Raw genomic sequence first — 226,136 nt, 5'->3', positions numbered from 1 at the left:
ACGTCTGCGCGACCAGGTCGTCCCAGGCCGGCAGCGCCCCGCCGAGGTCACGTTGCGGCAGCTCGAGGACCAGCGCCGCGACGGGCTCGGACACCGCGGACAGGTCGTCGATGTTGATCAGCCGCTCGAAGTCGCCCGCCGGCCGCCCGACCAGCTGGTGCAGCCGGGCGTAGGCCTGACCCTCGTGCCGGTCGAGGTGGCAGTACGGATGCCAGACGACCGTGCGTGACGTCCGCCGGTCGGCGTGCACCCGCAGCGCCGCGCCCTGGGCCATCGTGCCGCTGGGCAGGAACACGGCGGCCGGTTTCCCGAGCACCGCGGCGACATGCTGCTCCAGCTCGGCGACCGCTCCGCCTTCGCCGTAGATGTCCGCCGCGGCGCCCGGGTCGATCGAGGCCAGCAGCTCGGGCGGCCGGATCAGGCCGTTGCCGAGGAACGAGTCGGTACAGGCGGCGCGGCGAGCGACGATGTCATCCACCGCGACAGTCTGTCAGCGCCGGACGGGCATGAGTATCGAGAAAGATCCGTTTCCGCGGAGAGCCAGCGGCTTGATCGGGCCGTCCAGCTCCAGCACCAGCTGACCCGCACCACCCGCGTCGAGGGCCTCGAGCAGGAACTCCCGGTTGACGGCGACGTGCGCCTCCTCGTCGGCGGCCCACTCGTGCTCCTGCGCCACCTTCACCGCACCGGCCGGATCCACGGCCAGGACGGTCACGTCGTACGCCTTGCCCTCGTGCTCGCGGGACACGACCGGCGCCGCGCCGACCGCCGCGCGCAGGGCCGGGACGTCGACGGTGACCCGCCGGGCGTCACCGAGGTCGATCAGGCGGCGGTGATCGGGGAAGGCGACGTCGAGTGGCGTCCCGTCCAGCCGGCGCCCGCCGATCTCCACCCCGATCCCGGCGTCGCCGAGCGCCACGGTCACCTCCTCGCCGCCGGTCAGCAGGGGCCGCACCTCGTCGACCAGGGGCAAGGGTGCGACCACCCGGGCCGGTGGCCCCGAGATGTCAGCGGTGGCCTCGGCGACGGCCAGCCGGTACCGGTCGGTCGTCACCAGCGTCAGCGAGCCGGTCCCGGTCTCGAACAGCACCCCGCCGAGCATCGGCAGCTCCGGATCGGCCGAGGCGGCAAAACGGACGGCGTCGAGCGCGGCGGCGAGGGCGGCGGCGGGCAGAGTGATCCTGGTCAAGATGGTCTCCTCGAGATCCAGCAGGGCATGGACGCGGGAGAGCTCACGACGGGCATCGGCGAGGCCGTCCTCCAGCCGGTGCAGGTGCTCGTCGAGCAGCTTGCGCACCGCCGGAGGGTTGGTCAGCTCGGTCACCGCACGGGTGATGTCCGCGACCGGCATCCCGACCCGGCGCAGACCCGCCACCAGGCGCGCCGCCCGGATCTGGTCGTCGCTGTACCGCCGGTAGCCGGTGGCCGGGTCGACCTCGGCCGGGACCAGCACCCCGGCGCCGTCGTAGAACCGCAGCGCGCTGATGCTCAGCCCGCTGGCCCGGGCGATCTCCCCGATGCCGTACATCCTGCTCTCCACACCTCGGAACCCTGGTGCCTCGACCTGCTCGAGGGTCAAGCGTCTGTGTCATCGTGCTGGCATGGCGCGTGACGTGGTGATGGTGAACGGTCTGCCGGGCTCGGGCAAGAGCAGCCTCGCGCCCCGCCTGGCCGCGGCCCTCGGTGCCGCCTGCCTGGAAAAGGACCGGATCAAGGAAGCGCTGGCCGAGGCGGTCGTGACCGAGGTGCCGGACCTGGGCGCCGTCGCCATGGAAACCGTGTGGTCCCTGGCCGCCGCTGTCAGCGGCATGGCCGTCGTGGACTCGTGGTGGTTCCGTCCCCGCGACCTCGACCACGCCCGCACCGGCATCACCCGCACGGGTGCCACCGCCACGGTCGAGGTCTGGTGCGACGTGCCCCCCGAACTCGCCCGGGCCCGCTTCATCGCCCGCAAACGCCCCGGCGTGCACGCCGACACCGAACGCCTCGCCACTCAGTGGGCCGGCTGGGCCACCCAGGCCGAACCCCTCGCCCTCGGCCCGGTCCTCCGCATCGACACCTCCCGCCCGGTCGACATCCCGGCCCTGAGCACCGCGGTCAAAGCCGCCCTCTGGAGCTAGACGTGGACGAGCTGAGCCTGCTGCGCCGGGCCCGCGACCGGATCGACCGGGAGTACGCCCAGCCCCTCGACGTCGCCGACCTCGCCCGGACGGCGCACCTGTCGGCGGGCCACTTCACGCGCCGCTTCCGGGCGGTCTTCGGCGAGACGCCGTACGGATATCTGCTGACCCGCCGGATCGAGCGGGCCAAGACGCTCCTGCGCCGTGGCGACCTGAGCGTCACCGAGGTCTGTGTGCAGGTCGGCGCCACCTCGCTCGGCTCGTTCAGCGCGAGCTTCTCCGCCCTGGTCGGCGAGTCACCGTCGGCCTACCGCGCCCGCGACCACCGTGCCGCGGCGGTCATCCCCGGCTGTGTCACCCGGCGGCTCGGACAACCTGTTCGGTTTCGAGAAGCGGGGCGCGGCCGGTCCTTCTAGCGTGTCGGCATGACTCTTCAGCTGTCGCACTGCTTCCTGGTCGTGCACGACTACGAGGAGGCGCTCGCCTTCTACCGGGATGTCGTCGGGCTCGAGGTCCGCAACGACGTGAGCTTCGAGGACAACCGCTGGCTCACGCTCGGTGCGCCGGGGCAGCCGGGAGTCGAGATCGGACTGGAGATCCCCGGTTACTACCCGCACACGCGGCCCGAGGACAAGCAGGCGACCGCCGACCTGCTCGCCAAGGGACTGCTGCCGGGTGTCATCTTCCGGACGAGCAGCTGCGACGAGACCTTCGAGAAGGTGCGGGCTGCCGGTGCCGACGTGCTCCAGGAGCCGATCGACCAGCCGTACGGTGTCCGCGACTGCGCGTTCCGCGACCCGTCCGGCAACATGGTCCGTTTTTCCCAGCTGAGCAAGTGAAACGGGCGGATCAGCGTGGTCTCCCACGCCGATCCGCCCGTGTCGGGTGCCGGGTCAGTCGGTGACGCTTCCGGTCACCGGGTCCAGCTGCGGGCCGTCCTCGACGCCGAGCACCAGTTCGAGCTGGACGACCTCGTCCGTCTCGTCCAGCGTGTCGGTGATGGTCGGCACGGTCAGGTCGCCGGTGAGCTCACCCGGCTCGACCGCCCCGAACGCCGACAGCCACGTCTCGGACAGCGGCCGGGACGGCTCCGGGTCCTCGTACGCGTTGTCCACGAACCAGTCCGGGTCGACGTCGGTGCTGGAGAGCTCGACACCACTCGTCGGGGGCACCGGGTACCCGTACAGGTAGATGCCGGTCTCGGCGGCGGTGGAGAGCGTCAGGCGCCAGGACAGGGTGCCGCCCTCGGCAACCCGGTCAGCGACCGGCTCGACGCTGATCTCGGGCATCGGGTCGTCGTTCTCGACCATCAGGCCGCCCTGGTAGTCGCCGATGACCGTGCCGCGGACGGCCTTGGCCTCGACGATCTGGCCCTCGTCCTGACCGAAGAGCGTGTCACCCTTCACGACGACCGGCACCGGGATCGAGCGCTGGCCCGGCTTGACCGTGACCACCCAGGACTTCGGCTCGTAGGTCGCCGCGTCGACGGTGAAGAGCCGGACCTTGCCCGTGCCGCGACCGGTCACCTTCACCGGCACCTGGTACGTGCGAGTGCCCGTGTTGCCCTCGACGATGGTCAGCTCGCCGATGTCGATGCGCGGCAGGGACGTGGCCTGAGGCGCCGGGGTGCCGGCACGCCAGCCCCACGCGTCGATCAGCCACGCGCCGCCCGCGCCCCGCGGTGTGATCTCCAGCTTGGTGATCTTGCCGCGGACCTTCTTCAGCGGCACCCGCACCTCCTGACCCCAGTACGAGGTCGTGTACTCGGTGCCGGGCAGCCCGTTCAGGCTGACGTCACCCAGAGCCGTACGCCGGCCCTTGGTGTCCACGACAGTGATCCCGAAGCGGTTGCCGCTCGTGTTCGGCGGCACCACCAGGCGTAGCGCCAGGTCCTTGGCGCCGGACACGTCCATCGCCCGCGCCGGCTTCATCGACACGGTCTTGCCGGCGGTGGCCCCGAGGTCGACGGCGTACCGGCCCGCCTCGGGGCTGATGCCGTTGAACGCGACGAAGTGCGGCGACGGGCTCCAATAGTTCTCCGTGACCAGACAGGCCTGTGCGGGCTCCGGGGCGACCTGCTCGCAGAGCCGTCCCCCGGTGACCTTCACCGACTCGTCCGGGACCAGCGCGGCGGTGCGGTTGGCGCCGAGCGCGTGGGTGAGGACGCGGGCCGGGTCGGCGGACTTCGCCCGGACACCCGATCCGTCGAGCAGCGGGCGCACCCGGTCGTCGTTGCCGACGAAGAGGTGGGCGGCAGCGGCGATGTAGGTCGCCCCGGCCGTCTGCTCCTGCACCGCGGTCAGCCGGGTCGGTGCGCCGGGGCTGCAGACCGGGTCGTCCTCGCCGTAGAAGTCGTCCCACGCCGGTGCCACAGCCTGACCCGGCGTCCACTCGGTGTTGAAGTAGTTGTGGTTCGCGCCGATGACGTACAGCGAGCTGTGCAGGGCCTTGCCCTTGCTGACTCCGCGGGTACCGTCGATGAAGACCTGGCCCTGCAGGTCGGCGACGTCACCGTCGCAGCCCGGGAGGATCGTCGCCGAGGGCACGTCCGGCACCGGGTTGTGGCCGAAGATCGTCGGACCGATGAGCAGCAGGCCGCGGATGTTCCAGCGGACCTTGCCCTGGTAACCGTCCTGCGCGGCCGGCGGCGGGGTGAGGCTGTCCATCGCGGCGCGGCTGACACCCTCGCCACCGCGGGAGTGACCCATCAGGAAAACCTTGGACAGATCCGCGCGCGGCGCGTTCTTCACGATCGCCGGTGCGCTCGATCGGCCGGCGCCGGCCCAGTCGGCCCACCGGGCCAGGTGCTGGCGTACGAGCGACGAGCGGGCCTGAGCACCACCGTCCTCGGCCTCCCAGTCCTGCCCGTTGATGCCGTTCGCCGAGATGGAGACGGTGACGTAACCCTGCGAGGCGAGCAGCTCCTGCGCCTGCAGGTAACCGCGGTGGCTCGGGATCGGCAGTGTGCCCTCGGGGCACGGCCAGGCCTGCGGTGCCTCCGGGTCGTCGCCGTTGTAACAGACGGAGTGCCGGCCGTGCAGGAACAGCGCGATCGGCCGCTTGCCCGGCGCACCCTTCGGCGCCACGACGACGCCCTGCATCTCGACCAGTTCCGGGAACTCCGGCAGCTTCACACCGGGCAGCGTGTATTCACCGGTGACGGTCTGGTAGCGACCCTTGACACCGGGATCGACCTTGCTGGGCGGCAACGGCTCGGTCGCGGCCGGTGCCGCGGCGCGCTTCTGCGCCCGCGGCTCGGGAGCGGCCGCGTCGATCCGGCGCCCGCCCGCGCGCACCTGGAGGTCGCGGAGGTCGCTCGCCTCCTCCAGCGGCAGCTGGAAGGTGCGGTGGTCCGCCTTGGGCTTGGCCCGGCCGAGCAGCCGGTCACCCGCATAGAACTCGACAGCGGCGTCACCCATCGGCACCCGCTGCTCGGAACGCCAGGTCAGGTTGCCTTTCTCCACCGACCAGCCGTCGTCCGGAGCCGGAGCCGGTGGCGCCGCGAACGCCTGTCCCGCCCCGCTGATCATCAATCCCGCGGCCAAAGCCGCGGACACCAGAACTCTGCGCATGCCCTCAGGTCTACTGAATACATGCAAATTGCTCGATGGATGCCTAAGTAAGCAGACCGACGGCGACCGCCACCATGACGATCGCGATCAGGCCGTCCAGCACCCGCCACGCCGCCGGCCGCGACAGGACCGGCGCGAGCCTGTGCGCGCCCAGCCCGAGCGCCGAGAACCAGGCGCCGCTCGCCACCGCGGCACCGGCCCCGAAGAGCCACCGGTGCGGGTGCTGCTGCGCGACCGAACCCAGCAGCAGCACGGTGTCGAGGTAGACGTGCGGGTTGAGCCAGGTCAGCGCCAGACAGGTCAGCAGGGTCGCGCGCAGGGTGGCCGGCGTGTGGTCGGCCGGCTTCAGCGCACCCGGTCGCCACGCTCGTTTCGCGGCCAGTGCGGCGTAGGTCAGCAGGAACGCGGCACCGACCCAGCGGATGATCGTGACAGCCGTGGGCTGGGCGGTCACCACCGCACCGAGACCGGCGATCCCGGCCAGGATCAGCATCAGATCGGAGACGGCGCAGATCACGACCACCGGGATCACGTGCTCCCGGCGAACGCCCTGGCGCAGCACAAAGGCGTTCTGCGCGCCGATGGCGACGATGAGCACGACGGAGGCGGCAAAACCGGCGAGGGCGGAAGTGAGCACGTACCTGACGCTAGGGGTGACCGGTCCGATGCTCCAGCTAAAGATTCTTCAGTTCCATTAGCATCGCTTAAGTGGACCAGGTGCAGCTCGTAACGTTCCAGGCCGTGATCGAGGAGGGCAGCTTCGACGCGGCCGCCCGGGCGCTGCACGTCACGCCGTCCGCGGTGAGCCAGCGCATCAAGGCCCTGGAACAGGACGTCGGCCAGGTCCTGGTCCGGCGGGTGAAACCGTGCGAGCCCACCGAGGCCGGGCAGTCCCTGGTACGCCTGGCCGGCCAGATCGCCCTCCTCGAACGCGAAGCCCTCGACGCCGCCCGCGGGGCACCGGCCGGCGGCGGACGCACCCGCCTCGCAGTCGTCGTGAACGCCGACTCCCTGCACACCTGGTTCCTGCGCGCCCTCGCCGCGGTCCCGTCCGACCTGGCCCTGAGCTTCGACCTGCACCAGGACGACCAGGACCACACCGCCGACCTGCTGCGAGCCGGCACAGCGATGGCCGCCGTGACCGCACAGGACGTGGCCGTGCAGGGATGCCGTGTCGAAAAACTGGGGGCGATGCGCTACCTGACGGTGGCCGCACCGGGCACCTTCGAGGACTACGCGACGTCGCCGATGATCGTCCTCAACCGCAAGGACCGCCTCCAGCACCGCTTCCTGGCCGCACAGACCCGCCGCCGCCTCGACCCGCCGATCCACTACGTCCCGGCCGCGGCAGCCTTCGTCGACGCGATCCGGCTCGGCCTCGGCTGGGGACTCGTCCCCGAACAGATCGCCCGCGACGACATCACGGCGGGCCGGTTCGTCGACCTCGCACCGGGCCGGCACCTGGACGTGCCACTCCACTGGCAGTACTGGCGCCTGCAATCAGCAGCAATGACGGCCCTGACCGAAGCGGTCAAGGCCGTCGCGGCGGAAACGTTGCGTTAGTCGTTGGCGTGCAGCGCGGCGTTCAGCTCGATGCCGGTGCCCTTGCGCGGCCGGGCCTCGAGCGCGCCCGTGACGGAGTTACGCCAGAAGAGCAGGCCGTTGACCCCCGACAGGTCGCGGGCCTTGACCACCCGGCCGTCCGGCAGCGTCAGCTTCGAACCCGCGGTGATGTAACACCCGGCCTCGACCACACAGTCGTCACCGAGCGAGATGCCGATGCCGGCGTTCGCACCCAGCAGACTCCGCTCGCCGATCGACACCTTGTCCTTGCCACCACCGGACAGCGTCCCCATGATCGACGACCCCGCGCCGACGTCGGAACTGTCACCGACCACCACACCCTGCACGATGCGGCCCTCGACCATCGACGTGCCCAGCGTCCCCGCGTTGAAATTGCAGAAACCCTCGTGCATGACGGTGGTCCCGCTCGCCAGATGCGCTCCGAGCCGCACCCGGTCGGCGTCAGCAATCCGTACGCCCGAAGGCGTCACGTAATCGGTCATCCGCGGGAACTTGTCAACGCCGTACACCGCGAGGTGCCGTCCGGCGGCCCGCTCGATGAACCGCAGCTCGTCGACCCGCTCCGGCGGGCACGGCCCGGCCGACGTCCAGGCAACATTGGCCAGCATGCCGAAGATGCCGTCAAGGTTCTGCTCGTTCGGCCGCACCAGCCGGTGCGACAGCAGATGCAACCTCAGGTACGCGTCCGAGGCGTCCTCGATCGGCCCGGCGAGCGACCCGATCTCCACCCGCACCTCAACCGTCGACAACCCGGTCAACGCCTTCGGACCGGTCAGACCGGCGGGCAACGTGGGCGGCTCCGCGGGGGCAGCGCCGAGGCCGAGGAAACCAGCCGGGAACCAGGTGTCGAGCACCTGCCCCTCGGCGGTGACGGTGGCGAGGCCGATGCCCCAGGCGGGCGAGGTCGAGATCGCGGTACTCACCCCGCGAACCCTACTAGCTCGGGGCAGCGGCGGTGGCGCCGGTTCAGTAGGGTCCGCCCGGTGAGAAGGGTGTTGCTCCGATCGCTCGCCGTAGTGATCATCCTGGCCGCCGTCGTCGCAGGCATCGGCGCGCTGCGGGTCCACCTGACCTTCGGCACGAAGATCGACGAGAGTGACCTGACGGTGAATCTCGACGAGGGCGACCGCTTCTCCCTCGCCGTGCCGGACCGCGGTGCCTCGGTGGGTGACTCCTGGTCGGCCGCCGCCACCCCGGACGGCGTGCTCGAAGCTGTCGACAACCGCAAAGTCATGAGCAACTTGGCCGACAGGCTCTTCGGACCCGAGATGGGCGGCGGCGGAGGCACCCGTTACTTCGTGTTCGAGGCTCGAAAGCAGGGCACCGCAAGGGTCGTCGTGAACAACTGCTTCCGAGGCTGCGACAACGAGAACACCCGTCGTTTTGCGCGAAGCGTCACCTGGACGATCACGGTCGACTGAGCCGGGCCTCCAGGATCGCGGCGACAGCATCCAGCCATCCGGCGAACACGTGAGCGTCACCGTCCACGGCCAGCCAGCTCCGGACCAACTCGGTCTGCTCCGTCGTCGGTAGTGGCTCGGCCAGCTGTGCCGCAAAACGAAGGCCACCCCGGCGGACGATCTCGGCGAGGTAGGTCATCGACCTGGGCTGCGTGCCGATCAGTGCAGCCTGCAGCGCCGCCGGGACCGCCGCGCCGATCAGCAGCTGACGGGCAGGATCGGCGGTGGACATCGCGGTGGCGATGACCTCCGGGACATCGACGGTCAGGAGCTCCTCGTCGGTCCGCAGTCCCGCTCGGCTCATCGGACGGCCTCCTTCGGCAGCCGCACTGCCGTCGGCTCGCGAGGGATGTCGGGGTCGATGCCGTCGACCTTGCCGCTGGTGAACTCCTGCTCGGTGATCCAGTAGGTGTAACCCCATGGGTTGTAGATCTGCAGCTGGTTCCCGGAATGGCCGATGACGAGCATCTGGTGACCTTCCCGGCCCTCATCGATGGAGAACGGGACGGGGTGTCCCACGTCGACCGCTCGCTCGATCGCGGGAATGATCTCCGATCGCGACGCTGCGTCGGAGGTCTCGACGTTCTCGTAGCGAACTCCGGTGTGCGGTGCGATCTGCTCGTTGGCGACCGTCGTCGACTGCGGGTCGCTCATCCCTCTGCCGTTGAAGAGCTCCTGTCGCCAGTTCCGGCCGTCGTCGTAGACGCGGACCTGCTCGTCGCGGAGCCGATCTTCGAACGAGAGAGGGTTGTCGAACTCCGGGTCGTCCGGATGCCCGCCGGTCGTGAGCTGCAGGGCGTAGAGCGGGTCGACCTCGGCCCGGGCGGTGACGGTGGACGAGGCGACGCAGGTGGGCAACCTGCCTTGCTCCCACAGGACCGGTCCGATCCGGTTGAAGTCTTTGCCCGGCAGGGGTTTTTCGCCGTCCATCGACAGAGGGCTGAGGTGTTCGTCCAGCCAGGCCGGGTCGTTGCCGTGGCCGGCGATCAGCTGGTCGAAGCGGGCCACGTCCTCCACCCCGTACCCCGCCGCCAGGGTTTTCAGGAGGTAGGCGCGGTGTTCCGGGGACTGGGCCGTTGCCAGCAGGCCGGTCAGGCGTTCCCGGTCGGTGTCGCTCAGGGCCGCCAGGGCCGCCGCCGCGCGGTCGTCCATCGCCGCCGTCAGGACCGGGGATCCCGGAACCATCGTGGGAGTCCAGCCCGCGCCCGCGATCACGACCTCGTCGACCGCCGACAGCGGCGAATCGCTCAGCCGGCTCGTACGCGCCTGCGCCTCGATCTCATGCATGGCCGTCGCGAAGTCCTCGGCCGCGTTGCGCATCTCGATGTGCCGGGCCACGCGGGCGTCGACCGCGCGGATGGCCTTGGCGTGCTGGTCTCGCATCACCTGGCCCTCGTACTCGAGGTTGGGGACGACGCCCCAGGTCATCGAGCCGACCGTGGCGGCGATCTCCGTGAGGTGGACCGCGGATTCGCGGTCGGAGCGTTCGCGCCGGACGGGTTCGGCATGCTGCCGGACGAGGCGGCAGATCTCCCGGAACGCCGTCCTCGCGCGGTCCATGTCGTTGCTGAGTGCTTTCAGGGCCTCGTTCGCGCTGACGTGGGTGTCGCCGGCCCAGACCCGGCTGATGCCCTCGTTCACCAGCGGTTCCGTCGCCTGGAGGGCCTTGGACACAGTGGTGGCGACGGCCTCGCAGTATTCGGCGATCGCGCGTAGCTCACCGGCGTCGCCGCCGAAGGTCGGTACTGCCGCCGCGGTGGTGCATGCTGCAGCGAGGTCGTTGGCACCCCAGACACCGTGGGCGTCGTGGATGTCGTCCTGCACGTCCTGGAGGCGGTCCAGCTCGTCGCTCATTTGCTGCCCGCCAGTCGTCCGGCGCTGCGGGCGTCGGAGGTGTCGTAGTCGGCGGCGGCCGCTTCGAGCGCGTCGGCCAGCTGGCGGGTGGCCTCGGCCAGCACCTCCAGCTCCTTCTCCCACGCGGCGACCGCGGCCCTGTACGGACCGGGTGTCGTGTAGCTGTCGAACGCGCCCGCGACCCGGAAGTCGCGTTCGGGTCCTCCGGCCTGGATGCCTGCTCGTCGAAGCTGTTCGGCGACCTCGTCACGGAGCTTGACCGCGGCCGTCCGGAGCGCTGCTGTGTCGACCTGCATGGTGCGCCTCCCCACCTTTAAGGACCGGAGGATCCTAGTGCGAAACCACTGCCCGTGTCCGTCCCGTCTCGCTCCGCGTGCGGCCGTACGGCTTCATCTCCGGGCGGTAATGTGCCGCTCATGGCCAACCCGCTGACCCCTGACGTGCTCGTCGACCCCGTGGAGCTCACCCGCGCCCTGGTCGACATCGAGTCCGTCTCCCGCGACGAGACGGTCATCGCCGGCCACGTCGAGGACGTACTGCGGCAGGCGCCGCACCTGAGCACCGAGCGTCGCGGCAACACCGTGATGGCCCGGACCAGCCTCGGCCGCGAGCAGCGTGTGGTGCTCGCGGGACATCTCGACACCGTCCCCCTGAACGACAACTTCCCGTCGACCGTGGTCGACGACCTGATCTACGGCTGCGGCGCCTCGGACATGAAGTCGGGTGTCGCCCTGGCCCTGCATCTGGCGGCGACCCTGCCCGAGCCCGGCTACGACATCACCTACCTCTTCTACGAGGCGGAGGAGATCGAGTCGCAGTACAACGGGCTGCAGTTGATCTCCGAGTCGGATCCGGAGTGGTTGCAGGCCGACTTCGCGGTCCTGCTCGAGCCCACGTACGGCGTGGTCGAGGCCGGCTGCCAGGGCACGATGCGGGTGCTCGTCCGCACCACCGGCCGCCGCGCGCACACCGCCCGGGCCTGGCGCGGAGTGAACGCGATCCACGCGGCCGGCGAGGTTCTGCGCCGCCTCGACGACTACCGTGCGCGCACAGTCACCATCGATGGATGCACCTATCGTGAGGGCCTCAGCGCGGTCCGGATCACCGGCGGCGTCGCGGGCAACGTGGTCCCGGACGAGTGCGCCGTCGAGGTCAACTTCCGCTTCGCTCCCGACCGTACGGAGAAGCAGGGCTTGGAGCACCTGCACGAGGTCTTCGCGGGGTTCGATCTGGAAGTCACCGACTCGGCGCCGGGCGCGCTGCCGGGGCTGACCGCGGCGCCGGCCCGCGACTTCCTCATCGCGGTCGGCGCTGAGCCGGCCGCCAAACTGGGCTGGACGGACGTGTCGCGATTTGCGGCGCTGGGGATCCCGGCGCTGAACTACGGGCCCGGTGATCCGCTGCTGGCGCACGCCCAGGACGAGCACGTGGAGATCGGGAAGATCCGGGACGGGGCCGCCACCCTGCACAGATGGCTGACCGCGTACGAGTGACTCAGGTCTTGTCGGTGACCCCGCGGGGTATCTCCACGGTGGCTTCCGGGTCGTAGGCCGGGTCGGCGGCGGAAGCCGGCGGCAGGGCCAGCGCCATGCGCCGTTCCTCGACCACCAGGCGGATCCGCCGCTGCATGCGGCGCTGCATCTTCATGCGCTCGTAACGGGTCATCACGGTGGCTCCTCTGCCCAGATGCCCGGCCGAAGACCGGGCGCCGTGCCTGCGCCGTGCGGGTTTGGTAACTGTACAGACGCTCCAGAGCTACCGTCCGTTGCTTCAATCTGGCAAAAAGGCCGCGACGTCGCAATCCTCTTGCCAAAACCCAACCGGTTATTCACCGGTTACGGACCGTCCGCACTACCGTGGGTGCCATGACGGACAGCACCAACGGTCGTAGGCGCGTACCCCCGGAGCGTCATCGCGGCGCCGTCACGCTCCGGCGTGAATCGATCCCCTCCAGTACCGCCGACGAGAAGTTGCTCGATTCGCATCACCGCGGCGAGTGGAAGACCAAGGACGCCTGGCGGGCCCTGCGCATTTTGTCGGAGTTCGTCGAGGGCTTCGACACACTCGCCGATCTGCCGCCGGCCGTGAGCGTTTTCGGCTCGGCCCGCAGCACCCCGGACAGCCCCGAGTGCGAGCTCGCCGCCCAGCTGGGCGCGGCCCTGGCCGAGGCCGGGTACGCCGTGATCACCGGCGGCGGCCCGGGCGTGATGGAGGCCGCGAACCGCGGGGCGACCGAGGCCGGCGGCATGTCGGTCGGTCTGGGCATCGAGCTGCCGTTCGAGCAGGGTCTCAACGACTGGGTCGACGTCGGCATCGACTTCCGCTACTTCTTCGTCCGCAAGACCATGTTCGTCAAGTACGCACAGGCGTTCGTGGTGCTCCCCGGCGGTTTCGGCACCCTCGACGAGCTCTTCGAGGCGATCACCCTGGTCCAGACCCGCAAGGTGACGCGCTTCCCGGTGATCCTGATGGGCACGGAGTACTGGGGCGGGCTGCTCGACTGGATCAAGGGCAGGCTGCTCGCCGACGGCAAGGTCGGCCCGGGCGACATGGAGCTGATGATGGTGACGGACGACGTCGAGGAAGCGGTGCAGATCATCGTGGACGCCGACGCCGCTCTGGCCGAAAACGGGAACCGGTGACGTGGCGGCGATCTGCGTCTTCTGCGCTTCCTCCAGCACCCTCGACCAGCAGTGGCTCGACCTCGCGACCCAGCTCGGAAAGGCACTGGGCCCCCGTGGCCACACCCTGGTGTCCGGCGGTGGCCGTGTCGGCATGATGGGCGCGGTGGCCGACGGCGCCCGGGCCGGTGGCGCCCACACGCTGGGGGTCATTCCGCAGTCGCTGGTCGACCTCGAGGTCGCCGACACCGCCGCTGACGAGCTGATCGTCACCACCGACATGGGCCTCCGGAAAAACCTCATGATCGAACGCTCGGACGCGTTCATCACGCTGCCCGGCGGCCTGGGCACCCTGGACGAGCTCTTCGAGGTCTGGACGACGGCGACCCTGGATCTGCACCGCAAGCCGATCATCGTGCTCGACCCGAACGGCTTCTACGACGGCCTCCTGGCCTGGCTCGACCGGCTCGCCGAGACCGAGTTCGTCCGCCGCCCGGCCCTGGCCAAGATCACTACGGTGACCTCGATCGAGGCGGCCCTCGACCTGATCGAAAGATCCTGACTGCCAGGCAAAATCCCGGAGCCGGCTTCGACTGCACGGTATGAGCGAGAACAAGCTGCCGAAGATCGTGTCCCGGGACGAGTGGACGGCCGCCCGCCGGGAGCTGCTGACCAGCGAGAAGGAAGCGGTCCGGGCGAAGGACGCCCTGAACACCCGCCGCCGTGAGCTGCCGATGGTCGAGCTGGACAAGGACTACCGCTTCGAGGGCCCGGACGGCGAAGTGAGTCTGCTCGACCTCTTCGACGGTCAGCGGCAGCTCGTGGTCCAGCACTTCATGTTCCCGCCGGAGTGGGAGGACGGCTGCGCCAGCTGTACGGCCGCAGTCGACGAACTGTCCGACGGCCTGCTCGGGCACCTGCGCGCCCGCAGCACCGTCTACGCGGTGGTCGCCCGCGCCGGCCTCGCCACGCTGGAGAAGTACCGCGCCAAGCGAGGCTGGACCATCCCGCTGTACTCGTCGTCCGGCTCGGACTTCAACTACGACTTCAACGTCACCATCGACGCGTCGAAGGCCCCGGTCCAGTTCAACTTCCGCGGTCCGGACGAGCTGCGTGCCGCCGGATTCGACTGGATGCTCGAGACCGAGGACCAGCCCATGGAACAGCCCGGCCTCAGCTGCTTCCTCCGCGACGGCGACCGCATCTTCCACACCTACTCGACCTTCGCCCGGGGGACGGAGCAGGTCGGCGGCTCCTACGGCATCCTCGACATGACCGCCCTCGGCCGGCAGGAATCCTGGGAGCTCCCCGAAGGTCGCGCGGACACCTCTCGCGGAGCCGTCCCGGACTTTGCCTGACCTCGACGACCAAGGCCCTGCCGAACCGGTGCGTTATGCGCTGCCGGCTCGGCAGGGGGCTGGTGAGCTGCGCCCCGGCCCTTGCAGCTAGATGGGTTTAGCGAGACCCTGCACCCGCCGCTCGCCGACGTCAAGAGTCACGTTTTGCGAAAGGCGCGGACGGGCGCAGAAGTACTCGACTCCGCGTGGAAGACTCCTCCCATGCCCCCGCAACGGGCGACCCTGCTTCAGGTCGCACAACGGGCCGGTGTGTCCCGCAGCACGGCGTCGTTTGTCCTCGCCGGTCGCCACGTGGACATGCGCATCTCGGAGGATGCCCGGCAACGGGTGCTCCGCGCGGCCCAGGAGCTGGACTACCGGCCCAACCTCATGGCCCGCAGCCTCCGGACCAAGGTCACCAAGACCATCGCGCTCGTCTCCGACACGCTCGCCTCCGACCCGTACGCGGGAAGGGCCATCCACGGTGGTCTGGCCGCAGCGGTCGCCCACGGGCACCTGCTCTTCATCGGCGAGACCGAGGGTGACGCCGTCGTCGAGGAAAAACTGATCTCCGACTTCCTCGACCGGCAGGTCGACGCCTTTGTGTACGCGAGCATGTTCACCCGGTACGTCCGCGTCCCCAAGCTGCTCAAAGGTCATCCCGTGGTGCTGCTGAACTGCCTCACCCGGGCGGCGAGACCGGCGTACCACTCGGTCATCCCGGACGAGCTCGCCGCCGGCTGGAGTGCGGCCAAAGTGGTCATCGACGGCGGCCATCGCGATGGCATCCACCTCGTCGGGAACCCGGCCCAGCACGTCTTCGCCGGCCGTGAACGGCTCGCCGGCATCCGTGAGGCCTTCACCGCCGCGGGCATCAAACTCGCCGGGACGATCGAGTGCGACTGGTGGCCGGACTCCGCCTACGAAGCGGTCACCCGAGCGCTCGCCGGCGGACCGCCGCCCAAGGCGCTGATCTGCTTCAACGACCGGGTTGCCCTCGGCGTCTACCAGGCGTTACGCGAGGCCGGCCTGAGCATCCCCGGCGACGTCTCGGTGGTGTCCTTCGACGACTCCGACCTCGCCGCCTGGTTGCGACCCCAGCTGACCAGCATCTCCCTGCCGCACTACCAGCTCGGCTGGCAGGCGGTCGAGTTGCTGCTCGGCGAGGCCGGCCGCTCCGAGCCCGCGATCCGCCGCATACCGATGCCGGTCCGCAGCCGCGGCTCGACAGGCAAGCCCTGATCGGATTCCGTCGTACCCGCGTGGTTGCATTGGTGCCGTGACCTCGACTCCCGCGGCGGTGCCCCGCCCGGCGTACCGGCTTGTCCGCCGCGCCGCCACCCCGGTGGCGCCGCTGCGCGACGACCCGCTGCAGCGTCATGTCGTCGAGCACACCGACGGCCCGCTGCTCGTGGTCGGCGGCCCCGGCACGGGCAAGACAACCGTCCTGGTCGAGGCGGTCGCCGCACGCATCGCCGAGGGCATCGACCCGGAACGCATCCTCGTGCTCACCTTCGGCCGCCGCGGCGCGGGTGCACTGCGCGACCGCATCGAGGCCCGGATCTCCGGCCCCACGTTCCACGAGCCCCTGGTGCGCACCTTCCACGCGTACGCGTTCGGCCTGCTCAGGCGGGCTGCCGCCGAGCGTGGGGAGCCCTCCCCGCGCCTGCTGACCGGCCCCGAGCAGGACCTCATCATCCGCGAGCTGCTGGAGGTCGTCGGCGACCCCGACGCCGAGGACACGGTCCGCTGGCCTGAGTCCCTGCGTCCCGCCCTCCCGACCAGGGCCTTCGCCCAGCAGCTCCGCGACCTGATGCAACGAGCGGCGGAACGCGGCATCGGCCCCGTCGAGCTGGCCCGCCTGGGCGAACGCCTCGGCCGCGACGACTGGCCGGCCGCCGCCCGCTTCCTCCGCGAATACGTCGCCGTCCTCGCCCTGCGCGACGCCACCACCCGCGGCTCGACCGCCTACGACCCGGCCGAGCTGGTCCGCGCCGCCTCGGGCCTCCTCACGGACGACCCGGCTCTGCTCGAAGCCGAACGCCGCCGCCTGGCCTACGTCTACGTCGACGAACTCGCCGACACCGACCCCGCCCAGATCGAGCTGCTGTCCCTGGTGGCCGGCGGCGGCACACCCCTGGTGGCCTTCGGCGACCCGGACTCCTCGGTCTACGGCTTCCGTGGCGCCGACCCGCAGGCCGTGAGCGCCTTTCCCCAACGCTTCCGCACGGCATCAGGTGCCCTGGCCGAGGTCATCACGTTGCACACGAGCTACCGGGCCGAGCCTGCTCTTCTGACCGCAACCGGCCGCCTGTCCCGCCGGATGCGCGGCGCCACCCGCCACCGCCACCTCCACCCACCCGCCACCCCACCGGCCCCGGGCAGCCGGCCCACATCCCCGGGCGCCCCCGCAGGCCAGGCAACCTCCGGGCGTGAGGCTGCGTCCGCGGCCGGTCCCCCGAGCCGGGTGGTCTCCGGCAACAAACCTGCCTCCGCGGACCAGCTTGCGTCCTCCGGCGATCCCGAAGCCTCGGACCTCTCAGGCAAAGAGACTGCGGCCTCCGGCGGTTCCGCTGTCTCGGACTTCTCAGGCGAAGAGACTGCGGCCTCCGGCGGTTCCGCTGTCTCGGACTTCTCAGGCGAAGAGACTGCGGCCTCCGGCGGTTCCGCTGTCTCGGACGTTTCCGGCGATCAGGCTGGGCCCCTCGGCAGCCCCGGGGTTCCGGGCGTTTCCGTTGGAGGGACTGTGGCCTCCGGCGGTCTCGCGGCCTCGGGGGCCTCCGGTGATGAGACGGGTGTACTTGCAGGTCAAGCGGGCCCCGGCAGCGCGACCGATTCTTCGGACGCGTCTGGGCGCCGGGCGGTCGCCGGTCCCGGTGATGCCGCAGGTCAGTCGGCCGCAGAGGGTTCGGTGGCTGACGCTGGTGGGGCCGCGTCTTCGGGAGGGCGGCCTGCCGGTGGGCGGTCCGGCGCGGAGGAAGGTGTGGTGGCCGGGGCCGTTGTGCGGACGTTCCGGTCGCCGACCAGCGAGACCGCGTTTGTTGCTCATGCGCTGCGGGAAGCCCACCTGCTGCACGGTGTGCCGTGGTCGCGGATGGCGGTGGTGCTGCGGTCGACGACCTTGCAGCTGCCGTCGATGCAGCGCGCGCTGGCCGCTTCGGGCGTTCCGACTGTCACCCATGCGGAGGATCTGCCGCTGCATCTGCAGCCGGCTGTTGCTCCTTTCCTCTTACTACTGCGCTGTGCGCTCGAGCCGGACGTGCTCGACGAGGAAGCGTCCGTCGCGTTGCTGCACTCCCCGCTCGGTGGCGCCGATCCGCTGGCCGAGCGGCGGCTCCGGCAAGGGCTGAGGGCACTGGCCCTGGCCGCGGGTGACCGGCGGCCGTCCGGAGAGCTGCTGGTCGACGCGTTGCGGGATCCGGCCGGGCTCGATGTTGTCGAACGTCGCTGGGCCGTGCCGGCACAGACCGTCGCCCGGCTGATCGCCACCGCGCGGGAGGTCGCCGCCCGACCCGGGGCGACGGCCGAGCAGGTGCTCTGGTCCGTCTGGCGGGCCAGCGGCCTCGCCGACCGCTGGTACGCCCTGAGCACCCGCGGCGCCCCCGTCGAACCCGGCGGTGAAGGCGGCCGGGCCCGGCAGTGGCGTGCGGAGGCAGCCGACCGCGACCTGGACGCGATGGTGGTGCTCTTCGACGCGGCGGCCCGGTTCGTGGACCGGCTGCCCGGCGCGCGCACCGAGGTTTTCCTCGACCACGTGCTCGGCCAGGACCTTCCCGCCGACTCCATCGCGCCGAGCGCCGACCGCGGTGAGGCCGTGCGTCTCCTCACCGCGCACGCCGCCAAAGGCCTCGAATGGGATGTTGTCGTGCTGGCCGGCGTCCAGGAAGGCATCTGGCCCGACCTCCGCCTGCGCGGCAGCCTGCTCGGCTCGGAACGCCTGGTCGACTTCCTGGCCGGCCGCGCCGCCTCCGGCGCGGCAGCGGTCGTCGGCCAGACCTCGGCGCTGCTCGACGAGGAACGCCGCCTCTTCTACGTGGCCGCGACCCGCGCCCGGCAACGCCTGATCGTGACGGCGGTGGCCTCGGCCAGCGTGGGCGGTTCCGACGGTGAGGAACAGCCGAGCCGCTTCCTGACCGAGCTGGGCCTGCCCGACTCGCGCCCTGGCCCGGAAGCCCCGCCCGGCCCCGGCCCCACCGACCCCGACGACCCGGGCCCCGTCGAACCCGACCCGGACCCCTGGGACCAACCCCCACCCACCCCTGGGGCTGGGGCTGAGTCGAATGCTGACGCCGTTCCCGACGCCGCGTCCGACGCCGCGGTCGGGGCAGCTCCTGACGCGGCTTCCGGCGCTATGGCCAGCACAAAGCCCGGCGCCGAGCTCACCGACACATCTGGTGCTGAGCTTGCCGCCGTGACCGGCACGAACCCCAGCACTGTGGCCGGCGCAGAGCTCGCTGCCGTGCCCGGTGCAGAGCCCAGCGGCGCGCCCGGTGCGGAGCTCGCCGCCATGGCCGGCGCTGAGGCCGAAGCCGACAGCGCCGAATTGGCTGGTAGCCAGCTCTTTTTCGATGTGGAGGCCGCGGATTGGGCTGAGGTCGGCGCGGCCGAGGGCCAGGGGCATCGGCACGAGAGCTCGGGCGGTGTCACGGTGCCGCGGCAGGAGAACGGGCGGGTGGATGCCGCGCCGGTTGACGTTGCGGAGGATGAGCAGGAGTTGGTGGTCGGGCGGCCGCCGCGGGCGCTCACCCTGTCGGCGCTGGTTGCCGAGTTGCGTACCGCGGTGGTTGCTCCTGATGCGACGCCGGCCCGGCGGCATGCCGCTGCGGCTGAGCTAGCCAGGTTGGCGGCGGCGGGCGTTCCGGGGGCGCACCCCGACGAGTGGTGGGGTTTGCGGCAGTTGTCCGACGACCGGCCGCTGGTCGAGGAGGGTGAGCCCGTCAAGGTCACCCCGTCCTCGATGGAGAGCGCCCTGCGGTGCAGCCTGCGCTGGCTGCTGGAACGTCACGGTGGTGCCGCGCCGGCCGGGCCCGCGCAGGGTGTCGGCAACCTGGTGCACGCGGCCGCGATGCTCGCCGAGGATGCGAACGCCGATCGGGAGCGGCTGGTCGAGTACGTCTCGGCGCGGTTCGATGCGATCGAGCTGGCCGCGCGGTGGCTGGCCGGCCCCGAGCAGGAGCGGGCGCAGGGGATGGTCGACAAGCTGCTGCGGTGGCTGGCGAAAAATCCGCGGCGGCTGCTGGCGATCGAGCACGAGTTCACCGTGCGGCTCGACGATCCGGCGCGGCCGATCCAGCTGACCGGGCGGGTCGACCGGCTCGAGGTCGACGAGCAGGGCAGGCTGGTGGTCATCGACCTGAAGACCGGTAAGACCACGACCGTCTCCGCGAGTGATGTCGAGGAGCATGCGCAGCTCGCCGGTTATCAGGCGGCGGTGGATGCCGGGGCGTTCCAGGAGTTCGGTGAGGAGAGCGGCGGGGCTGCGCTGGTGCAGCTCGGCCCGACCAAGGAGGCGCGGGAGCAGATGCAGCTTCCGCTGGCCGAGGCGACCGACCCGAACTGGGCGTACGCCATGGTGCGCCGCACCGCCGACACCATGGCCGCGGCGACCTTCTCCGCGGTGGCGAATTCGAAGTGCCGGGTCTGTCCGGTGCGGACCAGCTGCCCGATCTCCGGGCAGGGGCGGCAGGTCGTCGAGCCGTGACGCAGCCCAGTCTTTTTGCCGACCGGCCTGCCCGGCCGCGGCGCCGGGCCGATTCCGGGCCCCGGTACACCCCGCTCGAGCTGGCCAAACTGCTCCGGCAGCATGCGCCGACGCCGGAGCAGGCGGCGATCATTGCCGCGCCGGTCGAGCCGGTGCTGGTCGTGGCCGGTGCCGGGTCCGGCAAGACCGAGACCATGGCGTCGCGGGTGGTCTGGCTGGTTGCCAACGGGTACGCCCACCCCGACGAGATCCTCGGCCTCACGTTCACCCGGAAGGCCGCGGGGGAGCTGGCCCATCGCGTACGCACGAGGCTCGGCCAGCTGGTGCGCCGGCTCGGCCAGCAGGATGCGCTGGCGGGGGAGCCGACGGTCGCCACCTACCACTCGTACGCCGCACGGGTGGTCACCGAGCATGGTCTGCGGGCCGGGTACGAACCGTCGGCACGTCTGCTGACCGAGGCAGCGCGGTGGCAGATCGTCGACTCGCTCGTGCGGTCGTACACGGGAGAAATGACCGGGTTGAACCGGGCGCCGGGGACGGTGACCGACGATGTGCTCGCGCTCTCGGGTGAGCTGGCCGAGCATCTGGTGACGCCGGACGACCTGTCGGCGTGGACCGGGCGGTTTTTCGCGGACGTGCAGGCGCTACCCGGGCGGGTCTACAAGGACGTGTCCGACATGCTGCTGCGGCAGCGGCACCGGCTCACCCTGCTGCCCCTCGTCCGGCTCTACGACCAGCGGAAACTCGACATCGAGGCGATGGACTTCGGTGATCAGATGGCCCGTGCGGCCCGGGTCGCGCGGGATCACCCGGAGGTCGGGGCGATCGAGCGCGGGCGCTTCAAGATCGTGCTGCTGGACGAGTACCAGGACACCAGCCACGCGCAGGTCGTGCTGCTCAACGCGTTGTTCGGTGGCGGTCATCCAGTCACTGCGGTCGGCGACCCGTGCCAGTCGATCTACGGCTGGCGGGGCGCGTCGGCGGGCACGTTGGACCGGTTCCCGGCCGAGTTCACCGGGCCCGGCGGGCGTGAGGCGTGGGTGCTCAACCTGACGCGGAGCTGGCGCAACCGGCCCGAGGTGCTCCAGGTCGCCAACACGCTGTCCCGGCCGCTGCGGGCGGCGGGCGCCCGGGTCGCCGAGCTGATCCCGGCGCAGCGGGTGGCCGATCGTGTCGGCGGGCGCACGGTCGCGTGTGCACTGCTCCCCACGTACGCGGACGAGGCCGCCTGGATCGCCGACTCCATGCTCGCCGCCTGGCGGACCGCAGCGGGCCTGCCCGAGGCGCTGCCGGGCGACATCCCGGTGGAGAAGCGTCCGACCAGTGCGGTCCTGGTCCGGGTCCGCAGCCAGATCCCGGCGATCGAGGAGGCGTTGCGGGCCCGCGGCCTGCCGGTCGAGGTGGTCGGCCTGGGTGGTCTGCTCGACACCCCGGAGGTACGCGACGTCGTCTGCACGTTGCGTGTCCTGGCCGACCCGACCGACGGTGCGGCGCTGTTGCGGCTGCTCACGGGCTCACGCTGGCGCATCGGCCCGCGTGATCTGGTCGCTCTGCACCGGCGGGCGCGGTCGATCGCCGCGGCGCGGGTCGCGGGGACGACGGGTGACGAGCCCGAGGACATCGTCGCGGACCGGCTCGACGACGCCACCCTGGTCGAGGCCATGGCCGATCTGGGGGCGGCGCAGCTGTACTCGCAGGAGGGTTATGCGCGGCTGCGGGCGTACAGCCGGGAGCTGGCCGAGCTGAGGCACCGGCTGGACCAGCCGCTGCCCGACCTGGTCGCGGACATCGAGCGGACCATCGGCCTGGACGTGGAGGTCGCCGTCCGCGGCTGGGGCGCCGGTGACGCCGGTCTGGCCCGCGGTCACCTGGACGCGCTCGGTGACGTCGCTGCTCGCTACGCGGGCGACACCGACGGCGGCACGCTGGCCGGTTTCCTCGCCTTCCTGGCAGCGGCCGAGGAGGAAGAACGCGGACTGGCTCCGGGCCAGGTCGACGTGGTCGAGGGCGCGGTGCAGGTGCTGACCGCCCACGCCGCCAAGGGCCTGGAGTGGGACGTCGTTTCCGTCGCCGGCCTGACCAAGGGTGTCTGGCCGGGGATGACCCGCGGCTCGGACCACTTCCTGATGGGGATCGGGGTGCTGCCGTTCCCGCTGCGGGGTGACTCCGACGGGCTGCCCGAGCTGGACCTGTCGGAGGCCACCGACCAGAAGGACGTGGCCGGAGCGCTGACCGCCTTCAGCAAGGCGTGGCGTGAGCACGACGAGCGGGAGGAGCGCCGCCTCGCCTACGTGGCGGTGACCCGTCCGCGGCGGCTGCTGCTCTGTTCGGGGTACTGGTGGGGTGACGGGGTGAAGAAGGCCCGCGGCCCGTCGGTCTTCCTGGAGGAGATCCGGGCGACGTGCGAGGCCGGCGCCGGTGACGTCGAGGTGTGGACGGCCGAGCCGGCCGCGGACGCGACCAACCCGAGTGCGGAGCTGGTGGCGACCGCCGAGTGGCCGTCGGACCCGCTCGGGGCGCGACGCCCGGCGATGGCTGTCGCGGCGGACCTGATCCGGCGCATGATGTCCAGCCCGGACCCGGAGGCGGCCGAGGAGTTCGTGGCCCTGGCAGCCACCGACGCCGAGGTGGCGGGCCGGGCCGGTCTGGCCGCTGACCTGGTCGGACTGGCCACCGAGGGTGATCCACCGCAGCCACACACAGCGGAAAACTCCTCTGGCGAGCAAATGGAGGGTGCCGACGACCCGGACATCGCGCGCTGGCGTCGGGAGGCGACGATCCTGCTCGCCGAACGCGACGAGCGGTCCCGGCACGACGGCCCGCTCGAGGTCGCGCTGCCGCCGCACATCTCGGTGTCCCAGCTGGTCGTCCTGCGGCGCGATCCCCAGGGCCTGGCACGTTCGCTGCGGCGTCCCCTGCCCCAGCGCCCCGCACCGTACGCCCGCCGCGGCACCGCCTTCCATGCCTGGCTGGAGCAACGTTTCGGCTCCGTCCGGCTCCTGGACGTCGACGAGCTCCCTGGCGCGGCGGACGAGGACGCGGCCGCCGACGAGGAGCTGACGGCCCTGCAGGCGGCATTCCTGGCCGGCGAATGGGCCGACCGGACGCCGATCGAGGTCGAGGTGCCGTTCGCGACCACGGTTGCCGGTGTGGTGGTGCGGGGGCGCATGGATGCCGTCTTCGCCGACCCCGGCGGCCGTTTTGACGTCATCGACTGGAAGACGGGCCGGAGGCCTGCCGATGCGGACGCCGAGGCGGCGGCGGTGCAGCTGGCGGCGTACAGGATCGCCTGGGCCGCCCTGGCCGGGGTCCCGGTGTCGCGGGTCCGGGCAGGCTTCCACTACGTCCGTGAGGGCGCGACCGTGCGCCCGGCGGACCTGCCGGACGCCGCCGGCCTGTCCGCCATGATCGAAGATGTGCCGGAGCCCGGCAGCTGATCAGGACGTGGCCGCCGCCAGCAGGTGCAGCAGCGCCGCCGCGTACGCGTCCTCCGGCGTCGCGGCCGTGAACGTGCGGTCCTCACCCAGCAGGGTGACGTCGACGTCCCAGCCCGTGCCGGCCCGCCGCAGGGCCTGAAGGGTGCCGCCGAGCAGCTCCCGCAGCTGGTCCTCGCGGGGCAGCCAGAGGGCCTCGTCGAGCTCGACATCGTCCAGCGCCCACTCGGTCGTGCCGTTGAAACCGATCACCTGGCCTTCCGGCACGTTGTAGACCTCGATGGTCATGTTGCTCAGCACAAAAACGTCTTCGTCGAGGTCACGGTCGGGGATCGAGAAGCGGTCACCGGGGACCGGTTTCCAGACCAGACCCGCATCTCTGAGCTGCTGCGCCACTTGCCCGCCTATCACTGGCTGGCCCCTCTCGTCGTGCTAGGCTCCATCGCGTTGTCAGTTTGGTTCCCAAGTACCTAGGAGCGCCTGTGGGGATTCTGCCCCAGGCGCTCTTTGTCGTAACCCGGGTTTCTCCGGTACGGGCGATCAGTACGGCGACACGAGTCCCGCGAAGTGCGGGTCTTACTACCTCGTTCCTGGCCATAATGGACGGGAACGATCGACCGTCGAGGAGACGAGCATGGTTACCGGCGTAGTGAAGTGGTTTAACGCGGACAAGGGCTTCGGGTTCATCACCCCGGACGACGGCGGTGCCGACGTCTTCGCCCACTTCTCCGCCATCCAGACTTCCGGCTACCGCAGCCTGGACGAGAACCAGCGTGTTGAGTTCGAGGTGACCCAGGGCCAGAAGGGCCCGCAGGCCGCGAACATCCGCCCGCTCTGATCTCAGCCAAGCGCTGACCACCGGCGCCGGTTCCCCTCGGGGGACCGGCGCCGGTGGCTTTTCAGGCCCCGGCCGGCGCGGCGTCACCGACCGCTTCGGGGCGCGGCGCCGTGCCGCCGAGGTGCGCCGGCAGCCACCAGGTCTCGTCCGGCCCGTTCGGCTTCTCCGGGTACGCCGCCTGTGCCGCGTTGAGCAGCTCACTCAGCCGTTTGCGCAGCACCACCGTGACCGCGTCCGCGGTGGCGTCCGGGGCCATCTCGATCGGTGCGCCGATGGAGATGATGACCGGGACGTGCCGCTTGGTCAGATCTTTCGGGTGGCCCTTGGTCCACAGCCGGTGCGGCCCCCAGACCGCCATGGGGATCAGCGGCACCGACGCCGCCTGGGCCAGCCGGGCCGCGCCCGACTTCAGTGCCTTGACGGTGAACGACTCGCTGATCGTCGCCTCGGGGAAGACGCCGACCACCTCGCCCGCCTTCAGCGCCGTCTCGGCCTCGTGGAACGCCGCGATGCCGGCCTTGCGGTCGACCGGGATGTGGTGCATGCCGCGCATCAGCGGTCCACTGATCTTGTGGGTGAAGACCGACTTCTTCGCCATGAAGCGGACGAGCCGCTTGGCCGGCTGGGCGCCGAGCCCGCAGAAGATGAAATCGAGATAACTGACGTGGTTGCTCGCCAGCACAGCCCCGCCCCGAGCCGGGATGTGCTCGGCCCCTGTGATCTGGATCTTCATGTCAAGCACGCGGAACAGCGTCTTGGCCACTCCGACGACGGGGGGATAAACGATTTCCATCCGGTTACGATACCGGCGCTGGATGAACCTTGCCTGGGAGCATGCAACCGATCCGGGGTCTGCGGCGTCTTACAGATGACTGCGCCAGAAATCGGCATCCCTGGGAGGCTTCCGCATGCAGACCGTGTCCGCTCGGCGCGAGCTGGGAATCGTGGTCGCGCTGGCCGTTCTCGGTCTCGGTCTGGTGCTGATCGTCGCTTTCGCCCCCTGGTACGCCCCTGCCGGTCCCCGCGACGCCGGAGCCACAGTGGTGCACACCTATGAGCCCCGGGCCGGTGCCGCGCTCGGGCGGTGACCCATGACGCGCCCCGGTGGTGTTCACTGGGGTGATGTCCGAGAGCACCCCGACCCCAGCCGTCTGGTCGCGGCCGGGTGGCGCGTGGGGTTCGGGCACCGTGACGGCTCCGGGCGTACCCCCGGTGGTCCCGCCGCCACCCGCCGCTCCGCCGGAGCCGGCCGGGGGAGACGGACCACAGCGGCGCCGGCGTCAGATGTTGATCTTCAGTGGGATCGCCGGTGCGATCCTCGCGATCGGCCTGACCATCATCCTGATCGTGGCGCTGACCTCGGACGGTGACCCGTTCGGCAGCAAGGCGTCCGCGCCGACCGATCTGCGGCCGCCGCTGGCCCAGATGTGCCCGGCGCCGACCGTGCCGCCGAGTGCGGACCCGGTCGTCCCGCCGAGTGCGGGGCCGCCGGCCAACGGCGAGCAGACGACCGACAAGGACGCGGGCATCTCCTACAAGAAGTTCCCGGCGCCGTGGGTCGCGTGGAACACCACGTGGCGGGCCGGGACGCTCGAGGTGCCCTACCGCGTCGGCCAGCACTTCGTGACCGAGGAGTACAGCGGCGGTTCCTACCACGCGTCGATCCTGTCGGCGGCCGTCCCGGCGGCGGACAACGACGCCGTGACCCTCGACCTCGAGTGTGTGGGCCGGCAGGTCGCCGCCGACGTCCGCGCGGAGTATTACCCCCAGCCCAACACGATGGAGCCGCTGCGTGACGAGCTGACCCGCCTCGGCGGGCGTCCGGCCTGGGTGAGCGAGTTCCGGCTGCACTTCCAGGCGCCGGGGCTGACCGCCACCGAGGAGCGTTCGGCGGTGGCGGTCATCGACGTCGGCAAGCCGACGGCCGCGGTGCTCTACGTGTCGATCCCCGGCACGCACAAGCAGTTCGACTACGTCATCAACGACGTGCTCAAATCGGTGCGGCCGCTCTAGTTGCCGGTGAGGCCCCAGCGCTTGCGGAGGGCGTTGTCGGCGGCGTTGAAGAGCACGTCGATCAGGATGCCGATCACCAGCACCACGATGATGAACGAGATGACCAGGCTCGACTCACTGAGGTCGCGGGCCTGCTGCATGCGGACGCCGATGGAGAGCGCGCCCGGCACGATCACCAGCAGCTCACCGGCCATCAGGCTGCGCCAGGAGAACGCCCAGCCCTGCTTGAGGCCGGAGATGAACGACGGCAGCGACGCCGGCAGGATCAGGTAGCGGTACTTCGCGAAGCCCTTCATGCCCAGCACCTGACCGACCCGCAGCCAGGTACGCGGCACGTAGTCGATGCCGCTGATCAGGCCGTTCGCCACCGACGGTGCCGCGCCGATGATGACCACGAACATGATCGCGCTCTCGCTGATCTGGAAGAGCAGGATCGCCAGCGGGAACCACATGATTGACGGCATCGTCTGCAGGCCGGTGATCAGCGAGCCGATCGCCGCCCGGAGCGGGGCGAAGCGCGAGACCGCGGCGCCGACGACCGTGCCGATCAGGACGGCCAGCGCAAAGCCGGTGAGGGCGCGGATCATGGTCAGGCGTACGCCGTCCCAGAAGTCGCCGGTCGTGATCAGCGTGCCCAGGTCACCGAAGACGGTGGCCGGGCCGGGCAGTACGTACACCGGCTTCCACTGCGACCAGACGACGATCTGCCAGATGAGGACGACGATCCCGATGGCCAGAAGTTTGGGCCACGCGCTGCGCCAGATGCGGCCGCCGATGGCGGCCTTGGACTTCTTCGGGCCCAGCTCCAGCGCGTCGAGACCGGTGAGCCGGTCCCGGTCCGCGGCGGCAGTGTCGGTGATCTCGTCCTTGGCGCCGGGCGCCGGAAGAGCGCCGCTGACGCCTTCGAGGCCGGCGCGGGCCGACGGGTACTTAATTGGCATGGCGAGCGACCTCCGCGCGGAGCCGGTCGGTGATCTCGGCGGCCTGGCCGGAGACCTCGGGGGAGTCGATGCGCCGGGGGCGCTGATGGGTGATGGGGAAGTCCTCGATGACCCGGCCGGGCCGGCTGCTGAGCAGGATGACCCGGTCGCCGAGGCGGACGGCCTCGCGCACGTTGTGGGTGACGAAGAGGACCGTCAGCTGCTGCTCACGCCAGATCCGCTCGAGCTCGTCGTGCAGGATGTCGCGGGTCATGGCGTCGAGCGCGCCGAACGGCTCGTCCATGAGCAGGATGTCGGCGTTCTGGGCCAGCGACCGGGCGAGGGCCACCCGCTGACGCATGCCGCCGGAGAGCTCGTGCGGGCGCTTGTGGCCGAAGTCCTTCAGCCGCACCACTTCGAGCAGCTCCTGCGCACGTTCGCGGCGTTCGGTCTTGCCGACACCGCGCAGCCGCATCGGCAGCTCGACGTTGCCGGCGACCGACAGCCACGGGAAGAGCGCGGCCTCCTGGAACATCAGCGAGACGTGCCGGCCGCCGATGTCGAGGGTGCCGCCGCTGATCTCGTCGAGACCGGCGACCAGCGAGAGCAGCGTGCTCTTGCCGCAGCCGGAGGCGCCCAGCAGACACACAAATTCGCCCTTGGCCACGGTCAGCGAGACCTTGTCCAGGGCGAGGAGGGCGTTGCTGCCCGAGCCGTACTGTTTGGAGACGCCGTCGAGGCTGACGACCGCGTCCCGGTCGGTGCGGGTGTCCGCAGCTTCCAGAATGCTCATGGGTACTCCCAGGTGGAGCCGGCCGGGCCCGCGTGACGGGCCCGGCCGGACGACGGATCAGGAGGCGGCGGCGTCACTGACCTCGGGCTGACCGTCGGCCTTGAGCAGCTCGTTGAGCGGGCCGAGGTCGTAGATGCCCTTGAGGTCGACGGGCTTGAGCAGTCCGACGTCCTGGGCGTGCTGGGCGCTGGTGTACAGCGACGAGGCGACCGGGTCGTTGGTGAACTGCAGGTTCTTGAACGAGGCGGCGAGGATCTCGTCCTTGAGCGGCTTGCCGGACAGGGCGGCGAGCTGCTCGTTGGCGGCCTTCTGGGCGCCGGCGTTGTCGGTCTCGATGTACTTGACCGCCGCGATGTGACCCTGCAGCAGCTTCTTCACCGTCGCCGGGTACTTCTTGAGGAACTCCTGCTTGACGATCAGGTGGGTCGTGACGAACTGACCGTTCGGCCACAGGTCCTTCTCGTTGACCAGCAGCTTGCCCTTGGACTCGAGCAGCATCCGGCTCAGGTTGGGCTCCGGCACCCAGGCGCCGTCGATCGCACCCTGGGCGAACGCCTGCAGCGCGGTCGCGTTGTCCTGGGGCAGCACGGAGACGTCGCCGCCGCCCTGCTGGTCGGCGTTGAGGTTGTTCGCCTTCAGCCAGGCGCGCAGTGCGACGTCCTGGGTGTTGCCGAGCTGCGGCGTGGCGATCTTCTTGCCCTTGAGGTCGGCCGGAGTGTTGATGCCCTGCTTGACCACCAGGCCGGCGCCGCCGGAGGTGCTGCCCGCGATGATCTTCAGCGCGGTGCCCTTGGAGGTGGCCCAACCGTTGATGGCCGGGTTCGGGCCGATGTAGGTGGCGTCGATCGCACCCGAGAAGAGCGCCTCGATGGCGGCCGGACCGGCGTTGAAGGTCTTCGGCTCCAGCTTGGTGCTGCCCAGCGACTGCTGGAAGAGGCCGTTCTTCACCCCGATCAGGGCGGGCGCGTGGGTGATGTTCGGGAAGTAGCCGAGCCGGATCGTGCTCGCTTCACCGCTGGCGGAAGCCTCGTCGTCGCCTCCGCAGGCCGCCAGCGTGGTGGTGGTCAGAACTGCGGCGGCGGCGAGGGCAAGCGCACGGAGAGTGCGGGAGCTCATGCTCACTCCTAAATCGTGGGAATCTGGGAAACGGTGATCTCAGCGAGCGTGCGGTGGTCGACCACGTTCTCGATGGCCTGCTCCACATCGAGCCAGACGTCCTTGAGGCCGGTGGCGACACCGTGATAAGTCGTGGTGGTGGTCGGGAGGCCGCGGACGGTGGTCAGGGCCCCGCCGACGGCGCGGACGACGTCACCGATGGTGATGTCCTCGGCCGGGCGGGCCAGCGAGTAACCGCCGTCGACACCGCGGTGGCTGTGCAGCAGTCCCGCGCGGCGCAGGTCGAGCAGGATCCCCTGGAGAAAACTGAGCGGAATGTCCTGGGCCGCGGCCAGGGCGGCCGCCTTCACCAGGTGCGGGTGGTCGGCGGTGATCGCCAGCATGGCCCGGACGGCGTAGTCGGTGCGTGCCGAGACGTACACGGGGAATGTCCTCTCGGTCCGGTATTACCTAAACTCTGTTTTCCCTATCTGATGGATGGGAATAGTGGACGAGGTAGGCGACCCTCGTCAAGCCCCATCCGCATGATGAGAAGACCGTGACCGGGTATCGTCACCCGCCGTGGGGACCCAGGAGACGACCGCCATCAAGATCGGCCTGCACCAGGTCACCGACCTGCGCTGGCCCAAGCCGGTCGTGACCGGCGCCGGGAAGCGTGAGGTGACGTCCGTCCCACTGCCCCGCCTGCCGTGGTCCAGCACCGCGATCGAGGTGCCGATGGGCGAGACCGCGGCGCGCGCGGTCGAGCGCGTGACCGGCCTTCGCAAGATCTTCGGGTACGGCGTGGCCCCGGTCGTGATCCTGCTCTTTGTCGTCGCGGACGTGCTGCTGCTCTGGGGCCGCCTGGGCGACCTGCGCCCACCCGGCTGGATCTTCGCGGCGATGGGCGTGGCCGGTGTGATCCTGATTTTGACCGGCCTGATCCCGGACGCGGTGGCCCGCGCGACGGGCGCGCCCTACGTCTCCCGCGGGCACCTGCGCTTCTCGAAGGCGAACCAGGACGTGGTGAACCAGCTGATCAAGCTCAACCCGAAGGTGACGATCTCCTAGAGCGCCACCAGCGTGAAGTTCTGCTTCAACCAGGGCAGGATCGTCTCGTACGCCGCGACCGTGTGCGGCTTCAGGTTCTCGTGCGACAGGATGATCGACCCCGGCCGGGTGTCCCGCTTGACGATGTCGAACATGCGCTTCCTCATCGCCGCGCCCTTGCCGTACTCCGCGGTCAGGTAGCACTGGTCGTCGACGTTCCAGGACAGCGCGGTCATCCCCAGCTTCGCGGCGAACTGGGTCAGCCGCGGCGAGAAGTTCCCGTACGGCGCCCGGAAGTACTTGATCTTCGCCCCCGGGGCGGCCTTGTGCAGCTGCTCGTTGGTCGCCTCGAGGTCCCGGAACGCGTACGCGTCATCCCGCTCCCGAAGATCCTCCAAGTGCTGCCACGAGTGGTTGCACAGCGTGTGCCCCTCGGCGGCGATCCGCTTGACCAGCGCCTTGTTGTCCCGCACCCGGTGCCCGACCAGGCAGAACGTCGCCTTCACGTTGTACTTCTTCAGCAGGTCGAGCAGCTTCGGGGTGTTCACGGGATCGGGCCCGTCGTCGAAGGTCAGCCCGACGGACTTGGTGCCGGTGGTCCGCTGGATCCGGTAGTTCTGCGCGGGCGGCCGCGGCTTGGGCCCGGCCACACCGGCGGTCGGCTTGGCGGGCACGGAGACGCTCTGCGCGTAGGAGACACCGATGCCGGCGCCGGTCATCAGCACAAAACCCAGGGTTACAGCCAGGACAGCACGGGGGCGGCGCATGGTTCTCCTTGATCGCGAGGCCAGCGGAGAGTAGCGCCTCACCCGCCCCTCGCGCCGCCCCCGATCGTTCAGGAAAGGTCGGCTTCCTGTACCCAGGCGATGGCGGTCTCGATCAAGGCTTTGGCGGTTGTCGGGTCACCCTCGGAGAGGCGGAGGACGCGCGCCGGGACGTAGCCGGACGGGTCCATCTCGCGTAACCAGGCTGCGGCCAGCGTGGTCCGGTTGGCCGCCTCGAAGACGCTGATCACCTCGGCTGCGGCCGACAGGCGGCCGGCGACCCGGCGGTCGGGGCGGGCACGGCCGGCGAACCAGGACTCGAACTCCTCGACCGACCCGGCGCCGGCGACGTAGGCCGTGAGCTGGCGGCCCAGCGCCGTCACGCAGAGGTCCGCCTGGTCGTCGACGGGAGACAGGAACTCGGCTCGGTCGAGAATCGCGGCGGTCATGGAAGAAACGCTACCGGCGTTCCGCCACCGTCGCGAGGTGCGCGGGCCGGAAGCGCTAGGGGCGCAAAAAGAGATCGGTCACGCGGGCGGCGAGCTGGTCGAGGACCGGCCGGTCGTCCTGGATCGCCGCGACGAACGCCGCCCAGGAGTCGAGGGCGAAGTCGCCGGACTCCGGCACCGGGTCGTTGTTGAGATATCCGGGCAGGAGCATCGCGTTCTGGAAGAGCCAGGGGACGTAACTGCCTTCGGCGTCCCAGCCGGGGAGTTCGCTGGTGCTGTGCAGGTGGCGGCGGAGCTCCTCCTCCGACGACCAGCGCAGCATGTGGGCGTCGTGTTTCAGGCTCTTGATGTACGGGTTGTACAGATGCCCCGGCCCGAACCCGAACGTCTGCCGCCACTGTGCCCACAGGATCGCCTCGTCGCGGCCGCCCAGGGTCAGTACGTCGTTGGTGGCGCTCTCCAGCAGCATGCTGTTCAGGTACGGCCACAGCGTGAGCGGTGTCAGCAGCCTGTTCGCGTCCGTGCGCAGCACCGACTGCAGGATGGGCCAGGCGTTCTGCTCGAGCTCGTCCCACGACGTCAGGTTGGGGACGGCCTTCACCGCCGCCAGCAGGCTGTACAGGGACGGGTTGTGCTCGCCGTAGAACGTGCGGGCCACGGACCACGGGTCGGTCGGGCGCAGCAGCGCCTCGGGGGAGGTGTCCGCCGGCTGGCTCTGCACGTGTTCGAGGAAGTCCGTGAGGCTGACGAACTCGCGGACCGCGCCGTGGCCGGTGTGGTCGAACCAGCGTTCCAGGTCGGCGCGGAACTCGGCCGCCACGTCGATGTCGCGGGAGCCGACGTCGTCGATGCAGATGCGCACCTCGACACCCAGCCGGGCCAGGGCGCCGGCCACGAACGCCTGGACCATGTGGATCACCGAGGCCCGCGAGCGCAGCCGGACGGGCCAGAGCAGGCGGATCGGGGAGGTCGTGCCGCGCTGCTGGTTGATCCAGCCGAAGCGGCGTTCCAGCTGGAGGAGCAGGCCCGGCACGTCCCGCGGCGGCTGCGTGCCGGGCTGGGAGACGAGCTGCCGCTCCCAGCTGTGGTGACGGACCCGGTGCCGCAGGCCGGTCGCGCGGGGCGGCACGGGCACCTCGGCCCGTTCGGCCAGCGCCGGGAAGAGCCGCTCGGAGTCGACACCCGGAAAACACTCCACCGGTACGCCGATGATCTCGCGCAGGTGCTCGGCGGTGCTCAGCGCGGTGGCGGCGTCGGGGTCGTTGAGGGCCCAGAGAACGCGTACGGGCCGGGTGCGCGCGACGGCGGCGAGGGCGGCGGACACCGTGCCGGACCAGTCGCTGCTGGCCAGCACACAGATCGTGTCGCCGCGGATCAGGTCGGCCGTGGCCGCGATCAGCTGCTTGTTGTCGGTGATCCGGGCCGGGTCGTGCAGCAGCCGCGGACCGCGGACGTGCAGCGTCGGCCGCCAGAAGCCGTGCAGGTGGAAGACGCGCACGGCACCGTCCGCGGCGCCCGCGCTGCCGTAGGCGCCGCGGGAGTCCAGCGGCAGGCTGATCGCCCGGCCGCGGGCGGACCGGATCGCGATCTCCAGCAGCGGGTCGAAGTTGGTGGTCAGCACCCGGTGGTCGAACGCCTCCGGCACCTGGGCGAGCAGGTGGCCGAGCGCCTGGACCCCGCGGGGGAGCTGCCACGAGAAGCGGTCGTTCTCCACACCCTCGCCGACCCCGCGTTCCAGGCGCTGGCCCAGCCCGTGGGTCGCCAGCGGTGACTCCATCGGGTCCGGCGCCGCGTACGCCTTCAGCACCGCCTGCTGCGCGATCACGTCGAACGCCCCCGCCGACACCCAGTCGGTGAAAACGCGCCGGTAGGCCCGGTAGACGTCGATCGGCCGCGCACCGACCAGCTCGGATCGGGCCTGCTCCAGCGCCCGTTCCAGGGCACCGTCGTCGTTGCGGCCCGCCGCGAAGCTGTCCGCGATCTCCAGCACGCCGTGCACACGGGGAATGACACCCGCGGTCACACCGGAGCCGAGGAGCAGGGTGATCTGGTCGACGCCGCGCAGGCTCGCGGTGAGGCGGTCCAGCAGCAGCGTCTCGCCGGCACTGAGCCCGTCGGCGGGGTCGGTCATCGTGCCGCCTGCAACGACTGCCACAGCTCGCCGGGGCGTTCGGTGAAGACCTGCCGGGCCGTGTGGCGGCTGGCGATCAGGGCGCCGCGGTCGAGGAACTCCTCCAGCTCGCCGGCACGCCAGCCGAGATATCCGACGAACACCCGCATCGCGTCCACGGTGCCGGAGACGTCCTCGGGTGACGCGGACAGGGCCATCGTGCCGAGCCGGTCGCGTACCGGAGTGAAGCGCAACGGCTCGGGCGCGCCGGACCGCAGGAGGGTGACCACGATGTAGCCGTCGCGGGCCACCGGGCCGCCGTGGAAGAGCATCGCCGGGTTGCGCAGCAGCCGGCGCCAGGCCTCGGGGAACTCGTCCGGGATGTCGCCGTCGGGGCGGGTGATGCAGACGCCGAGGGCGCCGGTCTGGTTGTGCCGCAGGACCAGGATCGCGCGCTGACCGAGGTCCTCGTCGACGAACCACGGCGCCGCGTAGAGCACACTGCCCGCGAGGTTGTGCCGGGGCGCCGCCGGGTTGTGGACCAGGGCGATCTCGCCGCCGGCGTCGCGGGCGCGCAGCTCCGGGCGTTCGAACCCGCGGCGCAGCATGGCCCGCCGGACCGCACGCCAGAGCGTGTGGACGGTCAGGGTGGCCGGGATCGTCTCCGGCGGCGGGGGCCGCAGACCGTCGCGCAGCAGCCGGATCAGCTCGCCCGTGAACGCGGTGTAGGCCTCGCCGAGCGGCGCCATCGCCGGACGGTTCGCCGGTGCGGAGACGAGCAGGCAGGTGCCCTCGGCCTCGGCCTTGTCGGCGATGAAGTCGGTGCCGGTGCCGTCACCACCCAGCTCGGACCCGGCCCGGCCGGAGTAGCAGCAGTCCAGGATGACCACACGGCGTCGCGCCCGGGTGTCCGCGACCGCGCGCCGGATCCAGTCGTACGGGACGCCCCGCTCGTAGGGCACCTCCGGGTCGCAGCCGGGCAGGCCCAGGATCAGGTTGTCGTCGTCGGCGTCGACCAGCCCGTGCCCCGCGAAGTAGACCAGCAGCAACCCGTCGCTGCCGGTCGCGGAAGCGGCCTTCCGGATCGCCCGGCTGACCTCGGCCGGCGACTCGGGGTCGAGCAGGACGTGGCAGTTGCCCGGCGGCACGCCCCACAAATCTTCGTGTTGCAGGAGATCACGCAGATCGGTCACATTGCGCCGTGCGGCCGGCAGGGTGAAGAGGCGCCGGTACTCCGACACGCCGATCAGGACGACCTGGGAAGCGGCCGGGTCTGCAACCTCGCTCATCGTCGCTACTGCTGCCCACGCTGCTCGAGCTCGGTCAGCGCGGCAGCCAGCGCCGTACGGTCGGCGGCCTCGATCCGGGTGACCGCGCCGTCCGCCGCGGTGTGCGTGATCGTCACCGCGGGGGCGGGCCGGCGCGAATCCCGCCAGCTGGCCACGGCCAGCGCGAGCTGCCCGGCGGAGAGCCCGCTGCCGATGACCAGCGTCAGCACGTCGAGCAGGGTGCCCATCGCCTCGGGGTCGTCCGAGGGCAGCCGGGTCAGGGCGCCGTCGACACGTACGGCCTGCTCGCGGCGCAGCCAGCGGTGCAGCGACTCGACGTCCGCGGTCGATCCGCACTCGACGCGCAGCTTCACGGGCACAGGTCTGCACTCCCCGTCGGTGGTCGTGTGATCGGACGCGACAGGATATCGAAGCATTTACCTGACGTCACGGACTCATCACGCGAAAGCTAGCACCGGGGATCGAGGGCGTCGGACAGCGGAGACGTCAATGCCCGTCCCGGCGGGTTAGATTCATGGGTGTGGCGCGCAAAATGAAGATTCCCGCGACGAAGTATCCGGTCGAACGATTCACCCTCGACAACGGTCTGCGGGTGGTCCTCACACCCGACCGCAGCGCCCCTGTCGTCGGTGTGGCGGTCGTCTACGACGTCGGTATCCGCTCCGAACCCGAAGGCCGCACCGGCTTCGCCCACCTCTTCGAGCACCTGATGTTCCAGGGCTCGGAGAACCTGGAGAAGCTCGCTCACTTCCGGCACGTGCAGGGAGCCGGCGGCAGCTTCAACGGTTCGACCCATCTGGACTACACCGACTACTTCGAGGTGCTGCCGGCCGGCGCCCTCGAGCGGGCTCTCTTCCTCGAGGCCGACCGCATGCGCGGGCCGCGCCTCACCGAGGAGAACCTCCGCAACCAGGTGGACGTGGTCAAGGAGGAGATCCGGGTCAACGTCCTCAACCGTCCGTACGGCGGCTTCCCGTGGCTCCGGCTTCCCCCGGTGATGTTCGAGACGTTCGCCAACGCGCACGACGGGTACGGCTCGTTCGGTGACCTCGACCACGCGACGGTCGCGGACGCCGAGGAGTTCTTCGACAAGTACTACGCCAGCGGCAACGCCGTACTCGCCGTCGCCGGTGACTTCGACGTGGCCCAGGCGACCGTCCTCATCGAGCGGCACTTCGGCGACGTGCAGGCCCGGTCGAAGCCGGACCTGCCGGACTTCGCCGAGCCCGACCTGTCCGGCGAGCGGCGGGAGAGCTACGTCGACCGCCTGGCCCCGCTGCCCGCGGTGGCGAGCGGCTACCGGATCCCGGACCCGATCGGCCAGTTCGAGCAGTACCTCCCGTACGTCGTCCTGGCCGAGGTGCTCACCGACGGCGACGCCTCGCGGCTCGTCGAGCGGCTGGTCCAGCGGGACCGCACGGTGACCAGCGTCGGTGGCTACATCGGCTTCATGGGCGACGAGTACCAGGTCCGCAACCCGACGGCGATGCTGCTGCAGGCGCACCTGCCGCCCGGTGGCGACGCGGACAAGGTGCTGCGCACCATCGACGAGGAGCTGGACAGGCTCGCGACCGGTGGCCTGACCCCCGGCGAGCTGGCCCGCACCCAGGCCCGCATGGCCACCCACCTGCTGCGGGACACCGACGCCGTGCTGGGCCGGGCGCTGCCGATGGCGGTGCTCGAGGCGCAGCGCGGACGCCCGGAGCTGCTCAACGAGCTGCCCCGGCTCGTCGGCGAGGTCACCGAGGCGCAGATCGTCGCCGCGGCCGCCACCCTGCGGCCCGAGCGCCGTGCCACCATCGAGGTCGTCCCAGGAGCGAACCAGTGAGCGTGAGGCCCCTTCCGGACCTGATTCCGGACACCAAGCTCAAGCTGCCCAAGCAGGCCGAGCGGACGCTCAGCAGCGGGCTCACCGTCATCGCCATCCGCCGCCCGGCGGTGCCGCTGATCGAGATGCGGCTGCGGGTGCCGTTCGGCCGCGCGCCGCTGGCCCGCGCCACGCTGCTGTCACAGGCGCTCTTCACCGGCACCGCGACGATGTCCAGCATCGACATCGCCGCCGAGCTGCAGTCCGTCGGCGGCGGGCTCTCGGCCGGGCTCGACCCGGACCGGCTGCTGGTCACCGGCAACTCCCTCGCCGGTGGCCTCGACCGGATGCTCGAGATCCTGGCGGGGGTGCTCTCCGACCCCACGTACCCGGCCGAGGAGGTCGCCACCGAACGCGACCGGCTCGCCGACCACATCCAGGTCGCCCAGACACAGCCCGCCCACCTGGCCCGCACCGCGCTGCTCCAGCGGGTGTACGGCCGGCACCCGTACGCCGTGCAGACCCCCGAGGCCGAGCAGGTCAAGGGAGTGCGCCCGGCACAGCTGCGTGCGTTGCACGCCGATCGTGTACGCCCGCAGGGTGCGGTGCTGGTGCTCGTCGGCGATCTCAACCCCGAGAAGGCGATCGACTCGGCCGAGAAGGCGCTCAGCGGCTGGATCGGCCCGAGCCGTGACGGCAACGTGCCGCCGACCCCCGAGCTGGAGCCCGGCCCGCTGCTGCTCGTCGACCGCCCCGGCGCGGTGCAGTCGTCGCTGCGGATGGCGTTGCCGGCCGTGACGCGGACGGATCCGGACTACGCGGCGCTGCAGCTGGCGAACATGGTCTTCGGCGGCTACTTCTCCTCCCGCTGGGTGGAGAACATCCGTGAGGACAAGGGCTACACGTACGGCCCGCACTCGTCCATCGAGCACTTCGTCGCCGGCTCCTCGCTGGTGGTGGCGGCCGAGGTCGCCACCGAGGTCACCGGCCCGGCCATGCTCGAGACCCTGTACGAGCTGGGCCGCATCGCCAGCCTCCCGCCGGGCGAGGAGGAGCTGGAGCAGGCCCGCCGCTACGCCCTGGGCACCCTGCGCCTGGGCATGTCCACGCAGGCCGGACTGGCCGGGCTGGCCAGCATCTACGCGAGCTTCGGTCTGCGGCTCGACTACCTGCGCGAGCACTCGGCGGCGCTGGCTTCGGCGACCCGGGAGCAGGTCGCCGAGGCGGCGGCCCGCTATCTGGCGCCGTCGGCCGCGGTCACCGTCGTGCTCGGTGACGCCGACAAGGTCGAGGCGCCCCTGGCCGCCCTGACCGCCGTGGAAAGGTCCGAGTGAGTCAGAACGAGGAACAACCCGACGTCGGCGAGCAGCCCGGACTGGACGGGCCACCTCTGGCCCGGACGAGCCTGGACCGGGCTGCGCACCACCGGCGTGACGAGGACTGGCTGGCCCAGGCCTGGAAGACCGGCCTGGTGGTGGTCATCGACATCGCCCAGGGCGGCCGTGCGCTGATCACCGGGCGGACCGGCGACGTGCCGCGTCTGCTGCTGGTCAGCGCCGACGCGGCTCCCGAGGGTGAACGCCTGTTCCTCGGGATCGACCCGGCCGGGGTGCCGATCTTCGCGGTCGCCGCCCCGCTGCCGGAGGCCGCCGGCGCCGAGGCGATGACGCTGCGGGACATCGGCGACCGGCTGGACCCGCGCGACGCCGGCATCTTCACCACGGCCGCGGCGCTCGGCAACTGGCACGCCAGCCACCTCTTCTCACCGCGGAACGGCGAGCCCACCACGGTCACCGAGGCGGGCTGGTCGCGGACCGACCCGGACGGTCGGCAGATGTGGCCGCGGACCGACCCGGCGATGATCGTGCTGGTCCACGACGGCGTGGCCGGTCCCGAAGGGCGCTGCCTGCTGGGCCACAACGCCGCTTGGCCCGAGGTCGGTGGTGTGCGGCGGTTCTCCTGCCTCGCCGGCTACGTCGAGCCGGGGGAGTCGGCCGAGGCCGCCGTCGTGCGTGAGGTGCGCGAGGAGGTCGGCGTCCGGGTCCGCTCGCTGCAGTACGAAGGCAGCCAGTCCTGGCCGTACCCCGGCTCGCTGATGCTGGGCTACACCGCGGTCGCCAACCGCGAGCAGGCCATCACGGTGGATCCCGAGGAGATCGACGAGGCGCGGTGGTTCACGCGGGAGGACATCGGCCGCATGATCGCCGGTGACTACGTGGAGCCGGCCAGTGGCGTACGGATGAATCTGCCCATGCGGTCCTCGATCGCTTTTTATCTGGTCGAACGCTGGTTGGGCGGTTTGGACCGTTAAGGGATTCACGTTTCTCGAATCAAAGAATTATTCACACTGACTTAGCAACCATGGGAGGACACTCCAGCGTCTGGAAGGGCAGACACGGAGAAGAGGTAATTAGATGTCTCTGCTTGCTGAGCAGACCTGGACCCCGATGACGGCCGAGGAGCGCGCGCAGTTCGACCGCGACGGCTTCCTCGTCATCCCGGCGGTTCTGACCGAGGACGAGGTCGCGATCGCGCGCACCGCCATCCTGCGGTCGAAGGAGCAGGTTTCCCGCGAGGGCGGCCTCGGCGCCACCGGCGCGCTGCACCAGCTTTCCGCGGTGACCAACAACCCGGAGCTGGCCTTCCTCCTGGATCACCCGAAGGCGTTCAAGTACATCTGGTCGATCCTCGGCTGGAACGTCCACGTCTACCACTCGCACGTGGACGTCCACCCGCAGATCCACGAGAAGCAGAAGGACTGGTGGCACTGGCACCAGGACGGTGGCCGGCAGAACCGTGAGCTGGAGACCGACCCGCGCCCGCGCACGTCGGTCAAGCTCGCCTACTGGCTGTCGGACGTCAGCGAGACCGGCCGGGGCAACTTCACCGTGCTCCCGGGCAGCCACCTGACCAACTGGCTGCCGGGCCCGCCGTCGCGCGGCGTGCCGTGGCCGCAGCCCGAGGGTGCCCTGCAGATCACCGCCAACCCCGGTGACCTGGTGGTCTTCGACCGCCGCCTGTGGCACGCCCGCTCGGACAACTACTCGCCGATCACGCGCGTGGGTGCCTTCTTCGGCTACACCTACCGCTGGGTCGCCGGTCGCGACGAGGTCAAGGACCTGCCGAACACCCCCGAGTGGGCCGGCTACAACCCCGTCCAGCAGCAGCTGCTCGGCCACTGCGGCGACGGCAGCGGCGACCACGCCTGGGGTCACTTCCCCGAGACGACGCCGCTCTACGGCGAGCTCAAGCGCCAGGGTCTCCTCGACTCCAGCGTTCCCGCACTCATTCCGTGACGCGGGAGGGGCCGGCGCGCTGAACGGCCGGCCCCCGCTCCGATCGATCCGCTCCTCCCGATCCGGCACCGATCAGACCGGTGCCGGGTTCCGGCTGCCCGGGCCTCAGGGCCGCTCGGGCAGCGCCGTCCCGCGCTTCCTGCGCCGGGCAGCGCCGTGCCGTGGCTCCGCGCCCGGAAGTGCCGTGCCGCGGTTCCCGCGCCGGGCAGCACCATTCCGTGGCTCCCGCCGCCGGGCAGTGCCGTGCCGCGGCTCCCGCGCCGGGCAGGGCCTTCTTGCCGGGTGACGCGCAGCGCCGGTACCGTCCCGGACGTTATGGATCAGGGCGTGAGCGCAGCGGGCCTGCCCGACGCCGTCGACGGCGGGCAGCACCGGCGGCGTGCGCCGATCGTGACCGGACAGCGTGTCGGCCTGATCGCCCTGCTCGTGGCCGTTGCCGTCGCGACCGTAGCGGTCCCGCCGTTGATCACCCCGTCCGGCGACAAGCCCGCCGCAGCACCGCCGGTTCCGTTTTCGCAGCCACCGTCGCCGTCGTCTCCTTCGAAGACGCCGCCATCTCCTTCCCCGGCGCCGCGGAAAGCCCTGGCGGCCTGCGCTCCGGTGGCTGAGGGCAGCAGCGTCGAGGTCACCGCCCGGCCCTCCTGCGTCGTCTACGGCCCGGCGGTCGGCAACGGCTGGCGTGCCACCGGTGACGGCCTGAAGGTGATCCCCGGCGAGTTCCTGCCCGGCCGCAAGGAGCGGGGCCTGCGGGTAGAACGCACCCGGCCGGCGCTGGACAGCACCGCGATGGCCCTGGTCGCCGCCACACCGGTCGGCCTCAGGTCCGGCGACACGCTGAAGCTGCGGGTGTGGGGCGGCCGCGAGTTCGGCACGGTGCTGCGGGTCGGTGTCACACCCGGCTCCGGCACGGTCAAGCTCACCGCACCGGCCGAGCGGTGGACGTCCTACTCGATCAAGCTGGCCGACCTCACCAGCAGGGACCGGCTGTCGCGGATCGACCTGGTCGTCGCCGCCGACGAGGTCCCCAACGTCACCAACTTCTTCCTCGATGACATCACTCTCCGCTGACCGCCGGGCCGAGGGCCGCAGCGTCGACCGGACCGTCGCCGCCGCCGCGTTGTGCCGGGCCGTGCTGCTCGGCCGGGCCTTCGTGACGATCACCGCGGCCGGTGCGGGGCTGCTCATCGTCGCGCATCCCGAACGTGTCGCCCTGGTCATGGTGCTGGTGCTGCTCGCGACGGCGGCCGAGGTTGCGGTGCTGACGCGGTGGCCGGCGGTGGTCCGGCGTACCATGCCGGTCCTGGTGGTGGACACGCTGCTGCTGGCCGCGGTGCTGATGCTGAACGCCGGCAGCGCCGCCTTTTATCTCTTCACCGCGGGTGCCGCGGCGCTCGCCGGGGTCCTGGTCGGCATGCACGCCTGGCCGCTGTGGGCCGTGCACGCCTCGCTCGGGTTCTTCGCCGCAGCCCGGGTGCTGCGCGCCGATGGCGTGACACCCGAGGTGTCGGCGTTTGTGGTCGCGTTCCCGATGGCGACGGTCGTGACCGGTCTGGTTGCCGCCTCGGTCACCGCCGCGACCGTCCGGCACGTCGACCTGCTCGTCGAGGTCATCGCGTCCGCGCAGCGTGCGGCGGCCGCGTCGGAGCGCACCCGGCTGGCCCGCGAGTTGCACGACTCGGTCGCCAAGACCCTGCGCGGGGTGTCGTTCGCGGCGCTCGCCCTGCCGTCGTCGATGCGCAGCCGGCCCGCCCTGGCCGAGCAACTCGCCGACGTCGTGTCCAAGGGCGCGGACGTGGCCGCCCGTGAGGCCCGCGAGCTGATCGAGGGCCTGCGCCTCGACAACCCCGCGGAGCCGTTCGACCAGAGCATCGACCGCCTCTCCCGCGAGTGGTCGGTTTCTTCCGGTACGCCGGTACGCGTCACCGCCGAGCCGATGGAACCACCCGTGGCGGTGCGGTACGAGCTGACCCGGATCCTGCACGAGGCACTGCGCAACGTGCAGCGGCACGCGGGTGCGTCCCGGGTCGACATCTGGGTGGTCCGCGAGGACAACCTGGCCCGGCTGGTGATCCGCGACGACGGTCAGGGCTTCGACGTGCCCGACGAGCTGGGTGTCCTGCGCGTGGACGGGCACTTCGGCGTGCTGGGGATGGTCGAGCGGGCGCGTACGGTGTCGGGCCACCTGACTGTCCGCTCGGCGCCGGGCCAGGGGACGACGGTTGACGTGCTGGCGCCGCTGACCTTCGTACCGGCGCTGGGCCGATGATCGACCTGCTGGTGGTCGACGACAACCCGGTCGTCCGCGCCGCTGTGCACGGCTTCCTCGCCGGCCAGGACGAGATTCGCGTGGTGGGCGAGGCCGCCGACGGGCGGGAGGCGCTGCGGCTGGCTCACCGGCTGCGTCCGGCGGTGACGCTGCTCGATTACCGGATGCCGGTCGCCGACGGGCTCTCCGTGATCGCGACGCTGGCCGAACACACCCGCGTCCTGGTCCTGACCAGCGACACCGGCGCCGAGATCGTCGCCGGGATGCTGCGCGGAGGCGCCCGCGGTTACCTGGTCTGGGGGCAGTTCGAGCCGCCGGATCTGCTGCGGGCGATCCGTGAGGTGGCCGCGGGCAGCTCCTGGTTGTCCCCGGTGGCGGCGTCGGTCGCGGCCACGGCCTTCCGAGAGCAGGGCGCCCGGGAACGCGCCGCACGCGAGCAGGAGGCCCGGCAGGCTTCCGCCCGGCAGCGGCACGGCATCTCGGCCCGCGAGGAGGAGGTGCTGGACCTGCTCGGCCTCGGCCTGTCCAACGCCTCGATCGCGCACCGGCTCGGGCTCACCGAGAAGACCGTGAAGAACCACCTCAACCACATCTTCGCCAAGCTCGGTGTCAGCAACCGCACCGAGGCCGTCGTGCGCTGGCGCGGCTGACTGGGCCCTGGGCGTACCCCGGAATGGGTCTTTGGGCCCACCAGGGCCGGACCCGGCGTCGTTACCTTGCCCTCGTCAGTCCGGTGCAAGGAGGCAATTCATGGCACGGCGTTCCCGCATATTCGCTCTCGGTGCCCTGGTGGCGACGGCGGTGACCGTCGCCGCGCTGCCGGTGCTCCGCTCGTCGAGCGGCGGTGAGGCCGCTGCCGCGACCGCCCCGACGGGGTACATCAGGCTGGACAAGCCGGTGCAGCCGATCCCGGTCCCGGCGTCGAAGCTGCCGTTCGCGCCCTACCGGGAGATGCACGCCGACTGCGGTGTCACCAAGCAGGCCGCCGACGACCCGCTGGTCTTCCCGGGGATGCCCGGGGCCTCGCACCTGCACTCCTTCGTCGGCAACACCGCGCCGGAGGCGTTCTCCACGCCGAAGTCGCTGACCGAGAAGGGTGGCAGCTCCTGCCGGGACCCGAAGGACACGGCGTCCTACTGGTTCCCGACGCTGCTGCAGAACGGTGTGCCAGTGCCGAACACGACCGTGACGTTCTACTACAAGTCCGGGGTCACCGATTACCGCACCGTGCGGCCGTTCCCGGCCGGCTTCCGCGTGCTCGTGGGTGACATGAAAACACCGGACGCCGCGAGCTTCGGCGGCGAGTGGGACTGCGGCAACAAGGGCGGCACCACCAGGGAGATCCCGGCGTCCTGCCCCAAGGGCAACGTGCTGATCATCCGCTACAAGGCGCCGAGTTGCTGGGACGGCGTCAACCTCGACACGCCAGACCACAAATCGCACCTGACATATCCGGTCAAGGGCCGGTGCACCCCGAGCCACCCGGTGGCGGTGCCGATGCTGCAGTCGAAGGTCGCGTACAAGCTCGAGGACGGCAACACCAAGGGGCTGAAGTTCTCCTCCGGGCCCAGCTTCTCGTTCCACTACGACTTCATGAACGGCTGGGACCAGGACCGGCTCGAGGAGCTGGTCGAGCACTGCATCAACGGTGGCCGGCAGTGCAACGGCTACGGCGTGGACGAACACAAGCCGTAGCCGTCACACCGGTACGTATCAGGCGGCCAGCGCAGCCAGATGTTCCTTGACCTGCACGATCGACGGGTTCGTCAGGGCCGAGCCGTCGTCGAAGCGCAGCGTCGGGACCGTCTGGTTGCCGCCGTTGACGCTCATCACGAAGTCGGCCGAGGCCGGGTCCTGCTCGATGTCGACGACGTCGTACTGGATGCCTTCCCGGTCGAGCTGCGACTTGAGCCGGTGGCAGTAACCACACCAGGACGTCGAGTACATGGTCAACATCGGTCGGAATCCCTTCGGAGACATCACATGGCGGTACGCCATCACGTGAAACGTCGGACCGGGGTGCCATGATTCCCGGTTGTGACAGCCGAACGCGTGCTCGCCGGTCTCGACCCCGATCAGCGCCGGGCCGTGACCGCTCCGGCCGGACCAGTGTGCATCCTGGCCGGGGCAGGCACGGGTAAGACGCGGGCGATTACCCATCGCATCGCGTACCGAACCCTGAAGGGCGAGATCAGCCCCCGGCACATCCTCGCCGTCACCTTCACGGCGCGGGCCGCGGCCGAGATGCGGGCCCGGCTCACGGAGCTCGGGGCGGGCCGGGTGCAGGCACGCACGTTCCACGCGGCGGCGCTGCGGCAGGTCCGCTATTTTGCGCCGCGGTTGCTCGAGGGCCGGGCGATGCCGGAGCTCGTCGAGAGCAAGGCCCGCCTGGTCACGCTGGCCGCCAACCACGCAGGCGTCCGCGCCGACCGCACCGCCGCCCGCGACCTGGCCGGCGAGATCGAGTGGGCCAAGTCGTCACTGATCGAGCCGGGCGAGTACGTAGTGGCCGCGGCCAAGGCGCTGCGCGAGCCCCCGTACGACTCCGCGAAGGTCGCCGAGGTCTTCGGGGCGTACGAGTCCCTGAAACGCCGCCAGGGCGTGATCGACTTCGAGGACATGCTCCGCGCCGCCGTCTGGGGCATCGAGGAGCACCCGGACGTCGCCGAGCAGGTCCGCTCCCAATACCGGCACTTCGTCGTCGACGAATACCAGGACGTCAACCCGCTCCAGCAGCGACTGCTCGAGGCCTGGCTCGGCGGCCGTGACGACCTCACCGTGGTCGGCGACGCCAGCCAGACGATCTACTCGTTCACCGGGGCGACCTCGGCGTACCTGGTCGATTTCCCCCGTCAGCGCCGCGAGGCGGTGGTCGTCCGCCTGGTCCGCGACTACCGGTCGACACCCCAGGTCGTGGGTCTGGCCAACGCCGTGATCAAGCAGGCCCGGGGCACCGAGGCCAAACTGCGTCTCGAGCTGGTCGGCCAGCGCGAGCCCGGCGCCGAACCCGACCTCAAGATCTTCCCGGACGAGCCCGCCGAGGCCGTCGCCGTCGCCCGGCGCTCCCGCGATCTGATCGCCGCCGGCACCCAGGCCAGCGAGATCGCGGTGCTCTTCCGGACCAACGCGCAGTCCGAGGCGTACGAGAAAGCGCTCGCCGAGTTCGAGGTGCCCTACGTCGTGCGCGGCGCCGAACGCTTTTTCGAACGCACCGAGATCCGCCAGGCGATGGTCGCCCTGCGCTCGGCCGTCCGCTCGACACCGGGGGAGACCCCGCTGGTCCAGGCCGTCGTCGAGGCGCTGTCCGCGACCGGCTGGGCCCGCGACCAGCCGCCGGCGGGCGGGGCGCAGCGCGAGCAGTGGGAGGCGCTGGCGGCCCTCGTCGCCCTCGCCGAGGACTACGCCCGCACCCCCGACCTGCTGCCCCTCGGCCAGGCCGGCGCGATCCAGCACGACCTGTCCCTCTCGGGTTTCTGCGCGGAGCTGGCGCGGCGTGCCGAGCAGCAGCACGCCCCGACGGTCGAGGGCGTGACGCTGGCGTCCCTGCACTCGGCCAAAGGCCTCGAGTGGGACGCCGTGTTCCTCGTCGGGCTCGCCGAGGGGACGCTGCCGACGACGTACGCAAAAACCCCCGAGCAGCTCGAGGAAGAACGCCGCCTCCTCTACGTCGGGGTGACCCGCGCCCGGCAATGGCTCTGGCTGTCCTACGGCCAGTCGCGCTCACCCGGCGGCCGCGCCCGCCGGCCGTGCAGGTTCCTGCCACAGCTCGGCCAGACACGCAACGGTCTCGAAAAAGCAGGCGCCGGCGACGCGAGTCGGAAACCCGTCAATCGGCGAAACATGGTGGTCTCCTGCCGCATCTGCGGTGCCACCCTCCTCGCCGGCGCCGACCGCAAACTGGGCCGCTGCCCCACCTGCCCGTCCGACCTCGACGAGGAGCTCTACGAGCGTCTCCTGGCCTGGCGCGCGGCCACCGCGGCCGAGCAGAAAGTCCCTGCATATGTGGTGTTCACCGACGCCACCGTCGTGGCCATCGCGGAACGCCGCCCGACCACCCCGGCGGAACTGCTCGCCATCGCCGGAATCGGCCCCCGCAAGCTCGGCCAGTACGGCGCCGCGGTCTTCGCTCTGGTGGGTGGCGTCACCCTCGCTGACCTCGCGTCAGAAAACTTTGAAAACTAGTCCGTTAATTCGTTTGCCCTCCTTGGGCGGGCGGGCTTAGCCTCAGTGCACACCTTGACGAGCACGGGTTAAAACCATGTTCATCAGGGCCCAGGAAACATTCGAGCGCAAGCAATGGAGGAGGTGGCACCGGTGAAGCTCAACTACACGATCGAGCGACCGTCGACGCTGCTTGCTGCCGTTTGCGCTCCGTCCGTCTCGTGGCTGCCGGAATCCGCCCCCGTGGCGCTCCTGGCAGTTGAGCGGGCTCCCGTTGCGCAGGCGCACCAGGTCCAGATCCAGGCCGAGCTGGTCAGGACTCTGGTCGACGTCGATGGAAGCAACGGGACCACTGGGTTCGTGGGCAGCAATGACATCTCCGCCAAGAAGCGCATGACGGTGGGTGGCAGCGGTGCTCCGCCTCGAGGAAGGCCGGTCTAAACAGACCAGCTGGCTCACCTCGAGGCCGCGGAACCCGTAACCGGGATCCGCGGCCTAATTTTTTGCCGGCTCACCGGCCGGTGCACGACCTGTATCGCGATCCAGAAGATCGAGAAGAAGAGAGAGGTGACCGGGCTTTATGAGTCTGGCGCTGGCCCCACTCGACGTGAGCGTCGAGATCGAGGCAAACCTGCCCTGTCGGAAGTTCGACCCGGACCTTTGGTTCTCGGACTCCCCGGCCCAGCTGGAACTGGCCAAGTCGCTCTGCGGGGACTGCCCGCTGCGCGTCGAATGCCTCGCCGGCGCGGTCGAGCGGAACGAGCCCTGGGGCGTCTGGGGAGGCGAAATCTTCGAGCGTGGCGCTGTAGTGCCCCGCAAGCGTCCCCGCGGTCGTCCCCGCAAGGTCGACGTCGCCCGTGACGCCGAGCTCCAGGTCGAGGTCGACGAGCGGCTCGCCGCGAACGGCCTCGAGACCCGCAACTCGGTCCGCCTCGCGGCCTGAGACCACCACCCCTTTAACCAGAGACGGAAACCAAGTCGATGAACCCGAACGGAACCACGAAGGTGAAACTCATCCAAGAGGCACTCTCACGCGCACGAATGCGTCGGCCTCAGGCCGACCACCACCCTGAGGCACACCGACCCGCCCGCCAGATCGCGATGGAGGCCCGTCACCGGGCCGCCCGTGAACTCGGCGGACGCCTCTGACAACTGAATACCGATCGGGCCCGTCCGCGTTTCCCGCGGGCGGGCCCCTTTTTTGATTGCCCGGAGATCTGCTTGCTTCTGCTTCCGGGCTCTGAAGGTCAAATGCTTCTTTGCCACGGTGAGCGGTGGTTCTGATCGTCGCTCCCGCGGGGACCGTTCGCTTCGCTCCCTGCCAGGTGATTGCCGGGTTGCGCTCGCCGGGCTACGCCCGCCAACCCCCCCCCCACCGCACGCGGCTTCTTACGCTGCCCGACCTCACCGCACGCGGCTTCGCCGCACGCGGCTTCGCCGCACGCGGCGATTATCGCTGCCCAGCTTCACTGCACGCGGTCTTCACGATCTCGCGGGAAGCGCGGCACTGCACCGCCGGAATGGCCTGGATTGCACGTGGCTGGGCTGCACGTGGCTGGGCTGCACGTGGCTGGGCTGCACGTGGCCTGGACCGCTGAGCGGCTTCGCCGCACGCGGCGATTCTTGCTGCCCAGCTTCACTGCACGCGGTCTTCACGATCTCGCGGGAAGCGCGGCACTGCACCGCTCGGAGCGGCCTTCACCGCCCGGAGGGCGTGGACCGCCCGGAGGGTGGACCGGGCGGCTTGCCGCACGCGGCGTTTGTGCTACGCAGCCTTACCGCTGCAAAGCTATGACTGCATGCGGTCTCGCGTTCTGGCGTGATGCTCGGCAAGGCACCAGATGGACCCCTGCGCTGCCTCGACCGCACCTGGCCTGGACAGCTTCGCAGCCTCTATCGCACTCGGCCTTCGCCCGTTCTCGCGCGAAGCGCGGCACCGCGCGGCCCTTCACCGCTGCCCGCCGCCTGGACCGCTGCACAGCGCGCTGCTACCGGACGCGGAGTCTGAGACCAACGTTCCATCTCCATGATCTTGGTCGGGCCCGACGACGCGCGCCCTGATGGCAGTTGAACGTTTCGATGAGGCAGACCTGTTGCACCCGGCCTTCGCGTTCTGGCGCGAAGCGCGGCGCCGCGTGGCCTTTCACCGCCGCGTGGCCTTTCACCGCTGCGCGGCCTGGACCGCTGCGCGGCCTGGACCGCTGCGCGGCCTGGACCGCTGCACAGCGCGCTGCTGCCGGATGCGGAGTTCGAGACCGGCGTTCATCTCCGTGACCACGGCTTTGGCGACGACGCGCGCCCTGACCGCGGCCGGCCGTCTCGACGAGGCGCCCCTTGTTGCACTCGGCCTTCCCTTTTTCGCGCAAAGCGCGGCACCGAAAGGGCCTTCACCGCGACGCGGGCTTCAGCGTGGCGCGGGCTTCAGCGTGGCGCGGGCTTCAGCGTGGCGCGGGCTTCAGCGTGGCGCGGGCTTCAGCGTGGCGCGGGCTTCAGCGTGGCGCGGGCTTCAGCGTGGCGCGGGCTTCAGCGTGGCGCGGGCTTCAGCGTGGCGCGGGCTTCAGCGTGGCGCGGGCTTCGCCGTGGTGCGGCGTTCGACGTTGGCTTCAGGCGACGGGGGCGAAGCCAGGGAGCCATTTTTGGAGGATGGCGCGGTAAGGGGCTTGGGCCTCCAACTGGCACAGGACGCCGATCGAGCCGAGGGTCACCCTGTGGATCAGGAGGTACGACGGGGGGAGGTTGAGTTTGCGGCTGAGCTGGAACGCCGGGGATTTGGGGTTGGAGAGGCGGGTTGCTTCGCCTCGGATCCAGGCGCGGGTGAAGCGGAACTCGTCCACTGCGACCGGCTCGATCATCGGGCGGAGGAAGCTCAGCACCGCTTCGGCGTCGATCACGTCGTCGGGCTTGATGAAGCCTTCCTCGCGGAGTCCGTCGGCGACACCCTGGGCGTCGCCGTCCAGGGCGAGACGCACCAGGCGGCCGATGGGCTCGGGGTGGCCGCCGGGCAGGCGGGCCACGGCGCCGAAGTCGATCACGCCGAGGCGGCCGTCGGGGAGGATGCGGAAGTTGCCGGGGTGCGGGTCGGCGTGGAGCAGTCCGGCCCGGGCCGGCGCTGAGAAGTGCAGTGTTGCCATCAGGCGGCCGGCCTCGTCGCGTTCGGCCTCGGTGCCGTCGGTGATGATTTTGGCGAGCGGGGTGCCCTCGACCCATTCGGTCACGAGCACGCGGGGCGCGGACGCCAGGACCCGCGGCACGTAGATCTCCGCGTCGTCCGCGTATGCGGCGGCGAACGCCGTCTGGCTTTCCGCCTCCATCGCGTAGTCGAGCTCTTCGGTGATGCGCTCGCGTAGCTCGGTGAGCAGCGGTTTCATGTCCATGCCGGGCTGAATGATCTTGAACATGCCGGCCAGGCGGCCGAGCTGCTTCAGGTCGGCCAGCAGTGCCTCGCCGGCGCCCGGGTATTGGACCTTGACCGCGACGTCCATGGTCTTGGGCTTGGCGCCCTTGCGGCTCGGCGGGAGCTTCCACACCGCGCGGTGCACCTGGCCGATGCTCGCGGCGGCGGCCGGGCTGTCGTCGAACTCGGCGAACTTCTCCCGCCAGTCCGCGCCGAGCTGCTCGGCCAGCGCCTTGTGCACACTCGCCACCGGCATCGGCGGCGCGGCCTCCTGCAGCTTGGTCAGCGCCTGCCTGTACGGCCCGGCCATCTCCTCGGGCATGGCGGCCTCGAACACCGACAGCGCCTGCCCGAACTTCATCGCCCCGCCCTTGAGCTGCCCCAGGACGCTGAAGAGCTGCTCGGCGGTCCGCTGCTGGATGTCGGCCGAGATGACATCCGACGCCATGCCGGTCACCCGCTTACCAAAACCCAGCACCGTACGCCCGGCGAAGCCGAGAGGCAGAGCAGCAAGCTTGGCAGTGCGGGACGCCGCACGACGCGGTATGTCGGTCACCAGATCATTGTGACCGACGCAGCGCCGTTCAACCGCCCGGGACGAGGTTGTCCGTGCAGCGATGTGCCAAAAAGTCCGATCATCGTCCCATGGATCACCGTCCCGAACCCCACCCCCACTAACAGCCATGTCCGCTTTCTGCCACCCCGCCTGACTCCAGCGTCAGGGTCTGCGGGGCAGCGACGAGCGGCGGGTGCAGGGGCAGGCCGGGTGCGGGGACCAGGTGCGGCGGCGGAACGTGCCCGGTCTGCTGATCTCGACTTCCGCGCCGAGGGTCTCCGGGGTGTTGCCGTCCACGAAAGTCAGTGCCTCGGCTGTTATGTAGGCCACTGCCGCGAGCAGGGTCGCCGTGGCGCACGGCTCCGGTGGGACGACGGCTGCCGGTCCTGCCCTCCCGGGCCCGATGCCCGAACCGACCTCTCCCGCATCCGGCGAGGCTGACTCGAGAAGCAGTGAGCCGGCCTTGAACGGGCCTGACGGAGAAGACCAGGGGTCGTCGAGCGGCCAGGTTGGTTCGCGGTCGCGGCGGTGGAGGGTGATGCAGTTGAGGCAGGGGGAGGTGGATGGGGGAACCAGGGGGCCGACCAGGACCTTGCCCTCGCGGATCGAGGCCGTCAGCAGGGGGCGGCGGCGGTGGGCGTGGCTGATTGCGGACAGGGCCGTGGGGTGGTCTTCGCCGAGGTGGATCACCAGGGACGCTGCTCCCCGGCGTACCGGGCGGGTCTCGGTGGTGGGGGCCGCGCGGCGGAGGGCTGATGCAGTCGCTTGGGATCGGGGGTGGCCCAGGTCGGCGGGGGTGAGGGGGCTGCCGGGGAGCTCGTGGGCTTCGACCGGGCCGGTCAGGTCGGGGTGGAGGTGGCCGATGCCGGCTGTGGCCAGGGCGACCGCCACGGCGGGGGCGAGGCGGGTTCGGCCGGTGACGACCACGCGGGCCGAGGCTCGGCGGCGCAGGGTGCGGGCCGGGGATGTTGTGGTCGCGGAGTAGGCGAGGGCGGCGGCTTCGCCGGTGAGGCGTTCCGGCATGGCTGGTGGGAACAGGCTCTGGGCCGGGACGACCAGGCCGGCGGTGTGGAGGGTGTCGAGCAGCGTGCGAGCTTCGTCGGGGCGCATGCCGAAGGTGGCGGCTTCGGCGAGGGCGAGGCGTTCCGAGCGGGAGCCGTCCAGGAGATCGAGGAGGCCGGCGGCTCTGGGCTCGGGGAGGTCGAGCAGGACGGCACGGGGTGGGTCCAGGCCCAGTTGCAGCGTGTGGGGGGTGCGCCAGATGCGGGGGAGGCCCGGCAGAAGCGTGGGGCGGGGCAGCGGCGTACGGCTCATGGGGTGACACGGTGTCACGACTCGTGAGCGCTGCGGATCGGTTGTCCACAGGCACGCCCCGCTCGGAAGCAGGGTTATCCACAGGAATACCGAAGTTATCCACAGGGGTGTTGGAGAACCGGCTAATCACTCAACGTCAGTAGGTGGTTACTGGTTACGGACACGGCTGGGTGATTGTGGGGGAAAAGCCGGCGGGGGCGACCAGAAGTGGTCGCCCCCGCCGGTCGTGCTCGGACGCGGTCAGGCCTTCGCCTTGCCCAGGATCCGGTTGACCGTCGTGCCGCAGACCGGGCACTTGCCCTTGGCCATGTTCATGCCGGTCTTGGAGACCTCGACAGTGCCCTGGAAGTCTCGCTTCTCCTTGCACTTCACGCAGTAGCCGTTGTACGTGGTGTCGGCCACGGTTCCTCCTCGTCATGTTGTCGGCCGGATCGGCCCTATGCCTTGCTCGCGGCGACAGGCCGCGATCTGTGTTCGGCGCTGGACCGCTCCGCGACCACGTGAATGTGGCCACCCGTCAGGGGCGGTCACTACCCAGCTCCGGCCATTTCCATGTCAGCGCAGCGCCAACGGTGTCGTCGACGGCCTGAGTGTGCCGGTCCGAATGCCTCTTTTTGGGCAGATACGTGCTGACACGCCGACGAAGGCCTCCAGAACGCCAGAAAAGGGACGTTCGGGCCGCCTCGTTTACACGGCGGCGGGGGTTATTCCAGGAGCGCTGGTGCGGCCGTGGAAATTATTTTCGGATTTCTAGGGACGTAGCTCACATTTTGGGTGCGTGTCGTTTCCCGTACCCTTGCGGTGACCTGGCCCTGACGCATTAACGTCGCAATGTGAACCCTACTGTGGGCCGCGCGAGCCGGTAATGGCGAGGACGCGCAAGCCTGTCGTCGAAGTGCGGCGCAGCCAGCGCCGTCGCCGGACGGTGTCCGCGTACCGGGAGGGCGAACGTGTTGTCGTCCTCATTCCCGACCGGTTCTCGCGCGCCGAGGAAACCGAGTGGGTGGCGCGGATGCTCGCCCGCCTCGCGGCCCGGGAAGAACGCATCAGGCGTACGGACAGCGAACTGCTCGTCCGCGCCCGGCGCCTGATCTCGCGGTACTTACCCGACCACGCCGACGAGATCGTGCCGGCGAGTGTCCGCTGGGTCACCAACCAGAACGGCCGCTGGGGCTCCTGCACGCCTGATGACGGCACGATCCGCATCTCGCACCGCATCCAGGAGATGCCGGACTGGGTGATCGACTACGTGCTCCTGCACGAGCTGACACACCTGGTCGTGCCCAGCCACAACACGAAGTTCTGGCAGCTGGTCAACCGGTACCCCAAAGCCGAACGGGCCCGCGGTTACCTCGAAGGCATCTCGGCGGCCACGGGCCTGGTCCTGGCCGACGACTAGCGTTACGGCGTGACCCGACGAGTTGTGGTGGCGCTGCTGACGCCGGTGACGTGGAGCCCGCCCGGAGTTGACCTGGCCAAGTGGCGTGCCGCGCTGGCCGAGGACGTCGTCGACCTGCTGGCGATGCTGGCCGAGGCCGAGCCGGCCATCGCCGCAAGACCCGAGGACCGCGCGCTGGCCGAGGCCATCGCCTGGCCGGGCATGCGCCTGTACGACGTGCCGACGGCGACGGTGCTGCCTGTGCTCAAGGCGGCTGCGGGTGACGGTTTCGACCAGGCTGCGGTGATCGCGGCGGACGCTGCCGACGTCCCCGGCATGATCCTCGGCAAGCTGCTGCGGCCCCTGACCACCAAGCCCGTGGCGGTCGCGCCGGGTGGTGCCGAGGGACTGCTGGGGGTTGCGGCGCGTCTGCCGGTGCCGGACTGGTTCCCCGACGCCGACCTCGACACGGCCACGCCCATGGGGCTGCGCAAACCGGCGCCCAACCCCAGTGACGTCCAGTCGACGCCCGACTGGCGACGCATCCGCGGCCCCGGCGACCTCGCCACCCTCGACCCCGCTCTCGAAGGCTGGGAAAACACCCGGACCCTCCTCGGCGGCTGACCCGGCCCACGCGGCGCGGGTTTTGTGGGTCGAGGGCTTGGAGCACGGAGCCGGCAGGGTGCGGGTGGCTGCTCATGAGCCGCCAGGCGATTGGCCGCCCGCGCCCGGTCTCGGCGGGAGCGACGATCAGTGCCATGCAACCAGGCACGACAGGCCCTGGATCTTGCGGTTTTTGCTCTTGGAGACAGCAAACGCGCGGCCGATCTCCGGCCGCGCGTCTGACCGAGTTACTTGTCGTCTTCTTCCTTGCCCAGGTTTTCGAGTTCGGAGATGTCCCAGTCCGACTTCGCCTGGGCGAATTTCTGGGGGTCGGCGAAGTCCTCGTCCGTCGGGAGGAGGTCCGGGTGGTCCCAGAGGGCGTCGCGGCCGGCGACGCCGCGGTGCTCGGTGACCGCGGCCCAGAGAGCGCCGGCCTCCCGGAGGCGGCGGGGGCGCAGCTCGAGGCCGACCAGGGCCGCGAACGTCTGCTCGGCCGGGCCGCCCGCCGCGCGACGGCGCCGGAACGCCTCGCCGAGGGCTGACACGGACGGGAGGCGGTCGCCGGCGGCGCTGTCCACGACGTGGCCGACCCAGCCTTCGATGAGGGCGAGGGCGGTTTCGAGGCGGGCGAGGGACGCCTTCTGCTGCGGGGTGTCCTCGGGGGTGAAGATGCCCTCGAGGGCCATCTGCTGCATCGACTCGGGGTCGGAGGGGTCGACGCGGCTCATCGCCTCTTCGATCGCCTCGCGGTTGACCGTGATGCCGTTGGCGTAGGTCTCGACCGCGTTCAGGACGTGGGCGCGGAGCCACGGGACGTGCTGGAAGAGGCGCTGGTGGGCCGCCTCGCGCAGGGCCACGTAGAGCCTGACCTGGTCCTCGGGCAGCTCCAGGCCGTCGCCGTAGGCCTTGATGTTGGCCGGGACGAGGGCCGCGGTGCCGGCCGGGCCGAGCGGGAGGCCGATGTCGCCGGCGGAGAGGACCTCCGCGGCGAGCTGGCCGAGCGCCTGGCCGAGCTGGCCGCCGAAGAGGGCGCCGCCGAGGGTGGCGACCATCGACTGCATCGGGCCGAGCTGGGCGCGGGCCTCCTCGGGCACGAGGTCACCCATGGCGCCGACCATGCGGCCCGCGATGGGGTCGCACAGTTTCTTCCACACCTCGAGCGTGTTGTAGACCCACTCGTTGCGGTTCCAGGCTGTCGCGTCGCGGATGCCGGAAGGCAGGGCGGACGCCGGGTCGAGCCACAGGTCGGCGAGGCGCAGGGCCTCGGAGACGGCGTTGTGCTCGTACATGTTCACTGCGGGATCGCCGGTCTGGCTGAGCTGGCTGGCCGCCACCTGGCGGGCCAGATCCCAGTTGACCGGGCCACTTCCGGGCGCGGCGAACATCTGCTGCAGCTGGTTCATGAACTGCTGCATCTGCTGCGGGTCGGAGGGATCGGGCGGCTGGGCGCCCGGCAGGCTGAAGCCGAACGGGATATCAGGCACGTCCCCAACGGTACGCGCGTATTCGGCCTTCGTGCCCCATGCCGGTGTCAGCTCAGAGAGAACTCAGGGTCGGTTGGTACGGTCACGCGCATGAGACGTCGCGGTGTCACGGTCATCCTCGGCGCCCTGATCACCGCACTGCTGGCAGTCGGAGTCATGGCCTTCCCCCTGCCGTACGTGGTGCTGAAGCCCGGACCGACCGTCAACACGCTCGGCTCGGACAACGGCAAAGAGGTCATTCAGGTGACGAAGGCGGACACCTCGACCTCTCAGGGTCAGCTCCGGCTGACCACCGTAGGGGTTCAGCCGAGCGTGGAACTGGTCTGGGCGATCCGGGGCTGGTTCAGTGACGAGCAGGCTGTGGTGCCGCGGGAGCTGATCTACCCGCCGGACCGCAGCGAGCAGCAGGTCGAGGAGCAGAACGCCGAGGAGTTCAAGTCCTCGCAGTACAGCGCGGTCACCGTGGCGCTGCGCGAGCTGGGCTATCCGGTGCAGACCTTCGTGACCGAGGTGACCGCGGGCGGCGCGTCGGTCGGGCAGCTGCAGAAGGACGACGTCATCACCTCCGTCGACGGCGTCGAGGTGACCAGCCCGGGGCAGCTCACGCAGCTCATCCAGGCCAAACCGGCCGGGACGGCGCTGACGGTCGGTTACACGCGGGCCGGCAAGCCCGCCACCGCGAAGATCACGACCCGGTCCGACAGCAAGTCGGCGACGCCGCGCATCGGGGTGGGCATCGACAAGAAGCAGCCGCACCCGTTCACGGTCGAGATCGACCTGGACGAGATCGGCGGCCCGAGCGCCGGACTGATGTTCACCCTGGGGATCATCGACAAGCTCAAGCCCGAGGACCTCACCGGAGGCAAGATCATTGCCGGTACGGGCACCATCGACGACGAGGGCAACGTCGGCCCGATCGGTGGCATCCCGCAGAAGCTGGTCGGCGCGAAGGACGCGGGTGCGCAGCTCTTCCTGGTACCCGCCGACAATTGCGCCGAAGCCATGAAAAATGCCGTGTCGGGTCTGCCGATGGCGGAGGTGGCCACCGCGGACGACGCACTCACCGCGCTGAAGACCTTCACCAGTGGCGGTACCCCCAAGCCCTGCCCGGCCGCGTAACAACGCGTAACAATCGGCGCAGGTGCCCCAGACGGAACACCGCAACACCGTAATGTGAAATACCGGTCCGACTTTGTGGGGTTCACGTTGGTCATGCGTAACAGTCCTCTACCGAGGATGAGCCGGCGCGGTCGCGTGACCGTCGGCGTCCTGGTCGGGGTCTTCCTTCTTTTCACGCTGCTCGGCTGGGGCATCGACGCGTACACCGATTACCTGTGGTTCGACGAGGTCAACTTCACAGGTGTCTTCACCGGCGTACTGGTGACCCGGCTGCTGCTCTTCCTCGCCATCGGTCTTGCGATGGCCGTGGTGATCGCAGCGAACCTGTATCTCGCCTACCGTCTCCGGCCGCTGCTGCGGCCGCACTCGGCCGAACAGGCCACGCTCGAGCGCTACCGGATGATCATCCAGCCGCGGCTCGGCACCTGGATCACGGTCATCTCCGTGGTCATCGGCTTCTTCGCCGGTCTGTCCGCGCAGAGCCGCTGGAAGGACTGGATGCTCTTCCAGAACTCCCAGCCGTTCGGCGTCAAGGATCCGCAGTTCAACGTGGACGTCGGCTTCTACGTCTTCGACTACCCGCTCTGGCGTTATCTGCTCGGTGTCGGCTTCACCACCGTGGTGCTGTCCGTCCTCGGCGCGCTGGCCGTGCACTACATCTTCGGTGGTGTGCGCCTGCAGGGTGTCGGCGACCGGATGACCGCTGCCGCGCGGGCGCACCTGACCACGCTGGTGGCGTTCTTCGTGCTGCTCAAGGCGGTCGCGTACATCCTCGACCGGCGGGCGCTGCTGCTCGAGCAGCACGTCTCACCGGGCCTCTACGGCGCCGGTTACACCGACGTCAACGCGTTGCTGCCGGCCAAGGAGATCCTGGCCTACATCTCGATCGTGGTGGCGATCGCGATCATCGTGTTCTCCAACGCGGTGATGCGTAACCTCGTCTGGCCCGGCGTCTCCCTGGCGCTGCTGGCCATCTCCGCGGTCGCGATCGGCGGCATCTACCCGCTCGCCGTGCAGAACTTCCAGGTCCAGCCGAGCCTGGCGGACAAGGAAGCGCCGTACATCGCCCGGTCGATCGAGGCCACGAGAGCCGCGTTCGGGCTCTCCGACACCGAGATCAGACCGTACGCGGCCTCGACGACCGTGCCACCGGCCACGCTGGCCTCCGACACGAGCGCCCAGAACGTCCGGCTGATCGACCCGCAGCTGGTCTCCGAGGCGTACACCCAGCAGCAGCAGGTCCGTGGTTTCTACGACTTCGGCCCGAAGCTGGACGTCGACCGGTACACGCTGGCGGACAAGCAGGCGCAGGACTACGTGGTCGGCGTCCGTGAGATCAACGACAACGCCCTGACCACCCAGCAGCAGAACTGGCTGAACAGGCACACGGTCTTCACCCATGGGTACGGCATGGTGGCGGCTCCCGCCAACGAGGTCGTCTGTGGCGGTCTGCCGTACTTCGTCTCCGGCTTCCTCGGCGACGACCAGCAGCCCGGTTGCGCCTCGGCCTCCGAGGAGATCAAGGTCGACCAGCCCCGGGTCTACTTCGGCGAGCAGTCCACCGAGTACGCCATCGTCGGCCAGACCGATGCCAACAAGAAGACCGAGTTCGACCGCCCTCAGCCGAACAACAACAACGCCGAGGAGCGCTACACCTACGAGGGCACCGGCGGCGTGCCGATCGGCTCGTTCTTCCGCCGGCTGGTCTTCGCGATCAAGAACACCGAGAGCAACTTCCTGCTCTCCGACGCGGTCAACAACGACTCCCGCCTGATGTACGTGCGTGACCCCCGCTCCCGCGTGGAGAAGGTCGCGCCGTTCCTCACCATCGACGGCGACCCGTACCCGGCCGTCGTCGACGGGCGGATCAAGTGGATCCTCGACGGCTACACGACCGCGGCGACGTACCCGTACGCGCAGCGGATCAACCTGCAGGAAGAGACGACCGACGAGCTCACCAACCGGGGCACGGTCGCACTCGCCCGGGACAACATCAACTACATGCGCAACTCGGTGAAGGCGACCGTCGACGCGTACGACGGCACGGTCACCCTGTACGAGTTCGACGACCAGGATCCGGTCCTCAAGGCCTGGAACCAGGCGTTCGGCGGCAAGCTGATCACGCCCAAGGCGCAGACGCCGGCGGCGCTGGCAGCGCACTTCCGCTACCCGGCCGACATGTTCAAGGTCCAGCGCAACCTGCTGGCCCGCTTCCACGTCACCGCGGCCAACGAGTACTTCAGCGGCCAGGACTTCTGGCAGGTGCCGAACGTCCCCGACGACCCCGACAGCGGGGTCAAGCAGCCGCCGTTCTACCTGAACGTGAAGCTGCCGGGCCAGGACGACACGCGGTTCCAGCTGACCTCGGCGGTGACACCGAACAACCGCGACAACCTCGCGGCGCTGATCTCCGGGTCCTACGTGGACAACAAACCCCGGCTCGAGGTCCTGGAGCTTCCTGACCAGACCGCGATCCAGGGCCCCGTCCAGGTCCATCAGAGAATGACGAACAACGCCACCGTACGGTCGGAGCTGACCCTGCTGTCCAACAGCAACCAGTCCCAGGTGCTGTTCGGCAACCTCATCTCACTACCGGTCGGCGACGGCATGCTCTACGTCGAACCGGTCTACGTGAAGAGTGGCCAGCAGGACGCCGTACCCCTGCTCCAGAAGGTCCTGATGTCGTACGGCGACGGCGGTACGTACGTCGTGCTGGCGAACAACCTGAAGGACGGCCTGGACAAACTCGTCGCCCAGGGCAAGAGCAATCAGCCTGCGACGAACAATCCACCGGACACCGGCACCCAGCCACCGCCCACGGACAACGGCGGCCAGCAGCCGGCGCTGACAGGCCAGCTGGCCACGGCGGCGACAGCCCTCGACAAGGCCATCGCCGACGTCAAGTCCGCCCAGCAGTCGGGCGACTTCGCCAAGTACGGTACCGCCCTGCAGGCCCTGGACACGGCGATGACCAACTTCCAGAACGCCCAGAAGGCGGCGGGCGTGGCCACGCCGACCACGGGACCCTCGGTCCCACCGTCGACGAACCCGTCCGTGAACCCGTCAGCACCGGCACCCACGCCGAGCGGCTGACCTGCCCGTACTGATCACCGAGCGAGCGGCCCGCCGGGGTTACCGGCGGGCCGCGAGCATGTGTGGGGCAGGTTACGGGGGGTCGTTTTGCATGCGGGTCGGCCCGCACGCTAGGCTGTTCTTACCGACGCGGGGTGGAGCAGCTCGGTAGCTCGCTGGGCTCATAACCCAGAGGTCGCAGGTTCAAATCCTGTCCCCGCTACCACACAGGAAACGCGGTCTCTCTCCGGAGAGGCCGCGTTTCTGCTGTTCAGGCCTGGTTCGGGCGGTCCCAGCCGTCGCAGGCATCTTCCGGCTCCTGCTCCAGCAGGTCGAGCAGGTCAGGACCGGCGTGCCCGGTGTCGACGGATCGACCGACCAGGCCCAGCTGCGTGGCGCAGTCCCGCCCGAAACCCTTGACCATGCGGTCGGCGCGCGTCAGGTGCCCACAGCGGGGACACTTGCGCATCGCCGGGACGGCTCCCATGCCCTCAGTATGGCTGCCGCGGACCTGATCGTGGCGCGTGTTCGCGGTCGTCCGGTTCGTCCACCAGGGACAGCGGTCGCTGTGCGGAGCACCTAGGCTCCGGAACGTGAGATTCCTACGGAACGTTGCCGTGCTGGCCACCGCAGTGGTCGGCGTTTCTCTGACCGGGGCACCGGCTTTTGCCGCGGCCGACGAGGCTGATGTGGCCGTCGAGGTGGTCATCGAGCGCAACATCGTGACCGCGTCCGGCTGGTCGAGCATCCAGACCTTCGTGAGCAACGACGGCAGCGTGCCCGCGGCCGGTGTGACGCTGGCTGTGGCGCTTCCGGAGGGCCTGCGTGTCGGTGGGTTCGAGAGCACCAGCAACTGGGACTGCGACTTCGAACAGCCGGTCACCCGGTGCACGCGCGTCGGGGATCTTGCGCCGGGTGTCCGCGACCGGTCGCTGGTCCTCTCCGTGTCGGTGGAGGGCGTGAGCGCGGGGGCCGTCCTGGAGACCCGTGCGGACGTCACGACGTCGACGCCCGAGAGTGACAGCGCGGACAACGCCGACACCGGCACGATCCGGGTCGTCGCGCCCGGCACGGTTCGCGGCAACCTGTGGAACGACCTCAACGCGGACGGGATCCGTCAGGCGACCGAGCCGCCGGCCGAGTCCGTCGGCCTGTCGATCCGTTCGCTGGAGGACTACGACCAGTACGGCTTCTCCAACAACTACCAGGGCACGTACTCCGAGTCGGTGCCGGCCAAGCGCTACCAGATCTTCGCCTCCCTGTCCCGCTCCAGCTGGCGGTTCGCCACGCCGGACGTGGGCGACGACACCACCGACTCCGACCTGCACCAGGTCTCCCAGGACACCTACACCGCGTACGGCGAGAGTTCCGCTTTCACCGTCGACCCGGCCACACCGACCGTGATCGACCTGGGTGTTGTCGCCGCGTACCGGCCGACGAACATCCAGCCGAAGGCAGGCAAGCAGGGCACGACGCGCACGGTGACACTGACCGGTGAGGCGTTCTCGACCAACCTGACGCCGCAGCTGACCCGTACGGGTGCCGACCCGGTCGTGGGCACGGTCAAGAGCATCTCGACCGACCGCAAGACCATGAAGGTCGCCTTCCCGCTCACGGGCGTCGCCACCGGCAAGTGGACGCTGACCCTGGCCTCACTCTTCGGCGACCGCGCCGAGGTGGCCGACGCCTTCACGGTCAAGCCGCCCGCTCAGTTGCCGCGGTAGCGGGAGGCGAGTTGGGGGCTCTGGGCGGCGAAGGCGGCGAGTTCGGCGCCGAAGACCGTTTCGAGCAGGCTGTAGTCCTCGACGCTGGGGGCGCTGACGGTTTCGCCGAGGGTGATGCCGGTCAGGGCCGCGGTGACGACGTCGTCGGCTGACATGCGGGGTACGGCGGACAGGTCCATGCCCTGGACCTCGTGGAACTCGGTGGCCACGAGGCCGGGGCAGACCACGTGCACGGTGACGCCGGTGCCGGCCAGCTCGGCGTGCAGGGTCTGCGACATGGTGACCGTGTTGGCCAGCGTGCCGGCGTAGACGGCGCGGGGGAGCTGGGAGGCCGGGGCGGGGCCGGAGAAGGCGAGCATGCCGGCGACGTTGACGATCGTTCCCCCACCGCGGGCGATCATGCCGGGGAGGGCCGCGCGGGTCAGCATCGTCGGGGCGACCACCTTGACGTGGACGAGCTCCCGCGCCTTGGCGGTGGGCAGGTCCTGCATCGGCATGTAGTGGGCCACACCGGCGTTGTTGACCAACATCGTGACCGGCAGGGTGGCAGCGAGCTCGGCGACGGTGTCGATGCCCTCGTCGGTCGACAGGTCGGCCGTCACGAGCCGGACGTCGGTGCCGGGCAGGGAGGCCGCGAGGGCTTCGAGCCGGTCCTTGCGGCGGGCGACGACCACGAGGTCGTGGCCGTCCTTGGCCAGGCGCTCGGCGAAGGCCTTGCCGATTCCCGAGGATGCGCCGGTGATGAGAGCGAGCGAAGCCATGATTTTCTCCTCCGTCGGGGTGGTCACCTCGATCCTGGAGCCGGTGACCGGTCGGAGGCAGAGCCTTGTTCTTCCGGGGGTCCGGCAGGACCCCCGGAAGGCGGGAGACAGAAAGAAGGCCCGTCAGAGGAAATCTGACGGGCCTTCTCGCGTGGTAGCGGGGACAGGATTTGAACCTGCGACCTCTGGGTTATGAGCCCAGCGAGCTACCGAGCTGCTCCACCCCGCGTCGCTGGAACAAAGCTAGCACGGGCCGGGTGGTCAGCCCTTCTCGGGGCGTACGGAACGCCAGACGCGCTGGGCCCAGGGCAGGTCGGAGGGGTCGTCGAAGACGCAGGCGACGTGCAGGAGTTTGCCCTCCACGGCGACGAAGCCGTGGAGGTTGTGCACGATGCGGCCGTCGCCCAGGGCGGGACGCCAGAAGGCGTGGCGGTGGATCTCACCGTCGTCCTCGGTGGCTTCGCCGTCACGGTCGCGGGGTGCGTCCTCGGTCAGCTCGGCGATCATGCGCTGCGGGGTGTACCCGGGCGGCGCGCCCAGCGGGTCCAGGTGCACCGTCCGGCCCGGCCCCGAGAAGTAGATCCGGTCCTCGTGCCACTTGAGTTCCAGGCCCGCTGTGCGTTCCAGGGACCAGTCGTCGGTGATCCGCTGGTGTACCGGGGTGGGCAGGGCGTACGTGAGGCGGCTGAGGACGTCGTCGCGGTCCCACTCGTCGTGCAGGATGCGGTGCAGCAGGGTGCCCTCGTCCGCGACCAGGTACGGGATCGAGTCCGGGTCGCGGACCTCCGCTCGGCCCGGCGTCCCGAGGAGGCCGTCCCACGGCTTGATGCTGTTCGAGACCGTGCCCTCGAGCCGGAGACCGGCGTACTCGGGCTTCTCCCAGATCTTGTGGGCGTGCTTGAGCTCGTCCTTGCTGACCTGCAACCAGACCGAGTATTCGATGCTGCCGCCGCCGGAAAGCCGCACCGGCATCAGGCAGCGGACGAACGACCCGATGCCGTTCGCGTGCCGCAGGTGCTCGTTGCCCCAGGTCGCCTCGCGTTTGCGTTCGGACAGGGCCAGGAGGGGATCCGGCCAGGCCGAGCGGACCGCGAGGTCGACCGGGGACAACGCGCCACCGCAGCAGGGGCAGTCAGGCAAATGATCAGGCACCCGCGCACCCTACCCAGAGACTCAGCAGTAGGTCTTGCCCTTGTCGCTGGTCCACTTGCAGGAATCGATCGCCTTGCCGGCCCCGGTACGCAGGTACGCGGTGTCGCCGCCGTTGCTCCACACGTAGCCGGTGCTGTTCCAGTAGCGGTGCCGGGAGTCGGGGCGGCCGTTGGTGCCCTTGCCGGTGTGCAGGTAGACGTACTTGCCGGCGCTGATCCGCTGGTCGGTCCGCACGGTGTAGACGTGGCCGGCGGCGTCGCGGACCGTCCAGCCCTTGAGGTTGATCGTCGTCCTCGACTTGTTGAGCAGGCGGACGTACTCGGCGTTCAGGCTGGTGTTGCTGCCCGTGTCCTTGCCCGGTGAGTTGTAGACGATCTTCGAGAAGACGACGTCACCGGCCTTGGGAGCGGCGGGAGCGGTGGGGGGAGTAGCCGGCGGCTTCGTGCCGCCCCCGCCCGTGCCTCCGCCGCTGCCACTGCCGACGTTCAGGGAGATCGACGTGGTCTGACCGGTGAGCAGGTTGTTGTCCTTGTCGGCGTCGATCACCGCGCGGTAGATCCTGGTGCCGGAGCCCTGCCCGCTGAGGGTGGTCGTGTAGACGCCGTCGGGCGCGCTGCCGGTGTGACCGGTGTTGACGGTGGTCCAGGTGCCGCTGTCGCTGCGCTGGATGTGCACGGCGAGGCCGGGCTGGCCCGGGTCGGCCGCGACCTTCACGTCGACGCTGCCGTTGGACGCCGACATCGTCATCGTCGGGATGATCCCCATCGCGACCGAGATCCGCTTCGACTCGACGCCGTTGGCCCGCACGTAGAACCGGAAGCCGGAGTCGAGCAGGCGGTTCAGCGTGTAGTGGCCCGAGGTGCTCGCCTTCGTCGTGATGACACCGCCGTTGGCGTAGTCCGGGGACGCGTAGAAGTCGTTGTAGACGTACGCCGACTCGAACAGCTCGACCGTGGCGCCCGCGGGAGCCGTACCGGTGATGGTGATCGATCCGTAGCCGACGCGGCTCGCGGGTGCCGAGATGGTCGGCGCCGCGTCGGCCGCGGCCGCGGGGGCGGTCAGGCCGAGGGCGGCGACGCAGCCGATCGCCGCAAAGATCGCCGTCTTTCGTGCACGCATCAGCAAGGTCTCCTCGTACGTGTGGGGGTCCCACGCAGCGTAGTAAGAGTTACTGAAAGTAGTCATCCGGCCGGACGGGCCTGTATTTTGCCTGGTCGGCTGATCGCGACAGTTACTTCAAGTGATGGGTATACCGTTTTCGGGTGCTTGAACTGAGTGCTGACTGCGGCCGGTGTGCCGGACTGTGCTGCGTCGCGCCCGCTTTCGCGAAGTCGTCCGATTTTGCGATCAACAAGCCCGCCGGGCGCGCGTGCCCCAATCTCGCCGACGACTTCCGCTGCGGGATCCACGAGCGGCTGCCGGAACGTGGCTTCCCCGGCTGTGTCGTTTTCGACTGTTTCGGGGCCGGCCAGCAGATCACCCAGCAGACCTTCGGCGGCCGCGACTGGCGCAGCACCCCCGGCATCGCCGGCCAGATGTTCGCGCTCCTCCCGATCGTGCGCCAGCTCCACGAGCTCATCTGGTACGTGACCAGGGCGCTGGAGTTGCCGGCCGCGCGCCGGTTGCAGCCCAAGCTGCAGTCAGCGCTCGACGAGACCACGGCCCTCGTCGGTGGGACGCCGGACGAGCTGCTGGCGCTCGATCTGGATCTGCACCGGCGCAAGATCAATCCGCTGCTGCAGAAGGCCAGTGAGCTGGCCCGGGCCGGTGGCAAGCGGGCCGATCACCGTGGGGCCGACCTGATCGGCCGCCGGATGAAGGGTGCCGACCTGCGGGGTGCGAGCCTGCGCGGAGCCCTGCTGATCGGCACCGACCTGCGCGGGGCCGATCTGCGGACCGCCGACTTCACCGGTGCGGATCTGCGCGGCGCCGACCTGCGGGGAGCCGACCTGCGCGGCGCGCTGTTCCTCACCGAGTCACAGGTGAAGGCTGCTGTCACCGACGACACGACCCAGCTGTAGGGCGGCGGCCGGACGCGACGGCTCCTCGGAGGTCAGCACGAACACGACGCCGGCCACGAGGGTGGCCACGGCCACCACCGCCACCGCGGCGAGCAGCAGGACCGGCCGGCGGTCCGGGGCGGCAACCGGCGGCGCCGAGTCCTCGAGGTAGTAGTAGCGGTCGGTGTCCGTGTCACCGGCGGCCCACTCCTGCGCCGGGGTCCGGGCCGGCGGCGGTTTGCGCAGGTCACCACGCCGCCACAACCACCAGGTGGCGGCCGCGCTGGCCAGCAGCAGCACCGCACCGGCCGCGAGGATGCCCCATTTCCACCAGTCCCGGCCCTCCTCCGGCGCCGGTGCCAGCCGGAGTGCGGGCGAGGCGGAAGGTGCCGGTGCCACGGTCGGAAGTGCGCCGGTCTGGACACCCTCGCCCTTCGCGTCCGGCGGGAGTTGCAGGATCCAGCCGGGCAGGATCGCCTCCGGCCGGGTCAGCCGCAGACCGTCGGGCTGCAGGCGACCCTTGTTCAGCTGGAAGATCTCGGGGTTCCGGTCCCCGTTGCCGAGGAAACGCTGCGCGATCTCGAAGAGGAACTCCGGCTGGCCGCCGAAGCTGTCGCGGACCACGTAGAACTTGACGGGCGCGGCGGACGGCGCGGCGCTCGCGGCGGAGGCGGGAGCGGCCAGCGCGGCGAGGCAGGCGAGCAGCACGGCGGTGACGAAGCGGCGGAACATCGACCATCCTTGATGTGGTGCGTCTTTCCGCGAGCGTACGATCGCCGCGGCCCGCACGCCCGCTGTCTTCCCCTGTGAACCAGTAACACGGCCCGCACGCACTCACCCCTAAGATGAAACCGCCGATCAACCGAGACCGCGGTGGAGTGTGTTGTCATGCAGGTGTCCGGCTTGGTCTGGTCGCTGACTCTCGTCGGCATCCTGGGACTCGTTCTCTTCGACTTCTACTTCCACGTCCGGCGGGCGCACATCCCGTCGCTCAAGGAAGCCGGCATCTGGTCGAGCATCTACGTGGGCCTGGCGATCCTGTTCGGGCTGGGTGTTCTCATCTTCGGCGGCCAGGACATGGGTGCCGAATACTTCGCCGGCTGGGTGACCGAGAAGGCGCTGTCGGTCGACAACCTCTTCGTCTTCCTGGTGCTGCTCAACAGCTTCAAGGTGCCGCGCGCCGACCAGCAGAAGGTCCTGCTCTTCGGCATCGTGTTCTCGCTGATCGCCCGGACCGGCTTCATCTTCCTGGGCGCCGCACTGATCAACTCGTTCGCCTGGGTGTTCTACCTCTTCGGCCTGATCCTGCTGATCACGGCGGGCAACCTGCTCAAGGGTGACGACAGCGAGGACCGCTCGGCCGACAACGTGATCATTCGGATCGCCCGGCGGTTCCTGCGGACGTCGGACGACTACGACGGCGACAAGCTCTTCACGATGCAGGACGGCAAGCGGGTCCTGACACCGATGCTGCTGGTCATGATCGCCATCGGTGGCACGGACATCCTGTTCGCGCTGGACTCGATCCCGGCGATCTTCGGCCTCACCCAGAGCGTCTACCTGGTCTTCACCGCCACGGCGTTCTCCCTGCTCGGCCTGCGTCAGCTCTACTTCCTGCTCGACGGCCTGCTCGACCGGCTCATCTACCTCTCGTACGGCCTCGCGGCGATCCTCGCGTTCATCGGCGTGAAGCTGATCCTGCACGCGCTCCACGAGAACAACGTGCCGTTCATCAACGGCGGCGAGCACATCGACGTCGTGGAGATCGACACCCTGGTCTCGCTGGCGTTCATCATCGGGGTGCTGATCATCACCGTGGTCGCGTCGCTGCTCAGCCCCAAGGGCCGGGCCCAGACGTATGTCGCAGCGGCGCGGCGGCACGCCAACGAGTTCCTCGACATCGAGACCGACCCGAAGTACTGCGACGAGATCTACCACAAGCTGGTCGACGAGGAAGAGCACCTCAAGAAGCTGCCGGAGAAGTACCGCGCGCGGATCCGTCAGGAGTCCGAGCTGATGGATCTGCTGCGCCGGGCGCACCAGCTGCACGAGCAGCGGGTCAACGACGGGTCGTGTTTCACCGTCAAGGTCTGACGAGCCGTCAGACCTTGACCAGCTCGGGGGTCTCCGCCTCCCGCTGCCGGTCCAGGCTCTCACCCTCGATGTCGACCCGCGGGGTGATCCGGTCGAGCCAGCGGGGGAACGCCCAGGCCCGGCGGCCCAGCAGCGACAGGACCGCGGGCACCAGCGTCATGCGCACGACAAAGGCGTCGATCAGGACGCCGATCGCCAGCCCGAACCCGATCGTCTTGATCGTCGGGTCCTCGATCAGCACAAAGCCGCCGAAGACCGCAGCCATGATCAGCGCGGCGGCGGTCACCACACGGGCGCCATGGCCGACACCGGCCACGGTCGCCGCGGCTGCCGTGGCGTCGGTCGGTGGGCCGCCGTGCACGAAGTCCTCGCGGACCCGGGAGACGATGAAGACCTCGTAGTCCATCGCCAGCCCGAACAGCACACCCATCATGATGATCGGCAGAAAGCTGACCAGCGGCCCGGGCCGGTCCACTCCGAAGACGTCCGCGGCCCAGCCGAGCTGGAAGACCCCGACCGTGATCCCGAACGTCGCACCCATCGTCAGCAGGAAGCCGGCGGTGGCCTTCAACGGCACCAGCACCGAGCGGAACGCCAGCAGCAGAAGCAGGAACGACAGCCCGATCACCACGAACAGGTAGCGCGGCAGGGCCGAGGTCAGCTTCTGCGACACGTCCACCGCGACCGCCGTGGCACCGGTGACGGCGACGCTGGTGGTGCCACCGGCCAGCAGCTCCACCGAGTCGCGGAGGTCGTGCACGAGCTGCGCGGTCTCCTCACTGCTCGGCCCGCTGTTCGGAGTCACCATGATCACCCGGGTCGTCCCGGCGGCATTGGCCGGACCCGGCCCGACCGCGGCGACGTCGCCGAGCTTGCGGACACCCGCGGTCACCCGGCCCGCCAGCGACGACACCGTGTCGCCGCGCGGACCGCGGATGACCACGAGCAGCGGACCGTTGGCACCGGCGCCGAACGCGGCGGTGGTCAGGTCGTACGCGATCCGTTGATGTGACCCGGCCGGTGCGGTGCCGTTGTCGGGCAGGGCCAGGCGCATCTCCCGGGTGGGCACGCTCAGCGCGCCCAGACCGGCCACCACGACGATCAGCACCGGTACGCGCAACCGGATCACCCACCGCGCCCACCGGAAACCGAAGCCGGCGTCCTCGGTCTTCCGCGCGTGCGCACCACGGCTCCGCAGCCCGCGCGGCAGGATGCGCGTGCCCGTGAAACCCAGCATCGCGGGCAGTAACGTGAGCGCGACCAGGACCGCGGTCAGCACCGTGCCCGCCGCCGCGAGCCCCATCGCGGTCAGGAACGGAACACCGACGATGCTGAGGCCGGCCAGCGCGATCACCACCGTGGCACCGGCGAACAACACGGCGGACCCGGCGGTCGCGGTGGCCCGGGCGACCGACTCCTCGGCCGGCAACCCGGCGGCCAGCTGCGTGCGGTGCCGCGAACTGATGAACAACGCGTAGTCGATGCCGACCGCCAGACCCAGCATCAGCGCGAGGATCGGCGCGGTCGACGAGACGTCGACCACCGCGGTGACCAGCAGCAGACCACACATGCCCGCGATGACCCCGAACAGGGCCGTGAGCAGGGTCATCCCGGCCGCGACGAGCGAACCGAACGTGACCACCAGCACCAGGGCGGCAACAGCAACACCGATCACCTCGCTCGCCCCGATCTCGGGCGGCCCGCCGCTCACACCACCCGGCACCACCCGCGGGCGCTGCGGGGTGCCGTCCGCGGCCAGCCCGTCGAACGCCTCCCGGTCGGCGCTGGTCAGCTCGTCGTCACCCTTGGCGTACTGCACGCTGATCAGGCCGACCGTGCCCGTCCGATCAATGCGACCGCTCTGGTACGGGTCAAAAACGGCGACCACACCGGGGAGCTTCGTGGCCTGCGTGACAACGTCGGCAACCGCGGTCTTGGTGACCGCATCGGTCAACGCCTGACCCTTCGGCGCCTCCACCACCACGGTCAGCGAGGCGCCGCCCGCATCCGGCAGGTCCCGCTTGAGCGCATCGAGGGCCTCCTGCGATTCCGTACCCGGGATGGAGAACGTGTCCACGGTCTTGCCGCCGAGCGTGAGTGCGCCGACGACGAGCAGGACAAGCACCAGGACCCAGAGGCCGGCCACCAGCCGCCGGCGCCGGAACGAGAAACGCCCGAGGCGGTAGAGCAGCTGAGCCATGACGATCGCTGTCCGATCTGTGCTGACAGACGTATTTGTCCTGATCAGCGTAGCGATCGGTCCGCGCCCGGGCGGCCGAATGGCGGGCTCAGCGGGTGCGGTTACCCCGCGTGCCCGACCCGATCTCGTGCTCCGGCCGCCGCGGCCCGGCCTTGCCCCTCGCCGAGTTCGCCGCAAACCGCGCGGCCGCCCGCCGCACATTGTCGGCGCGCGCGGTGAGGTCGGCGGTGGGGACGTCGTCGCTGTCCGCCGAATCCGTCGCCGCCGAGCCGGCCGAGGAGGCCGTCGGGACCGGGCCGGCCGAGGTCGGGGAGTTCGCCGCCGGCAGTGGGATCAGGTTGACCGTGTCGGCTGACAGGGCCGAGGTCACCGGCGGAGCGGCTGGGATCAGGTAGGCAGGTGGGGCCGGGTCGGCCTGGGCGTCGGTGCTCTGGACCAGGCTGGCGACGCGGGCGGCCAGGTCGGCGGCGCGGGAGGCGAGGCCGGGCTGGGAGATCTGGGTGGCTTCCTCAGCGGCCGCGGCTTGCAGCGCCCGGGCGTGGTCGGCGGCGAGACCGGGGCGATAGCCGGGCAGGCGCAGGGTGGCGCTGCTGACGTCGGCGGGATGGAACTCGTCGTACTGCTGCGGGTCGACGTAGCCGGGCTCCGCATCGACGGCGTGCCCCGCGGCGACGCTGCGCTCGGTGCCGAAGCCACGCCCCGTCCCGTAACCCAGCCCTGTCCCGTAACCCAGCTCTGTCCCGTAGCCGCGCCCGGTGTCGTAGCCGCGCCCGGTGTCGAAGCCGTGCTCAGCCGCAAAGGCGTCCGACTCGGCAAAGGCATTCGCCGAGGGGAAGGCGTCAGACGAGGTGAAGGCATCCGAAGAGGGGAAGGCGTCCGACGAGGTGAAGGCGTCCGATGCCGCCAGATCGTCGTCCGTGAAGTCGTCCACGGTCGCAGACGTCAGGGCCGGGGTCGAGGCCGGCTCGAAGACCGGAGCTGTTTCGAGGACCGGAGGTGTTTCGAGGACCAGAGTCGCGTCGAGGGCCGGGGTCGCTGGGAGGACCGGAGCTGGTTCGAGGGCCGGGGTGGTGTCCGGCGCCGGGCGGGTCACGGGGAGGGCGCCGAGCACCGACACCGTCTGGCCCTCGCCGCCCTGGTAGTTGCTGAACTCCGGGCCGATCAGCAGCCGCGACAGCATCCGGGCCTGCGACGTCGACAGTCCGAGCTTGTCGGCGTTGTCCACGCGGAAGCCGGCGATCGCATGCCGGATGAGATTGGCCAGGCGGTCGGCGTCGGCGACCGTGGTGAGGTCGCCGCCCGCGAAGACCAGCGCCGGGAACGAGCCGTCCGCGGAGCCGCACACGAGCTGGATCTGGGCCGCCGAGGCCGCGCGGCCCTGGGACCGGGCGCCGGGCTGGACTCGCAGGTGCTGGGGCCAGAGCCAGCGCAGCTCGCCGGACGTGACCTCGACGTCGTCGGGCAAGCCCGAGGCCGTGTACGCGTACACGACGCGGTGGTTGGTGACGAGCACCTCGGTCGTCTCCGGGAGAGCCCAGCGCGGCAGCGAGGCGGCCTCGTCGAATGCGTACTCGGCGACGGCCGTGCGGCCACGCCAGAGCTCGCGTTCGCCGCCCTGCAGGGGGCCGAACGGTGAGGGTGTTGCTGAGGGAGACAGGAAATGCTGGTCCAGCATGACCACGATTAGATCGGGGTGGCGTCCGCGCGGACAAGTCATGGGGACATGAATTTGCCTCATCGTGGAACGACGGCACCGGCGGCCCAGGTGGGTTGAACCTTCGGCTGCATCGATCCGTACTCAGGTCTGGGGACGCGAGCTGAACAGTCCCTCCGGAGGGGCCGGAGAGGGAACAGCGTCGATGTCTGTTGCCGCCGGTTGCCCGGAGGTGAATCGATCGAGGTCAGTTTCGACGCGCCCCGGGAACCAGTCGCCGGCCGCGCGCCGGCTCAGCTCGGTCACGGGCAGGGGCGTACGCCCGGCGATCACGACCAGGTTGCCGAAGCGCCGGCCGCGCAGCACCGCGGCGTCGGCCACGAGGCACGCCTCCGGCAGGACGGCGCGGATCGTGGCGACCTGGCTGCGGGCGTACTTCAGGGGTGGGCCGTCGGCGACGTTGGCGATCAGGCGGCCGCCGGGGGCGAGGACCCGGGCGACCTCGCGGATGAACTCGACCGAGGCGAGGTGGGCGGGTGTGCGCGAACCCGCGAACACGTCGACGATGACCACGTCGTACCCGTCGTCGCGCATGCCGGTGACGGCCTCGCGCGCATCGCCGACCCGGACCCGCAGTTTGGCCTTGGGGTCCCAGGGGAGGGCTTTGCGCACGAGCTCGACCAGCGGTCCGTCGATCTCGACCACCCGCTGCGGTGAGCCGGGCCGGGTCGCGGCGACGTAGCGGGGAAGGGTCAGCGCGCCGCCGCCGAGGTGCAGGACCCGGAGTGGTGTGCCGGGCGGCGCGGTCAGGTCGATCGCCGCGGCCATGCGCCGGATGTACTCGAACTCGAGGTAGGTCGGGTCGGCCAGGTCGACGTGCGACTGCGGCGCGCCGTCGAGCAGCAGCGTCCAGCCGGAGGACCGGTCCGGGTCTCCGACGAGCTCGGCGACACCCGAGGCGACCGTCTCGACCCGCCGTTCACCCCGCTTGCGCTGCGCCACCGCAAAAGTATGTCGGTTGCCGTTCGGGAGCAGCGCGCCGGGAACCCAGCAAAGGTCGGACATCCGGCCGACGTCGAGGAGGTGACAGCGACCTCGGACTTCCTCCCCGCGGATCCGTTGCTGCATCTGCTGCGCCGCGCGACGTACGGACCGACACCGGCCTCGGCCGCCGAGATCGGCCGGCTGGGCGCGCCGGCCTGGCTGGAGCGGCAGCTCGAGCCTGCGTCGATCGCGGACCCGGTGGCCACCGAGCTGGTCGCGCGGCTCCCGCTGAGCGGTGCCACGATCGACGGCGTACGCGCAAACACCAAGCGGTACGGCTGGTCGGCCATGTACGAGCTGGGCTGCGCTGCGGTGGCCCGCGCGGTGTGGAGCGAGCGGCAGCTGCTGGAGATCATGGTCGACTTCTGGTCGAACCATCTGAACGTGACCAACCCGTCGGGTGACGTGTGGGACAGCCGGCCCGATTACGACCGCAGGGTGATCCGCCCGCACGCGCTGGGACGTTTTGCGGACCTGCTCAAGGCGAGTGCCCGGCACCCGGCGATGCTCACGTACCTGGACAACCGCTTCTCGACCCGTGCCGCCCCGAACGAGAACTACGGCCGTGAGCTGCTCGAACTGCACACCGTGGGGCTCGGTTACACGGAGTCCGACGTCAAGAACGCCGCCCGGCTGCTCACCGGCCTGACTGTCAGCTGGGACACCGGCAAGTACCGCTACGACGCCGGGAAGCACGCCACGGGTGCGGTCAAGGTGCTCGGCTTCCGCCACACCAATGCCACCGCCACCGGGGGCGAGCGCGCGGCGCTGGTCCTGCTCGACCACCTGGCACTGCACCCGGCGACGGCCAGACGCATCGCGACCAAACTCTGCGTGCGTTTTGTCGCGGACGAGCCGCCCGCGTCGCTGGTCACCAGGCTGACCAAGGTCTACCTCGACAACAGGTCCGCGATCGTGCCCGTGCTGCGGGCGCTGTTCACGTCACCGGAGTTCGCGGACTCGGCCGGGGCCAAGACGCGGACGCCGTACGAGGACATCGTCGCCACCGTGCGCACCCTCGGCTACGCGCCGGAGAAGACCGGGACCAAGGCGCTGATGGCGCTCTACTGGATCAGCGAGTCAGCGGGGCAGGCGCCGATGGCGTGGGCGCCGCCGAACGGCTACCCGGACGTGGCGACCGCCTGGGCGGCGCCGTCCGGGCAGGTCGTCCGCTGGAACGCCCATTTGAACATCGTGGCCGGCTGGTGGCCGAGCACGCTGGAACGCCCGGCCTCGCTGCTCAGCGCCTTCGCCGGGACGGTGCCCGCGACCTACGGCGCGCTGATCGACGCCGTTGCCGAGCGGCTGGTCGGCCGCACGATGGCGCCGGTGCACACCGCGGCGATCGCCGCCTTCTACGGCAAGACACCCGCGTCCGCGCTCAAGGGAAACGACGCCGCCGCGGGCTGGGCCTTCGTCTACCTGCCGGCCCTGCTGCTCAACTCTCCCTACTTCGCGCTGAGGTGACCGTGTCCGTTGTCAATTGCGGCTGTGCCCCGGTCAGCCGGCGCAAACTGCTCGCGGCCGGTGCCGCCGGGGCGTTCGCCGGGCTGGTCGGCGAGCAGCTCTCCACCCAGCTCGCCTTTGCCGCGGACAACTCGTACGCGGGAGACGTGCTCGTCCTGCTCTCGTTGCGGGGCGGCTTCGACGGACTCTCCGCGATCGTGCCGGCGGGGGACGCGGGCTACTACCGGGCGCGGCCGGGCATCGCGGTGCCGAAGTCGCAGCTGATCGGCGGGGACGCGTACTTCGGGCTGAACCCGGCGCTGGCGCCGATGCTGCCGTTCTGGCGGGCGGGGACGTTCGGCGCGGTCCAGGCCGTCGGGCAGTCCGCGCCGAACCGCTCGCACTTCTCGGCGATGGAGGAGCTCGAACGGGCCGCGCCCGGCACCACGGTCCGGACCGGCTGGCTGGACCGGATGATGGGCGGGCTCGGCGCGGACTCCCCGCTCGACGCCGTCTCGGTCGGCAGCGCGATGCCGGCCCGGGTGCTGGCCGGTCCCGCCCCCAACCTGGGGCTCGCCGCGATCGACGACTTCGTGCTATCCGGCGAGGACAGGACCCGGCCGATGGCCGCGACCATGGCCGCCCTGTACGCCGGAGCCCCGGAAGCACTGGCGGCGACCACGGCAATGACCACGGGTGCTCTCGCCACGACCCGCACGCTGAAGACCGCGGGGTACACGCCGGCGAACGGCGCGGTGTACCCGGACACGGATCTGGGGGCGGCGCTGCGCGATGTCGCCCGGCTGGTCAAGGCGGACATCGGCCTGATGAGCGCGACCGTCGACTCCGGCGACTGGGACATGCACGAGAACCTCGGCACCGCCGCACCGGGCAAGAAGATGTACGACCACCTGGCGGACCTGGCCGAGGCGCTGGCGGCGTTCGCCACCGACCTCGGCGCTGCCGGTCTGGCCCGGGTCACCCTGGTCACGGTCAGCGAGTTCGGCCGCCGCGTCGCGCAGAACGGCTCGGGGGGTCTCGACCACGGGTACGGCAACACGATGCTCGTACTCGGGGGAGGGGTCCGGGGTGGGAAGGTGCACGGCCGCTGGCCGGGCCTGGCCGCCGCCCAGCTGGTGGACGGCGACCTGGCCGTGACGACCGACTACCGTGCGGTGATCGGTGAGATCCTGCGGGCCCGCTGCGGTGTCACCGACGTCGCGGGCGTCTTTCCCGGTGTCAGGCCCAGTTCGCTGGGTCTGGTCGCGGCGCGCTGAGCGCGGGCGCGTCCGCCGGCAACGCCACGAACTCGATGCCGAGCAGTTCCATCCACAGCTCGCCGTCCGGGCCGACCAGCGCGGTGTCGCACCGGGCACCGTGATCGTCACGCCGGCCGTCGGCCACCACGCAGAGCGCGGGGCCGGGCAGGCGCCCCCAGCGGTGGATCCGGCACTCGGCCATGCCCATCGGCAGCACCGGGCGGTGCTCGTCCATCGCCCAGACCCCGCTGAGCTGCATCGCGCCGTCCAGCGCGGGGAGATCCACCGGCAGGTCGTCGTCGGCCCAGCCCAGCGCCTTCGCGCCGAGGACCGTACCGACGACCCCGGCCGGGCCGATCTCCCCCAGCGAGCGGATCGCCCGCAGCAGCGGACCGTGGAACAGCGGCCGGCCCGCGTAGATCGACGACCCCGGGAAACGCGCCGGATCGCCGGTGGGCCGCCACTCACGGTCGGGGCCGGGTGCACCGAACCGGGCCCGGAAACACGGCTCACCGGCGCCGTTGATCAGCGACACCTCACGGCCCGACGTCGTGATCGAGACCGTCTGCGGCTCGGCCGTCGCGACCGCGCGCAGCACGCGGAATCCGGTGAGCACGGCCTCCGGCTCCCGCGCCCTGACGGCCGCGGCCATCCAGCCCAGACCGGCGGCCGGCGGCAGGATCGGCACGTCCTGCGGCCGGTGGTCACCGATCCACGGGTACGCCTCAGCGCTCACCGAGACGGTGCCGGGCCGTGCACGCTCCGGCTGGACCTTCTCGGTACGCGCGGAGTTCCACGTCAGCGAGCGCACGAGGCAGCCGGGGCGGCGTACCTGCTCGGCCTCGGCGACCCGGTCGAGAGCCGCCGCGACCAGGGCGTGGTCCTTGCGGGCGGAGAAGAGCACGATCGTCTCGAGCGGATCCCGCGCGGTCGCCGCGAGCACGGCGGCCAGGTCGGTGAGCTGGGCACCCGCCACCGTGTCGGTCTTCTCCGCCGGCTCCTGCACCGGGCCGTGCAGCAGAGCCGTGATCGGTCCCCAGTCGGCGCGGACCCGGTCGAGGGCCGTGACCAGCGCCTCGGCGGTGTCGACACTGAGATAGCGGACCCGGGCACCGGCCGCCTCGCAGGCCTCGATCGTGGCGCGGATCTCCCGCACGGCCAGCACCGCACGGGCCCGTGACCGCATGCCGGCGAGTCCGTCCGGGCCGCCCGTGCCGGCAGCGAACTTCCGCAGGATGGCCCGCTCGTCGTGGGCGTCGGTCAGACCCGGCGGCTCCTCGTTGAGCGGTGTGTGACCGAGCAGGACCAGCCGGCACTTCGTCTCACGGGCCAGCTCGACCAGAGCCGCACCGCCGTCGTGGGCCAGCACGATGGAGTCGGCGCCGATCCGCTGGTCCGGTCCGAGGACCAGGCCGGGCCAGTCCGACAGCTCGGGACGGGCCGGCCGTCCGGTCGTGCGGGTGCCGTCCGCAGCCAGCCGGACCCGCCGGTCCCCGGCGCCGCGGGTGAGCTCGTCGGCGATCAGCACCGCGACGGCGGCCGGGCCACGGTCGCCGCGTTCGCACTCGACCGACACCGCGGCGCGTTCCCCGCCGATGGTAGTGGCGAGCCCGTGCAGGCCGCCGAGCCAGGCGCCGGCAGGCCGGACGGCGGTGTCGGCCACGGTCACGAAGACCCCGCCGTCCCGGCCCTCACGCGCCAGCCGCAGGGCGGCGAGCTGGGTGTCGATGGCGTCCTCGGGAACCTCCGGGCGGGCCATGCCACCCAGGAAGACAACCCCGCCGGTACCCCAGCCGTCACTCGCCTCGGCCGTGACGCCGCGCCCGGTCAGCTCGGCAGCCACCGCGGCGGCGAGGCCGCTGCCACCGTCGACGACGTGCACCGGACCGGCGTCCAGGCCGGGGAGCGGTGCGCCACCCAGCGGCGTCTCCACCCAGGACGGTGCCGGCCGCACCAGCACGCCGCCCTCCGGGAACGGAACCTCCGGAACGATCTCCGGCACAACGGCGATCGGGGGAACCGGCGGAGCCGGGATGTCGAGCAGAGGCTCGGCGGTGAAGAGCGGCTCGGGCTTCGACGCCGACTCCGGCTTCGACGCCGACTCCGGCTTCGACGCCGACTCCGGCTTCTCATCGGCCGACGGTACGGCCGGGGGTGCGGCCGACGGTGCGGTTGGGGCTGCAGCCTGGGGCACGGCCGGGGGTGCCGCCGGCGGTGCGGCTGGTGGTGTGCCCTGGCGGTCCGGCTGGGCCGGGACTGTCGTCGGGGCGGGGGCCGGCACGACCGGCATGACCGGCACGACCGGCGCCACGCGGACAGCGGGAGCGTCGATCGCAGGTTGAGCTGCGCTGACAGGAGCGGTGTCCGGACCGGGGCTGATCCGAGCGGATTCGGCCGGCAAGCCGCTGACCGGGGCTGCGGCGAGGCGTCCGGCCAGGATCGTCTCGGTGACGCGCAGATATTCCACGTGCGCCTCGGTCATCAGCCGTTGGAAGGTCGCATGTGCCTCGGCGGTGCGCCGCGCCAACTCCAGCACCTCCCAACCCGGCGCGTCGGCCGCGGGCGGCGGCGAGGTCTCGGACAGGGGTATCTGCGGCACGGGGTCACTCCTCGATCGGTACTGGCTGTCGGGCGCGGAGCACGCCTGTACCAATCTGGACACAGCACCCGGCTGCTACGCCGGGAAACGTGCCGCGTTCACCTGGCTCAGGGGAGGTCGCGCCGCAGGGCGAAGCGCGCCCGGGTCACCCCGTCCGCGGAGTGGATCGCCATGGCGTCGCAGAGCTGCTGGACCAGCCACAGACCCATGCCGCCGATCATGCCGGGCCGCGGCGGCAGATAACCGGCCAGCGGACCGGGCGGCACCCGGCCGTCGTCGGTCACCTCGCAGACCACCGCGGTGTCGGTCAGCCAGACCCGCAGCTCCCGGTGCTCACCACCGTGCCGGACACCGTTGGTCGCGACCTCGGTGAGCGCCAGCACGAGGTTTTCGACCCGGTCGGGAGACAACCAGCCCTCCGCGTCCGCCCGGCCGCGGACCTGAGCGCGCAGGTCGGCCACGGCCTCCGTCACCGGTACGGCGATGATCGGTTCTCCCGCCACCGGGTAGGGCGGCTCGGGCACCTCGATCAGCAGCTGTTCCGGGGATTCGTATCCCGTGCTGTCCACCCAGTCACCGCCGTCGTGCAGCCGCGGATGGGTGCGCCCGGCGCCGAGCACCGCGTCGTCCGGGAGCGCGCCCCGGTCGTACGGGCAGAGGAGGTGTCCGGGGAGGCCGTCCAGGGACCGGTTGAGGGCGGACTCGAACCGTACCCAGCTCTGAAGTCCCTGGGTGAAGGGTGCGTGACCGACGAGCCTGGTCCCGGAGCGTCCGCTCGCCGTCGTGGCCTTCAGCAGGTGTGCCCAGCCGGCGATGGTCCGGACGGGACGGACGTACCAGTCCTCGGCGGGCAGGAAGCGAACCTCCGTGGCGTCCTCGCCGAGCGCGTCACGCAGCAGCCCGGTGTGGTCACGCCCGGAGACGACAGCGACCGCTTCGTCCCTGGCCAGGCCCTCACGGACGAACGCCGCCAGCGCGATGGAGTAGGCGTCGTCGGTGTCGTAGAAGAACGCCGAGTGCAGGAATCGGGGACGGACCAGGGTTGCGTCGCTGCCTCGCACCTCGCCACCTCCCGTGCCGCCGATCGACCACGGTAACACCGGGCCCACCGGTCTTCGGAAGCCGAACGTGCGCGATGCACCACTGCGAGTGAACAGATGCACCCTGATACGTGAAACCCCCGTGTCCGCCCGGGACCGCGGTCCACACTGGGCCGATCAATGAATTCCGGAGGTGAGTGGTGTCGGGTACGGGGACCAGCGCGCTGGCCGAGATCATCGGCGGCCGGCCGGTACGGGCCGCAGGGCCGCCGGCGGCGGACGACATGGCGGCGATCCTCGCGGCTGCGCAGCACCGCGCCGGACCACCGCTGAAGATCAGGCGGCACGCGTCGTCGGACGACGGCCCCGCCTACTGGCGGTGGGACTGTGACAGCTGTGGTGAATACGGCGGCGGCCGGCATCACAGCGATGCGGTCGGCCGGGCGATGCGGCACTGCGGGGAACACCCGGAGCACCGGTCGTCGCTGCTGCCGCCGTCACGCTGCCGCGAGCGGGACCACCGCCTGGCGGTGCATCCGATGCTCTTCGCTATGGACGACGACCCGCCCCCGGAGCCGCTGGCGATCTGAGACCGTCAGCGGCTGCCGGAGCGAAGGCCACTACTGCTGGGTGTCGCCGGCGCCTGTACGGGCCTGAGCCTGGTCCACACCCTTGTCGATCTGGTCCGAGTGCTTGTTGCCGGTGCGCGCGTCGATCTGGTCACCGGCCTTCTCGAGGCCCTGGTCGACCTGCTCGTCGTGCTTGTCGGCCATGTCCTTGGCCTTGTCCATGAAGCCCATGTCAACCCCTTCCGTCGGTACGGAAGGGGTGCCCGGGGTCGCCGGGCACAAACCTCACGCGCGGGTGTCGCCGTCCCCGGTGCGCTTCTGGGCCTCGTCGACACCCTTGTCGATGTGGCCGCTGTACTTGTGGCCGGTGCGCTTGTCGACCTCGTCACCGACCTTCTCCAGCACCTGGTCGACCTGCTTGTCGTGCTTGTCGGCGAACTCTTTCGCCTTGTCCAGGAAGCTCATCGGGCCACACCCTTCTGTGCGCTCAGCACCTCGGCGACCCGGTCCACCCGGGGGTCCGCCAGGATCTGCTCCAGGCTACTGGTCAGCGGGATCCGCCAGTTCGGATACTCGTCCGTGGTCCCCGGGAGGTTCGGCTGGCGCAGCTCGCCCAGCACGTCGTAGAGCGACGCCGTGATGAAGCGGCACGGGGTCCGGGCGAGGAACTGGTGCATCGCCACGATGATCTCGTCGGGGCCGCTGTCCGGGGTGATCAGGCCCTCCTCGGTGAGCCGGAAGAGCAGCTTGGCGCGGTCCTTGTCGGCGTAGTCCTGCTCCTCCTCGATCGTTCCGGCCAGCTGTCCCAGCTCGGCGCGGACGCGGACCTGCTCGCCGACCAGGAAACCGGCCGCGGTGGGCAGGTCGTGGGTCGAGATGGACGCGAGGGCGTTGCGGGGGTAGTCCGCCGCGGGCAGGTACTGCTGGGTCGGGTCGTTCTCGTAGTCGCGGGTGAACCACAGCACGGCCGACCGGAGCATGTTCATGCGTTCGAGCGTCTCGGTGACCACCGGCTGGACCGTGCCCAGGTCCTCGCCGATCACCACGGCCCCGGCCCGGTGCGCCTCGAGCGCCAGGATGCCCAGCATCGCCTCGGGGTCGTAGTGCACGTACGTGCCCTCGGCGGGACCGAGACCCGGCGGCACCCACCACAGCCGCCACAGCCCGGCGACGTGGTCGACACGCAGGCCACCGGCCCGCCGGAAGATCCGCTGGAGCATGTCGCGGTAGGCGGCGTAGCCCGTCTCGATCAGCTGGTCGGGCCGCCAGGCGGCGAGCCCCCAGTCCTGGCCGAGCTGGTTGAAGGCGTCCGGCGGCGCCCCGGTGTGGACGCCGGCGGCGAGCACGTCCTGCAGCAGCCAGCCGTCGGCGCCGTTCGGGTCGATGCCGACGGCGAGGTCGTGCACGATCCCGACCGGCATCCCGGCGTCCCGGGCGGCCTGGTTCGCGGCGTTGAGCTGGTCGTCCAGCAGGCGCTGCAGCCAGACGTGGAAGGCGACGCGGTCCCCGCCGCGGGCCGCCTGGACCGCCGGCGAGTCCGGGCGCCGGAACTCCTCCGGCCAGGTCTGCCAGTTCGGGCCGTGCGTCTCGGCGAGGGCGCAGAACGTCGCGAAGTCGGTGAGTCCGGGGTCGGCCGTCAGGTCCACCTCGCCGGCGAGCGGCCAGAGCAGCTGCAGCGCGGCGCGTTTCGCCTGCCAGACGGCGGTGTAATCGATGAGCCCGTCCGCGGTGGGCGCCGGTCGCAGCGCGTCGACCTGCTCACGCAGCGGCGGATCGGCCCGCCTGTACGCGTCCGTGTCGGCCACCCGCAGATAGAGCGGGTTCGCGAACCGCCGGCTCGACGGGGAGTACGGCGAAGCGGGCACCGGCAGTGTCGGTGTGACGGCGTGCAGCGGGTTGAGCAGGACGAGCCCGGCGCCGCGGCTGCCCTCGACGAAGGTGCGCAGGTCACCGAGGTCACCCAGGCCCCACGACGCGGCCGAGTGCAGGGCGTAGAGCTGCAGCATCCAGCCCCACGTCTCCGGTGGCTCCGGCAGCTCGGTGGGCACGACCACGAGCGCCACGTCCTGGTCGTCGGTGACGAGGCGGTGCCAGCCCAGCGGCAGGTCGTCCGGCAGCTGCCCGGTGGCCTCGACCCGCGAGCCGTCCTCGAGGTGGACCGTGCCGGTCAGCGGTCTGGTCGCACCCTGCCGCACGATCACCGTGCCGGGCAGCCGGTGCTGCTCGCGGGCAGTCCGGATCGCGGCCAGCTCCTCGGCGATGGATTCCGGTGAGGTGGCGTCGACACCGAGCAGGCCCAGCACCCCGATCACCGATTCCGCGGCCACGTCCCGGCGCTTGCGGTGCCAGTCCTCGTACCAGGTGGCCACCCCGTGCGCCTCGGCCAGAGCAGTCAGATCCGCGTCCATCCCGGTCCTCTCAGTCGACTCCGCTGGCTCTTACCCTGCCCTGCCGGGGGGTAGTCCGGGGAGGCGGGTCTTGCCGCGGTGAGCCAAGATGGAACGCATGTCATCTGCGAGCAAGTGGTTCTCCCGTCTCGGTGCCGCAGCGATGGGCCTGGTCCTGACCCTGGTGGTGCCCGTGCACGCCTGGGCGGCGAGCAACGGTGTCGCCGACGTCGCGGTCGAGGCAGCACGGTCGCGGCGGCGCGGCGGCTTCGGGTTCTTCGGCATCCTGGGCGGCCTGTGCTGCCTGCTGGTGGTCGGCGGCATCGTCCTGGCGATCGTCCTGATTTCTCGGAACCGCAAACGTCGCTGAGTGCTCCCGCCTAGCTTGGAAGCGTGAGCATCCGGGCCAAGGCGATCGCACTCGGCACCGGGATCACCGCGGTCTGCACGGTGCCGCTGGTCATCTCGGTCACGGCTGACGCAGCTCCTGATGTGCTGCTGTCCAAGGGACGTCCCGTGGTGGCGTCAGCCGGTGCGGACGCGGCAAGAGCCGTCGACGGTCTCGCGAGCACCCGGTGGGCGGCGTCCGCCGGGATCGGCACCCAGTGGCTGCGCATCGACCTCGGTAAAGGGCAGGACGTCAGCCGGGTCAAGCTGCGCTGGGAACGGGGCTACGCGAAGGCGTACAGGATCCAGGTGTCGGGTGACGGCGCCGCGTGGAAGGACCTGTACGCCACCAGCACCGGCGACGGCGGCACCGACGACCTCAAGAAGCTCGACGGGTCGGGTCGCTACCTGCGTGTCCTTGCGACCCAGCGCGGCACGGCGTACGAGTATTCGCTCTACGAGGTGCAGGTCTTCGGTCCCGGCCCGGCCGCACCGGCCACCGAGACGACCGTGACAGGACCCGCCGCTGTGTCACCGCTCGCCGCCGGCCTGCGGTACCCCAGGAAGAAGTCGTACGCGCTCGAGCTCGTCTCCAGCGCGGAGAACTCGACGCTGAACTGGCGCGGCGAGTTCGGCTACCTCGAGGACATCAACGACGGCCGCGGCTACACCGGCGGCATCGTCGGCTTCTGCTCCGGCACGTCGGACATGCTGGCGCTGGTCACCGAGTACACGCGGCGGTCGCCGTCGAACAAGCTGGCGCGGTACCTGCCGGCTCTGCGTACCGTGGACGGCTCCGACTCACACGCCGGGCTGGACCCGGGCTTCCCGGCCGCCTGGAAGGCGGCCGCGGCGGACCCCGTCTTCCAGAAGACGCAGGAGGACGAGCGGGACCGGATGTACTTCGACCCCGCGGTCGCCCTCGCCTCGGCCGACGCGCTGCGGGCGCTGGGCCAGTTCGCCTACTACGACGCCGCCGTCATGCACGGGCAGTCCGGCCTGCGCAAGATCCGGACCGCCGCCCTGAAGGTGGCCCGGACCCCCAAGCAGGGCGGCGACGAGACCGTCTGGCTGAACGCTTTCCTGAACGCGCGGGTCAAGGAGATGAAGACCGAGGAGGCGCACAGCGACGTCAGCCGGGTCGAGACGGCCCAGCGGACGTTCCTGCGCGCCGGCAACCTCGACCTCAACGGCCCGCTGACCTGGCGTGTCTACGGCGACAAGTTCTCCACGCCTTAACGCGGCGTGGCGGGCGGTGCGCTGCCACCCGGACCCGGCTCCTTGCCCTTGCTGATCTGGATGCTGACGTAGCCGCCCTTGATCGTGCGGTTCTTCGGCTCCGTGCCGGCCGCCTGACCCGCCGGGCAGTCCGACGTGACCTCGGTGCCGGGTGTCGCCGTGAAGCCGGCGCTCTCGATGCGTGAGGTCGCCTCGGCCACGCTGATGCAGTTCACGTCCGGGATCGACCGCTGCTCACCCTGGGCGATCTTGTTGCCGGAGGGCCGCTTGAACTGGACCTTCTCCTTGCCCTTCATCAGGTCGCGCATCGTGTACTCGACCGCGGGGTTCACGATGTCGTGGCTCAACCGGTACGGGTGGTTCTGGTAATCCGGGTTGACCAGGTAACCGGCGACGACCATCGACGTGGTGCCGATGATCAGCGAGGCCGTCTTGTCGTTGTCGGTGGTGCCCGTCTTGCCGAAGATCGGGTGCCCGACGATGCCGCGGGCGCCGCCGGCGGTCCGGCCGCTGCAGCTGCCGAGCTGGGCCGAGTCGCCGATCGGGCAGCGGGCCGCGTCGATGGCCGCACGGGCCACGTCCGGTTTGGTGGCCTGCCGGCAGCTCGGCTTGCCGACGTCCAGCTTCTCGCCGTTCATCGACGTGATCTGCTGCACCGGCGTCGGCTTGCAGTACTTCCCGTCACCGGCGAGCGTCGCGTACGCGTTGGCCATGTCGAGCGGTGTGGAGGCCGAGACGCCGAGGGTGAACGAGCCCCAGTCGTGCGCGTAGTTGGTGGCCAGGTCCTTGTCCTGGGGAGCGCGGAACTGCACGCCGAAACGCTGCGCCACGTCGACGACCTTCTCGGCGCCGATCTGCTCCGCCAGCGGCACGAAGTACGTGTTCACCGACGACCCGAAGCCGGTCCACATGTTGTACGGGCCCTTTTCGGACGCCGACGCGTTGGTCGGGCAGTAGAAGCCGCCGCACCCGGGCGAGTCCCGGTAGAGCTTCGACGTGTACTTGTACGTCGTGTTGATCTGGTAGGCCAGCGGCACGTCGTTCTCCAGCGCGGCGACCATCGTGAACATCTTGAAGACCGAGCCGGCCTGGTACCCGGTGATGTCGCCACCACCGCTGAGCAGCGGGTTCGTCGTGTTCGGGTAGCTGCCGCGGATCTTCTTGGCCCGCTTGGCCGGGTCCGAGGACAGCTTGTTCTTGCCGTCGTCGAGCTTGAACCGGCGGTTGGCGGCGAGCGCCCGGACACGGCCGGTGCCCGGCTCGACCGCGGCCAGCAGCAGCGCGTCGCGGTTGTTGATGCCGATCCGGTCGGAGATGTTCTCCCGGGTGGCCTTCTGCGCCTTGACGTCCAGCGAGCTCTGGATCCGGTAGCCGCCGCTCTTCAGGCGCCGCTCACGCTCGTACACGTTCTGGCCGAACTCGGGCCGGCTGAGCCACCAGCGGTAGAAGTAGTCGCAGAAGAAGCCCCAGTGGTTGACCTTGACCGCCGCGCAGCCGTTCCCGGTACGGGTGGCCGTCTTGCCGAGCTTGACCTTGATGGCGGTGTCGGCCTGGGCCGGGGTGATGTAGTTGAGGTCGCGCATGTTGCCGATGACCCAGTTGCGGCGGTCGAGCGCCTTCGGGTAGCCGATCGCGGTGGTCGGGTCGAAGCCGGTCGGTGCCTTGACCATGCCCGCGAGCAGGGCGGCCTCGGGAACGGTGAGGTTCTTGGGTGACTTCTTGAAGTACACCTGGCTGGCCGCGAACACGCCGTAGGCGCCGTTGCCGAAGGGAGCCGCGTTCAGGTACCGGCCGAGGATCTGGTCCTTGGTCAGCTCCTTCTCGAGCTGCATGGCGTACTTCATCTCGCTGATCTTGCGAGTGGGGGTGTCCTTGGTCGCGTTGACCACCTCGGTGGGGGTCGACGCCGAGTAGGAGAGCGACATCCGGACGAGCTGCATCGTCAGCGTCGAGGCGCCCTGCTTGTTGTTGTCCTTGCCGGTGTTGTTGACCAGGGCGCGGGCGGCGCCCTTGAGGTCGACACCGTTGTGCGTGAAGAACTCGTGGTCCTCGGCCGCGACGATCGCGTTCCGCATGTTGATCGAGATGTCCTTGAGCGGGACGTCGCTGCGGAACTCGTCGAAGAACACCGCGATGGGCGTCTTGTTGTCGGAGGCGAAGACCCGGGTCAGCTGGGGCGCGGTGGCGTGCTTGATCTCGCTCGGCAGGCTCGCGAAGCCCTCACTGCCGGCCTTGGCGGCCAGCCCGGACATGGCGACGGCGGGGAAGGCCGCGGCGGCCACGGCGACACCGGCGAGCAGGCCGCAGATCAGCAGCGAGGCCACGTTGGTGACGAAGTGGTGATCTCTTCCGCGCATCAGACAAATCCGTTTCGGAGGGTTCGGAGCACCGCGGGGGCGGGCACGCGAGCGGACTGTATCGATCTCGCGCAAGCGAAAGGCCGGTGGCTGGTCGCCACCGGCCTTACGCGTACGCCTGGGGTCAGGCCTTGGTCCACTTCTGGTTCGTCGTGCCGCCGCAGTCCCAGAGCTGGAGCTGGGCGCCGTTCGCGCTGTTCCAGTCCTTGATGTCGACGCACTTGTTGGCGGAGACGTTCACGAGGTCACCGGCAGCCGAGAGGGTGAAGCGCTGCACGGGGTTGCCGTTGCAGGTCACCAGCTGGATCGGGGTGCCGTTGGTCAGCGCGCCACCGGCCGGGTCCAGGCACTTGCCGAGGCCGCGCAGGGTGCCGTCGCTCTGCGGTGCCCACTTCTGGGCGGTGGAGCCGTTGCAGTCCCACAGCTGGAGCCGGGCGCCGTCGACCGCGTTGCCGCCCGGGATGTCGATGCAGCGACCGCTGAAGTTCGACTTGAGAGCCGTACCGCCGGTGGCGGGCGGCGGCGTGGTGCCACCGTCGGTCCAGGCCGAGACGCGGACGTAGTCGACGAGCATCGTCTGCGGGAACTGGGTGCTGCCGTCCGGGTAGCCGGGCCAGTTACCGCCGACCGCGACGTTCAGGATCATGAAGAAGTTGTGGTCGAAGACCCACTGGTCGCCGCCGAGGCTGGCCGGGGTGACCCGGAAGTACTCGGAGCCGTCGAGGTACCAGACGATGAGGTTCGGGGACCACTCGACCGCGTAGTTGTGGAACGCGTTGCTCAGCGGCTGGCCGATGTTGCGGTTGCCGCCGATGCCCTCGCCGCCGGAGTAGCCGGGGCCGTGCACCGTGCCGTAGAGGGTGTTCGGCTCCTTGCCGACGTTCTCCATGATGTCGATCTCGCCGGTGGCCGGCCAGTTGTTGCCGCCGAGCATCCAGAAGGCGGGCCAGATGCCCTGTCCCTTCGGAACCTTGATGCTGGCCTCGAAGCGGCCGTACCGCTGGCTGAACTTGTCCGCGGTCAGGATCCGGCCCGACGTGTACTGACAGGTGCCGTAGTGGCACTGGAGGTTCGACGGGTTCTCCTTGCGCGCCGTGATGGCGAGGTGACCCTGTCCGTCAGTCGAGACGTTGCTCGTGGAGTTGGTGTAGTACTGCTGCTCGTTGTTGCCGAAGCCGCCGCCACCGATGTCGAACTTCCACTTCGAGGCGTCGATCGGGGCGCCCGCGGCGCCGTTGAACTCGTCCTGCCAGGTGATGCCGCCGATGGCGGCATCCGCGTTGTCGTTGCGGGAGGCCGCGAAGAGGCCTCCCGTCAGGGTCACCGCGACGACAGCCGCGGCGAGGAGTATCCGGGTCTTGCGCATGGGGGATGCCCTCCGGGGGAAGAGGTTGTTAATACTTTTAGCAGTGTTTACAGATTCACCGTTACCAGTCAAGGGAGACGGGTTCCGGAACCCCCGGATAACGCCTTTTCTCTACAGCTTCTTGAAGAGACTGGGCAATGCGGTCGGCTCCCAGCCGGGCAGCGACGTGTGCGTCTCCTGAACCTGATATTCGACGCCCTTGAAGGTGACCAGCTGACCGGCGACGTAATCGGTGAACGGCGCCCAGGCCTTGGCCGCGGGAGCCGTCGTCGGCGGGGTGGTCGGCGCTGTCGTCTCAGCCGGCGGGGTCGTCGCCGGCGGGGTGGTCGGCTCGGCCGTCGGCGGCTCGCTGGTGGGAGCGGTGGTCGGCGGGGTCGTCGGCTCCGCGGGCGGCGTGGTCGGCTCGGCCGTCGGCGAGGTCGTCGGCGGCGCCTCGTCGCCGGCGGCGGCGAAGCTCACCGAGTCGACCTGCATGCGCGCCGGGAAGCCCGTGCCGGACCGGTCGGCGCCGACCGCGAGGCTCAGCGCCAGACGGAACGGCTGATCGGTGTCGAGGTTCTCCGGGGTCAGCCGGTCGATCTCCTGGCCGTCGACGGAGAGGACAACCTCACCCGGCGCCCAGTCCACCGCGTATGTGTGGAAGTCGTCGGAGAGGGGCTCGGTCAGCACGTCGAACGAGCCGAAGCTCTGCCGCCCGCTGCCGATCAGCTCGAAGGCCGGCCGCACACCCTGGCCCTCAGGCGTCTTGATGCGCGCCTCGACGTGACCGGAGGCGCCGCGCAGTGTGTCCCGGGTGACGAGCCGGGCCGACGAGAACTCGCCCCGGTCCTCGCGGCGCAGCACGATCGTCAGGTTGCCGTCGCCGTCCAGCCGGGCGTTGCGGGTGCTCTCCCGGAACTCGAGACCGTTGTCGGCCCGGTCGGTGTTCAGCACCCACTTCACCGGATCGACGGTGCTGCCCCGGCGGCCGCTGAAGTCGTCCGAGAACGCCCCTCGGGCCTCGCCGCGGTCGCGGGTGAAACGGTCGTTGGTCCCGTTGCGGTTGCGCTCCGACGCGTCGGCGGAGTCGTTGCGGGCCGGGATCCAGATGGCTGTCGCCAAACCGGCCGCGGCCACCACAAATGCGACGACGACTCGAGGGCGCAACCAGGTGGGCTGCGGCGGCGCGCTGTGTCGCGGCACGGGGGTACCTCCGGGGGCAAAGGTGCTGATGCGTCAGCAGAGACCTAAGAAGATCTGCGTCGAAACGTCAAGCGGTGATCAGTGAATTTAAAAAAAGATTCAGTTTTCAACGGCTGAAGCCGCTCGAAATGCGTATGGCCGTACCTTGAGGTCCGGTTTTGATCTCGCAGGTGTCGGTGAGCTCACCGACCAGCCAAAGACCCCAACCGCCGGGCTGATTCGGGGCCGGCCGGTGCAGATCCACAAAACCGAGACCCGCGCCTCGGTCGTCGACCTCACAGATCAGCGAATCGTCCTCGACCCACACCGTGAGGTGCCCGGTGCCACCGCCGTGACGGACCGCATTGGTCAGCAACTCGTTCACGGCCACGACGAAGTCGTCCAGCCGGTCACCGGTCAGACCCGACCCGCCGCCCCGGGCCGCGACGAGGTGCCGCAGCTCGGTGACCCGGCTGTGGTCGAACGCTTCGGAGATCAGGAGTTCCTTGCCGATGCCACCGACGGTAGGCGACGTCTGATCATTCCGCTGGGTGAGCGGCAGTATGGGATCGTCGGCACATGGCGGAATCAAGTGGGCTGCAGACCCCGCTGTGGCGTGCGATCGCCGTGTTCCGGATCGCCGCGCTGGTCTACGTGTCGGTGCTGGTGGTCCGCAACGTGGGCGCGTACGAGCGGCCGACGCTGGCCTGGCCGGTGCTCGCGGTCGTCGCCGGCTGGACGGTCTTCACGACGTACGCGTACGCCGACCCCGAACGGCGGCGGCCCCCGCTGCTGGTCGCCGACCTGCTGATCACCATGGCGGTGCTGACCACCAGCATCTGGGTCGTCGGCCGGGCCGCCCTCGAGGAGGGCCGCCCGACGCTGGCCGTGGCCTGGCACGTGGCCCCCGTCATCGCCTGGGCGGTCGCGGGTGGGCGGCGCTGGGGCATCGCGGCGGCCCTCGCGATGGGCGCCACCGACCTGGTCGTCCGGGCGCACTACGACCAGGCCGCGTTCACCGGCACGGTGCTGATGCTGATGGCGGCGACCGCGGTCGGCTACCTGGTCGGGCTGGCCGAGGTGTCCCAGCGGCGCCTCGAACGTGCCGTCCAGCTGGAGGCGACCACCCGGGAACGCGAACGGCTCGCCCGCGACATCCACGACTCGGTCCTCCAGGTGCTGGCGCTGGTCAAGCGGCGCGGCGCCGGTCTGGACGGGGAGGCCGGTGAGCTGGCCCGCCTCGCCGGTGAGCAGGAGGCCGCGCTGCGCACGCTGGTCACCGGGCGGACCGCGGAACCGGTGGACGAGCACGCCGAGGTGGACCTGATGACGTTGCTGGAGCCGTACGCGTCGGCGACGGTCTCGGTCGCGGCACCCGCCGGCGCGGTCCGGCTGCCCGCGCGGATCGCCACCGAGGTCGCCGCGGCGGTCTCGGCGGCGCTGGACAACGTGGTCCGGCACTGCGACCCGGGCACGAAGGTCTGGGTGCTGGTCGAGGACGAGCCGGAGGAGGTGACGGTGAGCGTGCGCGACGACGGCTGCGGCATCTCGCCCGAGCGGCTCGCCGAGGCCGAGGAGCAGGGCCGGCTCGGCGTGGCCCAGTCGATCCGCGGCCGGATCGCCGACGTGCACGGCACGGTCCGGATCACCTCGGCGCCCGGACAGGGCACGGAGGTCGAGCTGGCTGTCCCGCGCGTCGATAGGGTGAGCCGGTGACAGACGCACCCCGGACCCGGGTCATGGTCGTGGACGATCACCCGATGTGGCGCGAGGGCGTGAGCCGCGACCTGACCGCCGCGGGTTACGACGTGGTGGCCACGACCGGCGAGGGCCGTCAGGCCGTCCGGATCGCCGCCGCCGCCCGTCCCGACGTTGTTGTGCTCGACCTCCAGCTCCCGGACGTGTCCGGGGTCGAGGTGATCAACGGCCTGCTCGAGGCGGTGCCCGGCGTCCGGGTGCTGATGCTCTCGGCCAGCGGCGAGCAGCAGAGCGTCCTCGACGCGGTCAAGGCCGGTGCCAGCGGTTACCTGCTCAAGTCGGCCGCCCAGGCGGACTTCCTCGACGCGGTCGGGCGGACAGCTGCTGGTGACACCGTCTTCACGCCGGGCCTGGCCGGTCTGGTGCTGGGTGAGTTCCGCCGGCTGGCCGTGGAACCGGCGCCCGCGGACGGCATGACGCCGAAACTCACCGAGCGTGAGACCGAGGTGCTGCGCCTGGTGGCCAAGGGCCTGTCGTACAGGCAGATCGCCGAACGACTTGTCCTCAGCCACCGCACGGTCCAGAACCACGTCCAGAACACCCTCGGCAAGCTCCAGCTCCACAACCGCGTCGAGCTGACCCGCTACGCCATCGAGCAGGGCCTGGACTAGCTAGCGATAGTCGGGCGCGTTGGTTTCGTGCATGGCCAGCTCTTCGGCGCTGGCGCCGCCGCCGGCCGCGCCCGCGTCGTAGGCCACGCTGTCGGGGTCGTCGTCGATGCCCGAGCCCTCGTCGCTGGCCACCAGGCGGCCCACGGTCTGCGGGGAGTCGTCGTCGAGCTGGCCGTCGTCGTAGAGCGACACCGCCGAGTTCGGGTCCGAGGTCGGGCTGTCGCCCCACACGTCAGCGTCGAAGCGCTGCTGCTGGGAGTTGCCCACGGTCTCGTCGTACAGGTTGCCGTCGCCGTCGGGGTCCGGGTCGTTCGCGCCGACGTCGGGCTCTTCCTGACGCAGGTACTGGTCGACGGACTCGCCCTGACGCGCTTCCTCCGCGGTGTCGCCGAAGCGGTTGGAGCCGCCCGGGCCGACGCCGGCGAGGGCCGCCGGGTCGGGGCCGTCGGCCCAGCGGGGGCTCTCCACCGAGTCGTACGCGTTCGAGTCGTCGTCCGCGGTCTCGGGGAGGCCGGACGCCTCCGGGTCGGAGACTTCGGTCGGGTAGTCGTTGTCTCGCATGTCCCGCAATCTACCCGCGAGGATGCCCGGTCATGCCTGCCGCGGGGACTTCTGTCGGTAGCTCGTCGTCGCCGTCGAGCACGGCCCAGACGACCTTGCCGCCGGGCAGGACGAGGCTGCCCCAGCGCAGGGAGACCGAGTCGATCAGGAGCAGGCCGCGACCACCGTACGAGGTGACCGGCACCGGTTCGCCGGAGAACCGTGGCACGGTGGTGGAGTGGTCGCGGACGGCGACCGACATCGTGTCGCCGTGCCGGCCGAGCATGATCGTCATCGAGGTGCGCGCGTGCGCGACGACGTTGTTGACCATCTCGGTGACCACGATGCACGCCGAGGCGGCCAGTTCGGGGAGGTCCCAGCGGCCGCAGGCCTCGGTGACGAGCTCCCGGGAGCGGCGGGCCGCGCCCATGATCGGCTCCAGCGACACGTTGAGGAAGTGTCCGGGTGCCGGGGTGCCCAGCGCGCCGAAGGCCTCCGCCGGGCTGGGCCAGACGGGCAGTCCGCTGTCGTGCCAGGTGTCGCCGCCGGCGCCCGCGCTGATCACCACGTGGCTGCCCGGCCAGTCGGCTGTTTCGGCCGCGACACTGCCGAGCACGGTCACGGCCTTGTGCTCGCCGATCGCCAGCTCACTGACCTCGACGATCACCGCTTCGGGCTGGTCGGCCAGCACCTCGAGCAGGGCGGCGCGGACGGCCGGGGCGGTGGTGTCGTCGAGCACCCCGGTCAGCCGGACGACCGGATAGGTCTGTCCGGCGTCGATCTGATGTCGGACCTCGCTGGGCATGATCGCTCCATTGTGCATAACGCGTTTCGATCTCGCATTCCGGCGCGGAGTCGTCCCTGGTGCGAAGTTTCCGGCTATGTGCACTATTTGGGACAGAAGGGTCTGACGACGATGTACCCCGTGTCCCGGGGCTCATGCGCCTCAGCGGCCGGCGGGATGGAGACGCGCACTCCCTGTCCGCTTGTCAGCGGGCCGTGCGGTCGCGTGGTGGTGCTGCGGCTCGGCGTACCGGGTCATGGCGATGACCGACCCGAGCGTGACGACAAAACCGACCGCGGCCAGCCATTCCTTGCCCGGGTGGATGCGGTCGCCGAGCAGGAGCAGGCCCACGATCGCCGCGGGCACCGCGCCGGCGGCGTCCATCGCGGCCACTGCGGCCGTCGTCGAGCCTCGCTGCATGGCCAGGCCGAGCAGCAGCTGACCCACGATCGAGTGCGCGACCAGCAGATAGAGCAGCGGGTTGGTGCAGAAACCGCCGAACGTCTCCTCGGAGGCGAGCGGGCGGGCGGCGATGGCAGCCGCGGAGAAGGCGACGCCGGCCAGCGATCCGAGGACCACCGAGCCCATGGCGCCGTGCAGGCGTACGGCGAAGAAGCCGAGCACCGCGATGACCAGCAACGCGACCGCAAGGCCGATCACACCCGCGGCGCCGAGCGGGCGCGAGTGGGCGGGCTGGGCGGAGACCACCAGCGCGGTGATGCCGACCAGGAGCAGGGCGAGCAGGGCTATCTCGGCCTTGGGCAGACTCCACTTGAGCACCACCACGCCGAGCACCGCCGTCACCCCGAGCCCGGCCGCGACGCTGGCCTGCACCAGGAACAGCGGCAGGTCACGCCGGGCGACGAAGGCCAGCACGAACCCGAGGACCTGGCAGAACAGCCCGAGCAGATACGTACGGTGACAGGCGAGCCGCACCAGCAACTGCGGGTCGAAGGTGTGATGCACACTCGTCCGCGCGGCGGCCACGGACTGCAACAGGTTGGCCACACCGTAGGCGGCGATCATCGCGGCGAGATAGAACCAGCCCGACGACATCACCCGGCGAGAATAGACCAGCTACGGCGGGCCTTCAGGACGAACGGTGCGTCAGGCTTTTCCGCGCGCCAATCGTCCGAGGATTTCCTCGTGCAGGTGACCGTTGGTAGCGATGGCACTTCCGTCACCGGGTGCACGCTGTCCGTCGAGATCCGTGAAGGTGCCACCGGCCTCGGTGACGATCGGGATCAGCGCCGCGACGTCCCAGAGTGACAGTTCGGGCTCGACCATGATGTCGAGCGCACCCTCGGCGAGCAGCATGTACCCGTAGAAGTCGCCGTAGGCCCGGCTGCGCCACGAGTCCCGCATGATGTCCAGCATGGGCTCGAGCCGCCCGGCCTCCTCCCAGCTGTTCAGGCTGGCATAGCAGAAACTGGCGTCGCTGATCTTGCGAACGGCGGAGACGGACAGTTTGGTGGCGGACCGCTGGTGCTTGCCGGCGTAGGAGCCATGCCCGGTCGCGCCCCACCAGCGGCGGCCCAGCGCCGGTGCGGACACCAGCCCGGCGACCGGGCGCTCGCCCTCCATGAGCGCGATCAGCGTGCCCCAGATCGGCACTCCGCGGATGAAGTTCTTGGTGCCGTCGATCGGATCGATCACCCAGTGCCGGTTGCCCTGCCCGGCGGGCGGTGTCGACGCGCCGAACTCCTCGCCGATCACACCGTCGCGCGGCCGGGCCCGGGCCAGCGTCCCGCGGATCGCCTTCTCGACCGCGGTGTCCGCGTCGGAGACCGGCGTCAGGTCGGGCTTGGCCTCGACGTGCAGGTCCAGCGCCCGGAACCGCGCCATGGAGATCGAGTCGGCCGTGTCGGCGAGCAGGTGGGCGAGAGCGAGATCATCGGCATAGGCGGCCATGCCGGGCACGCTAGCGGATCACCGGCATGGTCCGGCGCGGCACGCTCGGCGGTCACACCATCTGGTCCCGCGGGTCCGGCTCACCGGCCCGCGAGCTCAACAGCCTCCGGTACGACGCCAGGCGCCGGGGGTCGGCCTTGCCCGCGGCGATCCACGCGTCGAGGGCGCAGTTGACGTCGGCGGCGGTGTGGCCGCAGTTGGGCGGGCAGTCGACCGTGCCCTCGACCAGGTCCGGGAAGCCGTGCAGCAGGCTCTCGGCGCTCACGTGCGCCAGCCCGAAGCTGCGGATGCCCGGCGTGTCGACGATCCAGCCGGGGTCGCCCTTCTTGTGGACCCGCGGCAGGCGCAGCGCCACCGCGCTGGTCGACGTGTGACGCCCCTTGCCGATCGCGCTGACCACGCCGACCGCCCGCAGCGCGTCCGGGACCAGGCGGTTGACCAGCGTGGACTTGCCGACGCCGGAGTGCCCGACCATGACGGAGATGTTCCCGGCCAGCTTGTCGCGCAGCTCGGTGAGATCGCTGTCCGGCTGGACCAGGACATACGGCAGGTCCAGCTCGGCGTAGTAGTCCAGCACCGCCGCGGGGCCGTCGAGGTCGGCCTTGGTCAGGCACAGCAGCGGCTCGATGCCCGCGTCGTACGCCGCCACCAGGCACCGGTCGATGAACCCGGTCCGTGGTGGCGGGTCGGCGAGCGCGCTGACGATGACCAGCTGGTCGGCGTTGGCCACCACGACCCGCTCGAGCCGGCCCTCGGGTGTGGTGTCGTCGTCGTCCGCGGTGCGGCGCAGCACCGAGGTGCGCTCGGAGATCCGCACGATGCGGGCGAGTGCCCCGGGCGCGCCGGTCGTGTCGCCGACCAGGGCGACCCGGTCGCCGACCACGACGGACTTGCGGCCCAGCTCCCGGGCGCGCATGGCGGTGATCAGCTCGTCCAGGTGCTCGGCGTCCTCGCGGATGCAGCCGTACCGGCCGCGGTCCACGGTGATCACCAGGGCGTCGATCGCGTCCTCGTGTTTGGGCCGGGTCCGCGTGCGTGGGCGCGAGGACCGTCCCGGCCTGATCCGGACGTCGTCCTCGTCGTACTCACGCTTGCTCGGTGACAGTGTCAGCTCCCGGTCACGAGGTCGGCCCAGAGCTCGGGGAACTCCGGGAGGGTCTTGGACGTACACGCTACGTCGGTGAGCTGCACACCCTCGACGGCGAGGCCGATCACCGCGGCGGCGTGGGCCATGCGGTGGTCGGCGTAGGTCTCGAAGACGGCCGGGCGCAGCGGGCCGGGGGTGATCTCCAGGCCGTCGGGGTGCTCCACGATGCCGGCGCCGACCTTGCCCAGCTCGGCCGCGAGGGCGGCGAGCCGGTCGGTCTCGTGGCCGCGGATGTGGGCGACACCCCGCAGCTCGGAGGGGGAGTCGGCCAGAGCCGCCAGGGCCGCGACGACCGGAGTGAGCTCGCTGACCTCCGAGAGGTCGGCGTTGATGCCGTGCAGGGCACCCGTGCCGCGCACGGTCAGGCCGTTGTCGTCCTGGGTGACCTCGGCGCCGAGGGCGGTGAGCAGCTCGGTCAGGCGGCCGACGGGCTGCCAGCTCTCCCGCGGCCAGCCCGCCAGCGTGACCGTGCCACCGGTGACCATGGCGGCCGCGAAGAACGGCGCCGCGCCGGACAGGTCGGGCTCGATGTCCCAGGTGCGCCCGTGCAGCGCGCCCGGTTCGACGGCCCAGACGTCCGGCACGCTCTCGTCGACCGAGGCGCCGGCGGCCCGCAGCATGTGGGTCGTCATGCGCAGATGCGGCGCGGACGGGACCGGCGGGCCCTCGTGCCGCAGGACCAGGCCCTTCGCGAAGCGGGGTGCGGAGAGCAGCAGCCCGGAGACGAACTGGCTGGACCCGGACGCGTCGATGACCGCCTCGCCGCCCTCGACCAGCCCGGTGCCCCGCACCACCAGCGGCAGCCCACCGGTCGGCGACGCGTCGATGACCACGCCGAGCGTGCGCAGCGCCTCGACGATCGGGCGCAGCGGGCGGTTGCGCGCGTGCGGGTCGCCGTCGAAGGTCACCGTGCCGTCGGCCAGCGCGGCGACCGGCGGTGCGAAGCGCATGATCGTGCCGGCGAGCCCCACGTCGACGCGGGCGGGCCCGCGCAGGGGGCCGGGCTCGACCCGCCACTCCTCGTCGCTCGTGGTGTCGATCGCGACGCCGAGCGCCCGCAGGCCCGCGGCCATCAGCGTGGTGTCCCGGGCGCGCAGCGGGCGGCGGACGACCGACGGGCCGTCGGCCAGCGCGCTGAGCACGAGAGCCCGCGCGGTCATCGATTTCGACCCCGGCAGGCGCACGCCGGCGCTGACCGGGGTGGTGGCGACCGGCGCGGTCCAGGGTCGAGCTTGAGCTGTCACGGCCCCCATTCTGCCGGTCGGGTACGACACCCCGCGCGGGGCAACACGAACGGCGCGAGCGGCGTAAGGTCCGTAGCCATGTGTGGGCGGTACGCGACGACGCGGAGCGAGGCCGACCTCAGCCTGCTCTTCGACGCCGTGACCGTCGCTGAGGCGCTGGGGCCGAGCTGGAACGTCGCTCCCACCGACCCCGTGCCGGTGGTCCGCCAGTCGCAGCGTCACGACGCCCGGGTTGTCGACACCGCCCGCTGGGGTCTGCTGCCGCCGTGGGCGAAGGATCCGCGGGCGGGCAGCCGCATGATCAATGCTCGCGCCGAGACCGTGGCGACCTCGCCGGCGTTCGCGCCCTCGTTCCAGCGCCGCCGCTGCCTGGTGCCGGCCGACGGCTGGTTCGAGTGGGTGCGCGACGGCGGCAAGCGCCAGGCTTACTACATGACACCGGCCGACTCGTCGGTGCTCGCCTTCGCGGGCATCTGGACGATGTGGCGCGAGGAGACGCTGACCTGCAGCGTTCTGACCACGGCGGCGCTGGGTGACCTGGCTGCCGTGCACGACCGGATGCCGCTGATCCTCCCGCGTGAGCGGTGGTCCGCTTGGCTGGCCGGCGGTGGTGACGCGCCCGCTCTGCTGGAGCCGCTGTCCCCGGCCGAGCTGGCCGCCATCGAGGTCCGCCCGGTCCGTCCCGACGTGGGTAACGTCCGCAACAACGGCCCGGAGCTCGTGACCGCCGCCGAGCCGGCCGTCGCGCCGGAGGCGACCCTCTTCTGACTGAGAAATTGATCTCCTGAGCCTGTCCGAATTGCCGTTTCGCGGCAAAACGTGAGGCACTTTTGCCCTATATGCAGGCACTTCTATCTGCAAACTTTGTTGCGAGATAGATAAGACCCTTGTTCTGATCTTCCTCCGTGCGATAGAAACCAGCGCCGGTGTGATGTCGGTCCGCACGGTGCGGACTGCCCATCACGGCTTTACCGGTACCCACGGGGGAGGTGGGCTGATGACACGTGCTCGAATGCCGCGTCCACATGAGGTCGCCATTGCCAGGCGCGACCCGCGACTGCTCAGTGCGATCGACGAACGCAGGTCCGACGAGGCCTGGAGGACCCGCGGAGCTTGCCGCTCCGTCGATCCGGAAACATTCTTCCCGGCACCCAACGAACCGTCCGAGAGCGCAGTCTCGCTCTGCGGCAGCTGTGTCGTCCAAGGGCCGTGCCTGGCCTGGGCGTTGCAGGTGGGCGATTGCCACGGTGTCTGGGGCGGGACCACACCCAGGGAACGCCGGGCGATGCTCGTCGCCTGGCGTGAACGTGTCCAGCCCGACGGCGAGGAAGTCGACGACGGACCGGACGAGGAAGATCGCCGCCTGCTCACCTTGGTGCCGATGAGCCAGTAGACATAGGAGCTGTGCACAGCTTCTCGATCGACACACCGCGCGGGCCGGCGGGGATCCGGATCACGGACCCCGCCGGCCCGTCCGTCAGTCAGCTCGTCCTCGGCCACGGCGCGGGCGGTGACGTGAACGCGCCCGACCTGACGGCGGTGCACGACATCGCCGTCGCGGCGGGGGTCCGGGTTGCTCTCGTGACCCAGCCCTACCGGCTCGCCGGCCGTCGCGCCCCTGCTCCCGCGACCCACCTCGACGACGCGTGGACAGCCGTGGTGACCGAGCTCGCCACCGCTGACCTCCCGCTGATCGTCGGCGGCCGGTCGAGCGGTGCGCGTGTCGCCTGCCGGACCGCGGCCGCCCTGGGCGCGGCCGGGGTGCTCGCGCTGGCCTTCCCCCTGCACCCGCCGGGCAAGCCGGACCGCAGCCGGGCCGGCGAACTCCCCGCCGGCATCCCCACGCTGGTGGTCAACGGCGACCGCGATCCGTTCGGCGTCCCCGAGGCGGGTGGCGCCGTCGAGGTGGCCGTACGCCCCGGAGCGGTCCACGATCTACGCCGTGACCTGCCCGGCACCGCCGCAGTCGTCCTCTCCTGGCTGGTCGCACACAGCTGGGCCCGCTGAGTCGGAATGCGGACAGCCTCCCCGCCGTTACATCACCCGGAAGCTGTACGTCGGAAGGGGTAACCAAGTGCGATCCGGAACCGGATTCGTCGAGCGTGACGGGCTGCAGGCGCGCAAGATGCAGGACCTGCTGCGCTCGCCCGAGTGGCCTGCTGCCACCCCGGCGCCCGTCCTCAAATCGGTGAGTGTCAGCACACCGGCGGTTTTTGAATCTGTTGACGGGGCACTACCCGTATCCTCGGCGGGGCGGTCGAGGGGAGACGTGCGGGTGACGCCAGCAGAGCGGACGGAACGGACCGAACGCAGCGAGAGGACCGAGGAGCGCCGGGCGCGCTTCGAGCGGGACGCGCTGCCGTTCGTCGACCAGCTGTACGCCGCGGGCCTGCGCATGACGCGCAACCCCGCGGACGCCGAGGACCTCGTGCAGGAGACCTTCCTCAAGGCCTTCTCGGCTTTCCACCAGTTCGAGGAGGGTACGAACCTCAAGGCGTGGCTCTACCGCATCCTCACGAACACCTACATCAACTCGTACCGGCGGAAGCAGCGGCAGCCTGTCCAGGCGCCGACCGAGGAGATCTCGGACTGGCAGCTCGCCTCGTCCGAGTCGCACACCTCCGCGGGCCTGCGCTCGGCCGAGACCGAGGCGCTCGACAAGCTGCCCGACAGCGACATCAAGGACGCGCTGCAGCAGCTGCCCGAGGACTTCCGCCTGGCCGTCTACCTCGCTGATGTCGAGGGTTTCTCGTACAAGGAGATCGCCGACATCATGAACACGCCGATCGGCACCGTGATGTCGCGTCTGCACCGCGGGCGGCGCAACCTGCGCAAGATGCTCGAGCAGTACGCGGCCGACCGTGGGATCACCCGTAGCTCCGGCGCGAGCGCCGCACAGGAGGCGTGAGCGACGTGAACGACGACGACCACAAGACGGACTGCAGCGTCGTGATCAGCGAGGTCTACCTGTACCTCGACCTGGAGTGCAGCGACGACCGGCGGCAGTTGATCCAGCACCACCTCGACGACTGCTCGGACTGCCTGCGGGAGTACGGCATCGAGCACGAGGTCAAGGCGCTCGTCGCCCGCTGCTGCGGCGACGAGACGGCACCGCAGGAGCTGCGCGATCGGCTCCGGGTCAAGCTCAGCGAGTACGTGGTCGAGGTGGAGACGCGGGAATACCTCCCCTGACCTCAGGCATGAAGAAGGGCCGGCAGCGTCTGCTGCCGGCCCTTCTTGTCGTCCACGGCTCAGGAGTTGGGGCGCTTGCCGTGGTTCGCAGCGCTCTTCTTCCGAGCCTTCTTCTTGCGCGACTTCTTCGCCATGGTGATCTCCGTTCGTCCTCGCGTCCAACCCGCCGATGGTAGACGGGTGGGCGGCGGCGCCCCGGCACGGCCCATATGCCCGCCCGCCCGGACCGTGATTGGATACCGTCACCGCGTCACTGCATCACCGCCCACGAGGAGGACTGCACCATGGCCGACGAGATCCGTGCCGAGATGGTGGCCAATGTGTGGAAGATCGTCGCCGCCGCCGGAGCCGAGGTCGAGGAGGGTGACACCCTGGTGATCCTCGAATCGATGAAGATGGAGATCCCGGTGCTCGCGGAGTCCGACGGGGTCGTGGCTCAGCTCGCGGTCAACGAGGGTGACGTGGTGCAGGAAGGCGACCTGATCGCCGTCATCGAGTAGTGCGGCCGGACAGCCAGCGCCGGAGGCGTCCACCGCGCCGGCGCTGACGCGGCACCAGCGGCACGGTGTATTCCTCCTCGGCCGCGACGACGGCCGCGGCGCGTTCGCGCACCTCGGCGTCCAGGCCGGGGGTCGCCAGGGCAAGCTGGGCCAGCGACCAGGCGATCGGGTGCCCGGCGGTCGCCACGTCGTCCAGCCGCCGTGTCACCAGCGTGCCCACGTCGGCGCGCGCCTCCGGGTCGATCCAGGCGCTCGTGACCAGGGCGAAGAGTGCCGCTTCGGTGATCTGGTCGGTGCCCTGGGTGGCAAGGTCCACCAGCAGGCGCCGCCGGGCCGATTCCGCCCACGGCTCGTCCGTGCGGTGGTGCAGCAGCCCCAGGCAGGCCCACACCTGCGAGCAGCGCGCCCACAGGGCCGGATCGTGCGCGGCCAGGGCCAGCCCGACCTCGTTGTCCGGGGCGGCGGGTGGCCGGGCGATCAACGCCAGCAGATCCTCCGGCTCGACCAGGACCAGACCCAGGGCCGCGTCGTACGCGGCCGGCGGATGCGGCCACAACGGGTGCGCCAGGCGATGCAGACGCTCGACGGCCTCGTCGGACGGCCGCCCCGCGACGAACGGCTCCCGCGCCGGGTCGGTGGCGGCGGCGGGCGCCGACGGCACCCGGCTCAGCCAGGGCTGATCGGCACAGCAGTCGGCCAGGTCGGCGTGCTCGTGGGTGGCATCGGGGTGATCACGCTGGAAGTCGGCCAGCCGCACCAGGTGGGCCAGGTCGCCGTCGGCGCGGTATCGCAGCCGGTGTGCGGTGTGGACGGCGCAGTCGAACTCCGGGTCCTTGGCCAGCGCCCGGTCGGCCCAGGCCAGCGCGTCGTCCAAGCGGCCGTGGTCAGCCAGGGTGCCGGCGATGTCCGCGTACACGGAGAGGTCCTCGGGGTCGTACATGACCGCGCGGCGCAGGGCGGCCAGGGACTCGGGGATGCGGCCGGCGCTCCGGTACGCGTACCCGAGCCAGATCTCGGCGAGTTTCGACGGGCGCAGCCGGGCGCCGCGGACGGCCCAGTCCACGGCCAGGGTCGCCTCACCGAGCCGGCGGGCGAGCGCTGAACCGGCACCGAGCAGCATCGCCTGCTCCGGGTGGGCCTCGACGGCGTGCCGCACCAGGGTCAGGTAGGGGCGCAGCGCGTCGCGACCGGCCTCGGGGGCGGGGTCGCCGATGGCGGTGCAGAGCTGCATCACGATCTGGGCCAGCAGGCCGGGCTCCATCCGGACGCCGAGACCGGGGTCGATGACCCACGGGACACCGGCCCAGTCGACGCCGGGGGTGTGCCCGCTGGCTGCCACGAGCAGGGGCAGACCGTCCTCGGGGCGGCCCGCGGCGGCGAGCAGGTGGGCCCGGGCGACCACGGTGCCGACAAACGCGTGCTGCTCGAGGGGGAAGAGCTCGAGGCCCCCGTCGGCGCGGGCGGCGAGGCGGCTGAGGAGCTCGTGGGTCTCCGGCAGGGTCGGCGCGTGCGCGATCGCGCCGGCCAGGTGGTCGGCGGCGTGGTGCATCTCGCCGCGTTCGAGCGCCGCGCGGGCCTGCTCGAGGTCGCGGTCGGCAGAGCGCCGGGACTCGTCCATGACCACGCCTTCCTCGCGTGGCACGCCGTGTGCCACCGACGCGAGCTTAGGCGACGAAAGTCGATATGTCAGGCCCGGATTTGCGCCTTTGCGTGCTCGAAACGTTGCGATTCAAGCCTGTTGCGTGCAAGACTGCGCACCGAATGAGCGGAAGTGCGCACGAGAGGACGATCCAGTGACTCAGCGAGGCCAGGGCATGGCGGCGGACATCGCAGAGCAGCCGGGAGGTTACGCACGGCTGCTGGAGGGAGAGCCCGCCCAGGCGATCGCAGCAGTCGCTGCGCGCGTGGCCGAGCGGCGCCCCCGGCACGTGGTGTTCGTCGGCCGGGGCACCTCCGACCACGCGGCCCTCTACGCGGCCTACCTCACCGAGATCCGTCTGGGCATCCCGGTCGGGCTCGCGTCGCCCAGCGCGATCACGCTCTACGGCGCCCGGCCTGATCTGGCCGACGCCCTCGTGGTCGGTGTCAGCCAGAGCGGTGGCTCGCCGGACCTCACCGAGGTGCTGAAGGTCGCCCGGGAGACCGGCGCCCTCACCCTCGCGGTGACGAACAACCCCGCCTCCACGCTGGCGCAGACCGCCGAGCTGTCGATCGACGTCGCCGCCGGTCACGAGCGTGCGGTCGCCGCCACCAAGACCTACACGGCCGAGCTGCTCGCCCTGCTGCTGCTGGTCGAGGGCATCCGCAACGGCGACGGCACACTGCCGGCCGAGGAGCGTACGGCGCTGGAGAAGCTGCCGCAGCTCGCCGAGGACGCCCTCAGCGACCGCGGCGCGGACGACCTGGCCCAGCGCTACCGCTTCGCGTCCCGGCTGGTCACCACCGGGCGCGGTTATGCGTACCCGACGGCACGGGAGACCGCGCTCAAGCTGATGGAGACGTCGTACCTGCCGGCGCTGGCCTTCTCCGGTGCCGACCTGCTGCACGGCCCGCTCGCCATGACCGACCCCGACGTACCCGTACTGGCCGTCGTCGGCAGCGGCCCCGGCGGGCGGTCGATGGCCGACGTGGTCACCCGCCTCGGCGAGCGCCGCGCTGACGTCGTGACCGTCGGCGCCACCGACATCCCCGGCGCCTCGGGCCGCCTGGTCGTCCCCGAGGTCGACGAGCGTTACGCCCCGCTGCTGGACATCCTGCCGCTGCAGAAGCTCGCGCTCGCCCTGGCGCTGGCCCGCGGCGAGGACCCGGACGCACCCCGAGGCCTCAACAAGGTCACCTCCACGCTCTGATCATGGGAGTCCGCGGCGTGGGCATGGCAGGCTTGTGCCGTGTCCACGCTCCGCGATCTCGCCGAAGAGCACACCGCCCTCGGTCCACCCGACATCGACCACCTCACCCGGCTCGCCGGCGACTGGCAGCTGCTGTCCGATCTGTCCTTCGCCGACCTGCTGCTCTGGGTGCCGCTCCGGGGTGAGGAAGGCAAGCCGCGCACGTTCCTCTGCGTCGCTCAGGTCAGGCCGAACACGTCGTCGACGGCGTACCAGGACGACCAGGTCGGCAAGATCGTCGGCGGGGCCGAGGTCGCGCACCTCGACATCGCCTTCGCGCAGGGACGGATCTGGCGTGAGGGCGACCCCGTCTGGTACGGCGACACTCCCGCCCGCCACGAGGCGATCCCCGTGCGCCTCCGCGGGCCGGACGAGAACATCGAGGTGATCGCGGTCATCGGCCGTGACACCAACCTGTCCACCGCGCGGACGCCCAGCCAGCTCGAGCTCAACTACCTGACCACGGCGGACGACCTGGCCCAGATGGTCGCCGACGGCACCTTCCCGCCGCCCGCGCACCCCGGCGAGACCACGTCGGCGCCGCGCGTCGGTGACGGCCTGATCCGCCTCGACGCCGGTGGCAAGGTCACCTATGCGAGCCCGAACGCGCAGTCCGCGTACAGGCGGCTCGGTTTCAACGCCCACCTGGTCGGCGAGGAGCTCTCCGCCCTGTCCAGCCGGCTGGCCGCCGACCCGCTGGAGGGCACCGACGCCGCCGAGCGCATCCTCACCTCCCTGCGCGGCGAGGCGCCTCCGCGCAAGGAGGTCGAGGCCCGCGGCGCGACGGTGCTGATCCGGGCCCTGCCGCTGATGCCCGCCGGTGTGCCGATAGGGGCGCTGGTGCTGGCCCGTGACGTCACCGAGGTCCGCCGGCGTGACCGCGCCCTGATGACCAAGGACGCGACGATCCGGGAGATCCACCACCGGGTCAAGAACAACCTGCAGACGGTGGCGGCCCTGCTGCGCCTCCAGGCCCGCCGGGTGAACGCGCCCGAGGCCCGCGTCGCCCTGCAGGAGTCCGTCCGCCGGGTGGCCTCGATCGCCCTCGTGCACGAGACGCTGTCGATGTCGAGCGACGAGGCGGTCGACTTCGACGGCATCGTGGACCGGGTCGCCACCGCCGCGAGCGAGGTCGCCGCGACCGAGATCACGGTGAAGATGCGCCGCGAGGGCACGTTCGGCGTGCTGCCGGCCGAGATCGCCACCTCGCTGGTGATGGTCCTCAACGAACTGCTGATCAACGCCGTCGAGCACGGCTTCCCCGCACCGGACGAGGACGCCCCGCCGCCCGAGCCGTCGCTGACCCCGCCCGCGCCGACGGGCGAGGTCGTGGTGTCGGCGCACCGCTTCCGCAAGCAGCTGCACGTCACCGTGGCCGACAACGGGCAGGGTCTGCCGGACGACTTCGCGGCCGACGCGAGCACCCGCCTGGGCCTCCAGATCGTGCGCGCGCTGGCCACGGGCGAGCTGCGCGGCAGCATCGAGCTGCGCAACCGCGCCGGCGGCGGCACCGAAGCCGTCCTGGTCGTCCCCCTCGGCAAACGATGACCCACGCACCTCGACCGGTGATGCCCTACGCGACCGCCGAGGATCTGCGGGCGGCGGCCGGGGCGTTCGCGGCGGCGCCGGACCGTGCGGCCGCCAGGTCGGCGGCCGCCGACCTGGCGTGGGTGGCGGTCGACGACGCGGTGGCGGTCTCACCGCTGGCCGCCGAGGTGGTCTCGACCGCTCGCCGCCTGGTCGAGGACGGTTTCCGCTGGCGGGCCGACGCCTTCGCGGTGGTCATTCACGCGCTGGACCACGACCACGTGTGGCGGGATCTGCGGGCGCAGGTCCGCACCTACCGCGGCCAGTACGACGAGAGCATCGCCCGGGAGCAGGCGGTCGCCGAGGCGCTGCAGGGCTTCGACGGCCGGGTCCGGGACCTGCTTGCCGACCCGGATCCGGAGACCCGGTCGCTCGCGGCCCTGCTCCTGACGCGGATCTCGCCGGAGCCGGAAGCCGACCGGGAGCTCCTGCTGCTGCTCGCCGGCGCGGACAACGACGATCTCGCCCGCGGCTGCCTGGGGCGGGCGATCCTGTCACTGGGCGAGGACGGCGCTCTCGAACTGCTGGCGGACCCGTCCCCGGTCACGCGGTACAGGATCGCCCACCACCCGTGGGAGCTCGCCGATTCCGCCGGCCGGGCCCGCGTCCTGGAGATCCTGGGCGAGACGCCGCTGCCCTGGGAGAGCTGGAACTGGCCTGCCGAGGTGTTCTAACCCTCACCGGCGGAGCGGGTGACCACCCCGGGGCCCCACCGCAGGCCGGCGGTCGTGGGTGCCTCCGAGCCGGCCGGGCGCCGCTCGAAAAGCACCAGCGTGAAACCGTCCATCCGGCAGGTCAGCAGCCGGGTGAAGGGCGCCAGCGCATACTGCGTCGCGGCGGAGAGCTGATCGGTCTCCCCGGCCCGGCGGCCCGTCTCCAGGTTGTCGGCGCTCAGGACCCAGACCCGTCCGGTACGCATCAGACAGGCGTCCGGATCGGTGCACTCGGTCGCCCAGAACGAGGCGTTCCGCAGCTGGTCGGAGCGCAGCAGCGCGTCACGGGGCACTGAGTCACCGAGGTAGTAGCGCAGGGCCGTGTCGGTGAACTGCCACCCGTCGCGAGGGGCGTAGATGATGGCGTCACCCGGCCGGGCGTTCGCTGCGACCATGGCGGCGGCCTGCCGGTAGTCGAAGCCGGAGTGCGACCGGCGCATCTCACCCTGGGCGGGCAGCCCGACCAGCGCGACGACCAGGACGACCGCGACCGCGTGCCACAGACGCAGGCCGGCCAGCGCACGCCCGGCGACCAGGCAGAGCAGCGGAACGACGAAGTACAGGTACCGGCCGACGAAGATCGGTGTGACGAGCTGATCGACGAGGTAGAGCGTCAGGACCGGCAGCACCGCGGCGATGAAGATCAGCGTGGCCCGGCGGTCCGGGTCCGCACGCACACCGAGAGCGGCCAGGGTGCACACCGCACCGCCGACGATGCCGGAGACGAAGAGGTGACCGGCGATCCCCGCGAGGTCACTCGGCGTCGCCGCGGCGAGCCAGTCCAGCTGGGAGTCCCGTTGATCCAGGCCCAGCAGCGTGAACGGCAGGACACCTGCCACTGCCGGCGCCACCGCCGGTACCCACGACAGCAGGCGTCGCCGGGCCAGGACAGCCACCGTGATGCCGTGCCCCAGAAGCAGCAGCAGGGCGATCTGATGCGACCAGCCGAGCAGCAGGACGCTCACGGCGTACGCGATCCAGATCTTGAAGTTGGATCTGTCCAGGGCGCGGAGCAGCAGCAGGGTGGAGAGGGCCGCGAAGAGGCCGGCGAAGGCGTAGCCACGGGCTTCCTGGGCGTAGCGGGACGCCACCGGCATCGCCGTGACCAGGAGGCCGGCCAGCAGGGCGGTCCGTGGATCCCAGAGCCGCCGCGCGAGCAGAGCCACCACCGCGGTGGTCGCAGTCACCGCCAGCACGGACGGCATCCGCAGCGCCAGGATCGAGTCGCCGGACCACCGGGTCCAGACGTGGGCGAGCAGGTAGTACGGCACGGTCACGCCGTCGATGTGCTGCCCGAGGGCGAAGATCTGCGGGACCGTGCGGGTGGCGGCGCTCCAGGTCGCCAGCTCGTCCCGCCACGGCTCCGGGCGGGCCACGCCGAAGCTCACCACCAGGCCTGTCAGCACGGCCGGGGCCAGCCAGCACAGCAACCGCCCGGCCGCGCGACCACGCGACCTCACCCGTGCGGCGGCGACCGCCGCGGGCGACGGTGCTGCGGGTGCGAGCGTCTGCACACTTTCAGGGGTAGCAGGTCACCCTGTGTGCACATGAGCGAACGCCGTGTCCGTCACCACACTCCCGCAATCTGGACCGCACTGGCCGAGAAGGGCAACGCGTGAGAGGCTTACCGGCATGACCGCTGCAGTTGACCGCCGCTTCGTGGCCCGGCGCCACGTGGACTACGGCCGTGTCCGCAGCGCGATGTGTCCGGCTTCCTGACGCCGCCCGATCTCTATTTTTCGGGCGCGCAAGACGCGCCGGCCCTCGCCAGACACTGAAGTCGCGAGCCCTCACAGGTGGCCGATCGCGTTTCGCGCGCTCACCGGCTGAAATACCTGGAGGAACGCCGACATGGCGCTGGACAGCACCCCGGCCACCAAGCCCGCCGCTCGCCCCCGTAAGGCGCGTGGCGAAGGCCAGTGGGCGCTCGGACACCGCGAGCCGCTGAACCCGAACGAGCGGATCAAGAAGGACGACAACCCGCTCAACGTCCGGGCCCGGATCGAGAACATCTACGCGCACACCGGCTTCGCGGGCATCGACCCTCAGGACCTGCGCGGACGTTTCCGCTGGTGGGGGCTCTACACCCAGCGCAAGGCGGGCATCGACGGCGGCCGCACGGCGATCCTCGAGCCGCACGAGCTCGAGGACGAGTACTTCATGCTCCGCGTCCGCATCGACGGCGGCGCGCTCAACCTCGCGCAGCTGCGCACGATCGCGGAGATCTCCACCGAGTTCGGCCGCGACACCGCCGACATCACCGACCGGCAGAACATCCAGCTGCACTGGATCCGCGTCGAGGACATGCCGGAGATCTGGCGCCGGCTCGACGCCGTCGGCCTGCAGACCACCGAGGCGTGCGGCGACTGCCCGCGCATCGTGCTCGGCAGCCCCGTCGCCGGTGTCTCGACCGAGGAGGTCATCGACCCGACCCCGGCGATCGACGAGATCCTGAAGCGCTACATCGGCGACCCGCGCTACTCCAACCTGCCGCGGAAATTCAAGTCGTCGCTGTCCTGGCTCGCCGACACTCCGTACCAGGTCAACGACATCTCGTTCCTCGGTGTGCAGCACCCGGTGCACGGGCCCGGCTTCGACCTCTGGGTCGGCGGCGGCCTCTCCACCAACCCCCGACTGGCCGAGCGCCTCGGCGTGTGGGTGCCGCTGGACGAGATCCCGGACGTCTGGGAAGCCGTCGTCAGCATCTACCGCGACTACGGGTACCGCCGGCTCCGCACCCGGGCCCGCCTCAAGTTCCTGCTGGCCGACTGGGGTGTCGCGAAGTTCCGGGAGATCCTCGAGAAGGAATACCTGGGCCGCGCACTCGTCGACGGGCCGTCGGCCGAGCTCCCCGAGAAGCCGATCGACCACATCGGCGTCCACAAGCAGCGCGACGGTAAGAACTACGTCGGTGCGGCACCCGTCGTCGGCCGGTCCTCGGGCAAGCAGCTCAGCGCCGTCGCCGACCTCGCCGAGGCCCACGGATCCGACCGGGTGCGCCTCACGCCGTACCAGAAGCTCCTGGTCCTGGATGTGGCCGACGACCAGGTGGAATCCCTGGTCACCGGGCTCCAGGGAGTCGGGCTGGAGGCCCGGCCGTCGGCCTGGCGCCGCGGCACGATGGCCTGCACCGGCATCGAGTACTGCAAGCTCGCGATCGTCGAGACCAAGGCCCGCGGCGAGGAGCTGGTGGCCCGCCTCGAGGAACGCCTCCGCGACTTCGACGCCGACATCTCGATCCACATCAACGGCTGCCCCAACGCCTGCGCCCGCACCCAGGTCGCCGACATCGGCCTCAAGGGCATGCTCGTCATGAACGCGCAGGGCGAGCAGGTCGAGGGCTTCCAGGTCCACCTCGGTGGCGGCCTCGGCATGGCCCAGGGCCAGACCGCCGGCTTCGGCCGCAAACTGCGCGGCCTCAAGGCCACCGCCGAGGAGCTCCCGGTGTACGTGGAGCGGCTCGCCCGCAACTACCTCGCCGGCCGCAGTGACGGTGAGTCCTTCGCCGACTGGGTGATCCGGGCGGAAGAGGAGCTTCTCAAATGAGCGACGCCCGATCAGCCCCGCTGTACTGCCCGTACTGCGGCGAAGAGGACCTGCGACCCAACGAGGCTTCACACGGAGCATGGGAGTGCCACTCCTGCGCCCGCGTATTCACGGTCAAGTTCAACGGACTGCTCGCCAAGGGAGTGAACCGATGACTGTGGTGACCGCAGCCGGCCTGGGACTGGTGTCCCTCGGGGCGCCCGCCGCCCCCGCCGACCCGACCCGCCGTCCCGCAACCGAGCTGAAGTCGCTGGCCGACGCCGCCGGCATCGCTCTCGAAGGCGCCCCCGCCGAGGAGATCGCCCGCTGGGCGACCAGCACCTTCGGCGACCGCTTCTGTGTCACCAGCTCGATGGCCGACGCCGTTGTCGCCCACCTCTTCTCCCGGGTCGCGCCCGGCGTCGACGTCGTCTTCCTCGACACCGGCCTCCACTTCCCGGAGACCCTCAAGGTCCGCGACATCGTCGCCCGGACCATGGACGTCAACGTCCGCTCGATCCGCCCGCGCAAGACCGTCGGCCAGCAGGACGGCGAGTTCGGACCCCGGCTCTTCGCCCGCAGCCCCGACGAGTGCTGCTTCCTGCGCAAGGTCGAGCCCCTCGAGCGCGCCCTGAGCGAGTACGACTCCTGGGCCACCGGCCTGCGCCGCGACGAATCCCCGACCCGCGCGAACACCCCCGTGGTGGCGTTCGACGCGAAGAAGGGCAAAGTCAAGGTCAACCCCATCGCGGCGTGGACGCAGGCGGACGTCGACCGCTACATCGCCCGCTGGAACGTCCCGGTCAACGAGCTGTTCAAGAAGGGCTACGGCTCGATCGGCTGCTGGCCCTGCACCCGCCGCACCAAGGCCGGCGAAGACCCCCGCGCGGGTCGCTGGGCGATGTTCGAGAAGACCGAATGCGGCCTGCACGTCTAGCTGTCGTTCTGGTCGCCCACGGCAGCCGCGACCCCCGCGCCGCCCAGGCCACGGAAGCGTTGGCCCGGGCGGTGGGGGAGGCGTACCCGCTGTGGGACGTCCGAGCGTCCTACCTCGACCACAGCGTCCCCCGCCCTCGCCAGGTCCTCGCTGATTTTGAAGCCCGGGGCCACCGCCGCGCGATCATGCTGCCGCTGCTTTTGACGGCGGCCTATCACGGCCGCGTCGACGTCCCGGGAGAGATCACTGCGGCCCGGGCGGACGGCCTGACCCTGGACGTCACTCTCGCCGACGTCCTGGGCCCCCTCAACGGCACTGTCCCCACCGACCTCCTGAACGCCCTCCAATCCCGCCTGGCCGAAGCAACCGACGGCGACGAGGCCGACCGGCTGGATGCGGTTGTGCTGACGGCGGCCGGGACGCGTGACGCCGGTGCCCGGGCGACGGTTGATCAGGCTGCGGCGGCGCTGGGCGCTCGCCTGGGGATCCCGTGCCGCGTTGCGTATGCCTCGGCGGCCCCACCGCTCTCCGGCGAGGCTGTGGCCGAGCTCCACGCTGAGGGGCACCACCGCGTCGGGCTGGCGTCCTACTTCCTCGCACCGGGGCTGCTCTACGACAACACGGTCCGCTCTGCGCGTGAAGCCGGCGTCGTCGCCGTGGCCGAGCCCATGACGGACACGCCCGACCTTGTCGCTCTGGTCGCAAGCCGCGTCAACGCAGCCGCAACGGCCCGCCCAGCTGCCGCCTACGCCGCCTGAGCGGATCTTTCCCGGGCACGGACCTGGCAGGGTGCGGATGCCCGCTCATGAGCCGCCAGGCGATTGGGTGTCCGCACCCGGTCTCGGCGTGAGCGACGGTCAGATCCATGCAACCAGGCACGACCCGCCCTAGCTCTTGATCGTGAGTCCGGGGACTTCTCAGCGGGCGGACGATCAGGCACAACCCCGCCCTGGCTCTTGATCGTGGGTCCGGGGACTTCTCAGCGGGCGGACGATCAGGCACAACCCCGCCCTGGCTCTTGATCGTGGGTCCGGGGACTTCTCAGCGGGCGGACGATCAGGCACAACCCCGCCCTGGCTCTTGATCGTGGGTCCGGGGACTTCTCAGCGGGAGCAACGGTCAAGCACGACCCCGCCCTGGTCGTTGACCGTGGTCCGGGGACCTCTCGGCGTGGGCGACGGGTTGTTGATCGTCGGTCCGGCGCGCCCGCTTGATCGTTCTGGGTGTATCGGTATTCGTTGATCTCTGTGCATGACGTTGTGTTACGGCGACGCTGTGTGATCACCGCCACCGTTCACCATCCACAACGGACAGCTCTCACGTCTTTGGTAATGGTGTCAACGATAACGATAATTTCGAGATCATTTCGCGATGCGAGTGATCGCATTCATGCCGTGCGTCACCATTGCCCGGCGTAATCGGTTGGAAACAGCGCATGATCGGACTCTGTCACCACTCGGTCACCGGAACGGGTTCGGTGCGGGGATCCGGACAGCACGACGCCCCGGTGCCGATGTGGCCCGGGGCGTGAATGCTGTGAGGGGATTGTTCAGGCGGTGGGGGCGCTGACACGAAGACCGCCGCGACGCTTCACTGCGCGTCGTTCGTCTTCGCTCATACCGCCCCATACGCCGGCGTCCTGACCGGACTCGAGCGCCCAGGAGAGGCACGACTCGGTCACGGTGCACCGCCGGCAGACGGCCTTGGCCTGCTCGACCTGCAGGAGCGCGGGTCCGGACGTCCCGATCGGGAAGAACAGCTCCGGGTCCTCGTCGCGGCAGATCGCATGGTGACGCCAGTCCATGGCGGCAACACTCCTTGTTTCGGATTGGGTAATGAATTGGTGCTGCTTACTTTTATCTGCATCCGCACCGGATGAATCAGTACTGGAGCCGACGGACAGCGTTCGTCCGATCACCGGTGCGTGAGCAAGCTTTGTTCATGAAGCCGTTCCGCGCCTTCTGGATTAGGAACGTGCGCGAGCGGCATCGGGTTACTTCTTATCGCTTGTGAATGCTTTCACGAACTCCCGCGATGTCAAGGGTAGCGCTCGGAAATTCTCCAAGCGGGTGAGCTAGCTCACGACCCCTTTGTCCGGTTCTGGGGGAAGTTCCAGGACCCGCGGACGAACGCTCCTATCAATGTAGTACGGTACGCGCCCCGATGCCGACCTTTTGCCCGTCTTTCTGTAACGGATCGTGAGGACGTTCCGAACTGCCTACCCGTTCGTCAGCAGATCACACGCAGAGCTTCGGGGACGGACAGGAAGTGCACCTTCTGGCGCTCTCCCAGGTAGTCACCGTCCAGTTGGAAGGCCTGGGGGCGGCTCGCGATGACCGTGAACTCGGCCTGGTCGTGCATCCGGAGCACGTGTTTGCCGTGCGGATCGGCGTTCCGGGAGACCATCTGCGTCACTGTCCGTGTTGTGCTGGCGATGTATAGGTTACGAACGGCCAGCAGGTCAAGTCCCCGATCGAACGAGGCGTCCGGGTTGGGGTTGATCGCGCGGTCGCCGACATAGGTCCACGGAGCGGTGTTCTGGATGATGACCGTGCCCAATCCGGTCTCCGGTTCCTCGCCGGGTCGCTCGATCGAGAGCGGTGGCGACTTGCGGTCCTCGCCGGAGACGATCTGGCTGAAGATCGACCGGAAGTAGAGCGAAGGGGTCGACGTCCGGCCGCGCAGCCGCGCCTGCTCGACCCGGCGCACCACCGCGGCGTCGAGACCGAGCCCGGCGGTGAAGGTGAAGTAGCGGTCGTCGGCCCGGCCGAGCCCGATGACCCGGTGCCGGCCCGACCGCAACCCGTCGAGGATCACACCGGTGCCCTCGACCCAGTCGCGGGGCAGGCCCAGCGCGCGGGCGAAAACATTGGTCGAGCCGCCCGGCACCACGGCGAGGGCCGGCAGGCGGAACGCAGGAGCCGTACCGCGGGCGGCCAGCCCGGGCTCCGCGGTCATCAGCCCGTTCACGGCCTCGTTGACCGTGCCGTCACCGCCCAGGGTCACCACGACATCCACGCCGCTCTCGGCGGCCGACCGGGCCAGCGCCGCGGCGTGACCGCGTTTGCGGGTGTACTCGACCGTGAGGTCGACCTCGCTGCGCAGGGCCCGCACCAGCACGTCGCGGCTGCGCTCATTCGTCGTGGTGGCTTTGGGATTAACCACCAGTAACGCTCGCATGGGCGGCACTGTACCTCTCAGGAAGGCGCTGAGCTGGCCGGTATCGTACAGCGGTGACTCCCCGAGAACTGGATTCCCCGGCCACCCTCACCTGGGCCGTGCGCCTGCTCTTCGCCGAGGCCGTGGCGCTCGTGGTGCTCACCGCGTACCTGCTGGTCCTGATCTTCACGACGGATTTCAGCAGCATCGTGGTGGCGGTGGCACTGGCCGTCTTCACGGCCGTCGGTGCGTTCGCTGTGGGCCTGGTCGCCCGCTCGCTGGCCCGCCGCTCCTCGCACGCCCGCGGCCCGGCGATCGTGGTGCAGCTCTTTCTCATCGCCGCCGGCGGCTTCCTGCTCCAGACCGGTACGCCCTGGATCGGCATTTTGCTGATGGCGTTCGGCGTGGGTGTGGGACTGCTATGCGTGCTGCCGCCGACCACCCGAGCACTCGGTCTCGACTGAACGCCACTTCCCGTGCGCGTTTCAAGGCCTACTCTGAATGGCGAATCACAAGGGGGTGAGGGCAGTGGCCGGATCGACGGTACGCCCACCGGCATATCAGCTGCTGGCGGACGAGCTCCGCGAGGAGATCACGTCGGGGCGGTTGCAGCCCGGCTCACGGCTGCCACCGGAGCCTGAGCTGTGCGTACGCTCCGGGGTGAGCCGCAGCACAGTTCGCGAGGCCTTACGCCTGCTCGCGAGCCAGCACCTGATCGTCACGACCCGCGGTGTCACGGGCGGCAGTTTTGTCGCGCATCCCGACGCCGAGCAGCTGTCCGAGGCGCTCTCGACCGGACTGAGCCTGCTGAGCAATTCGGCCGAGGTCGGCATGGCCGATCTGCTGGAACTGCGCCGGGCGCTGGAGATCCCCGCCGCCGGGCTGGCGGCCGAGCGGCGGACGGACGCCAACCTGGTCGAGATGCGCGGGGCGATGATCGACCCGGACCTCGACGAGCTTTCCACGATGCTGGCCGCACACGCCGCTTTTCACTCCGCGGTGGCGTCGGCGACCGGCAACCCGCTCTACGAGCTGGTCACCCGTCCGCTCTACCACGTCACCTACGGCGAGGAGGTCGTGGAAAATCTGCCCCACGACTACTGGCTGAAGATCGACGCCGACCACCGTGAGCTGCTGAGCTGTGTGCGGAGCCGTGACTCGGCCGCCGCGATGGCGGTCGGCCGCCGGCACCTGGACTACATCGCGACCGCGAACGCCCGCTGAGACCAGATCAGATCTCGGTCCGGCGGGTGAGCAGGCGGATCGTCGCGTGCCGCCCGTTTGCCTCCGCCGAGGCCGAGGTCGTGAGCGCGGTGAGCACCTTCCACGCGAACGAGGACTCGGACGGCAGGCGGGCGCCGCGGACCGTCGACACCGTGACCTCGACCGTGAGCGCGTCGTCGGTCACCGCGAAGCGGCACTCGAGCTCGGCACCGCGCGTGGCGATGGCGAGCAACATCGCGCAGGCCTCGTCGACCGCGATGCGCAGGTCCTCGATCTCGTCGAGCGCAAAATGCAGGCGCGCGGCTAGACCGGCCGTAGCTGTGCGGAGCACGCCGAGGTAACCGCCGTCGGCGGGCACAGTCAGCAGCACGACGTCGTCTCCGAACGCCGGCTCCGGATGCGTTGTCTGCAGCTGAGTCACCGACCCCATCCTCCCGATGGACGGAACTCTAGCGCCTGGCGGGGGAGGACCGCTCGGCGAGTTGCCGGAGAGCGGAACCGGTCAGCCGATACGGCAGCCAGTCCTCGGTGACCTTCGCCCCGATCGCGGCGTAGAACTCGGCCGCCGGGTTCCAGTCCAGCATCACCCACTCGAGACGCTGATAACCGCGCCGCACACACTCGGCGGCCAGCGTGGCCAGCAGAGCTGATCCGGCACCGGTGCCTCTGGCCTGCGGGCGGACGTAGAGGTCCTCGAGATGAATGCCGTGGGTGCCTTCCCAGGTCGAGAAGTTCAAGAACCACAGTGCAAAGGCGTACGGGGAATCCTGCGCGTCGACCGCGACATGACCGAAGAGGGCGGGCTGCGGGCCGAACAGGGCCGCCGTCAGCTGTTCCTCGGTGAGGTGGCAGGACTCCGCGGCACGCTCGAAGTCGGCCAGCTCGTGCACCATCGCGACAACGGCCGGCACATCGTCACGATGCGCCGGCCGGATCGTTGCGGGACTCACGCCTGCTTGGTCTCCCAGAAGATCTTCGAGATCTCCTCGATCTTGCCGAGGAGCTCCTCGCCGACCTTCGGGTCCATCGAGCCCTTGGCGCCGGAAGCGCCCGCGAGCTTGGTGGCCTCGTTGAACAGCTGGTTCAGGTTCGGGTACTTCTCGAAGTGCGGCGCCTTGAAGTAGTCGGTCCAGAGCACCCACAGGTGGTGCTTGACCAGCTCGGCGCGCTGCTCCTTGATCAGGATGGCGCGGGTGCGGAACTCGGGGTCGGTGTTCGCCTGGTACTTCTCGGCGATGGCCTTCACCGACTCCGCCTCGATACGAGCCTGCGCGGGGTCGTACACCCCACACGGCAGGTCGCAGTGCGCACTGACAACAGTGCGCGGCGTGAAAATGCGCGGAAGTCGCATCAGGACCCCTCCATACGTTTGCGATGATCCGTGCCTGACATTACCCCTTACCTGTACGCCCACACTCGACGCGGGATTGATGCCATGAGTTGGCAGTTGCCGCTCTTCGCCGTACTGGTGCAAGGGCCTTCGATGGTGCCCGCCCTGCGTTCCGGAGATGCCCTGCTGGTGCGGCGTTCCGGCCGCGTCCGGGCGGGCGACGTGGTGGTCGCGCGCTTCCGGAGCCGCCCGGACCTGCTGGTCGTGAAGCGTGCGCTGCACGAGCACGACGGTGGCTGGTGGGTGCAGGGTGACAACGAGTTCGTCACCGACGACTCCCGGGCGTACGGGGTGGCGGATGTCATCGGACGAGTCGTGTTTCGCTACTGGCCGCGCCCCGGTCGGCTAAGTTAACCTCCAGTAACCGCAGCACACCGAAGTCTTGCGGTTGCTTCTTCCCGGGTGACCCCCGCATCGCACGTCGGTCCGCGCAGACTCGCGCTTCACGACCGGCTGGCACTCCGACGTTCCGATGCGTTGTCTGGAGTCCCTGTGTCTTTTTTCAGCTTTGAGCTCGACCCTGCCCTGGCCGCGGACCCCGTCTTCGACCTGCACAAACGGGGCAAGATGGAAATCTCCTGCACCGTCCCGCTGTCCAGCCGTGACGACCTGTCGCTGGCGTACACCCCCGGCGTCGCCCGGGTCTGCGAGGCGATCGCCGAGTCCCCCGACCTGGCCGCCGACTACACGTGGACGGGCAACACCGTCGCGGTCGTCTCGGACGGTTCCGCGGTGCTGGGCCTCGGCAACATCGGCCCCAAGGCGGCGATGCCGGTCATGGAAGGCAAGGCCGTGCTGTTCAAGCAGTTCGGCGGGGTCGACGCCGTGCCGATCTGCCTCGACACCCAGGACGTCGAGGGCATCATCGCCGTGGTCAAGGCCCTCGGCCCGTCGTTCGGCGGCATCAACCTCGAGGACATCAGCGCACCCCGTTGCTTCGAGATCGAACGCCGCCTCGACGAGGCGCTGGACATCCCCGTCTTCCACGACGACCAGCACGGCACCGCGATCGTCGTGCTGGCCGCGCTACGCAACGCCGTCGCCCTGCTGGGCCGCCGGTTCGCCGACCTGCGCGTGGTCATCAGCGGTGCGGGTGCGGCCGGTGTCGCCATCACCAACACCCTGATCACCGCCGGCATCCAGGGCGCCAACATGATCGTCTGCGACTCCCAGGGCATCATCCACTCCGAGCGGCCGGGTCTGTCCGGCGTCAAGACTGCGCTGGCCGGGGCGACGAACTACTCCGGGCGTACCGGGGGCATCAAAGAGGCTCTGATCGGCGCCGACGTCCTCATCGGGGTGTCCGGCGGGCAGATCGAGGAGGCCGCGCTGGCCGGGATGGCGCCGGGCGGCATCATCTTCGCCCTGGCCAACCCCACCCCGGAGGTCCCACCGGCCCTGGCCCACCGGTACGCGGCCATCGTCGCCACCGGGCGCAGCGACTTCCCCAACCAGATCAACAACGTCCTGGCCTTCCCGGGCATCTTCCGGGGCGCGCTCGACTCCCGGGCCACCCGCATCACCGAACGCATGAAGGTCGCCGCGGCCGAAGCGATCGCCGAGGTCGTCGCGGACGAGTTGCGCGCGGACGCGATCGTGCCGTCGGCGCTGGACCCGCGGGTCGCCCCGGCGGTCGCGGAGGCAGTGTCGCGTGCGGCTGAGCAGGACGGAGTCGCGCGTTTCCTCGCTCCGGCACCTTCCTCGCGGCCCTCGCCGGCGTCTCTGCTGACTGCCGAGGTCGCAACGATCTAGTGGGCGGGCCGGGGCGCTCTGTGCGCCTCGGCCCCGCACCACCCGATGTTTTCGACCTAAGCTGCCAGGTATGCGAGCCGCGTATGCCAGTGCGACGAAGCCCGACGAGCCGCTAGCCGCGTTGACGGTCGGCGATCAGCCCGAGCCGTCCCCGCCGGACGGGTGGGCGACGGTCGACGTGCGGGCGAGTTCGCTCAACCACCACGAGATCTGGTCGCTGCGCGGGGTGGGTCTGCCCGCCGACCGCCTGCCGATGATCCTCGGCTGCGACGCGTCCGGGGTGGACGCCGACGGCAACGAGGTCGTGGTCTACCCGGTGATCGACGACCCCGACGATCCGCGCGGCTTCTCGCTGCTCTCCGAGCGGTGGCCGGGGACGCTCGCCGAACGGGTCGCGGTGCCGGCGGCCAACCTGGTGCCCAAGCCGGCGGGGATCTCGTTCCTGGACGCGGCCTGCCTGCCGACGGCGTGGCTGACCGCGTACCACATGCTCACGACCCGCGGCCGGGTCTCGGACGCCGAATCGGTCCTGGTCCAGGGCGCGGGCGGCGGTGTCGCCACGGCCGCCGTCGTGCTCGGCCTCGCCCTCGGCAAGCGCGTCTACGCCACCAGCCGCGACGCCGCCAAGCGCGAGAAGATCACCGAGCTGGGCGCCGTGGCGGTCGAACCCGGCGGCCGCCTGCCCGAACGTGTCGGCGTGGTGATCGAGTCCGTGGGCGCACCCACCTTCGAACACTCCCTGAAGTGCTCCGCGCCCGGCGCCCGCATCGTGGTCTGCGGCGCGACCGGCGGGCCGTTCCCCAAGGTCGACCTCCGCCGCGTCTTCATGATGCAGCTGGAGATCCTCGGCAGCACGATGGGCACCGCGGCCGAGCTCGCCACGCTGCTGGAACTCTGCGTGGACCGCGACATCCGCCCGGTGATCGACTCGACCTACGGCTTCTCCGCGATCGGCGACGCCTTCGCCCGCCTCAACTCGGGCGACATCTTCGGCAAGGTGGCCGTCGACCACCTGCACTAAAGCTCGTCGTCCAGGTTCTTGACGCGTTCGAGGCGCTGCTTGGCGGTGGTGTCGCCGTAGAGCGTCCAGCGCCAGAAGTCGGTGGTCGCGGTGGCGACCAGGTCGAAGTCCTTGCCGCTGGTGGTGACGTGGCCGCCGTCCGGGATGGTCAGCAACGCCTTGGGCCACGGGACGGCGTCGAAGGCGGCAAGGCCTTCGGAGTAGCGGACGGTCCGATCGAGCTTGCCGTGCACAAAAAGCACCGGCGTGGCCGGGCCGCTGAACGGAACCGGCAGCACCTGACGGCCGGCGAGGACAACCGCGGCGCTCAGCCGGGTGTCGCGGTTGCCGCTGAGCATCCCGATCGTGGTGATGCCCCCACCCGAATGCCCGGCGGCCGCCACGTGCCCGGTGTCCAGCCTGCCCTTCAAGGCGTCACCGGACTTGGCGTCGAGCGCGAGGATCTTGGTGAGCACGTACGAGGCGTCGGCCGGCTGATTGATCAGATCGATCACGTCGAAGTCGGCGACCCCGGTGGAGGTGTGCGGATAGGCCGGCGCGGCGACGACAAACCCGGCTCGCGCCCAGCGGGTGAGGAACCGGCCGTAGTCACTCGGCTGCGCGGTGAGCCCGTGACTGAAGACGATCACCGGGAAGGGGCCTTTGCCGGTCTCCGGGTACCAGACGGTGGTGGGCAGGGGTCGGTCCTTCCCCCGGCTGAGCTGCAGTTTCCTGACCTCGACCGGGTAGGTCCGGCTGGGTGCTCCGGCGGCCGGGCTGGGCTTCGTCGGTTTCGGTTGTGGTGCCACCGTTCGGCCGGCTTCCTGCGAGGGCGGACGCTGCGGCTGTTCCGGCTGCTCATCCTGGGGCGCCGAGCAGGCGGTCAGCGCGGCAACCGCGACGATCAGTGCGGCGAGGCGGCGTCCCATCCACCCATTGTGCCCGGCCGATTCGGTCCGCCCCCGGCGATCGCGGCCCGAAGCCTCGCGACGTCCAAGCGGTCCGTCTCCCGCCGCGACCGCATCTCCTTGATCTTGATCTGCGCCCCGGACCAACGATCCCGCAGCTCACCGCGCCGATCCGCCCAGGCTCGGCGGCGAGCAGATCCACCGGCCACCGCGTACCCGCAAACGGCCCGGCCGGCACAGTCGGGCACCCGTCGGCATCCTCCTCGAACGACGTGATCTGGACGTCGAGCCCGTCCGGCGTCTCCAGATCCCGCTGCAACCCCGAGGCGGAAACCTCCCGGAAGCCGATCCCGCCGAGCACCACCCCGATGTGCTCCGGGTCGCGCCGGCGGCAGAAGAAGTCGATGCTCTGATGTGGCCGGGTCACCTCACCGAGATCGCCCAGCCGCCCCGCAACAACAGATCCCGGTCGACCACCCGAACGATGTCGGCGATGGCCCGCAACTGCCGCCCTGTATCCATCCCGATCACCCTAGGGCTGCGGAACACTCCCACGATCGGGTGAAATCTCCAAGGGTGATACGAACGCCCTGCTAGAGGGGCAGGACGGCCTGTCGCGGACGTGCTTGCCTTCGCTATGGTCGTGCGCATGCCTGACAACACCGTCGACCCGAGCGGCAACACCGAGGCGTTCCGCGCATTCACGCAGAGCACCCCGCAGGAGCCGCCAGCCGCCTCCAAGACACCTCTGATCATCGGCGTGGCCGTGGTAGCGGTCGTCCTGGTCGCGCTGATCGCCTGGCTGGCGCTGGGCTGAACCTGCCCGCCGGCCCATCACTCCGAGGTAGGGATCTCCCGAAGATCCCGACGGCCTGCGTCCGGTCCGGCCTCCGCCACGCTGCGAAGGCACCCTGACCCCGGCCGCGATCTACGAGACACCCCTGGCGCGGGCCGGGCCGACCACGGCCCGCCCGCGCTTTCCTTTTGTCGCGGCAGTGCCGGGCCAGGCAGCGGTCGGCTGGGAAGCGGCCGGGCCAACCAGGGCCTACCGCGTTTCCTTTATCCGCGGCCGCGCCGGGCTGGGGCGCGGTCGAGCCGACCAGAGCCCGCCCGCACTCTTCTTCGCCGCGGCCCGGCCGACCAAGGCCCGCCCGCACTTTTCTTTGCCGCGGCCGGGCCGACCAAGGCTCGCCCGCGCTTTTTTGCCCGCGGCCAGGCCGACCAGGGCCCGCCCGGGCTCAACTTTGCCGCAGCTAGGCCGAGCAGGGCCTACCCTCGCTTTTTGCCCGCGGTCGGGCCTAGCAGGGTCTACTCGCGTTTCCTCTATCCGCGCCCGTGCCGTGCAGGGCCGGGCCGGGCCGACCCGCGCTTTCTTTGCCCCCGGCCGGGCCGACCAGGTTCCGCCCGCGTTTCCTCCAGCGCGGCAGTGCCGGCAGCGGCTTTTCGCGGTCCGGGAGTCCGGGCCCGGAGGTGCGTCAGAGTTCGGCGGTGACCTGCTGGGCGATCTCGAGCTCCTCGTCAGTGGGGACCACGCAGACGGCCACCCGGGCGTTCTCCGGGGAGATGATGCGGTCGCCGCGCTGGTTGCGGGCCTCGTCGATGGTGACGCCCAGGGCGGACAGGCCCGCGAGGGAAGCCGCGCGGACCGCTGGGGCGTTCTCGCCGACGCCGGCCGTGAACGTGATCGCGTCGGCGCCGCCGAGCACCGCCAGGTAGCTGCCGACGTACTCCTTGATGCGCCGGCAGTAGAGGTCGAAGGCCAGCGTGGCCGCGGGGTCGCCCTCGTCGCGGCGGCGCTGCACCGTTCGCATGTCGTTGTCGCCGGTGAGGCCCTGGAGGCCGCCGTAGCGTGTCAGTGAGCGTTCGATCTCGTCGACCGGCAGGCCCGCGACCCGGTGCAGGTGGAAGATCACCGTCGGGTCGAGGTCGCCGCTGCGGGTGCCCATCACCAGGCCTGCCAGCGGGGACATGCCCATGGACGTGGCGACGCTGCGGCCGCCGTCGACCGCGCAGGCGCTTGCGCCGTTGCCGAGGTGGAGCGTGATGACCTTGGCGTCGTCCGGAGACAGGCCGAGCAGCTCGGCGGTCTGCCGGGCCACATAGGCGTGGGACGTGCCGTGGAAGCCGTACCGGCGGATCTGCCAGCGGTCGGCCAGGTCCGCATCGATCGCGTAGGCCACACCCTCCGGCGGGATCGTCTGGTGGAAAGCGGTGTCGAAGACCGCCACCTGCGGCACGTCGGGCAGCAGCTTGCGGGCCACCGAGATGCCGGTCAGCGCCGCCGGGTTGTGCAGGGGTGCCAGTGGGACGAGGCGTTCGATGGTTGCCACGACCTCGTCGGTGATCACCGTCGGGCCGGCGAACTCCGCGCCACCGTGGACGACCCGGTGACCGACGGCGCCGAGGCCCTCGAGGTCGACCGAGGACATCACCCTCTGGAGGGCGGCGGCGTGGTCGGGCACCTCGCCGCCCTGCTCACCGATGCGTTCGATCAGGCCCTTGGCCAGGGTCTCGACGCCGTCGAAGAGGCGGTACTTCACCGACGAGGAACCGGTGTTGAGAACGAGGATCTTCATGAGCGCGCCTGGATCGCGGTGATGGCCACCGTGTTGACGATGTCCTTGACGGTGGCGCCGCGGGAGAGGTCGTTGACGGGCCGGCGCAGACCCTGCATGACGGGTCCGACCGCCACGGCGTTCGCCGAGCGTTGCACCGCCTTGTAGGTGTTGTTGCCCGAGCTCAGATCCGGGAAGACGAACACCGTTGCCTTGCCCGCCACGACACTCTCCGGCAGCTTGGTGGCCGCGACGCCGGGGTCGATGGCCGCGTCGTACTGAATGGGTCCCTCCACGGGCAGGTCAGGGCGGCGCTCGCGGACCAGGGCCGTCGCCGCGGCCACCTTCTCCACGTCGGCGCCCGAGCCCGAGCTGCCGGTCGAGTAGGACAGCATCGCCACCCGCGGCTCGATGCCGAACGCGGCAGCCGTCTGGGCCGACGACAACGCGATGTCGGCGAGCTGGGCGGCGTCCGGGTCGGGATTGACCGCGCAGTCGCCGTAGACCAGGACACGGTCGGCCAGCAGCATGAAAAACACACTGGACGCGACCGACACCTCGGGAACCGTCTTGATGATCTCGAAGGCGGGCCGGATGGTCGCGGCCGTCGTGTGGTTGGCGCCGGAGACCATGCCGTCGGCCAGCCCGGCGGCGACCATCATCGTCCCGAAGTAGTTGACGTCGCGGACCACGTCGTAGGCCAGATCGAGCGTGACGGCCTTGTGTTTGCGCAGCTCGGCATACTTCTCGGCGAAGCCGTCCCGCCACCCGCTGGTGGCCGGGTCGACCAGCCGGGCCGCGCCGATCTCGACCCCGAACTCGCGTGCCCGCCGGGTGATCTCGGCCGGGTCGCCGAGCAGGGTGAGGTCGGCGACACCCCGCCGCAGCAGGGTCTCGGTCGCCCGCAGGATCCGCTCGTCGGTGCCCTCGGGCAGCACCAGGTGGCGGCGATCGGCGCGGGCCCGGTCGATCAGATCGTTCTCGAACATCAACGGTGTCACCCGGCTGGAACGGGTGACGTCGAGGAGCCGCGTCAGCTCGGCGGTGTCCACATGCTTCTCGAACGCGCCGAGCGCCGCCTCCACCTTGCGCGGGGTGCCGGCGCTGAGCTTCGCCGCGATCCGGCCAGCGGCGCTGATCGTGTGGTAGCTGTCGGACTGCACGACCAGCATCGCGAGGCCGGTGTTGAGCCGCTCGATCACCCGGACAGCCCGCGGGTCGGGGAACTCGCCGATGGTCAGCACCAAGCCGGCCAGCGTCACGTTGCCCGCCGCGTGGGCGGCGCTCGCGGCGACGAGCAGATCGGCCCGGTCGCCCGGCGTTATGAGCAGCGCGCCGTCGGTCAGATGGTCGAGCACGGCGGGCACCTGCGCGGCACCCACCACGTAGTCGAGCACGTCACGATCGAGGGCAGCCTCGCCGCCGGTCACGACCGTCGCATCGAGCGCGGCAGCGACCTCGGCCACGGTCGGGGCGGCGATCGCGGGCACCTCGGGGATCGCCCACACCGGCACAGGCAGACCGTCCGGTGGTGTCACCCCCTCGGACACCCGGTTGGCGATCACCGCCAGCACCGTCGCATTCAGATCAACCAAAGAGTGGTACGCCGACCGCACAGCAGCATTGAGGTCGGTGCGCTTGCCCTGCCCACTGACCACGGGCACCACCACGCTGCCGAACTCGGTGGCGAGCCGGGCGTTGAACGCCAGCTCACGCGGCAGCTCGTCGTGGCCGTCGTCCTGCCCGTCGGAGAAGTCGCTGCCGATCACGACCACCGAACCGCACTGCCGCTCGACCTCGCGATAACGCTCGACGATCCGGGAGATGAGCTCCTCCCGCTTGCCGTCGGCGACCAGGGCGGAGGCCTCGGCCACGGTCACGCCGAACGACTCCGCGTAGGGAGCGACGACCGGATAGCGGGTGGTGAGCAGGGTCAGCAGCGGATCCTCTCCGGTGCCGGACACGAGCGGCCGGAAGACACCGATGCGGGCGACCTGCCGGGAGAGGAGCTCGACCAGGCCGAGGGCCACGGTGCCCTTGCCGACACCTGGACCGAGTCCGGCGACGTAAACGCTGCTTGCCACGACCTCAACCTACCGGCCCGGTCATGATCCCGCCCGGGGTCGCCCGACCCTGTGGACAAGTCCGCCGGCCCCGAAAAGCGGGCGATTTTTGTCGGTGGTCCCCGGTAGGTTAGTGACCTTCGTCGATACCTCGGGGGTGGTGATGGTCGACCAGAGCACGGACGACGCGGTCAACAGGTCGGTGTGGGCCGAGTTCACCGGTGGCCGGCAGGCCCGGTGGGCCCAGCGCCGGGCCATGCTCCGGCTCCTGCCCGCCGGTGGACCGGTGCTGGTCGGCAGTGCGGTGGTCCTCCAGCTCCTCGCCGGGCTGTTGCCGATCGGCTTTGTGCTCGCCACCGCCTCGGTCATCGCCGGTGTCCCCGACGCGGTCACGGGCGGTGTCGACTCACCGGCCTGGCAGCAGCTGCGCGATCACCTGATCACCGCCGCGGCGCTGTTCTTCGCCACCCAGCTGCTGCTGCCCGTTCAGGCGTTCCTCGGTGACGTGCTGCGCCGCCGCATCGACGACCAGGTCCGCGACCAGCTGATGGCCGACTCCTTCGTCGGGCCGGGCATCGCGGTCCTCGAGGATCCCGAGGTGCTCGACCAGGCCGCCGACGGTGTCAACATGCTCCGGATGGCCGCCTGGTCGCCCGGAGCCGCGTGCGCCGGTTTCATCGCCCTGCTCTCCCGCTATCTGCAGACCATCACGGCAGCGGTGGTCGTCGCCGTCGTGTTCGAGTGGTGGGCCGGTGTCGCCGTGCTGCTGGCGGGGCTGGTCATCCGCTTCGGCTACCGCATCGGTCTCTCCGTCTTCGGGCGGATCTACACGTTGCACCAGCGGGTCCGGCGGCGCCGCTTCTACTTCCGCGACCTGCTGTTCACGTCGGTCGCCGCCAAGGAGATCCGCATCTTCGGCCTGCTCGGCTGGGTCGGCGACCGTTACGCGACGGCGTTCATGGACAGCTCGGTGCCGATCTGGCGGCAGCGACGCCGGATCTTCTACGGGCCCTACGTGCTCTACACCCTCACGTCGTTCGTGCTGCTCGGTGGTGCGCTGGTGGTCACCGCACGAGCCTCGGCGACCGGGGTGCTCGGCATCGGCGCGTTCATGATCGTGATGCAGGCGTCGCTGTCGTCCATCCGGATCGGCGCGTTCATCGCGGAGTCCGACGTGCAGACCGAATACGGCATGAACGCCCAGCAGGCCCTCATCCGCCTCGGCGAACTGACCGCTGCGGCGGCCGATCCGGGCGGCACCGAGAAGCCATCGGCCGAGCTCCCGATCCGGGAGATCCGCTTCGAGCAGGTCACCTTCCGGTACGCCCCGGACGCGCCGCCCGTGCTCGACGGACTGGATCTGGTCATTCCCGCGGGCGGCTCACTCGCCATCGTCGGCCTCAACGGCGCCGGCAAGACTACGCTGGTCAAGCTGCTGGCCCGGCTCTACGAGCCCGAGTCCGGGCGGATCACGGCGGACGGCGTCGACATCCGCACCTTCGACGGTGCGGCCTGGCAGCGCAAGGTCGCCGCGATCTTCCAGGACTTCGTCCACTTCGAGCTCCCGGTCCGCGACAACGTCGGCTTCGGCGCCGGTGGCCTGCGGGACGACGCGCCCATCGAGGAGGCGCTGCGCCGGGCCGGTGCACTCGACTTCGTGACCGCCCTGCCGGCCGGGCTGGACACGCCGTTGTCCCGGCAGTACACCGACGGCACCGACCTCTCGGGCGGCCAATGGCAGCGCATCGCCATCGCCCGCGCCCTGATCGCCGTCGAGGGCGGCGCCCGGGTCCTCGTCCTCGACGAGCCGACAGCAAGCCTGGACGCCCGCGCCGAGGTCGCCTTCTTCGAACGTTTCCTCGACCTGACCAGCGGCGCGACCAGCCTGGTCATCTCGCACCGCTTCTCCACGGTCCGCCGGGCCGACCGCATCGCGGTCCTGGAGCACGGCCGGGTGACCGAGTCCGGCACCCACACCGAGTTGCTCTCGGCCGGCGGCCGCTACGCCGAGCTGTTCCTGCTGCAAGCCGCCCGCTTCACCGAAGACACCCCGGCTGAAGAGCCCGAACTCCTCGGCGAGTCCGCCGATGTCTGACCTGAGAAGGCGCGGGAGACCGGCGATGTCTGACCTGAGAAGGCGCGGGAGACCGGCGATGTCTGAACTGAGAAGGCGCGGGAGACCGCCGATGTCTGACTTGTTGATGCGGCGCCCCGACCGCTTGCTGTCGGTGGATGCGGCTGAGCTGATCGAGGGGACCGTTGATGCGTGACCTGTGGCTGGGCATCACCGGGGTCCTCGGCTCCTCGTGGCGGGCGAGCAAGGGGCGGCTGCTGATCTCGGCCTTCCTGATGCTGCTCGGCAACGTGAGCGCGCCGCTCATCGCCGTTTTCCTGGCGTTGGCGACCGATGCGACGCTCGAGCGGGACACCGATCTGGCGGTCTGGGCTGCGGTGGCCGTGGCGCTGGTCGCCTTGCTGAGTCTCACGATGGAGCACTTCGCTCACATCTTCTTCTTCGAGCTGGCCGACCTGCACCACCTGAGCGTCGAGCGGGAGATCGGCGACCTCGCGCACGGTACGGCCGGGCTCGACCAGCACGAACGCCAGGATTACGCCGACCGGATGGAGTTGCTGCGCAAGGAGAGCTGGGAGATCGCCAACGGTGTGCAGACCGTTCTGACGGCCATCACGCTGTCGGCGCAGATCGTGCTCACCGCCGTGCTGCTCGCCCGGGTCGAGCCGTGGCTGCTTCTGCTGCCGCTGTTCGCGGTGCCGCCGCTGATTGCGGGACGATTCGCCGAGGCGCGGCTGGAGCGGGCGGAGCTGAAGACCGCCGAGCCGCGCCGCCTCGGCTGGCATCTGCTCGAGTTGGCGGTCAGCGCGGCCGCGGCCAAGGAGATCCGCCTCTTCGGGCTGCAGCGGGTTCTGCGGGAACGCCAGGCCGCTGCCCGGCGGGCCGAGGAGGTCCCGCTGCGCCGCGCCGAGGTGGCCGGTCTCGGGCTGCGGCTGATCGGCCAGCTGATCTTCGCCATCGGGTACGTCGCCGCGGTGGTGGTTGTGGTCCGGTCGGCGATCGGGGGAGAGCGGTCGGTCGGTGACGTGGTCCTGGTGATCACTCTGGCCGTGCAGACCAACGCGCAGGCGGCCGGTGTGGTCGCCGTGGCCGGCGCCCTGCAGCGCAACGCCCGAGCATTGGCGCGGGTTCGCTGGTTGCGCCGGGAGACCGAGCTGGCGGCCGATCCGATCGTGGCCGACCAGCCGGTGCCGTCGGCGCTGCACGACGGCATCCGTTTCGACGGCGTGGCCTTCCGCTATCCGGGCACCGAGACCGACGTGTTGCGCGACGTGAACGTGCACATCCCGGCCGGAGCCACGGTGGCGATCGTCGGTGACAACGGCGCGGGCAAGTCGACGCTGGTCAAGCTGCTGTCGCGGTTCTACCGGCCGAGCGCGGGCGAGATCACTGTGGACGGCGTGGACCTGCGTCGCATCAGCCCGGACCGCTGGCGGGAACGCATCGCCGCGGGCTTCCAGGACTTCGTCAAGCTCGAGGCGCCGGCCCGGGAGAGCATCGGCGTGGGTGACCTGGCCCGGTCCGACGACGCCGAGGCGGTCCGGGCGGCGGTGCACCGCGCGGACGCGGAGCTGGTGATCGAGCGGCTGCCCGAAGGCCTGGAGTCGCACCTGGGCAAGGCCTACGAGGACGGCGAGGAACTCTCCGGCGGCCAGTGGCAACGCGTGGCCCTGAGCCGCGCGATGATGCGCGACGAGCCACTCCTGCTGCTGCTCGACGAGCCGACAGCCGCCCTGGACCCGCTGACCGAGCACGCCCTCTTCGAGCGGTACGCCGCGTCGGCCCGCGAGGTCGGCAGCCGCACCGGCGGCATCACGGTGCTGGTGTCCCACCGCTTCTCGACGGTCCGCATGGCCGACCTGATCTTGGTCGTCGCGGACGGCGGCATCGCCGAGGCCGGCACCCACCAGGACCTGATGGCCCGCAACGGCCTCTACGCCGAGCTCTTCACCCTCCAGGCAGCCGCCTACCGCTGACGACGAGGTCAGGGGAGCAGGGCGCGGAGGTAGCCGTCGGGGCGGTCCAGGAAGCGGCGCCAGTGCGCGACGATCTCCAGGTCGTCCCAGCTCACCCGCCGGATGCCGTGGTCACCCAGCTCGAGAATGGTGGCGCCCGGCAGTGCGGTCAGCACCGGTGAGTGGGTCGCGACGACCACCTGGGCACCGTCCTCCCGCAGGGCGTCGAGGCGGGCCAGCAAGCCCAGCGTCGACGTGAAGGACAGTGGCGCCTCCGGCTCGTCCATCAGGTAGAAGCCGTAACCCTGGAACTTGCGGTCGAGGAGGTCCAGGAAACCTTCACCGTGGCTGCGGTCGTGCAGCTCGGCGTCCGGGTTCGGGCGTCCGGGGGGCGTCGGCAAGGACTCCAGGTACGTGTACAAGCCGTGCATCGTCTCGGCGCGGAGGAAGTACGAGTTCGCCGCTTTGCCCGGTGTGCGGATGACACGGAGGGCCGAGCCCAGCGGGGACTCCGAGACGCGGGTGCTGTGGCGGGCGCCGCGGGAGCCGCCTTCCTGGTTGAGACCGTGGATCTCGGCCAGGGCCTCCACCAGGGTCGACTTGCCCGAGCCGTTCTCGCCGACCAGGAACGTCACGCCGGCGGGAAGGTTCAGGCCGCTCTCCAGGATTGCCGCGATCGCCGGGATGCGGGCCCACCAGGCATCCCGGTCCAGGTCAGCGGCCGGGTCGGCCTCGATGCGGCGGATCGGGCGGGGCGCCTGGCCGCGGAGCCCGGCCACCTACTCCTCGTCGTCCTCGTCGTCACGGGCCAGCCAGGTGGCGAAGCGTTCGATGGGGATCTCGAACTCAGGGTTGGCGTCGACAAAACGGCGCAGCTGGTCGCCGACCCATTCGAGGGTTACGGACTCCTCGCCGCGTCGTTCGACGAGCTCTTCGATGCCACGGTCGGTGAAGTACACAGTTGCTCCAAAAAAAAGTGAAAGGGCGCCCCGGCAACGAGTTGCGGGGCGCCCTTTTTCTAACAGACGGTCACGGGCGCGGGAGCGCCGCCTCGACCAGAGCCGACTGCTCGGCGTCGTGCATCTTGGCGGAGCCGACCGCCGGGGCGGCCGCGGCGGGCCGGGAGATCCGGCGCAGGCGCACGCCTTCGAGGTGCTCGAGGAGGTTGAGGGCCACGAAGGACCACGCACCCTGGTTGGCCGGCTCCTCCTGGACCCACGCGAAGTCCTCCGCGTTCGGGAACTGGTTGAGCACGGCCTTGAGCTCCTCGACGGGCAGCGGGTAGATCTGCTCCATCCGGATGATCGCCGTGTCGGTGATGCCTCGCTCGGCGCGGGCCTGGAACAGGTCGTAGTAGACCTTGCCCGAGCAGAGCAGGACGCGCTTCACCGAGCCGGCGTCCAGCGGCGTGCCGTTGACACCGGCGTCGCCGATGATCGGCTGGAAGGTGCCCTCGGTGAAGTCGGCGACCGACGACACCGCCAGCTTGTGGCGCAGCAGCGACTTCGGGGAGAAGACGATCAGCGGCTTGCGCTTGCTGGAGAGGGCCTGCCGGCGCAGCAGGTGGAAGTAGTTCGCCGGGGTGGTCGGGTTGGCGACCCGCATGTTGTCCTGCGCGCAGAGCTGCAGGAACCGCTCCGGGCGGCCCGACGAGTGGTCCGGGCCCTGTCCTTCCTGGCCGTGCGGGAGCAGCAGCACCAGCGACGACATCTGGCCCCACTTGACCTCGCCGGAGGAGATGAACTCGTCGACGATCGACTGGGCGCCGTTGACGAAGTCGCCGAACTGCGCCTCCCACAGCACCAGGGCCTCGGGGTTCTCGACCGAGTAGCCGTACTCGAAGCCCATCGCGGCGTACTCGCTGAGCAGGGAGTCGTGGGCGAAGAAGCGGGCGTTGCCGGTTGCCAGCGTGGACAGCGGCAGGAAGTCGTTGCCCGTCTTCGAGTCGACGATCGCCGCGTGCCGGGAGGTGAAGGTGCCCCGGCGGGAGTCCTGGCCGGCGAGCCGGACCGTGACGCCCTGGGCCAGCAGCGAGCCGAAGGCGATCAGCTCGCCCATGCCCCAGTCGATGCCGCCGTCGGCGGACATCTTGGCGCGTCGGTCCAGCAGCTGCTGGACCCGCTTGTGCGGCGTGAAGCCCTCCGGCAGGTCCAGGTGGGCCTGGCCGACGGCACGCACACCGGCGGCGTCGACCGCGGTGTCGACCTGCGGCTCCGGCTCGTCCGCGAGGTTGCGGCGGGGCCGTGGCGCGGAGCCCGCGGTGTCCCGGGTCGCCTTGAACACCTTCTCCAGCTGCGACTGGTAGTCGCGCAGCTGCTCCTGGGCGTCGTCCACGGTGAGGTCTCCGCGGCCGATGAGCTCCTCGGTGTAGAGCTTCCGGACCGAGCGCTTCGTGTCGATGATCTGGTACATCCGCGGGTTGGTCATCGAGGGGTCGTCACCCTCGTTGTGACCGCGGCGGCGGTAGCAGACCAGGTCGATGACAACGTCCTTGTTGAACGCCTGGCGGTATTCGAACGCCAGCCGTGCCACCCGGACGACGGCCTCGGGGTCGTCACCGTTCACGTGGAAGATCGGCGCCTGGATCATGCGCGCGACGTCGGTCGAGTAGAGCGACGAGCGGCTGTACTCCGGGGCGGTGGTGAAGCCGACCTGGTTGTTGACGACCACGTGCACCGTGCCGCCCGTACGGTATCCGCGCAGCTGGGAGAGGTTGAGCGTCTCGGCGACCACACCCTGGCCCGCGAATGCGGCGTCGCCGTGGATGAGGACCGGCAGCACGGTGTATCCGTGGAGGCCGAGGTCGAGGCGGTCCTGCTTGGCGCGGACGATGCCCTCGAGCACCGGGTCCACGGCCTCGAGGTGCGACGGGTTCGCCACCACGCTGACGGTTGTCGAGTGCTCCTCGTCGGGCGCGGTGTACTTCCCGGTCTGGCCCAGGTGGTACTTGACGTCACCGGAGCCGTGGGCCGACTTCGGGTCCATCTGACCCTCGAACTCGTTGAAGATCTTCTCGTACGGCTTGCCGACGATGTTCGCGAGCACGTTGAGCCGGCCGCGGTGCGCCATGCCGATGACCATCTCGTCGAGGCCACCCTCGGCGGACGCCTGGAGCACCTCGTCGAGCAGCGGGATCAGCGACTCGCCGCCCTCGAGCGAGAAGCGCTTCTGCCCGACGAACTTGGTCTGCAGGAAGGTCTCGAACGCCTCGGCCGCGTTCAGCCGGTTGAGGACGTGCTTCTGCTCCTCCGGCGACGGCTTCGTGTACTTGATCTCGATGCGGTCCTGGATCCAGCGCCGCTCCTCGGGACCCTGGATGTGCATGTACTCGATGCCGACCCGGCGGCAGTAGGTGTCGCGCAGGACGCCGAGGACGTCACGCAGCTTCATCTTCTGCTTGCCGGCGAAGCCGCCGACCGGGAACAGCCGGTCGAGGTCCCACAGGGTCAGCCCGTGCTGGAGCACGTCCAGGTCGGGGTGCCGGCGGATCTCGAACTCGAGCGGGTCGGTGTCGGCCATCAGGTGACCGCGCACCCTGTACGCGTGGATGAGCTCGACCACCCGAGCGGCCTTGTCGATCTGGCCCTCGGAGGTGCGGGCGACGTCCCGCACCCAGCGCACCGGCTCGTACGGGATCCGCAGCGACGTGAAGATGTCGTCGTAGAAGTCGTGCTCGCCGAGCAGGAACTCGTGCATCGCCTTGAGGAACTCGCCCGACTGCGCACCCTGGATGACCCGGTGGTCGTAGGTGCTGGTCAGCGTGGTGACCTTGCTGACGCCGTGCTCGGTCAGGGTCTCGTCGGACATGCCGGAGTAGGGCGCGGGGTATTCCATGGCGCCGACGCCGATGATGGCGCTCTGCCCGGCCATCAGGCGCGGGATGGAGTGCACGGTGCCGATGCCGCCGGGGTTGGTCAGCGAGATCGTCGTCCCGGCGTAGTCGTCCATGGTCAGCTCGTTGCGGCGGGCGCGGCGGACCACGTCCTCGTACGCCTGCCAGAACTTGCGGAAGTCCATCTTTTCGCAGTTCTTGATGGACGGCACGACCAGCGCGCGGCTGCCGTCCTTCTTGGCGAGGTCGATGGCGATGCCGAGGTTGATGTGCTCGGGCTGGACCAGTGCCGGCTTGCCGTCCACCTCGGCGAAGGAGTTGTTCATCTCCGGGTGGGCCATCACCGAGCGGATCAGCGCCCAGCCGATCAGGTGGGTGAAGCTGACCTTGCCGCCACGCCCGCGGGCGAGGTGGTTGTTGATCACGATGCGGTTGTCGACCAGCAGCTTGGCCGGCACGGCCCGCACCGACGTCGCGGTCGGCACCTCCAGCGAGGCGTCCATGTTCTGGACGATGCGAGCGGCGACGCCGCGCAGCGTGGTGACCTTGGACCCTTCCGCCGGAGCGGGGGTCTTGGCGGCCGCGGGAGCAGGCTTGGGGGCCGGCTTGGCGGGAGCGGGCGCGGGTGCAGCCGCGGGAGGCGCGGCCGGCTTCTCGGGAGCGGCGGGGACGGTCGGCTTCTCCGGAGCGATCGTCGAGGCTGCCGGGGCGTCGGTGCCGGCCTTGGCAGCCGTCGCCTTCGCGTTGGCGGCGGTCGCCTCGTCCGGTGTAGCGATCGAACCCGAGGCCATGGCCGGCTTGTAGTCGGCGAAAAAATCGTGCCAGGCGGGGTCGACGCTGGTCGGATCGGCCAGGTAGCGCTGGTACATCTCGTCGACGATCCACTCGTTGGGGCCGAAGTCCGCGAGTGGATTGTCATGCGAAGTCTGCTGGGTCGACACTGCCGTGTTCGCCTCTTTCACCATGTTGTCAGCACGCGACGTTCGTCACACGGAACGGACTGGAATCGCCGTCAAGGCTACGCCGTGAGATTCACAGGACCACCCGGACGTCCGGTGTGTGACCAACTGCTGAAGTGTCCGGAGGGACGCGGCACTGCTCAGCCGATGTCGCGCCTCTTCATGATCCAGGTGCCCAGCCCGCCCGCGACCACGGCATATCCGATCAGCACGACCGCTCCGACCCATCGTGGCGGATTGCCCGGCAACTCGGTGCCGGAGATCATCAATTGCGACGCCAGCGGCGGGACGAGCACCTGCAGCTTGCCGAACCAGTCACCGATGCGGGGCGTGAGCAGGAAGAAGATCGTCGTCGCGCCGAAGTACCCGATGACGTAGATCGTGCTCAGTGCGATCGTCGCACCGATCTGGCTGCGGATCAGCACCCCGGCGCCGACACCGAGGATCGCCCACAGGCCGTACGCGAGGCCGTTGAGCCCGATGGCCCGCCAGACCGCCCCCTCGCCGAGCTGCGAGCCGACGTCCAGCGAGTTCAGGATGAACGGCACGAAGAGCAGGTTGAGCAGGGTCGTGACCAGCCAGAAGCCGATGCCGAAGAGCGCCGAGGCGGTGAGTTTGGCGAAGATGACACTCTCGCGGCGCGGTGTCACCAGGAAGGTGGTGGTCGCCGTCAGGTGGAAGAACTCGTTGGTCACCACGATGGCGCCGAGCAGCATCACCATGAGCACGCCGAAGAACTGGCCGCTGGTGTAGAGGTTCGACGCGACGTTGACCGCCTCGTTGGCCACGCGGACCTGCTCGGCCTGGTCGGCGGTCATGCCCGACTCGGCGGGGTCCACGGTCGCGTTGATGTTGCTGCCGGCCCAGTTGATCAGCAGCGTGAGCGCCCAGAGCGCCAGCGTGATCAGGCCGAAGATCAACCAGGTCGAGGTGGACCGGATCTTGAACAGCTCGGCTTTGACGAGGTTCATCGGATGCCCGCCTTTCCGGCCGTGAGCTGCAGGAACACCTGTTCGAGGTCGGCGCGTTCGCCGGTCAGCTCGTGGAGCTCGACACCGGCGGTGAACGCGATGTGCCCGACCCGGGCCGCGTCGGCCCCGCTGACCAGGAGGGCCTCGTCGGGGAGCGTGGTGGCGCTGAGCTGCTCAGCGGCGAGCGCGGCGGTCAGCGCGGCGGTCTGGGGAGTGCGCACCCGGACCTGGCCGCCGCCCGTCATCGAGCCGAGCACCTCACCGACCGGGCCCTGCCGGACCAGCTGGCCCGCGGCGATGATCACCACGTCGTCGGCGAGCTGCTGCATCTCGCTGAGCAGGTGGCTCGAGACCAGCACCGTGCGGCCCTCGGCGGCGAGCGCCTTGAGCAGGTCACGCAGCCAGCGGATGCCCTCGGGGTCGAGACCGTTGGCCGGCTCGTCGAGGATCAGCACGCGCGGGTTGCCGAGCAGGGCCGCGGCGATGCCGAGCCGCTGTTTCATGCCGAGGGAGTAGCCCTTGAACTTGCGCTTGGCCGCCGGGGTCAGCCCCACCCGGGCCAGCGCCTCGTCGGCCGCCTGCCGGGGCAGACCGGCCGCGGCGCAGATCATCCGCAGGTGGTTGATGCCGGAGCGGCCCTTGTGCGCGCTGGACGCTTCGAGCACCGCTCCGACGTGCCGGATGGGCTGATCGAGGTCGACGTATCGCACGCCGGCGAACGTGGCCGTCCCGGACGTCGGTGTGACCAGGCCCAGGATCATGCGCAGGGTGGTGGTCTTTCCGGCGCCGTTGGGGCCCAGGAAGCCGGTGACCCGCCCCGAGTGCACGATGAACGACAGGTTGTCGACGGCGCGCAGCGCCTTGTAGTGCTTGGTGAGATTCGAGACGACGATCTCTTCGGACCCTGTCGGCAACGCGCTCACTCCTCCCGCTCGGCTGGTGGATGAACCTACCGCTTGAGGGCGACCTCCGTGGCCCCGGCCGCAGGCGCGACGAGCAGTTCACGTACCGGTCATCCGGTAAAACCTGGGCCGACACGCCGTCGGCAGACACGAGCCCTACACAGTTCTCATGACGGTACTCATGACCGCCGCCGCTTCCACCGGGACCAGCGGCTACTCACTCCTCATCGCCGACGACGCCGATCAGGTCGCGGCCGCGCAGCGCCTGCGCCACGACGTCTTCGCCACCGAGCTCGGCGCGACGCTGCGCGGGGCGACCCCCGACGGCCGGGACACCGACGAGTTCGACGACTTCTGCGACCACCTGATCGTCCGCGACGACACGACCGGCGACGTCGTCGGCACCTACCGGATGATGACCCCGAGGGCTGCCGAGCGGGCCGGGCGGCGGTACGGCGACGGCGAGTTCAACCTCAGCGGGCTGCGTCCGCTGCGTGACCAGCTGGTCGAGACCGGTCGCTCCTGCGTGCACCCCGACCACCGCTCCGGCGCCGTGGTCAACCTGATGTGGGCCGGGCTCGCCCGCTACCTGCACCTGAACAACCTGCGCTGGCTGGGCGGCTGCGCCTCGGTCGGCCTCGAGGACGGCGGGGTGACCGCGGCCGGTGTCCGGGCCCGGGTCGCCGCCAAGCACCTCTCACCGCCTGCGCTGCGGGTGCAGCCGCGCAACCCGTGGGTCAGCGACCTGCCCGGCGACCCGCGCATCCAGCCGCCGCCCCTGCTCAAGGGCTATCTGCGACTCGGCAGCTGGATCTGCGGCGAGCCCGCCTACGACCCCGACTTCGAGTGCGCCGACTTCTATGTCCTCTTCTCCATGGACCGGATGGACCCGCGTTACCGCCGCCACTTCCTGGGAGCGACACGATGACGTCAGCCGTCTGGCAGCCCACGTCCGCGTGCGGCCCGCAGTGCCGGCCGGCCGGTGACCACGCTGTGCGAGCAGGCACCGCGGTGTTGCGGGTGACGGCGCTCATCGGCGTACTGATCAGCGCTCTTGTCCTGGTGCCGCTCCTGCGGCGGACCGCCGCACGGACCGTCTCGCGCGGGATCCTCGCGGCTCTTGGGGTGAAGCTGGTGTGGCGCGGGCCGGCGCCGCGGCCCGGCAGCCTGCTCGTGGCCAACCACGTCTCCTGGCTCGACGTCGTCGCCCTGCTGGCGGTGACGCCGGTCCGGCTGGTCGCCAAGCACGACGTGCGGGCCTGGCCGGCAGTGGGCGCGCTCGCCGCCCTGACCGGGTCGATCTTCGTCGACCGGACCCGGCCCAAGCGCCTGCCCGCGACGGTGGCCGAGGTCGCTGCCGCGCTGCGGACCGGCCGCTCGGTCGCGGTTTTTCCGGAGGGTACGACGTTCTGCGGCGCCGAACGCGGGCGCTTCCGACCGGCGGTCTTCCAGGCAGCGGTGGACGCCGGTGCGCCGATCGTCCCCATCTCCATCCGGTACGCCTCACCCGCGGCGGCCTTCGTGGGTGACGACACCCTCTGGTCCTCGGTGCGCCGGGTGGCCGGTCTGCGCGGCCTGACGGTCACGCTGGTCGGGTCGCCCGCACTGCGGCCGGAACCGGGCGCGGACCGGCGGGCGCTGGCCCGGGCCGCCCAGGCGTCGGCCGGTTTGCGGTCCGCCAAGTTCGATCTTGCCGCTTAGCAGGCTCACAGAAAACTTTCAGGCACTCTGCAGCGCAAGCGCAGCGACCTGGACGAAGATGGTCGGCATGGCCGCCACTCAGACCCAGGGAAAGCAGAGCGAGGCAAAGCTCCTCGTCGTCGAAGACGATGCGAACATCCTCGAGCTGCTCTCCGCCAGCCTGCGATTTGCCGGGTTCGACGTCAGCACCGCGACCAGCGGCAGCGCCGCCGTCAGCGCGGCCAAGAACGCCACCCCCGACCTCGTCGTCCTCGACGTGATGCTGCCCGACCTCGACGGGTTCGAGGTCATCCGGCTCATGCGCGAGGGCGGCGCCCGCACGCCGGTCGTCTTCCTGACCGCCCGCGACGGCACCGACGACAAGATCCGGGGCCTGACGCTCGGCGGCGACGACTACGTGACCAAGCCGTTCAGCCTCGAGGAGCTCACCGCCCGCATCCGGGCCGTGCTGCGCCGCACGACCGCCGGTGACGAGGAGCCGTCGCGCCTGGTCTTCGCCGACCTCGAGCTCGACGAGGAGACGCACGAGGTCTACCGGGCCGGCCAGCGTGTGCAGCTCTCGCCGACCGAGTTCAAGCTGCTGCGCTACCTGATGCTCAACGCCAACCGCGTGCTCTCCAAGGCGCAGATCCTCGACCACGTCTGGAAGTACGACTTCCGGGGCGACGACAACATCGTCGAGTCGTACATCTCCTACCTGCGACGCAAGGTCGACAACGTGCAGCCGCGGCTGATCCACACTCTCCGCGGCGTGGGCTACGTGCTGCGCAAACCCGCAGCTTGAGCCGGCCGTGACCCTGACGTTCGCCGAACGGGTCCGCAGTCACGTCCCGCTGCAGCCCCGGCTGCGCCGCGTCCCTCTGAGCGTCAAGCTCGTCGCCGCGGTGCTGGCGCTGGTCTTCGCGGCGCTGACCCTGATCAGCGCCGCCAGCACCTATGCGCTGCACAGCTACATGATCGGCCGGCTCGACGGCCAGCTCGAACGCTTCACGCTGCTGGTCAACAGCGCGCCCGGCGGCACCCGCATCATCATGCCCGCGGACTACTTCTACCGGGTCTCGTCGATGCAGGGCGTGACCGGAGTGATCGCGTACGACGCCTCCGATCTGAAGCCGGACCAGATCCCGCCCCTGGTCAAGGGCATCGACCAGGTCAACAGGAAGATCGGCAAGCCGTACACCGTGCGGTCCGACGACGGCGCGATCACCTGGCGGGTGCTGGTCTCGTACAGCAGCGGCGGCGACGTCGTGCAGGTCGCGCAGAAGCTGGTCGGCATCGACGACGCGATCGGCCGCCTGATCTGGGTCGACGTCCTGGTCGGGGCCGGTGTGCTCTTCGCCCTGGCCGCGGTCGGTGCGGCGATCGTCCGGCAGAGCCTCATCCCGCTGGTGCAGATCGAACGGACCGCGGCGGCCATCGCGGCGGGTGACCTGACCCAGCGTGTCCCCGATCCCGAGCCCGACATGGGCGAACCGCAGACCGAGCTGGGCCGGCTCTCCCGCGCCCTGAACGCCATGCTCGCCCAGATCGAGGCCGCCTTCACCGCCCGGGCGCTGTCCGAGACGGCCGCCCGTGCCGCCGAGTCGCAGGCCCGTGACGCCGCCGAGGCCGCCCAGACGTCGGAGGCTCGGGCCGTGCGCTCGGAGGCCAAGATGCGGCAGTTCGTCGCGGACGCCTCCCACGAGCTGCGCACACCACTGACGTCGATCCGCGGCTTCGCCGAGCTGTACCGCCAGGGTGCCGTGGCCAATCCCGAGGACGTCAGCAAGCTGGTCCGGCGGATCGAGGACGAGGCCGCGCGCATGGGCCTGCTCGTCGAGGACCTGCTGCTGCTCGCCCGGCTGGACCGCGAACGCCCGGTCACCCTGGCGCCCGTGGAGCTGCCGGTGCTGGCGATCGACGCGGTGCAGGCCGCGCAGGCCACCGCGCCCGACCGCACCATCGAGCTGGACGTCCGTGAGTCACCGGAGAAGCTGGTCGCGTACGGCGACGACGCCCGGCTGCGGCAGGTCATCGGCAACCTGATGACCAACGCGCTCGTGCACACCCCGCCGGACGCGTCGGTGCGCCTCTCGCTCTACTCCGAGGCGGGCAACCAGGCGGTTGTCGAGATCAGCGACACCGGGCCCGGTCTCTCCGCCGAGCAGCGCGAGCACGTCTTCGAGCGTTTCTACCGTGCCGACGAGGCGAGAACCCGCCGGACGGACCGGACGGCCACCGGCACCGGCCTGGGCCTGGCCATCGTGGCCGCCATCGTGCGGGCCCACCACGGTTCGGTCGAAGTGCTCAGCGATCCCGGCAAGGGTGCGACCTTCCGGGTGACTTTGCCCGCTCTCGTTCCGGACGAATCCTGACGATCGCGGCACGGTGCCATTCACAGAAAACATCCAGGGGTAACACAGGTCAGTCGGAGCGGACGGGGGCAATGTAGTCCGCATGAACGAGTACGAGACCGACCCGCAGCGGCACGAGAGCTCCCCGACCGAGGAGCAGTCGCACCGGCCCGCGGACGCCTCCCACGAGAGCAGCAGCCCGGAGCGGGGACAGTCCGACGTCACGGCCCAGCAGCCGACGCTGAGCCAGCCGGCCGCCCCCCAGTCCGGCATTCCCCAGTCCGGCCGCCGCAGCCGGCCGCGCCGCAGTCCGGCGTTCCGCAGTCGGCCGCGCCGCACTCCGGCGCGCCGCAGCAGGGCGCGTGGCTCGCGTCGCCGTGGCAGCGCGGTGGCCAGCAGCACCCGCAGCCGGGGCAGCAGCACACCACCCAGCAGCTTCCGTACGGCCAGCCGCCGTACCCCGGCCAGCAGCAGCCCTACCCGGGCGCCTACGCCGGACAGCAGCAGTACGCGACGCCGGGAGCGCCCGGTCAGCCACAGCACGGGCAGTGGACGCCTGGTCCGGGCGTACCCGGTCAGTCCGAGGCCCCGGCCTGGGCGCAGGCCGTGGGGACCGAGCAGCGTGACCCGGCGAAGAGCGGCCGGGGTCGAAGGATCTTCGTGGCCGGCGCGGCCGCGGTCCTGATCGCGCTCGGCGCCGGCGGTGTCGGTGCGGCGACCGCGCTCGCGTTCGACGACAACAACGGCTCGGGTGCGGTGCAGACCAGCAACTCGTCGGTCACCCGCGTGGTGGACCGGTCGTCGCTGGCCCAGATCGTGACCGCGGTCAAGGACAGCGTCGTGTCGATCACCACCCAGACGGGTGAGGGTTCCGGCGTGGTGCTCACCGGCGACGGTTTCATCGTCACGAACAACCACGTGGTGGCGACCGCGCAGGGCGACTCGGTCACCGTGATCTTCGCGGACGGCAAGAAGGCCTCGGCGAAGATCGTCGGCACCGACCCGCGCACGGACCTGGCGGTCATCAAGGCCGACGGTGTCTCGGATCTCGCCGCGGCGAAGTTCGGCTCGAGTGCCAACATGCAGGTCGGCGACACCGTGCTCGCGCTCGGCAGCCCGCTCGGCCTGGAGGGTTCGGTCACCGAGGGCATCATCAGCGCCAAGGACCGCACCATCCGGTCCAGCAGCCAGGAGGAGCAGACCCCGGAGAACCCGTTCGGTGGTCAGCAGCAACAGCAGCAGAGCGGCGGCGCGACGTCGATGTCCGGCCTGCTGCAGACGGACGCGCCGATCAACCCCGGCAACTCCGGCGGTGCGCTGGTGAACACCAACGGTGAGGTCATCGGCATCAACTCCGCGATCGCCACCTCGGGTCAGGGCTCCGGCAACATCGGCCTGGGTTTCGCCATCCCGAGTGACAAGGCCCAGGCTGTGGCCAACGCCCTGATGAAGGGTGAGAAGGTCAGCCACCCGGCGCTCGGCGTGAGTGTCACCGAGGCCGAGGGTGGTGGCGCCCTGGTCAAGGAGGTCACCCCGAACAGCTCGGCGGCCAAGGCCGGCATCCAGCAGGGTGACGTGGTCCTCTCGGTGAACGGCAAGGCCGTCAACGACTCGGACGACCTGGTCGCGATGGTGCAGGGCGCCAAGGTCGGCGACAAGGTGACGATCAACTTCAAGCGCAACGGGCAGCAGGAGACGGTGAGCGCCACGCTCGCCGAATCCTCCTAGACAGCATGCGATGCCGTCCGGGCCATCGGACGGCATCACCTCCCCACCGCGGTGGGTGGTCGTGACCAAGGGTTGGTCACGACCACCCACCGCACCTTTATGTGAACTCTGTGCTGTTTCGGCGAACGATCGGCTTATCGGGGGCTCGCCTTTCGGCAGGCCGACCGCCTAGTCTCCATTCGCCATAGCGGAGTGGAAGGCCGACCCAGTGACTTACGTCGAGACCCGGATGAGTGTCTGGGAAGCCCTGGCCGGACGCGCGCCGGGTGAACCGCTCGGACCCGCCGATCCCGGACTCTGGGGCGCGGTCGTCGACCGGCTCAACCCCGCGCGGGCCCGGCCCGTGCTGCGTGCCGGCATCGAGGCCGTCGAGCTGATCAGCGTGCGCGGTTCCGCGTACGTGATGCTGCGCTCGCCCGACGACGGTGGCCGCGCCTGTTATCTGCGGCTGACGCCGGACGAGTGGCAGCTCGCGCTGATGATGGACGGCACACACACCGTGGCCCGCCTGGTCGCCGAGTTCGCCCGGCTCGCCGGTCGGCTCGCGCCCGATCAGGTACGCCGTGTCGTCGCGGACCTCGCCGGTAACCGGATGCTCGACGAGCTTCCCGTGGACGCCTTCCGGCCGCTGCAGGAGCTCGAGCGGCAGCCTCTGCCGAAGAGGGTCGGCAGCGGTGTGCTCGCCGCCGCCCGCGGCCGCCGCATGCTGGTCTTCGACGTCGACGGTGTCGTCTCGGCGCTCTACCGCGCAGGCGGGCGGCTGCTGTTCACCAGGGTCGCGGCGATCGTCCTGGGCGTCTTCGCCGTCGCCGGGCTGGGCCTCTTCGTGGCCACGTGGTGGCGGGGCAGTCAGTCGGTCTTCCTGACCAACGGCTCCTATCTGCTCGGCGCGATCGTGCTGCTCCTGCTCAACCTGGTCGCCCTGGCCAGCCACGAGCTGGGTCATGCGCTGGCCACCAAACACGCCGGGCGGGAGGTGCCCGCGGCCGGTGTCCTGGTCTACTTCGGCATCCCGTCGGTCTTCGTCGACACCACGGACGTGTGGATGGCCGGGCGGCGGGCCCGCATGCTCGTCACCGCCGCCGGTCCCGCCACCGGCCTGGTGCTGGCCGGGTCGATGCAGCTCATCGGTCTGGCCGTGCCCGCGCTCGGCCCGCTCGCGTTCAAGCTGGCCTTCGCGTGGTACCTGAACGTGCTGTTCAACCTCAACCCGCTGCTGGCCCTCGACGGGTACTACCTGCTGATGGACTGGCTGGAGATCCCCAACCTGCGGGGTCGTGGCCTGTCCTGGGTGACCAGCCGCCTGCGCCGACGCCCGCCGGCGTGGTCCGGGCTCGACCGGGAGGGCCGCATCGTCGCCCTCTACGGCATCCTGGCCGTGCTGTGGCTCGCGATCGCGGCCAATCTGGCGTACAGGATCTGGGCGGATCGGATAGCCGGGCTCGTCACCGGGCTGTGGCACAGCGGTTTTGCGGCAAAGGTGCTGCTCCTGCTGATCGTGCTCGGCCTGTGCACGCCGCTGGTCTACCTCGCCGTGGGCCGTGCCGCGCGCTGGTGGCGGACCTCCCGCGAGCGTGCCACCGAGAAGAAGCGTGAGGCCGACGCACCCCGGCGGCTCGCCGCGCTGCGCGCCTCCGACCTCGGTGGACTGCCCGAGCCCGCGCTGGCCGGTCTGGCCTCCCGGGCGCGCTGGCTGCGACCGTCATCGGGTACCCAGCTCGTGGTGGCCGGCGCGACCCAGCAGGCCGTGTACGTCGTTGTCGACGGCGCTCTGCAGGCCCGCAAGCCCGGTGACCCGGGTGGCATCATCCGCCACCACGTCGGCGCCGGCGGTGTGGTCGGGCTGGCCAATGCCCTCACCGGCCGGTCGACCTCGCTGGACTGGCACACGGCCGGCACCACGCTGCTCTCCGTGCCGACGGCCACGGTCGCGACCGTCGTCGGTCCGCTTCCGGGCCCGCCTCCCGCGGACCGGGCCGAGGCCGAGGCGCTCTTCGCCGACACTCCCGCGCTGGCCGGCCTGGCCGGGGACGAGCGGCTCGCGCTGATCGCCTCCGCGCACCCGGTCGACCTCGAGCCCGGTGCGCCGGTGGTCCTGTCCGGGCCCACCCACGCGATCGTGGTCGAGTCCGGTGTCATCGCGATGCCCGACGGTGTGGAGCTGCGCCGCGGCACGCTGGTCGGTCCGGTCGGTGACGGCACTCCCGGGATGGTGGCGCAGACACGTACGCCGGTGCGGTTGTGGGTCATTCCGGACGCCTCGGATCTGCCGCCGCTCGTCGGGACACCCGGCCGCCTGGTCGACGGACCCGGCGCCAGTGGCCCGATCGCCGCCGGTCTGCACTCCGCGGGCGGATATCCGCCGCTCGCCGTCCCGCCCGGACCGCCGGACGGCACCGAGGACCCCGAGGTCGACCGCCGTTTCGAGCGGAAGATGTGGTGGCTCGTCCTCCTGCTGCTCCTGCTGGCCCTGCTGCTCACCGCCGTGAACTTCGCGCCCGGTCCCGCCTGGGCCGAGATGCCCACCAACCGGGCGCTGCTGACGTCGGACCGCGGCACCATCACGGCGACCATCGACGGCCGCACCGAGACCATCGGCGAGGACGACCGGCGCTACGTCGACGAGGGTGCGCGCATCACGGTCCCGCAGGACGCGACCGGGCGGCTCACCTTCCAGGGTGGTTCCGCGACGCTCTTCTGCGCCGGGTCGAGCGCCCAGATCGGCCGGCTCTACACCGACGCCGGCCGGCGCCGGGTGCCCCACGGCGCCCTGACCCTGGACGCGGGCCGGGTGCTGGCCGACACGGCCAGCACGAGCGGTGCCTATCAGCCGCTCGAGCTCGCGGTCGCCCGCCCGGCGGGCCTGATCACCAACAGCGGGGCCGCCTGGTACGCCGCGGAGCCGACCGGCCTCAGCGTCGCCACCGGCCGCGTCTACGTGACCGGCACCCCCAGCCTGCCCAGCGGCACCGACCTGAGCTGCGGCGACGGCGTCAAGGTGGAGCCGCCGGCCGGTTCGCCGAGCCCGTCGCCGAGCGACGAGCCGCTGCCGTCGGACCTGCCGACCGAGGCGACCCCGACGGAGACACCGAGCACGATCCCGCCGACCACCGAGGCGACGGCCGACCCCGAGCCGACCCTCGACCCGGTGGAGCCGACCACACCGGACGCGCCGCCCCCGACGACGACCCGGCCGACGACCCGTCCGACAACGCGGCCGCCCGCCACGACGCCGACGCGGACGACGCCGCCTGCCCCCACACCGACTCGGACAACTCCGCCGGTGACTACACCGCCGACCCAGACGACGCCGCCCACCATTCCGCCGACAACGACGACACCTCCGATCGTGATTGGATAAGACGTGCTCTGCTGGTTCTGTGCCAAGGCAGCCCGGGGATCGTGCCGGTTCTGCGGTAGGGGCGTCTGCGAGGACCACGCCCGCTTCGGGCCGTACCTCCTTCAGGTGAGCCGTTCGGAGGTCCGCGGCCGCGCCGAGGCGCTGGTGGTCGAGGACGCCGTCCAGTGCGGCACGTGTCGTCCCAGGCCGCAGCCGGTGGCGATGCCCGAGCTGGACTGACCACCCTCCCGATGGCGGGCGGTGGACGCGGGCTCCTACGGTGAGCGGCATGAGCGATTTCGACGAGGTGCTGGAGCGGCTGCTGACCGACCCGTCGTTCCAGGCGCAGCTGGCCAACGACGCGGTGGACGCCCTGGCGGGATACCAGCTGGAGGCTTCCGAGGTCGAGCTGCTGCGTCAGCAGGTCAGCCCGGACTCCGGCGCGTCGGCGGCCCTGGTCGAGGATCGTGTCAGCAAGTCGAGCACGTTCGGGTTGTTCTCGTCCTTCGAGGGCCTCGGCGGGGTGACCGACGCGGTCGGCAGCGGCGTGGCCGGCCAGGGCCCGGCGCCGACCGGCAGCGGTCTCGGCCCGGCGCCGGTCGGTGGCGGCCTGGGGGAGTGGGCGGAGTTCGGTAGTGCCGCGGGGCACGTCGCGCAGACCGCCTCCGGGCAGCCGGCCACCGAGGGTTTCGGCTCCGCGCCGGACGGCTGGGGTGCCGGTGGTGGCGAGATGGCCGCCCGGACCGGTTTCGGCTCCGCACCCGGCGTCGATGACGCCCCCGACCTCGACGGCCTGCCGCCGGTTGCGCGGCTGGGTGACGCGCCGCGCACCGGCCTCGGTGACGCGGCCCAGGAGGTCGGTGAGGCGCTGGGCGGTCCGGGCCGGGACGACCACCTCGCACCGCCGAAGGGCTACGACAACCAGGTGGACGCCGACGGCGACGGGACCTTCGACAAGGCGACCTACCGGGGCCGGGAGGACGGCGGTGCCGAGATCCGCGTCGATCTGAACCGTGACGGCGAGGCCGACTTCGTCGGTGTCGACAAGGACCTCGACAACCGTGTCGACTTCGCCGACTACGACAAGGACCACGACGGCGTCTTCGAGAAGCGCATGTTCGACGACGACGGCGACGGCTGGCTGGACCGCACCGTCCTGCAATGAACGCAGCCGGGCACTGGTGCTGAGGCCCGCCGACGCCCACGATGATGGGCATGGTGGCGATCGCCGCACGCGGGCTCACAAAATCCTTCGACGACGATGGTGTTGCCGTGGACCACGTCGACCTCGACGTGGCGCCCGGCGAGTTGCTGGTGGTGCTCGGCCCGACCGGCTGCGGTAAGTCGACGCTGCTGCGCCTGCTCGCCGGGATCGAGGAGCCGACGTCGGGCGCGGTGCTGTTCGACGGCGTACCCGTGACGGAGATCGACCCTCGCGACCGGAACATCGCGATGGTCTTCCAGGACTACGCGCTCTACCCGCACCTGACCGTCGCGCAGAACATCGGTTTTCCGCTGCGGACCGTGCCGGTCCCGGCGGCCGACATCGGCGTCCGGGTTGCCGAGGTGGCCCGCAACGTGGGCATCGCCGACCTGCTCAACCGCTATCCGGAGCACCTGTCGGGCGGCCAGCGGCAGCGTGTGGCGATGGCCCGCGCGCTGATCCGGCACCCGTCGGTCTTCCTCCTGGACGAGCCGCTGTCGAACGTGGACGCGGGCGCCCGCTCGGCGCTGCGGGGCGAGATCGTCGCCCTGGTCCGGCGGCTCGGGGTCACCACGGTCCACGTGACGCACGACCAGATCGAGGCGATGAGCATGGCCGACCGTGTGGCCGTGCTCCGCGCGGGTGTTCTCCAGCAGGTCGGGCCGCCCGCCGAGGTCTACGCCGACCCGGACACGCTGTTCGTGGCGGCGTTCCTCGGCACGCCGCGCACCAGCCTGCTGGAGGCCGCGGTGTACGCCGAGGACAACCGGGTCGTGCTGGACTTCGGCTCGCAGGTGCTGGAGTTGCCGGCGGACGACCCGCGGACGGCGGTGCTCGCGGAGCACCACACCGACCGCGTGACGGTGGCGATGCGGGCGCTGACACCGGGCGTGGATGGCATGGTCCTGCGCGGGAAGGTCACCACGGTCGACAACCTGGGTCACGAACTGCTGGCCCATGTGGACGTCGGCGGGGTGCCGAGCCCATGGCTGGACACGCCGCCCGGTCTCCGCGCGGCGGCGCGGGCGGAGAGCACCCCGTACGGCTTTTATCCGGCGTACGACGTGGTGGAGCCGTTGCCGATGGGTGAGGTGATGGTCCGTGTCGCGATGCCGGGACGGGTGCTGCCCGGTGACGAGATGGCCGTCGGGGTGACGCTGGACGACTTGCTGCTCTTCGATCGCCGGGGTCTGCGCATCCGTTTCATCGCGGAGTAAAACGAACCGGCACTGGACAGAATCAGTTAACAGTCCTAATAATTGGCCAACTGTCGATCCCTGACGTGGAGGCCACCCCCATGCGCCGTTCACTGATCCTGGCCGTCACCGCTGCTCTGGCGGCCGCCGGCTCCACCGTCTACATAGCCTCGTCCGCGAACGCCGCGGCCGCCTGCGCCCCTGCCTGGTCCTCCTCGGCGGTCTACGTCAAGGACAACCAGGTGTCGTACCAGGCGAAGAACTACACCGCGAAGTGGTGGACCCAGAACGAGGTCCCGACCGCCAGTGGTGAGTGGGGTGTCTGGGCCGACAAGGGTGCCTGCGGTGGCACGACGCCGCCGCCCACGACCCCGCCTCCGACAACAACGCCGCCGCCCACGACCCCGCCGCCGACGACCCCGCCTCCCACGACTCCGCCGCCGACCACCACACCGCCGCCGGCGACCGGGCTGCCGAAGCACGCGCTGATCGGCTACCTGCACTCGAGCTTCGCCAACGGCTCGGGCTACCTGAAGATGGCGGACGTCCCGGCGGACTGGGACATCATCAACCTCGCGTTCGGTGAGCCGACCAGCGCCACCTCGGGCGACATCCGCTTCACCCTCTGCCCGGCGTCGGAATGCCCCGGCGTCGAGAGCGAGGCCGACTTCATCAACGCCATCAAGGCCAAGCGCGCGGCCGGCAAGAAGGTCCTCCTCTCGATCGGCGGCGCCAACGGCCAGGTCCAGCTGACCACCACGGCGGCACGCGACAAGTTCGTCACCTCGGTCAGCGCGATCATCGACAAGTTCGGCCTCGACGGCGTCGACGTCGACTTCGAGGGTCACTCGCTGTCGCTCAACACCGGCGACACCGACTTCAAGAACCCCACCACCCCGGTGATCGTCAACCTGATCGCGGCCCTGAAGTCCCTGAAGTCCCGCTACGGCGCCAACTTCGTCCTGACGATGGCCCCGGAGACGTTCTTCGTCCAGCTCGGCTACCAGTACTACGGCTCGGGCCCGTGGGGCGGCCAGGACCCGCGCGCGGGCTCCTACCTCCCGGTCATCTACGCGATGCGTAACGACCTCACCGTCCTGCACGTCCAGGACTACAACTCGGGCTCGATCATGGGCCTCGACAACCAGTACCACAGCATGGGCGGCGCGGACTTCCACATCGCCATGACCGACATGATGCTGGCGGGCTTCCCCGTCGCGGGCAACACGGCCAACATGTTCCCGGCCCTCCGCGAGGACCAGATCGCCTTCGGCGCCCCCTCCTCGGTCAGCGCCGGCAACGGCTACGTCGCCCCGGCAGGCGTCCAGCAAGCGGTCACCTGCCTGGTCAAGGGCCAGAACTGCGGCGGCTACACGGTCCGCAGCGGCACGAACCCGAACTTCCGCGGCCTGATGACCTGGTCCATCAACTGGGACAAGTTCTACAGCTGGGAGTTCAAGAACAACCACGAGCCGTTCCTCAACGGCCTGGGCTGACAGCAGATCAAGATCAAATGATGGATGGCGACGGTCCGTGCTCAGGCACGGACCGTCGCTCGTTGACAGACCTTGCTGCCGTACGGCCTGACAGCACCTGAATCTGTCAGGTCCACCGCCCGCCAACTCTGCTGCGCCGGGTGCAGGAAGCAGTCCCTGGTGTTGTCACCGGGTCCGGCCGGGCTCAGCGCGCTGGACGCGGTCATGACCAGATTGATTCACCCCAGGCCCGGATCACCACGGCTCCGACCGCTCATCCGGACGCGGCAGATCAAGTGGATCCTTGCCGCGCCGGTGCGGTGTGGAGTCAGGCGGGCCGCGTCGCGGCCGTACAACGCGCGACCAGGTTGTCCGTGCGTAGCGCACGCGCATGTGTCGCAGCTGGACGGGATCGCCGCCCGCGGTCTCGGCACGCGTGCTCCGGACCACCGTCGCCAGCCGCTGCCGCTGCCGCTGCGATCGGCACGGCGCCGAATGCGGCCTAGGTGTCGTGGGTGCTGATGAGCGAGTGGTCACCGCGGTCGGCTGCCGCTAGTAGGACGAGAGCCTGCTTGGACCTTGGTCTTGGAGCACGCAGCCGGCGTTCGGCGGGAGCGACGGTCAGGGACATGCAATCAGGCACGACATGAAGTTGAACTTGGGCAGGGAGCCCGGCCGGCGCGAGGAACCGCTTGATCTTCGGTTGAGAGAGCGTCGTGAAACGATGGGCTCATGGATGGGCCGGTTGCTTTTGTGCTGGGTGGGGGCGGCGTGCTCGGCGCCGTGCAGGTCGGGATGCTGCGGGCGTTGTTCCGGGCGGGCTTTCGGCCGGATGTCGTCGTCGGGACGTCGATCGGTGCGGTGAACGGCGCGCTCGTCGCCGCCGATCCGTCCGAGGCGGTCACCGAGCGGCTGGTACGGCTCTGGTCGTCGCCCGAGGCCGCCGAGGTTTACGGGGACTCGCTGGCCCGGCAGCTGAGGCGGTTCGCGGCCCGGACGCATCTGCACTCGCCGTTGCCGTTGCGGCGGTTGCTGACCAGTGAGCTGGGGGAGAACTGCGAGTTCTCCGATCTGAAGGTGCCGTTCCGGTGTTGTGCGGCGAGCATCGAGCGGGCGGCCGAGCACTGGTTCGACAGCGGGCCGCTGGTCGACGCCGTGCTGGCTTCGTCGGCTGTGCCGGGGTTGTTGCCGCCGATGGAGGTCGGTGGGGAACATTTTGTCGACGGAGGGATCGTCAATTCGATTCCGATCGGCGAGGCTGTGCGGGTCGGGGCGAAACAGATCTTTATTTTGCAGGTGGGGCGGATCGAGCGGCCGCTGGTGGTGCCGAAGCGGCCGTGGGAGGTGGCGCAGGTGGCGTTCGAGATTGCCCGGCGGCATCGGTTTGCGCGGGATGTTGCGTCACTGCCCGAGGATGTACGTGTGCACGTCCTTCCGACCGGCGGCGGTGAGAGCCGCGACGACTCGCCGTGGGCCTACCGGGACATGGCGGCTGCGGGACGGCGGATCAGCCGGGCCTACACCGCGTCGCGGCGTTATCTTGCGGCGAACGTCTGATGCTGCCTCCCGTGTGGGTGCGGCGGCTCGTGCTGGCCCCGCTGGTTGTTGTCCTTGCGGTGGTGCTGCTCACGACCCTGCCGGTGTGGATGCTGCTGGCGCTGGCCGCTTCGCCGCTCGTGCCGGGGCATCTGCGGGTGCCGCGGCTGGTGTTCCTGGCGGTTGCCTATCTGGTCTGGGACGCGGCCGCGCTGGTCTGTCTGGCCGTTCTGTGGGTCGCTTCGGGGTTCGGGTGGCAGATCCGCAACGCGTGGTTCCAGCGGGCGCACTACGTGCTCACCGGGTGGTTCCTGGACGCGCTCTTCTGGGTCGCGAAGTGGTCGCTGCACCTGACTGTCGACGTTGTCGGCACCGACCCGGACACCGGCATGCCGGGGCGTCCGGAGGTTGTCGTGAGCCGGCACGCCGGGCCGGGTGACTCGTTCGTCCTGATCCACGGGCTGGTCAACTGGTTCGACCGGGAGCCGCGCATCGTGCTGAAGGCGACGCTGCAGTGGGATCCCGCGGTCGACATCCTGCTCAACCGTCTGCCGAACAGGTTCATCTCGCCCGGTCACACCCGCACCCACTCGCTGGAGCAGGAGATCAGCGAGCTGGCGACGGGGCTGGACGACAACGACGCGTTTGTGATCTTCCCGGAGGGTGGCAACTTCACGCCCCGCCGCCGGGTGCGGGCGATCGCCCGGCTGCGGGACAAGGGCCTGGAGGACATGGCGGTCCGCGCGGAGGGCCTGCGGAACGTTCTGCCGCCGAAGCCGGGCGGGTTGTTCACGGCGATCGACGCTGCCCCGGACGCCGGGGTGATCTTCTGCGCCCACACGGGGCTCGACCGGATGATCACCGTCGGGGACATGTGGCGGGAGCTGCCGATGGACAAGCAGCTGGTCATGCGGTTCTGGAGTGTCCCGCCGGAGGAGGTGCCCGCCGACGAGGAGGAGCGGGTGCTCTGGCTCTACGACTGGTGGGCGCGCATCGACACGTGGATCGAGGAGAACAAGCCGCAGTCCCGCCCGCTCGGCACGGACTGGACAGCACGACGCCGGGTGTCCTCTTAGCGAGAAGCACCCGGCGTGTGATGAAGCGGTGGGTCAGCCGCCCAGGCTGGTGTACAGGTTGTCCGGCGCCTCGGTGATCTCCGACGCGGCGGGCTTCTTCGCGTCGACCTTGAGGCCGTAGTCCGTGTAGAGGACCTCGAGCGGCGGGTTCTGCTGGCCGTTGACCGGCGGGAGCTGGATGGTCAGCGCCGACAGGCGGCCCTGGTCGTCCAGGCCGGCCGTGAACGGCACGTCCTGCGCCTGCGCGCCCCACGTGTCGATCATCGTCTTGCTGACGCCGGCGACGCCCGCGGCCTTCGACAGGTCGAGGGTGCCCTTGTAGCTGCGCGAGTCGACCTTCTGCACGTCGGTCGTCGAGGTCAGCAGCTGCGCGGTGTTGGCCGGGTCGATCTGGCCGGGGCGCAGACCGACGTTGGCGCCCTCGGGCAGGCGGGACACGTCGACGTGGGTCCACGTGCCGGCCTTGGTGATGCCCGGGACCTGCAGGTAGAGGTCCTGGCCGACGATCAGCGTCTTGACGTTGATCTCGGTGTTCGGCCCGGTCGCGGTGAGCGTGCCGGTGCCGATGCCGTTCGGGGCGTCCATCTCGCCGAGGAGCTTGAGGCCCGGCCCGGACGTCATGGTGACCTTGAAGCTCGTGGTGCCGAGCGCGGCGGTGGCCGAGGCGAGCTCGGCAGCGGCGGCCGGGTCGGCGGGGCCCGCACTGGCGGAGGCGCTGGGAGTGTCTGCCGCCGGCGCGCTGGCGCCCGGGGTGGCGTCTGTGTCGGCCGTGCAGCCGCTCACCGCGAGAGTGACCGCGGCCATCGATGCGAGGCCGAGTCCGGCGAGTCGTGGCGTCCGCATGTCGGTCCTTCCTTGCCCTGCCGCTCGTCCAGGGGGTGACGAGGGTCGGGGGGTCAAATGCCCGATGTGACTTCTTCGCAAACGGATGCCCGTGGTTGCTCAGTTGTCGAGCAGGCCCGCGAACTCCTTGGGCAGCTCGCCGACCTGCTTGGCCGGGGGCGCCTCGACCGACACCGGCGTACCGAAATCGGTGTAGGTCGTCTTGATCTTGCCCGTGCCCTGGCCCAGCGAGCTCATGTCGAGCGTCAGCCCGGTCAGGCGGTCCTGGTCGTCGGTCGTGGCCGTGAAGGGAACGTCGGTCATCTTGCCGCCGAGCGCCTTCAGGCTCTCCTTGTTGTACTGCGGCGACTTGCTCAGGTCGAGCGTGCCCTTGAAGTCGTGCGCACCGACCTTCTCGACCTTGGTCATGGCTTCGATCAGCGCCTTGGTGTTGCCCGGGTCGTCCTTCGACATGATGGTGAGGCTGCTGCCCTTGGCCAGCTCGGTCGCGTCCACGTGCATCCACGGCTTGCTGCTCTCGGTGCCGAGCAGCGAGGACATCTGCCCGCCGAACTTCAGATAGACGTCGTCGCCCAGCTTGCGGAACTCGATCTTGGTGTCCTGGCCCAGCAGGCCGAGGTCCATCGCCATCTTCGCGGTGCCCGCCGCCGGGTCCGCCACGCCGGACATGCTGATCGCGCCGGCCATGTCCATGTCGACACGCATGCTCTGCTCACCGAGGCGCTTGGCCGCCGCGGCCAGCTCGGCCTTCGGAGCGGCCTCCGGGACGTCCGCAGAGGCACCGGCGCGCGGCTGCACCTTGTCCGCCGGACCGCATCCGGCCAGGCCCAGAGCGGTCATCAGGGCGAGTCCGGCGATCGCCAGCCGTCGATTTCTCATGGAATTGCCTTCCGGTCGGTCCCCCGCGTTCCGGCGCTCACCGTAGCGAAGCGGTGCGACATCCCGGACCGAGCAGCCGTGGCCGGTGGGCGTACGGGCACTAAGGTTGGCTCATGGCTGACCTGCTCGACGCCGATTCCGTACGCAGTGCCGTGGCCGTTCTCGACGGCTGGGAGGGCGGGACGGACGCGATCGTGCGTACTGTCGGCCTGCGCAGTTTTCCCGCGGCGATAGCCGTGGTGGACCGGGTGGCGAAGGTCGCCGAGGAGATGGACCACCATCCCGACATCGACATCCGCTGGCGCACCCTGACCTTCCGCTGCGTCACGCATGCGGCCGGTGGCGTCACCACGCGCGACATCGCGCTCGCCAACCGTATCGATCGGATCCTGGCCGACGCCTCCTGATCGACCTGATTCGCCGTGCGGCGGGGCCAGACGGCATGATGGCCGGAGGTAGCCGCATGCGCACGTACAGGGAGGCCCCGTGAGATTCGAGGTCAGCAAGGTCCTCGACGCCATCGAGGCCCGTCTCACCACCGACCCTGCGCTCGCCCGGGCCGTGGTCGACCTGTCGGAGATCGTGCGCTACGCCGATCTCGACGGCGGTCGCCCGGCCAGCATGCTGCGGCTCGGCCTGGTCATCGACGCGCTCGGCCGGCACGTGTCGGAGGAGAACGTCCCCGTGTACGCCGTGGTGCCGCGCGGCCTGCTCTCCGACGCCGACCTGACCTCGAACGAGCGCATGGTCGTCCGCCGCTGGGCCGACGACGGTGTGGTCGAGGTGGTCCCGCAGCTCGACGACCGGGTGCTCGAGGCGGCCGAGCTGCTCGGACTGCCCGTGCTCACCCGCACGAGGGCCGAGCAGTTCCGTGACCGCCGCCCGTGGGTCGAGGAGCCGGGACGGCTGCTCGCCGCGGTGCCCGGCGCCGGGGGACCGGTCCTGGTGGCCCGCATCGGCCGCGGGGAGATCCCGGCGGTGGGCGAGCCCTCCCCGATGGGCCAGAAGCTCCTCGCGCGCGTCTGGAGCTGCCCCGAGCCCAACTGCAACGCCTTCGGCTCCGGCGGTGACCCGGACAGCCCGTTCTCGGACATGCGCAAGTTCACCGCGCCGGTCGCCCAGCCGCCGCCCTCGCTGCGCTCCGGCGCGCCGACGTGCCCGCGGCACGGCTCCCGTCTCAAGGACGCCGGTCCGCGTCCCGAGGTCGAGGTCCTCTCGGTACGCATCGACGGCGTCGTCCGCCAGCGCTTCGTGGTGTCCACGGACAAGCCGGTCGTGGTCGGCCGCGCGCCGGAGGGTGGTGGTGTCATGCTCGGCCAGTGGCTGACCGACGACGCCCGGAAGTGGATCAGCCGTGGTCACGTCCGGCTGGCGCTGCACAACGGTGAGCTGACCGCGCAGGACGTCAGCACCAACGGCACGGGCATCCGCCCCGGTGGCTCGACGGACGACGACGACCGGGTCACGCTGAACCGTGACGAGACCCGGGTCCTCGCGGGCAACGACGTCGTGGAGCTCTACGGCGGTGTGAACGTGGGCCGGGCCAAGCTGTGGGCCACGGGCGGCGTGACCCAGCCCTCGTCGGTCATGGCCGAGGCTCCGACCATGGCCATCCGCAAGTTCGAGCGCTAGCGCAGGATCGCTGCCAGCTGGGCCACGGCGTGGTCCAGGTCTTCTTCCGTGACGACCAGTGGCGGCGCCAGGCGGATCGTCGAGCCGTGGGTGTCCTTCGCCAGCACCCCGCGGGCGGCGAGCCGCTCGACGGCCTCACGACCGGTCATCAGCGCCGGGTCGATGTCGACTCCGGCCCAGAGACCACGCCCGCGGACGGCGAGCACACCCTGGCCGATCAGGGCGGTCAGGCTGTCGTGCAGGCGGGCGCCCAGGCGGGCCGAACGCTCCTGGAACTCGCCGGTGGCCAGCAGGCGGACCACCTCGGCGCCCACGGCGCAGGCCAGTGGGTTGCCGCCGAAGGTCGAGCCGTGCTCGCCGGGCTTGAGCACACCGAGCACGTCACGGTTCGCCGCGACCGCCGACACCGGCACGATGCCGCCGCCGAGGGCCTTGCCGAGCAGGTACATGTCCGGGACGACCCCTTCGTGCTCGATCGCGAAGGTCTTTCCCGTACGCCCGAGGCCGGACTGGATCTCGTCGGCGATGAACAGCACGTTGGCGTCGTCGCACAGCTCGCGGACACCGGCGAAGTAACCCTCGACGGGGACCAGCACGCCGGCCTCGCCCTGGATCGGCTCGAGCAGCACAGCCACGGTGTTCGGCGTGATCGCGTCGGCCAGTGCCGCCAGATCCCCGTACGGGATGATCTTGAAGCCGGGGGTGTACGGCCCGAAATCGTCGCGGGCGTCCGGATCGGTGGAGAAGCTGATGATCGTGGTCGTGCGGCCGTGGAAGTTGTCCGCGGCGACGATGATCTCCGCCTGCCCGTCCGGCACACCCTTGACCTGGTAACCCCACTTGCGGGCGACCTTGATGCCGGTCTCGACGGCCTCGGCGCCGGTGTTCATCGGGAGCACCAGATCCTTGCCGCAGAGCTCGGCCAGCCCCTGGCAGAAGTCCGCGAACTGGTCGTGCACGAACGCCCGGCTGGTCAGCGTGAGCCGGTCGAGCTGGGCGTGCGCGGCGGCGATCAGGCCGGGGTGCCGGTGGCCGAAGTTCAGCGCCGAGTAGCCGGCGAGGAAGTCCAGGTAGCGGCGGCCGTCGACGTCGGTGACCCAGGCGCCCTCGGCGTCGGCGATGACCACGGGCAGCGGGTGGTAGTTGTGGGCGGTCCAGCGTTCGGCGGCGGCCAGCGCGGCCGGGGTCCGCAGGTCGAGGTCGGTCACGCGCGTACCTCCAGGGTGCAGCACTTCGGTCCGCCGCCGGCCTTGCGCAGCTCGGACACGTCGACGCCGATCGTCGCGTAGCCGGCCGCCTGCAGCGCCGCGGTCAGCGCTGTGGCCTGCACCGGCAGCACCACGGTACGGCCGTCGCTGACGGCGTTGAGGCCCAGCACCTCGGCGTCGGCGGGGGTGGCGATCACCGCGTCCGGGAAGAGGCGGCGCAGCACGGCCTGCGAACCCGGCGAGAACGCCGACGGCAGGTACGCGATGTTGCGCTCGTCCAGCACGCACAGCGCGGTGTCGAGGTGGTAGTAGGCGGGGTCGACCAGCTGCAGCGTGATCACCGGACGGCCGAAGACCTCCTGGGTCTGCGCGTGGGCGGCGTGGGAGGTGCGGAAACCCGTACCGGCGAGCAGCACGTCGCCGGCGAGCAGGATGTCACCCTCGCCCTCGTTCGTGTGCTTCGACTCGAAGACCTCGAAGCCGTTGCCGGCGAACCAGGCGGCGTACGCGGGGGCCTCGTCGGCCCGCTCGGCGTCCCGGAACTGCACGGCGAGCACCTTGCCGTCGACGACGGTGGCGCCGTTGGCGGCGAAGACCATGTCGGGCAGGCCGGGCAGCCCTTCGATCAGGTCGACGGTGTGACCGAGGTCGAGGAACGTCTGCCGAAGGTTCTCCCACTGGCTGACGGCCAGGGCGGTGTCGTACGGCGCCGTCGGATCCATCCACGGATTGATCCGGTAAGTGACGGCGAAGTGCGTGGGCCGGCACATCAGATAGCGGCGCGTCGGGGCGGTGGTCGTCATGAGGGCAACGCTATGCGCGAAGTACCTGCGCAGGCCCCGGAACAATGCTGCGCGACGCGGCTGATCGTTGCGTGATCGCCGGGCCGCGCGGAGATTTGTTGCACGTGCGTCGGGGGCGGCGAACCGCCGCCCCCGGACCAACGTTTCCGGCGAACCGCCGGAGGTGTTCGGGGCGAGGCGGTCGGTGAACCGCCCCGGTTCCGAGATTCACCGGCGGCGCATCGCCGCCGGTGAATGTCAGGTACCCGTCAGAAGCGGTTCACAAACTGTGCGTCGAGCCACTCCCGGACGCTGGTCACCGGCTGCATGTCGGTGCCGAGCCAGGACAGCGAACCGGTCAGGGCCAGCACGCCGACCACGATCGCTCCCAGCGAGAGGATCATGCCGATCAGGGCGTCGGTCTTGCCGGCGATGTGCCGCTTGCCGGTGGCGGAGATGCCACCGAGCGACAGGATCAGGCCCAGCACGCCCAGGCCGATCCCGTACCCCAGGAGGGGCCCGGACAGCACGAGCAGGGCGGCGGCGACACTCACGATCAGGCCGAGCGTGGCGAGCAGGCTGGCCCGGGGCTTCGGCCCGGCGACAACGGGCGGCTCGGCGGGCCGCGCGGCTGTCCGGTCGGCCGGGCTGCCGGTCACAGGCGGCTGCTCGATGGTCTTCTCGTCGGCGTTCCGGTCGGCCGGACGGCGCTCGGGAGCGCGCAGGTCCGGGCTCTTCAGATCGGCCGTGGTGTCCTCGTCGGCGGAGCGGCGGCGCTCGACGACCGTCGGAGGTGCGGCGGGCGGAGGCGTCACCGTCGGCATGGTCGCGGTCGGGGGATCGGTCCGCTGACGCACCGGGGTGGTGGAACTGGTGGCGACAGCCGGACGCTCTTCGGTCTCAGTGGTGTCGGACTGGCGGGAGAACGTCGGGAGCCTCACGTCAGCACCTCCTTCAGGCTTCGGGGACTGCACTCGCTATACCCCGAAGACCCGAAGGTGACACAAAGGGCGCCCGGAAGACCGGACGCCCTTCGCGGAAGAGGCTCAGACCAGCGCGGTGGTCGCCGTGACGTCGGCCGCCTTGCTGATCACGTGGTCGACGATCCCGTAGTCCTTCGCCTCCTGGGCGGTGAACCAGCGGTCACGGTCCGAGTCGATCCCGATCTCCTCCGGGGTGTGACCCGTGTGGAACGCGATGCGCTCGTTCATGACCTTCTTGATGTGCAGCATGCTCTCGGCCTGGATGGCGATGTCGGCCGCGGTGCCGCCGATGCCGCCGGAGAGCTGGTGCATCATCACCCGTGCGTGAGGCAGGGCGTACCGCTTGCCGGCGGTGCCGGCGCAGAGCAGGAACTGCCCCATCGAGGCCGCCATGCCCATCGCGATCGTGGCCACGTCGTTCTTGATGTACTGCATGGTGTCGTAGACAGCCATGCCCGCGCTGATGGAACCACCCGGCGAGTTGATGTACAGGGCGATGTCCTTCTCGCTGTCCGCCGAGGCCAGCAGCAGCATCTGCGCGCAGATGCGGTTGGTCACCTCGTCGTTGACCTCGCTGCCGAGGAAGATGATGCGCTCCCGCAGCAGCCGCTCGAAGACCTGGTCGTCAAAGGATGCGCCGCCGCCCCGCATCGTGATCTCGTCAACACTCATGGACCCACCCTCTCGCACCAGCCGGACGTGTGATGCACCCACCCGGCATTCGACGCTTACCACCTTCCCCGCTATCACCCCCGGAACCCAGCAATTCTCCTCAGGGCGAAAGCCCGGCTAGGGTTTCCGGGTGCCAGAGGGACACAGTATTCATCGGTTGGCGGCGCGGCACCGGGCGCTTTTTGCCGGACGGGTGGTTGCCGTCGACAGCCCGCAGGGGCGGTTCGAGGCGGGCGCCGCGCTGATCGATGGGCGGCGGCTGGTCGACACCGAGGCGTACGGGAAACATCTGCTGCACCACTTCGAGGGTGAGCGGACGCTGCACATCCACCTCGGGTTGTACGGGAAGTTTGCCGACGGCGAGGGGTCGTTGCCCGTACCGGTGGGGCAGCTGCGGATGCGGATGGCCGATGCGCGGCACTGGCTGGAGCTGCGCGGGCCGACGGCGTGTGAGGTGCTCGATCCGGGCCTGGTCGCTGTGCTGCGGGCGCGGCTCGGGCAGGACCCGCTGCGGGACGACGCCGACCCGCGGGCCGTGTACCCCCGGGTTGCCGCCAGTTCGAAGCCGATCTTTGCGCTGCTGATGGATCAGACGATCGTGGCGGGCTGCGGGCTGATCTTCGCCAACGAGGTGCTCTTCCGGGCGGGGCTCGCGCCGACGATGCCCGGCCGGTCCGTCACTCTCCGGTGCTGGGACGAGCTGTGGGACGACCTGCGCGGGCTGATGAAGGAGGGTGTCGTGCGGGGGCGGATCGACACCGTCCACACCGCTCACACGCCGGAGTCCATGCGGCGGGCGCCGCGGGTCGACCGGCACGGTGGTGAGGTGTACGTCTACCGGCGGACCGGGCAGCCGTGCCTGGTCTGCGGCACCCCGATCGTCCGGGGGCCGCTCGCCGGGCGGAACCTCTACTGGTGTCCTACCTGCCAGGCGTCACAGGCCGGCTGACGCGGGGGCGTCGGCGACCGGCGGTTTCGGCTCGGGCGGCAGGCCCAGCTCGAAGCGGTCGATCAGCCACGGCAGCAGCTCGTCGTAGGCGGCGATCGTGTCGGGCTGGTTGAAGTCGTGGGACAGCACGATCGAGCCCGGGCGTACGTGTTTCTGGACGCCCTTGACGATCTTCTCGATGTGCGTGGCGTCGGTCTCGGTGTCGAGGTGCTCCCAGTCCCGCGGGTCGACCTCCCAGTAGAGGGAGGTCATGCCGTCGGCGTACGCGGTCTCGACCAGCGCGTCGGAGAAGTTGCCACCGGGGGCCCGGAAGAACGGGATCGCGGCGCCCGGCACCGCGGCGTCGATCGCCTCGTTGGTCTTGCGGAGGTCGGCCTGGATCTTCGCCGGCTTGTCCTTGCCGATCGTCAGGCTGTGGTCCCAGGTGTGGTTGCACAGGGTGTGCCCGGCCGCGGCGATCTGCCGGACGATGTCCGGGTGCCGGCGGACCTGCGATCCGACCAGGCAGAAGGTGGCCTTGACCTGGTATTTCGCCAGCAGCTCGAGGATCTTCGGGGTCTGCACGGGGTCGGGGCCGTCGTCGAAGGTGAGCGCCACCGTGGACGAACCGGTGGTGATGAACGACTTGGCGGGCCCGGTGCCCTCGGGCACGACCACGGTCGGCTTCTCGACCGGCGCGGAGGCCGACGGCTTGGGGGCGCCGGGTGCCACGGGCTTGGCCGGAGCCGTCGCCGCGGGCTCGGCGGGGGTGTCGGTCTTGCCGGGCGTCTTCGCCTGCGGCTCGGCGGGCTTCTCTTTTTTCTTCGCGGGCTTGGTGACCTGCACGATCGCGTGGTCGGCGGCGTTGATCGGGTTGACGTCGGTGGTGGCGCGCTGCTGCATCGGCACGACGATCAGCATCAGTCCGATCGCGACGAGCGAGGCCAGCAGTGCCTGCTGGCGGCGGCGTCCGACCAGCAGCCAGGACTCGATCGGCAGGGTGCCCGGCGCGCGGTGGGAGCCCGTGACCGGCGGGCGGCCGTTGTCCGCAAGTGCCCAGTCGCGCACAGCTCCGGCCGCGTCGCGGACGACGGGCAGCGGGCGGACGGTGATGGCGAGCGGATCGCCGGCCTTGGCGTGCCGCCCCCGCGGTGCGGAGCCGGCGGCACCCGAACGAGTGGCCCGCGCGGGCTTGTCGACCTTGGCGCGGCGCGGTGTCAGGTCCAGCGACGTACGCCGTCCTCCGGCGATCCGCGGCGTCGCGGGCGGACGCAGCACGGTGGGGTCGGCGAGCGACTCGGGCCGCCGGTGCCGTCCGTTCGAGGTCTCACCCTCGAGGATCTGCACGTGCGGGAAGCCGCCGGTCGTGGCAGTCAGTGCGTCGCTGTTACGGGCGCGCGTCGCCGGCTGCGCCGCGTGCCGCGGTCCGGATCCCGACGCCGTACGTGTGGATGGGTGCGACGGCATTCGTCATGCCTACCGGTTTACAAGATCGAAAACGATACCGCATTCGTGATCATCGAGTGACCGGAAGTAATCAGTGCCTGTCAGAGCCCTGGACGCAGAGCGGATTGATGGCAACACATCGGACGATATGTGTCAGCCGGCGGCGTGCACCGCGTCCGTCGCCTTGCGTGCCGCGATCAGCACGGGATCCCAGACCGGTGAGAACGGCGGCGCGTAGCTCAGATCAAGAGCCGTCATCTCCTCGACCGTCATGCTGTTCCAGACGGCGATCGCCAGTGAGTCGATGCGCTTCGCGGCCTCCTCGCGACCGACGATCTGTGCGCCGAGGAGCAGGCCGGTCCGGCGTTCCGCGATCAGCTTCACCACCATCGAGCTGGCACCCGGGTAGTAGCCCGCCCGGCTCGTCGACTCCACCGAAGCGGTCACATAGGCGAAGCCCGCCTTCGCGGCCTCCTTCTCGGTCAGCCCGGTCCGGGCCACCTCCAGCTCGCAGACCTTGGTCACCGCGGTGCCGATCACACCCGGGAAGGTTGCGTACCCGCCACCGATGTTGATGCCCGCGACCCGCCCCTGCTTGTTGGCGTGGGTGCCCAGGGGCATGTGGACGGGCTGGCCGCTGACGCGGTGCACGGTCTGCACGCAGTCGCCGGCTGCCCAGAGTCCGTCGATGTGCCCGGACGGCCCGACGACCCGCATCTGCAGGTCCGTCCGCAGTCCGCCCGTCACGCCCACCGGGATGCCCGACTCGGCCGCCAGGGCGGTGTTCGGGCGTACGCCGAGACCCAGGACCACGATGTCGGCCGGCAGAGTGCCGCCGGGGGTGACCACCGCCGACACCCGTCCGTCCCTGGTCTCCAGACCCTGCACGTGAGTGTCGGTGCGGACCTCGATGCCCAGGCCGCGGATCGCCTCGCCAACACGTTCGCCCATGTCCGGGTCGACCGTGGACATCGGCTGCGCCGAGCGCTCCAGCAGTGTCACGGCGAGACCGCGCTGGACCATTGCCTCGGCCATCTCGACACCTACGTAACCACCGCCGATCACCACTGCGTGCCGTGGCTTCGGGTCACTTTCGAGCCAGGCGTGGATCGCGGTGCCGTCGTCGAGGGTCTGCACGCCGAACACGCCGCCGCCGTCGATGCGCGCCCAGTCGGGTGTCACCGGTACGGCGCCGGTCGCGTACACGAGGTGGTCGAAACCCTCCCGGAGCTCGCCGCCGCCGTCGAGGTCTCGGGCGATCACCTCGCGGCGGTCGAGGTCGATCGCGGTCACCTCGTGCCGGGTGTGCACGAGGATGCCGGCGTCGCGGTGGGCCTCCGGGGTCCGGGCGATCAGCGCGTCGCGCTCCTTGACGGCTCCGCCGATCCAGTACGGGATCCCGCACGCCGAGTAGGACGTGAAGTGGCCCTTCTCGAACGCGACGATCTCCAGGTCATCGGGGCCCAGGCGCTTACGGGCCTGCGACGCGGCGGACATCCCGGCCGCGTCGCCGCCGACGACGACAAGTTTCACCGATCACCCCGGGTGGCGGCGGCGAGCCAGTCGACCACGTCCTCGACCGAGCCCTGCTTCGACAGCAGCGCGCGCTGGCGGGCGGCGCCGGTACCGCTGCTGCGCAGGCGGTCCATCAGCACCGTGACCAGCTCGAGGTCGCCGTGACGATCGAGTTCGGGGGTGACGTAGTCGAAGAGCTGACGCATCAGCTTCCAGGCCGGCTTCGGCTCACGGGTGGCCATGTCGATGTTGAGGCCCTCGAGCCCGTCGTGGGCGGCCCGCCAGTGCGCGGCCATCACCAGCGGGTGCGGCACGTTCGGCGCGGGCTTGCCGTCCTCCACCTCGCGCAGCAGTGTCGAGACCAGGCCGCGGGTGAGGGCGGCCAGCAGGATGGTGATGTCGAGGGTCGGGCAGACGTCACCCATCCGGATCTCGACCGTGGGGTAGTTCGCCGACAGCCGGGCGTACCAGTAGAGCATTCCCTCGTCGAGCATCGCGCCGCTCGCCACCAGGTCGGACACCATCGTCTCGTACTGCTCGTGCGACTCGAGGTACGGCGTGGGGCCCACGGTGGGCCAGCGCTCCCAGAGCATGGAACGCCAGCTCGCGTACCCGGTGTCGCGGCCCGCGAAGAGCGGGGAGTTGGCCGTCGCGGCCTGGAGGATCGGCAGCCAGGGGCGCAGGTGGTTGAGGATCTGCACGCCGGTCTCCGGGTCGGGGACGCTGACGTGGACGTGCATGCCGTTGAGCCCGGCGCCGGGGGACAGGTCACCGAAGCGCTCCCGCATGCGGTGGTACCGCGGGGAGTCGACGATCCGGGAGGCCTGGCCCGGGGCCGGTGCGGCGCCGACGGCGATCAGCCGGACGCCGGCGCGCTCGGCGGACGCGGCGAGTCCGGTCCGCAGACGCCGGAGCGAGTCGAACAGGTCACCCAGCTCCAGCTGCGGCGGGCTGGCCGTCTCGATCTGACTGCGCATGAGCTCGTGCTGCACCGAGTCCCGGATGTCGTCGCTCAGCTGGTCGAAAACCTCCTCGACCGCCTCCACCGCTCGTGGCTCGACGGCGTCGACGAGCAGGTACTCCTCCTCGACGCCCAGCGTGAGGAGTCCCTGTGCCGCTGCTTCGCCGGCCATCTCCTCGGAGATCGATGTTGCCGTTCCCGCGCCCTCCGAAGTTGCCATGCCGCCGTTTTACCCGATCACCGCCGACCGAAAACGACCGTTGCGCTCACGGCGTAGTGTCGGATCCATGCTGCTGCTGGGGTTCTGGGCGTTCGCCGCCCTGCAGAGCCCGGCCCTGCAGAGCCCCGGCCAGGGAGCCTCGTCGCAGCTCGTGCTCGGCCTCGCGGTCGCCGCGGCGGCCCTGCTGCTGGTCCTGGCTGCGGCCGGGGGCCTCCCGGTCCCCGCGTTCCGCGCCGCGACCGGTGGTGTCGCCCTGGCCGTGCGGGCCCGGACCCGTCGCCTGCCCCGCCTGCTCGACCCCGCCGCCGCCGGGCGGCCGCGCCCTCGAGCGCCGTCGGCGTCCCCGGTGGTCGCGCTTCCCGCACGCTGAAGCCCGCCCACCTCCGCGTCCACCTTCCTTTCGGACCGCAGGGGTACGCCCATGTCCATTTCCGCTGCGCTCGACGCTGTCCTCGGTGTTGCGCACTCCGCCCTCGAAGGTCTCGGCACCTTCCTGACCCCGACGCTCGCGATCATCGTTTTCACGGTGCTTATCCGGTTGTTGATCAGTCCGTTGACCTGGCTGCAGATCCGTTCCGCCCAGCGGGGTGCCGCCCTGGCCCCGCAGCTCGCCGTGCTGCGGGAGAAGCACCGCGACGATCCGATGGTGCTGGCGACCGAAACACTCGCGCTGCAACGCGCGAACGGGGCGAGCCCGTTCGCCGCGATGTTGCCGGCGCTGGCGCAGGCGCCGTTCTTCATGCTGATGTACCACCTGGTCCAGTCCGGGTGGGCCGGCACTCTCTTCGGCGTCCCGCTCGCCGCTCACCTGTCGGCGGGACTGCCGGTCTTCGCCGTGCTGCTGGCGCTCTCGGTTGCCCTCGCCTGGTGGCCCGCACGGCGCACTCGGATGCAGATGGTGGCTTCGGGGTCGGCTGCCGATCCGCTGACCCGGATCATGGGCCTGCTGCCGTACCTGACCGTGGTGATGGTCGCGTGGCTGCCGCTGGCCGGCGGCATCTACCTCGTCACTTCCACGGCCTGGACTGCGCTGGAACAGCTCGTCCTGCGCCGCCCCATGGACCAGTTCAGCAGGTAGCGGCTTTTATCAATGTGTGAACGGACCGGTCGGAGGCGTGAGCTGCGCCTTCGGCCCGGGCACCTTAAAGAAGTTTAAGGTCGGCACCGCTGGACTTGGACTGTTAACAGTCCTAATAATCGAGCTATCTCACTGCTCGACGTGGAAGGCCCACCCCCATGCGCCGATCCCTTGTCCTCGCTGTGTCCGCCGCACTCGCGGCCGCCGGCTCCGCTGTCTACATAGCTTCTTCCGCGAGCGCTGCCGCCGCCTGCGCCCCCGCCTGGTCCTCCTCGACGGTCTACGTCAAGGACAACCAGGTGTCGTACCAGGCGAAGAACTACACCGCGAAGTGGTGGACCCTGAACGAGATCCCGACCGCCAGCGGCGAGTGGGGTGTCTGGGCCGACAAGGGCGCCTGTGGTGGTGGCACGACCCCGCCGACCACGCCGCCTCCCACCACGCCCCCGACCACGCCTCCCACGACACCGCCGACAACGCCTCCCACGACGCCTCCCACCACTGTGCCGCCGGGCACCGGGACGCTGCCGAAGCACTTCATCACCGGGTACTGGCACAACTTCGACAACCCGGCCAACGAGATCAAGCTCGCCGCCGTGCCGACCACGTACGACCTGGTCGCGGTCGCTTTCGCCGACGCCACCAGCACGCCGGGCGCGGTCTCGTTCAGCATCGACCCGGGCCTGTCGTCCGCGGTCGGCGGTTACACCAACGAACAGTTCAAGGCCGACATCGCGACGCTCCACTCGCGCGGCAAGAAGGTCATCATCTCGGTCGGCGGCGAGCGTGGCTCGGTTGCCGTGGGTGACTCGGCCGCGGCGACGAACTTCGCCAACTCGGTCTGGTCACTGATGCAGACGTACGGCTTCGACGGTGTCGACATCGACCTGGAGAACGGCCTCAACCCGACCTACATGGGTCAGGCGCTCCGCAGCCTGCGCAGCAAGGCCGGCGCCAACCTGATCATCACGATGGCCCCGCAGACCATCGACATGCAGAACCCGGCCGGCTCGTACTTCAAGCTCGCGCTCGACATCAAGGACATCCTCACGGTCGTCCACACGCAGTTCTACAACTCCGGCGCGATGCTCGGCTGCGACAACAACGCCGCGTACGGCCAGGGCACGGTCAACTTCCTCGTCGCCCTCGCCTGCATCCAGCTCGAGGCGGGGCTGCGTCCCGACCAGGTCTCCCTGGGCCTGCCGGCGACCCCCAGCGCGGCCGGTGGCGGTTACGTCGCCCCGTCCGTGGTCAACCAGGCGCTCGACTGCCTGGCCCGCGGCACGAACTGCGGTTCCTTCAAGCCGCCGCGCACCTACCCCGGCATCCGGGGCGCGATGACCTGGTCCGTCAACTGGGACGTCACCACCGGCAACGGCTGGGCCAACACGATCAAGCCGCACCTGTCCACCCTGCCCTGATCGCGCCCGCCCGCACTGAAGACAGAAACCTATGAAGCTCAGCAGGAAATACGCCGCCGCGCTCGCGGTGGTCCTGGCCACGGCCGGAATCGGTACGACCGTGCTGCTGGCGCCGGGTGCGTCCGCCGCGGCCGCCTGTGCCCCCGCGTGGAGTTCCTCGGCGGTCTACGTCAAGGACAACACCGTCTCGTACCAGGCGAAGAACTACACCGCGAAGTGGTGGACGCAGAACGAGGTCCCGACCGCCAGCGGTGAGTGGGGCGTCTGGGCCGACAAGGGCGCCTGCGGTGGTGGCACGACGCCGCCGACCACCCCGCCGACCACCCCACCCACGAACCCGCCGACCACCCAGCCGCCGGCCACGGGTACGAAGATGGCGTCCGCGCCGTACATCTACCCCGGCTGGGGCAACCCGCCCGCGCCCTCGACCGTCATGAACGCCACCGGCATCAAGGCGTTCACCATGGCGTTCGTGCTGGCCAACGGCTGCAACCCGGTCTGGGACGGCGAGGGTGGCCTGACCGGCGGTGCACACGAGAGCACGATCAACGCCATCAAGGCGGCCGGCGGCTCCGTCGTCCCGTCGATCGGCGGCTGGAGCGGTAACAAGCTCGGCCCGAACTGCTCGACCCCGGAGGCGCTCGCCGGCGCGTACCAGAAGGTCATCAACGCCTTCGGTCTGAAGGCGATCGACATCGACATCGAGAACACCGACGAGTTCGAGAACTACGCGGTGGCGGACCGGATCGTCGGCGCGCTGAAGATCATCAAGCAGAACAACCCGTCGGTGAAGACGATCCTGACCTTCGGCACCACGCCGACCGGCCCGAACACCCACGGCATCCGCCTGATCAACCAGTCGAAGGCCCTGGGCGCCAACATCGACATCTTCACCCAGATGCCGTTCGACTTCGGCGGCGGCGCCGACATGTACGCGAGCACCGTGGGCGCCTCTGAGGGCCTGAAGAACCAGCTCAAGTCGACCTTCGGCTGGAACGACGCGCAGGCGTACTCGCACATGGGCATCTCCGGCATGAACGGCCTCTCGGACCAGCAGGAGGTCACCTCGCAGGCGACCTGGACCAAGATCCGTGACTACGCGAAGAACAACAACTTCGCGCGGTTCACCTTCTGGGCCGTGAACCGGGACCGTGGCTGCGCCGGTGGCGGCGTGGTCTCCGACTGCAGTGGCATCGCACAGACCGACTGGGAGTTCACCAAGATCTCCGCAGGCTTCTGACCCACCCCGTACGCGCGGCCGCGGATCACCTGTCCGCGGTCGCGCGCCGGCGTTTACGGACCTTCTTGACGACCCAGCTCCCGATCGCGATCACGAAGAACGCCATGATCGCGTAGTCGAAGTAGCTGCTGTACTTCTCCAGCTGCTGCCAGCGGGAGCCCAGCGCGTAACCGCCGCCGATGAACAGGCAGTTCCAGATGCCGCTGCCGAGCGTGGTGAGCAGCGTGAACATCCCCAGCTGCATGTGGTTGGCGCCCGCCGGGATCGACACCAGGCTGCGGACCACCGGTGCCATGCGGCCGAAGAACACCGCGCCCTTCTCGTGCTTCTCGAACCACCGGTCGGCGGTGCTGAGGTCGTCGGCGTCGACCAGGGGGATGCGGTCCAGCCAGCGCCGCAGCCGCTCCTCGCCCAGGGCGTACCCGAGCCAGTAGAGCGCCAGCGCGCCCAGCACCGAGCCTGCGGTCGCGGCGATCGCGACCAGCACCAGGTTGACCTTGCCCGAGCCGGCCAGGTAACCCGCCATGGACAGGACGATCTCGCTGGGGATCGGCGGGATCAGATTTTCCAGCGCGACGAGCAGGCCCACGCCCACCTCGCCGAGCGACTCGATGACCGATGCCACCCAGCCGGTCAGGCCGCCCAGCTGACTGGGCTCGGTCTCCGCTGCCAGGTACTGCGGCACGCTCATCGGCTCTCCTCGTTTGTCGATCGACAACGCTTACCCGTCATCCAGCGTACGAACCGCTTGCCGTATATACCTGTCATCGGTATATGCTGCCGCCATGACCGAGACACCCATGCGTGAGCCGACCTTCCTGGTCCTCACCGCTCTGGCCGCAGGCCCGCAGCACGGGTATGCCGTGATCGAGGACGTCGCGCGGATGACCGACGGCCGTGTCCGGCTGCGGGCGGGCACGCTGTACGCCGCTTTGGACCGGTTGCGCGTCGACGGGCTCATCGAGGTCGACCGGGAGGAAGTGGTGCAGTCCCGGCTGCGCCGCTACTACCGCCTCGCCGGACTGGGCGAGAAGCGTCTCGCCGCCGAGACCGGCCGCCTCCGTCAGCAAGCGACGATCGCCGAGCGCCGCCTGCGGGCCCTCCACGACCTGGGAGGGGCACCCGCATGATCGGCTGCACCGGAGCGAGCTTGCGAGCGCAGGGCCAGGCGAGCATGCGAAAGGTAGGCACAGAATGACCGCGCCGTTGGAGCTTCGGTATCGCCGGTTGCTGGCCGTTTACCCGGCGGATCACCGCCGCATCTACGCGGAGGAGATGGTCGGTGTGCTGATGGAGGGCGCGGAGCCCGGCCAGCAGCGTCCCGCCCTGGCCGAGGCCGCGAACCTGGTGTGGTCCGGCCTGATCGCCCGTCTCGGGCGAGGGGCGCAGGGGCTGCGCAGCGCGCTCTGGCGTGACGCGGCAGCCGTGGCCGCGCTCGCCGGCGTTGTCATGCTGCTGTTCGTCCCGGCTCGCCGGTTGTACTTCGGCCTGCAGAACTTCGTGAACTTCGGCGACCCGATGCGCGCCTACGGTTTCGACGGCGGCCTCCTGATCGACGTGGCGGCACGCTCGGCGATCTGGCTGGCGGTGCTCGTCGCCGTCCTTCTGGCCGCGAAGCGCATGTCCGTCGCCCTCGGCGTCGCCGGGCTGCTCGTGGAGGTCGCCGCGCTGGTGGTCCGGGCGTTTGTCGTCGAGTTCCATGCCATCCGGATGTCCTGGGTGCTCGCCCTGGCCGGTGCCACGCTGACGTTGCTGGTGCTGGCCCGGAGCGGACGTCCGGTCACCGGGATGCTGGGCCGGCGCGGCCGGGCCATGCTCGCTGCCGGTGTGGCCACGGCCGGTGTCACCGCGTCGGCGTTGCCCGGGGACCGGTCCCCGGTGCAGATCCTCGGCGTGATCGAGGTGACTGACGCGCTCTACCTGGTCGCGGGCGGTCTGTTGCTCGCCGGGGTCCACCGGGTGCCCGGCCGGGTCCGCCGACGGGCCCTCGTGCTGATCGCTCCGCTGCTGGCGGTGCCGTGGGCCCAGCACCTGCTCGAAGACGCGATCTCCATGAGCACCGCGCGGTACGTCAGCACGGGCATGATCGTGGCCGATGTCGTGATCATGACCGTGGTGCCCGCCGCCGTGCTGGCCGCGGCTCTCGGGGTGCTGTTCCTCCGGGAGCAGGTCGTGGTCTCGGTGACGCGGAGCCGGCCGGACGCCGAGACCGGCGCACCCGCATCGTCCGCGTGAACGACGCCGCCGCGCCGCCCTGGGATGGCCCGGGGTGGCGCGGCGGCGGTAGTGTCCCGGCGCGATGGAAACGTTGAGCACACGAGGCCGCGCGATCCGGGTCGCGGTGACCGCGCTCGGGGCGTTGCTGCTGCTCCTGGGCACCCTGTGGGGCCAGGACGACGACTTCCCGTTCGGGCCGTTCCGGATGTACTCGACCGCCCCGGACCCGAACGCGGACGCCCCCGACACCCGGGTCGAGGGTGTCGACACGACCGGCCGGACGATCGTGCTGACCGAGGCCAACAGCGGTCTGCGCCGGGCCGAGATCGAGGGTCAGCAGCGGGCGTACATCGACGATCCCGGCCGGTTGCGGCAGGTCGCCGTCGCCTACGCCGAGAAGAGCCCGGGTGCGGCGCCGCTGACCACCGTGCGGATCGTCATCCGCTGGGAGGGCATCGAGCACTCGCGGCCCACCGGCACGAGCCGCGACGAGACCATCGCCACCTGGACGGCGCCGTGAAGTGGCTGTTCGCGCCCGTGCCACTGGGCCGGGTCGCCGCCTTCCGCACGCTGATCTACCTCTTCGTCGCCGCCGACCTGGTGATCTTCACTCCCTGGGTACGCCACCACGCCAGCACACCGGGTGACCTCTACGAGCCGCTGCTGGTCGGACGGCTGCTGCACCTGCCGACCCCGACGCCGCTGCTGGTGCACGGCATCTTCTGGGCGCTGCTCGTCCTCGCCCTGGCTGCCGCGACCGGCCGTGCGCCACGGCTGCTCGGCTGGACCGTCTTTGCGCTCTATTTCGAGTGGATGGTCATCGCGATGAGCTACGGCAAGGTCGATCACGACCGGGTCGGGCTGCTGGTCGCGCTGGCCGTCCTGCCCACGGTCGGCCGGGCCCGCCACGGAGACCCCACGCGTACGGAGTCCGGTGGCTGGGCGCTGCGCGTCACCCAGGTCGCGGTGGTCTGCACGTACTTCCTGGCGGCGTGGGCGAAGCTGCGGTTCGGCGGGCTCGACTGGGTCACCAGTTCGGTGCTGGCCCGGGCGATCGTCCGGCGCGGCACCGACCTGGCCGACCTGATCGCGGGTGTGCCGTACCTGTTGATCCTGGCGCAGGTCGGAATCATCGCGTTCGAGCTGGCCAGCCCGGCGATCTTCTTCCTGAAGCCGCGCTGGCGGAACTACGCCGTGGCCTTCTTCTACTCGTTCCACGTCGTCACGTTCGCGACCATCACGATCTCCTTCGCGCCGCACCTCGCGGCGATCACGAGTTTCCTGGCGCTGGAGAAGGTTCGTCCCGTGGTGTGGGTCCGGGGTTTCCTCGCGCGGCGTCGCGGAGAAGTAGAGAGCCATGAGCGACCGGTGGTATGAGAAGGCCGTCATTTATTGCCTCGACCTCGACACGTACGCCGATTCCAACGGCGACGGTGTCGGTGACATCAAGGGGCTGATCGGGCGCCTCGATTACCTGGCCCGGCTCGGGGTGACCTGCATCTGGCTCAACCCGATCCACCCGACGCCCGACCGCGACGACGGTTACGACGTGTCGGACTTCTACAACATCGACCCGCGCTTCGGGAACCTCGGTGACTTCGCCGACCTGCTGCACGAGGCCCGTGACCGGGGCATCCGGGTCATCATCGACCTCGTCGTGAACCACACGTCGGACCAGCACCCGTGGTTCCAGTCGGCGCGGTCGTCGCCCGACTCGCCGTACCGGGACTGGTACGTCTGGGCCGACAGCGAGCCCGACGACCGGCACCAGGGCATGGTCTTCCCGGGTGAGCAGGCCGAGACGTGGACCTACGACCGCACCGCGAAGAAGTGGTTCTACCACCGCTTCTACAAGTTCCAGCCGGACCTGAACATCAACAACCCGCAGGTCCGCGAGGAGATCAAGAAGATCTGCTCGTTCTGGCTCCAGCTCGGCGTCTCGGGTTTCCGGATGGACGCGGTGCCGTTCATCATCGAGGAGACCCAGCCGGGCAACCCGAACCCCCCGAAGGACTTCGAGTTCCTCTCCGAGCTGCGCCAGCACGTGCAGTGGCGGCAGGGGGACGCGGTCCTGCTGGCCGAGGCCAACGTCGAGCCGGAGCAGCTCAAGGACTTCTTCGGTGACGCGGGCGGCTCCGCCAACCGCATCCACATGCTGTTCGACTTCATGCTCAACGGGCGGTTCATGCTCGCCCTGGCCCGGAAGAACCCCGAGGGCATCATCGACGCGCTCCGGGACACCCCGAAGCTCCCGGTGGGCGGCCAGTGGGCGACCTTCCTGCGCAACCACGACGAGGTCGACCTGTCCCGGCTCACCTCCGAGCAGCGCGCCGAGGTCTTCGAGCAGTTCGGCCCGGACGAGAACATGCAGCTGTACGGTCGCGGCATCCGTCGCCGGCTCGCCCCGATGCTCGGTGGTGACCGCCGCCGCGTCGAGCTGGCGTACGCCCTGCAGTTCAGCCTCCGTGGCACACCGGTGCTGCGGTACGGCGAGGAGCTGGGCATGGGTGACGACCTCACGCAGGACGGCCGCAACGCGATCCGTACCCCGATGCAGTGGTCCCTGGCGGCCAACGGCGGCTTCTCGACGGCACCCGCCGACAAGCTCGTCCGCCCGGTGATCAGCGGTGGCGACTTCGGCTACGAGACGATCAACGCGACCCTGCAGCGGCACGACCCCAACTCGCTGTTCTCGTGGTTCGAGCGAATGATCCGCGCGTTGCGCGAGGCGCCGGAGGTCGGCAGCGGGAGCTGCACCCACGTCGACGTGCCCGCTCCCACCGGTCTGCTCGTGCACCGGGCGGACGACACCACGGGGACGATGCTCTTCTTGCACAACCTCAGCGACGAGGACTGTGTCGTGGACCTGAGCAGCATCTATCCGGAGGCGGACTTCCCCAACGACGTGCTCGCCGACCAGAAGTACGCCGAGCCCGGCAAGTTCGACGAGCTGGCGGTGGCCGGGTACGGATACCGCTGGATCCGGGTGTGCCGGAACGCCTAAAGAAGATGCACCCTTAGTGCGGTTACGGTGGCGGGCGCAACCACTTGTTAGAAGAACCCGCCCCGTAACCCACGGGTAACAACTGGGTTAGAGTCGGCCGGAAACCGATGGACGATCACAGCGGAGGACCGGAAATGACCCAGCCGAGCCGAGTAGCGATCGTGACCGGAGCCGCTCGTGGCATCGGGGAGGCGACCGCGCGCAAGCTCGCCGCCGACGGCCTGGCCGTGGCGGTCGTCGACCTCGACGAGGGTGCCTGCGCCAACACCGTGACCGCGATTCACGACGCCGGTGGCACCGCGCTCGCCGTGGGCGCCGACGTCTCGGACGCCGTCCAGGTCGCCGCCGCCGTCGAGCGGGTGACCGCCGAGCTCGGCGCGCCCACGGTGCTGGTCAACAACGCCGGTGTGCTGCGCGACAACCTGCTCTTCAAGATGAGCGACGACGACTGGGAGACCGTCATGGCGGTCCACCTGCGCGGCGCGTTCCTCTTCAGCCGGGCCGTGCAGAAGCACATGGTCGACGCCGGCTTCGGCCGCATCGTCAGCCTGTCCAGCACCTCCGCGCTGGGCAACCGGGGTCAGGCCAACTACGCCGCGGCCAAGGCCGGCCTGCAGGGATTCACGAAGACCTTGGCCATCGAGCTCGGTCGTTTCGGCATCACGGCCAATGCCGTCGCGCCCGGCTTCATCGTGACCGATATGACCGCTGCGACCGCCGCGCGGGTCGGTGTCGACTTCGCCGACTTCCAGAAAGCGGCGATCGGTCAGATTCCCGTCGGCCGGGCGGGCCGTCCCGAAGACGTCGCGAACACCGTATCCTTCCTGGTCAGTGAAGGAGCGGGCTTCGTCTCCGGACAGGTCATCTACGTGGCCGGTGGCCCCCGCGACTAGCGCTCCGGTTGATCCGGGGCGCTACACATGATGAAGCGACCCCGGACGCCGAAAGGGCGGAGAAGCCGACTGTGAATCGACGCATGAGCTCGCGAAGCGTGGCGCTGAGCAGCACTTTCCTGCTGCTCGCGGCGGGCGGCGCGGCGGCCTGTGACAACGGGAACGACTACCAGGACGAGGGTTTCTACTGCGCCGACGAGAACGGCGTCATCGTCGACGAGGACTACTGCGACGATGACAACGGCGGCGGCGGTGGCGGTGGCGGCTTTTTCATCTGGCACTCCTCGGGCTACCGGTCCGGTTACCCGGTGGGTTCCCGGCTCCCGTCCGGCGGCAGCAAGTTCGCCTACAACGACCGGGCGGCGCGGTCGTCGTTCGGCCTGCCCTCGAGCGGCCGCATCAGCAACGGCACGGTGAAGACCAGCGTGGTCGGCAAGGGTGGCAGCGGCACCAGCGGTAAATCGAGCAGCCGGTCCGGTGGCTGACCCTTGCGCCGGATTCCCTACGGGCCGGTCCGCGACGGATGGCGGCTCACCAACTACAGCCTCGGCCTGACCTACAACGACACCGAGCTGCCCGACGGCACGATGATGTCGTACTGGCAGGAGGGGCCGTACTACGACTTCACCCAGGCCGAGATCGAGGAGCTGGAGACGGCGACGACCGTCCTCAACGGCATGTGCCTCGACGCCGGTGACTGGATGGTGCAGCAGTGCCCGCGGCACACCGCCCAGGGCCGCCGCGACGGCTACTTCGCCTCGGTCTGCAGCCCGGAGACGTGTTTCCTGGCCAAGATCGGCATCCCCGAGTACGCCCACGAGCAGATCATCCGCACGTGGTTCGACGGTGACGCCGAGACGTGGACCCACCAGGACAAGGACCCGGAGGGGCGGCTGCCGATGCAGACGCCGGACTTCTCACCGAGCATCTACGGCCGGTTCGACCTCTGGTACAACGGCGCGGGCAGCACCCCGCGCCTGCTCGAGTACAACGCGCAGACGCCGACGTCGCTGGTGGAGGCTGCGGTCATCCAGTGGCACTGGGCCGACCAGACCAACCTGACCCAGCACCCGTGGCGCCAGTGGAACTCGATCCACGACCGCCTCGTCGGCTGGGAGGCCGCGGACGGCGAGCCCGCCAACCCCGGCGCGTGGAAGCGCAACGTCGCTAAGCTGCGCGAGGCCCGTCCCTGGCTCCCGGCCAAGCCGAAGATCTTCTTCGCGTACGAGACCAGTGAGACGACCGGCGAGGACCGGATGAACGTCGCCTACCTGATGGCGACCGCCGAGGAGGCCGGCTTCCCCGTCGAGCTGATCGCGATGAGCCAGATCGGCTGGGACGTCGCCGGTGACCGGGTCCTCTTCGTGCCCGCCCCGGGCCAGGAGCACAAGGCCGAGTCGATCGACCTGATCTTCATGCTCTACCCGTGGGAATGGTTCTGGAACGAGGAGGGCGGCAAGGCCTTCTTCCGCAACATGGCCGACCCGGCCAAACGCGGCACGGTCTGGATGGAGCCGCCCTACAAGGCTGCTCTGCTGGGCAACAAGGCGTTGCTGCCGGTGCTGTGGAAACTCTTCGGTGACGACCCGGAACGCGGTAAGTACCTGCTGCCGGCGTACTTCGCCGAATCGTCCGCGGCCGCCAAGCTCACCTCGTACGCTAAAAAGCCGGTCTGGGGTCGTGAGGGTGGCTCGGTCACGCTGATCAAGGACGGTGTGACCATCGTGGACAACCCCTCCGAGTACGGCACCGACGGCCGTTACGTCGTGCAGGAGCTGCTGGAGCTGCCGTCGTTCGAAGGGCTGGAGGGCACGGTCCACCCGGTGATCGGCGCGTGGCTGATCGACGGCGAGCCGGCCGGCATGGGCATCCGCGAGGGTCTCGGCACCGGCGGGCTGGTCACGCGCGACGATTGCAACTTCCTGCCGCACACCATCGGCGCGAACGACTGAGGCATCTCAACGTTTTGCCGCTCGCAGCGCGTTGAGTCGGTGTGACCTTCGAAGAGTTCGTCTCCTCGCGGCTGGGCGCACTCCTGCGCTACGCCACGGTGGTGACCTGGGATCCGCATCTGGCGGAGGACGTCACCCAGGAAGTGCTGGCCCGCGCCCAGCAGAAATGGGCGCGGATCGGCCGCCTCGACGCACCCGAGGCCTACGTCCGGCGGATGGTCGTCAACGAGTTCCTGTCGTGGCGGCGCCGCCGGGCGGCGAGCCCGCTGAGCCGGGAGTCGCTGGAGGTGCTGGCGGGTTCCGTCCCCGATCACGGCTCGTCCTGGGGTGACCGTGACGCCGTGTGGCAGCTGATCGCCACGCTGCCCGCGAAGCAACGTGCTGCCGTCGCGCTGCGTTTCTACGAGGACATGTCGTACGAGGAGATCGGCGAGGTCCTCGGCTGCCGCGCCGTGACCGCGCGGTCCCAGGTGTCCCGCGCCCTGCAGACCCTGCGGGAAACCCTGCCGTCCGCTGCCGTCCTGCAGGGAGAGCTGTGATGAGCACATCCATGGAAGACCTCGTCCGGGCCGCCCAGGAGAAGCAGGCGAACCTCACCCCCGACCCGCAGCGGGTCCTGGCCGCGTTTCCCCGGCGGCACACCCAGCTCGTACGCCGCCGTCGTCTGACCGTCGCGGTCGTCGCTGCTGCCGCGGTCACCGCGGTGCTGGCCGTGCCGGTGGCGTCGCTGACCGACCGCGGCGCCGGACCTGTTCCGCAGCCCGCGATCAAACCGACGGTGAGTGTGCCCTTGCCACCCGCGCACGTCGCGCTGCGCTATCAGCCGGGCTGGCTGCCGGACGGGTACACCGAGTTCTACCGGAACAACCGGCTGGGGGGCACCAGCCGGGTCTGGACGCCCGACGACCTGACCGTTCCGCTCGCGAAGAACCGCCGGTTCGTCTTCCTCAACGTCGATCCGCTGCGGTCGCTGGACGGGGAGAACGGCGAGCAGGTCGACATCGCCGGCAGCCGTGGGGTCTACGTCCCCGAGGCCAACCAGGTCACCTGGTTGTCCGGTGGTTACACGCTCGCCGTCGGCACGATCAACCTGGCCCTGCCGAAATCAACGCTGCTGCGCATCGCCCGCTCGCTGCGCGCCGATGAGGAGGTCTTCCCGATCCCGTTCCGTACCCCGGAGCTCTCAGCGGGTCTGGAGGTCGTCGGCTGGACGGTGGACGGCGCCGGCCCGCAGAACTGGGTCGGCACCGTGGAGCTGGGCAAGAACCCTGGGGAGCCGAGTGGCCAGGTCTCGATCAGCGTCGGCACGGCGACGTCCGCGCCCAAGGGCGGCAGCGAGCGTCTGGTCGGCGGTCGCCCCGCGCGACTGGTGAAGACGTCGACCGGAACTTCCTACCTCGTCGTGACCCTCGGCGGCGGCCGGTTGCTGACGGTCCGGTCGAGTGTGCTGCCCGAGGTCCAGCTGTCCCGCCTGGCCGAAGGCGTCGGCTCACCGGCCGCCGGGAAGCTGAGCTGGATCGGCAGCCGTTAGGGACGCGGGCGGTTGTGCCAGAGCCACCAGAGGCCGATGAGCGGCAGGACCAGCGGGACGTACCCGTAGCCGCTGCCGAACTGCGACCACACGGTGGCGTCCGGGAAGGCTTCCCGGTCGAAGATGCTGAGGGTGCCGACGACCAGCACACCGATCAGCTCGATCGAGCAGCTGGTCAGCGCGATCATCCGGCCCCGGGCACCGCCGATCGCGAGCCCGGCCGTGGCGGCCAGATAGACCAGCGCGGCAAAGGCTGACAGCAGGAACGCCAGCGGCGCCTCGGAGAACTTCGTGGCGATCTGCACACCGGCCCGGGCGCCCGCGGACAGGGCGAAGATGCCGTACACGAGGAGGAGCACCCGGCCGGCGCCGGTGCCGATGGCCGCGTCCCGGGGCCTGGTCGATGCGGGCGACGGATCAGCCACCGGTGACCTCCGCGATCTGCTGCAACCGCAGCACCAGGACCGGCAGCACCAGGCAGGCGACGCCGAGGATCAGAGTGCCCCACCGGGTCGGCTCGAGCCGGGCCAGGTAAAAACCGACGGGTGCAAACGCGATGGTGGTGATCAGGTAGCCCACGAAGGTCGACCACTCACTGGGACGCTCGCCCGTGATGAGTCCCACAACGGCGACCACCACGAGTACGGCCACGAGCAGGCTCAGGCCCAGCATGGCCCACAGATCGGTGTTGCTGGGAGCGCGGTCGAGCGCGGAGCGGACCAGGTACCAGATCCCCAGCAGCAGGGCGACGACGATCGTCGCGGTCGACAGCGGGCCGTTCATCACCGGCACAGCGTACTGATCAGCGGCGGCGTGTTAGCTTTCGGCCGGGTGTGATCTGGAGCGGAAGGCGGCACGAGCATGCGGTTCGGACTTTTCGGTACGGGACCGTGGGCGCATCTGGCGCACGCCCCGGCGCTGGCGGCTCACCCGGACGTCGAGTTCGTCGGCGTGTGGGGGCGCGACCCGGCCAAGGCGGCAGCCCTGGCGCAGGAACACGGCGCCAAGCCGTACGCCGAGGTCGACGACCTGATCGCGGACGTGGACGCCATCGCGGTGGCCCTGCCGCCGGACATCCAGGCCGGCATCGCGCTGCGTGCGGCCCGCGCGGGCAAGCACCTGCTGCTCGACAAGCCCGTGGCCTTCACCCCGGAGGCGGCGAACGAGATCGTCGCCGCGGCGAAGGAGCACGAGGTCGCCGGTGTGGTGTTCTTCACCCGCCGCTTCATGCCGCAGATCCAGGAGTTCATCGAGCAGGTGCGGGCCACCGAGGGCTGGCTGGAGGCGCGCATCGACCACCTCGGCTCGATCTTCCAGCCCGGCAACCCGTTCGGGGCGTCGGTGTGGCGCAAGGAGGGCGGCGGCCTGTGGGACGTCGGCCCGCACGCGCTCGCGCTGATCCTGCCGGTGCTGGGTCCGGTCGCCGAGGTGACCGCGCTGGCCGGTGCCCGCGACATGACCCACGTGCTGCTCGGCCACACCAGCGGCGCGATCAGCACCCTGACGCTGTCGGTCGACGCCCCGGAGGCCCTGGAACGCGAGGACGCGGCCTTCTTCGGCGAGTCCGGTGTCGCCACCGTGCCGCCGGTGCCGTGGCTGCCGGTCGAGGCCTTCGGCCGTGCGGTCGACGACCTGATCAGCGCCTCGAAGGGAGGCCCGGCGTCGCCGCTGGACCTCACCTTCGGCACCGAGGTCGTGACGATCCTGGCCGCCGCGGCGGAGTCGATCAGGACCGGCACGACCGTCAAGCCGGCCTAATTGCAGCGCCACATCAGGGGCTGGTTCTGGATGTCGTCGCCGATCGCGTAACCGCCGACGACCTTGCCGTCATCACTGAAACTCGACACGAGGTAGTCCTGGCGGCCCTTCGCCTTGGCGTACTTCGGCAGCATGGTGGTCACGCCCTTGTCGGTGGTGACCACCGGGCGCTGGGCCTCGCCGAGCACCCACCCGTTCGCGGCCACCCGGGCCGGATCTCCGGAGCCCTCCGGCAGGCGTTCGTACCGGCCGGTGTCGAGGCGATAGCGGAAATAGGCGAACGTGCGGGAGTCCCCGGCATCCGTGACACTGCGGCCGACCACCACACCGTTGCGGATCGCCGCGGGCCAGAACATGGTCGACTTCACCCCGTCGACGACCGGCAGCGGCATCCGGCGGGTGCTTCCGTCCGCCAGCCACAGGTAGCCCGTGGCCTCCTTGTTCTTCGCGCTGACTGTGCCGAGGATCGTGCCGTCCTCGTCGATGTCGGTCGCGGTGCCGTACTCCGTGCCTGCGGGCACCGGCAGCCGGTCCGGCTCAGCGGTGACCGACTTCCAGCGGACCGGCCGGCCCTCGTAGAGCGGGCCCACCGCTCCGACCACCACACCGGCGTCGTTGATGGCGGTCGGTACCGCTTCCCCGCCGGCCATCGCCGTGACCTTGCCGTTCCGGTACGAGTACGGGCGCACCCCGGGATCGAAGCTGTACCCGACGGCGACGCCCTTGCTGTTGATGTCCTCGAGGCTCTGGTCCTCACCGCTGGTCTCGCCGGTCGCGACGAGCTTGCCGTCCTTCCACACGACGAACGGCCGGGAGGGGCCCTGCGGATAGGTGCGGCCGACCAGCCAGTGCCCGCTCGGGTCACCGGCCGTGACCAGGGCCTTCTTCGCGCCGTCGGTGGGCAGCCGGGTGACTTTGCAGTTCTTCGGACCGGCGGGCGGCGCGGCGGCGGTGACCGAGGGGGTCGGCGTGGCGATCGTGACCGGTGGCTTCGGCGACGGGCGGCCGATCGCGGAGAAGGCCAGCGTGCCACCGGCCGCGGTGGTCGCGGTCAGGGCCACGACGGCGGTGCCGCCGGCCCACCAGCGGGACCGCCGGCGCCGGCGGCCGTCGGCCATGGCCCGGGACACGTCGAGACGGGCCGGGCCGGACGGCTCGGAGGCCAGCGGGCGCAGCAGTGCAACGGCGTAACGGTCGTCGTCGTTCGGGTGCTTGGTCACCGAATGCTCCCCAGGGTGTGGATGCGGTCGCCGAGGATGCGGCGCAGGGCCGTCAGTCCGTGCGCGGTCTGGCTCTTGACAGTGCCCTCGCTGCAGCCCAGGACCCGCGCAACGTCGGCGATGGGCTGGTCGCAGAGGAATCGCAGGACCAGGACGGCCTGCTGGCGGGGCGGTACCTGCGACAGGGCGGTCCGCAGGACGGCCCGTTCCTCGACGTCGTGGGCCGGGACGACGGGCGCCGGACGGTCCGGGGGTATGCCCAGCCGCACCTTCCACCAGCCGCGGCGTTTTTCGTCGAGGAAGATGCGCACGAGGATCGTGTGGACGTAGGAGTCGAGGTTCTCGGCCTGCCGGCTGATCTTCGGCCAGCGGGCGTAGAGCTTGGTGATGGTCTCCTGGACCAGGTCGTCCGCCTGGTGCTCGTCACCGCAGAGCAGATAGGCGGTACGCCGCAGCGCCGTGGCGCGGCCGTGGACGTACGCCGTGTACTCCGCGTCTGATCCGTTCGCCATTCCCGCTCCTCATCGCCGGTCCCACCAGTAGACGGCGATCGGGGCCGAAGGGTTGTACGACCCATCCGCGTAGCCGCCCGCGCCGAATGAGGGTTGAATCTGCGTGAGCAACGGAGAGGCTGACCCCATGACGGAGCGCGGCGCTGCCCGCCGGCCGGACCACCTTTCGGCGGTCCCCGAGCCGACGGCCGGACCACCGACCGACGTGGGTGAGCTGCTGCGCGCGGTCGCCCGCGGCGACGAGCCTGCCTTCGGCCGACTGTACGACCTGGTCGCCCCGCGGGTGTACGGCCTGATCAGGCGCGTGCTGCGCGACCCGGCCCAGGCCGAGGAGGTCGCCCAGGAGGTGCTGGTCGAGGTGTGGCGCACGGCGGCCCGTTTCGACGCCGCCCGCGGTTCGGCCACCTCGTGGATCTTCACGATCGCGCACCGCCGCGCGGTCGACCGGGTCCGCGCCGAGCAGGCGTCCGCCGACCGCATCATGAAGGTCGGCATCGCCTCCGTCGAGACCCCGTACGACGAGGTGGTCGACGAGGTGGCGGGCCGGCTCGAACGCCAGCAGGTCCGGCACTGTCTCGACGATCTGACCGAGCTGCAACGCCAGGCGGTGACGCTGGCCTACTACCAGGGTCACTCGTACCGCGAGGTGGCCGATCTGCTCGAAACCCCCCTGCCCACGGTCAAGACCCGGATGCGCGACGGCCTGATCCGCCTGCGCGACTGCCTGGGTGTGGAGGTGACCGCATGATGACCACCGACATTCACGCCCTGGTCGGCGCTTACGCGCTGGACGCCGTCGACGACCTCGAACGGGTCGCCTTCGAGCGCCACGTCGCCGACTGCGAGGGCTGCCGCAGCGAGCTCGACGAGCTTCGCGAGACGGCCGCCCGGCTGGCCGACAGCACCTGGTCGATCCCGCCGCCGCGGCTGCGCACGGACGTGCTGGCCGCGGTCGGCCGGACCCGTCAGCTGCCGCCCGCCGAGTCGGCCCGGCCCGAGCCGGACTCCCGCGCGGCGGTGTCGCGCTGGCGGCGGTACACCGCGGGAGCGGTCGCGGCGGGCATCCTCGCCGCCGGTGCGGGTGCAACCTCGTGGGCGGTGCAGGAGCAGCGTGTCCGCGACCGTAGTGCTGTGGTGGCCGCGGCCCAGCTGCGCGAGGCGCGTACCGAATCGATCCTGTCCGCCTCGGACCTGGTCGTCCGCACGGCCTCGATGACCGGCGGAGGCCGGGTCACCGTGGCCTCGTCCGCGGTGCAGGGTGCAAGTGTGGTCTCGCTGCGGGCCGACACCGCGCCGTCCGCCGATCGTGCGTTCCAGATGTGGAAGATCCGTGGCACGGGCCCGGCGGTCAACGCCGGAGTCCTGCCGGCGGGGGAGGCCTCGACCGTCCAGGTTCTGGACGGAGTCCCTGGTAACGACACCTTTGCGGTCTCGGTGGAGCCGGCCGGTGGTTCGGCCGCGCCGACCATGACCCAGATCGTTGCACAAGTTCCCCTGACCTAGGACCAGTCCGATCGTTGGACCACTCCGAATCCCCTATAAGAAACACTTCGGGGTGAAACGGAGAATCTGATGGTCACGGACACGCGGCGCAGAGTGGTTGAGAGGACGCGGGACCTCACCGGTCCCGCAGCCCTCGGCCTCGGCGTCGCACTGGTGATCGTCGGGCTCGCCGGTTGCCTGGCGGTCGGCAGGGGATCCCTGCTCGGCCTGCTGCAGGTGACCCTGCCGCACAACATGTTCCACCTGGCGGTGGGAACCGCACTGGTCTCCGCCGCGATCCTCGGCCCGCGCCCGGCGCGGGTCACCGCCACCACAGCCGGGCTCACCTTTCTCGGCCTGGGTGTCGCCGGCCTGGCCGGCGCGCCGGGTGTCACGCCCAACGGCGCCGACATCGCTTTTTATCTCGCCTTCGGTCTGGCGCTGACGGCTGTCGGCCGCCGCTGACCGAGCACTACCGCACACCACCGCAAAAAGGCGCTTCCGTGCGCCCATCCGCACGACCTTTCGTCACGAAGATCCCGTGACGTCCGCTTCCGAAGGGGAACACCATCATGCGTGCCACCAAGTTCACCGCACTGACCGCCGCCCTCCTGTTCTCCGCCTCGCTGGCGGCCTGTGGTGGCGACGACGCCGCCGAGGACACCGGTTCCGCCGCCCCGGCGACGACCACCGCGTCCGCCGCGCCGAGCATGCCGGCCTCGGACTCGATGGCGAACTTCGGCGCCGGCTGTGCCGCTGTCCCGACGGACGCGTCCAACCCGGGCAGCTTCGACGCCATGTCGCAGGTCCCGGTGGCCACGGCCGCCTCGGGCAACCCGCTGCTGTCGACGCTCGTCACCGCGGTCAAGAAGGCCGGCCTGGTCGACACCCTGAACACCGCTCCGGCCCTGACGGTCTTCGCGCCGACCAACGACGCGTTCGGCAAGATCCCGAAGGCCGACCTCGACAAGGTGCTGGCCGACAACAAGACCCTGACCAGCATCCTCACCTACCACGTCGTCGAGGGAAAGCTCACCCCGGCTGAGCTGGCCGGCACCCACAAGACCATCGAGGGTGGCTCGGTCACGATCAAGGGCAGTGGCTCCGACTTCAAGGTCAACGACGCCTCGGTCGTCTGCGGCAACGTCCAGACCGCGAACGCCACGGTTTACATCATCGACTCGGTCCTGATGCCGAAGAGCTGATTGTTCTCTCTGGGAGCGCGCCGGTCGTGGTGGTGACCACGGCCGGCGCCCCGGAGTCCGGCACCGCAGAGGGGAGGCAGTCGTGCGACGTTTCATCCGGCCCGCACTCATCGGGGTTCTTTCGGCCGCGTTCGGAGTGGCCCTGGCGGAACTGCTCGCCGCCGCGACCCGGCCGCAGGCCGGACCGCTGGTCGCCGTCGGTGGCGCGGTCATCGACGCGGCGCCCACCCCGCTCAAGGAATTTGCCGTACGCACCCTGGGCACCAACGACAAGCCCGTCCTGCTCGGCACCATCGCCCTGGTCCTGATCCTCTTCACCGCCGCGATCGGTGTCCTGAGCGTCCGGCGCCGCTGGGTCGCCGTCGCCGGTGCCGCGGTGTTCGGCCTGGCCGGAGCCCTCGCCGCGGCGATGCGCCCGACCGCCACGGCCTACGACGTCGTCCCGTCCCTGCTCGGCGCGGTTGTCGCCGGTGCCACGCTGCTGTTCCTGCATCACCGCACCCGCCGGCCCTCCGCCACGGGTGGTGACTTCGACCGCCGCGCGTTCCTGCGAGCCGCCGCTGCCGTCGCCGGTGGTGTGGTTGTCGCCGGTGGTGCGTCCGAAGTGGTGAAACGCGTCCGCGGTGGTGCGGTGACCAAGTCGCGGGAGGCCATCTCCCTGCCGGCACCCGCCGACCCCGCCAAGCCGCTCCCGGCCGGCGTCGGACCCGGCTTCGTCACCGCCAACAAGGACTTCTACCGCGTCGACACCGCGCTGAGTGTGCCGCGCATCGACGTGAACACCTGGTCGCTGCGGATCCACGGGATGGTCGGCAAAGAGGTCGACCTGTCCTTCGACGACCTGCTGAAGCGGCCGCTCATCGAGCGCGACATCACGCTCAACTGCGTGTCCAACGAGGTCGGCGGCCCCTACATCGGCACCGCCAAGTGGCTCGGTGTGCCGCTCGCCCCGCTGCTGCGTGAGCTCGGTGTCGAGCCCGGCGCGGACCAGGTCGTGGCCCGCTCGGCCGAGGGCATGACCATCGGTACGCCGGTGGAAACGATCTTCGACGGCCGCGAGGCCATGCTCTGCGTCGGCATGAACGGCGAACCCCTCCCGCTGGAGCACGGCTTCCCCGTCCGCATGCTGACACCCGGCCTGTACGGGTACGCCGGCGCCTGCAAGTGGATCACCGAACTCGAACTGACCACCTTCGACCGCTTCGACGCGTACTGGGTCGAGCGCGGGTGGGGTGCCCGTGGCCCGGTCAAGACGGCCTCCCGGATCGACAAGCCGAAGCCGTTCGCCAAGCTCGAGGCGGGCAAGCTGACCGTCGCCGGTGTCGCCTGGGCGCAAGGGCGGGGCATCAGGAACGTCGAGGTACGCGTCGACGACCGTCCCTGGGCCAAGGCCGAACTCCTGCCCGTCCCGTCGACGGACACCTGGGTGCAGTGGCGTTACGACTGGGCCGCGACCGCGGGCGCGCACACCATCGCCGTCCGCGCGACCGACAGCACCGGCGCGGTGCAGACCGAGCAGCGGGCGACGCCGTTCCCGGACGGTGCCACCGGCTGGCACACCATCACCGCCTCCGTGGACTGATTCCTCGTTCCACGGCGGCAGTGGTCCGCTGCACGTCACCCGTCGCGAGCAGATCGAGCAGGGCACCGCGCAGAACCGCCAGTACGTGGCTGCGCTCGGCGACACCTTCCCCGGTGTCGCGAACGGACACCGGCTGGGCGGCGGCCAGCAGGTTCAGCCAGTCGTCCACGGTCTCGCGGGCGAAACCGGCCCAGGCACCACCCGGATCCACCAGCGCTCGGGCGTACGCCTCGGTCCAGAGGGTGAGCAGCGCACGGTGGCCGGGAGCCGCCAGCCATTCCCACACCTGACGGGCCACCTGGGTGAGGTCCTCGCCGCCGACCTGCTGCAGCAGGCCCACCTCGTCCGTCCGTGCGCGGGCCAGCAGGGCGCGGACCAGCCCGTCCTTGGAGCCGAAGAGGTAGAGCAGCACTCGCGGGCTCGACCCGATCGACGCCGCCAGCGGTCGCAGCGACAGGTCACCGAGGCCGTGCTCGAGCGCGTAGCCGTACGCGGCCTCGAGCAGTTCGAGCTTGCGGGCGCTTGCTCCGGCGTCGGTCATCGGGGCATTCTGACATGACTGAAACGACTGTTTCAGTGGGGGGAGGTGCCGGGTGGCAACGACAATCCGCCGGCTGGGTGAGCCGGGTGACCTGGGCTGGGTCGTCCAGGCCCACGGTGAGCTCTACGCCGCCGAGTACGGCTGGGACACGAGCTTCGAGGGACTGGTCGCGCGGATCGTCGCGGACTTCACCACCGGCCCCGGTCCCAAGGCGGCCTGGATGGCGGAGGTGGACGGCTCGCGGGCGGGCTGCGTCTTCTGCGTCCCGGGTGACGGCGCCGCCGCCAAGCTGCGCATCCTGCTCGTGCACCCGGATGCCCGAGGGCGTGGTCTCGGCGCCGCGCTGGTCGCCGAATGTCTGCGGTTCGCGGCCGGCGCGGGATATCGCGAGCTGACGCTGTGGACCAACGACGTGCTCACAGCCGCGCGGCGCATCTACCAGGCGGCGGGATTTGTCCTGGTCGACGAGGAACCGCACCACAGTTTCGGTGCGGACCTCGTCGGCCAGACCTGGACCCGCGCGCTGTGAGAGGTCAGGGAACCGTGCGCTCGATGGCGGCGGCACCGTCGCGCTCGAGCTCCTCGCGGGCGCGCTCGACGTTCTCGGGTGTCGGGTCCCGGCCCTCGGCCGCGGCCAGATCCTCGGGATCCCACGGCTGGTCCGCCCCGGTGCGCACGGTGGGCTCCTCGCCGGGCTGGAGGAACTCCGGGTTGTCGGCGTCGGGCCCGCCTCCGGTGATGAACGCGTCCACGGCGACGTCGTCCTCCACCGCGTCCGCGACCTCCGGGCTTTCCTCCAGCGGTTGCCGGTTCTGGTCCGTCATGCGTCCTCCAAGGTGGATGCCGGGCTGGTGAGTGGTCTCAGTCCTACTCCGCCTTACCCAGCTCGGCCAGATCTTCACGCCGGTTCTCGCGTCTCCACAAATCGGACGATGGGCCACTTCGACCTCCAAGCGAGCGTGATTCGGACAACCATCGCGCGCATCGGATGGACGGTGCGTAGCGAGCCGAATACATTTCTGCGTTGGCACGTGTGTGAGGGGTCCGGCGGGGACCACTCAGTACGGGGGCCGCTGCGGCGACTCGCGGCACGTGTCGCGAGGGGAACGTGACACATGGACGATGTCGTGGAAGTGCAGAGGTGAGCAGCCTGCCGGACGCCGAGCGGGACGCCGACGAGGTCGTGCAGATATTGGCGGGACTCGCCGCGCTGCTGCGTCGGCGCGAGGTCGTGCTCGACGACGACACCCGGACGATGATCGGCCTGGCGGTGGACGGCGGAGTCTCGGCCACCCGGGTTCTGGAATATCTGCGTGCTCTGCAAGGTGCCGGTGACGGCGTCGCGGCCGCGGTGCCCCAGCGGCTCGGACCCTGGCGCGACTGGGTTCCGCCTCGCGGCAACCTCTTCGGCGAGCTGGCCGGCGCACCCCGCATCGAGGAGATGCCCCGTCGCGACCGGCGCCACGACCCCGGCGAATAGAGCACGCCTCAGTCGGCGCCGCGCAGGTCGGTCGGCGCTGTGCAGGTCAGTCGGCACCGCGCAGGTCAGTCGGCTCCGCGCAGGGTTTCGGAGGGGCATTCGCCGAAGCGGGCGCGGTAGGCGGAGGCGAAGCGGCCGAGATGGGCAAAACCGGTGCGGTGCGCCACCGTCGCGACCGAGACCCGCGCCGGGTCCTCGCGGCGCAGGGCGTCGTGCGCCCGCCCCAGCCGGACGGTCTGCAGGTAGGACATCGGCGAGCACTCCACGTGCCGCCGGAAGCCCTCTTGCAGTGACCGCACGCTCAGCCCGGCGATCCGGGCCAGATCACCGACGCTGAACTGCCGCTCGGGTTCGTCCTGGATCGCGTCGATGGCCCGCTGGATCGCCCGCGGCGGACCCGCCGGCGCCGGCGCGGTGAGCTCGTCGGTGTACCGGTGGGGCACGGTCAGCAGCAACCCGTCGAGCACACTCAGCCGTAGCTGCTCGGCGATCAGCGGCTGCCAGATCAGGCTGCCCTGCTCTCCGCTCTCCCTGCGGAGCAACTGGACGAGGCGGCGCCAGCTCCGAGCCGCACCGGTACGCAGGTCCATGGACGGGGGCAGGTCGATCGGGCCGGTGACGGGGTGACCGAGCAGCGTGGCGAGCTCGTGCTCCAGGGCCGGGCGTTCGATCTTGACGTTCAGCTCGGCCGAGTACGCGTCGTGCATCGTGTAGACGGGTCGGCCCGGGCCGAAGACAACACCGGTGGACGGGCTCGCGACCACCTCGCGGCCGGCGTGCCGGGCGTGAATGCGGCCCGCGGTCGGCATGGATACGTGATAGGCGTCCAGTTCCGCAGCGACGACCGTCACGGGTGCGCCGAATTCCAGGTGACCCACCGTGAGCGGTCCGAGTTGGATCACCTCGGCCTCGAACCGGAAACCCTCGGGCCCGGCGGGCGTACCGACGGCCACCGGATAGTAGAACCGGTTTAGCAGCGAGCGCGTGTCGTCGATGTCCGCGCTGCTGAAGCTGGCGGTCGTCGGGGATCCAGGAGCGGCCGGGACCGTCCTGAAGTGAACTTCACCCATCTCGCCAGTTGCTCGTCCGCATACGCTGAGTATTCGGCCCCGGTCGGCGAGTCGTCAACGCCGATGCCTGCTGCTGACCGTTCCCGCACATTCTGGCCATATGAACTACTCTGGCGTTCCGCGCCTACCTGGCGTAACTTGCAGACCAGCGGACTGTTGTCGGTACGCGGTGTCCGGTCGGTGCCTTGGTGAGGCCCGAGCTGCGCAGCAGGTCGGCGCAGAGACTCCCGTTACGAAGGTTTGGCGTCGCCCGCACGACGCCAGGAAGAGGGCAGCTGTGTATCTGCCGATCACCACTCGCCAGTTGGCCGATGGCACCGTCGAGATCGCGCCGAGCGGCGAAATTGATCTTGACAACGCCCACGTGATGCGCGACGCCGTCAACGACGTGCTGACCAGCAGCACGCCGGGCAAGATCGACCTCGACCTCCAACGGGTGATGCTGATCGACAGCATCGGCATCGGCATCCTGGTGGCGTGCTTCCACACGGCCGCCGCCAGCGGCGTCAAGCTGGTGGTCAGCCACCCGAGCCCGACCGTGTACCGCCAGCTCTGGATCTCCGGCCTGGTCGGCCTGCTCGGATGCGCCGAGCCGCCGTCGCCGCGGACCTCCGTGGGGCTCCGCCCCAGCTGATCTTCCCTCTGATGGAATGCAGCCCATGTCGGTGCTGCGTTCCATCGGTCTTTTCCTGCTCGCCGCCCTCGCCGAGATCGGTGGCGCCTGGCTCGTCTGGCAGGGCATCCGCGAGCACCGCGGCCTGCTCTTCATCGGCGCGGGCGTGGCAGCCCTGGGCGCCTACGGCTTCGTGGCCACCCTCCAGCCGGACGCGAACTTCGGCCGGATCCTCGCCGCGTACGGCGGAGTCTTCGTCGCCGGGTCACTCGTCTGGGGGATGTTGGTCGACGGTTTCCGCCCGGACCGCTGGGACCTGATCGGCGCAACGTTCTGCCTGGTCGGCGTCGCCGTCATCATGTACGCCCCGCGCAGCGCATAGGGGCGGGTAGCGCCCTACGGCCGGCGTATGACCATTGCCGGGCCGAGGTTGTACGTCGCTTGCGGGCCGTGATTGGAAGGCAGCCCGGGGCGGGGCTGCGCTTGGACGGCGCTTCCGGGCTGTTCCCGGGATGGTGCTCTCCGGGCCGCGCTTGGACGGCGTCTCCGCGCCGCGCCTGAAATGGTGGATTCCGGGCTGCATTTGGACGGCGCTTCCGTGCCACGCTCGAGATTGTGGTCTCGGGGCTGCGTTGAACGGCGCTTCGCGCCGTGCCTGGGTTGGCGCTTCCGCGCCGCGCCTGGGTGGGCGCTCTCTGGGCTGCGCCTGGGTTGGCGCTCTCTGGGCTGCGCCTGCGATGGCGCTCTCTGGGCTGCGTTTGGACGGCGCCTCCGCGCCGCGCTCGGGATGGCGCTTCCCGGCCGCGCTTGGGATGGCGCTTCAAGGCGGCGTGTGGATGAAGCTCCTGAGCCAGGCTTGGGATGGCGCTTCAAGGCGGCGTGTGGATGAAGCTCCTGAGCCAGGCTTGGGATGGCGCTTCCAGGCGGCGTGTGGATGAAGCTTCCGGGCCACGCTGGGGATGGCGCTTCCAGGTTGCGCGTGACGGCGTTCCTGGGCCGCGCTTGGACGGCGACGGCTTTGGGTTTGCGCGTCGGCCGGCGTAGAGAAGGCACGGCCCTGGGCCGGCCGAGGTCCTCGACCGGCGCGGCGTTGGGGGACGCGCCCAGCGCACGAAAAAGGGCCCCCGGAGGGGCCCTTTTTGCGGTTTGGTCAGTGCATCGGCACGCCGGTGGCGGCGGCCTTTTCTTCCTGGGCGCGGCGTTCGTCGCCGCTCATGGTGTGGAGGGGCTTTTCCTTGATGAAGAGGACCGCGATCACGGCCAGGGCGGCGATCGGGGCGCCGACCAGGAACAACTCGGCCGTGGCCTGGCCGTAGACGTCGGCGACGATGGCCCGGACCGGTGCCGGGAGCGTGGCCAGGTCCGGCACCGCAGCCGTGCCGCTGCCGCCGGTCGCGGCGGGGCCGAAGCGTTCGGTCATCAGCGTGGTGACCCGGGCGGCGAGGACGGCACCCAGGGCGCTGACGCCGATCGCGCCGCCCATGCTGCGGAAGAACGTGAGTGCCGAGGTGGAGGCACCGAGTTCGTTGGCCGGGACGTCGTTCTGGGCGGCGAGCACCAGGTTTTGCATGAGCATGCCGACGCCGATGCCGAGTACGGCCATGTAGATCGACAGCATCAGCGCGCTGGTGGTTGCGCTGATGGTGCTGAGGAGCAGCATGCCGCCGGTCATCACGATCGAGCCTGCGACCAGGTAAGCCTTCCAGCGGCCGTACTTGGTGATCAGCGCGCCGGCGACGGTCGAGGAGACCAGCAGGCCGAAGATCATCGGGAGGCTCATCAGGCCGGCGACCGTCGGGGACTTGCCCAGGGAGACCTGGAAGTACTGCGACAGGAAGACGGTTCCGCCGAACATCGCCACGCCGACGAGGACGCTGGCCACGATGGTCAGCGAGACCGTGCGGTTGCGGAAGATCGACAGCGGAATGATCGGTTCGGGCGCCCGGGACTCGGCCCAGACGGCCAGAGCCAGCAGGATCACGCCGGCGGCGACGAAGACCGCGGTCTCCCAGGAGGCCCACGCGAAGTGGTTGCCGGCCAGGGTCGACCAGATCAGCAGGTCACTGACGCCGGCCGTGATGAGGAACGCGCCCAGCCAGTCGATGACGGCTTCCCTGCGTACCGTCGGAAGGTGCAGCGTGCGCTGCAGCAGCAGGATGGCGGCCACGGAGAACGGCACGCCGATGAAGAAGCACCACCGCCAGCCGAGCCAGGACGTGTCGACCAGGACGCCGCCGATCAGCGGGCCGGCGATGGTCGCCACACCGAAGACCGCGCCGAACATGCCGGAGTAACGGCCGAGCTCGCGCGGCGGGATCATCGCGGCCATGACGATCATGGCGAGGGCGGTCATGCCGCCGGCGCCGATGCCCTGCACGACGCGGCTGACGATCAGGATCTCGACATTCGGGGTGAAGCCGGCGATCAGCGACCCCGCCACGAACAGGCCGAGCGACAGCTGGATCAGCAGCTTCTTGCTGTAGAGGTCGGCCATCTTGCCCCACAGCGGCACGGTCGCCGTCATGGCCAGCAGCTCGGTGGTGACGATCCAGGTGTAGACGGACTGCGTGCCGCCGAGGTCCGCGATGATCCGGGGCAGGGCGTTCGAGACGATCGTCGAGGCGAGGATCGACACGAACATGCCGAGCATCAGGCCGGAGAGTGCCTGGATGACCTCGCGGTGCGACATCCGGCCGGCCACGGCGGTCGCCTCGCCTGCGACTGCGTCGTCTGGGACGGGAACGCCGGCCAGGGCCACGGCATCCTCGGCGACCACGGCTTCCGCCCGGGTGGCGGTGGTGCCGGTTTCCTTCTCGGGTGACATCACACTTCCTCGTTCGTAGGGTCGGCCAGGCCGGTGGCGAGCACGCCGAAGGCCTCGTGCACACAATCGGAGAGCGGGGGTACGCCGTCACCCGCGGCCCACCGGATCATCGCGACCCGGAACGCGGCGCCGGTCGCAGCCGCCACCACCTGCGGGTACGCGTCCTGCGGAGTCAGACCCGCGCGCTCGGCGACGGCGGCAACGAACTCGCGTTCGGCGACGGCACCGCGGGCCATCAGGGCCGGCAGCAGGCCGGGGTTCTGCTCGATGACCCGCAGCCGGATCAGCCAGAGCTCCCGGTCGGCCTGGATCTGGGCGACAGCGGGGGCCAGAGCGAGCAGCAGCGCGCCGATGACGGGGATCTCGGCAGGCAGTGCGGCCAGGCGGGCGCGGAACTCCTCCGCGTCGACGAGGGGATCGCCGATCAGCGCCTCGTCCTTGCCGGTGAAGTAGTTGAAGAACGTCCGCGGCGACACGTCGACCACCGCGCTGATCTCCTCGACGGTCACCCGCTCGAGGCCACGCTCGTCCACCAGACGCAGGGCGGCGGCGATCAGAGCGTCCTTGGTCTGCTGCTTCTTGCGGTCCCGGCGTCCGGACGAACTGCGCGGGGGAGAGGTCTGCACCGGACCAAGTTACGACTGAACTTGCAGTCACTGCAAACTTTTATCGAACGCAAGAAACTGGCTCAGCCTGACCGCGTCAGATCAGTGGTCGCGGCCAGCTCGGTGGCCACGGTCAACAGGTGCGGCAGGGCCGGGCGGTCGGCGTCCGGACGCCAGGCGGCGACCGTCGACGCCTGCTCGCCGCTGAGCGGGACAAAAACCACGCCGGAGTCGCGCAACGTCCGCGCCGACCGGGCCAGCCACGTCACCCCGACCCCGGCCGCGACCAGCCCCAGGAGGCTCGGCACGGTCGCCGCCCGCTGCGCCACCTGCGGGGAGAAACCGGCCATGGCGAAGTCCCGGTCGTACTTGGCGTGCCAGGGCGGCCAGGAGGTGCGCGGGGTGAGCACCCAGGGGTCGTCCGCCAGCTCGGCCAGCTGGATCTCGTCCCGGCCGGCGAGCCGGTGCGCCACGGGCAGCACCGCGCAGACCGGCTCGACGATCAACGTGCGCGTGACCAGGTCGTCGACCAGCGGCGGCCGGGTGAAGGCGGCGTCGAACGTACCGTCCCGGAGACCCGCGACCAGGTCGGCGATGCCGGTGTCGGTGGTGATCAGTTCGACGTCGGGGCAGGCCGCCCGGAACGCCCGGACGATCGGCGGCAGCATGTAATTGGCCACCGAGGACAGGAAAGCGACGTGGAGGCGGCCGATCTCACCCCGCGCGGCCCGGGTGACCGTCCCGACGGCCTCCTCGGCGCGGGCCAGGACCGCGCAGGCCTCGGGCAGGAAGATGCGGCCGACCTCGCTGAGCCGGGTGCCGGTGCTGTCGCGGTCGAAGAGGCGCGCGCCGAGTGTGCGTTCCAGAACGGTGATCTGCGCCGAGAGGGACTGCTGCGCGATGTGCAGGTCGGCTGCCGCGCGGGTGAAACTCAGCCGCTCGGCCACCGCGACGAAGTACCTCAAGTGCCGCAGCTCAGGGGTCACAGCCCCAGACTGTAGTGACTCCAGGAAGTCGATGTTGGACCCGTTGCTCCCGGACCGCCACGCTGGAACCCATGGTGAAAAGCGACAAAGTATGGCTGATCACGGGCTGTTCCTCGGGCTTCGGCCGCGAGCTGGCCCTGGCGGCCCACGCGGCGGGTGACCGGGTCATGGCCACCGCTCGCCGGCCCGAACAACTCGACGACCTGGTGCAAACGGGCGATGGACGGATCACCGCCGCAGCCCTGGACGTCACCGATCCGGCGTCGGTCACGGCGGCGGTCGCGACCACCCTGGACACGTACGGCCGGGTCGACGTGGTCGTCAACAACGCCGGGTACGGGTCGGTCGGCGCGGTGGAGGAACTCGACCTGGCTGACCTCCGCACGCTCATGGAGGTGATGTTCTTCGGCGCCGTCGAGGTCACCAAGGCCGTCCTCCCGTACCTGCGGGCGCAGGGCAGCGGTGCGATCGTCCAGATGAGCTCGATGGGCGGGCAGGTCGGCCCGCCCGGCTTCGGTGCATACTGCGCTGCGAAGTTCGCGCTGGAAGGACTCTCCGAGGCGCTCGCCGCCGAGGTCCGCCCGTTCGGGATCACCACGATGATCGTGGAGCCCGGAGCGTTCCGGACCGAGTTCGGCGGGGCGCGGATGCACCGGTCGACGCCGATCGACGCGTACCGGGTGTCGACCTCGCAGACCCGGACGGCTGTGGACACGATGGACGGCACCCAGCCGGGTGATCCGGCCAGAGCCGCGCAGGCGATCCTCACCGCGCTCGCCGCCGACAAGCCGCCGCTGCGCCTGGCCCTCGGCGCCGACGCCGTCGAGGCCATCGGCCACCACCTCGACCAGGTCCGGGCCGATCTCGAAAAATGGCAGGACCTGAGCCGTTCGACCGCACTGTCCGGGGCTGCCTGACGTTTGACAGATCATGATGCGGCGACGGGTCACCACCACCATCCTTCTCCTGTACGCCGTGAGCGTCGCCGCCGTGACCGTCCTCCCGATCCGCGCCCACCCCGCCGCCTACTGGGCCGCGGAACCGTGGTGGACGGTGTTCCACTGGATCCCCGGAGTGGTCGACGGGCCGAGCTTCGTCCTCAACGTCATCATGTTCATCCCGCTCGGCGTCCTGCTGCCGCTGCTCCGGCCCCGGCTCGACGCGGTACGGCGGCTCACCGCGTACGCGGCCGGGGCCAGCTTCTCGATCGAGCTGACACAGTTCGTGCTCGGGATGACGCTGGGCAGCCGCCGGACGGTCGACGTCAACGACCTGATCGCCAACACCGCAGGCGCGCTGGTCGGCCTGCTCATCCTGCGGCTGGCACTGCCGTCGCGGCGCCGGCGCGCAACGTGCGTCGCAGGAAAACCGTCGTCGCCTCCACCGCCTGAGTGACGTACGGCTCCGCGTCGTACAGGTCGATGTGCTTCTGGGCGTCGAGCCAGACGATCTCCTTGTCACCGGGGGTTTCCGCGTGCATCCGCGCGGCCAGCTCGGGACTGCAGTAATCGTCCTGGCGGCCGTGCACGATCAGCAGCGGCGTCTCGGCGAGCAGCGCGGCCCGGCCCAGCGCGTCGAAGGTCATCAACGAGTGCAGCGACCCGCGGGTGACCCTGTTCTCCCAGCTCTTGGCGGCGGAACGCGAAGTGCCGTAGTAGTCCCACGGCTCGTCGCCACCCATTGCCGCCTCCCCGTGATCGGGTGCGACCGCGGGCAGGAAGTCGTCGTAGGAGTCGAGAAAACCCCGCAGGGCGGCGCGATAGCCGGACGGATCGGCGGCGAACCACGCCGGGCTGTTGTAGGCGCCGGCAATACCGGCTACCGCCCGGAGGCGCGGATCGGTGGCGGCGGCGCTCACGGCGTACCCGCCGCCCAGACAGATGCCCACGACGCCGATGCGGTCGGCAGCCACCTCGGGCCGCTCCTGGAGGAGACCGACCGCGGACCGCAGGTCGGCGAGCTTGCCCTGGGTGTCCTCATGGCCGCGCCGGCCCGCGCTGCGCCCGAAACCGCGATGGTCGAACGCCAGGGTGATCAGGCCCTGCCGGGCCAGCCGGTCGGCGTAAAGGCCGGTGACCTGCTCCTGCACGCCGGTGAAGGGTCCGGTCAGGACAACCGCACTGCCGTCCGCGGCGTCCGGGACGCGCAAGGTCCCGGCCAGCTCCAGGCCGTCACTGGCAAAGGTCACTTCTTCGGTACGGATGGTGTCCACGCACCGACGCTAGGCTCGGCGACGGCAACTGCCCAGAAGGCACTTCGTGGTACCCATCAGCTTGCGGGGGTTTCGACATGACACTGGTGATCCCGGACGTGCTCGAGGAAAGCTGCACCACCCGCCAGGCCCTCGAACGCCTGGCGGCCAAATGGCGCGTGCTCCTGATCTATGCCTTGCTCGACGGCCCGCAACGCCCGGCAGCACTGCGCCGCAGGCTGCCGGGAATCACGCAGAAGGTGCTGACCGAAACGCTGCGCGGCATGCAGTCCGACGGCCTCGTCGAGCGCCGCGTCCTCAAGGAGGAGCCACCCCAGCACGTCGAATACGCGCTGACGTCGCTCGGCCTGACCCTCGAAGAGCCGCTGGCCGCGATCTGCGCTTGGGCGATTAGGCCTGCTTGAGCAGCTCGTGCAGGCCGGCCGCGTCGACATCCGGGCCGTAGGAAGGTGTACCCGGCTGGTAGCGCCACGACTCGTCCAGCCCACCGAGGTCAACGGCGTCGAAGCCGACCTCGTCGACGAGCGCGAGCACGACCCGCTTGGCGGCCTCGTCGTCACCGGTGACGGGCAGAGCGCGCCGGCCCTCGGTGCCCGGCGCGGTGGGCCGGTCCAGCAGATGCTGCGCGTAGATGTTGTTGAAGACCTTCACCACGGGCCGGCCGAGCTGCTCGCCCACCCAGCTCGAAGAGGTCATCCCGTCGTCCAAGGCCTGGATCTGCCCGTCCCGCTGCGGGTAGTAATTGTTCGTATCGATCACGGCCGCGCCCGGCCGAGTCGTGTCCAGCAGGCCTTCAGGCAGCTCGCGAACCGCCTTCAAAGGCACGGCGACAATGACAACGTCAGCATCCCGCGGCGCGTCGACAACGTCGACCGGGGTGGCGCCGGTGCGTTTCGCAACCTCGCCGAGCGTCGCCGGCCCCCGCGAATTGGCGATCACCACCTCGTGACCGTGCCGAACGAGCAACTGCGCCAGATTGCCACCGATGTGACCGGCGCCGATGATTCCGATCTTCATGAAGATCCTCCGATTCTCTCCACGGATAATCCCCGAAGACCGCCCGCTCATCCCGACTGTGTCTCACACCATCAGTTCAGGCTCAACCTGATGGATCTTGATCGGCATCCCATCGGGCGTCTCGACATGCAACTGCACCCCAAGATCCAGATCCCGCGCCACCTCGACGATCTTGACGTCGTTGTCCCGCAGCCACTGCTCGAGCTTGTCGAGCGGCATGGTGGCAGAGAAGTTGAGCTCAACGGTGCTCGCTCCGCGCGCGGCGTCGGGCGGGCGGGTGACCAGGCCGATCTGGGCGGTACCGACCTGCATCAACACCCACTCACCGTCCCGGTCACCGTGATTGACCTCACCGCCCAGCTTCTCGTAGAACGCCACGGCCGCAGCCATGTCGCCGACGTGAACCATCGGTTGTAGTTCCAGGCCTGGAAGCTGCGGCTTCGGCGCCGGCACTTTGGCAACACCGATGGTTTCGGCGCGGCGTGCGGGAGACGGGCGCGGGCCGCCGGACTGCTTGTTCCGGAACGGCCCACTGCGCAGATCCGGACTCGGTGTCCTCGGCGTCGCGGCGCCGGGTGATGCCTCTGCTGGTCGGCCGACCCCGCCCCCGGCCCCCGTCCCGGTCCCGGTCCCGGCTCCGTCTCCGGCTCCGGGCCTGGTGCCTGCTCCGGTCCCTGCCCCGGCTCCGTCTCCGGCTCCGGGCCTGGTGCCTGCTCCGGTCCCTGCCCCGGCTCCGTCTCCGGCTCCGGGCCTGGTGCCTGCTCCGGTCCCGGCTCCCGATCCGGTCGCGGGCCCTGTCCTGGTCGCGGGCCCTGTCCCGGTTCCGGCTCCGTCTCCAGTTCCGGGCCCGGTGCCTGCCCTGGTTCCTGCTCCTGCCCCGCTCCCGTCCGCGGCCTGGGTCTCGGCCCCGCCCCCGGTTTCGGGTGAGTAAGTGTTTACCAACCTGGCTGGCGTGGTCGCCGTCGCTGACTGATCGGCCGTGCTCCCGGCGGCCACCGATCCGGTCGGTGTGGTCGCCGCCTGCGGTTGCCCGACCGTGTTCTGGCTGGCTGCCGGCCCGGCTGGTGTGATCGTTGCCGACGGTTGACCGGCAGATTCCTCGCTGGTCGACGGGCTCGTCCACGACGGTCTGCCGCCGGCGTCATCCGGTGAGTGAGTGTTTACTAACCTGCCCTGCGCAGAGGTCACGCTGGACGGTGCTGGCGCCGTGTTCGTCGCCCCCAGGCTCGGGCCGGGGGGCGTCTGACCAGCGGCTTCACCTCCCTGCCAATAGGGATGGGGCGTGGCCGGGACCGCGTTGTCGGTCGGGGAGGTCCGCTGAGCGCCGGGCAACGGCCGGGCGGCCAGCCGGGCAGCCATCGCCCCGCGCGCTGATGCGGCAGCATGCGCCTCGCTCGTCGGCTCATGGCCCGGCGCGGCGATGGCCATTCCTTGCGCGGCGATCGGTTGGCCGGCCGCGGTGGCTGACTCCGCCGACTGCTCCCGCCCACCGATGATCTCTTCCTGTCCAGCGATGATTTCTCCTGGCTCGGCGATGGCCTGACCGGGCGCAGCGGCCGAGTGGCTTGGGAGGGCACTCGCCTGCCCGGGGGCGGCGGCCTTCCCCGACGCAGCGATGGGCTGGCCGGATGCGGTGACGCATTCGCCCGGCTGCTCCAGGGAGTTCGCCTCGCCGGCGCTTCGGATCGAGCCGCCAGGCCAGGTTCTCGTCTGCTCGGGCGCGGTGATCGGCGTTCCCGCCGCAGGGATCGCTCGTTCCGCCGCAACGACGGACTCTGCCTGCGCGGTGATCGGCCCTGTTGCGGTGGCCGGCTTGGGCTGCGCGGTGACCGACTCTGGCGCGGTGATCGACACGGGCTGCGCGGTGCCCGGCCCTGTTGCGGTGACCGATTCGGGCTGCCCGACGACCTGTCCTGTTGCGGTGATCGACTTGGCGGGCGCGGCGGCTGGCTCTGTTCGGGTGGCGCGGGGCTGGGCTGTTTCGGGCTGGGGTGAGGGGAGGGGGCGCTGGATGAAGGGGGCGGGGATCGGGCGCGGGTCCGAGGGGCCGCCTGATGATGGGCGTCGCGGGGAGGGGGTGGTGGTCTGCTGGCGGTTGTCTCGCGAAGCGTGGGGCGGGCCGTCCGGGGTGGCCTGGCGGCCACGGGTTTGCGCCGGCTTCCTGCTGCCGGAGGGAACCGGTCGTTCCTTGGCCATGGCGGGCTCCTGTCGGGCGTGCTTCCGGCGCCGGCGATGTGCCGCCGCCGAAAGGCTCAACGACCCGTGGGGCTCATCGATACATCCTTGCCGGGGCCTCCTGTGCTCAGTCTGCGAACCACGAGGAGACCGCCGAAACCGGGAATGAACGCACATAGCCGGGTCCGCAGGGAACGCGCCTCGCGCAGGGTTGAGCCGATGACCAGCAGGTATGCGCAGCCGTGGACCGGGCCGAGCAGGGAAGCGACACCGGGCCAGTGGACCGTGGCGAGGTTGGTCAGCAGGAGGATCAGGCTGCCGAGTTCGACGAGGGCGGTGATGCGGAGGAGTTGGGACGGCATGGTCAGGCTCCTGTCGTGGAGCCGGGGCGGACGACCATCAGGACGACGACCACGGTCCAGAGCAGGTTGAAGACGCCGGTGACCATGCCGAGCCGGGCGGCGCCCCGAAGCGCTCCGTCGGGTGACGCCGCCAGCACGTCGGACTGGCCGGGTAGCACCAGGAAGCCGAGGACCGCGGCGGCGGCCACGGTGAGCACCATCGAGGTGATCAGCCAGGCGTCGCCCAGGACGCCGAGGCTGCTTGCCGTGGCCAGGCCGAGGACGGGGACCAGGAGGCCGAGGACGGCGTAGATCCGGCAGATGCGGTGGAGGTTGCGCAGGACGGGCAGGCCGCCGGGGTCGGAGGCGGCCCGGCGTGCGGCGGCGGGGAACATGCTGGCCGCCACGGTCACCGGGCCGATGGCCACGATGGCGGCCAGGACGTGCAGGGCGAGGAGCGTTTTTGTCACGTTCGACGACGTTAGGCAGCCTGATGTCCGGCCGACAGTGGCAGGAATGCCACGTCGCGCCTGATTCTGGCCAGCAAGATCTCAGTCGTTGAGCTGTGCCCGCTCGATCTCGCCCAGCGCCAGCGTCAGGAACTCCGGCAACGACCGCAGCCCCAGCAGGTAGGTGATGAGCAGCGCCGAGTGGTGGGCCAGCGCGTCCGGCTTGGGGGGCGGTTCCTCGTCGTCGTGCACGCCCAGGGAGCCGGCCAGCAGGATCAGCACGACGTGGGGGTCGACCTCCGGATGCCACTCCGCTGCCGCGCGGACGCTCTTTTCCAGTACGTCGCGGATGTCGTCGCCGTCGAGGCCGTCCGGGTGGGTCGCCTCCAGCAGGAGTCGTACCGTCGTACCGAGAATGAGGCCTGTCTGGGCTTGATCTTGGGCTGCGAGCTCGGTGATCGCCGAGGTCAGGGCCTCGGAGTCGTGGGCCCGGGCGGCTGTCACCGCGGCATCGGTGGCCGCCGCGATCGGCCGTGCGGGTGCGGGAAGGTGCCGCCACTCGTTGGTCACACTCTGACGCTAGACCCCGGATCCGACACTTCCGGGGAACCGGTCGATGTTGCCGGCTAACCAAGTGGCGCAGGCATCTTTTTGTCGGGGGTTCCTGGCATGGTGTCTGTCATGACGTTGCATGAAGCCATGGCGGCACGCGTTGAGCGTGGCGAGTTCCCCGGGATCGTCACGCTTGTCGCCCGCGGCGACGACGTCCGCGTCGATGCCATCGGCTCGACGGCGTTCGGCGGCGGGACACCGATGACGCGCGACACGATCTTCCGGATCGCGTCGATGACCAAACCGGTGCTGGCCGCCGCCACGATGATCCTGGTCGAGGACGATGTCATCGATCTCGAGGAGCCGATCCACCGGTTGCTGCCCGAGCTGGCGGGTCAGCAGGTGCTGGCCCGCATCGACGGGCCGCTCGACGAGACCGTGCCCGCGCGGCGGCCGGTGACCATCGAGGATCTGCTCACGTTCCGCCTGGGTTTCGGCACGATCACCGAGCCGTCGTTCAACCCGCCCTACCCGATCGTCGAGGCCGCCGAGTCGCTGGGTCTGGTGCTCGGCCGGCCCGATCCGCGGACGCCGCACGACCCCGACGAGTGGATGCGGCGGTTCGGCACGCTGCCGCTGATGGCCCAGCCGGGGGAGCGGTGGATGTACAACGTCGGCACTCTGGTGCTGGGTGTCCTGCTGGCCCGCGCGGCCGATCAGCCGCTCGGTGACCTGCTGCGGGAGCGTCTGTTCGACCCGCTGGGCATGCCCGAGACCGGGTTCTGGCTGCCGGCCGGGCGGGCCGCGCAGCTCCCGGCCTACTACACGACCGACGAGGGCACCGGGAAGCTGGCCGAGGTCACCAACACACCGCCCGAGATCTGGAGCAGCCCGCCGGTGTTCCCGTCCGGGTCGGGTGGCCTGGTGTCCACGGTGGACGAGTTCCACACCTTCGCGCGCATGCTGCTGCGCCGCGGGGTGCACGGCGGCACGCGGCTCCTCTCGGAGAAGTCCGTCGAGCTGATGACGACCAACCGCCTCTCGCCCGAGGAGATCACCACGGGCGGCGTGCTGCTCGGCGGCGCAGGCTGGGGTCTCGGCATGGCGGTGACGGTCGAGGCCGAAGAGCCCGCGACGACCGCCGGACAGTACGGCTGGGCCGGTGGGTACGGCACCGACTGGTTCACCGACCCGCACGAGGACCTGATCGCCATCGCGATGACCCAGGTCAGCGACTTCCTGTGGAGCGGCGGCCTGGACGAGTTCCGCCGCCTGTCCTACGCCTGACGCATATGGGCGACAACGCTGGTAGCTCCAGGAAAGGAGAACGATGACCAGCCTCGACGCTGTCACGGCGTGGGTGCACCGATACCGCGTGGCGTGGGAGTCCAACCGCCCCGACCATATCGGCGGGCTCTTCGCCGAGGACGCGGCCTACTTCCCCGAGCCCTACGCCAAACCGTGGCTCGGCCGCGACGAGATCATCGCGAAGTGGCTGGAGGCCAAGGACGAGCCCGGCGAGACCACGTTCGAGTGGCACCCGCTGATCGTCACCGACGACCTGGCCATCATCGAGGCCACAACGGTCTACCGCGAGCCGCCCCGCACCTACAGCAACATGTGGGTTCTGCGCCTGGACATCTCGGGCCAGGCCCGCCAGTTCACCGAATGGTGGATGCAACACCCGGAAAAGTAACGGCCGACAGATCGCGGTGGGTGCACAAAATCGCGTAAGCGGATGATCACGTTCCGATTTGAGCGCTCTGCGTACTCAATCGGGGGAAGGTGAGTCGTCCTCACCGGCCTTGTGCGGTGCGGTTCTGCTTCTTTGCAGGCAGACTGCCTCGGATGGAGGTTCGAGACCACGTGCTCGGCGGCCGCTACACGCTGCTGGAGGAGCTCGGCAGAGGCGGTACGGCCGTCGTCTGGCGTGCCCGGGACGAGGTGCTCGGACGGTCGGTTGCCGTCAAGCTGCTCGCGGCGCATCATGCCGGGGACCCGCAGTCGCGGGCCCGGATCCGGGACGAGGCCCGGGCCGCCGCCACGCTGTCGCACCCGCACATCGCCCAGGTCTACGACTTCGGTGAGTCGGGGGAGGACGGGCAACTCGTCCCGTACGTGGTGATGGAGCTGGTGCACGGCATCACGTTGCAGCAGCGGATGAAGACCGGGATGCTCGCCCCGAAGCAGATCTTCCGGCTCTGCGGCCAGGTGGCGTCGGCGCTGGCCACGGCCCACGCGGACGGCCTCGTGCACCGTGACATCAAGCCGGCGAACGTCATGGTCACGCAGGCCGGTGCCAAGGTGGTGGATTTTGGCATCGCCGCTGTTGCCGGCCCGGCCGATCCGGACGACGTGGTGCTCGGCACCCCGGCTTATCTGGCGCCCGAGCGGCTCACCGGCGGCGCGGTGGCGCCGGCTTCCGACGTCTACGCGCTGGGGGTGCTGCTCTACCGGTTGCTGACCGGTGAGTCGCCGTGGTCGGTCGACTCCACGACGCAGATGCTGAGTGCTCACGTTTATGTCGAGCCGACGCCGCTGCCGGCGTTGCCCGAGGTGCCGGCGGACGTGACGGACCTCGTCAACCGGTGTTTGTGCAAGGAGCCGTCCGAGCGCCCGACCGCGGCCGCAGCCTCGGCCACGCTCACCCGGGCCGCCGAAGAAGTAGAAGCAGCAGCAGCAGCAGCAGCAGAAGCAGAAGAAGAAGTAGAAGCGCCGCCGGTCAGAGAGCGGCAGTCGAAGAAACGACTGACCATCGGCAGCGCCGCGGCCGCGGTTGCGGCGATCGTTCTGGCGGGCCTGTTCCTGCCGTTCGGTGCCGAGGGTGACCCCGAGGTGGCCCCGGCCGGTCAGGCGTCGATCGCCGCGCGGTCGGGGACGGGGTCGGCGGCTGCGGACGCCGGTCCGACGCCGGCGGCGACCGTGCCCGCGGTGGTGGCGCCCGAGCGGACGCCGGAGCCGTCGGTCGAGCCGTCCGTTGCTTCTGCCGCGCCGAAGCCGTCGGGGGTTGTCCAGCCGCCGCCCGCGCCGGGCAGTGCGAGTCCGCCGCCGAAGCCCTCGGCGGCGGCGCCGCCACCTGCGGAGCCGATCGGGAACGTCAAGACCTTCACGTCGCGGGGCGGCACGATCGAGGCACGCTGCAACGGTTCGGGGAAGGCGAAGCTGGTGGCGTGGGCGCCGAAAGACCCGTACCAGGTCGACAAGGTGAGTGCCGGACCCGCGCTCACGGCGGCGATCGTCTTCAAGCACGCCGCGAGCCGGATCCGCATGACGGTGACCTGTGTCGCCGGTGAGCCGACGGTGGTCACGCTGCCGTTGTGATGCCTACTGCTCGGCGTACCGGGTGGGTGGGAACGGGTTGTCGGGGCTGAGCGGGGCCGTCTCGCCCTCGCTCTCCTGGCGCGCCGTCACGGCCGTGATGTCCTGATAGACCTCGGAGGTCGCGGGGTCCGTCTGCGGGTCCTCGTCGGTGGCCGGTGGCACGTCGTTCGGGTCGTACGCGTCGATCCCGGCTTCGACACGTTCGGCTTCGGTGCGCCGGGCGAGCTGGTCGTCGTCGAGGTGAGCGGGTGCTCCGCCGTGGAAACGCCTGTCGCGTTCGCCCTCGGCGGCTTCCGTGTTGATCTGTTCGTCAGCCATGGCTGCCTCCCCGGAAGGTTGTCGATCGATTCGACGCTACCCCCGTGGGCAGCCGGACGGTGAAGGTCGCCCCGCGCCCCGGGTGGCCGTCGGCCTCGATCGTGCCGTGGTGGCTGGTCACGACCTCGCGCAGCAGGGCCAAGCCGAGCCCGAAGCGGCGGTCGCCGGCACCCGCACCGCGGTGGAAGCGGTCGAAGATGCGGTCGGCGTCCGCCTGGTCGAAGCCGTCGCCGGTGTCCGCGACGATCAGTTCGGCGTGGCCGTTCCCGGCGCGGACGGTGACGCCGATCCGGCCGCCTTCGGGGGTGTGGGTCAGGGCGTTGGCCAGGAGTTCACCGACGACCCGCCGCAGTGCGGACTCGATCCCGGGGACGGGCAAAGGATCACCCGGTGCGTCGAGGGTGACCGACACGTGGCGTTCGCCGGCCCGGTCGGCCTCGGTGACGATCGCCGCGCGGGTCAGCTCGGCCAGGTCGACGGCGGCGGTCGGCGGCCGGTCGGCGGGTGTGGCGGCCAGCCGGGCCGAGAGCAGCAACTCGTCGACGATCTCGCCGAGCCGCCGGGTGGTCCCGACGAGCCGGTCCAGGTCACGCTGGTCGGCCGCGGTCGCGCCGGTGCGGGCGCGCCGGGCCAGGAGCTGGGCCCGGGTGTGCACCTGGGCGATCGGGGTCCGCAACTCGTGGCTCGCGTCGGCGACAAAGCGGCGCTGCCGGGCCAGCGCCTCGGCCAGTGGCGCGACGGCACGCCGGGCGACGAGCACACCGGTCAGCACCGCGGCGATCAACCCGGCCGCTGCCGCCAGGCTGAACGCGAGGAGCAGGTGCCGGCGGTCGGCCAGCTGGAAACGCGCGTCGAAGACCGCCTGCACAACACCGTTGCCCCGGGTCTGCGTACGGACGTAGTAGACCGTGCCGTTGCGGGCGATCTTGGTGGTCTCGGTGGCCCGCGTCGTGGCGACGGTGTCGAGCGCGCTCTGCAGCGGAAAGCCGGGTGGTGGCGGGTTGACGCCGGTGTCAACGGTCCGGCCGTCGGAGACGAAGATCCAGCTGCAGCCGGGCGGGCCACTGGTCGTGCCGCGCGTCGCACCCCACTCCAGCTCGCCGGCGATCAGATTTTCCTGGCTGTGGAGCAGAGCGGCGTACGAGATGCCTCCGCCGAGCATCAGCAGTGCGCCGATCGCCAGGCCGACGAGCACACCGATCCGCAGGCGGGCCCGCCGGACGATCGACCGTTCGTCGGCGTCCATCAGAGGGCGCCGAGCCGGTAGCCGAGCCCGTGGACCGTACGCACCGTGGTGCGGCCCAGCTTGCGGCGCAGGTAGTAGACGTAGGTGTCCACGAGGGACGGTGCGGCGGCCTCGTCGAAGACCCGGCTGCGCAGCTCGGCCCGGGAGTGCACGGTGTTGGGCCGCGCGGCGAGCACCCGCAGGAGCTCGAACTCGCGCGCCGACAACGCCACGCGGGACCCGTCCGGCAGCACGGCGTCCCGCAGCGAGAGGTCGAGCAGCCCGGCGCCGATCCGCAGCGCCTCGGTCGAGTCGGCCGTCCGGCGGCACAAGGCGCGTACGCGGGCGCTCAGCTCGTCGAGGTCGAAGGGTTTGACCAGGTAATCGTCGGCGCCCGCGTCGAGGCCGGCGATCCGGTCGTCGACGGTGCCCAGCGCGGTGAGCATCAGCGCCCGCGCCGGCACCGCCCGTGACCGCAGCCGGGCGACCAGGTCGAGGCCGTCGAGCGCGGGCAGCAGCCGGTCGATGACCATCACGTCGTAGGGGCGGGTGAGGCCCAGATGCAGTCCTCGCTGCCCGTCGGGGGCGTTGTCCACGACGTACCCCTCGTCGACCAGCGTCTCGGTGAGCAACTCCGTCAGGTCCGTGTCGTCCTCGACGAGCAACAGCCGATTGGATCGCATTCATCGACAATCGCATATGTCTGGGTAGTTGAAACAGTGATAGTTGTCTCTTCAATTATTTGGCGTCGACGAGCACCGGTGCGGGTGCGGGCTTCGAGGAACGGTCGATCCAGCTCAGCAGCGGTGTGGTCATCAGCGTCGTGATCAGGGCGACCAGCACCAGGACGGTGAAGAGCGACGAGTTCACGATGCCCGCCTCCAGGCCGACGTTGAGGGCGATGAGCTGCATCAGGCCGCGGGCGTTCATCAGCGCGCCGACCCTCAGCGCCACACCCTGCGGCTCGCCGCGCAGCCGGGCCGCGGCCCAGCACGCGCCGAACTTCCCGACGATCGCCACCGTCACGCAGGCGACGGCGAAGAGCAGGACCGCCGGGTTGCCGAGCAGGCCGAACTCCGTCCGCAGACCGGAGTACGTGAAGAACAGCGGCAGGAACACGGTCGCCGCGATCGGGGTGAGGGTGTCCACGACCCGGTCCGTGGCGGCGGTGCGGGGCATGACCACACCGACCGCAAACGCGCCGAAAACCGCGTACAGGCCGATCTCGTCGGTGTACCAGGCGACCAGGAAGAGCAGGACCACCGTGCCGAGCAGCCGCGCGCGGTCGTCGAGCCGGCCGCTGGTCATCAGGGCGGTGGTGGTGCGCCTGCCGCCGTACCAGAGGACCAGGGCGAAGAGGACCGCGCCGCCGGCCGTGACGACTGCCGGGCCGGCCTCGCCGGAGGCGAAGGCCAGGACCACCGCGAGCATGATCCAGGCGACCAGGTCGTCGATCGCGCCGCTGGCCAGCGAGAGGGTGCCGTGCCGGGTGCCGGCCTGCCCGCGTTCCGTGATGATCCGGGCCAGCATGGGGAAGGCGGTGATGGCCAGCGCAACGCCGACAAACGCGGCCGAGACACCGAGCGCCGTGCCCTCGGCCTGGATGGGGACCGCGCCCGAGGTCACGAGGACCAGCAGGACACCGAGCACGAGCGGGGCGGTGACGCCGGCCAGCGACACCATCCCGGCGGTGCCGGCCAGACCGGAGACCCGGTGCGCGGTGAACGCATAACCGGCCTGGAACATGAACAGCACCAGGCCGACCTGTCCCACGACGTACAGGATGGGCAGCAACTGGGCCGGGAAGAGCGCGTCCTTGACGTCGGGGAGCAGCAGGCCGAGCAGGGACGGTCCGAGCAGGACACCGGCCAGCATCTCGCTGACCACGGCGGGCTGGCCCGCCTTGCCGAGCAGCCAGGCCACGCCCTTGCAGAAGAGCAGGATCACCGCGACCGCGATGAAGAACCGCGGTGCCAGCTCGGTCGGTGTCATCGGACAGCCTCCTCGAAGTAGGTCGCGCACAGCCGCTGCCGCCGCGCGTCGATCACCATCCAGCTGCCGAGCACCAGCTGCCGGAGGCTGCGGCCGACGTCGGCCCAGCGGTCCCGCAGGTGCATCGCGCTCAGGCGCAGCCGTCCGGGTCCGGCAACCCCGGCCGGTGTCAGGTAGGCCGGTCCGCGGCTGGGCAGCGACCGGGTGTGCGAGACCGACGACGCGAGGGCAAAACGCCGCAGCACCTCGCGGGTGGCAGCGCGCAGCATCACCGGTGCGACGCCGCGTGCCGGGCAGGCCCGGTTCGCCGTGACGCCGTACGGAATGAAGTGGGCGTCCTTGCGCTTGAGCGTCAGCCACCGGTCGGGGGCGAACCGGTCGTCCGCGGCCGGACCGGTGCGCTGAAAGGCGAGGTAGTTGAAGAGCAGCACCGAGCCCGCGGGCAGCTCCACACCGGTCGGCAGGTCGATCGGCGCCGACGTGATCCGGTGAGCGACCCCGAAGAGCGGATGCACCCGCAGCGTCTCGTCGATCACGCGGTCGAGGGCGTCGTCGTCGTCCAGGCCGCGCTGGAGTCCGGGATGCTCGGCCAGCGCCAGCAGCACGTGGGCCATCGCCTCGGACATCTGCACGACAGCGGTGTTGAAGAACGCGCCCTGGAGATACCAGGCCGTCTCCAGCTGCGTGAACTCCGGCGGCAGGGTCACCGGGCAGGTGCCGGTCTCGAGCCGGGCGAGCAGATAGCGGGTGAGCCGGTCACGCCGGTCCAGGTGCCGCAGACCCGCGCCCTTGAGGGCCGTGACCACGTCGTTCGCGTTGGTGACGATCAGCTCGCGGGTCTCGGGCGGGCAGGCCTCCGCGAAGACGAGCTCGTGATAGACCTCGGCCCAGACGGGCATCATCAGGTCGCGCAGGCGCACGTGGCTGATCCGGCCGGTGGGCAGACGGTCGAGCACCCGGCGGGTGGCGGCGGTGGCGAGCTCGTCCGAGCGCTGGTGTTTCACCGCGAGCACCTGACGTGTCGTGCGGGCGACCGCCTGGTAGCGGTCGCCGGGTTCCAGATGCTCCTGGTGCATTTGCGGGCCGGGCGCGAGCCAGTACCAGAACAGGTCCGAGAGGCCGGCGCCGCGGCTGCGCCCGTTCGCGGCCGGGTGCGAGTAGACAAGATCGAAGTGCTCGGCGCCGACCAGGGGACCGGGCACGGGGATGCCCTCGGTGCCGTTGACCCGCGTGAAGATCCACTCCCGGAGCCGGACCACCGTGGGCGGCAGCCAGCGCGGCAGGGTCCAGGCCGTCCCCAGCACGACCACCACCAGCACGGGTACGACGATCATCCGCGCGGCACCGCCACCAGATCGGCACCCAGCTCGGTGGGTCGTGCCGCACCGGCCAGCGCCAGCGCCCGGTCGAGCTCGGTGCGCAGGCCCTCGAGCACGCTCCGCACCCCGTCGGCGCCGCCGGTGGTGAGTCCCCAGATCACCGGTCGTCCGACCAGCACCGCGGTTGCGCCGAGGGCCAGCGCGACGAGCACGTCGGTGCCTCGCCGCACGCCGCCGTCGAGCAGCACCGGCAACCGGCCGCCGACCGCCTCCACCACCGCGGGCAGCGCGTCCAGGCTGGCGATCGCGCCGTCGAGTTGCCGTCCACCGTGGTTCGAGACGATCAGTGCGTCCACCCCGTGCTCGACGGCCAGCCGCGCGTCGGCCGGGTGCAGTACGCCCTTGAGGACGATAGGCAGGTGCGTACGGCTGCGGAGCCAGGCGATGCTGTCCCAGCTCAGGCCTTCGTCCATCACGATGTCGCGGATCCGGCCGTCGGCGTCGCGCATGTTCTCGCAGGCCAGGCCGGACGGCAGGTCGAGGAAGCCGTTGCGCAGGTCGCGTTCGCGGCGGCCGAAGACGGGTGAGTCGACGGTGACGACCAGCGCTCGGCAGCCGGCGGCCTCGGCCCGGCGTACGACCGTGGTGGTGAACTCCCGGTCCGGCTGCGGATAGAGCTGGAACCACAGCAGCGCCCCGGTCGTGGCGATCTCCCCGACCGGCTGGGTGGCCGCCATGCTGACCACGAGCACCGTCCCGGCCGCCGCGGCGGCACGAGCCGTGGCGACCTCGCCGTCCGGGTGCGCCAGCCGGTGGAACGCGGTCGGCGCGATCAGCACCGGCATGGTCAGCTCGCAGCCCAGCAGGCCGGTCCGCAGATCCCGCTCGCCGGTCCCGCGCAGCACCCGCGGCACGATGCGACGCCGGCCGAAAGCCTCCACATTGGCACCGAGCGTCCGCTCGTCACCGGCGCCGCCCGCGAAGAAGTCCCAGTGTGCCGGGTCCAGCCGCCGCCGGGCACCGGCCTCGTCGACCACGGGCATCTCAGCCCTCGGCACCGGAGAGGCAGCGCCCGAGGAAAGCGGCGAGCGGCTCGACGTGCACCTGCGGCCGGTCCCACTCGTTCTCGAGGTTCTCCGCCAGGTGGTGCGTGGCGACAACCTGGCCCTCGCGGTGATAACGGACGACCGGGTGCAGGTACGCGGCGTCGTGCGCCTGTCCGACCACGTCCTGCGCGACGCGCGTCACGGTGATGTCGAACGGGTCCACCTGGTCGTGCTCGGGGCCGTACTCGAGGGTGACGGCAAAGGCGTGCTCGTAGTCGTGATCAGCCGTGAACAGCCCGGTCTCCGCGAAGTAGTCGACCGGCACCTCCTCGTGGTAGCGCGCGTCCGGCCCGGCCACGGTCACCACGTCGGCCAGCACCCCGAACTGCTGCCACAGCGCCGAGGTGCGGTTGATCCGCGTGATGATGGCCTCGGTCAGGGACTCGGGGGTGCCGTCCAGCTTCTCGGCGGGCCACGGCGTCTCGGCGTACCGGCGCTCCAGGATCTTGTGGAGCGCGCGCACGGCGTAGCGGAAACCGTGGATGAAGCCGCTGGTGGACCGTTTGAAGTCGCGTTCCTGGCTCAGCGTGCCGGCAAAATAGAGGCCGGGGACGTTGATCGACTCCCACTCCGCAGTCTGCGCGGGGAAGCGGTCTCTGATGACCAGGTCCGGCCGGCAGCTGTCGTCGAAGATCGACGCGTCGAAGGCGAAGCCGGTGCAGGCCAGCACCCGGTCGTAACGCAGTTCCTTGACCACCTCGTCGGCGCGCGAGAACGCGAACGTCACCTTGAAGCCGTCGCCGTCACGCTCGATCCGGCGCACGTGCCCGTCGAGGATCGCGTTGGCCGACTTCAGCTGGTACGTGTCCAGGAAGTTGTTGTTCACCGCCCGCAGATGCCCGACGTAATGTGTGCGCCAGGCCAGCCGCACCGAGCTGGGCCCCGCGAGGTGGATCAGCGTGGTCGTCTCCATCAGGCTGTCCGCCGTCTCGAAGGCGGAGTTGCCCTTGCCGATGATCAGCACCCGCTGGTCGAGGTAGTCGCGCGGGTCGACGGACATGTCGGCGTACCCCTCGGCCAGCTCGAACCCGGGGATGTCCGGCTCGTACGGCCGCGAGACACCCGTCGCCACGATCACCCGCCGCGCCTGCCACGAGCTGTCGCCGGCGGTCACCGTGAAGACGCCGTCAGCGCGGGAGATGCGCGTGACCCGGGTGTCGTAGCGGACCTTCACCCCGGTGCGGGCGGCGAAGTCGGCCAGATAGCGGACCATCACCTCGGCGTCCGGGAAGTACCGCTCGGTCCACGACGTGAACCGCAGCGCCGGGTCGTCGCTGAGCAGCGAGTTCCAGTCCAGCCGCAGATTGACCTCGGGATCGTCCGAGCCGGTGTGCGGCTTGTTGATCGAGATCAGTTGGCGGTGCCGGGGATAGCGGGCAAAAAACGCGCCGGGCGCACCCGCACCCTCCAGCACCAGATAGTCGCGTTTGCCGTCGGCCTCCAGCAGGGCGGCGAGCTGGAGGCCGGCCGGCCCGGCCCCGATGATCAGGTAATCGAGCGTCACGGGCTCACCGTAGGAGCGAGAAATCAGAGAAAACTCAGGCGTTCCACCAGATCTGCCGCCCGGCGGACATCGCCGTCGAGGGGCCGGTCCGGGTCGATCGCCGGGATGGCCTCGGCCAGGGCATCCAGGATGGTCGCGCAGCCGGGCGCGGTCGGTGTCCGGGCACCCACGTACGCGGCCTGTCGCAGCCCCAGCGCGAGCGAACCGCAGATCAGCCGCAGCAGGCGCGCCTGATCCAGCGCACGCAACGCCGCCTGGGTGCCCAGCGGGATCACGTCCTGGTTGTGCAGGTTGGTCGGCAGGCTCTGCATGCTCGCGGGCATCGCGTCCCGGCGGATCTCGGCGATCAGCGCGGTCGAGGCGAGCTGGACGCCCTGCAGGCCGTGCTGCTGCCCGGGTCCGGCGGCGAGCATCGGCGGGAGCCCGCCGTTGCGGTGGGGGTCGACCAGCAGGTCCAGCTGGCGTTCCGCGAGGTTGCCGACCTGCGCGATCACCATCGCCAGCAGGTCACCGGCAAAGGCGGCGGGCTGGCCGAAGAAGTTGCCGCCGTGCACGACGAGGTCGTCCTCGGGGAAGAACAGCGGGTTGTCGCTGACGCTGCCCAGGTCGGCCTCGACCACACCGTCCACATAGCGCAGTGCGCCCTCGGCCGCACCGAGCAGCTGCGGCGCGCACCGGATGCTGTACGGCTCCTGCAACGCCCGAGTGCCCGACGGCACGGCACCGCGGAGTGTCTCCCGCATGAACGCGGCAACCTCGATCGCGCCCGGGTGGGCGTACGCGCCGATCAGCCGCGGGTCGAGGAACTGCGGGTCGCAGCCGAGCAGGTCGGCCAGCAGACAGGTCAGCATCTGCACGACCCGGTGCGAGGTGCGGACGCTGTCCAGCGCCAGTGCGGTCGCGGCCGTGGTCAGCGACGTGCCGTTGACCAGCGCGAGGGCGTCCCGCCCGTCCAGTGGCAGCCGGGTCAGGCCTGCACGTTCGAGCGCCTCCGCCGCGGGCATCCGCACACCGTCGACGTACGCGTACCCGCGGCCGCGCAGGGCCTGGGCGGCAGCACCGAGCGGGATCAGGTCACCGCTCGCGCCCACGGACCCGAGTCGCGGCATCGCGGGGACGAAGGTGGTCGCGAGCATGGCGGCCAGTGCTTCGATGACGTGCGGCGACACCCCGGACGCGCCCTGGGCCAGGGACCAGGCGCGGATCAGCATCGTCGCGCGTACCACCCCGGGGTCGAGGTCGGGGCCCTGGCCGGCGCCGAGATGGGCGAGGGTGTTGTCCGCCTGGTCGGCCTGGTCCGCGCGGCCGGCGTACCCGACCAGGGCGCCGAAGCCGGTGGTGCTCCCGTAGACCGCGCGGTCGTCGCCGAGAACCTTGCCGAGGAAGACCCGCGAGCGGGTGACTCGCTGGAGGACCTCGGTGCCCAGCACCACGGTCAGTGGCGTCGCCGCCTGTCGCAAGTGGACGATCCGTAGGGGCTGCGCGAGGTCGATCTGTGGTGTCATCGCCCGGACGCTAGAGACGGTTTCTCAGAACGTTCTGATTTCGCCCGGCTAGGTTCCCCTCGCATGACGCACGACTACCTGATCATCGGGGCCGGCCCCGCCGGTCTGCAGCTCGCGGCCCTGCTGGAGCGCGACGGTCATGACTACGTCGTCCTGGAGGCCGGACCGGGCCCGGGCACGTTCTTCCGCACCTATCCGCGGCACCGGCAACTGATCTCCATCAACAAGATCTGGACCGGCTCGGACGACCCGGAGTTCAACCTCCGCGCCGACTGGAACTCGCTGCTCACCGACGATCCGGCGCGGCTCTTCCGCCACTACAGCAAGCGGTACTTCCCCGGCGCCGAGGACCTCGTGCGCTACCTCGCCGACTTCGCCGAAGGGCTCGCCATCACCTACGACACGGGGGTCACGCGGGTCTCCCGGGACGGTGAGGCCTTCCTCGTCGAGGCCGGCGACCGCAGCTGGCAGGCCCGTCGTGTCGTGGTCGCCACCGGCGTCTCGCAGCTCCACGTACCGGACATCGAGGGCGCCGACCTCGCCGAACGTTACGACACCGTCAGCGTCGACCCGGACGACTTCGTCAACCAGCGGGTGCTGATCGTCGGCAAGGGCAACTCGGGCTTCGAGACCGCCGACGCCCTGATCGAGACGGCCGCGGTGATCCACGTCGCCGGCCCGCACTCGATCAAGCTGGCCTGGCAGACGCACTACGTCGGCCACCTGCGCGCGGTCAACAACAACTTCCTCGACACCTACCAGCTCAAATCCCAGAACGCCGTCCTCGACGGCACGATCGAGCGCATCTCCCGGCGCCCGGAGGGCGGCTTCCGGGTCGATTTCCGGTACGCCCGCACGGTCGAAGCCGTCCGTGTGCTCGAGTACGACCGGGTCATCCTCTGCACCGGCTTCCGCTTCGACGCGTCGATCTTCGACGACTCGTGCCGCCCCGCGCTGGTCATCAACGACCGGTTCCCCGAGCAGACCTCCGCGTACGAGTCGGTGAACGTCCCCGGCCTGTACTTCGCGGGCACGCTGACCCAGCAGCGTGACTTCAAGAAGTCGACCAGCGGGTTCATCCACGGCTTCCGGTACGGCACGCGGGCGCTGCACCGCATCCTGGGCGCCCGGCACCACCAGACGCCGTGGCCGGCCACACGCCTCGAAGCCACACCGGAGGCGATCACCGACGCGATCATCGCCCGGATCAACCGCACCTCCGCGCTGTGGCAGCAGTTCGCCGTCCTCGGCGACGTGATCACCGTCAGCGGCGACACGGCCGACCACCACGAGGAGGTGCCGGTCGCGTACCTGAAGGACGGCGGCCTGGGCCCCGCGCCGCTGGCCTTCGTCACCACGCTGGAGTACGGCCCGGATCACGACACGGTCGACCCGTTCGACATCTCGGTGCCGCGTATCGCCGAGAACGACGCGAGTGCGGCCCACGACGCGAGTTACCTGCATCCGGTGGTCCGCGTGCACCGGGGCGGCACGGTCGTCGCCGAGCACCACCTCGCCGAGAACCTGGAGAACCACTGGAATCTCCCGGCCGTGCACCAGCAGCCGCTGGCCGTTTTCATCAAGGGTGTCCTGGCCGATGCCCACTGATGTCTGGCCGCAACCGATCCTCGACCTGCTCGCGGCGGGAGGCGACCGGCCGGTGTTCGAGGACGGCCCCCGCGTGGTCGGCGCGGGGGAGCTGCTGGTGCTCGTCCGCCGGGCGGCGGCCGGTCTGCGAGCCGCGGGTATCGGCCCCGGCGCCGGTGTCGCCGTCCTCGCCGGTGTCTCGGCGGAGGCGTTCGCCGCGACCATCGCCGCCTTTGCGGTCGGCGCCCGCGTCTCGGGCATCCGTCCCGGTCTGCCCCCGGAACAGCTGGCCGACCTGCTGAGCCGCGACCACGCCGTCCTGATCGGACCGGACGAGCTCGACGGCCTGCTCGCCGCACCCGACGAACCTCTGGTGGCAGCGGGCCGGCCGGACGACATCGCACGGATCATCTACACCAGCGGCAGCACGGGCCGTCCCAAGGGCTGCGTCCAGACGTACGCGGCCATGTCCGCCGCCTGGGCGCCGTACCCGGACCGCTGGCCACCGGCGATCCGTGAGCTGGCCGGCCGGCTGGACCGCTATCTGGTCTTCGGCTCGCTGAGCAGCCAGGTCATGCTCGAATACGGCATCCTGACCCTCGCCGCGGGCGGCACCCTGGTCGCCGCGCACGCACCGGCCTTCCCGGACTCACTCGTCCGGCACCGCGCGACCGCCAGCGTCATCACGGTCGGCAAATTGCACCGGCTCGTCCGTGACCAGCAGGAACACCCCGTGGACCTGAGTAATCTCGGCGCCCTGATGGTCTCCGGCTCACCGCTGGAGCCGGGCCGGCTGCGGGAGGCCCTCGAGGTTCTCGGCCCGGTGGTCTTCCACGGCTACGGCCAGACCGAGACCGGCATGATCGCCATGAGCACACCGGACTCGGCCTCGTCGGAGGCGGCACTGTCCTCGGTCGGACGGCCACCCGCAGTTGTCGACGTGTCGATCCGCGACGGCGAGCTCTACGTCCGCACCCCGTCCCAGGCCTCCGGCTACTGGCACGAGCCCGAGGAGTCCGCCGAGGTCTTCGTCGACGGCTGGGTGCGTACGCGTGACCTCGCGAGCCTGGGCGACGACGGCCTGCTGCGGCTGCTCGGCCGGGTCCGCGACGTGATCATCGTGAACGCCGAACTACTCTACGCCGGGCCGATCGAACGAGCCCTGGCAACCGACCCGGACGTCGCCGAGGCGTACGTGGTCGGCCGCCCGGACGAGGACACCGGCGAGGCGATCCACGCGTACGTGGTGCCGGTCAACGGCCGGACCCCCGACACGGGGACGCTGCGCAAACTGGTGGGGGAGCGGCTGGGCCCGAACGCCGTGCCCCGCACGGTCACCCTGATCGACCGGGTCCCCGTCGCCCCGAGCGGCAAGCCCGACAAGACGCAGCTGACGCCTTAGCCGAGCCGCGACAGGAGCTTGGCCGAGTCGCTGCCCGGCTCGGCCTGGTAGGCGATGATCACCTGGTCCAGGGCGCCGGCCACGGTGAGGGCCTGGCGGCGCAGGGTCAGCGGGCCGACCACCGGGTGGTGGAACCGCTTGGTCTCGTCACGGGCCGGTCGCACGTCGTGCCGCGCCCACCAGCGCCGGAAGTCGGGATCCCGGTCCAGCTCGGCGACGAGCGCGGCCAGGGCCGGGTCCCGCGGATCAGCGCCGGCCCGCAACGCCGCCACCGTCTGTTCGGCGATGACCTCCCAGTCGGCAAAGAGCTTGCGGGCCTCCGGTTCCAGGAAGATGTCCCGGGCGAGGTTGCGCCCGGCGGCATACATGGGCGACAGCGCCGCCGCGAGCTTGTTGCCGGCCAGCACGTCGAGGTGACGGCCCCGCACGTACGCGGGAGTGCCGGCCCAGTCGTCGAGCAGCCGCTGCACCGCCGGATCGAGTGGCCGTGGCGGCGGAAATGCCGGCGGCTGCGCCAGCGCGTGCAGGTGCGCGGTGGTGTCGGCGTCCAGTCGCAGCGCCCGGGCCAGCGCGTCCAGGACCTGCGGGGACGGGTGGCGGTCGCGGCCCTGCTCGAGACGCATCAGATAGTGCGCGCTGACGCCGGCCAGTCCGGCGAGCTCGTCACGGCGCAGACCGGCTACGCGCCTGCGTCCGTACCCGGGGAGTCCGACGTCTCCCGGCAGCAGCAGGGCGCGGCGCGCTTTGAGGAAGTCACCGAGCAGCCCGGCCATCCCTGCAGCGTAGCCCTGGGGCGGTACTGGCTACCGCGGTCGCGCGGCAGCAGCGTGGGAGTCATGAAAACCTGGTTCATCACCGGTGCGGGCCGTGGTCTCGGCAACGTCTGGACGTCGGCGGCGCTCGGCCGCGGCGACCGCGTCGCCGCCACCGCCCGGCACCTCGAAGACCTCGAACCCCTCATCGACACGTACGGCGACAGCATCCTGCCGCTCGTCCTCGACGTCACCGACCGGCCGGCGGTGTTCGCGGCCGTCGAGCAGGCGGCGCACCACTTCGGCCGGCTCGACATCGTGGTCAACAACGCGGGGTACGGCCTCTTCGGCATGGTCGAGGAGACCACCGAGGAGCAGGCCCGCGCGCAGCTGGAGACCAACCTCTTCGGTGCGCTGTGGGTGACACAGGCCGTGCTGCCGATCATGCGGGCGCAGGGTGACGGCCGCATCCTGCAGGTGTCGAGCATCGGCGGCATCGCGGCGTTCCCGTCGCTCGGGCTCTACCACGCGTCGAAGTGGGCCCTCGAAGGCCTGAGCGAGTCGCTCGCCCAGGAGGTGGCCGGGCTCGGGATCAAGGTCACGATCGTCGAACCCGGCCCGTACGGCACGGGCTGGTCCGGGAGTTCGGCGGTGCACACCGAGCCGATCCCCGCGTACGAGCCGGTGCGGGATGCCCGCCGCGCCGGAGCGGCCGGTCGTGCGCCCGACGACCCGGCTGCGACCGCGCAGACCATCCTGGCGCTGGCCGACTCCACCGAGCCGCCACTGCGTCTCTTCCTCGGCTCCTTCCCGTACGCCGTGGCCGAGCGCGTCTACCGCGAGCGCCTCCGGACCTGGGAAGAGGGGCGTGCCCTGGGGTCCTGAGCTGCTCAGTGGAGGGGTGCGCGTCCGACCGTCCTCAGTGTTCACATCTTTCGCGGGCCGTTGACGAACCAGTGACACATCTGAAACATTGAATGCCCCGCGCCGCAAGAAGTTGGCAGCCACCGCGTAATTTCTGCGGCGCTCCCCGAAAGATCGTGGCAGACCCCCTCCCCCCGTTCCTCCGACATCGCGCACCCCTACCGCGCGCTGCGCTGCCGCGTACCCGCCGGCGGTGTGGCTCCCGCGGCGATCCCGTCTGTCTTCCTCACAGAACAAGGACGCCATGAAACGGAAGCACCTCAGCCGGAGGCTGCTCAGCGGCCTCTTCGCGGCGGGCCTGGTCGCCGCCGCGGCGCTCACGCCCACGCCCGCCCTCGCGGCCGGCGGACCCAACCTCTCCCTCGGCAAGCCGGCCTCCTCCAGCGGCAGCAACGGCCCGTACGGCGCCGGCAACCTCAACGACGGCAACGCGAACTCGTACTGGGAAAGCCCGTCCAACGCGTTCCCGCAGTGGGCGCAGATCGACCTCGGCAGTGCCGTCGCGGTCGACCAGGTGGTGCTCAAGCTGCCGCCCGCAACCGCGTGGGGCGCCCGTACGCAGACGCTCAGCGTGCAGGGCAGCACCAACGGCAGCAGCTTCAGCACCCTCTCGCCCTCGGCCGGCCGGGTCTTCGATCCCGCCTCGGCCAACACGGTCACGGTCAACTTCACCGCCGCGACCGTCCGGTACGTGCGGGTGAACGTCACCGGCAACACAGGCTGGCCCGCCGCTCAGCTGTCCGAGTTCGAGATCTACGGCGTGGGCGGTGGCACCACCGACCCCGACCCGGATCCCGACCCGCCGGCCGGCGCCAACCTGGCCACGGGCAAGCCGATCGAGGCGTCCTCCTCGATCTTCAACTTCGTGCCGGCCAACGCCAACGACAGCAGCCCGACGAGCTACTGGGAGTCCAACGGCTTCCCGGCGACGCTGACGGTGAAGCTGGGCGCGGACGCCGACGTCACCGGCGTGGTCGTCAAGCTCAACCCGGATCCGGCGTGGGGCACCAGGATCCAGAACATCCAGGTCCTCGGCCGCGCGCAGACCGCCACCGGTTTCACGTCGCTGAAGGCCCGCGCCGACTACACGTTCAACCCGGCGACCAACCAGAACTCCGTCACCATCCCGGTCAGCGGCCGTGTCTCCGACGTCCAGCTGCAGATCTTCAGCAACACCGGTGCTCCCGGTGGTCAGGTCGCCGACTTCCAGGTGCTCGGCACGGCCGCACCCAACCCCGACCTTGTTGTCACCGGTACGACGTGGACGCCGACCGCCCCCAGTGAGGGCACCGCGATCACCCTGTCGGCCACGGTGAAGAACCAGGGCACGGCGGCCGCCGCGGCGAACAAGGTCGACTTCAAGCTCGGCGGCACGGTGGTGGGCAGCGCAAACGTCGGTGCTCTCGCCGCCGGCGCCACGACCACCGTCTCGGCGAACGTCGGGGCGCAGCCGATGGGCAGTTACAGCGTCGCGACGACGGTCGACCCGGCCAACATCGTCGCGGAGCAGAACAACGCCAACAACACCTTCACCGCGTCCACGCAGCTGGTCGTCGGTCAGGCGCCCGGCCCGGACCTGCAGGTCACGGGCATCACGACCAACCCGGCGAACCCGGCCGCGGGTGCGGCGGTCTCCTTCACCGTCGCCGTGAACAACCGGGGCATCAGCGCCGCCGGTGCGTCCACGACCCGCATCACGGTGGGCAGCACAACGCTGAACGGCAGCACCCCGGCGATCGCGGCCGGTGCCACCACCACCGTTGCGATCAGCGGCACCTGGACCGCCACCAGCGGCGGCGCGACCGTGACGGCCACGGCGGACGCGGCCAACGCTGTCGCCGAGACCAACGAGAACAACAACACCCTCTCCCGCGCGGTGGTCGTCGGCCGCGGCGCCTCGGTGCCGTACGTCGAGTACGAGGCCGAAGCCGCCCGCTACTCGGGAACGCTGGTCGAGACGGATGCACTGCGGACGTTCGGGCACACCAACTTCGGCACCGAGTCCTCGGGTCGTAAGTCGGTCCGCCTGAACAGCACGGGGCAGTTCGTCGAGTTCACCTCGACCACCGCGTCGAACTCGATCGTCGTCCGCAACTCGGTGCCCGACGCGCCGAGCGGTGGCGGCCAGGACTACAGCCTCAGCCTCTACGCCAACGACCAGTTCGTGCAGAAGCTGACACTCTCGTCCCGCAACAGCTGGCTCTACGGCACGACCGACGACACCGAGTCACTGTCGAACTCGCCCTCGGCCGACGCCCGGCGCCTCTTCGACGAGTCGCACGCGCTGCTCGCGCAGTCGTACCCGGCCGGCACCCGCTTCAAGCTGCAGCGGGACGCCGCCGACACCGCGTCGTTCTACATCATCGACCTCATCGACCTGGAGCAGGTGGCACCCGCGGCGACCCAGCCGTCCGGCTGCACCTCGATCACCACGTACGGTGCGGTCCCGAACGACGGCAACGACGACACGGCCGCGATCCAGCGCGCCGTGACCGACGACGAGAACGGCGTGATCAGTTGTGTCTGGATCCCCGCCGGTCAGTGGCGCCAGGAGCAGAAGATCCTCTCGCCGGACCCCGCCCGCGGCCAGTACAACCAGAAGGGCCTGCGCAACGTCGTGATCCGCGGCGCCGGCATGTGGCACACCCAGCTGTACTCGAACACCCAGCCGCAGAACGTGGTCGGCAACATCAACCACCCGCACGAGGGCAACGTCGGCTTCGACATCGACGACAACACCCAGATCTCCGACCTGGCGATCTTCGGCAACACCCAGAACCGGGCGAACCGCGGCCACGGCCTCAACGGCCGGTTCGGCAAGAACACGAAGATCAGCAACGTGTGGATCGAGCACGTGAACGTCGGCGCCTGGGTCGGCCGCGACTACTCCGACACCCCCGCGTACTGGAACCCGGGCGACACCCTGGAATTCTCCGGCATGCGGATCCGGAACACGTTCGCGGACGGCATCAACTTCAGCAACGGCACCCGCAACTCACGCGTCTTCAACTCGTCTTTCCGGACGACGGGTGACGACTCGCTGGCAGTCTGGGCCAACCCGTACGTGAAGGACCAGGCGGTCGACATCGCGTCGAACAACCACTTCGTCAACAACACGGTGCAGCTGCCGTGGCGGGCGAACGGCATCGCCATCTACGGCGGTTCCAACAACTCGATCGAGAACAACCTGGTCTTCGACACGATGAACTACCCGGGCATCATGCTGGCCACCGATCACAGCCCGCTCCCGTTCGGCGGCACGACCCTGATCGCCAACAACGGCCTCTACCGTACGGGCGGCGCGTTCTGGAACGAGGACCAGGAGTTCGGGGCGATCACGCTGTTCCCGTCGACGAAGGACATCACCGGCGTCACCATCCGCGACACCGAAATCATCGACTCGACGTACGACGGCATCCAGTTCAAGAACGGCGGCGGCAACATGCCGAACGTCGCCATCACCAACGTCAAAATCGACCGGTCCGTCAACGGCGCGGGCATTCTGGCCATGAGCGGCGCCCGCGGCAACGCGACGCTCTCCAACGTCACCATCACCAACTCGGCCGACGGCAACATCGTCATCCAGCCGGGCTCGCAGTTCACCATCGCGGGCAGCTGACCGCGTGAATTAAATGGCCCCCGGCCTCGGCCGGGGGCCATTACCCTGTCCCGATGTCCCCGACGCTGCTGCTCATCTTCGGCCCGCCCGCCGTGGGGAAGATGTCGGTCGGTCACGAGATCGCCGAACGCACCGGCCTGCGGCTCTTCCACAACCACATCGCGATCGAGCCGGCGCTGCGGTACTTCGAGTTCGGCACCCCGCCGTTCCAGCGCCTGGTGGACGGCTTCCGTCAGGCGATCCTCGACGAGGTCGCGGCCAGTGACCTGCCCGGCCTGGTGTTCACGTTCGTCTGGGCCTTCGACCACCCCGGGGACGCCCGCACGGTGGCGAAGTACGTGGCCCCGTTCGGTGACCGGGCCCGATACCTGGAGCTGGAAGCGACCCAGGAGGAACGCCTGCGCCGCAACACCGGCGAGTTCCGCCTCGCGGAGAAGCCCTCGAAGCGCAACCTCGAATTCTCCCGCCGCTTGCTCCTCGCCGACGACGAGCGATACCGCCTGAACTCCATCGACGAATTCACCGGCCGCGACGACTACCTCCGCATCAACAACACCGATCTGACTCCCGCCGAGGTCGCCGACCGGACCATCACCAGATTTGGACTGCCATGGATGTCGTAGCCCAGTGGGTCCGCACAACCTGGACGAAGAAGTCCCGCGGCGGTGCGGAGGCGGCCCGCCGCAACGCCCTGCCGGTGGCGTTCCCCCTACCGGTGTTCCGCGTGCCCCTGACCCACCAAGTGGTCATGGACGAGGGGAGTGACTTCGACACCGGTTCATCGGTCGGCGACACCCTCCCCGAAGGTGTGCAACTGTCCGAAGCCGACGGTCGCCTCCGCGTCCACGTGACCGCGATCGCCCCGATGCCGCCCCGGAGCCGTCCGCCGGCCGTCCGCCTGAACCCGGGGGAGTGGTTGCGCTGGCAGATCAACTACCGCCTGGTCGGCCACTGTACGGGCGAGTGGAGCTACCGCTCAGACACGCTGAACCTCGCCTACCAGCCACGCGACGAGTTCTGCTTCACCGGCCCGCCGGCGCGCGTCATCGACGAGCTCGCTCACCTGCGCTGAGGCTCACCCGAGCGGGTTCTCCTTGTCGCGCAACGTCTGCAGGACTGTGGCGTACATGCGGGTCTTGATCGTCCCGAGGATGTCGCCCGCTTTCGGCGCCCGGGAGGCGGCGATCTCCACCGCCGTCGCGCGGACGGCACCTTCGTCGGTGATGCGGTCGACGATGCCCGCGGCGAGGGCGTCCGGCCCGCCGTAGCGACGCGCGGTGGTCATCGCCTCGTGCGCGGTCTGCGGAGCAAGACGCGACTGGACCAGCGCCGACATGCCCCGCGAGAACGGGATGTCGATGTCGACCTCCGGCAGGCACCAGTAACCACGGTCGGCGCGCATCACCCGGAAGTCGTGCGCGAGCGACAACATCGCCCCGGCCGCGAACGTGTGGCCCTGCAACGCCGCCACGGTGGTCATCGGCAACGACAGGAAGCGCGCGAACAGGTCGTGGACACTGACCACGTACGCCTCGAACTGGTCGCCGTGCTCACCGAGCCACTCGAGGTCGAGACCGTTCGAGTAGAACTTGCCGGTCGCCGCGGTCACCAGCGCCCGGGCGCCGTCCGCCTGCTCGACCTCGTCCAGAGCCGCGTTGACCGCGGTGAGCCAGTCGGGGTGGAAGCGGTTCTCGCCGTCGCCGAGGTCGAGCACAAACACGTCGTTCTGGCGGTCCAGGGTCGGCACGGCGGCTCCCTCGCAGCAGGATCAAAGCCCACCGGACGTTACTAGCCGGTAACTTAGCTGGCAAGGGGCACCTACGCCCGTCGATGATCGAGTAACCTGCGCGCCATGTCGATGTTCTCCCGCCTGTTCGGCGGCGGCGGCCGGTCGGTCGCACCCCTGCCGTACCCCCCGATGTCCCCGGAAGGACTCGCGGCCCGCTGGGTCCGCTGGGTCGCCGGCATCGGCCCGGTCCGCAACCCGGTCGGCGACGACTCCGGCCTCTACGCCGACATCAACCAGCCCGACGACGTCTGGTTCCTCGCCGGCACCTTCGGCGACAACGCCGAGCGCAGCTGCCCCGTCCCCGCTGGCCGCCCCCTGTTCTTCCCGGCCTTCAACATGTGGCACTGGCCGGCGCAGGGCCCGCCCAGCAGCATGCCGCACGCCTTCGGCACCCTGCTGGTCGACGGCCGGCCGTACGAGCTGGACGTGATCGCGACCCCGATCCCCTTCGAGGTCGCCGGCGCCGCCCTGAACCCGGTGACCCGCACCAAGGCCCGGATCCCCACGACGGTCTGGGGCATCTGGCGCAAACTCGACCCCCTGCCCCCAGGCCCCCACGTAGTCCAATTCTCCGGCGGCGACGGCCACGGCTTCACCGTCAACGTCACCTACCACCTGATGGTCGCCTAGGGAATCAGCAGAGCTTTCCCCGCGATCGACCGAGCCTCGATCGCGCGGTGAGCCTCCGCAGCGGCGGACAACGGATATTCGCGCCCGATCACCGGACTGATCCGTCCCTCCGCGGCCTCGCCCAGCGCCCGCGCCGTCAACCGCACCATCTCGGCGGCGCTGAACTGAACGTCGGCGATGCCTCGCAGACGAATGCCGCGCTCCGCCTGCACCGGGGCAAATTCGCCACTCGCCGCCCCGTGCGCCGAAACCCGCCCACCATCGACAACCAGCTCGAACGCCTCAGCGCCCAACGTGCCACCGACACCGTCCAGCAGCACATCCACGGACCACCCCTCGAAGGCGCCGGTCCACCCCTCAACGCTGTAGTCAACAACCGCATCGGCGCCGAGCCGGCGCACCAGGGCCAGCTTGTCTACACCGCGGGCAGCCCCCGTGACGTGCGCCTGATGCCGCCGGGCGAGCTGGACCAGCAGTGTCCCCATCCCGCCCGCGGCCCCGAGAATCAATACGCGATCACCGGGCCCGAGGCCGACGCCGTCGAGAATGCCCATCGCGGTCACCCCGTCGTGAGCAAGAGCAGCCGCCTCCCGCAACCCGAGCCCATCCGGAACCGGCACCACCCGCTCAACCCCGGTGCGGACGAACTCGGCGTAGGACCCCCGCGTTCCCGCACCCGCAACGACCCGCCGCCCAACCCAGGACGCCGAAACGCCCGGCCCGACGGCGACCACCGTGCCCGCTGCCGCGCCCCCCGGCACGTACGGCGGGCTCACACCGAACCTCTCACCCCAGCCACCACGAATCTGCGTCTCGACGTAGATCGTGTCGATGGCCGCGGCACGGATGACCACCTCACCGTCGCCGGCCCGCGGCTCAGGCAGATCCACCGGAACCAACACCTCCGGACCCCCGTACGCAAAAACTCGAATCGCACGCATGCCCGAACGCTAAAACCTCAACAACCGTTGAGGTCAAGCAAGGCGATTGGCTGCCCCTGGCTACCCTCGCCCCGTGATCAAGCGCCTGGTGATCGGCGGCTCCATAACGGCCATCCTGGCCGCCGCCCTGTGCTGGTGGCTGTCGTTCCTGTTCATCACCGCATTCGCCTCCGAAGGCCTGCTACCACCGGACTCACGAATGCCGGACCTACCACCCGGAGCAACGATCCTCGACGAGGACCTGTCCTGCGGCTCCGGCGGCTGTTCCCGTGTGCGCACAGTCCAACCCCCGCCCGGCCAGTCACCCGAGGACCTGGCCGACGAACTGAACCTCTCAACCGCCCGAACCGAAAACCCGACGCTGCTCAACCCAGCCTCGGTCCACCTGGGCGCCCACCCCCGCGGCAACAAACTAATCATTCACGCCAGCTACAAGTAGCCCGACAATTTGGTCGCAACGCTGCCGCCCACCGCCGCAACCGGCAAGGTACGTCCGCCTGACCCACCACCCACGCCGGCCTGCCGGACCCAAATCCCCACCGGCCACCACCGAGCGGCAGCCAGACCACCACCGCAAGGGGATCACCCAAGGCCCAGAAGCACCCAGCCCCGAAGTACCAAAATCCTGGCAAGAGAAAAACCCATGCAAGGTTGGGGCCGGGGGTGACCCAGCAGGACATAAAACGCTCCACAGTCAGCTGGGTCACCCCCGGCCCCAACCGTCCCACCGCAACCAAAAGAACAAACAAAAAAGGCCGCCGACCACATGGCCAACGACCCAAAAAGAAAAAGTGCCCCCGGCAGGATTCGAACCTGCGCTTTCGCCTCCGGAGGGCGACGCTCTATCCCCTGAGCTACGGGGGCTCAGCGAGAATGAGCCTAGCAGGCGCCGCGGAAGGGTCGCCAACCGGTTCCGCGGCGCGCCGGGTTACTGCAGGGTCTTGAGCATCGAGTCGATCAGGTTGATCTCGCTCTGCTGGCTACGGACCATCGACTGGGCCAGCCAGGTGACGTCGGGGTCGTCCGACTCGTCGAGGATTTCCTGGGCCATGTGGATGCCGCCGAGGTGGTGCTGGCGCATCAGGGTCAGGAACTGGGTGTCGAGGTCAACACCGGTGGCTTTGCGGAGGGTGGCGAGCTGCTCCGGGGTGGCCATGCCGGGCATCAGGCCGTTCTGGACCGAGCCCTGAGCGTTTTTCATCCAGGCCATCGGCGGCTGGCTGCTGCTGGGGCTGAGGTTCCAGTCGCGGAGCCAGGCCTGCATGTAGTTGATCTGGCCGTGCTGGGTGAGGGCGATGTCGCCGGAGAGGGTGACGACCGCCGCGTTGGTCGAGTTCGCGTGGGCGATCATCGACATCTCCACCGCCTGCGCGTGGTGGGTGCTCATGTCGCGCAGGAAGCCGGCCTCGACGGAGTCGTCCCCCGGTGTGCTGGTGCGGGTGGCGAAGAAGCCGATGGCGAGGCCGGCGATCAGGCCGAGGACGAGCACGACGGCGAGGGTCGCCACCCCGAACCGGTTGCGGCCGGTCGGGGTGGCGCCGTTGATCGGGGCGTCGGCCGGGGCCGGCGCGTTCGACTCGGTGGAGACGGTCATCAGTTGCCCGGGGCGGCGGCCTGCAGCGGGCCGGTCGTCGTGTTGCCGCTGGAGCAGGCGGCGCCGGGCTCCAGGGAGGCGTTCAGGCGGAGGTCCTTGATGAACTCGTCGATGCGGCCGTCGTCGGCGTTGTCGAGCTTGAGCTGGTAGCCCCAGGCCTGCAGGGAGATGTTCTTGTCGAGGTTCGCGACGGGGCTCATGAGCATGAAGTCCCGGCCTTCGACCTTTTCCTGCAGCTTGGCGACCTGGTCGGCGGCGAGGCCCTGCTTGTACGTCACCCAGACCGCGCCGTGCTCGAGGCTGTGGACCGCGTGCTCGTTGGCGATGGGCTCGGGGTAGACGTCACCCATGCAGTTCTGCCAGACGGAGTTGTGGGCGCCGCCGACGGGCGGGTTCGTCACGTACGTCTGGGGGCCTTCCTTGTGCTCCTGCGAGTCGATCGCGGGGTCTTTCTTCTCGCGGTAGTTGACGATGCCCTCGATGCCGGCGGCGCGGTCCTGCCAGGGCTGGGTGCCCTTGACGGACGCGAAGACGCCGTACCCGATGATCCCGACCGCGATCAGGACGACCACGCCGGCGACCGCGATGGGGCCCCAGTTGCGGCCACCGCTGACCTTGACGGGGGTGACGGGCTTGCGGCCCTTGCCCTTGCCCTGGGGGCCCTTGCCCGGCGGACGGCTTCCCGGCTTGGCGCCGGTGGACTTGGCGGCGGGGGGTTTGCCCTGCCCCGACGTCTTGTCGACCTTCACGGTGGACGGGACCCGTTCGGGACCCGGGGTGCTCATGCTCATCGTGCCTCGTCAATTCGTGGGGAAGGTCGGGCCGGGCCCGCGAGCAGGCCCCGGTACGCCGCCGGGCGCCAAAGTCTACCCGGATAGCATGGCTCGGTGACTCCCGCTGACCTCGCTGCCACCGTTCTCACAGCTGCGCGTGCTGTATTCGTCACCCGCGGCCTCGACGTCTCGTTGCTGCCCGCGACGACGACGGTGGAGCGGCCCCGTAACCCTGAGCACGGCGATTATGCCTCGACGATGGCCATGCAGCTCACCAAGAAGGTGGGTGTGCCGCCGCGTGAGCTGGCCGCGGCCCTCGCTGAGGAGTTGAGCAGCTTGCCCGGCATCAAGTCGGTGGAGATCGCGGGGCCGGGCTTCCTCAACATCCGGCTGGACGCGGCCGCCGCCGGGGTGCTGGCGCGGGACGTGGTGCTGGCGGGGAAGGAGTACGGCCGCACCGACCGTCTCGCCGGCCAGCGGATCAACCTCGAGTTCGTCTCCGCGAACCCCACGGGTCCCGTGCACATCGGCGGTGTCCGGTGGGCGGCGGTCGGTGACGCGTTGTCCCGTTTGCTGCGGGTCGCGGGCGCCGATGTCGGCACCGAGTACTACTTCAACGACGCCGGATCGCAGATCGACCGCTTCGCGCGTTCCCTGTACGCCGCGGCGAAGGGTGAGCCGGCGCCCGAGGACGGGTACGGCGGCGCGTACATCGCGGAGATCGCCACGGCGGTGCAGTCGACCGCGCCCGACGTGCTGAAGCTCGACGAGCCGGCGGCGCTGGAGGTGTTCCGGGTCGAGGGCGTGAAGCTGATGTTCGCCGAGATCCGGGCGTCGCTGGACGAGTTCGGCGTGCACTTCGACACGTACTTCAACGAGAAGGACCTGCACGACCGGGGTGAGCTGCAGGAGGCTCTCGACCGGCTGCGCGAGCAGGGGCACATCTTCGAGGCCGACGGCGCGACCTGGCTGCGGACGACCGAGTTCGGTGACGACAAGGACCGGGTGCTGCGCAAGTCGGACGGCGACTGGACCTATTTTGCCGCGGACTGCGCCTACTACCTGGACAAGCGCAAGCGTGGCTTCGACCGGGTCGTGATCATGCTGGGTGCGGATCACCACGGGTACATCGGCCGGATGAAGGCCATGTCGGCGTGTTTCGGCGACGACCCGGAGAAGAACCTCGAGATCCTGATCGGCCAGCTGGTCAGCCTGGTCCGCAACGGTGAGCCGCTGCGGATGAGCAAGCGCGCCGGCACGGTCATCACGCTGGAGGACTTCGTCGACGCCCTGGGTGTGGACGCCACCCGGTACGCCCTGGCGCGCTATTCGTCGGACTCGCCGATCGACATCGACATCGACCTGTGGACGCGGGCGAAGAGCGACAATCCTGTCTACTATGTCCAGTATGTCGCTGCTCGGACCGCCAGCGTCGCCCGTCAGGCGGCCGAGGTGGGACTGACCCGGGGCGAGCCGGACGCGTTCCGGCCGGAGCTGCTCGTGCACGAGAAGGAGAACGACCTCCTCAAGGCGCTGGGCGAATATCCGGCCGTGGTCGGCAGCGCCGCCGAGCTGCGGGAGCCCCACCGGGTGGCCCGCTACCTCGAGGACCTGGCCGGCGACTACCACCGGTTCTACGACAAGTGCCGGGTCACGCCGATGGGCGACGAGGAGATCACCGACCTGATGCGGGCGCGTCTGTGGCTGAACGACGCCACCCGAACGGTGATCGCGAACGGTTTGGCGCTACTGGGCGTCTCCGCGCCCGAGAGGATGTAGTCATGCGGGCACACGAGGCCGGGGCGCTGCACGGCGACCACGGCAACAGGGGGCCGGCCTGGCTGCGTACCCCCGAGGACGTCAACGGTCTGGTGCCGCAGCTGTGGCCGCGGACCGTGACCCGCGCGGACGCCGGGGCTCTGGAGATCGGGGGCGTGAGCGTCCTCGATCTGGCGGCAGAGTACGGCACCCCGGCCTACTTCCTCGACGAGGAGGATCTGCGGTCGCGCTGCCGCGACTTCGCCTCGGCCTTCGCCGGTGCGGACGTCTATTACGCGGGCAAGTCGTTCCTCTGCAAGGCCGTGGTGAAGGTCGTGAACGAGGAAGGACTCTTCCTCGACGTCTGCACCGGTGGCGAGCTGGCCGTCGCGCTGGCGGCGGGTTTCCCGGCCGAGCGGATGGGTTTCCACGGCAACAACAAGTCGCTGTCCGAGCTGACCCGGGCGCTGGACGCGGGTGTCGGC

At 70.3% G+C, this 226,136-nt stretch carries 216 protein-coding genes, 3 tRNA genes and 2 pseudogenes (2 of these 221 running past the window's edge); 116 read left to right on the top strand and 105 right to left on the bottom strand.

Annotation, left to right across the window (positions count from 1 at the left end):
* Both AFR_RS38770 and AFR_RS38765 read right to left on the bottom strand, forming a co-directional pair.
* Positions 1-478: the start of a threonine aldolase family protein gene (locus tag AFR_RS38770; protein WP_023562302.1), read on the bottom strand. 584 nt of this gene lie to the left of the window's left edge; only the first 478 of its 1,062 coding nucleotides appear in the window; its start codon is at positions 476-478; the stop codon falls past the left edge of the window.
* A gap of 12 nt (positions 479-490) precedes the next feature.
* Positions 491-1,528, bottom strand: coding sequence for a DNA polymerase III subunit beta family protein (locus AFR_RS38765; protein ID WP_023562301.1), 1,038 nt, complete (start codon positions 1,526-1,528; stop codon positions 491-493).
* Positions 1,529-1,601: 73 nt separating this feature from the next.
* Between AFR_RS38765 and AFR_RS38760 the strand changes: the two genes are divergently transcribed.
* From AFR_RS38760 to AFR_RS38750, 3 genes are read left to right on the top strand one after another with little or no spacing between them, the layout of a single operon-like run.
* A complete protein-coding gene (locus AFR_RS38760; RefSeq protein WP_023562300.1) occupies positions 1,602-2,120 on the top strand; it encodes a P-loop nucleotide/nucleoside kinase family protein in 519 nt (172 codons plus the stop codon).
* Entirely contained in the window at positions 2,111-2,536 is a 426-nt protein-coding gene (locus tag AFR_RS38755; protein ID WP_041843293.1) for a helix-turn-helix domain-containing protein, read from the top strand. Before AFR_RS38760 ends, AFR_RS38755 begins: the two co-directional genes overlap by 10 nt.
* 9 nt (positions 2,537-2,545) lie before the next feature.
* Positions 2,546-2,959, top strand: coding sequence for a VOC family protein (locus AFR_RS38750; RefSeq protein WP_023562298.1), 414 nt, complete (start codon positions 2,546-2,548; stop codon positions 2,957-2,959).
* A gap of 54 nt (positions 2,960-3,013) precedes the next feature.
* Here AFR_RS38750 and AFR_RS38745 read toward each other — a convergent pair whose 3' ends face one another.
* Both AFR_RS38745 and AFR_RS38740 read right to left on the bottom strand, forming a co-directional pair.
* Positions 3,014-5,692 carry an alpha/beta hydrolase gene (locus AFR_RS38745; RefSeq protein ID WP_041841460.1) on the bottom strand — a complete coding sequence of 893 codons (2,679 nt, stop codon included), beginning with the start codon at positions 5,690-5,692 and terminating at the stop codon, positions 3,014-3,016.
* Positions 5,693-5,735: 43 nt separating this feature from the next.
* The gene (locus AFR_RS38740) at positions 5,736-6,329 is read right to left on the bottom strand and encodes a LysE/ArgO family amino acid transporter (RefSeq protein WP_023562296.1); all 594 of its coding nucleotides are present in this window, start codon (positions 6,327-6,329) and stop codon (positions 5,736-5,738) included.
* Between the two features lie 71 nt (positions 6,330-6,400).
* Between AFR_RS38740 and AFR_RS38735 the strand changes: the two genes are divergently transcribed.
* Positions 6,401-7,255 carry a LysR family transcriptional regulator ArgP gene (locus tag AFR_RS38735; RefSeq protein WP_023562295.1) on the top strand — a complete coding sequence of 285 codons (855 nt, stop codon included), beginning with the start codon at positions 6,401-6,403 and terminating at the stop codon, positions 7,253-7,255.
* On the opposite strand, the gene dapD is transcribed toward AFR_RS38735, so the two are convergent.
* Complete coding sequence (gene dapD, locus AFR_RS38730; protein WP_023562294.1) at positions 7,252-8,199, bottom strand: 2,3,4,5-tetrahydropyridine-2,6-dicarboxylate N-succinyltransferase; 948 nt, start codon at positions 8,197-8,199, stop codon at positions 7,252-7,254. The two genes, AFR_RS38735 and dapD, sit on opposite strands and share 4 nt — an antisense overlap.
* 60 nt (positions 8,200-8,259) lie before the next feature.
* On the opposite strand from dapD, the gene AFR_RS38725 reads away from it, so the two are divergent.
* Positions 8,260-8,697 carry a protease inhibitor I42 family protein gene (locus tag AFR_RS38725; RefSeq protein ID WP_158510594.1) on the top strand — a complete coding sequence of 146 codons (438 nt, stop codon included), beginning with the start codon at positions 8,260-8,262 and terminating at the stop codon, positions 8,695-8,697.
* Here AFR_RS38725 and AFR_RS38720 read toward each other — a convergent pair.
* The 3 genes from AFR_RS38720 to AFR_RS38710 are packed head-to-tail and all read right to left on the bottom strand — an operon-like array spanning position 8,684 to position 10,886.
* On the bottom strand, positions 8,684-9,040 hold the full coding sequence (locus AFR_RS38720) for a hypothetical protein (RefSeq protein ID WP_023562292.1): 357 nt from the start codon (positions 9,038-9,040) through the stop codon (positions 8,684-8,686). The two genes, AFR_RS38725 and AFR_RS38720, sit on opposite strands and share 14 nt — an antisense overlap.
* Positions 9,037-10,590, bottom strand: a complete 1,554-nt coding sequence (locus AFR_RS38715) for a hypothetical protein (protein WP_023562291.1) — start codon at positions 10,588-10,590, stop codon at positions 9,037-9,039. Before AFR_RS38715 ends, AFR_RS38720 begins: the two co-directional genes overlap by 4 nt.
* Positions 10,587-10,886, bottom strand: coding sequence for a type VII secretion target (locus AFR_RS38710; RefSeq protein ID WP_023562290.1), 300 nt, complete (start codon positions 10,884-10,886; stop codon positions 10,587-10,589). Before AFR_RS38710 ends, AFR_RS38715 begins: the two co-directional genes overlap by 4 nt.
* 120 nt (positions 10,887-11,006) lie before the next feature.
* Between AFR_RS38710 and dapE the strand changes: the two genes are divergently transcribed.
* The gene (dapE, locus tag AFR_RS38705) at positions 11,007-12,083 is read left to right on the top strand and encodes a succinyl-diaminopimelate desuccinylase (protein WP_023562289.1); all 1,077 of its coding nucleotides are present in this window, start codon (positions 11,007-11,009) and stop codon (positions 12,081-12,083) included.
* A 1-nt stretch (position 12,084) separates the two neighbouring features.
* On the opposite strand, the gene AFR_RS47200 is transcribed toward dapE, so the two are convergent.
* A complete protein-coding gene (locus tag AFR_RS47200; RefSeq protein ID WP_169739463.1) occupies positions 12,085-12,255 on the bottom strand; it encodes a hypothetical protein in 171 nt (56 codons plus the stop codon).
* A gap of 200 nt (positions 12,256-12,455) precedes the next feature.
* Here AFR_RS47200 and AFR_RS38700 point away from each other — a divergent pair, with 200 nt between their 5' ends.
* The 6 genes from AFR_RS38700 to AFR_RS38675 all read left to right on the top strand — a co-directional run bounded on the left by AFR_RS38700 (position 12,456) and on the right by AFR_RS38675 (position 23,686).
* A complete protein-coding gene (locus AFR_RS38700) occupies positions 12,456-13,232 on the top strand; it encodes an LOG family protein (RefSeq protein ID WP_041843292.1) in 777 nt (258 codons plus the stop codon).
* Between the two features lies 1 nt (position 13,233).
* Positions 13,234-13,773: an LOG family protein gene (locus AFR_RS38695; protein WP_023562287.1), complete on the top strand. Its 540-nt coding sequence runs from the start codon at positions 13,234-13,236 to the stop codon at positions 13,771-13,773.
* A 40-nt stretch (positions 13,774-13,813) separates the two neighbouring features.
* Positions 13,814-14,569 (top strand): DUF899 domain-containing protein, encoded by a 756-nt coding sequence (locus AFR_RS38690; RefSeq protein WP_023562286.1) that lies wholly within the window; start codon positions 13,814-13,816, stop codon positions 14,567-14,569.
* 201 nt (positions 14,570-14,770) lie between these two features.
* Positions 14,771-15,790, top strand: coding sequence for a LacI family DNA-binding transcriptional regulator (locus AFR_RS38685; RefSeq protein WP_023562285.1), 1,020 nt, complete (start codon positions 14,771-14,773; stop codon positions 15,788-15,790).
* A 37-nt stretch (positions 15,791-15,827) separates the two neighbouring features.
* Positions 15,828-20,249, top strand: a complete 4,422-nt coding sequence (locus AFR_RS48235) for a UvrD-helicase domain-containing protein (protein WP_023562284.1) — start codon at positions 15,828-15,830, stop codon at positions 20,247-20,249.
* Positions 20,246-23,686 carry an ATP-dependent helicase gene (locus AFR_RS38675; RefSeq protein ID WP_041841459.1) on the top strand — a complete coding sequence of 1,147 codons (3,441 nt, stop codon included), beginning with the start codon at positions 20,246-20,248 and terminating at the stop codon, positions 23,684-23,686. The genes AFR_RS48235 and AFR_RS38675 overlap by 4 nt, the downstream gene beginning before the upstream one ends.
* On the opposite strand, the gene AFR_RS38670 is transcribed toward AFR_RS38675, so the two are convergent.
* Positions 23,687-24,079 carry a hypothetical protein gene (locus tag AFR_RS38670; RefSeq protein WP_023562282.1) on the bottom strand — a complete coding sequence of 131 codons (393 nt, stop codon included), beginning with the start codon at positions 24,077-24,079 and terminating at the stop codon, positions 23,687-23,689.
* Positions 24,080-24,317: 238 nt separating this feature from the next.
* Here AFR_RS38670 and cspE point away from each other — a divergent pair, with 238 nt between their 5' ends.
* Positions 24,318-24,521: a transcription antiterminator/RNA stability regulator CspE gene (cspE, locus tag AFR_RS38665; RefSeq protein ID WP_015625344.1), complete on the top strand. Its 204-nt coding sequence runs from the start codon at positions 24,318-24,320 to the stop codon at positions 24,519-24,521.
* 61 nt (positions 24,522-24,582) lie between these two features.
* On the opposite strand, the gene AFR_RS38660 is transcribed toward cspE, so the two are convergent.
* Positions 24,583-25,314, bottom strand: coding sequence for a lysophospholipid acyltransferase family protein (locus AFR_RS38660; RefSeq protein WP_023562281.1), 732 nt, complete (start codon positions 25,312-25,314; stop codon positions 24,583-24,585).
* Positions 25,315-25,429: 115 nt separating this feature from the next.
* Between AFR_RS38660 and AFR_RS38655 the strand changes: the two genes are divergently transcribed.
* Together AFR_RS38655 and AFR_RS38650 are read left to right on the top strand one after the other, a co-directional pair.
* The gene (locus AFR_RS38655) at positions 25,430-25,609 is read left to right on the top strand and encodes a hypothetical protein (protein WP_041841457.1); all 180 of its coding nucleotides are present in this window, start codon (positions 25,430-25,432) and stop codon (positions 25,607-25,609) included.
* A gap of 34 nt (positions 25,610-25,643) precedes the next feature.
* Positions 25,644-26,534, top strand: a complete 891-nt coding sequence (locus AFR_RS38650) for a hypothetical protein (RefSeq protein WP_041841456.1) — start codon at positions 25,644-25,646, stop codon at positions 26,532-26,534.
* Here AFR_RS38650 and AFR_RS38645 read toward each other — a convergent pair.
* From AFR_RS38645 to AFR_RS38630, 4 genes are read right to left on the bottom strand one after another with little or no spacing between them, the layout of a single operon-like run.
* Positions 26,531-27,475 (bottom strand): ABC transporter permease, encoded by a 945-nt coding sequence (locus AFR_RS38645; protein ID WP_023562279.1) that lies wholly within the window; start codon positions 27,473-27,475, stop codon positions 26,531-26,533. The two genes, AFR_RS38650 and AFR_RS38645, sit on opposite strands and share 4 nt — an antisense overlap.
* A complete protein-coding gene (locus tag AFR_RS38640) occupies positions 27,465-28,247 on the bottom strand; it encodes an ABC transporter ATP-binding protein (protein ID WP_023562278.1) in 783 nt (260 codons plus the stop codon). The genes AFR_RS38645 and AFR_RS38640 overlap by 11 nt, the downstream gene beginning before the upstream one ends.
* A gap of 57 nt (positions 28,248-28,304) precedes the next feature.
* Positions 28,305-29,363 (bottom strand): ABC transporter substrate-binding protein, encoded by a 1,059-nt coding sequence (locus AFR_RS38635; RefSeq protein WP_023562277.1) that lies wholly within the window; start codon positions 29,361-29,363, stop codon positions 28,305-28,307.
* A gap of 8 nt (positions 29,364-29,371) precedes the next feature.
* Positions 29,372-29,785 carry an RrF2 family transcriptional regulator gene (locus AFR_RS38630; protein ID WP_023562276.1) on the bottom strand — a complete coding sequence of 138 codons (414 nt, stop codon included), beginning with the start codon at positions 29,783-29,785 and terminating at the stop codon, positions 29,372-29,374.
* 139 nt (positions 29,786-29,924) lie between these two features.
* Here AFR_RS38630 and AFR_RS38625 point away from each other — a divergent pair, with 139 nt between their 5' ends.
* A complete protein-coding gene (locus AFR_RS38625; RefSeq protein ID WP_023562275.1) occupies positions 29,925-30,413 on the top strand; it encodes a hypothetical protein in 489 nt (162 codons plus the stop codon).
* Here AFR_RS38625 and AFR_RS38620 read toward each other — a convergent pair.
* From AFR_RS38620 to AFR_RS44335, 5 genes are all read right to left on the bottom strand, one after another.
* Entirely contained in the window at positions 30,410-31,159 is a 750-nt protein-coding gene (locus AFR_RS38620; protein WP_023562274.1) for a polysaccharide deacetylase family protein, read from the bottom strand. The genes AFR_RS38625 and AFR_RS38620 overlap by 4 nt on opposite strands.
* Positions 31,160-31,227: 68 nt before the next feature.
* Positions 31,228-31,605: a hypothetical protein gene (locus AFR_RS38615; protein ID WP_023562273.1), complete on the bottom strand. Its 378-nt coding sequence runs from the start codon at positions 31,603-31,605 to the stop codon at positions 31,228-31,230.
* Between the two features lie 55 nt (positions 31,606-31,660).
* A complete protein-coding gene (locus tag AFR_RS38610; protein WP_023562272.1) occupies positions 31,661-33,736 on the bottom strand; it encodes an SIR2 family protein in 2,076 nt (691 codons plus the stop codon).
* Positions 33,733-35,004 (bottom strand): YqgE/AlgH family protein, encoded by a 1,272-nt coding sequence (locus AFR_RS44340; protein ID WP_023562271.1) that lies wholly within the window; start codon positions 35,002-35,004, stop codon positions 33,733-33,735. The genes AFR_RS38610 and AFR_RS44340 overlap by 4 nt, the downstream gene beginning before the upstream one ends.
* Positions 35,005-35,009: 5 nt before the next feature.
* A complete protein-coding gene (locus AFR_RS44335) occupies positions 35,010-35,357 on the bottom strand; it encodes an effector-associated constant component EACC1 (RefSeq protein ID WP_052359567.1) in 348 nt (115 codons plus the stop codon).
* 179 nt (positions 35,358-35,536) lie between these two features.
* Here AFR_RS44335 and AFR_RS38595 point away from each other — a divergent pair, with 179 nt between their 5' ends.
* From AFR_RS38595 to AFR_RS38560, 8 genes are all read left to right on the top strand, one after another.
* Entirely contained in the window at positions 35,537-36,832 is a 1,296-nt protein-coding gene (locus tag AFR_RS38595; protein WP_193786404.1) for a M16 family metallopeptidase, read from the top strand.
* Positions 36,829-38,145, top strand: coding sequence for a M16 family metallopeptidase (locus AFR_RS38590; RefSeq protein ID WP_023562268.1), 1,317 nt, complete (start codon positions 36,829-36,831; stop codon positions 38,143-38,145). The genes AFR_RS38595 and AFR_RS38590 overlap by 4 nt, the downstream gene beginning before the upstream one ends.
* Positions 38,142-39,122, top strand: a complete 981-nt coding sequence (gene nudC / locus AFR_RS38585; RefSeq protein WP_023562267.1) for an NAD(+) diphosphatase — start codon at positions 38,142-38,144, stop codon at positions 39,120-39,122. Before AFR_RS38590 ends, nudC begins: the two co-directional genes overlap by 4 nt.
* Before the next feature lie 103 nt (positions 39,123-39,225).
* On the top strand, positions 39,226-40,107 hold the full coding sequence (locus tag AFR_RS38580) for a phytanoyl-CoA dioxygenase family protein (RefSeq protein ID WP_023562266.1): 882 nt from the start codon (positions 39,226-39,228) through the stop codon (positions 40,105-40,107).
* Positions 40,108-40,434: 327 nt separating this feature from the next.
* Positions 40,435-41,175 (top strand): hypothetical protein, encoded by a 741-nt coding sequence (locus tag AFR_RS38575; RefSeq protein ID WP_041841455.1) that lies wholly within the window; start codon positions 40,435-40,437, stop codon positions 41,173-41,175.
* Positions 41,156-42,373 (top strand): sensor histidine kinase, encoded by a 1,218-nt coding sequence (locus tag AFR_RS44330; protein WP_023562264.1) that lies wholly within the window; start codon positions 41,156-41,158, stop codon positions 42,371-42,373. The genes AFR_RS38575 and AFR_RS44330 overlap by 20 nt, the downstream gene beginning before the upstream one ends.
* Positions 42,370-43,023, top strand: a complete 654-nt coding sequence (locus AFR_RS38565) for a response regulator (protein ID WP_023562263.1) — start codon at positions 42,370-42,372, stop codon at positions 43,021-43,023. The genes AFR_RS44330 and AFR_RS38565 overlap by 4 nt, the downstream gene beginning before the upstream one ends.
* A gap of 100 nt (positions 43,024-43,123) precedes the next feature.
* Positions 43,124-44,068, top strand: a complete 945-nt coding sequence (locus AFR_RS38560) for a DUF1996 domain-containing protein (protein ID WP_023562262.1) — start codon at positions 43,124-43,126, stop codon at positions 44,066-44,068.
* A gap of 18 nt (positions 44,069-44,086) precedes the next feature.
* Here the strand turns inward: AFR_RS38560 and AFR_RS38555 are convergent, their stop codons facing one another.
* Positions 44,087-44,329 (bottom strand): mycoredoxin, encoded by a 243-nt coding sequence (locus AFR_RS38555; protein ID WP_023562261.1) that lies wholly within the window; start codon positions 44,327-44,329, stop codon positions 44,087-44,089.
* A gap of 81 nt (positions 44,330-44,410) precedes the next feature.
* On the opposite strand from AFR_RS38555, the gene AFR_RS38550 reads away from it, so the two are divergent.
* From AFR_RS38550 to AFR_RS38540, 3 genes are all read left to right on the top strand, one after another.
* Complete coding sequence (locus AFR_RS38550; protein ID WP_023562260.1) at positions 44,411-46,555, top strand: ATP-dependent DNA helicase UvrD2; 2,145 nt, start codon at positions 44,411-44,413, stop codon at positions 46,553-46,555.
* 132 nt (positions 46,556-46,687) lie between these two features.
* Positions 46,688-46,975, top strand: coding sequence for a hypothetical protein (locus AFR_RS38545; protein ID WP_148308193.1), 288 nt, complete (start codon positions 46,688-46,690; stop codon positions 46,973-46,975).
* A gap of 139 nt (positions 46,976-47,114) precedes the next feature.
* Entirely contained in the window at positions 47,115-47,477 is a 363-nt protein-coding gene (locus tag AFR_RS38540; RefSeq protein WP_023562258.1) for a WhiB family transcriptional regulator, read from the top strand.
* A 1,660-nt stretch (positions 47,478-49,137) separates the two neighbouring features.
* On the opposite strand, the gene AFR_RS38535 is transcribed toward AFR_RS38540, so the two are convergent.
* The 3 genes from AFR_RS38535 to AFR_RS47195 all read right to left on the bottom strand — a co-directional run bounded on the left by AFR_RS38535 (position 49,138) and on the right by AFR_RS47195 (position 52,200).
* Complete coding sequence (locus AFR_RS38535) at positions 49,138-50,484, bottom strand: ABC1 kinase family protein (protein ID WP_023562257.1); 1,347 nt, start codon at positions 50,482-50,484, stop codon at positions 49,138-49,140.
* Positions 50,485-50,646: 162 nt separating this feature from the next.
* Complete coding sequence (locus AFR_RS38530) at positions 50,647-51,798, bottom strand: hypothetical protein (protein ID WP_023562256.1); 1,152 nt, start codon at positions 51,796-51,798, stop codon at positions 50,647-50,649.
* Positions 51,799-52,038: 240 nt separating this feature from the next.
* Complete coding sequence (locus tag AFR_RS47195; RefSeq protein WP_023562255.1) at positions 52,039-52,200, bottom strand: DUF5679 domain-containing protein; 162 nt, start codon at positions 52,198-52,200, stop codon at positions 52,039-52,041.
* Between the two features lie 463 nt (positions 52,201-52,663).
* Here AFR_RS47195 and AFR_RS38525 point away from each other — a divergent pair, with 463 nt between their 5' ends.
* The gene (locus AFR_RS38525; RefSeq protein WP_041841454.1) at positions 52,664-53,197 is read left to right on the top strand and encodes a M48 metallopeptidase family protein; all 534 of its coding nucleotides are present in this window, start codon (positions 52,664-52,666) and stop codon (positions 53,195-53,197) included.
* 9 nt (positions 53,198-53,206) lie between these two features.
* Positions 53,207-53,800, top strand: coding sequence for a hypothetical protein (locus AFR_RS38520; RefSeq protein ID WP_041841453.1), 594 nt, complete (start codon positions 53,207-53,209; stop codon positions 53,798-53,800).
* 227 nt (positions 53,801-54,027) lie between these two features.
* Here the strand turns inward: AFR_RS38520 and AFR_RS38515 are convergent, their stop codons facing one another.
* Positions 54,028-55,263: a zinc-dependent metalloprotease gene (locus tag AFR_RS38515; RefSeq protein ID WP_023562252.1), complete on the bottom strand. Its 1,236-nt coding sequence runs from the start codon at positions 55,261-55,263 to the stop codon at positions 54,028-54,030.
* A 90-nt stretch (positions 55,264-55,353) separates the two neighbouring features.
* On the opposite strand from AFR_RS38515, the gene AFR_RS38510 reads away from it, so the two are divergent.
* The 3 genes from AFR_RS38510 (at position 55,354) to AFR_RS38500 (ending at position 59,680) form a co-directional block, all read left to right on the top strand.
* Entirely contained in the window at positions 55,354-56,382 is a 1,029-nt protein-coding gene (locus AFR_RS38510) for a YlbL family protein (RefSeq protein ID WP_023562251.1), read from the top strand.
* Positions 56,383-56,499: 117 nt separating this feature from the next.
* Positions 56,500-59,475 (top strand): UPF0182 family membrane protein, encoded by a 2,976-nt coding sequence (locus AFR_RS38505; RefSeq protein ID WP_041841452.1) that lies wholly within the window; start codon positions 56,500-56,502, stop codon positions 59,473-59,475.
* Positions 59,476-59,603: 128 nt separating this feature from the next.
* Positions 59,604-59,680, top strand: a tRNA-Met gene (locus AFR_RS38500).
* Between the two features lie 45 nt (positions 59,681-59,725).
* Here the strand turns inward: AFR_RS38500 and AFR_RS38495 are convergent.
* Positions 59,726-59,941, bottom strand: a complete 216-nt coding sequence (locus AFR_RS38495; protein ID WP_023562249.1) for a hypothetical protein — start codon at positions 59,939-59,941, stop codon at positions 59,726-59,728.
* Between the two features lie 106 nt (positions 59,942-60,047).
* Here AFR_RS38495 and AFR_RS38490 point away from each other — a divergent pair, with 106 nt between their 5' ends.
* A complete protein-coding gene (locus AFR_RS38490; protein ID WP_148308192.1) occupies positions 60,048-61,178 on the top strand; it encodes a DUF11 domain-containing protein in 1,131 nt (376 codons plus the stop codon).
* On the opposite strand, the gene AFR_RS38485 is transcribed toward AFR_RS38490, so the two are convergent.
* The 4 genes from AFR_RS38485 to AFR_RS44665 form a co-directional block, all read right to left on the bottom strand.
* Entirely contained in the window at positions 61,163-61,939 is a 777-nt protein-coding gene (locus tag AFR_RS38485) for an SDR family NAD(P)-dependent oxidoreductase (protein ID WP_041843282.1), read from the bottom strand. The genes AFR_RS38490 and AFR_RS38485 overlap by 16 nt on opposite strands.
* Before the next feature lie 152 nt (positions 61,940-62,091).
* A tRNA-Met gene (locus AFR_RS38480) sits at positions 62,092-62,168 on the bottom strand.
* A 32-nt stretch (positions 62,169-62,200) separates the two neighbouring features.
* Positions 62,201-63,091, bottom strand: a complete 891-nt coding sequence (locus AFR_RS44325) for a DUF2199 domain-containing protein (RefSeq protein WP_148308191.1) — start codon at positions 63,089-63,091, stop codon at positions 62,201-62,203.
* Between the two features lie 21 nt (positions 63,092-63,112).
* Positions 63,113-64,210, bottom strand: coding sequence for a lamin tail domain-containing protein (locus AFR_RS44665; protein WP_023562245.1), 1,098 nt, complete (start codon positions 64,208-64,210; stop codon positions 63,113-63,115).
* Between the two features lie 143 nt (positions 64,211-64,353).
* Here AFR_RS44665 and AFR_RS38465 point away from each other — a divergent pair, with 143 nt between their 5' ends.
* The gene (locus AFR_RS38465) at positions 64,354-65,112 is read left to right on the top strand and encodes a pentapeptide repeat-containing protein (RefSeq protein WP_023562244.1); all 759 of its coding nucleotides are present in this window, start codon (positions 64,354-64,356) and stop codon (positions 65,110-65,112) included.
* On the opposite strand, the gene AFR_RS44315 is transcribed toward AFR_RS38465, so the two are convergent.
* Positions 65,068-65,823, bottom strand: a complete 756-nt coding sequence (locus tag AFR_RS44315) for a LysM peptidoglycan-binding domain-containing protein (protein WP_023562243.1) — start codon at positions 65,821-65,823, stop codon at positions 65,068-65,070. The two genes, AFR_RS38465 and AFR_RS44315, sit on opposite strands and share 45 nt — an antisense overlap.
* 156 nt (positions 65,824-65,979) lie before the next feature.
* Between AFR_RS44315 and AFR_RS38455 the strand changes: the two are divergent.
* Positions 65,980-66,960 (top strand): annotated as a pseudogene (locus AFR_RS38455) (TerC family protein); the annotation flags it as partial.
* Between the two features lie 232 nt (positions 66,961-67,192).
* Here AFR_RS38455 and AFR_RS38450 read toward each other — a convergent pair.
* From AFR_RS38450 to AFR_RS38440, 3 genes are all read right to left on the bottom strand, one after another.
* Positions 67,193-69,385, bottom strand: a complete 2,193-nt coding sequence (locus AFR_RS38450) for an MMPL family transporter (RefSeq protein ID WP_023562241.1) — start codon at positions 69,383-69,385, stop codon at positions 67,193-67,195.
* A gap of 88 nt (positions 69,386-69,473) precedes the next feature.
* Positions 69,474-71,060 carry a hypothetical protein gene (locus AFR_RS44310; protein ID WP_052359566.1) on the bottom strand — a complete coding sequence of 529 codons (1,587 nt, stop codon included), beginning with the start codon at positions 71,058-71,060 and terminating at the stop codon, positions 69,474-69,476.
* Positions 71,061-71,183: 123 nt separating this feature from the next.
* Positions 71,184-72,041 carry a spermidine synthase gene (locus AFR_RS38440; RefSeq protein WP_023562239.1) on the bottom strand — a complete coding sequence of 286 codons (858 nt, stop codon included), beginning with the start codon at positions 72,039-72,041 and terminating at the stop codon, positions 71,184-71,186.
* Positions 72,042-72,050: 9 nt separating this feature from the next.
* Between AFR_RS38440 and AFR_RS38435 the strand changes: the two genes are divergently transcribed.
* Both AFR_RS38435 and AFR_RS38430 read left to right on the top strand, forming a co-directional pair.
* The gene (locus AFR_RS38435; RefSeq protein WP_023562238.1) at positions 72,051-73,550 is read left to right on the top strand and encodes a DUF1800 domain-containing protein; all 1,500 of its coding nucleotides are present in this window, start codon (positions 72,051-72,053) and stop codon (positions 73,548-73,550) included.
* A gap of 2 nt (positions 73,551-73,552) precedes the next feature.
* Positions 73,553-74,806, top strand: a complete 1,254-nt coding sequence (locus tag AFR_RS38430) for a DUF1501 domain-containing protein (RefSeq protein WP_023562237.1) — start codon at positions 73,553-73,555, stop codon at positions 74,804-74,806.
* On the opposite strand, the gene AFR_RS38425 is transcribed toward AFR_RS38430, so the two are convergent.
* Positions 74,769-77,387 (bottom strand): polyketide synthase dehydratase domain-containing protein, encoded by a 2,619-nt coding sequence (locus tag AFR_RS38425; RefSeq protein WP_023562236.1) that lies wholly within the window; start codon positions 77,385-77,387, stop codon positions 74,769-74,771. The genes AFR_RS38430 and AFR_RS38425 overlap by 38 nt on opposite strands.
* Positions 77,388-77,494: 107 nt before the next feature.
* Complete coding sequence (locus tag AFR_RS38420; RefSeq protein WP_023562235.1) at positions 77,495-78,448, bottom strand: sensor histidine kinase; 954 nt, start codon at positions 78,446-78,448, stop codon at positions 77,495-77,497.
* A 179-nt stretch (positions 78,449-78,627) separates the two neighbouring features.
* On the opposite strand from AFR_RS38420, the gene AFR_RS38415 reads away from it, so the two are divergent.
* Entirely contained in the window at positions 78,628-79,017 is a 390-nt protein-coding gene (locus tag AFR_RS38415; protein ID WP_052359902.1) for a hypothetical protein, read from the top strand.
* Positions 79,018-79,047: 30 nt separating this feature from the next.
* Here the strand turns inward: AFR_RS38415 and AFR_RS38410 are convergent, their stop codons facing one another.
* From AFR_RS38410 to malQ, 3 genes are read right to left on the bottom strand one after another with little or no spacing between them, the layout of a single operon-like run.
* Positions 79,048-79,227: an antitoxin gene (locus AFR_RS38410; RefSeq protein ID WP_023562233.1), complete on the bottom strand. Its 180-nt coding sequence runs from the start codon at positions 79,225-79,227 to the stop codon at positions 79,048-79,050.
* Positions 79,228-79,281: 54 nt separating this feature from the next.
* Positions 79,282-79,461 (bottom strand): antitoxin, encoded by a 180-nt coding sequence (locus AFR_RS38405; RefSeq protein ID WP_023562232.1) that lies wholly within the window; start codon positions 79,459-79,461, stop codon positions 79,282-79,284.
* Positions 79,458-81,404, bottom strand: a complete 1,947-nt coding sequence (malQ, locus tag AFR_RS38400; protein WP_023562231.1) for a 4-alpha-glucanotransferase — start codon at positions 81,402-81,404, stop codon at positions 79,458-79,460. The genes AFR_RS38405 and malQ overlap by 4 nt, the downstream gene beginning before the upstream one ends.
* Before the next feature lie 97 nt (positions 81,405-81,501).
* Between malQ and AFR_RS38395 the strand changes: the two genes are divergently transcribed.
* Together AFR_RS38395 and AFR_RS48530 are read left to right on the top strand one after the other, a co-directional pair.
* Positions 81,502-81,753, top strand: a complete 252-nt coding sequence (locus AFR_RS38395; RefSeq protein ID WP_041843275.1) for a hypothetical protein — start codon at positions 81,502-81,504, stop codon at positions 81,751-81,753.
* A gap of 23 nt (positions 81,754-81,776) precedes the next feature.
* Entirely contained in the window at positions 81,777-83,009 is a 1,233-nt protein-coding gene (locus AFR_RS48530; RefSeq protein WP_023562229.1) for a chitosanase, read from the top strand.
* Here the strand turns inward: AFR_RS48530 and AFR_RS38385 are convergent.
* The 4 genes from AFR_RS38385 to AFR_RS38370 form a co-directional block, all read right to left on the bottom strand.
* A complete protein-coding gene (locus tag AFR_RS38385; RefSeq protein ID WP_023562228.1) occupies positions 83,006-85,366 on the bottom strand; it encodes a transglycosylase domain-containing protein in 2,361 nt (786 codons plus the stop codon). The genes AFR_RS48530 and AFR_RS38385 overlap by 4 nt on opposite strands.
* Before the next feature lie 124 nt (positions 85,367-85,490).
* On the bottom strand, positions 85,491-86,732 hold the full coding sequence (locus tag AFR_RS38380) for a glycoside hydrolase family 16 protein (RefSeq protein WP_023562227.1): 1,242 nt from the start codon (positions 86,730-86,732) through the stop codon (positions 85,491-85,493).
* Between the two features lie 111 nt (positions 86,733-86,843).
* Positions 86,844-87,914: a carbohydrate-binding protein gene (locus AFR_RS38375; RefSeq protein ID WP_084298267.1), complete on the bottom strand. Its 1,071-nt coding sequence runs from the start codon at positions 87,912-87,914 to the stop codon at positions 86,844-86,846.
* Between the two features lie 106 nt (positions 87,915-88,020).
* Positions 88,021-88,455 carry an ATP-binding protein gene (locus tag AFR_RS38370; protein ID WP_438829958.1) on the bottom strand — a complete coding sequence of 145 codons (435 nt, stop codon included), beginning with the start codon at positions 88,453-88,455 and terminating at the stop codon, positions 88,021-88,023.
* 17 nt (positions 88,456-88,472) lie between these two features.
* On the opposite strand from AFR_RS38370, the gene macS reads away from it, so the two are divergent.
* Positions 88,473-89,609, top strand: coding sequence for a MacS family sensor histidine kinase (gene macS / locus AFR_RS38365; protein ID WP_023562224.1), 1,137 nt, complete (start codon positions 88,473-88,475; stop codon positions 89,607-89,609).
* 23 nt (positions 89,610-89,632) lie between these two features.
* Positions 89,633-90,262, top strand: a complete 630-nt coding sequence (locus AFR_RS38360; protein ID WP_023562223.1) for a response regulator — start codon at positions 89,633-89,635, stop codon at positions 90,260-90,262.
* On the opposite strand, the gene AFR_RS38355 is transcribed toward AFR_RS38360, so the two are convergent.
* From AFR_RS38355 to aroA, 6 genes are all read right to left on the bottom strand, one after another.
* The gene (locus AFR_RS38355) at positions 90,263-90,823 is read right to left on the bottom strand and encodes a DUF5709 domain-containing protein (protein ID WP_023562222.1); all 561 of its coding nucleotides are present in this window, start codon (positions 90,821-90,823) and stop codon (positions 90,263-90,265) included. It lies immediately after the preceding gene.
* Positions 90,824-90,833: 10 nt separating this feature from the next.
* Positions 90,834-91,607 carry an ATP-binding protein gene (locus tag AFR_RS38350; protein ID WP_023562221.1) on the bottom strand — a complete coding sequence of 258 codons (774 nt, stop codon included), beginning with the start codon at positions 91,605-91,607 and terminating at the stop codon, positions 90,834-90,836.
* A gap of 141 nt (positions 91,608-91,748) precedes the next feature.
* Positions 91,749-92,645 (bottom strand): hypothetical protein, encoded by an 897-nt coding sequence (locus tag AFR_RS38345; protein ID WP_041841450.1) that lies wholly within the window; start codon positions 92,643-92,645, stop codon positions 91,749-91,751.
* A 48-nt stretch (positions 92,646-92,693) separates the two neighbouring features.
* Positions 92,694-93,497 (bottom strand): histidinol-phosphatase, encoded by an 804-nt coding sequence (gene hisN / locus AFR_RS38340; protein ID WP_023562219.1) that lies wholly within the window; start codon positions 93,495-93,497, stop codon positions 92,694-92,696.
* Positions 93,498-93,549: 52 nt separating this feature from the next.
* Positions 93,550-94,632, bottom strand: a complete 1,083-nt coding sequence (rsgA, locus tag AFR_RS38335) for a ribosome small subunit-dependent GTPase A (protein WP_084298507.1) — start codon at positions 94,630-94,632, stop codon at positions 93,550-93,552.
* The gene (gene aroA, locus AFR_RS38330) at positions 94,605-95,897 is read right to left on the bottom strand and encodes a 3-phosphoshikimate 1-carboxyvinyltransferase (RefSeq protein ID WP_041841449.1); all 1,293 of its coding nucleotides are present in this window, start codon (positions 95,895-95,897) and stop codon (positions 94,605-94,607) included. The genes rsgA and aroA overlap by 28 nt, the downstream gene beginning before the upstream one ends.
* Before the next feature lie 69 nt (positions 95,898-95,966).
* Here aroA and AFR_RS38325 point away from each other — a divergent pair, with 69 nt between their 5' ends.
* The 5 genes from AFR_RS38325 (at position 95,967) to rsrA (ending at position 99,080) form a co-directional block, all read left to right on the top strand.
* Positions 95,967-96,656 carry an SOS response-associated peptidase gene (locus AFR_RS38325; protein WP_023562216.1) on the top strand — a complete coding sequence of 230 codons (690 nt, stop codon included), beginning with the start codon at positions 95,967-95,969 and terminating at the stop codon, positions 96,654-96,656.
* A 229-nt stretch (positions 96,657-96,885) separates the two neighbouring features.
* Positions 96,886-97,281, top strand: coding sequence for a WhiB family transcriptional regulator (locus AFR_RS38320; RefSeq protein WP_041843270.1), 396 nt, complete (start codon positions 96,886-96,888; stop codon positions 97,279-97,281).
* Positions 97,282-97,292: 11 nt separating this feature from the next.
* On the top strand, positions 97,293-97,895 hold the full coding sequence (locus AFR_RS38315) for an alpha/beta hydrolase family protein (protein WP_023562214.1): 603 nt from the start codon (positions 97,293-97,295) through the stop codon (positions 97,893-97,895).
* 118 nt (positions 97,896-98,013) lie between these two features.
* A complete protein-coding gene (locus AFR_RS38310) occupies positions 98,014-98,796 on the top strand; it encodes a sigma-70 family RNA polymerase sigma factor (RefSeq protein WP_063749660.1) in 783 nt (260 codons plus the stop codon).
* 5 nt (positions 98,797-98,801) lie between these two features.
* Positions 98,802-99,080 carry a mycothiol system anti-sigma-R factor gene (gene rsrA, locus AFR_RS38305; protein ID WP_041843269.1) on the top strand — a complete coding sequence of 93 codons (279 nt, stop codon included), beginning with the start codon at positions 98,802-98,804 and terminating at the stop codon, positions 99,078-99,080.
* 59 nt (positions 99,081-99,139) lie between these two features.
* Here rsrA and AFR_RS48870 read toward each other — a convergent pair whose 3' ends face one another.
* Complete coding sequence (locus AFR_RS48870) at positions 99,140-99,214, bottom strand: 50S ribosomal protein bL37 (RefSeq protein ID WP_369814844.1); 75 nt, start codon at positions 99,212-99,214, stop codon at positions 99,140-99,142.
* 150 nt (positions 99,215-99,364) lie between these two features.
* Between AFR_RS48870 and AFR_RS38300 the strand changes: the two genes are divergently transcribed.
* Complete coding sequence (locus AFR_RS38300; protein ID WP_023562211.1) at positions 99,365-99,580, top strand: biotin/lipoyl-binding carrier protein; 216 nt, start codon at positions 99,365-99,367, stop codon at positions 99,578-99,580.
* Here AFR_RS38300 and AFR_RS38295 read toward each other — a convergent pair.
* Entirely contained in the window at positions 99,570-101,198 is a 1,629-nt protein-coding gene (locus AFR_RS38295; protein ID WP_023562210.1) for a tetratricopeptide repeat protein, read from the bottom strand. The genes AFR_RS38300 and AFR_RS38295 overlap by 11 nt on opposite strands.
* A 196-nt stretch (positions 101,199-101,394) precedes the next feature.
* On the opposite strand from AFR_RS38295, the gene AFR_RS38290 reads away from it, so the two are divergent.
* From AFR_RS38290 to AFR_RS38280, 3 genes are read left to right on the top strand one after another with little or no spacing between them, the layout of a single operon-like run.
* Positions 101,395-102,429, top strand: a complete 1,035-nt coding sequence (locus AFR_RS38290) for an SIS domain-containing protein (protein ID WP_023562209.1) — start codon at positions 101,395-101,397, stop codon at positions 102,427-102,429.
* A 39-nt stretch (positions 102,430-102,468) separates the two neighbouring features.
* On the top strand, positions 102,469-104,016 hold the full coding sequence (locus AFR_RS38285) for a sensor histidine kinase (RefSeq protein ID WP_023562208.1): 1,548 nt from the start codon (positions 102,469-102,471) through the stop codon (positions 104,014-104,016).
* A gap of 20 nt (positions 104,017-104,036) precedes the next feature.
* Positions 104,037-104,729 carry a hypothetical protein gene (locus AFR_RS38280; protein ID WP_023562207.1) on the top strand — a complete coding sequence of 231 codons (693 nt, stop codon included), beginning with the start codon at positions 104,037-104,039 and terminating at the stop codon, positions 104,727-104,729.
* Here the strand turns inward: AFR_RS38280 and AFR_RS38275 are convergent.
* Positions 104,726-106,282, bottom strand: coding sequence for a glycosyltransferase family 39 protein (locus tag AFR_RS38275; RefSeq protein ID WP_238547189.1), 1,557 nt, complete (start codon positions 106,280-106,282; stop codon positions 104,726-104,728). The genes AFR_RS38280 and AFR_RS38275 overlap by 4 nt on opposite strands.
* A 337-nt stretch (positions 106,283-106,619) precedes the next feature.
* Between AFR_RS38275 and AFR_RS38270 the strand changes: the two genes are divergently transcribed.
* The 3 genes from AFR_RS38270 (at position 106,620) to AFR_RS38260 (ending at position 109,988) form a co-directional block, all read left to right on the top strand.
* Positions 106,620-108,314, top strand: coding sequence for a nitrite/sulfite reductase (locus AFR_RS38270; protein WP_023562205.1), 1,695 nt, complete (start codon positions 106,620-106,622; stop codon positions 108,312-108,314).
* Between the two features lie 151 nt (positions 108,315-108,465).
* On the top strand, positions 108,466-109,230 hold the full coding sequence (locus AFR_RS38265) for a phosphoadenylyl-sulfate reductase (RefSeq protein ID WP_023562203.1): 765 nt from the start codon (positions 108,466-108,468) through the stop codon (positions 109,228-109,230).
* Positions 109,212-109,988: a sirohydrochlorin chelatase gene (locus AFR_RS38260; RefSeq protein ID WP_023562202.1), complete on the top strand. Its 777-nt coding sequence runs from the start codon at positions 109,212-109,214 to the stop codon at positions 109,986-109,988. The genes AFR_RS38265 and AFR_RS38260 overlap by 19 nt, the downstream gene beginning before the upstream one ends.
* A 791-nt stretch (positions 109,989-110,779) precedes the next feature.
* Here AFR_RS38260 and AFR_RS38255 read toward each other — a convergent pair.
* Together AFR_RS38255 and AFR_RS38250 are read right to left on the bottom strand one after the other, a co-directional pair.
* Complete coding sequence (locus tag AFR_RS38255; protein ID WP_023562201.1) at positions 110,780-111,034, bottom strand: WhiB family transcriptional regulator; 255 nt, start codon at positions 111,032-111,034, stop codon at positions 110,780-110,782.
* A gap of 425 nt (positions 111,035-111,459) precedes the next feature.
* Entirely contained in the window at positions 111,460-112,410 is a 951-nt protein-coding gene (locus AFR_RS38250) for a diacylglycerol/lipid kinase family protein (protein WP_041841447.1), read from the bottom strand.
* A gap of 53 nt (positions 112,411-112,463) precedes the next feature.
* Between AFR_RS38250 and AFR_RS38245 the strand changes: the two genes are divergently transcribed.
* A complete protein-coding gene (locus AFR_RS38245; protein WP_023562199.1) occupies positions 112,464-112,853 on the top strand; it encodes a hypothetical protein in 390 nt (129 codons plus the stop codon).
* Positions 112,854-112,917: 64 nt separating this feature from the next.
* Positions 112,918-113,613, top strand: a complete 696-nt coding sequence (locus AFR_RS38240) for a FadR/GntR family transcriptional regulator (RefSeq protein ID WP_023562198.1) — start codon at positions 112,918-112,920, stop codon at positions 113,611-113,613.
* 7 nt (positions 113,614-113,620) lie between these two features.
* Here AFR_RS38240 and AFR_RS38235 read toward each other — a convergent pair whose 3' ends face one another.
* Genes AFR_RS38235 through sodN form a run of 3 tightly spaced genes read right to left on the bottom strand, consistent with a single transcriptional unit; the run spans position 113,621 to position 114,964 of the window.
* Positions 113,621-114,034 (bottom strand): ATP-binding protein, encoded by a 414-nt coding sequence (locus AFR_RS38235; RefSeq protein ID WP_023562197.1) that lies wholly within the window; start codon positions 114,032-114,034, stop codon positions 113,621-113,623.
* Between the two features lie 28 nt (positions 114,035-114,062).
* Entirely contained in the window at positions 114,063-114,506 is a 444-nt protein-coding gene (locus tag AFR_RS38230) for a GNAT family N-acetyltransferase (protein ID WP_084298506.1), read from the bottom strand.
* A 53-nt stretch (positions 114,507-114,559) separates the two neighbouring features.
* Positions 114,560-114,964 (bottom strand): superoxide dismutase, Ni, encoded by a 405-nt coding sequence (sodN, locus tag AFR_RS38225; protein ID WP_023562195.1) that lies wholly within the window; start codon positions 114,962-114,964, stop codon positions 114,560-114,562.
* 84 nt (positions 114,965-115,048) lie between these two features.
* Here sodN and AFR_RS38220 point away from each other — a divergent pair, with 84 nt between their 5' ends.
* From AFR_RS38220 to AFR_RS38210, 3 genes are all read left to right on the top strand, one after another.
* On the top strand, positions 115,049-115,357 hold the full coding sequence (locus AFR_RS38220) for a S26 family signal peptidase (RefSeq protein WP_041841446.1): 309 nt from the start codon (positions 115,049-115,051) through the stop codon (positions 115,355-115,357).
* A gap of 138 nt (positions 115,358-115,495) precedes the next feature.
* Positions 115,496-116,755 carry an NAD(P)-dependent malic enzyme gene (locus tag AFR_RS38215; RefSeq protein WP_023562193.1) on the top strand — a complete coding sequence of 420 codons (1,260 nt, stop codon included), beginning with the start codon at positions 115,496-115,498 and terminating at the stop codon, positions 116,753-116,755.
* A gap of 61 nt (positions 116,756-116,816) precedes the next feature.
* Entirely contained in the window at positions 116,817-117,776 is a 960-nt protein-coding gene (locus AFR_RS38210; RefSeq protein WP_193786399.1) for a zinc-binding dehydrogenase, read from the top strand.
* Here AFR_RS38210 and AFR_RS38205 read toward each other — a convergent pair.
* On the bottom strand, positions 117,773-118,684 hold the full coding sequence (locus tag AFR_RS38205; protein WP_023562191.1) for an alpha/beta hydrolase family protein: 912 nt from the start codon (positions 118,682-118,684) through the stop codon (positions 117,773-117,775). The genes AFR_RS38210 and AFR_RS38205 overlap by 4 nt on opposite strands.
* Positions 118,685-119,312: 628 nt before the next feature.
* Here AFR_RS38205 and AFR_RS47190 point away from each other — a divergent pair.
* On the top strand, positions 119,313-119,480 hold the full coding sequence (locus AFR_RS47190) for a hypothetical protein (protein ID WP_169739462.1): 168 nt from the start codon (positions 119,313-119,315) through the stop codon (positions 119,478-119,480).
* A gap of 658 nt (positions 119,481-120,138) precedes the next feature.
* Here AFR_RS47190 and AFR_RS38195 read toward each other — a convergent pair.
* On the bottom strand, positions 120,139-121,239 hold the full coding sequence (locus tag AFR_RS38195; protein WP_023562189.1) for an acetate/propionate family kinase: 1,101 nt from the start codon (positions 121,237-121,239) through the stop codon (positions 120,139-120,141).
* The gene (gene pta / locus AFR_RS38190) at positions 121,236-123,302 is read right to left on the bottom strand and encodes a phosphate acetyltransferase (protein WP_023562188.1); all 2,067 of its coding nucleotides are present in this window, start codon (positions 123,300-123,302) and stop codon (positions 121,236-121,238) included. The genes AFR_RS38195 and pta overlap by 4 nt, the downstream gene beginning before the upstream one ends.
* A 112-nt stretch (positions 123,303-123,414) precedes the next feature.
* Between pta and AFR_RS38185 the strand changes: the two genes are divergently transcribed.
* Together AFR_RS38185 and AFR_RS38180 are read left to right on the top strand one after the other, a co-directional pair.
* Positions 123,415-125,376, top strand: coding sequence for an ABC transporter ATP-binding protein (locus tag AFR_RS38185; protein ID WP_023562187.1), 1,962 nt, complete (start codon positions 123,415-123,417; stop codon positions 125,374-125,376).
* 167 nt (positions 125,377-125,543) lie between these two features.
* Positions 125,544-127,331 carry an ABC transporter ATP-binding protein gene (locus AFR_RS38180; protein ID WP_023562186.1) on the top strand — a complete coding sequence of 596 codons (1,788 nt, stop codon included), beginning with the start codon at positions 125,544-125,546 and terminating at the stop codon, positions 127,329-127,331.
* Between the two features lie 8 nt (positions 127,332-127,339).
* On the opposite strand, the gene AFR_RS38175 is transcribed toward AFR_RS38180, so the two are convergent.
* The 5 genes from AFR_RS38175 to AFR_RS38155 all read right to left on the bottom strand — a co-directional run bounded on the left by AFR_RS38175 (position 127,340) and on the right by AFR_RS38155 (position 133,986).
* Positions 127,340-128,089 carry an AAA family ATPase gene (locus tag AFR_RS38175; protein ID WP_023562185.1) on the bottom strand — a complete coding sequence of 250 codons (750 nt, stop codon included), beginning with the start codon at positions 128,087-128,089 and terminating at the stop codon, positions 127,340-127,342.
* On the bottom strand, positions 128,090-128,269 hold the full coding sequence (locus tag AFR_RS38170; RefSeq protein WP_023562184.1) for a DUF6104 family protein: 180 nt from the start codon (positions 128,267-128,269) through the stop codon (positions 128,090-128,092).
* A 70-nt stretch (positions 128,270-128,339) separates the two neighbouring features.
* Complete coding sequence (locus tag AFR_RS38165; RefSeq protein ID WP_438829917.1) at positions 128,340-132,107, bottom strand: multifunctional oxoglutarate decarboxylase/oxoglutarate dehydrogenase thiamine pyrophosphate-binding subunit/dihydrolipoyllysine-residue succinyltransferase subunit; 3,768 nt, start codon at positions 132,105-132,107, stop codon at positions 128,340-128,342.
* Between the two features lie 134 nt (positions 132,108-132,241).
* On the bottom strand, positions 132,242-133,072 hold the full coding sequence (locus tag AFR_RS38160; RefSeq protein ID WP_023562182.1) for an ABC transporter permease: 831 nt from the start codon (positions 133,070-133,072) through the stop codon (positions 132,242-132,244).
* Positions 133,069-133,986: an ABC transporter ATP-binding protein gene (locus tag AFR_RS38155; RefSeq protein WP_023562181.1), complete on the bottom strand. Its 918-nt coding sequence runs from the start codon at positions 133,984-133,986 to the stop codon at positions 133,069-133,071. The genes AFR_RS38160 and AFR_RS38155 overlap by 4 nt, the downstream gene beginning before the upstream one ends.
* A gap of 157 nt (positions 133,987-134,143) precedes the next feature.
* Between AFR_RS38155 and AFR_RS38150 the strand changes: the two genes are divergently transcribed.
* The 11 genes and pseudogenes from AFR_RS38150 (at position 134,144) to AFR_RS38095 (ending at position 149,563) form a co-directional block, all read left to right on the top strand.
* Positions 134,144-134,902, top strand: coding sequence for a GNAT family N-acetyltransferase (locus tag AFR_RS38150; RefSeq protein ID WP_041841443.1), 759 nt, complete (start codon positions 134,144-134,146; stop codon positions 134,900-134,902).
* Entirely contained in the window at positions 134,899-135,675 is a 777-nt protein-coding gene (locus AFR_RS38145; protein ID WP_023562179.1) for a lysophospholipid acyltransferase family protein, read from the top strand. The genes AFR_RS38150 and AFR_RS38145 overlap by 4 nt, the downstream gene beginning before the upstream one ends.
* 67 nt (positions 135,676-135,742) lie before the next feature.
* On the top strand, positions 135,743-136,459 hold the full coding sequence (locus tag AFR_RS38140) for a response regulator transcription factor (protein ID WP_023562178.1): 717 nt from the start codon (positions 135,743-135,745) through the stop codon (positions 136,457-136,459).
* Positions 136,460-136,472: 13 nt separating this feature from the next.
* On the top strand, positions 136,473-138,029 hold the full coding sequence (locus AFR_RS38135) for a sensor histidine kinase (RefSeq protein WP_084298504.1): 1,557 nt from the start codon (positions 136,473-136,475) through the stop codon (positions 138,027-138,029).
* Positions 138,030-138,111: 82 nt separating this feature from the next.
* Positions 138,112-139,736 (top strand): annotated as a pseudogene (locus AFR_RS38130) (S1C family serine protease).
* Between the two features lie 229 nt (positions 139,737-139,965).
* The gene (locus tag AFR_RS44305) at positions 139,966-143,097 is read left to right on the top strand and encodes a cyclic nucleotide-binding protein (protein ID WP_238547188.1); all 3,132 of its coding nucleotides are present in this window, start codon (positions 139,966-139,968) and stop codon (positions 143,095-143,097) included.
* Between the two features lie 268 nt (positions 143,098-143,365).
* Positions 143,366-144,241 (top strand): hypothetical protein, encoded by an 876-nt coding sequence (locus tag AFR_RS44300; protein WP_023562173.1) that lies wholly within the window; start codon positions 143,366-143,368, stop codon positions 144,239-144,241.
* A 50-nt stretch (positions 144,242-144,291) separates the two neighbouring features.
* Positions 144,292-145,497, top strand: coding sequence for an ABC transporter ATP-binding protein (locus AFR_RS38110; protein ID WP_023562172.1), 1,206 nt, complete (start codon positions 144,292-144,294; stop codon positions 145,495-145,497).
* Between the two features lie 80 nt (positions 145,498-145,577).
* Positions 145,578-146,972: a chitinase gene (locus AFR_RS38105; RefSeq protein ID WP_023562171.1), complete on the top strand. Its 1,395-nt coding sequence runs from the start codon at positions 145,578-145,580 to the stop codon at positions 146,970-146,972.
* 711 nt (positions 146,973-147,683) lie between these two features.
* On the top strand, positions 147,684-148,508 hold the full coding sequence (locus AFR_RS38100) for a patatin-like phospholipase family protein (RefSeq protein WP_023562170.1): 825 nt from the start codon (positions 147,684-147,686) through the stop codon (positions 148,506-148,508).
* Positions 148,508-149,563: a 1-acyl-sn-glycerol-3-phosphate acyltransferase gene (locus AFR_RS38095; protein WP_023562169.1), complete on the top strand. Its 1,056-nt coding sequence runs from the start codon at positions 148,508-148,510 to the stop codon at positions 149,561-149,563. The genes AFR_RS38100 and AFR_RS38095 overlap by 1 nt, the downstream gene beginning before the upstream one ends.
* Positions 149,564-149,596: 33 nt before the next feature.
* Here AFR_RS38095 and AFR_RS38090 read toward each other — a convergent pair whose 3' ends face one another.
* Both AFR_RS38090 and AFR_RS38085 read right to left on the bottom strand, forming a co-directional pair.
* Positions 149,597-150,406, bottom strand: coding sequence for a LolA-like protein (locus tag AFR_RS38090; protein ID WP_023562168.1), 810 nt, complete (start codon positions 150,404-150,406; stop codon positions 149,597-149,599).
* A 99-nt stretch (positions 150,407-150,505) separates the two neighbouring features.
* A complete protein-coding gene (locus AFR_RS38085) occupies positions 150,506-151,285 on the bottom strand; it encodes an SCO4651 family lipoprotein (protein ID WP_023562167.1) in 780 nt (259 codons plus the stop codon).
* Positions 151,286-151,398: 113 nt separating this feature from the next.
* Here AFR_RS38085 and AFR_RS38080 point away from each other — a divergent pair, with 113 nt between their 5' ends.
* Positions 151,399-151,692: a 4a-hydroxytetrahydrobiopterin dehydratase gene (locus AFR_RS38080; protein WP_023562166.1), complete on the top strand. Its 294-nt coding sequence runs from the start codon at positions 151,399-151,401 to the stop codon at positions 151,690-151,692.
* A gap of 79 nt (positions 151,693-151,771) precedes the next feature.
* Positions 151,772-152,917, top strand: a complete 1,146-nt coding sequence (locus AFR_RS38075) for an FHA domain-containing protein (RefSeq protein ID WP_023562165.1) — start codon at positions 151,772-151,774, stop codon at positions 152,915-152,917.
* Here the strand turns inward: AFR_RS38075 and rocD are convergent.
* From rocD to AFR_RS38055, 4 genes are all read right to left on the bottom strand, one after another.
* Positions 152,914-154,125 carry an ornithine--oxo-acid transaminase gene (gene rocD, locus AFR_RS38070; protein ID WP_023562164.1) on the bottom strand — a complete coding sequence of 404 codons (1,212 nt, stop codon included), beginning with the start codon at positions 154,123-154,125 and terminating at the stop codon, positions 152,914-152,916. The two genes, AFR_RS38075 and rocD, sit on opposite strands and share 4 nt — an antisense overlap.
* Positions 154,122-154,928, bottom strand: coding sequence for a dimethylargininase (gene ddaH, locus AFR_RS38065; RefSeq protein WP_023562163.1), 807 nt, complete (start codon positions 154,926-154,928; stop codon positions 154,122-154,124). The genes rocD and ddaH overlap by 4 nt, the downstream gene beginning before the upstream one ends.
* A gap of 248 nt (positions 154,929-155,176) precedes the next feature.
* Positions 155,177-155,848 (bottom strand): MFS transporter, encoded by a 672-nt coding sequence (locus AFR_RS44295; RefSeq protein ID WP_023562162.1) that lies wholly within the window; start codon positions 155,846-155,848, stop codon positions 155,177-155,179.
* Between the two features lie 105 nt (positions 155,849-155,953).
* Positions 155,954-156,562 (bottom strand): ATP-dependent Clp protease proteolytic subunit, encoded by a 609-nt coding sequence (locus tag AFR_RS38055; RefSeq protein ID WP_023562161.1) that lies wholly within the window; start codon positions 156,560-156,562, stop codon positions 155,954-155,956.
* Positions 156,563-156,692: 130 nt separating this feature from the next.
* On the opposite strand from AFR_RS38055, the gene AFR_RS38050 reads away from it, so the two are divergent.
* A complete protein-coding gene (locus AFR_RS38050; protein ID WP_041841441.1) occupies positions 156,693-157,511 on the top strand; it encodes an Fpg/Nei family DNA glycosylase in 819 nt (272 codons plus the stop codon).
* On the opposite strand, the gene AFR_RS48220 is transcribed toward AFR_RS38050, so the two are convergent.
* The 3 genes from AFR_RS48220 to AFR_RS38035 form a co-directional block, all read right to left on the bottom strand.
* A complete protein-coding gene (locus tag AFR_RS48220; RefSeq protein WP_238547187.1) occupies positions 157,497-158,957 on the bottom strand; it encodes a polysaccharide deacetylase family protein in 1,461 nt (486 codons plus the stop codon). The genes AFR_RS38050 and AFR_RS48220 overlap by 15 nt on opposite strands.
* A 132-nt stretch (positions 158,958-159,089) precedes the next feature.
* Positions 159,090-160,433 (bottom strand): FAD-dependent oxidoreductase, encoded by a 1,344-nt coding sequence (locus AFR_RS38040; RefSeq protein WP_052359899.1) that lies wholly within the window; start codon positions 160,431-160,433, stop codon positions 159,090-159,092.
* A gap of 32 nt (positions 160,434-160,465) precedes the next feature.
* Positions 160,466-161,632: a carboxylate-amine ligase gene (locus AFR_RS38035; RefSeq protein ID WP_041841440.1), complete on the bottom strand. Its 1,167-nt coding sequence runs from the start codon at positions 161,630-161,632 to the stop codon at positions 160,466-160,468.
* 67 nt (positions 161,633-161,699) lie between these two features.
* On the opposite strand from AFR_RS38035, the gene AFR_RS38030 reads away from it, so the two are divergent.
* The 4 genes from AFR_RS38030 to AFR_RS38015 all read left to right on the top strand — a co-directional run bounded on the left by AFR_RS38030 (position 161,700) and on the right by AFR_RS38015 (position 165,371).
* A complete protein-coding gene (locus tag AFR_RS38030) occupies positions 161,700-162,002 on the top strand; it encodes a DUF6412 domain-containing protein (RefSeq protein ID WP_023562156.1) in 303 nt (100 codons plus the stop codon).
* A gap of 51 nt (positions 162,003-162,053) precedes the next feature.
* Entirely contained in the window at positions 162,054-162,710 is a 657-nt protein-coding gene (locus AFR_RS38025) for a YidC/Oxa1 family membrane protein insertase (RefSeq protein WP_023562155.1), read from the top strand.
* Positions 162,711-162,868: 158 nt separating this feature from the next.
* Positions 162,869-164,131 carry a chitinase gene (locus tag AFR_RS38020; RefSeq protein WP_041841439.1) on the top strand — a complete coding sequence of 421 codons (1,263 nt, stop codon included), beginning with the start codon at positions 162,869-162,871 and terminating at the stop codon, positions 164,129-164,131.
* A gap of 31 nt (positions 164,132-164,162) precedes the next feature.
* Positions 164,163-165,371 carry a carbohydrate-binding protein gene (locus tag AFR_RS38015; protein ID WP_023562153.1) on the top strand — a complete coding sequence of 403 codons (1,209 nt, stop codon included), beginning with the start codon at positions 164,163-164,165 and terminating at the stop codon, positions 165,369-165,371.
* Positions 165,372-165,396: 25 nt separating this feature from the next.
* Here AFR_RS38015 and AFR_RS38010 read toward each other — a convergent pair whose 3' ends face one another.
* Positions 165,397-166,062: a DedA family protein gene (locus AFR_RS38010; protein WP_023562152.1), complete on the bottom strand. Its 666-nt coding sequence runs from the start codon at positions 166,060-166,062 to the stop codon at positions 165,397-165,399.
* Positions 166,063-166,156: 94 nt separating this feature from the next.
* Between AFR_RS38010 and AFR_RS38005 the strand changes: the two genes are divergently transcribed.
* From AFR_RS38005 to AFR_RS37960, 10 genes are all read left to right on the top strand, one after another.
* A complete protein-coding gene (locus tag AFR_RS38005) occupies positions 166,157-166,501 on the top strand; it encodes a PadR family transcriptional regulator (protein ID WP_023562151.1) in 345 nt (114 codons plus the stop codon).
* Between the two features lie 64 nt (positions 166,502-166,565).
* Complete coding sequence (locus AFR_RS38000; RefSeq protein ID WP_023562150.1) at positions 166,566-167,606, top strand: hypothetical protein; 1,041 nt, start codon at positions 166,566-166,568, stop codon at positions 167,604-167,606.
* 64 nt (positions 167,607-167,670) lie between these two features.
* Positions 167,671-168,108 (top strand): hypothetical protein, encoded by a 438-nt coding sequence (locus tag AFR_RS37995; RefSeq protein WP_023562149.1) that lies wholly within the window; start codon positions 167,671-167,673, stop codon positions 168,106-168,108.
* Positions 168,105-168,965 (top strand): hypothetical protein, encoded by an 861-nt coding sequence (locus AFR_RS37990; protein WP_023562148.1) that lies wholly within the window; start codon positions 168,105-168,107, stop codon positions 168,963-168,965. Before AFR_RS37995 ends, AFR_RS37990 begins: the two co-directional genes overlap by 4 nt.
* A complete protein-coding gene (locus AFR_RS37985) occupies positions 168,946-170,592 on the top strand; it encodes an alpha-amylase family protein (RefSeq protein ID WP_023562147.1) in 1,647 nt (548 codons plus the stop codon). The genes AFR_RS37990 and AFR_RS37985 overlap by 20 nt, the downstream gene beginning before the upstream one ends.
* A 134-nt stretch (positions 170,593-170,726) precedes the next feature.
* Positions 170,727-171,485, top strand: coding sequence for a 3-oxoacyl-ACP reductase FabG (gene fabG / locus AFR_RS37980; RefSeq protein ID WP_023562146.1), 759 nt, complete (start codon positions 170,727-170,729; stop codon positions 171,483-171,485).
* Positions 171,486-171,568: 83 nt separating this feature from the next.
* Positions 171,569-171,970, top strand: coding sequence for a hypothetical protein (locus AFR_RS37975; protein ID WP_041841438.1), 402 nt, complete (start codon positions 171,569-171,571; stop codon positions 171,968-171,970).
* A 3-nt stretch (positions 171,971-171,973) separates the two neighbouring features.
* Complete coding sequence (locus AFR_RS37970) at positions 171,974-173,437, top strand: glutathionylspermidine synthase family protein (protein ID WP_023562144.1); 1,464 nt, start codon at positions 171,974-171,976, stop codon at positions 173,435-173,437.
* A gap of 41 nt (positions 173,438-173,478) precedes the next feature.
* Positions 173,479-173,976, top strand: coding sequence for a SigE family RNA polymerase sigma factor (locus tag AFR_RS37965; RefSeq protein ID WP_023562143.1), 498 nt, complete (start codon positions 173,479-173,481; stop codon positions 173,974-173,976).
* Positions 173,976-174,968 (top strand): hypothetical protein, encoded by a 993-nt coding sequence (locus tag AFR_RS37960; RefSeq protein WP_148308189.1) that lies wholly within the window; start codon positions 173,976-173,978, stop codon positions 174,966-174,968. Before AFR_RS37965 ends, AFR_RS37960 begins: the two co-directional genes overlap by 1 nt.
* Here AFR_RS37960 and AFR_RS37955 read toward each other — a convergent pair.
* Together AFR_RS37955 and AFR_RS37950 are read right to left on the bottom strand one after the other, a co-directional pair.
* Entirely contained in the window at positions 174,965-175,393 is a 429-nt protein-coding gene (locus AFR_RS37955; protein WP_023562141.1) for a hypothetical protein, read from the bottom strand. The genes AFR_RS37960 and AFR_RS37955 overlap by 4 nt on opposite strands.
* Positions 175,386-175,751, bottom strand: a complete 366-nt coding sequence (locus tag AFR_RS37950; RefSeq protein ID WP_041843256.1) for a hypothetical protein — start codon at positions 175,749-175,751, stop codon at positions 175,386-175,388. The genes AFR_RS37955 and AFR_RS37950 overlap by 8 nt, the downstream gene beginning before the upstream one ends.
* 78 nt (positions 175,752-175,829) lie before the next feature.
* Between AFR_RS37950 and AFR_RS37945 the strand changes: the two genes are divergently transcribed.
* Positions 175,830-176,726 carry a Gfo/Idh/MocA family protein gene (locus tag AFR_RS37945; RefSeq protein ID WP_023562139.1) on the top strand — a complete coding sequence of 299 codons (897 nt, stop codon included), beginning with the start codon at positions 175,830-175,832 and terminating at the stop codon, positions 176,724-176,726.
* On the opposite strand, the gene AFR_RS37940 is transcribed toward AFR_RS37945, so the two are convergent.
* Entirely contained in the window at positions 176,723-177,946 is a 1,224-nt protein-coding gene (locus AFR_RS37940) for a hypothetical protein (RefSeq protein WP_023562138.1), read from the bottom strand. The genes AFR_RS37945 and AFR_RS37940 overlap by 4 nt on opposite strands.
* Positions 177,943-178,458, bottom strand: a complete 516-nt coding sequence (locus AFR_RS37935) for a SigE family RNA polymerase sigma factor (RefSeq protein WP_023562137.1) — start codon at positions 178,456-178,458, stop codon at positions 177,943-177,945. Before AFR_RS37935 ends, AFR_RS37940 begins: the two co-directional genes overlap by 4 nt.
* A gap of 127 nt (positions 178,459-178,585) precedes the next feature.
* Between AFR_RS37935 and sigK the strand changes: the two genes are divergently transcribed.
* The 5 genes from sigK to AFR_RS37910 all read left to right on the top strand — a co-directional run bounded on the left by sigK (position 178,586) and on the right by AFR_RS37910 (position 182,727).
* A complete protein-coding gene (sigK, locus tag AFR_RS37930) occupies positions 178,586-179,206 on the top strand; it encodes an ECF RNA polymerase sigma factor SigK (protein ID WP_023562136.1) in 621 nt (206 codons plus the stop codon).
* Positions 179,206-179,961 carry an anti-sigma factor gene (locus AFR_RS37925; protein ID WP_023562135.1) on the top strand — a complete coding sequence of 252 codons (756 nt, stop codon included), beginning with the start codon at positions 179,206-179,208 and terminating at the stop codon, positions 179,959-179,961. The genes sigK and AFR_RS37925 overlap by 1 nt, the downstream gene beginning before the upstream one ends.
* A 69-nt stretch (positions 179,962-180,030) precedes the next feature.
* Complete coding sequence (locus AFR_RS37920) at positions 180,031-180,405, top strand: DUF4383 domain-containing protein (protein WP_023562134.1); 375 nt, start codon at positions 180,031-180,033, stop codon at positions 180,403-180,405.
* A 107-nt stretch (positions 180,406-180,512) separates the two neighbouring features.
* Positions 180,513-181,145: a fasciclin domain-containing protein gene (locus AFR_RS37915; RefSeq protein ID WP_023562133.1), complete on the top strand. Its 633-nt coding sequence runs from the start codon at positions 180,513-180,515 to the stop codon at positions 181,143-181,145.
* 82 nt (positions 181,146-181,227) lie between these two features.
* Complete coding sequence (locus AFR_RS37910; protein ID WP_023562132.1) at positions 181,228-182,727, top strand: molybdopterin-dependent oxidoreductase; 1,500 nt, start codon at positions 181,228-181,230, stop codon at positions 182,725-182,727.
* Here AFR_RS37910 and AFR_RS37905 read toward each other — a convergent pair.
* Positions 182,708-183,268, bottom strand: coding sequence for a TetR/AcrR family transcriptional regulator (locus AFR_RS37905; protein ID WP_023562131.1), 561 nt, complete (start codon positions 183,266-183,268; stop codon positions 182,708-182,710). The genes AFR_RS37910 and AFR_RS37905 overlap by 20 nt on opposite strands.
* Positions 183,269-183,320: 52 nt before the next feature.
* Between AFR_RS37905 and AFR_RS37900 the strand changes: the two genes are divergently transcribed.
* Positions 183,321-183,797 (top strand): GNAT family N-acetyltransferase, encoded by a 477-nt coding sequence (locus AFR_RS37900; RefSeq protein WP_023562130.1) that lies wholly within the window; start codon positions 183,321-183,323, stop codon positions 183,795-183,797.
* A 4-nt stretch (positions 183,798-183,801) separates the two neighbouring features.
* Here AFR_RS37900 and AFR_RS37895 read toward each other — a convergent pair whose 3' ends face one another.
* On the bottom strand, positions 183,802-184,092 hold the full coding sequence (locus AFR_RS37895) for a hypothetical protein (RefSeq protein ID WP_023562129.1): 291 nt from the start codon (positions 184,090-184,092) through the stop codon (positions 183,802-183,804).
* A 317-nt stretch (positions 184,093-184,409) separates the two neighbouring features.
* On the opposite strand from AFR_RS37895, the gene AFR_RS37890 reads away from it, so the two are divergent.
* Positions 184,410-184,748, top strand: coding sequence for a hypothetical protein (locus tag AFR_RS37890; RefSeq protein ID WP_023562128.1), 339 nt, complete (start codon positions 184,410-184,412; stop codon positions 184,746-184,748).
* 65 nt (positions 184,749-184,813) lie between these two features.
* On the opposite strand, the gene AFR_RS37885 is transcribed toward AFR_RS37890, so the two are convergent.
* Positions 184,814-185,818 carry an AraC family transcriptional regulator gene (locus tag AFR_RS37885; RefSeq protein WP_023562127.1) on the bottom strand — a complete coding sequence of 335 codons (1,005 nt, stop codon included), beginning with the start codon at positions 185,816-185,818 and terminating at the stop codon, positions 184,814-184,816.
* A gap of 277 nt (positions 185,819-186,095) precedes the next feature.
* Between AFR_RS37885 and AFR_RS37880 the strand changes: the two genes are divergently transcribed.
* Both AFR_RS37880 and AFR_RS37875 read left to right on the top strand, forming a co-directional pair.
* Entirely contained in the window at positions 186,096-186,452 is a 357-nt protein-coding gene (locus AFR_RS37880) for an STAS domain-containing protein (protein ID WP_023562126.1), read from the top strand.
* 25 nt (positions 186,453-186,477) lie between these two features.
* A complete protein-coding gene (locus tag AFR_RS37875) occupies positions 186,478-186,813 on the top strand; it encodes a YnfA family protein (RefSeq protein WP_023562125.1) in 336 nt (111 codons plus the stop codon).
* Between the two features lie 768 nt (positions 186,814-187,581).
* On the opposite strand, the gene AFR_RS37870 is transcribed toward AFR_RS37875, so the two are convergent.
* The 3 genes from AFR_RS37870 to AFR_RS37860 all read right to left on the bottom strand — a co-directional run bounded on the left by AFR_RS37870 (position 187,582) and on the right by AFR_RS37860 (position 190,846).
* The gene (locus AFR_RS37870) at positions 187,582-189,255 is read right to left on the bottom strand and encodes an MDR family MFS transporter (protein WP_023562124.1); all 1,674 of its coding nucleotides are present in this window, start codon (positions 189,253-189,255) and stop codon (positions 187,582-187,584) included.
* Positions 189,255-189,881 carry a TetR/AcrR family transcriptional regulator gene (locus tag AFR_RS37865; protein WP_023562123.1) on the bottom strand — a complete coding sequence of 209 codons (627 nt, stop codon included), beginning with the start codon at positions 189,879-189,881 and terminating at the stop codon, positions 189,255-189,257. Before AFR_RS37865 ends, AFR_RS37870 begins: the two co-directional genes overlap by 1 nt.
* Before the next feature lie 62 nt (positions 189,882-189,943).
* The gene (locus AFR_RS37860; protein ID WP_041841437.1) at positions 189,944-190,846 is read right to left on the bottom strand and encodes a LysR family transcriptional regulator; all 903 of its coding nucleotides are present in this window, start codon (positions 190,844-190,846) and stop codon (positions 189,944-189,946) included.
* A gap of 71 nt (positions 190,847-190,917) precedes the next feature.
* Between AFR_RS37860 and AFR_RS37855 the strand changes: the two genes are divergently transcribed.
* Together AFR_RS37855 and AFR_RS44290 are read left to right on the top strand one after the other, a co-directional pair.
* A complete protein-coding gene (locus tag AFR_RS37855) occupies positions 190,918-191,763 on the top strand; it encodes an oxidoreductase (RefSeq protein WP_023562121.1) in 846 nt (281 codons plus the stop codon).
* 13 nt (positions 191,764-191,776) lie between these two features.
* On the top strand, positions 191,777-192,241 hold the full coding sequence (locus tag AFR_RS44290; RefSeq protein ID WP_023562120.1) for a VanZ family protein: 465 nt from the start codon (positions 191,777-191,779) through the stop codon (positions 192,239-192,241).
* Here the strand turns inward: AFR_RS44290 and AFR_RS37845 are convergent.
* Positions 192,156-193,058, bottom strand: a complete 903-nt coding sequence (locus AFR_RS37845) for an alpha/beta hydrolase (protein WP_023562119.1) — start codon at positions 193,056-193,058, stop codon at positions 192,156-192,158. The genes AFR_RS44290 and AFR_RS37845 overlap by 86 nt on opposite strands.
* A 77-nt stretch (positions 193,059-193,135) precedes the next feature.
* Between AFR_RS37845 and AFR_RS37840 the strand changes: the two genes are divergently transcribed.
* Positions 193,136-193,462, top strand: coding sequence for a winged helix-turn-helix transcriptional regulator (locus AFR_RS37840; RefSeq protein WP_023562118.1), 327 nt, complete (start codon positions 193,136-193,138; stop codon positions 193,460-193,462).
* On the opposite strand, the gene AFR_RS37835 is transcribed toward AFR_RS37840, so the two are convergent.
* The 5 genes from AFR_RS37835 to AFR_RS37815 form a co-directional block, all read right to left on the bottom strand.
* Entirely contained in the window at positions 193,449-194,075 is a 627-nt protein-coding gene (locus AFR_RS37835) for an NADPH-dependent F420 reductase (RefSeq protein ID WP_023562117.1), read from the bottom strand. The two genes, AFR_RS37840 and AFR_RS37835, sit on opposite strands and share 14 nt — an antisense overlap.
* A 63-nt stretch (positions 194,076-194,138) precedes the next feature.
* On the bottom strand, positions 194,139-194,528 hold the full coding sequence (locus AFR_RS37830; RefSeq protein WP_148308188.1) for a VOC family protein: 390 nt from the start codon (positions 194,526-194,528) through the stop codon (positions 194,139-194,141).
* Between the two features lie 1,799 nt (positions 194,529-196,327).
* Positions 196,328-196,612: a hypothetical protein gene (locus AFR_RS37825; RefSeq protein WP_023562115.1), complete on the bottom strand. Its 285-nt coding sequence runs from the start codon at positions 196,610-196,612 to the stop codon at positions 196,328-196,330.
* Between the two features lie 2 nt (positions 196,613-196,614).
* Entirely contained in the window at positions 196,615-197,061 is a 447-nt protein-coding gene (locus AFR_RS37820; protein WP_023562114.1) for a hypothetical protein, read from the bottom strand.
* An 81-nt stretch (positions 197,062-197,142) separates the two neighbouring features.
* Entirely contained in the window at positions 197,143-197,610 is a 468-nt protein-coding gene (locus tag AFR_RS37815; RefSeq protein WP_023562113.1) for a hypothetical protein, read from the bottom strand.
* A 129-nt stretch (positions 197,611-197,739) separates the two neighbouring features.
* Here AFR_RS37815 and AFR_RS37810 point away from each other — a divergent pair, with 129 nt between their 5' ends.
* The 3 genes from AFR_RS37810 to AFR_RS37800 all read left to right on the top strand — a co-directional run bounded on the left by AFR_RS37810 (position 197,740) and on the right by AFR_RS37800 (position 200,913).
* The gene (locus AFR_RS37810) at positions 197,740-198,879 is read left to right on the top strand and encodes a serine hydrolase domain-containing protein (protein WP_023562112.1); all 1,140 of its coding nucleotides are present in this window, start codon (positions 197,740-197,742) and stop codon (positions 198,877-198,879) included.
* Between the two features lie 43 nt (positions 198,880-198,922).
* Positions 198,923-199,288 carry a nuclear transport factor 2 family protein gene (locus AFR_RS37805; protein ID WP_023562111.1) on the top strand — a complete coding sequence of 122 codons (366 nt, stop codon included), beginning with the start codon at positions 198,923-198,925 and terminating at the stop codon, positions 199,286-199,288.
* Positions 199,289-199,440: 152 nt separating this feature from the next.
* Entirely contained in the window at positions 199,441-200,913 is a 1,473-nt protein-coding gene (locus AFR_RS37800) for a serine/threonine-protein kinase (protein WP_041841435.1), read from the top strand.
* Between the two features lie 3 nt (positions 200,914-200,916).
* Here AFR_RS37800 and AFR_RS37795 read toward each other — a convergent pair whose 3' ends face one another.
* From AFR_RS37795 to AFR_RS37760, 8 genes are read right to left on the bottom strand one after another with little or no spacing between them, the layout of a single operon-like run.
* The gene (locus AFR_RS37795; RefSeq protein ID WP_023562109.1) at positions 200,917-201,231 is read right to left on the bottom strand and encodes a hypothetical protein; all 315 of its coding nucleotides are present in this window, start codon (positions 201,229-201,231) and stop codon (positions 200,917-200,919) included.
* Complete coding sequence (locus AFR_RS37790) at positions 201,224-202,477, bottom strand: sensor histidine kinase (protein ID WP_023562108.1); 1,254 nt, start codon at positions 202,475-202,477, stop codon at positions 201,224-201,226. Before AFR_RS37790 ends, AFR_RS37795 begins: the two co-directional genes overlap by 8 nt.
* Positions 202,477-203,139: a response regulator transcription factor gene (locus tag AFR_RS37785; RefSeq protein WP_193786339.1), complete on the bottom strand. Its 663-nt coding sequence runs from the start codon at positions 203,137-203,139 to the stop codon at positions 202,477-202,479. Before AFR_RS37785 ends, AFR_RS37790 begins: the two co-directional genes overlap by 1 nt.
* Positions 203,140-203,194: 55 nt before the next feature.
* Positions 203,195-204,448, bottom strand: coding sequence for a cation:proton antiporter (locus AFR_RS37780; protein ID WP_023562106.1), 1,254 nt, complete (start codon positions 204,446-204,448; stop codon positions 203,195-203,197).
* On the bottom strand, positions 204,445-205,782 hold the full coding sequence (locus AFR_RS37775; protein ID WP_023562105.1) for a cytochrome P450: 1,338 nt from the start codon (positions 205,780-205,782) through the stop codon (positions 204,445-204,447). The genes AFR_RS37780 and AFR_RS37775 overlap by 4 nt, the downstream gene beginning before the upstream one ends.
* Positions 205,779-206,810, bottom strand: coding sequence for an alpha-hydroxy acid oxidase (locus AFR_RS37770; RefSeq protein ID WP_041841434.1), 1,032 nt, complete (start codon positions 206,808-206,810; stop codon positions 205,779-205,781). Before AFR_RS37770 ends, AFR_RS37775 begins: the two co-directional genes overlap by 4 nt.
* A gap of 1 nt (position 206,811) precedes the next feature.
* Positions 206,812-208,377, bottom strand: coding sequence for an FAD-dependent oxidoreductase (locus tag AFR_RS37765; RefSeq protein ID WP_023562103.1), 1,566 nt, complete (start codon positions 208,375-208,377; stop codon positions 206,812-206,814).
* Positions 208,378-208,400: 23 nt separating this feature from the next.
* On the bottom strand, positions 208,401-209,882 hold the full coding sequence (locus tag AFR_RS37760; RefSeq protein WP_023562102.1) for an aromatic amino acid ammonia-lyase: 1,482 nt from the start codon (positions 209,880-209,882) through the stop codon (positions 208,401-208,403).
* Between the two features lie 63 nt (positions 209,883-209,945).
* Here AFR_RS37760 and AFR_RS37755 point away from each other — a divergent pair, with 63 nt between their 5' ends.
* Both AFR_RS37755 and AFR_RS37750 read left to right on the top strand, forming a co-directional pair.
* Positions 209,946-211,490, top strand: a complete 1,545-nt coding sequence (locus AFR_RS37755; RefSeq protein WP_023562101.1) for an NAD(P)-binding domain-containing protein — start codon at positions 209,946-209,948, stop codon at positions 211,488-211,490.
* Positions 211,480-212,871 carry a class I adenylate-forming enzyme family protein gene (locus AFR_RS37750; RefSeq protein WP_023562100.1) on the top strand — a complete coding sequence of 464 codons (1,392 nt, stop codon included), beginning with the start codon at positions 211,480-211,482 and terminating at the stop codon, positions 212,869-212,871. Before AFR_RS37755 ends, AFR_RS37750 begins: the two co-directional genes overlap by 11 nt.
* On the opposite strand, the gene AFR_RS37745 is transcribed toward AFR_RS37750, so the two are convergent.
* Complete coding sequence (locus tag AFR_RS37745) at positions 212,868-213,644, bottom strand: helix-turn-helix domain-containing protein (protein WP_023562099.1); 777 nt, start codon at positions 213,642-213,644, stop codon at positions 212,868-212,870. The genes AFR_RS37750 and AFR_RS37745 overlap by 4 nt on opposite strands.
* Positions 213,645-213,707: 63 nt before the next feature.
* Between AFR_RS37745 and AFR_RS37740 the strand changes: the two genes are divergently transcribed.
* The 4 genes from AFR_RS37740 (at position 213,708) to AFR_RS37725 (ending at position 219,238) form a co-directional block, all read left to right on the top strand.
* Positions 213,708-214,508, top strand: coding sequence for an SDR family NAD(P)-dependent oxidoreductase (locus tag AFR_RS37740; protein ID WP_023562098.1), 801 nt, complete (start codon positions 213,708-213,710; stop codon positions 214,506-214,508).
* Between the two features lie 283 nt (positions 214,509-214,791).
* On the top strand, positions 214,792-218,166 hold the full coding sequence (locus AFR_RS37735) for a CARDB domain-containing protein (RefSeq protein ID WP_023562097.1): 3,375 nt from the start codon (positions 214,792-214,794) through the stop codon (positions 218,164-218,166).
* Positions 218,167-218,219: 53 nt separating this feature from the next.
* Positions 218,220-218,789, top strand: a complete 570-nt coding sequence (locus AFR_RS37730; protein WP_023562096.1) for an AAA family ATPase — start codon at positions 218,220-218,222, stop codon at positions 218,787-218,789.
* The gene (locus AFR_RS37725; RefSeq protein ID WP_023562095.1) at positions 218,777-219,238 is read left to right on the top strand and encodes a hypothetical protein; all 462 of its coding nucleotides are present in this window, start codon (positions 218,777-218,779) and stop codon (positions 219,236-219,238) included. Before AFR_RS37730 ends, AFR_RS37725 begins: the two co-directional genes overlap by 13 nt.
* A 3-nt stretch (positions 219,239-219,241) precedes the next feature.
* Here the strand turns inward: AFR_RS37725 and AFR_RS37720 are convergent, their stop codons facing one another.
* Entirely contained in the window at positions 219,242-219,913 is a 672-nt protein-coding gene (locus AFR_RS37720; protein ID WP_023562094.1) for an enoyl-CoA hydratase-related protein, read from the bottom strand.
* Between the two features lie 105 nt (positions 219,914-220,018).
* Between AFR_RS37720 and AFR_RS37715 the strand changes: the two genes are divergently transcribed.
* Positions 220,019-220,585: a hypothetical protein gene (locus AFR_RS37715; protein WP_023562093.1), complete on the top strand. Its 567-nt coding sequence runs from the start codon at positions 220,019-220,021 to the stop codon at positions 220,583-220,585.
* Here AFR_RS37715 and AFR_RS37710 read toward each other — a convergent pair.
* On the bottom strand, positions 220,582-221,487 hold the full coding sequence (locus AFR_RS37710) for a zinc-binding dehydrogenase (RefSeq protein ID WP_238547186.1): 906 nt from the start codon (positions 221,485-221,487) through the stop codon (positions 220,582-220,584). The genes AFR_RS37715 and AFR_RS37710 overlap by 4 nt on opposite strands.
* A gap of 112 nt (positions 221,488-221,599) precedes the next feature.
* Between AFR_RS37710 and AFR_RS37705 the strand changes: the two genes are divergently transcribed.
* Positions 221,600-221,965 carry a hypothetical protein gene (locus AFR_RS37705; protein ID WP_023562091.1) on the top strand — a complete coding sequence of 122 codons (366 nt, stop codon included), beginning with the start codon at positions 221,600-221,602 and terminating at the stop codon, positions 221,963-221,965.
* 353 nt (positions 221,966-222,318) lie between these two features.
* On the opposite strand, the gene AFR_RS37700 is transcribed toward AFR_RS37705, so the two are convergent.
* The 3 genes from AFR_RS37700 to AFR_RS37690 form a co-directional block, all read right to left on the bottom strand.
* Positions 222,319-222,390: transfer RNA gene (locus AFR_RS37700), tRNA-Arg, on the bottom strand.
* Between the two features lie 64 nt (positions 222,391-222,454).
* Positions 222,455-223,120, bottom strand: coding sequence for a DUF305 domain-containing protein (locus AFR_RS37695; RefSeq protein ID WP_023562090.1), 666 nt, complete (start codon positions 223,118-223,120; stop codon positions 222,455-222,457).
* Positions 223,120-223,911, bottom strand: coding sequence for a thioredoxin-like domain-containing protein (locus tag AFR_RS37690; RefSeq protein WP_041841432.1), 792 nt, complete (start codon positions 223,909-223,911; stop codon positions 223,120-223,122). Before AFR_RS37690 ends, AFR_RS37695 begins: the two co-directional genes overlap by 1 nt.
* A 96-nt stretch (positions 223,912-224,007) precedes the next feature.
* Between AFR_RS37690 and argS the strand changes: the two genes are divergently transcribed.
* Together argS and lysA are read left to right on the top strand one after the other, a co-directional pair.
* The gene (gene argS, locus AFR_RS37685) at positions 224,008-225,672 is read left to right on the top strand and encodes an arginine--tRNA ligase (RefSeq protein ID WP_023562088.1); all 1,665 of its coding nucleotides are present in this window, start codon (positions 224,008-224,010) and stop codon (positions 225,670-225,672) included.
* Between the two features lie 2 nt (positions 225,673-225,674).
* Positions 225,675-226,136, top strand: partial view of a diaminopimelate decarboxylase gene (gene lysA, locus AFR_RS37680; protein WP_023562087.1) — the beginning only. The gene runs 924 nt beyond the window's last position; the window shows 462 of its 1,386 coding nt (coding positions 1-462); the start codon lies at positions 225,675-225,677; the stop codon falls past the right edge of the window.

Origin of the sequence: Amorphoplanes friuliensis DSM 7358 (assembly GCF_000494755.1) — a bacterium.
GTDB classification, from domain to species: domain Bacteria; phylum Actinomycetota; class Actinomycetes; order Mycobacteriales; family Micromonosporaceae; genus Actinoplanes; species Actinoplanes friuliensis.
Note: the sequence above shows the minus strand (reverse complement) of the source record. Positions and strands in the feature narration are given on the sequence as shown.

What these genes read in the sequence shown, in the direction of transcription:
- ddaH (WP_023562163.1), bottom strand. Translation starts at nt 154,928, where the DNA reads ATGACGACCACCGCCCCGACGCGCCGCTATCTGATGTGCCGGCCCACG.
- AFR_RS38030 (WP_023562156.1), top strand. Translation starts at nt 161,700, where the DNA reads ATGCTGCTGCTGGGGTTCTGGGCGTTCGCCGCCCTGCAGAGCCCGGCC.
- AFR_RS37730 (WP_023562096.1), top strand. Translation starts at nt 218,220, where the DNA reads ATGTCCCCGACGCTGCTGCTCATCTTCGGCCCGCCCGCCGTGGGGAAG.
- AFR_RS38690 (WP_023562286.1), top strand. Translation starts at nt 13,814, where the DNA reads ATGAGCGAGAACAAGCTGCCGAAGATCGTGTCCCGGGACGAGTGGACG.
- cspE (WP_015625344.1), top strand. Translation starts at nt 24,318, where the DNA reads ATGGTTACCGGCGTAGTGAAGTGGTTTAACGCGGACAAGGGCTTCGGG.
- AFR_RS38715 (WP_023562291.1), bottom strand. Translation starts at nt 10,590, where the DNA reads ATGAGCGACGAGCTGGACCGCCTCCAGGACGTGCAGGACGACATCCAC.
- AFR_RS38080 (WP_023562166.1), top strand. Translation starts at nt 151,399, where the DNA reads ATGGCTGACCTGCTCGACGCCGATTCCGTACGCAGTGCCGTGGCCGTT.
- AFR_RS38180 (WP_023562186.1), top strand. Translation starts at nt 125,544, where the DNA reads ATGCGTGACCTGTGGCTGGGCATCACCGGGGTCCTCGGCTCCTCGTGG.
- AFR_RS44315 (WP_023562243.1), bottom strand. Translation starts at nt 65,823, where the DNA reads ATGTTCCGCCGCTTCGTCACCGCCGTGCTGCTCGCCTGCCTCGCCGCG.
- AFR_RS37995 (WP_023562149.1), top strand. Translation starts at nt 167,671, where the DNA reads ATGGAAACGTTGAGCACACGAGGCCGCGCGATCCGGGTCGCGGTGACC.
- AFR_RS37795 (WP_023562109.1), bottom strand. Translation starts at nt 201,231, where the DNA reads ATGGCTGACGAACAGATCAACACGGAAGCCGCCGAGGGCGAACGCGAC.
- AFR_RS38620 (WP_023562274.1), bottom strand. Translation starts at nt 31,159, where the DNA reads ATGCGCCGCCCCCGTGCTGTCCTGGCTGTAACCCTGGGTTTTGTGCTG.
- AFR_RS38450 (WP_023562241.1), bottom strand. Translation starts at nt 69,385, where the DNA reads ATGGCTCAGCTGCTCTACCGCCTCGGGCGTTTCTCGTTCCGGCGCCGG.
- AFR_RS38650 (WP_041841456.1), top strand. Translation starts at nt 25,644, where the DNA reads ATGTCCGAGAGCACCCCGACCCCAGCCGTCTGGTCGCGGCCGGGTGGC.
- AFR_RS38195 (WP_023562189.1), bottom strand. Translation starts at nt 121,239, where the DNA reads ATGAAGATCCTCGTTCTCAACACCGGTTCCTCGTCGGTGAAGTACCGC.
- AFR_RS37740 (WP_023562098.1), top strand. Translation starts at nt 213,708, where the DNA reads ATGAAAACCTGGTTCATCACCGGTGCGGGCCGTGGTCTCGGCAACGTC.
- AFR_RS38485 (WP_041843282.1), bottom strand. Translation starts at nt 61,939, where the DNA reads ATGGCTTCGCTCGCTCTCATCACCGGCGCATCCTCGGGAATCGGCAAG.
- AFR_RS38685 (WP_023562285.1), top strand. Translation starts at nt 14,771, where the DNA reads ATGCCCCCGCAACGGGCGACCCTGCTTCAGGTCGCACAACGGGCCGGT.
- AFR_RS37810 (WP_023562112.1), top strand. Translation starts at nt 197,740, where the DNA reads ATGGCGGCACGCGTTGAGCGTGGCGAGTTCCCCGGGATCGTCACGCTT.
- AFR_RS37975 (WP_041841438.1), top strand. Translation starts at nt 171,569, where the DNA reads ATGAGCTCGCGAAGCGTGGCGCTGAGCAGCACTTTCCTGCTGCTCGCG.
- macS (WP_023562224.1), top strand. Translation starts at nt 88,473, where the DNA reads ATGGCGGAATCAAGTGGGCTGCAGACCCCGCTGTGGCGTGCGATCGCC.
- AFR_RS37835 (WP_023562117.1), bottom strand. Translation starts at nt 194,075, where the DNA reads ATGAAGATCGGAATCATCGGCGCCGGTCACATCGGTGGCAATCTGGCG.
- AFR_RS38565 (WP_023562263.1), top strand. Translation starts at nt 42,370, where the DNA reads ATGATCGACCTGCTGGTGGTCGACGACAACCCGGTCGTCCGCGCCGCT.
- AFR_RS38765 (WP_023562301.1), bottom strand. Translation starts at nt 1,528, where the DNA reads ATGTACGGCATCGGGGAGATCGCCCGGGCCAGCGGGCTGAGCATCAGC.
- AFR_RS38250 (WP_041841447.1), bottom strand. Translation starts at nt 112,410, where the DNA reads ATGCGAGCGTTACTGGTGGTTAATCCCAAAGCCACCACGACGAATGAG.
- AFR_RS38220 (WP_041841446.1), top strand. Translation starts at nt 115,049, where the DNA reads ATGAGTTGGCAGTTGCCGCTCTTCGCCGTACTGGTGCAAGGGCCTTCG.
- AFR_RS38610 (WP_023562272.1), bottom strand. Translation starts at nt 33,736, where the DNA reads ATGACCGACCCCGCCGACGGGCTCAGTGCCGGCGAGACGCTGCTGCTG.
- AFR_RS37725 (WP_023562095.1), top strand. Translation starts at nt 218,777, where the DNA reads ATGGATGTCGTAGCCCAGTGGGTCCGCACAACCTGGACGAAGAAGTCC.
- AFR_RS38555 (WP_023562261.1), bottom strand. Translation starts at nt 44,329, where the DNA reads ATGTTGACCATGTACTCGACGTCCTGGTGTGGTTACTGCCACCGGCTC.
- AFR_RS38355 (WP_023562222.1), bottom strand. Translation starts at nt 90,823, where the DNA reads ATGCGAGACAACGACTACCCGACCGAAGTCTCCGACCCGGAGGCGTCC.
- AFR_RS37875 (WP_023562125.1), top strand. Translation starts at nt 186,478, where the DNA reads ATGTCGGTGCTGCGTTCCATCGGTCTTTTCCTGCTCGCCGCCCTCGCC.
- AFR_RS37715 (WP_023562093.1), top strand. Translation starts at nt 220,019, where the DNA reads ATGTCGATGTTCTCCCGCCTGTTCGGCGGCGGCGGCCGGTCGGTCGCA.
- AFR_RS37840 (WP_023562118.1), top strand. Translation starts at nt 193,136, where the DNA reads ATGACACTGGTGATCCCGGACGTGCTCGAGGAAAGCTGCACCACCCGC.
- AFR_RS38095 (WP_023562169.1), top strand. Translation starts at nt 148,508, where the DNA reads ATGCTGCCTCCCGTGTGGGTGCGGCGGCTCGTGCTGGCCCCGCTGGTT.
- AFR_RS37735 (WP_023562097.1), top strand. Translation starts at nt 214,792, where the DNA reads ATGAAACGGAAGCACCTCAGCCGGAGGCTGCTCAGCGGCCTCTTCGCG.
- AFR_RS37885 (WP_023562127.1), bottom strand. Translation starts at nt 185,818, where the DNA reads ATGGGTGAAGTTCACTTCAGGACGGTCCCGGCCGCTCCTGGATCCCCG.
- hisN (WP_023562219.1), bottom strand. Translation starts at nt 93,497, where the DNA reads ATGGCCGCCTATGCCGATGATCTCGCTCTCGCCCACCTGCTCGCCGAC.
- malQ (WP_023562231.1), bottom strand. Translation starts at nt 81,404, where the DNA reads ATGGACGCGGATCTGACTGCTCTGGCCGAGGCGCACGGGGTGGCCACC.
- AFR_RS37870 (WP_023562124.1), bottom strand. Translation starts at nt 189,255, where the DNA reads ATGTCACCCGAGAAGGAAACCGGCACCACCGCCACCCGGGCGGAAGCC.
- AFR_RS38700 (WP_041843292.1), top strand. Translation starts at nt 12,456, where the DNA reads ATGACGGACAGCACCAACGGTCGTAGGCGCGTACCCCCGGAGCGTCAT.
- AFR_RS37855 (WP_023562121.1), top strand. Translation starts at nt 190,918, where the DNA reads ATGGTGAAAAGCGACAAAGTATGGCTGATCACGGGCTGTTCCTCGGGC.
- AFR_RS38710 (WP_023562290.1), bottom strand. Translation starts at nt 10,886, where the DNA reads ATGCAGGTCGACACAGCAGCGCTCCGGACGGCCGCGGTCAAGCTCCGT.
- AFR_RS38270 (WP_023562205.1), top strand. Translation starts at nt 106,620, where the DNA reads ATGGCGCTGGACAGCACCCCGGCCACCAAGCCCGCCGCTCGCCCCCGT.
- AFR_RS37800 (WP_041841435.1), top strand. Translation starts at nt 199,441, where the DNA reads ATGGAGGTTCGAGACCACGTGCTCGGCGGCCGCTACACGCTGCTGGAG.
- AFR_RS37985 (WP_023562147.1), top strand. Translation starts at nt 168,946, where the DNA reads ATGAGCGACCGGTGGTATGAGAAGGCCGTCATTTATTGCCTCGACCTC.
- AFR_RS38745 (WP_041841460.1), bottom strand. Translation starts at nt 5,692, where the DNA reads ATGCGCAGAGTTCTGGTGTCCGCGGCTTTGGCCGCGGGATTGATGATC.
- AFR_RS38655 (WP_041841457.1), top strand. Translation starts at nt 25,430, where the DNA reads ATGCAGACCGTGTCCGCTCGGCGCGAGCTGGGAATCGTGGTCGCGCTG.
- AFR_RS37895 (WP_023562129.1), bottom strand. Translation starts at nt 184,092, where the DNA reads ATGACGGACCAGAACCGGCAACCGCTGGAGGAAAGCCCGGAGGTCGCG.
- AFR_RS37770 (WP_041841434.1), bottom strand. Translation starts at nt 206,810, where the DNA reads ATGCCCGTGGTCGACGAGGCCGGTGCCCGGCGGCGGCTGGACCCGGCA.
- AFR_RS38255 (WP_023562201.1), bottom strand. Translation starts at nt 111,034, where the DNA reads ATGGACTGGCGTCACCATGCGATCTGCCGCGACGAGGACCCGGAGCTG.
- AFR_RS38505 (WP_041841452.1), top strand. Translation starts at nt 56,500, where the DNA reads ATGAGCCGGCGCGGTCGCGTGACCGTCGGCGTCCTGGTCGGGGTCTTC.
- AFR_RS38295 (WP_023562210.1), bottom strand. Translation starts at nt 101,198, where the DNA reads ATGGACGAGTCCCGGCGCTCTGCCGACCGCGACCTCGAGCAGGCCCGC.
- AFR_RS37790 (WP_023562108.1), bottom strand. Translation starts at nt 202,477, where the DNA reads ATGGACGCCGACGAACGGTCGATCGTCCGGCGGGCCCGCCTGCGGATC.
- AFR_RS47190 (WP_169739462.1), top strand. Translation starts at nt 119,313, where the DNA reads ATGCCTGACAACACCGTCGACCCGAGCGGCAACACCGAGGCGTTCCGC.
- AFR_RS37945 (WP_023562139.1), top strand. Translation starts at nt 175,830, where the DNA reads ATGCGGTTCGGACTTTTCGGTACGGGACCGTGGGCGCATCTGGCGCAC.
- AFR_RS38140 (WP_023562178.1), top strand. Translation starts at nt 135,743, where the DNA reads ATGGCCGCCACTCAGACCCAGGGAAAGCAGAGCGAGGCAAAGCTCCTC.
- AFR_RS38525 (WP_041841454.1), top strand. Translation starts at nt 52,664, where the DNA reads ATGGCGAGGACGCGCAAGCCTGTCGTCGAAGTGCGGCGCAGCCAGCGC.
- AFR_RS38055 (WP_023562161.1), bottom strand. Translation starts at nt 156,562, where the DNA reads ATGAGTGTTGACGAGATCACGATGCGGGGCGGCGGCGCATCCTTTGAC.
- AFR_RS38280 (WP_023562207.1), top strand. Translation starts at nt 104,037, where the DNA reads ATGCCCTACGCGACCGCCGAGGATCTGCGGGCGGCGGCCGGGGCGTTC.
- AFR_RS37780 (WP_023562106.1), bottom strand. Translation starts at nt 204,448, where the DNA reads ATGACACCGACCGAGCTGGCACCGCGGTTCTTCATCGCGGTCGCGGTG.
- AFR_RS37825 (WP_023562115.1), bottom strand. Translation starts at nt 196,612, where the DNA reads ATGCCGTCCCAACTCCTCCGCATCACCGCCCTCGTCGAACTCGGCAGC.
- AFR_RS38005 (WP_023562151.1), top strand. Translation starts at nt 166,157, where the DNA reads ATGACCGAGACACCCATGCGTGAGCCGACCTTCCTGGTCCTCACCGCT.
- AFR_RS37960 (WP_148308189.1), top strand. Translation starts at nt 173,976, where the DNA reads ATGAGCACATCCATGGAAGACCTCGTCCGGGCCGCCCAGGAGAAGCAG.
- AFR_RS38310 (WP_063749660.1), top strand. Translation starts at nt 98,014, where the DNA reads ATGCAGGACCTGCTGCGCTCGCCCGAGTGGCCTGCTGCCACCCCGGCG.
- AFR_RS38530 (WP_023562256.1), bottom strand. Translation starts at nt 51,798, where the DNA reads ATGAGCCGTACGCCGCTGCCCCGCCCCACGCTTCTGCCGGGCCTCCCC.
- AFR_RS37745 (WP_023562099.1), bottom strand. Translation starts at nt 213,644, where the DNA reads ATGGCCGGGCTGCTCGGTGACTTCCTCAAAGCGCGCCGCGCCCTGCTG.
- AFR_RS37805 (WP_023562111.1), top strand. Translation starts at nt 198,923, where the DNA reads ATGACCAGCCTCGACGCTGTCACGGCGTGGGTGCACCGATACCGCGTG.
- AFR_RS38010 (WP_023562152.1), bottom strand. Translation starts at nt 166,062, where the DNA reads ATGAGCGTGCCGCAGTACCTGGCAGCGGAGACCGAGCCCAGTCAGCTG.
- AFR_RS44330 (WP_023562264.1), top strand. Translation starts at nt 41,156, where the DNA reads ATGACATCACTCTCCGCTGACCGCCGGGCCGAGGGCCGCAGCGTCGAC.
- AFR_RS38110 (WP_023562172.1), top strand. Translation starts at nt 144,292, where the DNA reads ATGGTGGCGATCGCCGCACGCGGGCTCACAAAATCCTTCGACGACGAT.
- AFR_RS38205 (WP_023562191.1), bottom strand. Translation starts at nt 118,684, where the DNA reads ATGGGACGCCGCCTCGCCGCACTGATCGTCGCGGTTGCCGCGCTGACC.
- sigK (WP_023562136.1), top strand. Translation starts at nt 178,586, where the DNA reads ATGACGGAGCGCGGCGCTGCCCGCCGGCCGGACCACCTTTCGGCGGTC.
- AFR_RS38265 (WP_023562203.1), top strand. Translation starts at nt 108,466, where the DNA reads ATGACTGTGGTGACCGCAGCCGGCCTGGGACTGGTGTCCCTCGGGGCG.
- AFR_RS37760 (WP_023562102.1), bottom strand. Translation starts at nt 209,882, where the DNA reads ATGACACCACAGATCGACCTCGCGCAGCCCCTACGGATCGTCCACTTG.
- AFR_RS38510 (WP_023562251.1), top strand. Translation starts at nt 55,354, where the DNA reads ATGAGACGTCGCGGTGTCACGGTCATCCTCGGCGCCCTGATCACCGCA.
- AFR_RS47200 (WP_169739463.1), bottom strand. Translation starts at nt 12,255, where the DNA reads ATGACCCGTTACGAGCGCATGAAGATGCAGCGCCGCATGCAGCGGCGG.
- AFR_RS38720 (WP_023562292.1), bottom strand. Translation starts at nt 9,040, where the DNA reads ATGAGCCGAGCGGGACTGCGGACCGACGAGGAGCTCCTGACCGTCGAT.
- AFR_RS37785 (WP_193786339.1), bottom strand. Translation starts at nt 203,139, where the DNA reads ATGCGATCCAATCGGCTGTTGCTCGTCGAGGACGACACGGACCTGACG.
- AFR_RS37935 (WP_023562137.1), bottom strand. Translation starts at nt 178,458, where the DNA reads ATGGCGAACGGATCAGACGCGGAGTACACGGCGTACGTCCACGGCCGC.
- AFR_RS38035 (WP_041841440.1), bottom strand. Translation starts at nt 161,632, where the DNA reads ATGGCAACTTCGGAGGGCGCGGGAACGGCAACATCGATCTCCGAGGAG.
- AFR_RS48220 (WP_238547187.1), bottom strand. Translation starts at nt 158,957, where the DNA reads ATGCCGTCGCACCCATCCACACGTACGGCGTCGGGATCCGGACCGCGG.
- AFR_RS38145 (WP_023562179.1), top strand. Translation starts at nt 134,899, where the DNA reads ATGACGTCAGCCGTCTGGCAGCCCACGTCCGCGTGCGGCCCGCAGTGC.
- AFR_RS44310 (WP_052359566.1), bottom strand. Translation starts at nt 71,060, where the DNA reads ATGCTGGACCAGCATTTCCTGTCTCCCTCAGCAACACCCTCACCGTTC.
- dapE (WP_023562289.1), top strand. Translation starts at nt 11,007, where the DNA reads ATGGCCAACCCGCTGACCCCTGACGTGCTCGTCGACCCCGTGGAGCTC.
- AFR_RS38040 (WP_052359899.1), bottom strand. Translation starts at nt 160,433, where the DNA reads ATGTCCGCCGCGTCGCAGGCCCGTAAGCGCCTGGGCCCCGATGACCTG.
- AFR_RS44340 (WP_023562271.1), bottom strand. Translation starts at nt 35,004, where the DNA reads ATGAGCGAGGTTGCAGACCCGGCCGCTTCCCAGGTCGTCCTGATCGGC.
- fabG (WP_023562146.1), top strand. Translation starts at nt 170,727, where the DNA reads ATGACCCAGCCGAGCCGAGTAGCGATCGTGACCGGAGCCGCTCGTGGC.
- AFR_RS38750 (WP_023562298.1), top strand. Translation starts at nt 2,546, where the DNA reads ATGACTCTTCAGCTGTCGCACTGCTTCCTGGTCGTGCACGACTACGAG.
- AFR_RS38615 (WP_023562273.1), bottom strand. Translation starts at nt 31,605, where the DNA reads ATGACCGCCGCGATTCTCGACCGAGCCGAGTTCCTGTCTCCCGTCGAC.
- AFR_RS37920 (WP_023562134.1), top strand. Translation starts at nt 180,031, where the DNA reads ATGGTCACGGACACGCGGCGCAGAGTGGTTGAGAGGACGCGGGACCTC.
- aroA (WP_041841449.1), bottom strand. Translation starts at nt 95,897, where the DNA reads ATGGGGGCCGTGACAGCTCAAGCTCGACCCTGGACCGCGCCGGTCGCC.
- AFR_RS38105 (WP_023562171.1), top strand. Translation starts at nt 145,578, where the DNA reads ATGCGCCGTTCACTGATCCTGGCCGTCACCGCTGCTCTGGCGGCCGCC.
- AFR_RS38165 (WP_438829917.1), bottom strand. Translation starts at nt 132,107, where the DNA reads ATGGTGAAAGAGGCGAACACGGCAGTGTCGACCCAGCAGACTTCGCAT.
- AFR_RS38320 (WP_041843270.1), top strand. Translation starts at nt 96,886, where the DNA reads ATGACACGTGCTCGAATGCCGCGTCCACATGAGGTCGCCATTGCCAGG.
- AFR_RS38325 (WP_023562216.1), top strand. Translation starts at nt 95,967, where the DNA reads ATGTGTGGGCGGTACGCGACGACGCGGAGCGAGGCCGACCTCAGCCTG.
- AFR_RS38560 (WP_023562262.1), top strand. Translation starts at nt 43,124, where the DNA reads ATGGCACGGCGTTCCCGCATATTCGCTCTCGGTGCCCTGGTGGCGACG.
- AFR_RS44290 (WP_023562120.1), top strand. Translation starts at nt 191,777, where the DNA reads ATGATGCGGCGACGGGTCACCACCACCATCCTTCTCCTGTACGCCGTG.
- sodN (WP_023562195.1), bottom strand. Translation starts at nt 114,964, where the DNA reads ATGCGACTTCCGCGCATTTTCACGCCGCGCACTGTTGTCAGTGCGCAC.
- AFR_RS38000 (WP_023562150.1), top strand. Translation starts at nt 166,566, where the DNA reads ATGACCGCGCCGTTGGAGCTTCGGTATCGCCGGTTGCTGGCCGTTTAC.
- AFR_RS37775 (WP_023562105.1), bottom strand. Translation starts at nt 205,782, where the DNA reads ATGATCGTCGTACCCGTGCTGGTGGTGGTCGTGCTGGGGACGGCCTGG.
- AFR_RS38595 (WP_193786404.1), top strand. Translation starts at nt 35,537, where the DNA reads ATGAAGATTCCCGCGACGAAGTATCCGGTCGAACGATTCACCCTCGAC.
- AFR_RS38150 (WP_041841443.1), top strand. Translation starts at nt 134,144, where the DNA reads ATGACGGTACTCATGACCGCCGCCGCTTCCACCGGGACCAGCGGCTAC.
- AFR_RS38405 (WP_023562232.1), bottom strand. Translation starts at nt 79,461, where the DNA reads ATGAGCTTCCTGGACAAGGCGAAAGAGTTCGCCGACAAGCACGACAAG.
- AFR_RS38380 (WP_023562227.1), bottom strand. Translation starts at nt 86,732, where the DNA reads ATGCGCAAGACCCGGATACTCCTCGCCGCGGCTGTCGTCGCGGTGACC.
- AFR_RS38350 (WP_023562221.1), bottom strand. Translation starts at nt 91,607, where the DNA reads ATGCCCAGCGAGGTCCGACATCAGATCGACGCCGGACAGACCTATCCG.
- AFR_RS38640 (WP_023562278.1), bottom strand. Translation starts at nt 28,247, where the DNA reads ATGAGCATTCTGGAAGCTGCGGACACCCGCACCGACCGGGACGCGGTC.
- AFR_RS37950 (WP_041843256.1), bottom strand. Translation starts at nt 175,751, where the DNA reads ATGAACGGCCCGCTGTCGACCGCGACGATCGTCGTCGCCCTGCTGCTG.
- AFR_RS38085 (WP_023562167.1), bottom strand. Translation starts at nt 151,285, where the DNA reads ATGAGAAATCGACGGCTGGCGATCGCCGGACTCGCCCTGATGACCGCT.
- AFR_RS38360 (WP_023562223.1), top strand. Translation starts at nt 89,633, where the DNA reads ATGGTCGTGGACGATCACCCGATGTGGCGCGAGGGCGTGAGCCGCGAC.
- AFR_RS38410 (WP_023562233.1), bottom strand. Translation starts at nt 79,227, where the DNA reads ATGGGCTTCATGGACAAGGCCAAGGACATGGCCGACAAGCACGACGAG.
- AFR_RS37915 (WP_023562133.1), top strand. Translation starts at nt 180,513, where the DNA reads ATGCGTGCCACCAAGTTCACCGCACTGACCGCCGCCCTCCTGTTCTCC.
- AFR_RS38645 (WP_023562279.1), bottom strand. Translation starts at nt 27,475, where the DNA reads ATGCCAATTAAGTACCCGTCGGCCCGCGCCGGCCTCGAAGGCGTCAGC.
- AFR_RS44665 (WP_023562245.1), bottom strand. Translation starts at nt 64,210, where the DNA reads ATGCGTGCACGAAAGACGGCGATCTTTGCGGCGATCGGCTGCGTCGCC.
- AFR_RS38660 (WP_023562281.1), bottom strand. Translation starts at nt 25,314, where the DNA reads ATGGAAATCGTTTATCCCCCCGTCGTCGGAGTGGCCAAGACGCTGTTC.
- AFR_RS38635 (WP_023562277.1), bottom strand. Translation starts at nt 29,363, where the DNA reads ATGAGCTCCCGCACTCTCCGTGCGCTTGCCCTCGCCGCCGCCGCAGTT.
- AFR_RS37690 (WP_041841432.1), bottom strand. Translation starts at nt 223,911, where the DNA reads ATGAGCATGAGCACCCCGGGTCCCGAACGGGTCCCGTCCACCGTGAAG.
- AFR_RS37695 (WP_023562090.1), bottom strand. Translation starts at nt 223,120, where the DNA reads ATGACCGTCTCCACCGAGTCGAACGCGCCGGCCCCGGCCGACGCCCCG.
- AFR_RS38385 (WP_023562228.1), bottom strand. Translation starts at nt 85,366, where the DNA reads ATGCGCGGAAGAGATCACCACTTCGTCACCAACGTGGCCTCGCTGCTG.
- AFR_RS38100 (WP_023562170.1), top strand. Translation starts at nt 147,684, where the DNA reads ATGGATGGGCCGGTTGCTTTTGTGCTGGGTGGGGGCGGCGTGCTCGGC.
- AFR_RS38230 (WP_084298506.1), bottom strand. Translation starts at nt 114,506, where the DNA reads ATGGTGCACGAGCTGGCCGACTTCGAGCGTGCCGCGGAGTCCTGCCAC.
- AFR_RS38395 (WP_041843275.1), top strand. Translation starts at nt 81,502, where the DNA reads ATGTCATCTGCGAGCAAGTGGTTCTCCCGTCTCGGTGCCGCAGCGATG.
- AFR_RS37750 (WP_023562100.1), top strand. Translation starts at nt 211,480, where the DNA reads ATGCCCACTGATGTCTGGCCGCAACCGATCCTCGACCTGCTCGCGGCG.
- AFR_RS38580 (WP_023562266.1), top strand. Translation starts at nt 39,226, where the DNA reads ATGTCTCTGCTTGCTGAGCAGACCTGGACCCCGATGACGGCCGAGGAG.
- AFR_RS38540 (WP_023562258.1), top strand. Translation starts at nt 47,115, where the DNA reads ATGAGTCTGGCGCTGGCCCCACTCGACGTGAGCGTCGAGATCGAGGCA.
- AFR_RS38090 (WP_023562168.1), bottom strand. Translation starts at nt 150,406, where the DNA reads ATGCGGACGCCACGACTCGCCGGACTCGGCCTCGCATCGATGGCCGCG.
- AFR_RS38015 (WP_023562153.1), top strand. Translation starts at nt 164,163, where the DNA reads ATGAAGCTCAGCAGGAAATACGCCGCCGCGCTCGCGGTGGTCCTGGCC.
- AFR_RS44305 (WP_238547188.1), top strand. Translation starts at nt 139,966, where the DNA reads ATGAGTGTCTGGGAAGCCCTGGCCGGACGCGCGCCGGGTGAACCGCTC.
- AFR_RS38760 (WP_023562300.1), top strand. Translation starts at nt 1,602, where the DNA reads ATGGCGCGTGACGTGGTGATGGTGAACGGTCTGCCGGGCTCGGGCAAG.
- AFR_RS38290 (WP_023562209.1), top strand. Translation starts at nt 101,395, where the DNA reads ATGGCGGCGGACATCGCAGAGCAGCCGGGAGGTTACGCACGGCTGCTG.
- AFR_RS38495 (WP_023562249.1), bottom strand. Translation starts at nt 59,941, where the DNA reads ATGGGAGCCGTCCCGGCGATGCGCAAGTGTCCCCGCTGTGGGCACCTG.
- AFR_RS38435 (WP_023562238.1), top strand. Translation starts at nt 72,051, where the DNA reads ATGTCGGTTGCCGTTCGGGAGCAGCGCGCCGGGAACCCAGCAAAGGTC.
- AFR_RS37905 (WP_023562131.1), bottom strand. Translation starts at nt 183,268, where the DNA reads ATGACCGACGCCGGAGCAAGCGCCCGCAAGCTCGAACTGCTCGAGGCC.
- AFR_RS38260 (WP_023562202.1), top strand. Translation starts at nt 109,212, where the DNA reads ATGCGGCCTGCACGTCTAGCTGTCGTTCTGGTCGCCCACGGCAGCCGC.
- AFR_RS38160 (WP_023562182.1), bottom strand. Translation starts at nt 133,072, where the DNA reads ATGAACCTCGTCAAAGCCGAGCTGTTCAAGATCCGGTCCACCTCGACC.
- AFR_RS44300 (WP_023562173.1), top strand. Translation starts at nt 143,366, where the DNA reads ATGAGCGATTTCGACGAGGTGCTGGAGCGGCTGCTGACCGACCCGTCG.
- AFR_RS38020 (WP_041841439.1), top strand. Translation starts at nt 162,869, where the DNA reads ATGCGCCGATCCCTTGTCCTCGCTGTGTCCGCCGCACTCGCGGCCGCC.
- AFR_RS38300 (WP_023562211.1), top strand. Translation starts at nt 99,365, where the DNA reads ATGGCCGACGAGATCCGTGCCGAGATGGTGGCCAATGTGTGGAAGATC.
- AFR_RS37925 (WP_023562135.1), top strand. Translation starts at nt 179,206, where the DNA reads ATGACCACCGACATTCACGCCCTGGTCGGCGCTTACGCGCTGGACGCC.
- AFR_RS37755 (WP_023562101.1), top strand. Translation starts at nt 209,946, where the DNA reads ATGACGCACGACTACCTGATCATCGGGGCCGGCCCCGCCGGTCTGCAG.
- AFR_RS38025 (WP_023562155.1), top strand. Translation starts at nt 162,054, where the DNA reads ATGTCCATTTCCGCTGCGCTCGACGCTGTCCTCGGTGTTGCGCACTCC.